We start from the raw sequence: 227,894 nt of genomic DNA on the forward strand, positions 1-227,894 counted from the left end.
GGAGGCGGCCGCCAGGGTGGTGCCGTTCAGGTCGTTGACCAGCTGCACGTGAATATGGCGCGCCGACCGGTGCACCACCAGCCGTGGGCGTTCCGGGGTGCCCGAAATCTTCTTGCGCAGCCGCGCGTGCCGACGCAGGCGGGCAGCTCGGCGGGCTGCAGCGACGCTCTGCCCCACCGGCTTTCCGGGTGCGGTTCCCGATTGTGATGCAGCCATGACTACTTACCTGTCTTTCCGACCTTGCGGCGCACCTGCTCGCCCTCATAGCGCACACCCTTGCCCTTGTAGGGGTCGGGGCGACGCAGCCGGCGGATGTTCGCCGAGATCTGGCCTACCTTCTGCTTGTCGATCCCCGAGATCGAGAATTTGGTGGGCGATTCGACGGCGAACGTGATGCCTTCGGGCGCCTCGACCACCACGGGGTGGCTATAGCCCAGCGCGAATTCCAGGTTGTTGCCGCGTAGTTGGACGCGGTAGCCCACCCCGAAGATCTCCATCTTCGTCGTGTAGCCCTGCGTCACACCAGTGACCAAGTTGGACACCAGGGTGCGCGACAGCCCGTGCAGCGAGCGGCTGCGTCGCTCGTCGTCGGGACGGCTGACCACGATCGCGCCGTCCTCGTTGCGCGACACCGTGATCGGTTCCGCGACGGTTAACGACAGTGTGCCCTTCGGGCCTTTCACCGACACGTTTTGACCGTCGATCGTCACGTCCACGCCCGCGGGCACCGGAATCGGTTGCTTACCAATACGCGACATAGCGTTAGCTTCCCCTCACCACACGTACGCGAGGACTTCGCCGCCCACGCCCTGTCTGGCCGCCTGCCGGTCGGTGAGCAGACCCGAGGACGTCGAGATGATCGCCACGCCCAGGCCGCCGAGCACCCGCGGCAGGTTGGTGGATTTCGCGTAGACCCGCAATCCCGGCTTGGACACCCGGCGCAGACCGGCGAGGCTGCGTTCGCGGTTTGGCCCGTACTTGAGTTGAATGACGAGCGCTTTGCCCACGCGAGCGTCTTCGACGCGGTAATCGGCAATGTAGCCTTCGTTTTTGAGGATCTCGGCGATGTTGGCCTTGATCTTCGAGTGGGGCAGCCTCACCTCGTCGTGGTAGGCCGCGTTGGCGTTGCGCAGACGCGTCAGAAAGTCCGCGATTGGGTCCGTCATCGTCATGACAGCCGTGTCACCTTTCTCGCAGTGGTTCCCGGCTCGGGCCTGCTGCGTTTCACCAACTGCTCTTCTGCACGCCCGGCAGCTCGCCGGCGTGCGCCATCTCGCGCAGGCAAATCCGGCACAGCCCGAACTTGCGGTAGACCGCGTGCGGGCGGCCGCACTTACTGCAGCGGGTGTAGGCCCGCACCTTGAACTTCGGTTTCCGCTGGGCCTTGTTGACCAGTGCCTTCTTCGCCATGTGTTCAGTTCTCCTTGAACGGGAAGCCGAGGGCCCGCAACAGCGCGCGTCCTTCCTCGTCGGTCGCCGCCGAGGTGACGACGCTGATGTTCATGCCACGGGTCCGGTCGATGGAGTCCACGTCGACCTCGTGGAACACCGTCTGCTCGGCCAGCCCGAGCGAGTAGTTGCCGGCGCCGTCGAACTGCGTCGGCGACAACCCGCGGAAGTCGCGGATACGTGGTAGCGCAATGGAAACCAACCGGTCGAGAAACTCCCACATGCGATCGCCGCGCAGGGTTGCCCGCACGCCGATCGGCATGCCTTCACGAAGCTTGAACTGCGCGACCGATTTACGCGCCCGCCGGATTTCCGGCCGCTGCCCGGTGATCATCGCAACGTCGTTGACCGCGCCGTTGATCATCTTGGCGTCGCGGGCCGCTTCCCCGATCCCCATGTTGACGACGACCTTGACCACCGTCGGGATCTGCATGACGTTGCGATACCCGAATTGTTTTTGCAGCGCGTCACGGATCTCTTCGCGGTAGCGCACTTTCAGCCGCGGCTGAACCTTTTCTGCGGTCGTCATCAGATGTCCTTGCCGTTGCGCTTGGAGATGCGGACCTTCTTGCCGGTCTCCTCGTCGATGCGGTACCCGACCCGGGTCGGCTTGCCGTCGGAGTCGACAACCATGACGTTGGAGACGTGGATCGGGGCTTCCTGCGTGACGATCCCGCCCGACCGTGCGCCGCGCTGGGTCGTCGAGATCGGCGTGTGCTTCTTGATCCGGTTGACGCCCTCGACGAGTACCTTGTTTTTAGCCGGGTACGCCTTGAGCACCTTGCCCTTGGCGCCCTTGTCTTTACCGGAGATGACGAGCACCGTATCGCCCTTGTGGACCTTCATCTATAACACCTCCGGGGCCAGCGAAATGATCTTCATGAACCGCTTCTCCCGCAGCTCGCGGCCGACCGGACCGAAAATACGAGTGCCCCGCGGATCGTTGTCCGGCTTGATGATCACCGCCGCGTTCTCGTCGAACTTGATGTAGCTGCCGTCGGGGCGGCGACGCTCCTTGGCGGTGCGCACGACCACCGCCTTGACCACGTCACCGCGCTTGACGTTGCCACCGGGGATGGCGTCTTTGACCGTGGCCACGATGACGTCGCCGATTCCGGCGTAGCGCCGCCCGGAGCCGCCGAGCACACGGATGCACAAGATCTCTTTGGCGCCGGTGTTGTCGGCAACCTTCAGTCGCGATTCCTGCTGAATCACCAGATCTCCTCAATCCTGTGCCGGGTCGTTGGAACTCGTGCGCGCCAACCGCCTGGCTAACGTGTGCACGCCGGAGGAACTCTGTCGTGCGTGGTCTTCGTCGCCGAAAGGCACGCGGGGCCGTCACCTTGCGCCGGCCGAGGTCTGCCCACGGCAACCCTTAGAGTCTAGGTGACGACCTGCTCAGCGCCAAATTTTTGGCTGGTTGTCTCGCTATCGCGAAGCATCGGCGATGGCGTTGCCAATTCTGCGTATATCGGCGAGATGGTGGACACCTTCGTGCATCGCTTGGCGGACCAGCCAACGTGCGGAGCGCTGCTCGCCCGGCAGGCGGGTCGCCACGCGGTCCCAGTCCTGTGTGCCAGTACGGTCGATCTGCTCGCAAAAGCCGGTTACAGCCGCCGCGAGCTCGTCAAGCGTGGCGGTGAGGTCCCGATCGTTGTACCGAAACCGGCGGGCCCGCAAGTCGTTGTACATCGGTTCCAGCGCCGGAACGTCTTCGGTACGGATGCGGTGCAGCCGGATGGTGAAGGCGACGTAGACATCGCGCAGGTGGCAAACGTATTCGGTCACCGACCATACCTGTGGGCTGGGTCGTCGCCGACGCGCGTGCTGCGGGATGGCCTCGACGGCGTCTCGAACCGCAATCGGCAATGGGATGACGACTGCGACGGCGTCGTCGATGCTGATCTCCGGATAAGCCAACGCGCAGACGTCGCACACGTGATCTTCGGCGGCCAGCGGCGGCAATGCATGCATGTGACAATGATCGCCGGTTTTGTGTAGTCGTCGCAGCCGACAGATCAGAACGGCGGGGGATCGTCGTCGTCGTTGTCGGGTGGGGCCAGGCTGAAGTAGCTGGGGCGTTGCGCGCGCCGGGCGATGCGCGCGTGGCGGTTGTGGCGGCGTTCGGTGGCGATGCGATGTGCGCGGTCTTGGGCGCGGGTGCGCCGGCGTTTGGGCATCATCGCGCTGCGGTCCCCGCAGTAGTCCGGCGGCGGGTCGGCTGGTGGCGGGGGCAGGGCGGCGGTGGGCCGGCACAGGTGGGGAAACAGCAGCGCGCTGCCCGGGGTGGTGACATAGGTGTGCCCCGTCGGCGCGGTCAAGATCAGGGTGCCGTCGGGCAACTGCTGCTCACGCCAGCCCCAAAACGTTTTCACCAAATGATGAGTGCGGCAATAAGCTTTGAGGTTCGAGGCGTGGGTGGGCCCGCCCTTGGCGTAGGGAATCGTGTGATCGAGGTCGCATTCAAACGCGGGCTTGTCGCAGCCGGGCCAACGACAGGTCAGATCCCGGCAGCGCACAAAATCGGCCAGCGCCTTCGACGGCACATACCCCCGCTCCGGCGAGGCATCGCCCGGATGCACCACCGGGGTCAGCTCGGCCGACGTGGCCAATTGCGTAACGAGTTCCGGAGGGATGAGCCCGTCGGCGCTCACCTGTGATGCCGCCACCTCGCCGCTGCCATCGAGCGTGGCTTGCTCGGCGATCACGTGAACCACCACCGGGCCGACGGCGGGCCGGCCGGCACCCCCGCACTCGGGGCGTCCGCAGCGGCAGCCCAGCCGATCCGCCCCGGCCGCTAATGCCCCCAGCGCATCGGCGCGGCGCTGCTGGCGCGTGCGCGGATCATGGGCACACACCGTGGCCGCCAAACCATCCAACCGCTTGTCCAGCGCATGGGCGTCGGTGGTGAACAAGGTGCCGTGGATCTCCGAGGTGCCGCCTTCGTCGCGAGGGCCGATCCAGACCTGCCGATCGGCTTGATACTCCTTGCGTCGGCGCACCGCATCGGCATCAGCGCGAACCACGATCTTGTCGATCTGGGCGGCCAGCCGGCCCTGGGTCAGCGACGGCCAGCGCCGCACCTTGATCGCCAGCTCGGCATCAACCGCCGCCAGCACCTCGGGGTCGGTGATCAACTCGGTGCGATACACGATCGTCTGAAAACTGCGATAGTCGATATCCCCGGCCGCAAACACCTCACCGACCTTGGGTAGCCGCTCGCGGAGGGCCCGGGCATAACGCAGCCGGCTGCCCGCCAACGCCTGGCTGACCCGCAACGCCGCGGCCACCTCCGCGGCCACCGCCTCCTCGGTGTCGATCGCCCACTCCACGCTTTCCGAGCACCGCGACAACCGATAGCCGAACAACTGCCCGATCGCGCTCAGCTGCGCGGCCGCCGCCCGATTCTCCGCCCGCGCCGCCGCAGAAATCTGATCCACCAACGCCGCCGACTCCCCGGTGGTGGAAGGATGTCGCCGCTCCCACATCTCATCGAAGCGGGCAATCACCTCCCGGCGTGCAGCTTCATCGAACATAGGTTCGATCATAAGGGTGGGGTACGACAACTCGCTGACCGGTCGGCCTGCTCCCGGGCATCGGAAAGCTGATCCGTTCTTGTGCCAGCCGCACGGCCCGCCCGAAGCTGTCCTCGACCAGGTCGCGGGACAGCGCGGCCCCAGCTAGCTGGTCAGCTGCGAGGCGGCGATGTCGCGGAGTTCTCGTCGACGAACACCCGACCCGCAAACGGACAGGATTAGCGGCGCGTTGTCGGCGCTCGGCAGCCGCCAGGCCGGCTGGCAGCGCGCACGGCGGCGATCTCCCCGTGTCGCTCGCGGCCGACGTGGCTGTCGACCACTACTCGAGGTCGGCCACGCACCGGAAACCGATGTGCGTGGTCGCGGTGTCCTGCGACTGGGGCGAACGCGCTGCGGGGCGGTAGCGGTGGCAGTACTCCGGCGCGCACAGGTGCGAACCGCCTTTCAGCGTCTGATTCACGCGAGGATCAGCGGGTCCGGACGGTGTGCAGCAGGGTTTCGGAGGCTGATCCAGCCGGTGGTGTGAGCTGAATTCGGTGGCGGTCCACTCCCAGACGTTGCCGATCATGTCCACCAACCCAAAACCGTTGGGCGGAAAGGTCCCTACCGGCGACGTTCCGATCCATCCCAAGGCGCCGTCGTTGCGGTACGGGAATCTGCCCTGCCATGTGTTGGCCATCAATCGCCCGTTCGGCTTCTCCTCGTCCCCCCAGGCATACGTCGTGGTGGTTCCGCCGCGGGCCGCGTATTCCCACTCCGCCTCGGAGGGCAGCCGCCGCCCCGCCCACCGCGCGTAGGCCGCGGCGTCCGGATAGGCGACCTGTACCACTGGGTGATCGGCTCTGTCAGTGACGTCGCTGCCGGGGCCGAACGGGTGGCGCCAGCACGCGCCCGGTACCCAGTGCCACCACTGCCGCCAGTCTTGCAAGTCGACCGGACCAGGCGTCGGACGGAATACCAACGCCCCTGGGACAAGGTCGTCTGGATTCGCACCCGGATACTGTGCGGGATCGATCGGTTGTTCGGCGACCGTTATATAGCCTGTCGCAGCAACGAATTCGGCGAACTGCACGTTGGTCACCGGATGCCGTTCCACCGCGAACGGCGCGACTGCGGCGGTATGGATGGGAGCTTCTTCGGGATAGAAGCTCGTCGATCCCATACGAAACGCTCCGCCGGGCAGCTCAACCAGCTCCGTCAGCATGATGCCAGGGTATGACGACCACAAAGTCGCCCCTTGCTTCGTCGTCAGCACACTTCAGTTGCCCTGGCGGACCCAGGCAAAGATGCACAAGGCCATCGCCGCCCCCAACGCGATGAGTACCCACTGCACGACGGCGTGGTCGATCCACGAGCCCGGTGGTGGGGCGCCGGGAAGGATGTTGCGCAACGGAACGATGGCCAACAGGTTTGCGGCCTACAACGAATTGTCATTCGCGATCTACCAGGGGCTCTTCGCCGCCGAATTGAAACGCCGGAAAGCCGGATGTCCAGACGCCCGGTACGCCATCGTCCGCCAGCGACGAATGCTCTCAGGGTATGACGACCGCAAAGTCGGCCATCAGCGCGATTTTGGCAGCGTCGAAGCCCAGCAGCCCGGCGGGCCCTTCCTGATGGATGGCGACGAGATAGCTTTTCGTGTTCGTCCAGATATGCGCGATGCGGTCGGCGAAGGCGATCGCGCCTGACGGTCCGCGATACGTGCCGGCCAGTTGCTGGCTGCTGTACCCGCAGAAGGGAGCGGGGGTGATGGTCACCTCGGCACCCGCCTTCGCTCGCACCGTCGCGTCGTACTGGGCAAACGCTGCGGCCGGCGTAAGAATCGTCGGCGCGATAGTGACCTTCCCTGTCATGCCGTCCGGTCCTGCTAACACCAGCGCCACATCACCGTCACCGGCGGTCGACGTCCAGCCGTCCGGCACGCTGATGGTGATTTTGGGCGCGGCCGGGTCAGCCACCGTGGCCGTGGTGGGCCTGCCTACCACGCTCGGCGGCGGAAAGCATTCCAGCGCATCAGGCGGTATGTGCGCGGGCAGCGTGGTCTCGACACCGGGAACGCCGGCGGGCGGGTCTTGCTGTGGCCGGCCGACGGCTGCTGTCGTCGACAAACCGGGTACCGTTGCCGGAATCGCCTTCCCCCCAGTGGTATTGGCGCAACTTGCCAGGGCGACCGCCAGAAACGCCGAGCCTAGCCCAATGCGGCAATTCCTCAGCATCTCAGTCGCGTGAGAAAGCCAGGGCGAGTCTCTTTCCCAGGTCCTTGTACGGTGCACCGGAAACGTCGACGGTGACGTGGGCGATGGCTCCGCCGGTGAACACGAACGGCGCCTTGTAGCGGCTCGACACTGCCGAACCGCTGTTGCGGCCCACGCTGATGGCGGCTCCGGCCAGACCGAACGTGCCCGGATGAGTCTTCATGTCCCGCACTGCGTCAACCGCGATGTCGTCGATGTAGAGGGTGGCTTCACCCAGGGGGGTGTGGCTGTTTTGCACCGTCCCGCTCCGCACGTATTGAACGCCCAGCAAGTGTCGGCCCAGCGGCACCGCGTTGGGCGAGGAGACCATCTGCTCCTGCTCACCGAGGAAGTTGTAGACGTAGTGCAGCCGTCCGTCCTCGATGAACAAAGCGTGTCCACCGTGGGCACCGCCCTGCTTGAACAGCACCCCTTCGGCGCCGACGGTGTCGATGGTCACCTCGGCCAGCACCGAGAATGACCGCCCGTGGATTTCGACGCCAGCACCCATGCCGACGTCGGCGGTATCGGGATAGTAAGTGTAGGTGGAGCGTTCGCCGGCTAGGTACGGCCGCCACCGTGACATCGTTTCCAGCAGATTGAGGTCGGCCAGCGGCAGCCCGTGGTATTTGGCCGCTTCAGAAAACCACAGCGCCTTCAGCTCCTCGAGCTTGTCAGGGCGCTGGGCAGACAGGTCGTGACATTGAGTGCGGTCAACCGCGATGTGAAACAGCTCCCAGCGGTCGGAGTCGAAGTGCGACCAGCCGGCGGGTGCCGCGGCGTGGACGGTGTTGGCGAACCAGCCCTCATGCCAAATGCCGCGGGTTCCCAGCATGGTGTAGAACTGGGTGCGCTTACCGGTGTCTGCACCCGGGTTCGCAAGTGCCGCTTTGAAACTCACGCCATCTAGTGGCTTCTGCGTGATGCCCTTTACCGTCTGGGGCGGTGCGATCCCCACCAGGTCATAGACAGTCGGGGTGACGTCGCAGACGTTGACGTAGTTATCGCGCACCTCCCCGCGGGCGGCAATCCCGTTGGGCCAAGAGATGATCGCCGCATCAGCGATGCCGCCTTCGTGGGAGGCATAGCGTTTGAACAACTTATACGGCGTGTTGAATGCCATCGCCCACCCAATCGGGTAGTGGTTATAGGTCTGCGGCCCGCCCAGCCGGTCAAGGTGCTTGAGGCTGTCTTCGACGGTGTCGATGTAACCGTTGAAGAACTTCGTCTCGTTCACCGACCCGTTCGGCCCGCCCTCGCCGCTGGCGCCGTTGTCGGAGATCACCACGATCAAGGTGTCGTCCAGTTGGCCGGATTCGTCGAGATAGTCCAACACCCGGCCGATTTGGGCGTCGGTATAGCTGAGAAAGCCGGCGAACACCTCGGCCATCCGGCAAAATAGTCTCGTCTCGTCACCGCTTAGCGAGTCCCAAGGACGCACCGTGTCCTGCAGCGGCCACGACTCGCCATTCGGTCCCTTCACATCGAGATAGGGGTTCATCGGTGACAACTCGGTATCCGGCGGCACTATCCCGATCGACTTCTGATTCGCCAACACGATGTCGCGGTAGCGCTCGTAGCCCATGTCGAAGCGGCCGGCGTATCTGTCGGCCCATTCGGTGAACACGTGGTGCGGGGCATGCCCGGCGCCGGGGCACACATACGCAAACCACGGCTTGTCCGGCGCGATCACCTTGGCGTCGCGGATGAACTCGATCGTCTTGTCGGCGATGTCCTTCGACAAGTGGTAGCCGTCCTCCGGTGCCGCTGGCGGTGACACCGGATGGTTGTCGTGCACCAGGTCCGGATACCACTGGTCGGTCTCGCCGCCCATGAAGCCGTAAAACCGTTCGAAGCCACGCGACAGCGGCCAATGCCGCTTGGATGACGCCAAATTCGACTCCTCCAACGGCGTCAAATGCCACTTACCGATGCAGTAGGTGTTGTAGCCGCGCTCGGCCAGTGCCTCCGAAATCAGCGCGGTCTCGGCCGGAATGCGCCCGTTGCAGTTGGGGAACCCGTCGGTGAACTCTTCGATGGTGGCCATACCTACGGTCGTCGCGTTACGGCCGGTCAGCAACGACGCCCGGGTGGGTGAGCACAGCGCTGTGGTGTGAAACTGCGACAGCCGAACACCTTGTTCGGCGATGCGGGTCATGGTCGGCATCTCGACCAGTCCGCCGAAGCAATCCCAGGTCCCAATTCCGACGTCGTCCCACACCAGATACAAAATGTTGGGTGAGCCTTCCGGAGCCCGGGGCGCGGCATACGGACCCCAATCCGGCTCGGAGTCGCGGATATCCAACGCGATCTTGCCCTGAAACTCTGCTGCCATCACCGGCTCCGTTCGTATCGGTGCCGCGAAGCCTATACCCGTCATGTAGCGAATGTTGCGGAACCGCTGAGGGTCAGCGCAGCCGAAACACCGCGCCGTCGCTGCCCCACTGACCGAACGGTGGTCGCTCACCGCGGTCGATCGCGCGAATGCTCGGTCGCCCGATGTGAGCGAACACCAGTCGATGCACGCCCGCGTCGCGAGCCGCCGCAGCCACGTCCCGAACGCACGCGTGTCCACCCACACCACGGGCGAAGCGAATCGGGTGGTTCCATCCGGCGGCGTCGGCGAACATCAGATCGGCTTCACGCGCCCATCCCGGGAATTCCCAAAACTCGGGTGCCCAGACGGCCCGCTGGCATGCCGTCTCGATCAGGTAGCCGACAGTCGGATGGGAAGTGTGACGCACCGGCAACGGTTGCAGCCGCACCGCGTCCGCGCCGAACGAAGCGATAGCAGGACGCACACCCAGTTCGGCGGCCCGGCGGCGGATCTGCGGCATCAACTCCGCATGGTCATCGCAGACCAGCCAGGCATCCAGCCGCGATCCGGGATCGGCGGAACCCCCACCGTCCAGCATGACGCGGCGACCACGCCAGGCCAGCAGCAGCCCGGCCGGGCGGTAGCGGGGCGAGTTCATCGCCCCGACGCCGACCAGAACCAGCCGCAGCGTCGGCCCTTACTTGGCCTTCTCCAAGATTTCGACCAGCCGCCAGCGTTTGGTCGCCGACAGCGGACGCGTCTCCATCAACGACACCCGGTCGCCGATGCCGGCGATGCTGTTCTCGTCGTGCGCCTTGACTTTCTTGGTTGTGCGGATGATCTTGCCGTACAAGGGATGCCGCATCCGGTCCTCGAGTTCGACCACGATGGTCTTCTGCATCTTGTCGCTGACGACGTAGCCGATCGCGGTCTTGCGCCGACCCCGAGGCTTCGGGGTCGGTGGAGTGTGCTTGGGGCCCTTCTCTTTTGGTGCGGCATCTGTCGCCGCCGCCTTCTTCGGCGCCGCCTTCGACGCCTTGCTGGTGGCTTTCTTCGCTGTGGTCTTAGCCTCTGCCATCAGGATTCCTCACCCTCAGGCCCGGATGCCAGGCCCAGTTCCCGTTCGCGCAGCACGGTATAGATGCGTGCGATCTCCTGACGCACGGTGCGAAGCCGGCGGTTGTTGCTGAGCTGGCCGGTAGCCATCTGGAAGCGCAGATTGAACAGCTCTTCCTTGGACTCGCGCAGACGGTCGACCAGCTCCTCGTCGGTGAGCTCGCGCAGTTCGCCGGCGGAAACACCCAGGGCCATCAGAACTGCTCCTCTCGGGTAACGATGCGTGCCTTGATCGGCAGCTTGTGAATCGCTCTGGTCAACGCGGCCCGAGCAACCGCTTCGTTGGGGTAGCTCAGCTCGAAGAGCACCCGGCCCGGTTTGACGTTGGCCACCCACCACTCCGGCGAGCCCTTCCCCGAACCCATTCGCGTCTCCGCGGGCTTTTTGGTCAACGGACGGTCCGGGAAGATGTTGATCCACACCTTGCCGCCACGTTTAATGTGTCGGTTGATGGCAATACGGGCGGACTCGATCTGCCGGTTGGTGATGTAGGCGTGCTCCAACGCCTGAATACCGTAGTCGCCGAAGCTGACCGTGGTGCCGCCGCTGGCGATGCCACGCTGGCGCGGATGGTGCTGTTTGCGATGCTTGACTTTCCGGGGAATCAACATGATTCAGCTCTCTGTGCTCTGCGTCTCCAGGGCCGGCTCGGCGCTCGCCGGGGCGGCGGCCTCCTCAGCGCCCGCGGCTCGTCCGGCTTCGGTGGTCGCGCCGGTCGTCCCCGCAGCACCGCTGCGCCGCGGACGGGCACCCGACGGGCGCTCTCGGCGGGGACGTTCGGCGCCCGCGCCGGTGGGGGCGGCCAACTCGCGTTTCCCGCCGACGATGTCGCCCTTGTAGATCCACACCTTGACCCCGATGCGGCCGAAAGTGGTTTTGGCTTCATATAATCCGTAGTCGATGTCGGCCCGCAGTGTGTGCAGCGGGACGCGGCCTTCGCGGTAGAACTCCGAGCGGCTCATCTCGGCACCGCCGAGGCGGCCCGAGCACTGTACCCGGATGCCCTTGACGTTGGGCTGGCGCATCGCCGACTGGATGGCCTTGCGCATCGCGCGACGGAACGCCACCCGGTTGCTCAACTGCTCGGCAACGCCTTGGGCCACCAACTGTGCCTGGGACTCAGGGTTTTTCACCTCGAGGATGTTGAGCTGAACCTGCTTGCCGGTCAGCTTCTCCAGATCCGCGCGGATGCGGTCGGCCTCGGTGCCGCGGCGTCCGATGACGATGCCCGGCCGCGCGGTGTGGATGTCGACCCGGACCCGGTCACGTGTGCGTTCGATTTCCACGTCGGCGATACCCGCGCGTTCCAAGCCGCTGGACAGCAGGCGCCGAATCGCCACGTCTTCCTTGACGTATTCGGCGTACTGCTTGTCGGCGTACCAGCGCGACTTCCAGTCGGTGGTAATGCCAAGCCGGAAGCCGTGCGGATTGATCTTCTGGCCCACTACTGCGAGCCTCCCTTCGCGGTGGACTGCGGGGTCGTCTTCTTGGCCGGCGCCGTGGCGGCGGGTGTCGTCTTTTTAGCCGGTGCCTTCTTGGCGGGAGTCTTCTCGGCGGACGCTTCCTTAGCCGGTGCCTTCTTGGCGGGAGTCTTCTTGGCCGACGCTTCCTCGGCGGGCGCCTTCGTGGCAGGGGCCTTCTTGGCAGGCGCTTGTTTGGTGGCGGCGGCCTTGCTGGCCTGGGCGCGGCGGGACCGCGACGACTGGGGTGCCCGCCGATCCTGGGCCGGCCGGCTTTCGACCACTACCGTGATATGGCTCGTGCGCCGGCGAATCCGGAACGCGCGCCCTTGCGCGCGCGGACGGATCCGCTTGGCGGTCGGCCCGTCGTCGGCGTGCACGGTGGCCACTACTAACGTGGCCGGGTCGAGGCCGTTGTTGTTCTGCGCGTTGGCCGCAGCGCTGGCTATCACCTTGGCCACCGGCTGGCTGGCCGCCTGCGGCGCCCACCGCAGGATATCGAGCGCCTCCGCTACCGGTTTGCCGCGGACGAGGTCGATCACACGGCGCGCCTTTCTCGGCGACACCCGAACGAACCGGGCTTTGGCGACCGCAGAGGGGAATTCGGTAGCCGTGGTCATCGACGCTTGGCCTTCCGGTCGTCTTTGATATGTCCCTTGAAGGTCCGCGTCGGCGCGAATTCACCCAGCTTGTGGCCCACCATCGCCTCAGTGATAAACACCGGCACATGCTTGCGCCCGTCGTGCACGGCGAACGTGTGACCGACAAAGTCCGGAATGATGGTTGACCGCCGCGACCAGGTCTTGATGACCTGCTTGGTGTTCTTCTCGTTCTGCGCGTCGACCTTCTTGAGCAGATGGTCGTCGACGAACGGACCCTTCTTCAGGCTGCGTGGCATCGGCTACTCCTCTTAACGCCCGTGTTTCTTGCCGGTGCGCCGGCGTCGGACGATGAGCTTGTCGCTGAGCTTGTGGCGGCGCCGGGTGCGACCCTCAGGCTTGCCCCACGGGCTGACCGGGTGACGACCGCCGGAGGACTTGCCCTCGCCGCCACCGTGCGGGTGGTCCACCGGGTTCATCACCACACCACGCACCGACGGCCGCTTGCCCTTCCAGCGCATCCGGCCAGCCTTGCCCCAGTTGATGTTGGCCTGCTCGGCGTTGCCAACCTCGCCGACCGTGGCGCGGCACCGGACGTCGACGCGGCGGATCTCACCACTGGGCATGCGCAGCGACGCGTAGCTGCCCTCTTTGCCGAGCAACTGAATGCTCGACCCGGCCGAGCGGGCGAGTTTGGCGCCACCACCCGGTCGCAGCTCCACCGCGTGGATCAAGGTACCGGCAGGGATATTGCGTAGCGGCAAGTTGTTACCGGGTTTGATGTCTGCGTTGGGTCCCGACTCCACCATATCGCCCTGCGAAAGTCCTTGCGGAGCAATGATATAGCGCTTCTCACCGTCCAAGTAGTGCAGCAGCGCGATGTTGGCGGTGCGGTTGGGGTCGTATTCGATGTGGGCGACCTTCGCGTTGATGCCGTCCTTGTCGTTGCGACGGAAGTCGATGATGCGGTATGCGCGCTTGTGGCCACCGCCCCTGTGGCGGGTGGTGATCCGGCCATGCGCGTTGCGCCCACCATGGCCGTGCAGCGGGCGCACCAACGACTTCTCCGGGGTCGAGCGGGTGATCTCGGCGAAATCGGAGACGCTGCCGCCGCGGCGGCCGGGAGACGTCGGCTTGTACTTGCGAATTCCCATCTCTGCTAAGTCTTTCTATCCATCCTCGGCTATGTCGGTGTGCCGAACAGATCGATCGGCTTGCTGCCCGGCGCCAACGTCACGATGGCGCGCTTGGTGTTCTTCCGCTTGCCATAGCCGGTCCTGGTGCGCTTGCGTTTACCCTGCCGGTTCGCGGTGTTCACCGACGCCACCTTCACGGAGAAGATCTTCTCGACCGCGATCTTGATTTGCGTCTTGTTGGAGTCGGGGTGCACCAAAAACGTGTAGACGTTGTCGTCGATGAGCCCATAGGACTTCTCGGAGATGACTGGTGCCAGGATGATGTCGCGGGGGTCGGTGACGGTCGCCATCAGGCCGAAACCTCCTCGGCAGCTTTGGTATTGGCGGCGATGTATGCGTTGAGCGCCTCAACGGAGAACACCACATCGTCAGCGCGCAGCACGTCATAGGTGTTGAGCTGGTCAGGTGCCAGGATGTGCACGCCGGGTAGATTGCGCGCGCTCTTGGCGCTCGTTTCGTCGCTGCGTTCGATGACCACCAGCAGCTGCTTGCGGTCGGTCAGCGTGGCCAAAAACGCCTTGGCGCTCTTGGTCGACGGAGTCTGGCCCGACACCAGTTCGGTGACGGCATGGATTCGGCCATTGCGGGCCCGATCCGACAGCGCACATCGCAGCGCCGCCGCGATCATCTTCTTCGGGGTGCGCTGGCTGTAGTCACGAGGCTTGGGGCCGTGCACGGTTCCGCCGCCGGTGAACTGCGGAGCCCGAACCGAGCCCTGACGAGCCCGGCCGGTACCCTTCTGCCGGTATGGTTTTCGACCGCCGCCGCGCACCTCGCCGCGGGTTTTCGTCGAGTGTGTGCCCTGACGAGCCGCCGCCCGCTGCGCGGTGACCACCTGGTGCATCAACGGGATATTCGCTTCGACATCGAATAACTCAGCCGGCAGCTCGATTGAACCTTCGGTCTTACCGGCTGGCGATTTGACGTCGATTTTTATGCCTGCCATTACTTTTCACCTTTTTTGATCGCGCTGCGCACCATTACCAGGCCACCCCTGCGCCCTGGTATCGCACCCTTGATCAGCAGCACGCCGTTTTCCGCGTCGACCTTGTGCACCAGCAGGTTCTGCGTGGTCACCCGGTCGTTACCCATCCGCCCGGCCATCCGGGTGCCCTTGAACACCCGGGCCGGTGTGGCGCAGCCCCCCGATCGAACCGGGGCGTCGGTGCACGGCTTGAGCGCCGTGGCTGGCACCCTGCCCGCGGAAACCGTGGCGCTTCATGGTGCCGGCGAAGCCCTTGCCCTTGGAGGTGCCGGTCACGTCGACGTAGCTGCCGTCGGTGAAGATGTCGGCGGTCAACTCCTGACCCACCTGATACTCGGCGGCCGCTTCCGGGTCGTCGAGCCGCAGCTCGGCCAGGTGCCCGGCGCGGGTTGACACCCGCGGCGTTGTACTGACCGGCCAACGGCTTGTTGACCTTGCGGGGACTGATCTCGCCGTAAGCCAACTGGATCGCGCTGTAGCCGTCGCGCTCGGGCGTGCGGATTCGAGTGACCACGTTCGGTCCGGCCTTGACCACCGTGACCGGCACCACCCGGTTGTTCTCGTCGAACACCTGCGTCATGCCCAGCTTGGTGCCCAGAATGCCTTTTCGCGCCATCGGTTCACCAATCTCCTACTGGATATTGACGTCGACACTCGCGGGCAGGTCGATGCGCATCAACGCATCCACCGTCTTCGGTGTCGGATCGAGGATGTCGATCAGCCGCTTGTGGGTGCGCATCTCGAAGTGCTCCCGCGAGTCCTTGTATTTGTGCGGCGAGCGGATGACGCAGTAGACGTTCTTCTCGGTCGGCAGCGGCACAGGACCCACCACGCTGGCACCCGTCCGCATGACCGTTTCGACGATCTTGCGGGCTGAGGCGTCGATGGCCTCGTGGTCGTAGGCCTTGAGCCTGATGCGGATCTTCTGTCCCGCCACGCTTCTCTTACCTCGCTGTTCCCGTGTCCGGACCCGGTGTGCCCGCCGCGCCGATCGACCTGGGTCGATCCGGCGGCGCGCCGGATGTCTGCGCCGCTGTTTACCTGTCCTGGTTCACCGGTCCCCGCGATCGGGTGTGTCGCCGACACGCAGCCTCGGCGCGCTCATTTCAAGATCGAAATTCGTCGCGCTCCGAGGATGGGACCGGACGCGCCCGTTTGGGCGCCGGTCGGATGCCCGGCCAGGCGCGAACCCGGCGCAAGGCAACCTGAACAGTATGCCCTAGATCATGGTAACGGCCAAATCTGGTGAGCCGTGACGGGCCGGGCTGATCAGCACCGACACCGCCCTCAGCCCTGGTTCCGTACCCGGCTAGCAAGGCGGCTGACAGCCCCGTCGCAAGGGGGGTTGTCATTGAGGTAGAAGCGAGGTAGAAGTGGCGCCGTCGGCACCACCACCCTGCCTAAGTCGGTTTTGCGGTCCCCGTCAGCGCTTTCCTTTCAAGCTCGACCAGAACCGGCATTGGTGGGACTCGGCGAAGTTTGTCTCCACCCTGCTGCCGTCGGGCCGCAGCGACATCCGGGGGCTGCGGGCCGGATCGCCACCCAACGGGGGCCAGGCCGGTTGGCCCGACACTTTCGGTGCGCCGGTGGTGACGAACTGACTCCAGTAGCTCACCATCTGGCTGGACAGCTTCCGCTGCGCAGGGCTTAGCCTGAATCCGTGGATGGGTGATTTCGTGTTGCCGTCGACGCGGTTGTTTTGGGATGCGGCCGAGTGTGGCGCGGTGGGGCGTGGGTGATCCGCTGGCCTGTACCAGCTTTCCTTTGGGTTCCTTGGGTCGGGCCTGGGATGGCGGGGCGGACAGGGCTTGGAAGGTGGGGTCAGGCGGCGCGGGGTTGCGCGATCGGGTAACCGATGACGTTGTGCCACAGGGCCTTCCATCTGGCTCGCCAATGCCAGTGGGCGGGTAGGTGCAGCATTGGTTTGCGGGCCGGGGCGGCGAAGCGGGCCGGGATGTTGATCAGGTCGCGGCGCAGGGTAGCCCCGCGGGCCACGGCATGGTGGCCACCGGCGAGGGTGCCGACGGCGCGCAGCAGGTTATGGGCGATCACCGCGCAGGCCAGCCAGGCGCAGTTGGCCGCGAACAGCCCCGACGGGATGTGTGCCAGTGGGCCGTCGATTAAATCGGCGAAGGTGGTTTCGATGATGGCGTGGCGTCGGTGGGTGATATCGGCCTGGTCGACCGGCAGCGCGGAGTTGGTGACAAACGGGTGATAGCGCCACACCGGAAACAACGCATCCAGGTGGCGGGCGTCTTTGACCCGGCGCACTACCAGCCGCACGGTCAGTGTTCGGCCGCGGGCCAGGCGCAGGGTGTAGGGGTTTCGGCGACCTGGGCATCGGAGATCAACGCCCCGGTGTCGGGGTCTTCGACCGCGCCCGGGTAGTGCACCGGGGTCCAGGCGGCCTCGTCGATGGCGGCGATCGCGGCGTTGATGCGCTTGTTGCGGCTGATCGACAGGGAGAATTCGGCGCCTCGCTGAATGCAGGTGGTGATCACTTTCTTGGTGCCAAACATTGAGTCGCCGCGCACCAGGATCGGCGCGTCGGGGTTGATCGCTTTCGCGGTGGTGATCGCCTGCTTGAGCTGGTATGCGGCACCGCGCCCGGAGGCGGCTTTGCCGCTCCGTAGCTGCGCCTCGGCGATCACCGGCGCGGCGGTCGCCGTGGAGATGGTGGTGATCTGTGGGGACAGGCCCAGCCGCAGCAGCGCGCGGCTGGCGATCTTGGCATGACCGAAGGAGGCGCCCTGCTTGGCGTGGCCGTAGACCGGGCGCAGCAGCGAGTCGATGTCCAAAAACATCCGCTCGTCGGCGCCAGCCAGCAGCGGGGTGCGCGCCGCCAGTGCGATCAGATGCTCGCGGGCCACTGCGGCGAGTTGTTTGGTATGCCCGAAGGTGAACTCGCGCAAAAAGATCCCCAACGTCGATGGGGCATATACCTCGTTGAACACCCGGGGTGTGCCGCCGGCGCGCAGCACATTGGCATCATCGATGCTGTCCGCGCCGCACATCATCCCGGCGACGATCGAGGTCAGCTTGCCAGCCGGGTTGACCGCGCCGGACTTCACCCGAGTCGACGGCAGATCCACGCGCTCGTTGATCAATTCCGAAAGACCGGTCTGCTCAGCCAGTTCCAGCACTGGCACCAACCCGGCCGCCGACAGCAGATTCTGCTCGTCAAACACCGCCGATCCGGTGGTGAACGTATACGATGAGTGCATCGAAAGTGCCTTCCCGGACTATGGACAAATGCGGCCTCAGCACTCGTATTGTCCCAGTTCAGAAGGCATTTTCGCTGTTCACACGCCGATCAAATCACCGGAACCATCCACGGATTTAGGCTTAGCGGTGGCGCCCCGCCGACGGCGAACAGGTAGCGCAGCTCCAGGGAGTGGCTGGCGCCCAGCGGAAATGGCGCGCGGCGCAACGGCTCGGGCGCCGGAGCCCCGCGGTCGTCGAACTCGTAGGCATACACGGGTGCTCCCCGGCGCAGCGCTTCGCCGATTCGGTCGGCGACACAGGCAAAGACGCCGTCGGTCACTGCGGCCGCGTAGGCGAGCGACACGTCGCCGCCGTAGCGGTCGGGCGGATAGTGGGCCCCCACCGCCCGACCGTCGGGGCCGAAGATATCGGCCAGCACGCCCGGATACTCCGCCGCTGTCATGGTCCGGCCCAACCGCAGGTAGCGCAGCGCAGTGAACATGGTGAACTCGTCCTGGTTGGTGCCGATCAATACCGGAACCTTGGCCCCGTGGCCGGCGCCGAACGCGGCGACCGGGTCGACCGGCAGTGTCGCTGTCCCGGTCACCGGGCCGGACAGCGAATCCGAATCGCCGATGCGCGAATACCACGGCGGCCGGGCCAGCTTCGCGGCCGGCAACGCCCGCAGGCACTGGGCGGCGGTCGCGGGGTCGGCGCAGCCCACCGATGCCGCGTAGTCGAGGCTGGTGCGCTGTGCGCTCGCCAGGTCGACCTGCGCCTGGCACGGACCGCTCTGCACGATGGCCGCCCGGAACAGCCCTGCCGAACCGGGTGCCACCAGATGGTCACACACCGACATCGCACCCGCCGATTCGCCGGCGATGGTTACTCGGGTCGGATCCCCACCGAAGCTGGCGATGTTGTCTCGAACCCAGCGCAGCGCCGCCTGCTGGTCGGCCAGGCCATAGTTGCCGACACGATCGCCGGCGCCCAGCGACGGGTGGGCCAGAAACCCGAGCGCGCCCAGGCGGTAGTTGACGGTGACCACGACGAGGTGGCCCTGCGCCACCAGCCACCGTGAGTTGTAGAGGTCGCCGCTGCCGTTGACGAAGCCGCCACCGTGAATCCACACCATCACCGGGTGTTTCTCAGCGGTCGCGCCGAGCGGTGGGGTCCACACGTTGAGCGTCAGGCAATCCTCGCTCGTCGCCTTGCGGCCACGGCTTTCCTGCATGCACTGGGGGCCCGGCTTACTCGCATCCCGCATTCCGTGCCATGGCGCCGGTGGTCTCGGCGGCTGCCAGCGCAACGGTCCGACCGGGGGTGCCGCATATGGAATGCCTTGGAAAAGCCGGTAATCCGCGGCGACCTGACCGCGCACCAGGCCCGCGGCGGTGCGCACCACCCCGGCGTCTGCGGGACTGGCGCGATCTGGCGATTTTTGCCGCGCCAGGACGCCGCCTGACCGCACGCCGCAACCAACAGCGCCGTCGCCAACAGCGCGACGGCGCCCGCCCGTGGCCGTAGCGTCGGTGCGATCACCACGAACCGAGCCTAGGACAAGGCCGGGCCAGCGGATCGACGCAAATCGCTGCCGCGTGGTCGCCGATCACCGACACTGATGCTGGCCATGATGGCCGGCGACCCGAGGAGTCAGATGAGTGCCCCGATCATTGACGAAGCTGCGAAAGTATTTGCCGACCCGACCGCCTACACCGACGAACCGCGCCTTCACGCGGCGCTGACCCATCTGCGCGCCCACGCACCGGTGTCGCTGGTGGATTGTCCGCCGTACCGCCCGTTCTGGGCGATCACCAAACACGCCGACATCATGGAAATCGAGCGGGACAACAACTTGTGGATCAACGAACCGCGACCGCTGCTACAGACCGCGCAGAACGACGACATCGCGCGGGCCCAGCTGGAAGCGGGGATGGGACTACGCACGCTGATCCACATGGACGACCCGCAGCACCGCGTAGTCCGTGCGATCGGCGCAGACTGGTTTCGGCCCAAGGCGATGCGCGCGCTGAAGGTCCGCGTCGACGAGCTGGCCAAAATCTACGTCGACAAGATGATGGCGGCCGACGGCGAATGCGACTTCGTGCAGGAGGTCGCGGTGAACTACCCGCTGTATGTCATCATGTCGCTGCTGGGCCTGCCGGAATCGGATTTCCCGAGGATGCTCAGGCTCACCCAGGAGCTTTTCGGCGGCGACGACGCCGAGTTCAAGCGCGGCAACACCCCCGAAGAACAGCTCCAGGTATTGCTCGACTTCTTCGGCTATTTCAACGCTCTGACCGCGGCTCGGCGCGAGCACCCAACCGAGGACCTGGCCTCCGCGATTGCCAACGCCCGCGTGGACGGCGAACCCCTGTCGGACGTCGAGACCGCGTCGTATTACGTGATCATCGCCACCGCCGGTCACGACACCACCAGCGCGACCATTGCCGGCGGCCTGCAGGCGCTGATCGAAAACCCAGACCAACGAAAGCGACTCACCGACAACCTTGATCTGATGCCGCTGGCCACCGAGGAGATGATCCGCTGGGTCACGCCGGTCAAGGAATTCATGCGCACCGCAACCGAGGACACTGTCGTCCGCGGAGTGCCGATCGCCAAAGGCGAGTCGGTGTATTTGTCTTACGTTTCCGGCAACCGCGACGAAGAGGTGTTCCACGACCCGTTCCGCTTCGACGTTGGTCGTGATCCCAACAAACACTTGGCTTTTGGATATGGCGTGCACTTCTGTTTGGGCGCCGCGCTGGCCCGCATGGAGGTCAATAGCTTCTTCGCAGAGCTGCTGCCGCGGCTGAAATCGATTGAACTGAATGGCGAACCGGAGCTCATTGCGACGGTGTTTGTCGGCGGGTTGAAGCACCTGCCGATCCGCTACGAGCTGCGCTGATCGCCTTGCGCTGCTTACGTTGCACGTGCAGGAACCCGTCGACAGCGGCGCGGGCACACTCGCGGTAGTCGAAATCGGGCAAGGTGCTCAACCGGCCGAGCACCAGCGGGCCGATTAGCAGCGCGATCGCGCGCGAGCGGTCGATCTCGCCCAGCTCGGCGGCCTCGGGGCTGTCGAAAATAGCGTCAAACGGGGCCGCGTACTGCTGGGCGATCCGCTCGCGCAGCGTGGTGAGCGCGGGACTATCGGCCTGGGTGTGACGGGGTTCTGGCAGCCGCTGCAGCTCTCCGCCCAGCGCCATCCAGGACATCGCGGCCAGCATGCCGGGTGCCTCCGCGATCAATTCAGCCTCGGCCAGCACTAACGCGATGAGCCGGTCGCGCAGCGAACCCTCTGCCGGCGGCATCGGCGCGGGCGGCAGCAGGCTGTTGAATGCTGCTGCGAGCAAATCGTTTGCGCTCGGGAAGTGGCGGTACAGCGTCGCCCGGGCTACGTTGGCGCCGCGAGTGACCGCATCGATCGTCACCGCACCGGGACCTCCGGCGCGTAGCAGCGCTGTGGCCGCCTCCAGCAGCCGAGCACGCGAACGCGCTGGTCGAGGATCGGTACTGCCCGCGGTGATGTGTGCCACCTCCCGTCCAAAAAAAGACTACCCGTCTACCTACGAGACTGTTAGTCTCGAAAGTGCTTCGCCGCCGAAAGGAGGCGCGCCTTAATGGTCGATCTTCTCACTCAGAGTGACCAACGTGCTGGCGCGGTGCCATGTGGTTCCAACCGCGCACGAATCTGGACGATGGTCGTGGCCTGCCTGGGCGTGTCCCTGGTGATCGCGTCCATGGTCGCGCTGAACACCGCACTCGGTGATATCGCGGTGGCGACTTCGGCTGCCCAGTCACAGCTGACCTGGATTGTCGACGGCTACACCGTCACGTTGGCGTGTCTTCTGTTGCCCGCCGGAGCCATTGGTGACCGTTACGGGCGGCGCGGAGCCCTGCTGGCGGGCCTGGCGATCTTCGCGATTGCGTCCGTGGTGCCGACGGTATTCGCCAGCCCGTTACCGATCATCGTGGCCCGCGCCGTCGCCGGCGCCGGGGCGGCGTTCATCATGCCCGCCACCCTGTCGCTGCTGACCGCCGCTCACCGCAATGACGAACGGATGAAGGCGGTGGGCATTTGGGCGGGCGTCGCCGGATGCGGCGCGGTCATCGGCATGCTCGGATCCGGAGCACTGCTGTATTTCTGGCCGTGGCAGTCGATCTTCTGGGCTTTCGCGGCTGGCGCGGCGCTGATCTTCGTACTCGCGTGCACGGTGTCCTCGTCACGCGATCCCCAAGCCGCGCCGCTGGACTGGCCGGGCGCAGTATTGATCGGGATTGCCGTCGCGGTTTTCGTCTTCGGCGTGATTCAAGCGCCTGCGCGCGGCTGGAGTGACCCGCTGATTTGCGGCTCGCTTGGCGCCGGTGTCGTGCTGGCGGCAATCTTCGGATTCGTCGAGGTGCGATGCCGGCATCCGCTGCTCGACGTTCGGTTGTTCGGCAAACCTGATTTCGCCACCGGAGCCGCGACGATCACGGTCTTTTTCATGGCGATGTTCGGTTTCTTCTACGCGATGATGCAATACGTCCAATTGGTGATGGGTTACAGCCCGATCAAGACCGCTTTGGCATTTAGCCCGTTGATGCTTCCGATGCTGACGTTTTCTGTGCTGTCCCAATGGTATGTGCCTCGGCTTGGGCTGCGCCTGGTGGTGTTCACCGGATTGCTACTGATATCGGCCGGCTTTTTGTGGACGCGTGTGCTCGAGATCGACTCGCCGTATTGGGACATGGTTTGGCCGCTGCTGGTGATAAGCAGCGGGATCGGCTTCTGCACTGCGCCGACCACATCGGCCATCATGGCGGCCGTACCTGACGAGAAGCAGGGCGTTGCCTCTGCGGTCAACGACACCACCCGAGAAGTGGGTGCCGCGTTGGGGATCGCGTTGACGGGATCGATCCTGGCGGCCAGGTACGGCCATCTCGTCGCGTCGCACCTTGCCGCATTCCCGGAACCACTTCGCGGACCTGCCTCGCATTCGCTGGCCCAGGCCCTTGAGATCTCCAGAAACCTTGGCGCCCAGGGCTTGCAGCTCACCGAGCTCAGCCGCAGCGCCTTCCTACAGGCGATGGAGTCGTCGTTTCTGGTTCTAGCGGCGATTATCGCGCTAGCCGCGGTACTGATCGGCCTGTGGGCACCGGGACGTGACGGGCAACAACTACGCTTGATGCGCCGGCTCACCGCCCGGCTGGCGGGCGAGTCATTCGATGAACTCGGCGGCCCGGTGCGCCAGCATCACGATGGTGGCGTGCGGTCCACGGCTGGTGATGGTCGGCAGGATTGAGCCGTCCACCACCCACAGACCTTCGATTCCGCGCACCCGGCAGCGGTGGTCGACCACGGCGACGGGGTCGTGTTCGGTTCCCATGGGCGCAGTGCCGCAGAGGTGTTGCGACGTCGACCACAGCGGTGTGCCAACCTCGGCGGCCGCGCAGGCCAGTTCACGCGCCAACTCGCTGCCGCGACGCAGGGCCGCGATGTCGTCGGGCTCGCTGTCATAGCGGAGCTCGATACGCGGCGGCACCCGCGGATCGGCGGAAACCAGCGAGACGCGGGCCCGTGACCGGGGTTGCATGAGGGCAACCCCGATGTGCGGCCAATCCGGGTGGCCCGCGCTGCCGTCACCCACCATTGCAACGAAACCGCCTGTGTATGGCCGAATCTCGATGTCGTCGGCGGTGCTCAATATCACTTCGAGCACCGGACGACGCGGCACCACCGCCCAGTTGGTCGGCAACACCCATTCCGGGTGGTCGGTGCAATGCATCCCCACCGGAAGCGGTGTCACCACATCCACGCCGGCCGCCCGCAACATCGCCGCGTCGCCGATACCCGACAGCATCAGCAGATGAGCTGATTCAATTGCCCCAGCGCACAATACGATTCGGTCAGCTAACGCGGTGATAGGCCCGCCCGGCCCGACCGCATCGACACCGACCACACGGGAACCGGAAAATCGCAGCCGCAGCGCCCGCGTCTGGGCCAGCAGCCTCAGATTGGGCCGACTCAGCGCGGGCAGCAGATAGCCGGCGCCTGACCCCGTACGCACGCCGTTGACAATGTTCAGCGGGACAGCACCCACGCCTGCCGGCATCTCAGACCAGCCACCGACGTCGTTCAGATCAGCGATCCACGCAAAGCCCGCTCTGTGTGCTGCCTCGATGAACACTTGTGTGGTACCAACCATTTCGTGCGTGCGCTGGACCGGGATTGGGCCGTCACGGCCGTGTGCCGGGCCGTCGAAATCCAGGTCCGTTTCGATAGCGCGAAAGTGGTCTAAGACGTCGACCCATGCCCACCCCGGCGCCTCAATCCGGTCGAAGTCACGTGGCAAGCCGCGGCAGAAGTAGCCACCGTTGACCGCGCCCGAACCACCGACCGTCGCCCCACGCACGATCGGCATCCTGCGTGCCGGCTGCTCGGTGAGTTGTGCCTCGTAGCGCTGGACCAATGGGCTTGCGGCTCCGATCGGCAACTGCAACCCGTTCGCGGTTTGGGCGAGCAAATCTGGATCAGCAAGCGCCGTGCCGGCCTCCAACACCGTCACCACACAGCTGGGATCGCCGGAAAGCCGTTCCGCCACTACAGATCCAGCGCTTCCCGCACCGATGATCAGCACATCGCTACGCGGGCCCGCTGCGGTCAACGGGACTGTCAGGTCCGGATTTGCGGTTTGAGCGGACCGATGTTGCGCTCCCGCACTACCCCGCCCCACACACCGAGGCCGTAGACCAGGTCATCGAGACGTTTGAGCACCAAGTAGGGCAGCAGCCCGATGGGCCTGGTTTCGTCGTCGCTGTCGGCCTTGTGATTGACCCAATCCACGACGCCGTCGACGATCGCGGCGATGATCACCGCGCGTCGGCAGTGCCGGGACACGATGGCAGCACCCAGCGCGACGGGCCAGTAATGCCGGCAAATCGCTGACGCCAATTGCAGTGCGGCTGACCACAAGCCGCGTACCACGACGGTCACAACATCCCACAGCCGCGTTTCGGGACCCTGCATCTTGCGGGCGATTCGTCGGCCGGTCAAAGCGGCGACGGCCACCGACGCCAGGTAGCCGATCGCTGAGCCGATCGACATCAGAATCCACATTGCCAGCGCCGAGCCCGAGATCACAAGCGGTGCCGTCTTGTCCGGATGACGAACCGACAGCGGGGCCGCAGAGCTGCCGTAAAACGCTTTGCGCGCAAGCCAATCGCGCAGCTCGGTGCGGTGGTCATGCGCCACCAGCGCAATGGGCTCGTAGCGCAGCCTGGCGCCGGATTCCACCAGACGCCAACACAAGTCGACATCCTCGCCCGCCCGCAGCGTCTCGTCGAACCCGCCGACGTCACGCAATGCTTTGGTACGGCAGATGATTGCTGCGCTCGGAACGTAGGAGACCGGCCCGTAGGGCATGACCGGGGCCTCCCGCTGACCCAGGTCCAGCGAGGAGCGCACCGCCTCGTAACGCGCTAGCAGATGGTCACTTTGCGGTAAACCGACGATGCGCGGGGCTACCAGCGCGACCGTGGGGTCGCAAAAATGGCCGAGCAGAGATTCCAACCAGCCGCGGCGTGGCACCACGTCAGAATCCAGGAACGCCACGAAATCGGTGGAGCAAGCGGCAAGGCCGGTGTTGCGCGCAGCCGCCGGCCCCCTGCTACGAACGTGGCGCAGCACCTCGATGTCGCAGTGCATTCCCGCAAAATCGTCTTGTTCAACCGGGACAACCGAGCCGTCGTCAACAACGACGATGCGCAGCCCACGCAACGATGTCGCCAACCGCCGTAAACCAGAAGGGTTGTCCCGCACCGGGATTACCACAGTGACGTCACGGTGCGACGGGCCGCCCGCTGGCCGGGGATGAGCCACGGTCGCATCCAGTAGCGTGCGAGCCAGCTCGGCGCTGACCGCATCATGGACCTTCAGGCGTCCACCGTCGAGCATCTCGCGGGCCGCCGGCGCCAACCGCAGCAGCCGGGTCGGAGACCCACCGAGCAGAGCCGACCCCTGGCCGAGCACCCGCACGCGGCGGTCGACCTGCACAGCGAAACCGTCTGGCAGCCGGCTCGGGGTCATATCAGCATCCCGTCGGTGCCCGGAGCCCATCGGGTCACGCGCTGCACACAGCTGTCGACCATTTCAGCAAAGATCCGCTCGCCCTCCTCGGCGGTCGCCGTGGTGGGGTCGCCCAGCACCCCGACTTCACTCACCGCGGCCATCCCGCCCCGGCGCATCGACGGCAGCAGCTCGCGCAACGGTGTGCCATTGCCCGCGCACCACTGATCTGTTAGCACGTCGAGCGGCGAAAGATGCAGCAGCACCGAGGTTTCGGTGTGGCCAGCGTGAGCGTCGCCGCCTTGCGCGGTGCATGCGCACCATCCGACGTCGCGCCCTTCGGCGCGTAGCAAAGTGACTGCCTGACGCAACGCGGTGACGTTGCCGCCGTGGCCGTTGACAAAGGCGAGCCGATCAGCCCAGCCGCTTGCCGACCTGCCGTACTCCACCAGCAACGTTGTCAGGGCGTGCGTGCCGATGGAGATCGTTCCGGCGAAGCTTTGGTGCTCCCCGCTGTCTCCGTACGCGATGGCCGGAGCCACCAGCCAACGCCGTGCATCCTTCGAGCGGTGTGCGCTGAGCCGCCCGGCCACCGCGCCAGCGACCGCGGTGGCGATCCGCGTGTCGGTGTCCAGCGGGAGGTGCGGCCCATGCTGCTCGGTGGACCCCACGGGGATAAGTACTGCTGGCGACATGTTTTGTAGCTGGCTCGACGTCGAGCCCCCGAGTTCGGCCAAGACAGCCACTTGCCGATGGTAGGACGAATTCACCTGTGGTGCAGCGGTTGTTGGTTCTCTGGACGAATTTTTTTGACGCGCCTTCCTGGGAGCACCCGCCGGGGTCACCTCAGCCACGGCTGCCACGTCCGTATCAGGGTTCGCGCCGCCACCGCGCGCCTAGCCAGTCCGGGTGGCTGGCACGCCGAGCGCTCGGGTAAAGCCGGGGGGTATCACGACGTCGTCGAGGCCCAAGTCGTGCACCGACGCGTGGCCCAGGCCCATCAGCGCGCAGTCGATCCCCGACCGCAGGATGTCGAGAACGTTTTCCACGCCGCGCTGGCCGGCGGCGGCCAGCCCCCACAGGTAGGCCCGGCCGATCATCACCGCCCGCGCACCTAGTGCCAGCGCCTTGACCACATCACTTCCGCGCCGGATACCGCCGTCCAGCAAAACCTCCACCTGGTCGCCGACCGCATCGGCTACGGCTGGCAGTGCACGGATGGTGGCCGGCGTTCCGTCCAGGTTGTTGCCGCCGTGGTTGGACACTGAGATAGCGGAAACCCCGGCATCGACAGCCCTTTTCGCGTCATCGACCCGCACTATGCCTTTGAGCATGAACGGACCGTCCCACAATTCGCGCAGCCACGCGATGTCCGACCAAGTGGGCGGGGGTGTCGCCATCCATTCGCCGTAAGCGGCAAAGAAGGGCGGGCCGGGCTCGCCGCGCTTGCCCTGGTTGGGAACCCGCAGGTTCGGTGGACGCAGCGTGCGCGCATACTGCCACAGCCAGCCGGGGCGCGTGATCGCTTCCGGCGACAACCGCAGCATGGTGCGCAGGTTCATCTCTTCCGGAATCTTCGGGCTGCCCCAATCGCGGCCGTGGGAGAACGTCCAATCGGTGGTGACGATCAGGCCCACCGCGCCGGCTTGGCGGGCCCGTTCGACCCGCTCGGCGATCGCATCCCGACCACCGAGCCAGTAGATCTGGAAGAACAGCTTGTCGTTGACCGCGATGACTTCCTCGATCGGTTTGCTGGCAAACGACGACAAGCCCATCGCCGTGCCGCGCGCCGCCGCGGCCCGCGCCACCGCGACTTCGCCGTCCGGATGGACCGCTTGGACACCGGTGGGCGAGATGATCACCGGCAGCGAAATATGCTGCCCCATAACCGTTGTGGAAAGATCCCGCTTGTCGACAGCGCCTACCACGTGCGGTGCGAAACCCAGTTCGCTGAATGCCTCGACGTTGTCGGAGACCGTCACCCCTTTCTCGCTGGCGGCAACCAGCGAGGAGTAGACCGACTTAGGAAGCCGACGCTTGGCTCGCTGCTGGGCGATGGCGACCGTCTCGAACCAACGATTGCGGGCCATGGTCTAGACCGGGCTCTCGCTGCAAAGGCGTTTGGGTGGACGGGTGGACAACGTCAGCGGCACTGTGGTTCGCCGTCGGTGAGAGTGGTCACCAGCCGGTCGCGGTTTGACGCGTTCACCGGTCAGCGCCGAAATACCGTGGCCTTGCACACATTCGGGATCGGGACCATCAATCGGCAGGCCTGTGAAGAACTTCGCCGCCATGCAGCCGCCGCGGCAGCTGTCGTAGTGCCCGCAGCTAGCGCACGCGCCCGCCGACTGCGGCTCGCGCAGCTCGCGAAACAGCGGCGCATTCTTCCAGATATTGTCAAAGCCACCGTCGCGCAGCACATTTCCGGCGAGAAAGCGATCATGAATGGCGAACGGGCAGGCATACACGTCGCCCACCGGGTCGATCAGGCACACCACCCGGCCGGCGCCGCACATGTTCAGCCCGGCCAGCGCGCCAGGTGTGCCCAGCCCGGACAGATGAAAGAACGAATCACCCGTCAACACCCGGTCGCCCTTGGCGACCAGCCAGTTGTAAAGCTGGATCTGCTGCTCGGGCGTCGGGTGTAGCTCGTCCCAGACATCCGCCCCGCGGCCTGAGGGCCGCAAACGGGTAATTCGCAATGTCGCACCGTAACGCGTTGCCAGCAAAGCGAATTCGTCCAGTTGGTCGATGTTGTGACGGGTTGCCACGACGGAGATCTTGGCGTCGGAAAAGCCTGCGGCCGCCAGGTTTTCCAGCGCGCGCACCGCCATCGCATACGATCCGGGCCCGCGAATGGCGTCGTTGACTTCAGCGGTGGCGCCGTCGAGTGAAATCTGGACATCGACATAATCGCTGGCGGCCAGCCGCTCGGCCACTTCGGGAGTGATCCGAACCCCGTTGGTGGAGAACTTCACGCCCACGTGGTGTGCGGTGGCGTAGTCGAGTAGATCCCAAAAGTCCTGCCGCACAGTGGGTTCGCCGCCGCCGATATTGACATAGAACACCTGCATGCGTTCCAACTCGTCGATGATGTCCTTGCATTGCCGCGTGGAGAGCTCCCGCGGGTCGCGTTTGCCCGACGACGACAGACAGTGCACGCACGCCAGGTTGCAGGCGTAGGTCAATTCCCAGGTCAGGCAGATCGGCGCGGCTAGCCCGCGTTCGAACTGCTCGACGAGGCCCGGCGCGGCCGTTGTCACCGGCTCTCCCGGGGCACGACCATGTTCGACGCGGCGAGCACGCCGAGGGCCTTCAGGTACGGCGCGAGTTGGGTATCGTCGAGTCCTGCTGCGCGACAGGCCGACCGAGCGTTTGGATGGTCATCCAGCGCCTGCACCACCGCGAGAATCGTGCGATTTTTGAGAAACGACAGCTTGCGGGTGCCGAAGTGATACAGCAGCGCGCCGAATGGCTCTGGCCGCACCGCCACTTGCGGATGCAGTCGCCAGCCCTGCTCGGGATCGAATCCCACGTGAGCCGGCGCGGGCACGGCCACGGTCAGTAGACCCCGCACATGCCGTCGATGGACACCTCTTCCACCAGGGTTTCGGTGACGAGCTCGGTGTCGGTGTCGGTTTCGTGTTCCATGAAGCCGCCTTTCTTGCAGACTCGACAAGTCGGGGTCGAACTGGCCACAATCATCGACAGAATATGGCATCGAGTGCCGAAATGGAAGGGCGGGGTAAATGCTCGCTGAGTCCCGTTTGGGCCGGCGCCGTTCGACGACACCGCATCACATCACCGACGTTGCGCTGCAGCTGTTCGCCGCCCGGGGATTCGAGAACGTCAGCGTCGATGACGTCGCGCAGGCCGCCGGGATCGCCCGCCGCACGCTCTTTCGCTACTACCCGTCCAAGAACGCCATCCCGTGGGGAGACTTCGACGCACACCTGCAGCACTTGCGCGAGCTGCTCGACCAGGTTGGCCCGGATGTGCCGTTGGGCGAGGCCCTGCGCGCGGCGCTGTTGGCGTTCAACACGTTCGACGAGTCGGAGACCCGCCGGCATCGGCAGCGGATGCGGGTCATCTTGCAGACCGCCGAATTACAGGCCTACTCGATGACGATGTATGCCGGGTGGCGGGAGGTGATCGCCGCGTTCGTGGCCCGGCGAACGGGCACCACGACCACCGATTTGTTGCCGCAGACCGTCGCCTGGATGCTGCTCGGAGTGGCGTTGAGTGCCTACGAGCACTGGCTCGACGACGAATCGGTCTCGCTGCCCCAGGCGCTCGGCGACGCGTTCGACGTGATCGGCTCGGGTTTGGACCGGCTGCAGCGGTGAGCGGAACAGAGCACCTGGTGACCACTCTGCGGTCGCAGGCTCGAGCCTGTGCTGCGTTGGGCTCGCCGATGTACGGCGAACTGCTCGACCGCGTGGCCGCCGACGTCCAGGCCGGCGGGGTATTCGCGACCGTGTTGTCCGGTCACGAAAACGATCCGGGCCGGCAGGCGGTGCCGCTGCGAGTGCTCGGCGGGCTGCACCGACTGGTGCTCGACGGCCGCGCCGCGACATTGCGCCGGTGGTATCCGAGTACGGGAGGCCGCTGGAATGCCGAGAGGGCCTGGCCGGATATCGCCACGACAGCCGCAGAACACACCGGCACGCTGCGCGCTGCCCTCGACCAACCACCGCAGACCAACGAGGTCGGCAGATCGGCCGCACTGATCGGCGGCCTGTTGATCCTCACACGTCAATTCCAGCTTCCGGTAAGGCTTTTCGAAATCGGAGCCAGTGCAGGGCTGAACCTGCGCGCCGACCGCTACCGCTACTGCTATCCCGGCGGCCAGTGGGGCCCACCCGACTCGCCGGTGAGGATCGACGACGCCTGGCGCGGCAAGCTACCGCCCACCGACGACGTGCGAATCGTCGAGCGGCACGGCTACGACATCGCGCCGATCGACGCCACCAGCTCCGAAGGCGAACTGACACTGTTGAGTTACGTCTGGCCGGACATGACCACGCGCATGGACCGGCTGCGGGGCGCGATCAGCATCGCCCGGCAAGTTCCGGCGCGACTGCAGCGCAGCAGCGCCGCCGAGGCGGTCGCCGAACTAACCGTCGCCGACGGCGCGGTAACCGTGTTGTGGCATTCGATTACCTGGCAATACCTTTCGCCGGCCGAACAGGCGGCGGTTCGCACCGGCATCGGCGGCGTCGCCGCGCAAGCGGCCGACGCCTCCCCGTTCGCCCACCTCATGCTCGAGCCGCAACGCCGCACCCCCGGCACTCCGCACACCTTCTTGCTGCGAGTTCGCAGCTGGCCGGGCGGCGACGATCGGATCCTGGCCGAATGCGCGCCGCACGGCCCGCCGGTGGTCTGGGAGTAGCGGGCGCATGATTTGTGGCGAGCCCCGGAGCTCAATGGATCCGACCCGGGCGATCTACGCCAGCACCTCGGCGATCGGCGCGGCGCCGGCGATCTTGGCGCGGGTCTTCATCACCTTGCCCGGCATGCCGGCGCCGACCACGCCGGCGACGATGCCGTCGCGCTCGTAGTAGGCCAGGAATTTGCGGCCGTCGTCTTCGACCAGATGCACGATGTCGGTGGCCTGTGGTTCGCCTAGACATTGGATTTTGATGTCGTACTGGTCGCTCCAGAAGTAGGGGACGACCACGTGTGACGGCGCCGGCCGGCCCAGCATCGCTGGCACCACGACTCGGGCCTGTTCGGCAACGTTGCTCCAGTGTTCCACCCGCACTTGGTGTCCCGTCGGGTTGCGCCACGAGGCGACGTCGCCGAGCGCCCAGACGTTGGGTGCGCTGGTATGACCGGCCTCATCGCAGATGACACCGTTGTCGACTTTGATTCCGCTGCCGGCTAGCCACTCGGTGGCGGGCCGCGACCCGATGCCGACCACCACCAGGTCGGCTGTCAGCTCGACGCCGTCGGTGAGGACGACACTGTCGACATGGCCGTCACCGCGCACCTCGGCCACCGCGACCTCGGTGCGCACATCGACACCCTCGGCCCGGTGCAGTCGCGCCACCAACTCGCCGATCTGCACGCCGAGCACCCCGGCCAACGGCGCCGGCTGCGGTTCCACCAACGCCACGTCGACCCCCAGCCCGCGCAGGCTGGCGGCCACTTCGCAGCCGATGAAGCCGGCCCCGACCACCACGGCGTGTCGGGCTTCGGAGGCATGCCGGCGCAGCGCGATGCTCTCGTCGTAGGACCGCAACACCCGGATGCCCTCCAGGTCAGGAAACGACGGGATGCGCCGCGGCACCAGACCGGTCGCGATGACGAGCTGGTCGTAACCGAGCACGGTCCCGTCGTCCAGGGTCACCGTCTGCGCGGCGGTGTCCAGGCTGGTGGCGGCCGAACCCAGCCGCAGGGTGATGCGGTGCTCGTCGTAGAACTCGCGCGGCTTGAGGGTCACGTCGTCGACTTCGCTGCGCAGAACTTCCTTGGACAGCGGAGGCCGATCGTAGGGCAGATGAACCTCGTCGCTGACGATGGTGATGGGGCCCGTGTAGTTGGCCCGGCGCAGTTGCTCAGCGGTGCGGGCCGCAGCCAGGCCGCCGCCGACGATCACTACCCCGTTTGCGCTTGCGGTCACGTGGAGTTTCATACACGACGGCGACGGCAGGCTGGAGGCCAGCCCGCTATGCGGTCGGCGCCGTCAGTACTTCAACACGCCCTTGTCGACGGGTATCTGCGCGCCCGACAACGTCGCCGACCCGTCACCAGCCAGCCACACGACCACATCGGCGACCTCTTCGGGAGTCATAAATCCCTTGGGCTGCAACGGCATTGGCGGAAAGCTGTGCCGATAGCTGGGATGCTTGGCGAGCAGCTGGATCAGCGCGTCGGTCTCGATCATCGGGGTGTCCACCGAATAGGGGTGGATGGAATTGACCCGGATGCCGAACTCGCCGAGCTCAAGCGCCAGGGTGTTGGTCAGCCCGACAAGCCCGTACTTGGCGGCCGCGTAGTGCCCGTTACCCGGGGTGGCCTTCACCCCGGCGGCCGAGCTGACCACCACGATCGAGCCGCCGTTGCCGGCTGCGATCATCACGGGCACCACCGCGCGCAGGGTGCGCCACGTGCCCGTCAAGTTGACCCCGATGACGGTGTCCCATTGCTCGTCGGTCAGCTCCCAGACCCGGCCCCAGCCCAATACCCCGGCATTGGCCACCAAGATGTCGAGGCGGCCGAACTGCTCGACTCCGTCAGCCACCAGTTGGCGCAGGGCCTCGTCGTCGCGGATGTCGACCTGGCGCGCCAGCACCTTGCGCCCCTCGGCTTCCACAGCGCGCACTGTTTCAGCGAGATCCTCGGGGGTGGCCGCCGGATAGGTGATGGTGTCAGAGACCGGTGCGCAGATGTCCAGCGCGATGATGTCGGCGCCTTCGCGCGCCAGTCGCACCGCGTGCGCGCGTCCCTGGCCGCGGGCGGCGCCGGTGATAAATGCCACTTGTCCGCGCAGCGTGCCGTTACCGCCAGCCATCGCCCGTCCTTTCGTCGGTCAGCGATCAGGCTAGCAGCGGAACTGAAACGTGTTACACGCGGCGACCCGGCTGCCGGTTGGGCTCAGATTTCGGCGATGATTTGTGCGCGCTTGGCCGCGTACTCCTCGTCGGTGAGCGCGCCCGAGTTGTGCAGGCCTTCCAACTCCTGCAAGCGTTCACCGATCGAAGGTTCCGGTGCGGGATCGACTGGGCCCGCCGCCGATACCGGCGCGCCGGCCGCGGTGGGTTGCGCGGCCTGGCTTGCCGCCCGCCGCACCACCGCCTGAATCTGTTGGCGCAACACCGGGTTCGACCGCACGTCGACCATCCGGTTCAGCGGAACGTTATTGGCCTTGAGGATCTGCAAGATCTCCATCAGTGGCCCGGCCTGCCCGCTCAAGTCATATGTCTGGTTGTCTTCAGCCACCGTGAACTGGGCAGGAACCAGACCGTTGACCAAAGCGCTTCGCTCCCAGTCGATCCGGTAGTCCCGGGTCGTGGGGTCGACAAGCACCACCAGCTTGCGCGACGTGATGTTGCCCAACCGGCTAACGCTGGCGATCACCCGGTCTTGGCTGTCGAATGGCTCGAAGCCCGGCCCGGAGATGCGCAGGTCCAACTTGACCAGCGGCTGCTCGTTGATGCGAGTTCCGGTCTCGGTGATGCCCATGATCTGGGCCAGCGCCAACACTCCGCTCTGTTCGAGCGCGGCGGCCTTGGCCGACGATTTCGCACCATAGTTGGCCAACGCCAGTGCGATCAGCACGTCGGCCGCGGTGATCAGCAGGCCGGCGTAGAACATCCACTTCACCAGGCTGCTTTGGCCCAGGCCAAAGTAGGTGAACAAGAAGATCGGTCCGACCAGGCCGCCGCAGAGCAGGACCATGAGCTGACATTTCACGTAGCGCCACAACATCGCCATGCTCCCGTCGTTTGGGGCCTGATCGCGTTCAGCAGAGTATTACGCCGAGCAGACGCTAAGGCCCCCGAAATGACCAGATTTCGGGGGCCTCAGCGTCTGCTCGCGCAGGAACTACTTGATGATCTTGGTCACCCGGCCGGCGCCGACGGTGCGTCCGCCCTCACGGATGGCGAAGCGCAGACCTTCGTCCATCGCGACGGGCTGGATCAGCTTGACCTTGATGTTGGTGTTGTCACCGGGCATCACCATCTCGGTGCCTTCCGGCAGCGTCACCACACCGGTCACGTCGGTGGTGCGGAAGTAGAACTGCGGACGGTAGTTGTTGAAGAACGGCGTGTGCCGCCCGCCCTCGTCCTTCGACAGCACGTAGACCTGGCCCTCGAACTCGGTGTGCGGTGTGATGGTCCCGGGCTTGGTGACTACCTGGCCACGCTCGACTTCCTCACGCTTGACGCCGCGCAGCAGCAGACCGACGTTGTCGCCCGCCTGGCCCTGGTCGAGCAGCTTGCGGAACATCTCCACGCCGGTGACGGTGGTCTTCGTCGTCGACGGACGGATGCCGACGATCTCGACCTCCTCGTTGACATTGATCACGCCGCGCTCGACCCGGCCGGTGACCACGGTGCCGCGGCCGGTGATGGTGAACACGTCTTCGATCGGCATCAGGAACGGCTTGTCGATGTCGCGAACCGGGTCAGGAATCGACTCGTCGACCGCCTGCATCAGCTCCTCGATGCTCGCCACCCACTTCGGGTCGCCCTCGAGCGCCTTCAGCGCGGAAACCCGCACAACCGGGGCGTCCTCGTCGAACTCCTGAGCCGCGAGCAGCTCACGGACCTCCATTTCGACGAGCTCGAGCAACTCCTCGTCCTCGACCATGTCGGCCTTGTTCAGTGCGACCAGGATGTAGGGGACACCGACCTGGCGGGCCAGCAGCACGTGCTCGCGGGTCTGCGGCATCGGGCCGTCGTTGGCCGCGACCACCAGGATGGCCCCGTCCATTTGGGCGGCGCCGGTGATCATGTTCTTGATGTAGTCGGCGTGGCCGGGCGCGTCGACGTGAGCGTAGTGGCGCTTTTCGGTCTGGTACTCCACGTGCGCGATGTTGATGGTGATACCGCGCTGACGCTCCTCGGGCGCGTTGTCGATCTGGTCGAACGCCTTCGTCTCGTTCACGTCGGGAAACTTGTCGTGCAGAACCTTGGTGATCGCCGCGGTCAGCGTGGTCTTGCCGTGGTCAATGTGACCGATGGTCCCGATGTTGACGTGCGGCTTCGTCCGCTGGAACTTCGCCTTCGCCACTTTCAGTGTCCTCCTGGACTTGTTGGTGCTTGTTAAAGCAGTGTGGATGTTTTCAGTTGTGCCGCGGTACGAGACGGAACCTTACTGGCCCGTCGCCTTCGCGATGATTTCCTTCGACACCTGCGCCGGCACTTCGGCGTAGGAGTCGAACACCATGGAGTAGTTCGCCCGGCCTTGGGTCTTTGACCTCAGGTCGCCGACGTAGCCGAACATCTCCGACAGCGGCACGTGCGCCTTGACGACGCGTGTGCCTGCCCGCTCCTCCATGGCCTGGATCTGACCACGGCGGGAGTTCAGGTCGCCGATCACGTCGCCCATGTAGTCCTCCGGGGTGAGGACCTCGACAGCCATGATCGGCTCGAGGATCACCGGCTGGGCCGCAGCGGCGGCCTTCTTCAGCGCCTGCGCGCCGGCGATCTTGAACGCCATTTCCGAGGAGTCCACCTCGTGGAAGGCGCCGTCTTCCAACGTCACCTTGAGGTTCACCAGCGGGTAGCCGGCCAGCACACCGTATTGCATGGCGTCCTGGGCGCCGGCGTCCACCGATGGGATGTACTCGCGCGGGATGCGCCCCCCGGTGACCTTGTTCTCGAATTCGTAGGTGGCACCGTCCTCGCCCTTGAACGGCTCGACGGTGATGATCACCTTGGCGTACTGGCCGGAGCCGCCGGTCTGCTTCTTGTGGGTGTACTCGACGTGCTCCACCTTGCGGCGGATCGTCTCCTTGTACGCCACCTGCGGCTTGCCGACGTTGGCCTCGACCTTGAATTCGCGGCGCATGCGGTCGACCAGGATGTCCAGGTGCAGCTCGCCCATCCCGCCGATCACGGTCTGGCCGGTCTCGGAGTCCAGGTGCACCTTGAAGGTGGGGTCCTCCTCGGCCAGCTTCTGGATCGACGCGGAGAGCTTTTCCTGGTCGCTCTTGGTCTTGGGTTCGATGGCCACCTCGATCACCGGGTCGGGGAACGTCATCGACTCCAGCACGATCTGCTCGTTCGGGTCGGACAGCGTGTCGCCGGTGGTGGTGTCCTTCAGCCCGATCACCGCGTAGATGTGGCCCGCACTTGCCCTCTCGACGGGGTTCTCCTTGTTGGAGTGCATCTGAAACAGCTTGCCCAGCCGTTCCTTTTTGCCCTTGGTGGCGTTGATGACCTGGCTGCCCGACTCCACGGTGCCCGAGTAGACACGGATGTAGGTCAGCTTGCCGAAGAACGGGTGCGTGGCGATCTTGAACGCCAGCGCCGAGAACGGTTCGTCGGTGCTCGCGTGGCGCACCACCTCGATGTCCTCGTGACCGGGCGCGTGCCCGATCGCGGGCGGCAGATCCAGCGGCGAGGGCAAGTAGTCGACGACCGCGTCGAGCATCGGCTGCACGCCCTTGTTCTTGAACGCGCTGCCGCACAGCACCGGGTAGATCTCGCTGGCGATGGTCAGCTTGCGGATCGCGGCCTTGATCTCGTCGACGGTGATCTCCTCGCCGCCGACGTACTTCTCGAGCAGGTGCTCGTCGGACTCCGCCACGGTCTCCACCAGCTTGGTGCGGTACTCCTCGGCGGTCTCGGCCAGCTCGGCCGGGATGTCGACGACGTCGTAGCGCTCGCCGAGTTTGGTTTCGCCGCGCCATACTTTGGCGTTCATCTCGACCAGGTCGACGACGCCTTCGAACTCGTTCTCCGAGCCGATCGGCAACTGGATCGGCACCGCGTTGGCGCCGAGCCGCTCGTGCATCGTCTTGACGGAGAAGTAGAAGTCGGCGCCGATCTTGTCCATCTTGTTGACGAAGCAGATCCGCGGGACGTTGTATTTGTCGGCCTGCCGCCACACCTGCTCGGACTGCGGCTCGACGCCTTCCTTGCCGTCGAACACCGCCACGGCGCCGTCGAGCACCCGCAGGTTGCGCTCCACCTCGACGGTGAAGTCGACGTGGCCGGGGGTGTCGATGATGTTGAGCTGGTTGCCCTTCCAGAAGGTGGTGGTGGCAGCGGAGGTGATGGTGATCCCCCGCTCTTGCTCCTGCTCCATCCAGTCCATGGTGGCGGCGCCGTCGTGCACCTCACCGATCTTGTAGTTGATGCCCGTGTAGTACAGGATCCGCTCGGTCGTCGTCGTCTTCCCGGCGTCGATGTGCGCCATGATGCCGAAGTTGCGGACCTTGCTCAGGTCAGTCAGCACGTCCTTCTGTGCCACAGAAGTCTTCCCACTCTTTGTCGTTGCTTCTAGTACGTCGTTTGCTGTCGTTCTCGTCACCGGCCCCGACGCCGGCGACTCTTACCAGCGATAATGCGCGAAAGCGCGGTTTGCCTCGGCCATCTTGTGGGTGTCCTCGCGCCGTTTGACCGAGGCCCCGAGGCCGTTGCTGGCATCCAAGATCTCGTTTGCCAGACGCTCGACCATGGTCTTTTCGCGGCGCTGCCGGGAGTAATTGACCAGCCAGCGCAGCGCCAGCGTGGTGGACCGGTCCGGGCGCACCTCGACGGGCACCTGGTAGGTGGCACCGCCGACCCGCCGGCTGCGGACCTCCAACGCCGGCCTGACATTGTCGAGGGCACGCTTGAGCGTGATGACAGGGTCGGTACCCGTCTTTTCACGAGCATGTTCGAGCGCACCGTAAACAATGCGTTCGGCAAGCGATTTCTTCCCCCTCATGAGAACTTTGTTCACCAGCTGGGTGACGAGCTGCGATCCGTAAACCGGATCGTTGACCAGCGGACGCTTGGGCGCGGGCCCCTTGCGCGGCATCAGCCCTTCTCCTTCTTGGCGCCGTAGCGGCTGCGAGCCTGCTTGCGGTTCTTGACCCCCTGGGTGTCGAGCGAGCCCCGGATGATCTTGTACCGCACACCGGGCAGATCCTTGACCCGGCCGCCGCGCACCAGGACCATCGAGTGCTCCTGCAAATTGTGGCCCTCGCCGGGAATGTAGGCGGTGACCTCAACCTGGCTGGTCAGCTTGACGCGCGCCACCTTCCGAAGTGCCGAGTTCGGCTTCTTCGGGGTGGTGGTGTACACGCGGGTGCACACGCCGCGGCGCTGCGGGCTGCCTTTCAGGGCCGCAGTCTTGACCTTGCCGATCTTGTCGCGGCGACCCTTGCGGACCAGCTGCTGAATGGTTGGCATCTACCGGCTTCCTGTGTTGCGCTCTCGATCCAAGTCTGTGTACTGCAGTTATGCCCCGCCACGGTCCCCCGCGGCCGGGAGTGTCGCATGCGGTTGCCCCGGGACGATCCGTGGCGTCGTGGACATGCGAATTGGCCCGGCGTGCGCGCCTTACCAGCGCCTTGAGCCGCCAGGCACGAGCAACCACAATACCCGCCGCTGGTCGGGCAGGTCAAAGCGACGCTGAGCGCCCGGCCGCGGAACCGCTTTCGGCAGGTCCGCTGCGGCGTTCCAGGCCAGCGGCCAGTCGCAGCACCATATCGGTGAACACAGCGTCGGTGTCGATATCGTCCATGACCCCGGTCATCTCCAGCAGCACGAACCCGTGCAATGCGGACCAGAACTCCAGCGCTGCGTAGAAGGCTTCCTCGCCGTCAAGACCGTAAGAGGACAACACCGCGATCACCGGCGCCGCCGCGGCCCTGGTGGCAGCCGTGTACTCGGGGTCGTCGCCGCCCGGCGGCATGCGGGTGAACGCCGCGTACCGACCGGGATGGTGGTGGGCATAGCTGCGGTAGGCGCTGGCCATTACCAGCACCGCGTCGTCGCGGGCCCGGCCTTCGCCGACGCGATGCAGCATCGTGATGATGTCGTCGATGACCCGCATCCGCACCGTGCGGCGCAGGTCCTCCAGGCTGTCCACGTGGTTGTACAGCGACGGACCCTTGGTTCCCAGCTGGGTCGCCAACGCATTGATGGTCAGCGCGTCCCAGCCTTCGCGGTCCAGAAACGTCAGTGCGGCGTTGACGACGACCTCGCGGCTGAGCTTGGCTGGGCGCGCGGGAGTCCGCCCGCCCGCGCGCGAACGACCGCCCGTTGACGGCGGTTCCGGCTGAGCTGCCATGGCGATCGCCCTTCGATGGGTCCGAGGTCAGCAAAGAACTCTAGCCGGACGACCACGCGCAGCGGAGCGGCGCGCGCAGGAGTCGGGCCATCACACCGGGCGACGAGGCGGGTAGAAGACCACCGCGCGGGCCCGACGGCGTGGCGGATGTCAAGGTGGATGTCAAATGGGCGAAGTCAGCCAGCGTGTACGCGAATGCACGTAGGCTCAGTCGGTCAGACCACTTGCAAGGGCAGAGGGGCTCGCAGTGAACCGGAGAACCGTCAGCGGCGCGCTGGCTGCCTGTGCGGTCGCCGTTTCTGCCGCGCTGACCGTCGGCGTGCCGGCCGCGCACGCCAAAAACGGTGATACCCATGTCACGGGGCAAGGCGTCAACCAGACCGTGGACTGCAACGACTCCACGCTGTTGGTCGACGGCACTTCGAATACCGTCAACGCGCTGGGAACGTGCTGGGCCGTGACGATGATGGGTTCGGGCAATACCGTCATCGCCGAGACCGTCGTCAACGACATCACGGTCTACGGCTGGGACGAAACGGTGTATTTCCGCAACGGCGAGCCGTTTATCTGGGACCGGGGCCGCGAACTGGGAATGCCCAACCGCATCGACCGAGTCCCGGCGTGAACGTCGCCACCCCTGACAGTTGACGAAGCGAGGAGCAATGCGCGACTTCCCCAGATCGACAGCGGCGACGCTGGTTTTGGCATTGTCCATCGTGCTCGCGGTCGCCGGCCTGGCCGGGTGTGGCCCGAAGAACAAGGGCGCGGCCCCGTCGACCACGACCACCTCGGGCAGCTCGACCGCCCAATTCGAGGTCGGCAACACTCTCAACTACGGGTCCTTCGGAACTACCGCCGATCTCGACTGCGCTGACGGCAAATCGCTCAACGTGGGCGGTTCCAACAACACGCTGACCGTGAAAGGCACTTGCTCGTCGGTAAGTATCGGCGGCGCCGACAACAAGATCACCTTCGACAAGGTGGACAAACAGCTTAGCGTTGTGGGGCTCAACAACACCGTCACCTATAAGTCCGGTGACCCGAAAGTGGAAAACCTGGGCTCTAACAACACCATCACCAAGGGCTGACAGCGGTGTTCGCCAAGCCCGGTCCGGCCAGCAGACGCGAAAGCCCCTGAAACGCATCGGTTTCGGCGGCCTTTGCGTCTGCCCGCGCGGGTTAGTCGGGGTTAGTGTTGGGGTTAATGCGCGGGGGCCCCGTGGCGGCCGGCGCCGGCGGCGAAGCGTCCCGCGCCCTCCATGGCTTCGGCGGCGACTCGCGAGATGCTGGCGAATTCGAAGTCGAGGGCGTCGGCCTCCGGCACTCCCCACTGGTGCAGTGCCGAGAGCCGATCCGAGCGCATGCACTGCTGCGGCAGCGCGGCCAGCTCGGCCGCCAGTTCTTCGGCGGCCTGGCGTGCCTGGCCTTTGGGCACCACCCGGTTGGCCAGCCCGATGGCCAGCGCTTCGTCAGCCTTGACACCGCGGCCGGTGAGGATCATGTCCATCGCCCGGCTGTGCCCAATGAGTCGCGGCAACCGGATGGTGCCGCCGTCGATCAGCGGAACACCCCAGCGTCGGCAGAACACGCCGAAGACCGCGTCTTCCTCGGCCACCCGCAAATCGCACCACAGCGCCAGCTCCAGACCACCTGCGACCGCGTAGCCACTGACCGCGGCGATCACCGGCTTGGACAACACCATCCGCGTCGGCCCCATCGGCCCGGGCCCGGTGCGGTGCACCGCATTGGCCTCGGGTGTACCGAAGGCCTTCAAATCCGCGCCGGCGCAAAAGGTTCCACCCTCACCGCACAACACCGCCACCGACGCGGTGTCGTCGCGATCGAACTGCTCGAACGCGGCGAATAGCGCGGCGGCGGTCGGGCCGTTGACGGCATTGCGTGCATGCGGCCGGTTCAAGATCACCGTGGTGACCGGTCCGCTGCGTTCCACCCGCACCTCGTCGCTCATCTCGCCTCCACAAGTTGGGTTAAGTTGCGCCGTCTGGTCAATTCGGCGGCGAAGTCGTTATACGCGGCGCGCAGCTTGGCGCCGGGCCAGTTCGTCGGCAGCAGCTCGTCGGGCAGCACCGGATCGGTAAGCAGGTGGCGCACAATCGCAGCCGCTACCACGAACCGGCCGGGGATGTCGGTTGCGGCGGCCATCTCACCGAGCAGTCGGTGCCCGGTTCGCGCCCACCCGCGCAGGTCCCATAGCCGCTCAGCGAGCTCGGCGGGTGCGTCGTCGCGTGCCCGCAAGATCCGCACCCGGCTAAGGATGTCCGGTTCCAAATTCAACTCGAGGTTATCGGGGCGCATCCACACACCTTCACGCAGTTCGCGGAATCGCCTTTCTTGCAATGTGTTTCGCAACCCAGCCCGGGTACGAGCGTCGGTACCGACGCTGGTGACGATGATGGTGGCCCAGTAGCCGCGCCACCCACGGACCCGTGGGCTGATCGCGTCGTCCTGACGGCGTTGGCGGGCCAGCAGCCGATCGGAGAGCCGGTAGCCGTCGGCGGAGCGGACCAGGTCGCCGGCGCTGACCATTCTGGTCAGCGCAACTCGCAGTGTCGACTCCTTGATGCCGAAATCACTCGTAAGCCTTATCAATTCAGCTGCTGTTGCCCACGCTGGGTGGGCGCCCAGCAGCACCGACAGCACCACCGACCGGGCCGTCATCCGCGCCAACCCTGCGGGCATGCGTCTAGACCCCGGAAGCTTTGCGACCGTAGTCGCCGAACGGCTCGTCGCGATGACGCACCGCCTCACGAAAACCGTGCTCGACGGCGTCGGCGACGAACGCGTGGCCTTCCGGCGTGTGCCGGGCGATGCCGTCGAACACGGTGCTTACCATTCTGCTGGTTGCCACACCCTGTTGCAGCAGAGCCGAATTCAGCGCGAGTTTCACCATGATCAGTTGGTTGACCGGCAGCGCGGCGATGCGCTGCACCAGTCGCTCGGTTCGCTCGTCAAGCTCATCGGGTTCCGGCGCCTCCACCGCCAAACCCCATTCGGCGGCCTGCTTGCCGGTGATGCAATCCCCGGTCAGCAGAAGGCGTTTGGCGCGCTGGTCGCCCAGGCGGTGCGCCCACAACCCGGCCGCGGGCACTCCCCACACCCGGGTCGGCGGGTATCCGATTTTGGCGTCAGCGGCGGCGATCACCTGGTCGGCGTGCAGGGCGATGTCGGTGCCGCCGGCCACACAGTAGCCGTGGATCTTGACCACGGTCGGCTTGTCGGCGTGCATCAGGGCCGAGAACCCGCGCACGAATCGGCTCATCATCTGGTAGTCGATCATCGGGTCCCAGGGCTGGTTGGGCAGGTGGTTGATCGCCTGCGTCTTGCCGTCGAGGACGGTGCCCCTGTATGCGCTGCCCCCGCCGGCTGAGGCTGTCCGGTCGGCGTAAGCGCTCAAATCGAAGCCCGCGCAAAACCCTTCACCGCGGCCGGACACCAAGATGACGTGCACGTTGGGATCCAGGTCGGCCCGCTCGACCAGTGCCGACAGCTCTAGCGGGGTGTCGGCGATGATTGCGTTGCCCTTTTCCGGCCGGTTGAAGGTGATCCGCGCAACCCGGCCGGTGACCTCGTAGGTCATCGTCTTGAGGTTGTCGAAATCGACCGGCCTGATCGCGTGAGTCATCCCTTGACCAGCGCCCTCTCAAGGATCGGCGCCAGGTCCAGCCCCGTGGGCAGCGTGCCGAATGCCCTGCCCCAACGGCCGTCGAGGCGGGTGGCCAGAAACGCCTCGGCAACGGCCGGATGTCCGTGGCGCACCAACAGCGAGGCCTGCAGCGCGAGGCTGATGTGTTCGGCGACGCTGCGGGCGCGGTACTGGATGGTGTCGTAGTCGGCGAGCTGCGGCTTGAGCCGTTCGACGTGGGCGTCCAGCCGCGCGTCCTGCCCGGCGGTCTTGGCCAGCTCGGCGAACAGCACGTCGACGCATTCGGGTCGGGTTGCCATGGCGCGCAGGGTATCCAGGGCACTGACGTTACCGGAGCCTTCCCAGATGCCCATCAACGGCGCCTCGCGGTACAGCCGCGGCATGCCCGAGTCTTCGATGTAGCCGTTGCCGCCTAGGCATTCCATCGCTTCCGCGGCATGCGGGGTGGCCTGCTTGCACACCCAGTACTTACTTGCGGCCAATCCGATGCGGCGCAGCAGCGCTTCGGTTTCATCGCCGCGCACCGCGTTGTCGGTGGCGCCGGCCATCCGCATCGCCACGATGGTGGCTGCTTCGGCTTCGATAGCCAAGTCCGCCAAGACATTTCGCATTAGCGGCTGGTCGATGAGGTAGGCACCGAATGCCTTACGGTGTTGAGCATGGTGAATCGCCTGGGTGACACCGGTGCGCATGCTAGTCGCGCTGGCCAGTGTGCAGTCCAGCCGGGTCAGGTTGACCATCTCGATGATGGTCGGCACGCCGCGGCCCTCCTCGCCGACCAGCCACGCGACCGCCCCGTCGTACTCCACTTCGCTGGAGGCGTTAGCGTGGTTGCCGAGCTTGTTTTTGAGCCGCTGCAACAACATTCGGTTGCGACTGCCGTCGGGCAGCACTCGGGGCAGCAAAAAGCACGACAGCCCGCCCGGCGCCTGGGCGAGCACCAAGAAGATGTCACACATCGGCGCCGAGGTGAACCACTTGTGGCCGGTCAGGCTATAGCTGCCGTCGGCGTTGCGGGTGGCGTGGGTGGTGCCGGCCCGCACGTCTGAGCCGCCCTGCTTTTCGGTCATCGACATGCCCGCAGTGATACCGGCTTTCGCCGTCGGCACTTTGAGTTCCGGATCGTATTCACGGCTGGTTAGCAGCGGCTCGTAGACAGCGGCCAGCTCCGGATTGTTGCGCAACGCGGGGACGACCGCGTAGGTCATCGAAATCGGGCACATGTGGCCGGGTTCGACGGTCCACACGCCGGTCTTGGCGGCGCGAACCACGTGCGCGCCCGGCCGGGGGTCCGCCCAGGGTGCGGCATGCAGGCCGTGTCGGATCGCGGTGCGCATCAACTCGTGGTAGGCGGGGTCGTATTCCACTTCGTCGATGCGGTTCCCGCAGCGGTCGTGGGTGTGCAGGATGGGCCGGTTGCGATCGGCGAGCTCACCCCAGCGTTGCGCTTGCTTGGAACCCGCGATCGCGCCGAGGTCGGTGACCTCGTCGAGGCCCCACTGTCCGCCCTCGCGGATCAGTGCCTCGATGAGCACCGGGGAAGACGCCGGGTTGTGGTTCTCCAGCGGCGGAACCTGGTTGGTGACGACATGGGTGTCTGGCATGCGTTCAGTGTTACATTCTTGCGACAACTGCACAAGAGACGTAACACCCGTCATCGGCTGTGGGCGGCGAAAAACTGCCAGAACGTTTGGGTGGCGAACGGCGGCCACTGGTGCCCACCCCCGTCGACGGTGATCAGGACCACGCTGCGGCCGTCCGGGCAATCGGCGCTCGACGTAGTCAGCGCTCCGCTGGTGTTGACGGCTGGCGCCGCGCACTGGTCGACGTTGCGCCAGAACGCATTGACGTCCGCAACCGGCGGACCGTTGATGCGCGCGACACCGTCGCCCTCCCCGCCGCCGTAGCGGATGCGGGTATCGGCCGTGCCGTGGATGTGCATGACGGACGTGGGATGCGGGGAGCGGCAGGCATCCAGTTGCGTCGCCGAATCCGGGCCGACGGCAGCGAAGATCGCGGTGTTGCACGCCAGCCGGTAGGCCATGATGCCGCCGTTGCTGATACCGGTGGCATAGACGCGCGCCGAGTCGATGCCGACCTTCTTGGCCACGTCGTCGACCGCGGCCGTGATGAAGCCGACATCGTCGACGCCCTCGCGCGCCGGGCGCCCACAGCAGCCGCCGCCAGCGTTCCAGGCGCGGGCCACCCCGTCGGGATAGGCCACCACGAATTTCGCGGCGTCGGCCAATTGGTCCCAGCCATAGGATCTTTCGGCCTGTTCCGCGCTGCCGAAACCGCCGTGCAGCATGACGACCAGCGGGGCCGACACCGGCAAACCGGCGGGCTTGTACACCCGATATGACCGCGCGAGACCGCTGACGTCAAGCGAGTGCACGCTGGTGCCCTCGGGATACTCCGGTGTCGCCCCCGTCGGCGACACCGAACACGCCGACACGGCGGCGAGCACACCGATCAGCGCCGCGAGCCGGGCGACCATGACCGCCTAGCCGACGCGGTCGCGGAGGAAGGCGATGTCGTCTTTGCGGCCCTCGTCAGCCGTCTCGCAGACGACGGGGGCATCGGCCGCCGCGACCACCGCGATCAACAATTCGGGATCGATCTGGCCGGCGCCGATGTTGGCGTGACGGTCCGCGCCCGAGCCCGCGGCGTCCCGCGAGTCGTTGCAGTGCACCAGGTCAATGCGGCCGGTGATGGTCTTGATGCGGTCGACGGCGTCGATCAGCGCCTCGCCCGCCGCCCACGCGTGGCAGGTGTCGAGGCAAAAGCCGATGCCGGTGTCGCCGATGTGGTCCCAGAGCCGGGCGATCGTCTCGAAGTGGCGGGCCATCGCGTGCTCGCCGCCGGCGGTGTTTTCCAGGTACACCGGTACGTCGGTTTCCAGCCGCTCCATCGTCTTGCGCCACCGCTCGCAGCCGGCCTGGATGTCGTTGTCGTCGGCGTGGCCGCCGTGCACGATCACCGCAGCTGCACCAATGTCGGCGGCGGCGTCGCAGGTGTCTTGAAGGATCTTGCGCGACGGGATGCGCACCCGATTGTTGGCCGACGCGACGTTGATCAGATACGGCGCGTGCACGTACACGGGCAGGCTTGCCGCCCTCAACCGAGGGGCGTCGTCGCGCGGCTTCGGCTTTTTCCAACTCTGCGGGTTGCCCAGGAAGATCTGTACGAGGTCGGCGCCTTCTGCTTCGGCGGCGGCGAGGGGATCCTGGGGGCTGACGTGCGATCCGATGAGCACGTCGGCCAGTCTAGTGGGTCACCCTCTTTCCGCGAGCAGCCGCAGAATCGCACGCTTCGGTGGCCGCACATGCGATTCTGCGTCTGCTCAGCTGACCAAGCGAGGCCTCAGCAACTGGCCGGTGATCCGCTCAACGAGCCCGATCGGATCATCCCGGATGTCGTCGACCGTCACCGGAATGGTGGTCCAGCCGCATTCCTGTAGTCGGGCGGTTTTCAGCCGGTCATGCAGCAGGGCATCACGGCCCACGTGCCATTCGACACTGTCGTATTCGGCGACGACCATCGCTTCGGGCCAGGCGAAGTCCACACGCCAGAGTCGGCCGTAGTGGTCCACAATGCTGTACTGCAGCTCCGGCATGGGTAATCCGCCGTCGATAAACACCAGTCGCGCCTCACTCTCCATCGGGGACTCGGCGCGACCATCGGCGTAGCCGATCAATTCGCGAACCTTGACGATGCCGCGACGGCCTTTCTGTTCATCGATAACGGCATGCAATTCGCCTGCAGTACAAGCGCCTACATGCAGAGCAGCGTCGAGCGTCGCCAGCGCCCGCGGGCGTCGCAAGGCCCGCGCGACTTCTATCGCCGTCCATGCCGGCGCCGTCGCCAGTCGGCCTTCAACTCGTCGAAGTGGCGCGCCAATTCGCTGATGCACCATAAGTCCCCTTGTCGGCCGCATTCGTCGGCCCGGGTCGAGAACGTGGACACGTAGGGTGGTCTCGGTATCGAAGCCGTACAACGCTGCGGCTGTCCCCATGCAGGCCACCGCAGGACGGCCCATGAAAACGTCGAGTGCCTGTAAGCGGCCTAGCAGGTCAGGTTGGGCTGCAGCGTAGATGCCATACCACACGCGGATGAGACCGCCATTCCTCACCTGGACGTCGAGTTCCTGACGGGTCATCACCGTGAGCAACCGGGCCGTCGTCGCGAAGCCGCCGCCCTCTTCCAGAACGGCTATCGCATCGGCGTGCACATCGGAAGCATGGGCGGGTTACGCGGCGTTGGCTAGCCACCCCTGGGGATGGCGCGCGAGCAGACGCAGAATCGCATCGCGAAGGCACCTTGCGTGCGATTCTGCGTCTGCTCGCGCCAGTTAGCGGTAGTCGCCGTAACCGTAGTCGTCCAGCGGGACCGCGGCACCGGTGGCCTGGCCGAAGTCCGGGCTGTAGTACTGGTCCTCGTACGACGGGATCGTGTACGCCGCGGCCCGGGCCTCCTCGGTCGGCTGCACCTGGATGTTGCGGTAGCGGGCGATTCCGGTACCGGCCGGGATCAGCTTGCCGATGATCACGTTCTCCTTCAGACCGTTGAGCTTGTCGCTGCGGCAGTTGATCGCCGCATCGGTCAACACTCGCGTGGTCTCCTGGAACGACGCCGCCGACAGCCACGAGTCGGTGGCCAGCGACGCCTTGGTGATCCCCATCAACACCGGACGGCCGGCGGCGGGCTCGCCGCCCTCGGCCACCACCCGTCGGTTCTCGGCCTCGAACTCGGCCCGGTCGATCAGCGAACCGGGCAGGAACTCCGTCGAGCCCGAGTCGATGATCGTCACCCGGCGCAGCATCTGGCGCACGATCACTTCGATGTGCTTGTCGTGGATCGACACGCCCTGCGCCCGGTAGACCTGCTGGACCTCCTTGACCAGGTGGATCTGCACCTCGCGCGGGCCCTGCACCCGCAGCACCTCGTGCGGGTCGGCCGAGCCTTCCATCAGCTGCTGGCCCACCTCCACGTGGTCGCCGTCGGCGAGCACCCGTTCGGTGCCGTCTTCGTGCTTGAAGACCCGCAGCCGCTGGCGCTTGGAGAGCTTGTCGTACACCACTTCCTCGCCGCCGTCGTCGGGGACGATGGTGATCTTGTAGAAGCGGTCGCCCTCCTCCAGCCGCACCCGTCCGCTGACGTCGGCGATCGGCGCCTTGCCGCGCGGAATCCGGGCCTCGAACAGCTCCTGCACCCGCGGCAGACCGCTGACGATGTCCTCACCGACACCACCCTGGTGGAACGTGCGCATAGTCAGCTGCGTGCCCGGCTCACCGATCGACTGCGCAGCAACGATTCCCACCGCCTCGCCGATGTCGACGAGCTTGCCGGTTGCCATGGACCGCCCGTAGCAGGTCGCGCACACACCCATGCCGGTCGCGCACGTCAGCACCGAGCGCACCTTCACCGACGTGATGCCCGCCGCCAACAGCGCCTCGATCTCCGGGTCGCCCAGGTCGCGACCGCGCTCGACGATGACGTTGCCGTCTTTGTCGACCGCGTCGACGCCCAATGTGCGCGCGTACGCCGAGGTCTCGATGAACGGGTCGCGGATAAGTGTGCCGTCGGGCTGCCGCTCGGCCAGCTCAACGGTGATCCCGCGCTCGGTGCCGCAGTCCGCCTCGCGGACGATGACATCCTGGCTCACGTCCACCAGCCGGCGAGTCAAATACCCAGAGTCGGCGGTCCGCAATGCTGTGTCGGCCAAGCCTTTCCGCGCGCCGTGGGTGTTGATGAAGTACTCCAACACGGTCAGGCCCTCACGGAACGACGACTTGATCGGGCGCGGAATGAACTCACCCTTCGGGTTGGTCACCAATCCCTTCATCCCCGCCAGCGTGCGGGTCTGGGTGAAGTTACCGGTGGCACCGGACTCGACGATCGTGATGATCGGGTTGTCGTCCGGGTAGTGCTCGCGCAGCGCCTGACCCACCTCGTCGGTGGCTTCCTTCCAGATCTCCACCAGCGCCTCGTTGCGCTCGTCGTGGTTCAAAGCGCCTCGCTGGAACTGCTTTTCGACCTTGTCGGCCCGCTCCTCGTAGGCGTCGAGGATCTCCTGCTTGTTCGGCGGCACCAGCACGTCGGCCATCGACACCGTCACACCGGATCGCGTGGCCCAGTAGAAGCCGGCGTCCTTGAGCTTGTCGACGGTCTGGGCGACCACGATCATCGGGTAGCGCTCGGCCAGGTCGTTGATGATGGTGGCCTGCACCTTCTTGTGCATCTGCTTGTTGACGAAGGGGTAACCCATCGGCAGCAGTTCATTGAACATCACCCGGCCCAGCGTGGTCTCCGCCATCCAGGAATCCCCTGGGCGCCAACCGTTTCGGCCGAACAGCTCGTCCTCGACTTCGATGGGCGGGCGCAGCTGGCTCAACCGCACCTTGATCTTGGCCCGCACGCTCAAAGCGCCGCGGTCCATCGCCATGATCGCCTCGGCTGGCGAGCTGTACACGCCACGCTCGGGCGAATCCTTGGTGGCGGGCTGGTATTCGCCGACGTCGCCGGGCACCTCGGTGGTCAGGTAGTACAACCCGGTCACCATGTCCAGCCGCGGCATGGCCAGCGGACGGCCCGACGCCGGCGACAGGATGTTGTTGCTCGACAGCATCAGGATGCGGGCCTCGGCCTGCGCCTCGGCGCTCAACGGCAGGTGCACCGCCATCTGATCACCGTCGAAGTCGGCGTTGAACGCCTCACACACCAGCGGGTGCAGCTGAATCGCCTTGCCTTCGATCAGCATTGGCTCGAAAGCCTGGATGCCCAGCCGGTGCAGGGTCGGTGCGCGGTTCAACAGCACCGGGTGCTCGGCGATGACCTCTTCGAGCACATCCCACACTTGCGGGCGCTGACGCTCCACCATCCGCTTGGCACTCTTGATGTTTTGCGCGTGGTTGAGATCGACCAGCCGCTTCATCACGAACGGCTTGAACAGCTCGAGTGCCATCAGCTTGGGCAGGCCGCACTGGTGCAGTTTGAGCTGCGGGCCGACCACGATCACCGAGCGGCCCGAGTAGTCGACGCGCTTGCCGAGCAGGTTCTGACGGAACCGGCCCTGCTTGCCCTTGAGCAGATCACTCAAAGACTTCAGCGGGCGGTTACCCGGCCCGGTGACCGGGCGGCCGCGGCGGCCGTTGTCGAACAGCGCGTCCACCGACTCCTGCAGCATCCGCTTCTCGTTGTTGACGATGATCTCGGGGGCGCCGAGATCGATCAGCCGCTTGAGGCGGTTGTTGCGGTTGATCACCCGCCGGTACAGGTCGTTGAGATCCGACGTGGCGAACCGGCCACCGTCGAGCTGCACCATCGGCCGCAGTTCCGGCGGGATCACCGGCACTGCGTCGAGCACCATGCCCATCGGCGAGTTGGACGACTGCTGGAACGCAGCCACCACCTTCAACCGCTTGAGAGCGCGAAGCTTCTTCTGCCCCTTGCCGTTTCGGATAACCTCGCGCAGCGCCTCGGCTTCGGCGTCGATGTCGAAGTTCTCGATGAGCTTCTGGATCGCCTCCGCACCCATGGCGCCGGTGAAGTACTCGCCGTAGCGGTCGACCAGTTCGCGGTAGAGGTTCTCGTCGACGATGAGTTGCTTGGGGGCCAGCTTGGTGAAGGTGTCCCAGATCTCCTGCAGCCGGTCCAGCTCACGCTGCGCGCGGTCGCGGATCTGGCGCATCTCCCGCTCGCCGCCGTCGCGAACCTTGCGCCGCGCATCGGCTTTGGCACCCTCGGCCTCCAGCTGGGCCAGGTCGGCTTCCAGCTTCTGGGCACGCGCCTCCAGCTCGGCGTCGCGCTGGTCCTCGATCTGCTTGCGCTCGGTGGCCATCTCGGCTTCGAGCGTGGACAGCTCGTTGTGGCGCAGCTCCTCGTCGACGTCGGTGATGACATACGCCGCGAAGTAGATGATCTTCTCCAGATCCTTGGGCGCCAAATCGAGCAGATACCCCAGCCGCGAAGGCACGCCCTTGAAGTACCAGATGTGGGTGACCGGTGCGGCCAGCTCAATGTGGCCCATCCGCTCGCGGCGCACCTTGGCGCGGGTGACCTCCACTCCGCAGCGCTCACAGATGATGCCCTTGAAGCGGACACGCTTGTATTTGCCGCAATAGCACTCCCAGTCGCGAGTCGGTCCGAAGATCTTCTCGCAGAACAGGCCGTCCTTCTCCGGTTTGAGCGTGCGGTAGTTGATGGTCTCCGGCTTCTTGACCTCGCCGTACGACCATTGCCTGATGTCGTCCGCGGTGGCCAGGCCGATGCGGAGTTCATCGAAGAAGTTGACGTCGAGCACGTAACTCCCTTTCCCCTTTTCGGGACTAGTAACTATTAAGCAAGGTCCTCAACAGAGGCGGATTCGTTGCGGGACAAGTTGATTCCCAAGTTGGCCGCCGCGCGTTCCAGGTCCTCGTCTTCGCCTTCACGCAACTCGATGGCCGCACCATCGGACGACAGCACCTCGACGTTGAGGCACAGCGACTGCAGCTCTTTGAGCAGCACCTTGAACGACTCGGGAATGCCCGGCTCGGGGATGTTCTCGCCCTTGACGATCGCCTCGTACACCTTGACCCGCCCGACGGTGTCGTCGGACTTGATCGTCAGCAGCTCCTGCAGCGTGTAGGCCGCGCCGTAGGCCTGCATGGCCCAGCACTCCATCTCGCCGAAGCGCTGGCCACCGAACTGCGCCTTACCGCCCAGCGGCTGCTGGGTGATCATCGAGTACGGGCCGGTGGAGCGGGCGTGGATCTTGTCGTCGACCAGGTGGTGCAGCTTCATGATGTACATGTAGCCGACCGTCACCGGGTACGGGAACGGCTCACCGGAGCGCCCGTCGAACAGTGTCGCCTTGCCGTCGCCGTCGACCAGCACGTCACCGTCGCGGTTGGGCAGCGTGCACGACAGCAACCCCTGCAGCTCCTCCTCGCGAGCGCCGTCGAACACCGGGGTTGCGACGATCTTGTTCGGCTCGGCCTCCAGCAGCTCCTCGGGCAGCCGAGAGGCCCAGTCCGGCACCCCCTTGGAGGTGTCGATCTTCCAGCCGCTGTGGGCGCACCAACCCAGGTGGGTCTCCAAGATCTGGCCGATGTTCATCCGTCGCGGCACCCCATGGGTATTGAGGATGATGTCCACCGGGGTGCCGTCCGGCAGGAACGGCATGTCCTCGACCGGCAGAATCTTGCCGATCACGCCCTTGTTGCCGTGCCGGCCGGCCAGCTTGTCGCCGTCGGAGATCTTGCGTTTCTGCGCCACGTAGACGCGGACCAGCTCGTTGACCCCGGCCGGCAGCTCGTCGTCGTCCTCGCGGGAGAACACCCGGATGCCGATGACCTTGCCGGACTCGCCGTGCGGCACCTTCAACGAAGTGTCGCGGACCTCGCGGGCCTTCTCGCCGAAGATTGCCCGCAGCAGCCGCTCCTCCGGGGTCAGCTCGGTCTCCCCCTTCGGGGTGACCTTGCCGACCAAGATGTCGCCGTCGCGGACCTCGGCGCCGATGCGCACGATGCCACGCTCGTCGAGGTCGGCCAGCACCTCATCGGAGACGTTGGGGATGTCGCGGGTGATCTCCTCGGCACCCAGCTTGGTGTCGCGGGCGTCGATCTCGTGTTCCTCGATGTGGATCGAGGTGAGGATGTCCTCCTCGACGAGCCGGTTGGAGATGATGATCGCGTCCTCGTAGTTGTGCCCCTCCCACGGCATGATCGCGACCAGAAGGTTCTTGCCCAGCGCCATCTCGCCGTGTTCGGTGCACGGGCCGTCGGCGATCACCTGCCCGGCCTCCACCCGGTCCCCGGCGTCGACGATCGGGCGCTGGTTGGCGCAGGTGCCATGGTTGGACCGGGCGAACTTGCGTAGCCGGTAGGTGTGGCGGGTGCCGTCGTCGGTCATCACCGTGATGTAGTCGGCCGACACCTCCTCGACGACACCGCTGTCGTCGGCGACCACGACGTCGCCGGCGTCGATCGCAGCGCGCAATTCCATCCCGGTGCCCACCAGCGGTGCCTCGCTACGCACCAACGGAACGGCCTGGCGCTGCATGTTCGCGCCCATCAACGCGCGGTTGGCGTCGTCGTGCTCGAGGAACGGGATCATCGCGGTGGCCACCGACACCATCTGGCGCGGCGAGACGTCCATGTAGTCCACCTCGGAGGAGGACACGTACTCGACCTCCCCACCCTTGCGGCGCACCAGCACCCGCGGCTCGGTGAAGCGGCCATCCTCGTCGATCGGCGAGTTGGCCTGCGCCACCACATGGCGGTCCTCCTCGTCGGCGGTCAGGTACACGATCTCGTCGGTGACCACGCCGTTGACCACCTTGCGGTAAGGCGTCTCAATGAACCCGTACGGGTTGACCCGCGCGTACACCGACAGCGAGCCGATCAAACCGATGTTCGGGCCCTCCGGGGTTTCGATCGGGCACATCCGGCCGTAGTGGCTCGAGTGCACGTCACGGACCTCCAGCCCGGCCCGCTCGCGCGACAGACCGCCCGGACCAAGCGCCGAGAGCCGCCGCTTGTGGGTGAGCCCCGACAGCGGGTTGTTCTGATCCATGAACTGCGAGAGCTGGCTGGTGCCGAAGAACTCCTTGATCGCGGCCACCACGGGGCGGATGTTGATCAAGGTCTGCGGGGTGATCGCCTCGACGTCCTGAGTGGTCATCCGCTCGCGGACCACCCGCTCCATCCTCGACATGCCGACCCGGATCTGGTTTTGGATCAGCTCGCCGACCGTGCGCAGCCGCCGGTTGCCGAAGTGGTCGATGTCGTCGGTCTCCACCGGCACCTCGACGCCACCGGGGACCTTCATCGTGGCGTGCCCCTCGTGCAAGCGCACCAGGTATTCGATGGTGGCGACGACGTCCTCTTCGGTCAGGGTCGTGGTGGTTGGCGCATTCTCGGTGTTCAGCCCGAGTTTCTTGTTGACCTTGTAGCGGCCCACCCGGGCCAGGTCGTAGCGCTTCTCCTTGAAGAACAGGTTCTCCAGCAGGGTCTGCGCCGACTCCTTGGTCGGCGGTTCGCCCGGCCGCAGCTTGCGGTAGATGTCCAGCAACGCGTCGTCGCTGCCGACGGTGTTGTCCTTCTCCAGCGTCGACATCATGATCTCGGAGAAGCCGAACCGCTCGGTGATCTGTTCGTTGGTCCAGCCCAGCGCCTTGAGCAACACAGTGACCGGCTGGCGGCGCTTGCGGTCGATGCGCACGCCGACCGTGTCGCGCTTGTCCACGTCGAACTCCAGCCACGCGCCGCGGCTGGGAATCACCTTGACCGAGTGCAGCGTCTTCTCGGTCGACTTGTCGATGGTCTCGTCGAAGTACACCCCGGGCGAGCGCACCAGCTGGCTGACCACGACCCGCTCGGTCCCGTTGATGATGAACGTGCCCTTTTCGGTCATCATCGGGAAGTCGCCCATGAACACCGTCTGGCTCTTGATCTCGCCGGTGTTGTTGTTGATGAACTCCGCGGTGACGAACAGCGGGGCCGCAAACGTCATGTCCTTGTCTTTGCACTCGTCGACGGGGGCTTTGACCTCGTCGAAGCGAGGGTCGGAGAAGGACAGCGACATCGAGCCGGAGAAGTCCTCGATCGGCGAGAGTTCCTCGAGCACCTCTTCCAGGCCACCGACCGGGTTGGCTTCACCGCGCGCAATAGCGGCCTCACGCCAGCGCGGTGATCCGATCAGCCAATCGAACGAGTCGATCTGCACGTCGAGCAGACCGGGAACCTCGAGCGGTTCACGCAGCTTGGCGAAAGAGATTCGGTTGGGTGCTCCGGGGACGGAGTTGTACGACGAAATTTGAGTACCTGAGGGGTTTTTCTTGCTCTGGCGGGAGACTGCCAAGATGCATCCTTCCAGCACCTCGTGCGGCTCGCCGGTGATGGACCCGTTCGCCGCGGTAACTATTTGGTCGGCTGGCGAACGATCTGTCCAGATCTCACGCACACAACTAGGCGGCTGAGCCAGAAATCGGGGCTCAGGCTAGGACCACGGTGTCAGGTGGTGGGTGAGATGGGCAGGAAGCAGCCAGCGCAACGTCCAACCTTAGCGCAGGACGGCGCATTCCTCAACTACCGTGCACGAACCATATCGACGTATCGGGCGCTGGCTGGCGTCTCGACCGATCGTGCACGCATGCTGCCCAACAGACTGACCCGTTTGCGCCCGTCCGTCAAGTGGTGACGCGCCAAGTTGTCGTGAAGTTGTCGAGCACCGTTCCTTCCGGACGGGCGCGCTGGCGCCGGACTGTCAGTTACTGCCGCTGGGTGGGCATGGTGGCGGTCGACGTTTCGTCCCCGCGATGACGGCCGGTGCCCACCTCGTCGGGCAACTCGTGTGTCGGGTACTTGTGGGTGCCCTCCAGCGAGTCGAGGATCGCTTCCTGGGCGCTCTTGGGCAGCAGGTGCAGGTTTGCGCGGACCCGCGCCTGACGACGCGCGACTGCCTTGCGTTCGGGCATGCCGGGGGTAGCGGTGATCTGCGGCGGTACGCCTTCGACCTCTTCCACGCCGCCGGTGTGGTGGCCGGCCTCGACCTGGGCCTGCTCCTCGGCCATGGTGGCCTCGTCCTTTTCCTCCGACATGCCGATCGGGCCGATGCGGCGGCCGTTGAGGAATTGCCGAACGACCGGCTCGTCACTGGTCAACAGCACTTCACGAGGCCCGAACATCACCAGCTTGCGGCGAAACAGCATGCCGATGTTGTCCGGCACGGTGCGCGCGATGTTGATGTTGTGCGTGACGATCAGGATCGTGCAGTCGATCTGGGCGTTGATGTCGATCAGCAGCTGGCTCAGATACGCGGTGCGCACCGGGTCCAAACCGGAGTCGGGCTCGTCGCACAGGATGATCTCGGGGTCCAGCACCAGCGAGCGGGCCAGCCCGGCGCGCTTGCGCATACCCCCGGAGATCTCGCCGGGGAACTTCTTCTCGTCACCGGCAAGACCGACCATCTCCAGCTTTTCCATGACGATGTCACGGATTTCGCTTTCCTTCTTCTTGGTGTGCTCACGCAACGGGAACGCCGTGTTGTCGTAGATGTTCATCGACCCGAACAGCGCACCGTCTTGGAACATCACACCGAAGAGCCGCCGGATCTCGTAGAGTTCCTTGGCCGAGCACTCAGTGATATCGGTGCCGTCGACGATGATCGAGCCCCGCTCCGGCTTGAGCAGCCCGATCAACGACTTCAGGAACACCGACTTACCGGTACCCGACGGGCCCAGCAGCACGCTGACCTCGCCGGCGGGGATATCCAACGTGACGTCTTCCCAGATCCGCTGGGGTCCGAAGGACTTGGTGAGTCCCTCAACCTCGATCGCGATACCCATGCGAAATCCTTCCGACGGCCTGACTCCCCGCCACCTGCCCATGGCCTGTGGTATGTGTCACTGTAGCGCAACCGGTCAACCATTGCCTTGGGGCGGTGGCGTCCCGACCTGGACGGCGTCAGGTGTTCGGCGCCCAGTTGCCGTGAAAGCCCATGGGCACCCGCTGGGGCAGGTGCACAGTGGCGACCGGTTCGCAGGTCTGGGCATCGAGCAACAGCAGTTGACCTTCGTCGCGACCGCGGTGGTAACCGTAACCCATCAGGATGCCGTTGTCTTCGGCGTGGCCGCCTGATGGCGCCGGCACGAAGCACATTTCTCCGAGCAGCAAGTCCTGGTCAAGGTTGGCGACAGCCGTGAACCCGGTCTGGAAGTCGTGCTTGTACAGCGCCGTGCGCATCGCGGCCACACCGCCGGAGAGGTACCCGTCGTCGAGGCCGACGGTGTAGCCGAACCGGTGCCGGCTGCCGGTCAGATTCTCGTTGATCCTGGGGAACTCTTGCGAACGGTCGTCGCGGCGTTCGGTGGTCACCGAACCGCTGGCCAGGTTGACCGTCCAGCGGTCCAAGGTGGGGCGGCTGTCGCCGGGGCCGCGCAGGTCACGCTCGAACATCCGGTCATAGCGCACGACGTCGAGGACGAGGACCTCGGCGCCGTCACGGACTTCCGAGTAGGCGTTGAGCGGGTGGAACACGTAGCAAGGCTCGATGTCGAACCAGCGGACGTCGGCGTTGTCGCCGTCGCGGGGCATGACCCCGATGCGAGCTTGATACCTGGGATTCCACGCGTATGGGTAGCGGTCGCTGCGCTTGGGGTTGCGGTTGATCCGCGCCGTGATCGGGCTGGGCGTCGGGACCCGCCCGATCAGCGACTGCAGCACCAGCCGGGCGGGCAGGCCCAGCCAGCGCGGAACCTTCACCGGCAGCACCTGCACCGGATCGAACGTCACCGGCAGGTCGTAGACGACGACGTAGTTGTCGGTCAGCGAGAAGTCGTGCATCGCCGGCGATCCGCCGACGTCGATGTCGACGGTGCGGCGGACCCGGCCCTGCACATCGATCACCGAGTATTGGACCGTGTTCCCGCGCGCGAACGAATACGACACCGCGTGAAGCTCCCCGGTTGCCGGATCGCGGTGGGGGTGAGCAGTGTAGCCGCCGGCCAATGTTCCGTCGAAGTCGCAGCTGCCCACGGTGTCGAGCTCGTCGGTGAGCTCGTAGATGGCTACCCCGCCTTCGACGAGCGCCAGGGTGCGCCCGGCGTGGGTGAGCACGTTCGTGTTGGCGCCCAGCGACAACATGCCGGCACGCGGGTCGAGCCGGGCCGGTGCCGGCTCGCCGAGGGCCGCGCATACGGCCGGGCTGCGCACCCAGCGGTTGCGATACCAGCGGGCCTTGCCGTCGCGTATCGCCACCCCGTGAACCATGCCGTCGCCGCTGAACCAGTGATAGGTGACGGGGTCGACGTCGGCGACCGGGTTGGGCCCGTTGCGCAGATAGCGCCCGTCCAGATACTCGGGAATGTGCCCGGTGACCGGCAAGTCCACGGCGGTCAATTCGCGGCGGACGGGTGCGAGAAACCCCTCCAGGTAGGGGTTTACGGATCCGGCGCTCCGGGGGCTCGCTGACGCAGACGTGGCGGTCAACGCACACCTCCTATAACAGTGCTATAACGGTGTTATTGCACTGTACCCCGGCTGTGCGAGGATGGCAACGATGACGTCGCAGACCGAGCCGAGCGGGCGGGACAAGCTGTTACACGCAGCTGTCGGGCTGCTCGACGACCAGGGCCCCGATGCGCTACAGACCCGCAAGGTGGCCAGCGCCGCCGGCACCTCGACGATGGCCGTGTACACCCACTTCGGCGGGATGCGCGGTTTGATCGCGGCGGTCGCCGAGGAGGGCTTGCGCCAGTTCGCAGCGGCACTGGCGGTGCCGCTGACGTCTGACCCGGTCGCCGACCTGGTGGCGACGGGGATCGCCTACCGTCGCTACGCCCTGGAGCGCCCACACATGTACCGGTTGATGTTCGGCAGCACCAGCGCGCACGGCATCAATGCGCCGGCCCACAATCTGCTCGCGTTGAGCGTGGCCGAGATCAGCGATCGCTACCCCAGCTTTGCGCACTTGGTGCGGGCCGTGCGTCGGTCGATGCTGGCGGGCCGCATCACCGCCGGCTCGGCCGACGACGACGCCGCGGTAGTGGCGATAGCCGCCCAATTTTGGGCGTTGATTCACGGGTTCGTGATGCTCGAGCTGGCCGGCCACTACGCCGCCGGCAACGGCGCCGTCGGCCCTGTGCTCGCCTCCGCAACAGCGAATCTGCTTGTGGCGCTGGGTGATTCACCGGAACGCGTGGAGCAGTCGCAGCGGGCGGCGGCGCAGGCCGCGGCTTCAGGTTTGGGTCGGCTGAGCCGACTTACTTGACCGTGACGGTGGCGCCGGCTGCCTCGAGTTTGCTCTTGGCCTCGTCGGCGGCCTCCTTGGCGACCTTCTCCAGCAGCGGCTTGGGCGCGCTGTCGACCAAGTCCTTGGCCTCCTTGAGACCCAGGCCGGAGACGATCTCGCGGACGACCTTGATCACGCCGATCTTCTTGTCTCCGGCCGACTCCAGGATGACGTCGAACTCGGTCTGCTCTTCACCAGCCTCCTCCGCGGCGGCCGGTGCGGCGCCGGGAGCCGCGGCTACCGCCGCGACCGGGGCGGCGGCGGTGACCTCGAAGGTCTCCTCGAACTTCTTGACGAAGTCGGAGAGCTCCAGCAGTGTCATCTCTTTGAACGCGTCGAGCAGTTCGTCGGTGGACAGCTTTGCCATGGTGTGGGTCCTTCCTTGGTGCGGGGACGGCGGGGGTTATTCGGCCGGGGTGTCTGGCGCTGCGGCGGGCGCGGCCTGTTTCTTGTCCTGCAGCGCTGCGGCAAGCCGGGCCACTTGCGAGGCCGGCGCGTTGAACAGCCCTGCCGCCTTGGCGAGGTTGCCTTTCATCGCTCCGGCCAACTTGGCCAGCAGCACTTCGCGGGATTCCAGGTCGGCGATGCGCTCGACCTCGGCGACGGTCAGCGGGTGGCCGTCCATGTAGCCACCCTTGATGACCAGCGCCTTGTGCTCCTTGGCGAAGGTCTTGATGGCCTTGGCGGCGTCGACCGGCTCACCGGTGACGAAGGCGATCGCGGTCGGTCCGACGAACAGTTCGTCGAGCCCCTCGATGCCCGCCTCCGAAGCGGCCCGTTTGACCAGCGTGTTCTTGGCCACCGAGTAGGTGGCCGACGTGCCCAGCGCGCGGCGCAGTTCAGCGAGGTTGGCGACCGTCAGCCCGCGGTATTCGGTGATCAGGGCCGCCGTTGCGGCCTTGAACCGCTCCGCGATGTCTGCGACGGCGGTGGCCTTCTCAGCCCTGACCATGCCTGCCTCCTGACGTGTGCTGACGTGAAAGTCGTTGCCCGTCCACGGCTTTGACCAGTAGACACCGGCCCCGGAAACCACGAACGCCCCGCCGCAGGATGCGGTCGGGGCGCACACGGTCGGCAGTGCCGACGCAATGGCCTCGTCCTCCTGCGTGGGCCGCCGGGATGTTCCCGGGCTTTCAACCGATTCTCGGTGACCGACGGTCTTCGGTGGACCGGCCACCACAATAGCGTGGCGTCGCTTATCAGCCAAAACGGCGCTCGGATCGCCCGCGGCCAGCAGCGCCAACCGTCGGCGTCGCCACCCGACGTGCTCGCTCGACTGCCCGTAAACGGCTCGCCCACCCGGCTCACGATCCCGCGAGTGTCGCCGCCCCGATCAACCCGGCATTGTCGCCGAGCTCGGCGGGCAGCACCCGCAGGCCGCTGAGGTAGGCCAGGCCGGTGTGCTCGGCCAGCGCCGCACGCAGCGGGTCGAAGAGTAACGGGCCCGCGTTGGCCACTCCCCCGCCGACGACGACGCGGTCGAGGTCGCAGACCGCCGCGACCGAGGCGATCGTCGCCGCCAACGCCTCGGCGCCGTGCCGGAAGGCTTGCACCGCAACCGGATTGCCGTCAACCGCGGCATCGGCGAGCTCTTTGGCGCTCACACCCGGCGGAGCGTCCCAACCGTTGACGCGTGCCCACCGGACCAGGGCCGGTCCGGCGGCCAGGGTCTCGACACAGCCGCGCCCGCCGCAGGAGCACGGCTGACCGCCGGGGTCCACGACCACATGGCCGACGTGTCCGGCGTTGCCGGTGCGCCCGCCGTACCCGCAGCCGTCCAGCACGAGACCACCGCCGACGCCGGTGGACACCACGATGCCGAGCAGGAAGCGCGCGCCGCGCCCGGCGCCGTAGCGGTGCTCGCCCACGGCCATGCACAGTCCGTCGCCGGCCAGCCGCACCGGCACGCCGGGCACGGCGGCCGCGACCCGGTCGCGCAGCGGGAAGCCGTGCCAGCCGGTGATGTTGATCGGGCTGACGGTGCCGCTGGGCAGGTCAATGGGACCGGCCGACGCGACCCCCACCGCGCCCACCGCGCCCTGCGCTGCCCCCAAAGCCGCGGCGATCATCTCCTCGACGGCGACCCAAACATCTTCGGCGCGTGGGGAATTCGGAGTGGAACGGGTGGCGGTGTGCACCAGCGCGCCGGCCGGGTCGACGAGACCGGCGGCGATGGTGGTGCCGCCGACATCGAGGGCGAGGGTGAGCATGCGATCAGTGCCGGTGGGTGTGGTCGGGTTGACGCGGGTCGCCCGGGTGCTCGTAGCCGGGGGCCAGCCGCACCAGCGCGGCGCGGCGTTCGTCGAGCCACATCCGGAAGGCGCGGCGCCGAGCGGCGCCGCGCAGGTGCGCGGTGATCGCGGCCCGCACCTGCGCCAACGGTGGGGCCGCAGCGGCCGGGGCGCGCCAGCCGTCGGGGCGGGTCGCGGCGGCGGCGAATCGCATCGGGTTGCGGGCGTGGTAGTCGGCCACCTCGTCGTCGCTGACCTCGACCGCGGCGGTCAGGTGGGCGAACAGCGCCCTGGCCCGCGGGTCGGCCAGCGCGGCCGCGGCGATGCTGCCGATCTCCAGCCGGGCCGTCAGATCGGGCAGCACCTCGGCTTCGGCGGGGGCGTCGGCCGCGGTCAGGCCGCGGGCATCGGCTTCGGCGGCGATCAGTCGTTCGGTCACGATCAGCTGGGTCAACCAGCGGCGCAGCTGGCGGCCCTCACTGGTGTCGCGGGCCGGTAACGACGAGGCGAGCGGGCCGTGCCGCAGCCGGGTTTCGCGGGCGTCGACCTCCTCGACCGGCACTGCCACAGCCCCGACCGTCGCGACGATCATCGGATCCTCACTTTCACCGCGGGTGAGTACAGCAGCTGGCCGGCACACCCAACCCGGACCAGGGCCCACCATTCGCCGGGCGCGGCCCCCGCCGGTGGCGTGACGTCGAAACCGAGGCTGACCGTGCCGCGGGCGGGCAAGACCGCGCCGCAGGCTGCCGGGGTGATCCAGTCCCAGGTGCCCCACGGGCTGATCAGATGGGCCTCGATCGCCAGGGGAGCGTGCGCGTCGGTGCCGACGACGACGCTCAGCCGCGCGCACGCACCGGCAGCGAGTTCGACGTCGGTCGGCCCGTCGACGAGGTACACCAGTCGCTGGCCGGTTGGGGCGTCGACGGCGACCGTGCACACGTCTTCCACGACTTGTCGCCATGCGCAAGGCAACCCGTCGCCGGTGATGCGCAGTTGCGCGCGGATCGGGTAGAGCCCTGCCTCGGTCCCCGGGGGCATGGCTACGGCCACGTCGGTTTCCCGATATTCGCCGGGCCGCAGCGTCACCGGCAGCTGGCCGGGGCCGGCCACCCAGCCGTGCGGGCATACCAGGGTGAGGGTGCCGCGCACCTCGGTATCGGTGCAGTCGCTGGCCACGGTCAGCCGCAGCACCACCTCGGAGCCCGGCTCGGCGGCCACGGTGTGCGGGTGCAGGTAGGCGACGGCGGGCAGCCCGCCGAGCGGGGCGGGGCCGCGGTTATGCAGCCAGTAGCGCGCGTAAAGGGGTTGCGCGGCTTCGGCTTCCGGTCCCAGGGCGGCCTGGGCGTCGAGCACCTGGGGCATCTCGAGGCGGGCGGTGAGCGTGGCGATCTGGTAGCCGTGCAGCACGCTGGCCGGCTGATGCGGCCGCCGGTCTTCCAGCAGGTCCGCCGAACACACGCCTGACACCGTGCCCAGCGTCGAGCCGACGCGGACCCCGGTGTCGCTGCCGTGGGTTTCGACCAGCCGCATGGCGACGACGGCGGGGTCGACGGGCTTTGCCCGCCCGCGGGCCAGCGGGTTGCCGGCGGCTTTCAGCGCGCCGAGTTGCACCACGCCCGCCGGTTCGACGTGCAGCAGCGACCCGATCGCGGGAAGCCGGCCGGTGCGCGCGCCGGCCGGCACGGCGAGCAGCGGATGGGAGAACTCCGCGCTGCGGGCCGGGAGGGCGGCGTGTCGCCAGTCGCCGCGGGCGGCGACCAGCGCGTAGTCGAAGTCGTGGGTCCAGTGCTGGAGTTGGAAGCCCGAGCCGTCGGGCGCGCTGCGGCGCGGCTCGTCGATCCAGATACCCGACGGCCAGCCGGTGCAGGAGCGCATCAGCGCGGTGTGCAGGGTGCCGTCGGTGTCGACGGCGAAGCTGGGCACCCCGCGGTTGAGCAGCGCCACCGTTCGCGCCTCGAACGGCGGCAGCTGGGCGGGCACTTGCTGGCTGACGACGACCTCGGCGTCGGCGAGGTCGTCGGTGAGCGCCGCGACCGCGGCGGCCAGGTCGGAGTCGTCGCGGCCGGCGATCACCAGCACCGGCAGCGCCCGTGGCTCGCGCAGGTCGGCGCCGGGCACCCAGGCCGTGGCCAGCGGCGCGACGGCGGGCACCCACACCCTGGCCCGGCCGGTCTGCTCGAGCTGACGGTCGAGTTCGGCGCTGTAGGCGGGGTGGGCCGTGGCCAGCACCGCTTTGGTGAACACGTTTTGGTCGGGGCCGCCCAGCGCGACACGAGTGTCCGGCAAGTTGGAGTCGACGCCGAGGTGTCCGTAGCGGGACTTGTCGGCGCCGCTGCACGTGGCCGTGACCCCGGCGCGCACCAGCGCGATCATCAGCGCGCGTGCCAGCGGACCCGACGTCGTCTCCGTCGGCGACACCACCTCGGCCACCGACACCGCCCGCACCGCGTCCCCCACCCGCACCCGCGCCGCCGAGGACAGCCCGAACCAGCCGTAGGCCGGGTTGTCCAGCGTCCAGGGATATCGTGCGGTGTCCACCGCCCGGCCGTCGGCGTGCAGCAGCGCGAAGCCTCGGCCCACGACGGCGTCGCCGACCTCGCTGACCGGCATGGCGCCCGCCACCGGGCACGGCCAGCGCAGCCGCAGCAACTGGTCGGTGCCGGTGAACTCGTCGATCCTGGTCCGGCAGTCCACCCGCGCGATGCCGTGCCACAGGGTCAGCGTCTGCGTGTAGCGCAGCAACGGGCCGATGCGGCCGCGGATGACCAGCCGCTGCCCGAGCGGGCCGTGATAGGCGCGCACCTCGGACGCTTCCGACGAAGAGCACACAACGGGGCCTTTGGACAGCAGGTGCCACGGGCCTTCACCCGCGCTCGGGTGCGACGGGTATTCCTCGTAGAGGGCAAGCTCGTTGCCGACCCGGCCCTCGGCGATCAGCTCGCGGCCGTCGTGAACCCAAGACGACACCCCACCGCCGCGCGCCGGGTCGACGCTCAGCCGGTAGTGCTCGTTGGCAATCACGTTGCCCGACAACGGCTTCCAGCCCGACAGCACCTCGCAGGGCAGGACCCGATAGGCCCGCCACCCGAGCGAGGGCACGTCGCGAGCCAGAAACGTCACCGAGTGTCCGTCGGGCTCGACCACCGCGGGCATCTCGTCGCCGTCGGCGTCGAAAACCCTGCCTGGAGTGTCCAAGCGAACGGTCACCACATTAGTTCTCTTGTGCGCCAAGGAATTCCACACTACGACATCGCCGCTGACCGCCTGTGACAGCAGCGCCAGCGAGTTGTCTCGTACTGCCCGGCCGAGTTCCCACGCGTCGCGCCAGCCGGTGAGCAGGTCGAGGTAGACCTGGTCGGACTCCGAGCCGGTGATGGCGTCGTGGTGGGCGCCGTAAGCCAGCTGCACCCACGCCTTGGCCAGCGCGGCCTGCGGGTAGTCCGCGCCGGCCAACAGCCCGGCGAACACGGCGAACTTCTCGGCGTCGAGGACCGTGGTTTCGGCGGCCCGGTTGGCCTGTTTGGTGTCGATGAACGACACGTCCTTGCCGGTGTAGATCGGGTTCATGTCGCGGGTTTGCGGCGAGGGCGCCAAGCCGTGGGCGTCCAGCTCGGCGCGCACCGCGGCGAAAAACTCCCGGGGCAGCGCGCACACGAACCGCGGCCAGGTGTAGCGGGCCGCCCAGTCGCGGTGGATGGCGGTGACCCACTTGTTCGGCGGGGTGTAGTCGGTGCCGACCGGCAACAGCACGTTGCGGGTGAGCGCGACCTGCTTGAGCTCCTCGAACAACCGGTAGGTGGCCTGCTCGGCTTCGGCCAGCGACGCCGACTCGTCCATCCACCAGCCCGCCGAATAGTGTGCGGGCATGTAGTGGGTGAGCAGGCCGCGCCCCGACGGCGCGATCCACTCGAATTCGCTGCAGAACTGCATGCCGGCCAGCCCGGCGTCGCTGTGCATCGGCCCCCACTGGTGGTGCGGCCCGCGCGCCCACGAACTCGAGGTCAGCCCGGCGTCGGCGGCCATGCCGGGAAATTGCGGGTCGTGGCCGAACACGTCGAGCTGCCACGCGGTGGCCGGTGCGGCGCCTAGCACGTCACGTTGAAATCCGCTGCCGTGCACGAAGTTTCGGATCGTGGTCTCCGCGCTGGTGAGGTTGGTGTTGGGCTCGTTGTAGGTGCCGCCCATCACCTCCACCCGGCCGTCTGCGATCAGTCGCCGCAAGTCGGCGCGGTCCTCGGGGTGGGTGTCCCAGTAGGGCTTGAGGTAGTCGACTTCGGCGAGCACGAATTTGTACTCGGGCTCGCGGCGGGCCATCTCCAGATGTGCGCGCACCAGCTCGAAGCCGTTCCGGCACCGGCTCGGCGGGTCCGGCTGCCAGACGCTGGTGTAGGCGCCCTGGGTGTTCCACCACACCGGGTCGTAGTGGAAGTGGCTGATCATGAACACCGTCCAGCCGGGCTCGGCGACGGTGAAGGTGAACGGCACGGCCACACCCGCGGCATGCGCTCGTGCGGCGCGGCGCCGCCCGACGACCGGTTCGTCGACCGCGACCGGGATTTCGACGACACCGTGGCCGGGCCGGGCCACCGCCTCACCGGCCAGGCCGTGGCCGTCGACGCGGACCGGGGTCGGCTGGCCGCAGTCGGTGTAGGTGATGCGCGCCAGCTGCAGCGGCGCGTCGGGCGGTCCGACGAACAGCTCCGTCGACTCCGCGGAGAGCACCCGCATTCCCGCACTTTACGACCGGCGCCGGTGCCTCGGACGAACAGACGCACGGGCCGCTCAAACCTCGGCGCGTCGGGTGCCTACTTGTCTGCTCGCCGACGGACTTCGACGATCAGCGGCCGGTGATCCGAGATCGCCAGCCGGGGCGCCGCGCACGCGTGGGCCTGCAGCCGGGCGTCGTCGGTGAGGATGTGGTCGAGCTGACGGTCGGGGTTGTCGGCCGGGAAGGTGGGCGCCATGGCGAGCAGCCGCAACCCGGTCCGGCGGACCGGCGCGCGCGGACCGGTGTTCAGGTCGCCCATCAGCACCCGGGGCCTGGGGAAGCCGCGTAGATCGCGCACCAGCCGGCGCAGCTGGACACGGTTCCATCCCGGCACGAACGACAGATGGGTGTTGGCGACGGTCAGCGGCCCCAGATCGGTGTCGAGTCGGGCGATCACCGCGGCCCGCGGTTCCTCGTTGACGATCCGCACCCGGCGCGGTCCCGGCAGATACATCGGAAACCTGGCCAGGATCCGCGGCAACCGCAGCACCTGCCAGGTCAGCGCCGGAAACCGCGACAGCAGCGCGATGCCATACCCGGCGGTGCCCGGTTGTTCTCGGCCGTTCGCCGCCATCCACGTGGCTCCCGGCGTGCCGGAGATCGCCGCGACGAACCGGTGGCTCACCGCGCCCATCGCCTCGGCCGCGACCGCCGTCAAGTCCGCCCGCGCCGAGCGCGGCTGGTCGTCCGTGCAGGATGTTGCGCGAGGCGCTGCGGCGGGCGGCGTCGGCACTCAAGGCCCACGGGCTGCTGTTTGCCCTGGCCGGCGGGTACGCGCTGTGGGTGCACGGCGCACCGGAGCCGGTGCACGACGTCGATTTCGTGGTCGCCGAGTCGGATGTCGAGGTGGCGGCGGCGACGCTGGCCGCCGCCGGGTTCACGATCGACCGCACGCCCGAAGACTGGCTGTTCAAGGCCTGCGCCGACGGTGCGGTGGTGGATGTGCTGCACCGGATCAACGGAGTGCCGGTCGACGCCGCCATGATCCGGGCGGCCCGTTTCGAGGACGTGTTGGCAATCCGCATGCCGGTGCTGTCCGCGACGCAGGTGGTGGTGGAGAAGTTGTGCGCGCTGACCGAACACCACTGCGACTTTGCGGCCCTGCTGCCCGCTATGCGCGCCGTCCGCGAACAAGTCGACTGGCCGCAAGTGCGCGCCGACACCGCCGACAACGACTTCGTGGTGGCGTTTTTGGTGCTCACCGATCGGCTGGGCATTACTGTCTAGCTCAGCATGCCCGCCCTCGCCCCGCCCGTCGCCGACGAACGTGACGCGCTGCACCAGTACCTGGCCTATCACCAGAGCGCCTTCCTGGCGGTGTCCTACGGCCTGACCGACGAGCAGGCCCGCGCGACCCCGACGGTCAGCGCGTTGTCCATCGGCGGGCTGATCAAACACGCCACCGGTGTGCAGCGGCATTGGATGGCGCGGGTCGCCGCCGCCCCCGGGTCCCCGCCCACCGACACCCTGCCGTTCGCCGAGGCCGCCAGGAGCTACCAAGGCGAGTATGTGATGGCACCGGACGACACGCTGGCCGGGCTGTGCGACGCCTTGGTCGCGCAAAACGCCGAGTCGCTGCGGCTGGTCGACACGTGCGATCTCGACGCCGCCGTGCCGGTGCCGCGCAACGTGCCCTGGTTTCCCGAGGACGTCGACGCCTGGTCGGTGCGGTGGGTGATCCTGCACGTGGTCGGGGAGCTGGCCCGCCACGCCGGCCACGCCGACATCATCCGCGAAACCATCGACGGCGCAACGATGTACGAGCTCATCGCGGCCCGGGAGAATTGGCAACCTCAGCCGTGGTTGACGCCGTGGCGGTCCTCCGACACGACGTGAGCGGGCTCACGCCGATTGGGAGTTGACAGCGACCCTTTGGCACACTTGCTCAAATGAGCTCCACCAAACACCGCGAGGTAGCCAAGCTTGATCGGGTGCCCTTGCCGGTCGAGGCGGCGCGCATCGGTGCGACGGGGTGGCAGATCACCCGTACCGCCGCCCGCGTCATCCCCAAACTGCCGGGCCGTGGCGGCTGGCAGCAGAAGGTCATCAAGCAGATGCCCAAAACCTTCGCCGACCTGGGGCCCACCTACGTCAAGTTCGGGCAGATCATCGCGTCGAGCCCGGGTGCGTTCGGGGAATCGCTGTCCCGCGAATTCCGCAGCCTGCTCGACGCGGTGCCGCCCGCGAAACCGGCCGAAGTGCACAAGCTGTTCGTCGAGGACCTCGGCGCCGAGCCGGCGGAGTTGTTCGCCGAGTTCGACGAGGAGCCGTTCGCCTCCGCGTCGATCGCCCAGGTGCACTACGCCAAGCTGCGCACCGGCGAAGACGTCGTCGTCAAGATCCAGCGGCCGGGAATCCGCCGCCGGGTGGCCGCCGACCTGCAGATCCTGAAACGCTTCGCGCAACTCGTCGAGCTGGCCAAGTTGGGCCGTCGACTCTCCGCCCAGGACATCGTCGCCGACTTCGCCGACAACCTGGCCGAGGAGCTGGACTTCCGCCTGGAGGGACAGTCGATGGAGGCGTGGGTGGCGCACTTGCACGCCTCGCCGCTGGGCCGCAACATCCGGGTGCCGACCGTGTACTGGAACTACACCACCGAGCGGGTCCTGACCATGGAGCGGGTGGAGGGCATCCGCATCGACGACGCGGCGGCGATTCGCAAGGCGGGGTTCGACGGCACCGAGCTGGTCAAGGCGCTGCTGTTTAGCCTGTTCGAGGGTGGGCTGCGGCATGGCCTGTTCCACGGGGACCTGCACGCCGGCAATCTCTACGTCGACGAACAGGGCCGCATCGTGTTCTTCGACTTCGGGATCATGGGCCGCATCGAGCCGCGCACCCGCTGGCTGCTGCGCGAGCTGGTGTATGCGCTGCTGGTCAAAAAGGACCACGCCGCCGCCGGCAAGATCGTCGTGCTGATGGGCGCGGTGGGCACCACCAAACCCGAAAAACAGGCCGCCAAGGACCTGGAGGCGTTTGCCACGCCGTTGACGATGAAGTCGCTGGGCGAGATGTCGTATGCCGCGATCGGCCGGCAGCTCTCGGCGCTGGCCGACGCCTACGACGTGAAGCTGCCCCGCGAGCTGGTGTTGATCGGCAAGCAGTTCCTCTACGTCGAGCGGTATATGAAGCTGCTGGCCCCCAAGTGGCAGATGATGTCGGACCCGCAGCTGACCGGCTACTTCGCCAATTTCATGGTCGAGGTCAGCCGCGAGTACGACCCCGATAGCGCCGGTGTCGCGCATGGCGGATGAACCGCAGACCGACGCGGGCGCCGTCCCGGTGCGGTCCGGCACAGCACGCTCGGGCGAGCTGGACATCTACTACGAGGACATGGGTCACCCCGACGACCCGGCGGTACTGCTGATCATGGGCCTGGGCGCGCAGCTGTTGCTGTGGCGCAAGGCGTTCTGCGACAAGCTGGTCGCCGACGGGCTGCGGGTCATCCGCTACGACAACCGCGACGTCGGCCTGTCCAGCAAGTTCGATCGGCGCAAGGCCGGTGGCTCCCGGATCGTCAACATGATCAAGTTCTGGCTGGGCCTGCGCGCCAAGTCGGTGTACACGCTGGAAGACATGGCCGACGACGCCGCCGCAGTGCTCGATCACCTCGGCATCGAACAAGCCCACGTCGTCGGCGCGTCGATGGGCGGGATGATCGCGCAGATCTTCGCGGCGCGCTTCCCCGAGCGGACCCGCTCGCTGGCGGTGATCTTCTCCAGCAACAACCGGCGTTTCCTGCCGCCGCCGGCGCCGCGAGCGTTGATGGCGGTGCTCAACGCGCCGCCGCCGAGCTCGCCGCGCGAGGTGATCGTCGACAACGCGGTGCGGGTCACCCGCATCATCGGCAGCCCCGCCTACCCGGCGCCGGAGGAACGCATCCGCGCGGAGGCGATCGAGGGCTACGAGCGCAGCTTCTACCCGTGGGGCATACCACGGCATTTCGGGGCGGTGCTGGCTAGCGGCAGCCTGGTCCGCTACGACCGGCGGATCACCGCGCCGACCGTGGTGATCCATGGGTTGGCCGACAAGCTGATGCGGCCCTCGGGCGGGCGTGCCGTCGCACGGGCCATCCCCGGGGCACGTCTGGTGCTGTTCGAGGGCATGGGACACGAGCTGCCCGAACAGCTGTGGGATCGGGTGATCGGCGAGCTCAAAGCCAATTTCGCCAGGGCCGCCCAGGTCGGTTAGCATGCCTCGAGCACGCAGTCGGCCAGTTCACGCTGCATCCGCGGAGGCCCAAGCGACACCGGTGAACGCCGCCAAGCCTCAGAAAGGCGCACCACTGTCATGGCAGAGAAGCTGACGCCGCACTTCGAGGACGTGCAGGCGCACTACGACTTATCCGACGAGTTTTTCGCCCTGTTCCTCGACCCGACCCGCACCTATAGCTGCGCGTATTTCGAGCGTGACGACATGACGCTGGAGGAAGCGCAGATCGCCAAGATCGACCTGGCGCTGGGCAAGCTGGGCCTGCGCGCGGGCATGACACTGCTGGACGTCGGCTGCGGCTGGGGCGCCACCATGCGCCGGGCGATCGAGAAGTACGACGTCAACGTCGTCGGGTTGACGTTGAGCAAGAACCAGGCCGCCTACGTGCAGCAGATGTTCGACGAGATGGATACTCCCCGTTCGCGACGGGTGCTGCTGCAGGGCTGGGAGCAGTTCCACGAGCCCGTCGACCGGATCGTGTCGATCGGCGCGTTCGAGCATTTCGGCCACGACCGCTACGACGACTTCTTCACGATGGCCTACGACGTGCTGCCCGACGACGGCGTGATGCTGCTGCACACCATCACCGGTTTGACCGGGCCGCAGTGCATCGAGCGCGGCATCCCGCTAACGTTCGAGATGGCCCGCTTCATCAAGTTCATCGTCACCGAGATCTTTCCGGGCGGGCGGCTGCCGTCGATCGAAATGGTCGAGGAGCACTCGGCCAAAGCCGGTTTCACGCTGACCCGCAGGCAGTCGCTGCAGCCGCACTACGTGAAGACCCTCGAACACTGGGCAGCCGCCCTGCAGGCACACAAAACCGAGGCCATTGCCATCCAGTCCGAAGAAGTCTACGAACGCTACATGAAATACCTGACCGGGTGCGCGAGGGGATTTCGGACCGGCTACATCGACGTCAACCAATTCACACTGCAAAAGTAGGTTCCCAATGCCAGCAACTCCGTGGCGGCGACGTCGACGTCAGGTATGGTTGCTCGTCACCGCCCGACAATTCGTGCGTGCGTCAGCCACCCAACATCGACCAGGAGACCAAGACGACCATGTCTGACAAACCGACTGGCGCAACGACGACGCGGACGCGCCCCGAAGATATCCAGGCCCACTACGACCTGTCCGACGACTTCTTCGGCCTGTTCCAAGACCCCACCCGGACCTACAGCTGCGCCTACTTCGCGCGCGAGGACATGACGCTGGAAGAGGCGCAGATCGCCAAGATCGACCTGAACCTGGACAAGCTGGACCTCAAGCCCGGCATGACTCTGCTGGACGTCGGGTGCGGCTGGGGCACCACGATGAAGCGGGCGATCGAAAAGTACGACGTCAACGTCATCGGGCTGACGCTGTCGAAGAACCAGCGCGACCGCTCCCTGCGGGTGCTGGACTCGATCGACACCAACCGCTCACATCGGGTGCTGCTGCAGGGCTGGGAGGACTTTCACGAACCCGTCGACCGGATCGTGTCCATCGAGGCTTTCGAGCACTTCGGCCACGAAAACTACGTGCCGTATTTCAAGAACTGTTACGCGATCATGCCCGACGACGGGCGGATGACGGTGCAAAGCAGCGTCAGCTATCACCCGCACGACCCGAGGATGCGCGGCAAGAGGGTCAACTTCCAGACCGCACGCTTTATCAAATTCATCATCACCGAGATATTCCCGGGCGGCCGGCTGCCGACCACCGAGATGATGGTCGAACGCGGCCAGGAAGCCGGTTTCATTGTGCCCGAACCACTTTCGCTGCGGCCGCATTACGTCAAGACGCTGACGATCTGGGGTGATGCGCTGGAAGCCAACCGGGAGAAAGCCATCGAGGTGGCCTCCGAAGAGGTCTACAACCGGTACATGAAATACCTGCGCGGCTGCCGCGACTACTTCGCCGACGAGATGCTGGACTGCAGCCTGGTCACCTACCTCAAACCGGGCGCGGTTCGCTAGCGCGAGAAGACGCAAAATCCACCATTTCGTGCCGAAATGGGAGGGTTTTGCGTCTTCTCGCGGCCGATTGTCGGATTCGCGGCGCGTCGTTCGTCGCAGAGGTAGAGAGTGGAGCAACCTGCTCCGCTCACTACCGGAGGTGACAGCACCATGCAGTACTTTGCGCTGTTGATCAGCAAGGAGCAGGACCGCACGCTCGACGAACGGGCCGCACTGATGACGGCGTTCGAGCAGTTCCACGCCAAGGCGGCCGCGGCAATCCGGGCCGGTGATGCCCTGACACCGCCGGCGGCCGCGGTGCGCATCACCGGCGGCCCCGACAGCCCGGCCATCACCGACGGCCCGTTCCCCGAATCCGCCGAAGTGGCCTGCGGCTACTACGTATTCGACGCGGAAAACCTCGACGAGGCACTGGCATTGGCGCGTGATATCCCGGTCGCTGCGTACGGGGCGGTCGAAGTCTGGCCGATGTTTGGCTCGTTCCAGCCCAGCAGGCCGCTGGAGGGCACCCACTGGCTGGCTCTGCTGCTGGAACCACCGCAGTCGGCGTTTGCCCCCGGCACACCGGAGTGGCAGACCGTCGCAGCCCGGCACGGCGACTTCATGACCGCGGCCGGCGATCACATCGTGGGCGGGGCCGCGCTGCATGAGCCGGCGACGGCGACCACCGTGCGCGTCCGCGACGGCGAGGCGCTGCTGACCGACGGACCCTACGTCGAGGGCGCCGAAATCGCCAACGGTTTCTATGTGCTGAGCGCCGCAGACCGAGACGAGGCGGTGAAACTCGCGTCGCAGATTCCGGCAACCACCGTCGAGGTGCGCCAGCTTGCTGGGGTCTCGCACCTGTAGAACCGCGAATGGCTGACCTGGACAGCGTCTTTCGGCGTGAATGGGGTCCGGCCGTGGCCACGCTGGCCCGCTGGTCCGGTGACCTCACTGTTGCCGAAGACGCTGTCCAGGAAGCCTGCGCCGAGGCGCTGCGGGCATGGCCGCGCGACGGTGTGCCCGAGCATCCCGGTGGTTGGCTGGTAACGGTTGCCCGCAACCGCGCCCGCGACCGGCTGCGCCGCGAATCGGCGCGTCCCGGAAAGGAATTGGCAGCTGTGGTCGACGAGATCCGGGCTCGCACCGAGCACACCGAACCGCATCCGGTGCGTGACGACGAGCTGCGGATGATGTTCACCTGCGCGCATCCGGCGCTGGACCGGGCGTCGCAGCTGGCGCTGACGCTGCGGCTGGTGTCCGGTTTGACCGTCGCCGAGATCGCCCGCGCGCTGCTGCAGACCGAGGCCGCCGTCGGCCAGCGAATTACCCGCGCCAAGAACAAGATTCGCCACGCCAATATCCCGCTGCGGGTGCCGCCGGCCGAGTTGCTGCCCGAGCGCACCCCGCACGTGCTTGGCTGCATCTACTCGATTTTCACCGAGGGCTACTGGTCCACGGCGGGCCCGTCGGCCATCCGCGACGAACTCTGCGACGAAGGAGTCCGGCTGGCCGGCGAGCTGTGCGCGCTGATGCCCGCCGAGCGCGAGGCACATGCGCTGGCAGCCCTTGTGCTGCTTCATGATTCGCGCCGAGCGACGCGGGTCGACACCGACGGGGCGCTGGTGCCGCTGGAGGAGCAGGACCGCCGCCGATGGGATCGGGCCCGCATTGCCCGGGGTTTGGACCGGCTGCGGCTGGCTCACGGGTCCACCGGCCCCTACCTGCCGCAGGCGGTGATCGCCGCGCTGCACGCCACAGCCCCGTCGTGGGAAGACACCGACTGGCCGGGCATCTGCGCGGCTTACGACCGGCTGCTGCAGTTGACCGACTCGCCGGTGGTGCGCGCCAACCGCGCGTTGGCGATCGGATTGCGCGACGGGCCGCACGCCGGGCTGGCGACGTTGCAGGAAGTGGCCGACGATCCGCGAGCGGCCCGCGTGGTGCCGTCGATCCGCGCCGATCTGCTGCGCCGCGCGGGCCGGCCCGACGAAGCGCTCGTCTGGTATCGAAAAGCGTTGCAGGCCAACGGCTCGGAGCCCAGCCGCGACTTCCTGCGCCGCCGCATCGCCGAATGCGGCGGCTAGCGGCGGAAAGCTACACTTCGGCGAAGTTGCGCGTGATCGTCGGGTCGACCGGAATGCCCGGGCCGGTGGTCGTCGACATGGTGACCTTCTTCAGATAGCGGCCCTTCGACGTCGACGGCTTGAGGCGCAGTACCTCGTCGATCGCGGCGCCGTAGTTCTCCGCCAGCCGCTTCTCGTCGAACGACGCCTTGCCGATGACGAGGTGCAGATTGGCCTGCTTGTCCACCCGGAAGTTGATCTTGCCGCCCTTGATGTCGGCGACGGCCTTGGCCACGTCGTTGGTGACGGTGCCGGTCTTGGGGTTGGGCATCAGGCCGCGCGGCCCGAGAATCCGGGCGATACGCCCGACTTTGGCCATCTGATCGGGCGTGGCGATCGCGGCGTCGAAGTCCAAGAACCCGCCCTGGATCTTCTCGATCAGGTCGTCGCTGCCGACCACGTCCGCGCCGGCGGCCTCGGCCTCGGCGGCTTTCTCCCCCGCCGCGAACACCGCGACCCGGGCGGTCTTGCCGGTGCCGTGCGGCAGGTTGACGGTGCCGCGGACCATCTGGTCGGCCTTGCGCGGGTCGACACCGAGCCGGATAGCTACCTCGACGGTCGCGTCCTGATTCTTCGACGAGGTTTCCTTGGCCAATTTGGCCGCTTCCAGCGGGGAGTACACCCGGGTGCGGTCGACCTTCTCGGCGGCGGCGCGATATGCCTTGCTTTTCTTGCTCATTGAATTACCCATCCAATCAATGGTTGTGGTTGCGATGCGGGCCGAAGCTGGCCCTCCCACTTCGTGTTCAATTGTCGGACTCCTCGTCGGGCCACGGGCGGCCCGCATCGTGGTCGTCCGGTCGAGCGCTACTCGACCGTGATGCCCATCGACCGGGCGGTCCCGGCGATGATCTTGGCGGCGGCGTCGATGTCGTTGGCGTTCAGGTCGGCCTTCTTGGTTTCGGCGATCTCGCGAACCTGACCCCAGCTGACCTTGGCCACCTTGTCTCGGTGCGGCTCGGCCGAGCCTTTTTGCACGCCCGCGGCCTTGAGCAGCAGCTTGGCGGCAGGTGGTGTCTTGAGCGTGAACGTGAAGCTGCGGTCTTCGTAGACGGTGATCTCCACCGGGATCACATTGCCGCGCTGGTTTTCCGTCGCCGCGTTGTAGGCCTTGCAGAACTCCATGATGTTCACACCATGCTGGCCGAGCGCGGGGCCGACCGGCGGCGCAGGGTTGGCCTGTCCCGCTTCAATCTGCAGTTTGATCAGCCCGACGACTTTCTTCTTCGGGGCCATGTGTTCCTTTCTGGGCTCGTTGCCGGCGATCCGGCGGCTAGATCTTGGAGACCTGGCTAAAGGTCAATTCCACCGGTGTCTCCCGACCGAAGATGGACACCAGCACCTTGAGTTTCTGTTGTTCGGCGTTGACCTCGCTGATCGTGGCCGGCAGCGTGGCAAACGGCCCGTCCATGACGGTGACCGACTCGCCGACCTCGTAGTCGACCTCGACGGGAGCCCGCTCCAGCCCGCCCTCGGCGGGAGCCGCGGCAGCCGCCGCGCCCTTGGCCGGCCTCTTCGCCGCCTTCTGCGGTAGCAGGAATTTCACGACGTCGTCGAGCGACAGCGGCGACGGCCGGGAGGTCGCGCCGACGAACCCGGTAACACCCGGGGTGTTACGCACCGCGGACCAGGAGTCGTCGGTGAGTTCCATGCGCACCAGGATGTAGCCCGGCAATACCTTGCGGTTGACCTGCTTGCGCTGGCCGTTCTTGATCTCGGTGACTTCCTCGGTGGGTACCTCCACCTGGAAGATGTAGTCGCCGACGTCGAGGTTTTGTACGCGGGTCTCGAGGTTGGCTTTCACCTTGTTCTCGTAGCCCGCATAGGAGTGGATGACATACCACTTCCCGGGTTTGCTGCGCAGCTCTTGCTTGAGCGCTTCGGCCGGGTCGAGCTCCTCGGCCGGCTCGCCAGCACCCTGCTCCTCGGCCGCAACGGCGTCGTCAGCAACCACGTCGGGGTTAGCCTCTGCCGCCTCCGCTAGGTCGACCGTCTCACCCGAGGGCATGTCGCCGTCGAAGGTAGTCACGGTTCTTCGTCCTCTCTGATAACTTCGCGCGCCCTAGCCGAACACCAGCAGCACCAGCTTGGCCAGGCCGAAATCCGCCAGCCCGATCAGCGCCACCATGAACGCCAAAAATGCCAGCACCACCGAGGTGTAGGTCATCATCTGCTTGCGGTTGGGCCAGATCACCTTGCGCAGCTCGGCAACGACCTGCTTGAGGTAGCCGTAGACGAACGCAAACGGGTTGCGGGACGGACCGGACACCTTCTTGGCGGTCTTGACCTTCGTGTCCACGCCGCTCTTGGCGAGGTCGACCGCTGTGCCGGCGGCATCCGCGCGCACCCGCGACCGCTTGCCGGTGGGCCGTTGCGGCCGCGTCACCACGGCCGTGCGGCCGCCGCGCCGCTCCTCGATGTCGGTGCCGGCGTCGGCACCGACGCGCTCGTCGCTCACCGCCTGCTCCTTTGTCCGCCTCGTCCGTGCCGCCTATGGCCACCCTCCAGTGTCCACCATGACACGGATCCAATTGTCCGGTTCCCCGGGGCCGTCTCGGCCCGCATCGTCACCGCACGCCTTCCCCGTCAGCAGGGGCGACAGGACTTGAACCTGCAACCTGCGGTTTTGGAGACCGCTGCTCTGCCAGTTGAGCTACGCCCCTTCGAGGTTGGCCGGCCAACCTGCATTGCTGCGGGGCTTACATGACGCGCGCGCTACCCGTCAGGTAACCGGACAGCGCGCTGGTGATGGGCAAACCCCGAGGTCCGAGTGTACATCGGAGCAGGTCTTAGTGACTAATCACGCGATCCGGATGACCTGCCCGGATTCCCTGTCCCACTTGATCATGGTGGAGCCCGCACCCTGCTGGCCCATCAACGTGGTGTAGGCCTCCAGCACCAGTTCGCCAGCGTCGTTGGTGCACAGGTTTCTGGTGACGACGATGTCGGCGCCGAACCGCTCGTCCACCGAGTGAATGTCCATGCGGGCCCACAGCTTGTCGCCGGCCTTGATCGGCTTGTGGTAGATGAACTTCTGGTCGACCTGCACGATCTGCATGGTCTCGTAGCCGGTGTCGACGTGCTTGAAGAAGTCCTGCTGGACCAGCCGGGCGAAAATGCTGGTGAAGGTCAGCGGTGCGACGATGTTGTCGTAGCCCAGTTCGGCGGCGGCGTCCTCGTCGAAGCTGGCCGGGTCGTCACACTTGGTCGCCCGCGCGAAGTCGCGGATTTGTTCGCGGCCCACCACGAAGTAGTCCGGGTACCGCCAGATCATCCCGCGGACATCGGTTTTGATCGCCCCCATGGTTAGGCCAGCCTCGCTGATGCGATCGCGCGACCGAAGATCTTCTTGCCCCCGGTGGTGGCGGTGAGCGCAATCGTCACCGACTTGGATTCCGGGTCCACCGACTTCACCCGGCCGTTGAACACGATCTCAGCGCCCTTGCCGTCGTTGGGCACCGGCACCACGGAGGTGAACCGCACGTTGTACTCGGTCACCGCGCCCGGGTCACCCACCCACGACGTGACGTAGCCGCCGCCAATGCCCATGGTCAGCATGCCGTGCGCGATGGCGGTGTCGAGCCCCACATGTTTGGCGATTTCGTCGTCCCAGTGGATCGGGTTCAAGTCACCGGAGACCCCCGCATAGAACACCAGGTCCTGGCGGGTCAGCGGGTAGGTCCGTTCCGGAAGCTGGTCGCCCACTTTCACCGAGCTGAACTCACGCAGCGCCATCAGAAAATCCCTCTTCTCCGTCCTCGCCGGCACGACCGGCCAGGGTCGTGTAGGTCTCCATTACCAACTCTCCGGCATCGTTGGTGCAGATGTTTTTGGTGACGATGATGTCGGTGCCGTGCGCCCTGCGCACCGAATCCACGTACACGTCGCAGTAGAGCTTGTCGCCCACTTTGAGCGGCTTGAGGTATTTGAGCACCTGGTCGACCTGGACCACCTGGGCCTCGTGGATCGCGATGTTAGCGAAGTCGAAAAACGCTGATTGCGCCTGATAGCCGAACACCGAGATGAACGTCAGCGGCGCTGGCAAACCGTCATAGCCTAGCTCAGCGGCGGCTTTCTCCTCGAAAAACATCGGGTCGTCGTTCTTGACGGCGGCGGCGTATTCGCGGATCTTCTCCCGCTCGACCTCGTAGTGGTCGGGGTAACGATAGTGCATCCCGACCAACTTGGAAGACAGCGACACGAGCCGTAACCTTACCTAGCCAGCCTGCGTAACCGCGTGTGGGTCAGGGCTACCGTGTCTCTCGGTGCGGCTGGTGCTTGCCGCAATTGGGGCAGAATTTCTTCAGCTCCAACCGGTCGGGGTCGTTGCGCCGGTTCTTCTTGGTGATGTAGTTGCGGTGCTTGCACACCTCGCACGCCAAAGTGATCTTCGGTCGAATGTCGGTGCTGGAGGCCACGTCAGTTCTCTTTCACTGATCCGTTTTGTCTTGTAGCGATGGCCGGACTCGAACCGGCGACCTAACGATTATGAGTCGTTCGCTCTAACCGACTGAGCTACATCGCCCCAGGGCCGCGTTGCCCTTGCTTTTGGGCCGCCAGCCTGCTCGGCGTCCGCCGAGCCCCCTAACGGAATCGAACCGTTGACCTTTTCCTTACCATGGAAACGCTCTGCCGACTGAGCTAAGGGGGCATCACCCGAAGCGACCGAGCCGTGCCGCGGGCCTAAAAGAGGGTACAGCCTGCGCCATAGCGCGACCAAACCATGAGCCGGCGCGAATCGGACAAAACCGGCCGCTCAAGCCAACCGCGGGGTCAGCCCTTCTCCCCGGCTCGATGCGGGTCGAGTGCGCTCAGACCGTACGGGTCTTCTTCCTCCAGCGAAAGGTCTTCCTCGTCGGATCCGCGGACGAGGGTCCGCAACGCGAGGTGGACGGCTTCCCGTGGGCCGTGAACGTGGTATCGGCGTATTGCCTCGTTGAGGAGCTCCTCATCGATCTGGATCTCGTACTTCCGAAGCGCCATGTCCAAACGATACCCAGTTAGCCACGCCGTCAACCAGTTAAGGGCGCAAACCCCGGTGCCTCTGCTTCGACGTCCGCCCGGTCCTAGTCTGGAAGGCGTGCCAGATTCGGACCGGCTGTATTTTCGCCAATTGCTTTCCGGTCGCGACTTCGCCCGCGGCGACATGTTCGCGACGCAGATGCGCAACTTCGCCTACCTGATCGGCGACCGCCAGACCGGCGAGGCGGTGGTGGTCGACCCGGCCTACGCCGCCGGGGATCTGCTCGACGCGCTCGAACACGACGGGATGCACCTGTCGGGGGTGCTGGTCACTCACCACCATCCCGACCATGTGGGCGGTACGATGATGGGCTTCCAGCTCAAGGGGCTATCCGAGCTGCTGGAGCGCACCAACGTCCCGGTACACGTGAATACCCATGAGGCGCTGTGGGTTTCGCGTGTCACGGGGATCAGCATGGACGACCTGACCGCGCACTGGCACGGCGACAAGGTCCGTGTCGGCGACATCGAGATCGAGTTGCTGCACACGCCCGGCCACACACCGGGAAGCCAGTGCTTCTTGCTCGACGGGCGACTGGTCGCCGGGGACACGCTGTTTCTGGAAGGCTGCGGGCGCACCGACTTTCCCGGCGGCGACTCCGACGAGATGTACCGCAGCCTGCAGCAGTTGGCCAAGCTGCCCGGCGACCCGACAGTGTTTCCCGGGCATTGGTATTCGGCCGAGCCGAGTGCCTCGCTGTCGGAGGTCAAGCGCTCCAACTACGTCTACCGCGCCTCGAACCTGGATCAGTGGCGAATGCTGATGGGCGGCTGAAGCGCAGCGTTCACCGCTCAGCAAAGCGGGCGCGTCAGCCAACTTTCCGGTGCGTACCGGCGCGTGTGATATAAGCGGAGGATGGATTCGACGGGATGGATCCAGAACCGCTGGCAAGGCGTGACCAGCGCGGGCTGGGGCACGTGGTTGGCGTGGGCCGCGTGGGTTGCGCTCGCACTTGGAGTCGTCGCGATCATCTACACCAACCGGCAGATCCAGCGCCGCAACCGCTTGACCGCCGAGCAGACCCGCCCGCACGTCGCCATGTTCATGGAACCGCACGCCGCCGACTGGCATGTGATCGAACTGGTGGTGCGTAACTTCGGCAAGACCGCGGCCTACGACATCCGGTTTTCGTTCACCAACCCGCCGACCGTGGCTGAATACGAAAACGCCCGCGACGGCTACGCCGACGTCGTCGAACTGAAGCTGCCCAGCGAACTGCCGGTGCTCGCACCCGGCCAGGAGTGGCGCATGGTGTGGGATTCGGCGCTCGACCGCGCCGAACTCGGCGAGGGCATCGAGTCCCGCTTCTCGGGCACCGTCACCTACTACGACCGCCCCGAGCAGCCGCGCAGCTGGAAGTTTTGGCAAGGCGAGCGGCGTCCCCTCCAGACCAATGTGGTGCTCGACTGGGATGCCCTGCCGCCGGTGCAGCGCGTCGAGTTGATGACGACCCACGACCTGGCCAAGCGGGAAAAGCAAAAGTTGGAGCTGCTGCGCAGCCTGCTGACCTACTTCCACTACGCAAGCAAGGAAACCCGGCCCGACGTGTTCCGCAGCGAGATCGAGCGCATCAACCGCGCGGTGCGAGAGACCCAGGACCGTTGGCGCACGCGGCAACTCGAGGAGCCCACCGACGTCAGCCTGCGCTGGGGTGAGGCCGAGGAGGAGCTGGGCAAGCACCACGACCAGCGGGTCTGACGCGATGAGCAGCCCGGTCACCTATCGTCGCGACGACACCATCGCGGTCATCCGGATGGACGACGGCAAGGTCAACGCATTGGGTCCCACCATGCAGCAGGCCCTCAACGAAGCGCTGGACAACGCCGACCGCGACGACGTGGGCGCCGTGGTGATCACCGGCAACGACCGGGTGTTCAGCGGCGGGTTCGACCTGAAAATCCTGACCGGCGGGCAGGTGCAGCCGGCGCTCGAAATGCTCAAGGGTGGTTTCGAACTCGCCCACCGGTTGCTGTCGTATCCCAAGCCGGTGGTGATGGCTTGCACCGGGCACGCTATCGCCATGGGCGCGTTTCTGCTCTCCAGTGGGGATCATCGAATTGCCGCGCCCGCCTACAACATTCAGGCCAACGAGGTCGCGATCGGTATGACGATTCCGTACCCGGCGTTGGAAATCATGAAGCTTCGGTTGACGCCGTCGGCGTTTCAGCAGGCCGCTGGGCTGGCCAAAACCTTCTTCGGCGAGACCGCGATCGCGGCGGGCTGGATCGATGAGATCGTGCTGCCCGAGATGGTGCGTTCCCGCGCCGAAGAAGCCGCCCGCGAGTTCGCCACGCTCAACCAGCACGCTCACGCCGCGACCAAGCTGCGGACGCGCGCCGAGGCGCTCAACGGCATCCGGGCCGGGATCGACGGCATGGCCACCGAGTTCGGGCTCTAGGTTGCCTAGGGCATTTCTGCTTGGGTGACATGGGCAAGCAGACCGCATCGCGAACTATGGGGGATACCTCACTGGTCACTACGGGCGGAACTGATCAAGGTAGCTGGACCAGTCCCAGGTCGACAGGAATTCCTGCGCGGCCGCATACCCCTTGTGGTAGAGCCCTTCGAGGTTCTTTCTTGAAATGCCGAAATCGAGAACGTTGACGTCGGTCGAAACCACCTGGATTGCGCGGGACTTAACCCATGGCTGGTTCAGGTAGGCCTGGTCACGACCAACCAACATGGTGGTGATGAGACTTTGCAACAGCGCCGTCGGTCCCAATAGGCGTAGCGGGGTGAGCGCGGGGAAAAGATTGTGGATGCCTTCGGCGAGTTTGGGCAGCACTGTTATCCCGAAGGTCGGCCACCGCGGCGGCTTGCCGTCGAATCGGTCGAAACAGTAGATCGGGAAGTTCGACAGCACGCCGCCGTCGACCAGGGTCGACGTCAGTCCCTCGGCGCTGGTCAATGAGACCGGAGGATAGAAGAACGGGATCGCCATCGAGGCGCGCACCGCATCGGCGACTAGCTGCTCGTCGGGGTCGAGGCCGTAGACGCGCCGATAGTCCCACGGCAACCGCACCAGCTGGCTGGTGGTTAGGTCTGCGACTGTGACCACGAGCTTGTATCGGCGTTCCTCGAGCAGGTGGCCCTCGTCGAAGGCCAGATCGCCGAACGTCGTCACGCCGAGATTCTTCAGTTCACTGCGCACCCACTCATAGGCGAAGTCGCCACGATACATGCTGGTTTGCCGGAGCAGCCCCACCGCAGATCCGACGACAGGGACGGGCCCCGCGTCGCGCCACTTGCGCAGCGGCACAGACAGCGCGAGCTCCGTGATCTCCTCGGCTGTCAGCTGGCTCCCCTTCGAGGCGGCCGCAAGGATTGCGCCGACCACCGAGCCGGCCGAGACACCCGCGACCCTTTGCACCGAATATCCGGCGTCCATAAGGGCGACGATGGCGCCCACCAGCCCGATGAACTTCACCCCTCCGCCGGAAAGGACAAGGTCCGCGAGCTTGCTGTCCCGCGCGTCGTCCGTCGACTCCCTCCCCATTGGGGACAGCTTACCCAGCCGTCACACCAGACACGTCAGCACCGCTCAGCTGTCAAACGGATGCTGGGCAGCAGTGCTGCCGATTGCCGCGGAGGCCGTTAGCTTTCAGCCGCAACCCATTCGTAGGGAAGGAATTTCCCGTCGAATGTCACGACTACCCGATCGCCCGACGGATGCGGTTTCTTCTGCACGTCGACGCTGAAGTTGATCGCGCTCATGATGCCGTCGCCGAACTGTTCGTGGATCAGCTCCTTGATCGCCGGCCCGTAGACCTGCAGGGCTTCGTAGAAGCGGTAGATGGTCGGGTCGGTCGGCACCGCGGTGGGCAGCCCGCCGCGCATCGGCGGCGCCGCCAGCACCGGCACCACCGACTGGTCGAGGCCCAGCATCTCCACGAGCACCTTGCCTAGCTCGGCCGGGATCGGCTGCTGACCCAGCAGCGCCGAGATGGTCCAGGCCACCGGTTTGCCGATCGCGTCGGCGAGTTCCTGCCAGGACAGACCCTTTTCCAAGCGGGCCGCCACGATTTGTTCGGTGATCTCGTTTCGATTCATGGGTTTCAGGATGCACCCGGCTTCGTCGCGATCACCAGATGCGTCGCCCCCCACGGACCGCCGTACCACATGCGCCATCCCAGGTTGCGTCGCTGCACATCGGCCCAGCCGAGCTCGCGCAACTGCTGGGCATGCTGACGGGTTTCCCACAGGTCCGCGATGGCCAGCCGGCCGCCTGGGCGCAGCACGCGCACCGCTTCGAGCAGGGCCAGGCGGCGGCCTTCCCGCGTCGGAATGTTATGGATGGCAAGGCTACTCACGACCACGTCGAAGCTTTCGTCGTCGAACGGCAGCGCGGTCATGTCGGCGGTGCGCACCTCGACGCGGTCGGCGACGTCTTCTAGTCTCGCGTTGGTCATCGTGGCGGTCGGCGAATTGTCGGTCTGGTCGGCGCGCCACAGGTCGATGCCGACAGCCCGCCCGCGGGGCAGCCGCTTCGCCGCGGCCAGCAACACCGCGCCGCGACCACACCCCAGATCCAGCAGCGTCTCGTCGCCCCGCAGTCGCAGCCCGTCGAGGATCTCGTCCCACACCTGAAACTTGCCGATCCGGGTGGCGTGCAGGTAGAGGCCGGCGCTGCCGATCATCCCGAGGCCCGCGGTTCCCGCCAGCGCGGCGGTCGCCCGTTTACCGCGGGCAAGGCCGATCGCGGCCCAGGCCAGCAGGGCGGCGGATGCTACGGCGATCCCCGCGCCTTGCGCGGGCGCCGAAATGGTATGGAATGCCCCGTCGATTCCGTAGTCGCCCTTGTGGCCGTGTGTCGCCGTTTGCGTCATGGCGAAGGCATCCCCGGCTTCCATGTCGTCCTCTCGTCCGCGCCGCTGCCATCGACCATGCTGCCATCGGCGGTGCGGGGCGGCGGCGAAGCCGCCTCCGGTGTCGGCGGCCCGGCTTATAGTGACGCCGCGATGGCGCTTCACCTGCACCGTGCCGAACGCACCGACCTGCTCGCCGACGGGCTGGCCAGATTGTTGTCCGATCCGCTGGCCGACCCGTTCGCCGAGGAGCTGGTGCTGGTGCCGGCGCGCGGCGTGGAACGCTGGCTAAGCCAGCGGCTTTCGCACGTGCTGGGCCGGGGCCGCGGCGCCGACGGGGTGTGCGCAGGCGTGGCGTTTCGCAGCCCGGGCTCGCTGATCGCCGAGATCACCGGCACTGTCGACGACGATCCCTGGTCGCCGGAGGCGATGACCTGGCCGCTGCTGGAGGTTATCGACTGCTCGCTGGACCAGCCGTGGTGTGAGCCGCTGGCAAAACACTTGGGCCACTTCGACACCGACGACGAGGCGGAGCTGCGACGCGGCCGACGCTATTCGGTGGCGCGGCGGCTGGCCGGGCTGTTCGCGTCGTATGCCCGGCAGCGGCCGCAGCTGCTGATCGACTGGCTGGCCGGCAACGCGGACGGTCTCGACGCCGACCTGGCCTGGCAGCCGCAACTGTGGCGGGCGCTGGTGGAGCGCACCCAAGCCGATCCCCCGCATATCCGTCACCAGAAGACCGTGGCCCGGCTGCGGGAGGGGCCGGCGGATTTGCCGCCACGGCTGTCGCTGTTCGGGCATACCCGGCTGGCCAGCACCGAAGTCGAGCTGCTCGACGCGCTGGCCACCCACCACGACCTTCACCTGTGGCTGCCGCATCCCAGCGACGACCTCTGGCGGGCGCTGTCCGGTGTGCACGGCACGGTGCCGCGCGCCGAGGACACCAGCCGTCACTGCGCCAACCACACCCTGCTGGAGACGCTAGGCCGCGACCTGCGCGAGCTACAGCGGGCGCTGCCCGCCGATCCCGCCTCCGACGAATTCCTCGGCGGCGCAAGCAAACCCGAGACGTTGCTGGGCTGGCTGCAGTCCGATATCGCCGCCAACGCGATCCGGCCCGAGGGGCGGGTTCTCGCCGCGCACGACCGCTCGGTGCAGGTGCACGCCTGTCACGGCCCGGCGCGGCAGGTTGACGTGCTGCGCGAGGTGCTGCTCGGGCTGCTTGACGACGACCCGACGCTGGAGCCGCGCGACATCGTGGTGATGTGCCCGGACATCGAGACCTACGCGCCGCTGATCGTCGCCAGCTTCGGGCTCGGCGAGACCGCCGCGGACAGCCATCCCGCGCACCGGTTACGGGTGAAGCTGGCCGACCGAGCGCTCAACCAGACCAACCCGTTGCTCGCGGTCGCCGCGGCGCTGCTGGCCATCGCGGGGACCCGCGCCACCGCCAGCCAGGTGCTCGACCTGGCGCAGGCTGCGCCGGTGCGGGCCCGGTTCCGGTTCAGCGACGACGACCTCGACGTGATCACCGACTGGGTGCGCAATGCCAATATCCGCTGGGGTTTCGACCAGTGCCACCGTCGGCCCTACGGGCTGGGCGACATCGTGCACAACACCTGGCGGTTCGGGCTCGACCGCATCTTGACCGGGGTCGCGATGTCCGACGACTCGCGGGCCTGGCTGGGCACCGCGCTGCCGCTCGACGACGTCGGAAGCGACCGGGTGGAGCTGGCGGGACGGCTCGCCGAATATGTCGACCAACTGCACGACGTCGTCGAAAAGCTCAGTGGCGCAAAGCCGTTGACGCAGTGGCTGGAGGCATTGAGCGAGGGCGTCGGCATGCTGACCGAGCCGCAAGACGCGTGGCAGCAAGCCCAGCTGCAGCGCGAGTTCACAAAAGTGTTGGCGCAGGCGGGATCTCGGGAATCGACGGTGCTGCGCCTGCCCGATGTGCGCTCGCTGCTGGACACACAGTTGGCGGGGCGACCGACCCGGGCGAACTTTCGCACCGGCATGCTGACGGTGTGCACGATGGTGCCGATGCGCTCGGTGCCGCATCGGGTGGTGTGCCTGGTCGGGCTCGACGACGGGGTGTTTCCGCGACTGCTCGCACCGGACGGCGACGACGTGCTGGCCCGCTGCCCGATGACCGGTGAGCGTGACGTCCGGTCCGAGGACCGCCAGTTGCTGCTGGACGCCATCTGCGCGGCCACCGAGACCCTGGTGATCACGTATACCGGCGCCGACGAGCACTCCGGTCACGAGCGCCCGCCGGCGGTGCCGCTGGCCGAGTTGCTTGATGCGCTGGACCAGACGACGCAAGCGCCGGTGCGCGAACACGTCGTGACCAAACACCCGCTGCAGCCGTTCGACCGCCGCAACGTCACACCGGGTGAGCTGGTGCCCGGCACACCGTTCACCTTCGACCCCACCGCGCTGACCGCAGCCCAGGCGGCAGCCGGGAAACGCTGTCCGCCAAGGCGGTTCATCGGCGACGTGCTGCCCGCGCCGCCGCCCGGCGACATCGCGCTGGCCGATCTGCTGGAGTTCTTCAAAGACCCGGTCAAGGGTTTCTTCCGGGCGCTGGATTACACGCTGCCGTGGGACGTCGACGCGGTCGAGGACGCGATGCCGGTCGAGATCAGCGCCTTGCAGGAGTGGATCGTCGGCGACCGCATGCTGCACGACATGCTGCGCGGCATCGACGCCCGCACCGCGGCCGAATTCGAGTGGCGGCGCGGCACATTGCCGCCGGGGCAGCTGGGCTGGCGCAAAGCCAAGAAGATTCGCGATCGCGCCGCCAAGCTTGCCGAGGCCACCCTGCGGGCACGCCACGGCGAGCCGCGCGCCCACGACGTGGCCGTCGACCTCGGCGATGGCCGGAGCCTCACCGGCACGGTCACACCGGTTTTCGGCGACCGCATCGTGGAGGTGACCTATTCGAAGCTGGACGGCAGGCATCTGCTGCAATGCTGGCTGCGGCTGCTTGCGCTGGCCGCCGACGAGCCGAGCCGCGCGTGGACGGCGATGTGCATAGGGCGACGCGACACGGACACCGACCGGGTTAAGGCGCAGGCACTTCGGGCGCCGGGAAACGCTGTCGAGATTTTGCGTGAGCTGGCAACGCTGTACGACAACGGTCGCCGCGAGCCGCTGCCGCTGCCGGTCAAGACGTCGTACGCCTGGGCCAGGGCCCGCGACTCGGGCACCGACCCGCGAGCAGCCGCCCGCCGCCGGTGGGTTTCGGCGAACCACTACCGTGGCGAGCACGAGGAGCCGGCCATCGAAACGGCTTTCGGCAAAAAGGCGCAGCTCGACGTGCTGCTCGGGCCGCCGCGCCCGGGCGAGGAAATGCCCGGTGAGGATACCCGGCTGGGCGCGCTGGCGGCGCGGTTGTGGTCGCCGCTGATTCAGGCGACGCAGGAGCCGGGCTGATGGATCGCTTCGACCTGCTCGGCCCGCTGCCGCGGGACGGCTCCACCACGGTGCTGGAAGCCAGCGCCGGCACCGGTAAGACGTTTGCCCTGGCCGCGCTGGTCACCCGCTATCTCGCCGAGACCGGCATCACGCTCGACGAAATGCTGCTGATCACGTTCAATCGCAACGCAAGCCGCGAGCTTCGCGAGCGGGTTCGCGGCCAGATCGTCGAAGCCGTGGCGGCGTTGGAGGGTCGCATGCCGGCCGGCGCCGACCTGCTTGGGCAGCTGACACGCGACGACGGCGACGAGCGCCTGGTTCGCCGGGCGCGGCTGCGTGACGCGCTGGCCAACTTCGATGCGGCGACCATCGCCACCACCCACGAGTTCTGCGGCCGGGTACTCAAATCGCTTGGCGTAGCGGGCGACACAGCCGCTGATGTCAAGCTGCAGGAAAACCTCGACGACTTGGTCACCGAAATCGTCGACGACCTCTACCTCGCGCACTTCGGATCAGCGGAAAACGACCCTGTGCTGAGCTACCAGCAGGCGCGTGAGCTGGCTCACTGCGTCGTGAACGACCCGTGCGCGCAGCTTCGCCCCCAGGATCCCGACCCCGAATCGGAGGCCGGCATCCGGCTGCGCTTCGCCGCCGACGTGACTAGGGAACTCGACCACCGCAAGCGCCGGCTGCGCATCCTTAGCTACAATGACCTGCTGACCGGGCTGGCAAAAGCCCTTGAGGCCCAAGATTCCCCGGCCCGCGACCGGATGCGGCGGCGCTGGCGCATTGTGCTGGTCGACGAGTTCCAGGACACCGACCTGATCCAGTGGCAGGTGCTCGAGCGCGCATTTAGCGGGTACGCGACGCTGATCCTGATCGGCGACCCCAAGCAGGCCATCTACGGGTTTCGTGGCGGCGACATCCACACCTACCTCAAAGCGGCCCGCACCGCCGATGCCCGCTACACGTTGGGCGTCAACTGGCGCAGCGACAAACCGCTCGTCGACAGCCTGCAAACCGTGCTGCAGGGCGCAGCGCTGGGCCACTCCGAGATCGTCGTGCACGACATCGACGCTCACCACGACGGGCACCGGCTGGCCGGGGCCCCGCACAACGCGCCGTTTCGGCTGCGCGTCGTCAAACGCTCAGCGCTCGGCTACGACCCGGACACTCTCATCCCGATCGCCCGACTGCGCCAACACATTCCCGCCGATCTGGCCGCCGACATCGCAGACCTGTTGGCCAGCGGCGCCACCTATGCCGGTCGCCCGGTGCAGCCCGGGCACATCGCGGTGATCGTCAACCGGCACGAAGACGCGCGGGCATGCCGAGATGCTTTGGCCAGCGCGGGCATTGCGGCGATCTACAGCGGCGACAGCGATGTGTTCGAGTCGCAGGCCGCCAAGGACTGGTTGTGTCTGCTGGAAGCGTTCGACGCGCCGCACCGCAGCGGGCTGGTCCGCGCCGCCGCGTGCACGTTGTTCTTCGGTGCGACCGCCGAAACCCTGGCCGCCGAGGGTGATGCGCTGACCGATCGGGTGGCCGAAACGCTGCGCGAGTGGGCGGGTCATGCCCGCCGTCGCGGTGTGGCCGCCGTGTTCGAGGCCGCGCAGCGGGCGGGCATGGGCCGACGCGTGCTCGCCGAGCAGGGCGGCGAGCGGCACATGACCGACCTGGCGCACATCACGCAGCTGCTGCACCAGACGGCGCACCGGGAGCGCTACAGCATGCCCGCGCTGCGGGATTGGCTGCGCCGCCAGTGCGATACCCGCGCGCGGGTAACCGAACACAGTCGCCGCTTGGACAGCGACGCCGACGCGGTGCAGATCATGACGGTGTTCGTGGCCAAGGGATTGCAGTTCCCGATCGTGTACCTGCCGTTCGCGTTCAACCGGAACGCGCGCAGCGACGACATCCTGCTCTATCACGATGACGACACACGCTGCCTCTACATCGGCGGCCAAGATCGCAGCGCCGAACGTCAGGCCGCCAAGAGGCTGAACCTGCGTGAGAACGCTCACGACAACCTGCGGGCCACCTATGTCGCGCTCACCCGGGCACAATCGCAAGTGGTGACGTGGTGGGCCCCCACCAAAGACGAAGTCAACGGCGGCCTTTCGCGGCTGTTGCGCGGTCGCGGTATCGGCGAGCCTGAGGTGCCCGACACGTGTGAACCGGGCATCACCGACGACGACGCGTGGGCGGTGTTCAAATGTTGGGAGGCCGCGGGCGGGCCGGCGGTGGAGGAATCGGTGATCGTCTCCCCTGCCACTGTCGAAACCGGCGGCCCGCCGACCGGTTTCGAGGTGCGGCACTTTCACCGCGCGATCGACACGGGCTGGCGGCGCACCTCGTATTCGGCGCTGGTGCGTGAGCCGGAATCCGTCGACGTGGCCAGCGAGCCCGAGGCCACGACCCGCGACGACGAGGTGGACAGCGTCGTTGTTACCGCACCTGCTCCCGGTCTCGACATTGCCTCGCCGCTGGCCGCAATGCCGTCTGGTGCGGCATTCGGGTCGCTGGTGCACGCGGTGCTGGAGACGGCGGACCCCTCGGCGGCCGATCTTCAGGCCGAGCTCGACGCGCAGGTGCGACGGCATTTGGCGTGGTGGCCGGTCGACGTTGCCGCTGACGAATTGGCCAGTGCGCTGGTGCCGATGCACGACACGCCGCTGGGACCGCTGGCCGCAGGGTTGACGCTGCGTCAGATCGGCGCCGGAGACCGGTTGCGGGAGTTGGATTTCGAGATGCCGATGGCCAGCGGCGACCTGCGCGACGCTGCGCCCGAGGTGTGGGTGCGCGACGTGGGCGAGCTGCTGCGGTCACACCTGCCCGCGGGTGATCCGCTCGCGCCGTATGCTGAGCGGCTGACCTCGGCGCCGCTGGCTCATCAGTCGCTGCGCGGATACTTGACCGGCTCGATCGACGTGGTGCTGCGCATACCCGGCCCGCGCTACTTGCTCGCCGACTACAAAACCAACCGCCTGGGCGACACCGCGGCAGATTACAGTGCCGCCCGGCTCGCTGAGGCGATGTTGCACTCCGACTATCCGCTGCAGGCGCTGCTGTATGTTGTTGTGCTGCATAGGTTTCTGCGGTGGCGCCAGCCCGGCTACGACCCCGGGACCCATCTCGGTGGGGTGTTGTACCTGTTCGTGCGGGGCATGTGCGGACCCGACACACCCGGGTGCGGCGTGTTCGGGTGGCGGCCGCCGGCCCAGCTGGTGGTGGCGCTTTCCGACCTGCTCGACGCCGGGAGACAGGCCGCATGACCGACACCGAAGTCGCTACCGGCCCCACCGGTCTGCTGCACACGTTCAAGCAGGCAGGTGTGCTGGACGTCGCGGATGTGCATGTGGCGGAACGGATTTGCGCACTCGGCCGGGAGCCGGACGAGCGGGTGGCGCTGGCCGTGGCAGTTTTGGTGCGCGGGCTGCGGGCCGGGTCGGTGTGCGTCGACCTGGCGGCGGTCGCCTCGACCGCCGACGCTGACGACGTCGCCTGGCCGGAACCCGCTGAGTGGCTGGCGGCGGTGCGGGCTAGCCCGCTGCTGGGCGAGCCGCCGGTGCTGCGTCTCTACGACGACCGGCTGCACTACCTGGACCGCTACTGGCGGGAGGAAGATCAGGTGTGCACCGACCTGGCGGCGTTGCTGACCTCGACGCCTGCGGTCGAGCTGCCCGCCCTCGAGCGGCTTTTCCCAGCCGGTTTCGAAGAGCAGCGGCAGGCGGCGAAACTGGCGCTGTCACAACAGGTTACGGTGTTGACCGGCGGGCCCGGCACCGGCAAGACCACCACCGTCGCACGGTTGCTCGCGCTGCTGGCCGAGCAGGCCGAAGCCGCTGGGGCGTCGCGGCCGCGGATCGCGTTGGCGGCACCGACCGGCAAGGCGGCGGCGCGGCTGCAGGAGGCGGTGGCGGTGGAGCTCGACAAGCTCGATGCGGCCGACCGGGCGCGGCTGGGCGAGCTGCAGGCGATGACGCTGCATCGGCTGCTCGGCTCGAGGCCCCGTACGTCTTCACGGTTCAAACACGATCGCGGGAACCGGTTGCCGCACGACGTGATTGTGGTCGACGAAACGTCCATGGTGTCGCTGACCTTGATGGCGCGGCTGCTGGAGGCGGTGCGTCCGCAAGCCCGCCTGATCCTGGTCGGCGACGCCGACCAGCTGGCGTCGGTGGAGGCCGGGGCGGTGCTGGCCGATTTGGTGGACGGGCTGTCGGCGCGCACCGATGTGGAGGTTGCGGCGCTGCGGACTTCGCACCGATTCGGCGAATCGATCGGGGCGCTGGCCGACGCGATCCGGGTCGGCGACGCCGAGCGTGCCGTGGCGCTGCTGCGGTCGGGCGACGAGCATCTCGAGTTCGTCGAGGATCCCGACCCGACCCAGCGACTGCGGACCATCCTGGTGCCGCACGCGCTTCGGTTGCGGGAGGCTGCGACTTTAGGCGCGGCCGACCAGGCGTTGGCGATCTTGGGTGAGCATCGCTTGTTATGCGCTCACCGCGACGGGCCTCGCGGTGTGCGGTACTGGAACCGCCAAGTCGAGACCTGGCTCGCCGAAGAGACGGGTATGCCGACGTGGTCGGACTGGTATGCCGGGCGGCCACTGCTGGTGACGGCCAACGACTATGGGCTGCGTGTCTACAACGGCGACACCGGGGTCGCGGTGGCGGGCCCGGATGGGTTGAGGGCCGCGATCTCGGGTGCGAGCGGACCGCTGGACTATGCGACCAGTCGGCTCGGCGACGTCGAAACCATGCACGCGATGACCATCCACAAATCCCAGGGCAGCCAGGCTGATCAGGTGACCGTGCTGTTGCCCCAAGAGGATTCGCGGCTGCTGACCCGAGAATTGTTGTATACCGCGGTAACCCGCGCCAAACGCAAGGTGCGGGTGGTCGGCTCGGACGACTCGGTGCGGACGGCAATTCAGCGGCGTGCGCTGCGAGCCAGCGGGCTAGCCCAGCGGCTGGCCGCGTCGCATGGGATTCATCGCCCCCGAGTAGTGGTTGACAGTCCTGAACAGTTCGGCAAGTAGCCAGGTTCACGACCGAACGCAGTTCCCGTTCCGACGTCTGATCGCGCAGCGTCGCCATGCTGCTGAAACGGGCTTACACGCCGACACAACTTGAGCAGATGTTGGCCGATATTCCCGTTCCGGGACAAGCAAATTCGGCTCGTCGACATTGGCGTGGAACTCTGGCTCGGTAAGTGAGGCTACACGCGCCAGCCATCCGACGCTGCGCCGTGAATACCGCAACGCCATTGCGATACGGTGTGACGGTTACCGCCGTCTGCCCCGGCCCGGTGCCAACCGAATTCCAGACGGTCAACGACGCCGACTTCCTGGTCAGCCGGCTCCCGGCATTCGCCCGAGTTCCCGCCGAGCGGGTAGTCGCCGACGCCCTGAAGGCCGCCGAGCGCGGCCGCGCGACAGTGGTTCCCGGCGGGCCGCACGTGCGAAGTTTCCTGGCGTCCTCCCGGTTCATCCCGACCCCGCTGGCCTTGCCCGTCGTCACGCGGATGTACAAGCGCTAGCCGCGGCGCGGGAAGTTACCCTGGCCACCGTGAGCGAACATCTGCCTGGCGGTGTGGTGCACGAGCTGCCTGCTGACCTGCGTGAGGCGCTGCTCGGCAACTCCGCGGCACTCGCCGCCTGGAACGACATAACACCCTTGGCGCGCAACGAGTTTATCTGCTGGGTCGAGGACGCCAAGCAAGAGAAAACCCGACAGCGCCGCATTCGCCGAACTCAAGAAGAGCTTGAAGAAGGCCAGCGCCGCCCTGCTGCTGGCCAGGCTGCAAGCACCGCGAGCGCACCGGCAGGTGAGCGCGAACCGCGTCAGCTCTGCGTCCGCTGAGCGGAGACGAACAAATTCCGCGGGGCCGTGTCCTCGACTTCCTTGGGGAGTGGGCGGCCATACCCGGCCATCAGCTCGGCCGACGGGGTCACCGTCACCTGCCAGCCGTGCCTGCGCAGCCAGTCGCCGACGTCACTGCGCTCCTCGAAATACCACAGCTCGTCGGTTCGGGGCACTTCGCGTTGCGGGTCGACCCGGGCCATCAATTCGCGGACGCGATCCATCCGCTCACGCCGTTTGGCGCGGGCTTCGGGGTCGGCGAAGTTGGGTGCTAGCGCCTCGACGGCGATCCGGCTGCCGGTGACGGTGAGCCCCTGGACCCGGTCGAACAGCAAATCCTGGGCCGCCGCCGGCAAATACGGCATCAGCCCCTCGGCCGACCATGCGCTGGGCGCTGAGACGTCGAAACCCGCCTGCCGCAACGCCGTTGGCCAGTCCTGGCGCAGATCCACCGCGACGGCGACCCGGTCGCAGGCCGGCTGCGCGCCGTGCGCGGCCAAGGTCGAGGATTTGAACTCCAGCACCCGGGGCTGGTCGAGCTCGTAGACCGTGGTGCCGTCGGGCCACGCCAACCGCCAGGACCGGGAGTCCAGACCCGCCGCCAGGATCACCACCTGGCGGATGCCCGCGGCGGTGGCGTCGAGGAAGAACGTGTCGAAAAACCTTGTCCGCGAAGCGAAATAGTCGACCATCGACCGCATCCGCAGCGGCAACTCGGGCTCGGCTTCGACCACCTCGGCGGGCAGTTCGCGAGCCTCATACCAGGTCCACACGCCCTCGCCGACGGCGTCGAGGAAAACCCGCGCAAACGGATCGCGGATCAGCGGGTCGTCGCTCTCGGTTTCCGCGGCCCGCGCCGCCGCTACGCCCAGCGCGGTTGCGCCCACACTTTCGGTGATTTCCCAGGTGTCGTTCTCGGTTCTCGCCACGTCATCCGACCCTACGGAAGAATCGCGGCCGACATGAACCACACCTCCCCGGTGGCATCCCGTCGACGCCACATCCTGCGGCTGGCGCTCTTCGCCGGCGTGTTGTTCGTGGTGTTTTACCTGGTGGCCGTCAAGCAGGTCATCGACGTCGCGGCGCTGCGGCGGGCGATCTCGGCGACAGGGCCGGTGGCGCCGCTGGCCTATGTCGTGGTGTCGGCCGGGCTTGGGGCGGTGTTCGTGCCGGGCCCGGTTCTGGCCGCGGGCAGCGGGTTTCTGTTCGGTCCGCTGCTGGGGATCGCCGTGACATTGGGTGCGACGGTGGGCACCGCGGTGGTTGCGAGTTTCGTCGGCCGTCGGGCCGGGCGGGACAGCGCGCGGGCTCTGCTGGGCACCCAACACGCCGAACGCCTCGATGCGCTGATCGACCGAGGCGGGCTGTGGGCGGTCGTCGGACAGCGCTTCGTTCCGGGCATCTCGGATGCGCTCGCCTCCTACGCGTTCGGGGCGTTCGGAGTTCCGTCGTGGCAGATGGCGGTTGGCTCGTTTGTCGGTTCGGTGCCGCGGGCGTTCGTCTACACCGCGCTGGGCGCTTCGATCGCGGAGCGGTCGAAACCGTTGGCCTACGCGGCGATCGTGGTGTGGTGCGTGACCGCGGTCGTCGGGGTGGACGCTGCGCGGCGCGGCTACCGGACATGGCGTGCGCATCATCGGCCGGGCAGTGGCCGCCCGGATTCCGATAGCGACGCATGTTGACCGGAGTGTCGCGGACGAAACCGCGGCACTCCAGCGCCCAGTCCTCCGACACGCCGCGGTCCGTGGCTTCACGGCCCACCGCGGGCGGCCTAGGGTGGTCGCCATGGCTAAAACGGTCCAGCCGATGCAGGCCCTCGCGAGGATCCTGACCGAACACGGCCCGCTGCACATCGACGAGATCGGGCAGCGGCTGCGGGAGGCCGGCGTCGCCGAACCGGATATACCGTCACCGGCGGACATTGAAATGGAATGTCCGGCAAGGGAACTCGTGGACGAGCGATGGGCCTGGCTGTCGGCGGTGCTCGCGGGCCGCGTGTTTACCCACCGGCTCGGTGCCGACGAGGTGGCCCACGACATGCTTGCTGTGTCGCCGGACCTGGACCCGATCACCTCGCTGTGCGAACACGACGAGTATCAGCGGCTCGTCGACGGGTCGGCGGCCCAGGTCGTGCTCGCCGAGTTCGATGACGAGCTGCTCGAGGAGCGCGGCATCCCCGTCGAGGCAGTCGACCCGGGCGGTGCGCTGCTGCTGGAGCCGCGCACGCTTACGGGGTTGCAGGTGACCGAGGGCGACCTGGTGGGGCTGCGGCTGACCGAACAGGGACTCACGATCGAACGCGTCACTGCACCGGTACCGCACGCGGAGGTCGGCGCCCGGCTGGCGGCGGTGCTCGATGACGACGAGCCGCGGCTCTTCGACCAGGTGGTGTGGACGGCGTGCGTCGAGGATCCGGCGGCATTTACCGAGCCGCTGGCACCGCTGAGCGAGATCGCCGACGACTGCGGCCTGACCCGACGCGGCGAATGGCTCGCACCGGCCGGATTCGATTTCGCCCGTTGGGATTTCGAACGCGGCTGCGCGCGGCTGGTGGAACGCCACGACATCGACCCCGACGACGCGTTCGCGGTATACACGCTGGTGCAACTGCATGAGCAGGTATCGCTGGGGATCGACGCCGCCGAATCGGGCGAGCCGCACGACCAGGCCGCGCCGCGACCCACCGACGACCGGCTCTTCCAACTGCTGGGCAAGCTCGGGGCCGCGTTGGCCGACCCGCTGCTGGCAGTGCTGCTGGTGGACGAGACGATCGGCAGCGGTTGCGAGGGCGCGGCCGGGCTGGCCTTGTTGGCCGCGATGCTGGAGCCGGAGGTGCCACGTCCGGCGCAAGTCGCGTTTCGCTGGCTGCGCGCGGTGGCGCTGGAACGGCTCGGCGCCATCGACGCGGCCGAGCGTGAGCTGCTGGCGGCCGAGTCGATGGATCCGGACTGGCCGCTGCCGCTGCTGGACCTGGCCCGCTTTGCCTCCGATCGCGGCGACGTCGAGCACGGGTTGGGATTGCTGCGCCGCGCTGGCGTCGACGAGGACTACCCGCTGTTCGAGCTGCTGCGGCAGTATCGGGCCGAGCCGCGAAGCGGGCTCGGCCGCAACGAACCGTGCTGGTGCGGGTCGGGTCGCAAGTACAAGAAATGCCATCTCGGGCGTGAGCGGTTGCCGCTGGCCGAGCGGGCACGCTGGCTGTATGCGAAGGCCGTCCAGCACGCGCTGCGGAGCGGCTGGAATGACCTGCTGATCACGGTGGGCTACGAGCGCTGCCGGCACGCCGACGACGATCCCGACGCGCTGGAGCGGGCGCTGGACGATCCGCTGGTGATCGACGCGGTGCTGTTCGAGGGCGGGGCGTTCGCGGAGTTCCTCGAGATGCGCGGGTGGCTGCTGCCCGACGACGAACGGCTGCTCGCCGAGCAATGGCTGCTGGTCGAGCGGTCGGTGTTCGACGTCGAACAGGTGCGCCGCGGCCAGGGCGTCACCCTGCGCGACGTGCGCACCGGCGAGCGGCACGCGGTGCGTGAGCGAACGGCCAGCCGCCAGCTCGAGCCCGGACAGCTGATCTGTACCCGCGTGCTGCCCGCCGGGGACACCATGCTGATCTTCGGCGGGATCGACCCGGTCGCGCTGCACGAGCGCGATGCGCTGATCGACCTGCTCGACACCCAACCCGACCCGGTGACATTGGTGGCGTGGCTGAGCCGCCGGTTCGCGCCGCCGACGCTAGTCAACACCGAGGGCGACCCGCTGACCCTCTGCGAGGCCCGCGTTCGGGTGAGTGACCCAGCCAGGATCCAGGCCGCGCTCGACGACACCTACGACCGGGTCGACGGCGACGGGCCGCAATGGTTCGAGCTCGTCATTACCGATGGCGTGCAACGGATTCGGGCCACGCTGGCCTTAGACGGCGACACGCTGCGGGTGGAGACCAACAGCGAGGAACGGATGGAGCGGGTGCTGGCCACGCTGGCCCGCCTCGACCCGGCGATGAACGTGCTGGACGACGAGCGCCGCCCGATGCGTGACATGCGGCAGGTCGCGCGGTTGGCCGAGGAGCTGCCCGACGCGGACCCGCTTGAGCCTGCCGATCCCAAAGTGGCTGCGGCCCTTGAGGAATTCATCCGGGACTACGAGACACGCTGGCTCGACGAGCCGATTCCCGCGCTCGACGGCCACACCCCGCGGCAGGCCGCCGACGACCCCACCCGGCGCGGCGATCTGATCAAACTCCTGGACGGCTTTCCCGCCGGTCCAGCCGCCGGCGGCGGTATGGATGCCGACCGGCTGCGCGCGGCGCTCGGGCTGCGGTAGCCGACAGATCGGCGCCCGACGGTGGCGACGTCGCAGCGGTGCAACGACAACCTCGAATGTGGCGGCCTTGGCGGCGCATCATGGAAGGGTGCGGATCGCAGTAGGGGTTTCCACCGCGCCCGACGCGCGACAGGCCGCGGCGGAGGCGGCAGCGCAGGCGCGCGACGAACTCGCCGGTGAGACGCCGTCGCTGGCCGTACTGCTCGCGTCACAGTCGCACACCGACCACGCTGCCGAGGTCCTGGGCGCAGCGCAGGAAATCGTCGAGCCGCCCGCGCTGGTCGGCTGCGTGGCGCAGGCCGTCGTCGCCGGCCGCCACGAGTTCGAGGATGAGTCCGCGGTGACGGTGTGGCTGGCCTCCGGCCTGCCCGCCGAGACGTTCCACCTGGACTTCATCCGCGCCGGTTCGGGTGGGCTGCTCAGCGGCTACCGCTTCGACCGGACCGGCGACGATCTGCACCTGCTGCTGCCCGACCCGTACACGTTCCCGTCGCACCTGCTCATTGAGCACCTCAACACCGACCGGCCGGATGCAACACTGGTGGGCGGTCTGGTCAGCGGCGGGCGCGGATCGGGCGATGCCCGACTATTCCGCGACCGTGACGTCCATAGCTCCGGTCTGGTCGGCATGCGGCTGCCCGGCGGGCGGGCCGTTCCGATCGTGTCGCAGGGTTGCCGGCCGATCGGCCACCCATACATCGTGACCCGCGCGGACGGCGCGGTGATCACCGAGCTGGGCGGGCTGCCGCCGCTGCTGCGGCTGCGCGAGATCGTCGAGGGGCTGCCGCCTGGCGAGCAGGAACTCATCAGCCGCGGCCTGCAGATCGGCATCGTCGTCGACGAGCACCTGGCGACCCCGGGGCAGGGCGACTTCGTGATCCGCGGCCTGGTGGGCGCCGACCCCTCGACCGGGGCGATCGAGATCGGCCAGGTGATCGAGGTAGGCGCGACCGTGCAGTTTCAGGTCCGCGACCCGGTAAGCGCCGACAAGGACCTGCGCCTGGCCGTGGAGCGGGCGTTGGCTGAGCTGCCCGGGCGCCCGGTGGGGGCGCTGTTGTTCACCTGCAACGGGCGGGGTCGGCGCATGTTCGGGGTCGCCGATCACGACGCCTCAACCATTTCCGAGCTGCTGGGCGGCATTCCGCTGGCCGGTTTCCTCGCCGCCGGGGAGATCGGCCCGATCGCGGGCCGCAACGCGCTGCACGGGTTTACCGCGTCGATGGTGCTGTTCCTGGAATGAGGTGCCGGCCGATCGCGATCCGTCTCATCTGCCCTACAGGTCCTCGCCGCGCGGCGTTGGCCCTCAAGCGCGCACGGCGCGCGCTGCCGCGGTAGCGACGTCACCGCGCAGATCCGAGATCGGTGAACTGCCGCGCACGTGGATGGCGTTCGAGAGCAGGACCACGTAAGTATCTGAGCCTGGGTCCAGCCATAGCGAGGTCCCGGTGAACCCGGTGCTTCCAAAGCTGCCGACGGGAAACACCCTGCCGCGCGGCATCGAATATGGCGTATCGATATCCCAGCCGAAGCCGAACAGGTTCTGCCCCTTGATCGCTGGATACGTCTTCGCGATTGCTTGGCGGGCGGCGGCGTTGGCAGCGTCGAGTTGGTGGGCACTATGCCCGGGCTGCTGCGGAGTCGTCATCAACTCCAATGTCGTTCGCTTAAGCGGAAACATGCTCGGACGGCCTGCGAGCCGATCCAACAGGGCCTGCGCATAGATACCGACATCGTGCGCGGTCGAGAACACGCCGGCATGCCCGGCCACTCCGCCCATGCGGCGTGCCGTCGGGTCATGCACAGTGCCACGAAGCAGGGCGTCGTAATCGGGGTTCTTGCCGGGATCGGCCCTGCTTTCTTCATCATGTGCTGTCGGTGCGATGCGCGTCAAAAGGCTTGCGCTCCAACTGCCTTCCGGGCAGTCGGTCGGCATGTGCCCGGGTGCCCAGACAACCGCCGCTCCCCTAGTCTGGTGTGGGCCACATGCTTTGGCGGCGGGAAGATAGCTAGTGTCTGTCATACCCAGCGGTGCAAAGATATTGCGCTGAGCATAAATGTCTTCGTCCTCGCCGGTGAGCTTTTCGAGCAGTGCGCCGAGCAATAAGTAGTTGATGTCGGAATAGCGGAAAACCTCACCGGGCGCCGCCTGCAGCGGCGTGGTGAGTGCCCGATGGATGCCTTCGGTCTTATCGACGGTGTCCAGTCCCCACGGATCTGCGAGGTTGACGTCTATCGGTTCGCCTGACGTGTGAGTCAGCAACATGCGAACTGTCACCTGTGCGCGCTGCGGGTCGTTGGCCGGGTTGAAGTCGGGCAAATACCTCTGCACGGGATCGTCGAACTGCACCTTGTCTTGTTCATAGAGCTGCATGAGGGCGGTCGCCGTCGCCAGGCCCTTCGTCAGCGACGCGATGTCGAAGATGGTGTCCTCGGTCATCGGCTCGGCCGGTGCGGGCGATCCGTCCAGCCCCGGTTCGCCGGCCAGCTTGCGCGCACCGTACGCCTGATGGAAGACGACTTGGCCGCCGTGCCCGATCACCACCACAGCGCCCGGCAGCCGCTGTGCGGCAACCGCGTCGTTCATCAACGTGGAGACCGGCGCGAAGTCGGGGGCGGGCGACGGTTCTGGTGGCCGCGTCGCCTGCGCGCTCTCGCTTACGGTTGGGTGCGCTGCATTGATGGGTGCCGCAATCGGCGCCGGCGTTGCTTTGGCTTTGTCGCTTAGTTTTGTCTGCGCTTCGTGGCCACGCGCGCAACCCGCGGCGAGTGCAAGCACGACAGTCCCGACAGCAATGGCAATTCGCGCAGACGGCTTGCGGGCCGGGCCCCGCAGACCGGTCCGGGATCGATGAGAGCCGTCGCCGATGATTACCCGTGTCAGCGTAGCGAGTCCGGCGGGTAGTCGCGGGAACAACGCGACAGGCCAGGGGCCGATGCGCGCGAGATCCGGTTCACTCGTTGTGCCTGCGCAGCGCTACCGTTCGCCTGAAGATCCACGGGCACACTCGTTTTCGTCCGCATTGCTGACTACTTGCGACGACGCCAGCACCGGGGTGGGCTGGGATTTGGTAGGTCCGCACGGCCGTGCCGCCTGGTGAATCGGTTCGCTGAGCCGCGTCTTCGCGCTCTTCACCGTCGACAACCTGCCCGCAGCACCTTCGAACTTGTTGACACTCTCGCGATGAGAGTCGACGTCGTCGACGATTACTGCAGCGTGAACACGTCGGTGGCTGCCGCATGCTTTAGGGGCGGTAGGCGGCCGTGACGTCGGTGTGGGCGAAATCGCCACCGACATACAGCAACGGCTCGCCGGTCACCGCGGCGAGCGCATAGGAATAGCAGTCGCCGAGGTTGAGTGCGCGCGGAAGTCCGCTGCCCCGGCCAAAGTCACGCTAGGCGCGGACGGCGATGGCGGCCTGCTCGGCGTGAAGGACCGGCTTCGTGATCCGCAGACTGAACGACGCCGGCCTCACGGGCAAGCAATTTAGATCGGCGAGGCCGTGGAGACCGACGCGAAGGGCCTGCGTGGCGGAATCTTCACTCGCCGATTTCTTCGCGGCCGTGGAAATCGGCTCGGTCGCGGACCGCAATGCGTTGCATACGTTTACCGCGTCGATGGCGCCGCTCGTCGAGTGAGTCCCGCCTGCCACACCAGCCACCGTTGGCGGACGATTATGCGAAGTGCCCGCCTCCGAGCGACTTTCAGCGACAAACTAGCGACCGCCGGCGGTTATTGCGCGTCCGCACCCAGCCCCGGCACCTCCGATGGGTGACGAACGTCGACGAGGTCATCGATGATCCGGAAGTCCCCTGCGTTGTGGGTCAGGAGCGGCACGCCGTGAACGTTTGCGGTAGCGGCGATGACGAGCTCGACCGAGCGGCGCCGCGGCCGGCCGCCCCGGTTGCGCACAGCGGCCGACAGCCGGCCCCATTCTCGCGCGACCTCGGCCGTGACCGGAAGCGGATCGAACGCGGATTCGATCGCGCCGAGCCGCGCCGTACGAAGCGCGCGTTCATCGTCGTCGGCTGCGACGAGAACGCCAAAGTGCAGCTCGGCAATCGAGGCAACGCTGATCGCGGCCTCGACGCGCGAGGGCGGTTCCTCCCCGATAAGAACGGAGGTATCGACTATTGCGCGCATCGGTTAGTCGAACGGACCGGCCATCGAGGCGGGGAACCGCTTGAGGTCGGCGCCCAGTGTTTTGGGAGCCGGCGTGCGCCAGACCGCCCGCAACCCCGGCCCGCTGACCCACCGCTTCTGCATGGCGGGGCCAAGCTGCGCCACCGGCCGGCCTGCGACGGTGATCGTGATCTCCTCGCCCGCTTCTGCCCGGCGCAGAACCTCGCCGACGTTATTGCGGAGTTCCTTTTGGGGAATCGTTGCCATGACCACGATGGTAGGAGAACTGCTACCAGGACCGAGCCTGGCGCATACTACCCGAACGGGTCGGCAGCCGGAAACCGGTCAAGGTGCGGTCCGCTCAGGCGAGCAGACCCCGGATGTCGTCGGCGGTCAGGGCGGAGGCAAACACGTCACCGTCGTCGATCACGCTGGCGAACAGCTTGGCTTTGCGCGCGTTGAGGGCCAGCACCTTGTCCTCGATGGTGTCGCGGGCGATGAGCCGGTACACCATGACATTGCGGGTCTGGCCGATGCGGTGGGTGCGGTCGATGGCCTGGGCTTCGGTGGCCGGGTTCCACCACGGGTCGAGCAAAAAGCAGTAGTCGGCCTCGGTGAGGTTCACCCCGAACCCACCGGCCTTGAGGCTGATCAGGAAAACCGGTGCGTCCCCATCTTTGAACCGCCGTATCACGTTGGCGCGGTCGCGGGTTCGCCCGTCGAGGTAGCAGTAGCCGATGCCTTCGGCGTCGAGGCGACTGCGGACCCGGCCGAGGAAACGGGTGAACTGACTGAACACCAGCGCGCGATGGTCGCCGCCGACGACGTCGCGCAGCTGCTCGGCCAGCGCGTCGATCTTCGCGCTGGCCAGCGTGTCGTGTGCCGGGTCGACGAGCCCGGGGTGCAGCGCCATCTGACGCAGCACGGTCAGCGACTTGAGGATGGTAAACCGGTTGCGCTGCATGTCGTCTAACAGGCCAAGCACCTTCTGCCGCTCGCGGGCCAGCCGCTTGTCATACAGCGCCCGGTGCCGCGGCGGCAGCTCGATATCGAGGATTTGCTCTTGCTTGGGCGGTAGCTCGGCGGCCACGAGCTCCTTGGTGCGCCGTTTGACCAGCGGCTTGATCCGGCGGCGTAACAGGGCCAAAAGCTCGGCGTCGCCGGTCTTTTCGATGGGCTTAGCGAAGTAGTCGGCGAACTTCACCGGGTGGGGGAATAACCCCGGGGCGGTGATCGACAGCAGCGACCACAGCTCCATCAGATTGTTCTCCATCGGTGTGCCGGTGATCGCCAGCTTGAACGGTGCGGGCAGCCGGCGTGCGCACTGGTAGGTCTTGGCGTGGTGGTTCTTGACGTATTGGGCCTCGTCGAGGATCAGCCCGGACCACGTTCGGGCGGCGTGGGCGTCGAAGTCCAGCCGAAACAGCGTGTAGGAGGTGACCACGATGTCGGCGCCCGCCGCCAGCTCGTCGAGGTCGACGCCGGCGCGGCGCAGCGTGTCGAAGATCGGTACCACCGACAGCTCCGGCGCGAACCGCGCGGCCTCGGCGGCCCAGTTCGCCACCACACTGGCCGGTGCGACGACAAGGAATGGTGCCATGGCCTGATTCTGTTGGCGGACATGGCAGATCAACGCCAGCGACTGGACGGTCTTGCCCAGGCCCATGTCGTCGGCCAGGATCCCGCCGAGCCCGTGGGCGTGCAGGGTCGCCAGCCACGAGAACCCGTCGACCTGATACGGCCGCAGCTGCGCGCGCAGGCCGACCGGCACCGCCGTCGGTTCCAAGCCCTGCAGCGCCCGCAGCCCGCCGACCTGCCGCTGCCACGCCTTGGCCTGCCGCGTCACGACTCCGAGCTCAGCCAGCTCGTCGAACAACCCGACCTGGAATCGGCTGATCCGGGGTGGTCCTTCGTCGGCATCGGTGAGCGCGCGGGCCTCTTCGATGAGCTGGCGCAGCTTCACCAACTCCGGCTTGTCCAGCGCGAAGTAGGCGCCGTCGGCAAGCAGCAGGTGCGATTGGCCGGACGCCAGCGCGGTGAACACGCTTACGAACGGAACCGCTTTGCCCTCAACGCTGATCGTGACACCCAGGTCGAACCAGTCCGTCTCGCCGGGCACCGCGTCGGTGCGCACCGCGATCACGAGCGAGCCGCCCGCTTCCCGGTAGTCGGCCGGGTCGCCGGTTACCTCCAGCGCGACGTCGGAAAGCTCTGCGAGCAGCGGTTGGAGTTCAGTGGCGAATCGCATGGTGTCCACGCCGGAAAGCCGTGTTCCGGCGAGCGTGCCGTCGGCGCCGCGAAGCCCCCACTGCTCCAACGGAGCGTCGATGCTCGACGCAAGGGCGTACTCCGCAGCCAGGTCTCGGTACGCAGCATGCTGCGGCGTGCCTGTCGGTACGCGAAAGCCGTTGTCGCCTAATCGATATTCCCATTCCCAGGCCAGCTCGAGTTCGTGGTCGGCCTGGTAGTGGGCCCGCAGCACCAGTGCCGGCCCGACGACCTCGGGCGGCGTGAACGACTCATCCGACGACGTGACGGCCGCGATGTGGCGCAACCTAGGGTAGTACTCCGTAGCGAACTGCGGCGCTTGGTCCGCCGGGATCACCAGCGGCTTATCACCGAGTGCCATGCGCTGCAACGCTTCCGGCACCGGCTGGTCCAGCCGCGCGAGCCGCAGCCCGCCGTCGGCATACACCGCGCCATGACCTGACGACCCGATGAACGCGATGGGCCGTGTCGCGGTGCCTTCGACGTTCAGCACGGGCGTGACGGTGAGGTCGCCCGTCGTGCCGGCTGTCACATCCAGGCACAACCGCGCGGTGGCGTACGTCGGAACGTCCTGCCAGGGGCGTGGCTGCAGCAACCGCACCCCGACTCGTCGCGCTTCGTCCAGTAGCGGCCACAGCTGGGGTGAGTCGAATCGCAGCAGCGCCATCGTCTTCTCGTCGCCGTACGAATACCCGTAGTAGACAGTCGAATTCGAGCGCGACGTCCGGTACGTCGCATACAGTTCCTGCAGCAGCCGGACCTGAGCGGCGGGATAATCGCTGTAGCGCAGCATGTGCAGCCTGTCCCAGCGCAGGTCGCCTGCGACCCAGCCGCCGCGCTTGCCGGGCCGCACCAGCCGTGCGTCCAGGGCCGGCGACCGCCCGCTCACCGACAAGCTGAGCTCGATCGCCAGCGGTGTCCCGATGCGATCGTTCGCCGGGGCCGACGGAAGCAACGCATCCAGCGACTGCCGCCAAGGCGGCGGAGCTGGCGAAGGCGACGCCGGCTTGATGGTGGCTTCTGCGGCCGTGGCGACGATCGCGGCGACATGCTTGCAGTTGAAGTGCACCGGGCAGCTGCAAGATCCAGTGTCAAAGCACCAGGTGCGGGTGTCGAACGGCACCAGCCGCACCGTGGTGGTGTAGGGACGGGGCTGGTTACCGCGAACTATGCCGAAAAGGTTGCGCAGCTTCGGATCCCACCGGCAGCCCAGCACCCGCCCCTGGCGCGCGTACGCTAGGCCGCGGCGCCAGGTCTCGGTGTCAAGCTCGTCGAACGTGCTGTCCAGGTCGATCTGCGGATACGCCGGTGACTGCATGCCCGTACCGTAACGATCGGGTCTGACAACGAGCCGCGACACGCGCACGTGGTGCAGATGAGGTTTGACAGCCTGGCGTGACACGAAATGTTTGGGGGCGGCCCGCGCGGCCTTGCGGGAATCGGCAGACTCTGATTCATGGCAGAGTTGCTGATCGCGGTGAACCCCGATGAGGATTCCCGGCTGCCGTATCTGCTGCGGATTCCGCAACCCGGTGGCGACCTGCTGTTTCGGACCGCGGGCACCTGGCCGCGGGTCAAGGCGCTGTACTGCTACCCGGTCAGCCTCGACGAGTGGCCCGCCGACCCCGTGATCGTCGAACGCGTTGCGCTGCGGTCGTGTCAGCGCCGGGGCGCGGCGATCGACCTGATTGTGCAGCGGTCGAGGGAGAACCGCTCCCAGCTGGTGTTCACCACCGCCCGGGGCCGCGACGCGGTGTTTTGGCAATCGCCGCGCACCCGCAAGCAGGCCCGTCCGAATGTGCGCACCCCGACCGCCCGTGCCCAGGGCATCGAAGAACTGCAGATTCTCATCGACGCGCACGAGCAGTACGCCTACCGGTTTGCCGCCCAGCAGGCCAGCACTGTGCGGCGGGCGCTGCCGTGCGGCGACTACGGGCTCGTCGTCGACGGGCTATTGGTGGCCAGCGTGGAACGCAAATCGCTGGCCGATCTGGTGGCCAGCCTGACCGGCGGCAAGCTGCGGTATCAGGTCGCCGATCTGGCCGCGCTGCCGCGCGCTGCGGTTGTCGTGGAGGACCGCTACTCACAGCTGTTCAAGCTCGACCGGGTCCGTCCCGCCGTGGTCGCCGACGGGCTGGCAGAGCTCCAGGTCCGCTGGCCCAACGTGCCGGTGGTGTTCTGCGAGACCCGCCAGCTCGCCGAGGAGTGGACCTACCGGTTCCTCGCCGCCGCGCACGTGTGGGCTGTTGGTGAAGGCGCAGCGCTGCAACGTATCTCACCGATGCGGATCGACATCAGCGAACTCCATCTTGCGGCCGCCGCGCCGGAACCGAGCACCGCCGAGGTCCGCGCCTGGGCGCGCGCCGCCGGCCTACCAGTTCCCGAGCGCGGCCGCCTGCGCCCCGACATCTGGCAGGCGTGGCACGACGCCAACGACGCGACCTGAGGGGCGCCGATGCCGGACACCCTCGGCCCAGGGTCCGTCCAGAGGAAACTACATCTGGGGGTGCAGCGTCGAAGGCGGACTGGCGTTGCTCATGGACGGTGAGCGGCCGAGATGTCGGTGTGGACGAAATCGTCACCCACGTACAGCAATGGTTCACTCCTCACCTTGGCGAGCGCATAGGAGTAGCAGTCGCCGAGGTTGAGCGCCGCCGGGTGCCCGCTGCCCCGCCCGAAGTCAAGGTAAGCCCGGCTGGCGATTTCAGCCTGCTCGGTGTCGAAGGGCACCAGTTCGATCTCCCACTCATCCAGTAGTCGCTCGACCCGGCGCAGATCCTCTGGGCGCAAGCGCCGCGCCAGGACGGCGTTGACCTCCACCATGGTGGCCGCCGACATCTTGGGCGCCGTCGCATCCACGAGGAGCTCGGCGAGCTGTTCCGCGTGCGTTGCACCACGCACAATCGCAACGATCGCCGAGGTGTCGACGATCACGACGGCAAGCCGGCCTGGTCGTAGAGCTCTCGTTCCGCGTCCTTGAGCTGCGCTCGCTCCACGTCGGTCAGCGAACTATGCAGTTCATTCAGCAATTGACGCACACGGGCGTGTCGCCTCTCGCGCCGGCGCTGCGTATCGGTCTGGTCGCGATCCAGCTCGGCCAGTTTGGCGCGCACCGCTTCGGTGATCGCAGCCGTTTGGGTCAATCCCGTCCTCTTGGCGAGCTCGCGAACCAATGCGGTGGTTTCTTCGTTCTTGATGTTCAGGCCCATGGTAGAAGTCTACCTTTTGCAGGTACCTGTTATATACTACGTCGGGTTGTCAGTCGACCGCGTTGTTACCTACGACGAACGCCTCCTCAACGCTGCAACGGCAGTCGGCCTACCGACCACTGTTCCGGGCCGCTGAGGTTAGCAGCGAATCGTAGGTTTGACGGCTCAGCGTCACCATCGCGCCGATCCGCGCTCTCCGGGATCGAGTGACGTATGGCCGACTTCGGTCATTTCTGTACACCATCACGCTGCCGGTCCATGATGCAAAAAGCCTGCACTGTCGCGACCATTCAGCGACAAGCCGGCTCGCCGGACCCGACGAGGCAGCGCCGGCGGTTGGCTTCATTGCCAGTGCAGCGGCAGGCTAGCGCGCCAGTACCGTGCCGCGGATCGACCGCAGCATGCCGATGCCGCCGGTTTGCCTGCACGGCAAGCTGTTTGCAGTCGTTGACCGGGGACGCGAGTACAGTAGCTCCGATGGCTGTCGCTCCATCGAATGAGCGGATGATCACCGGCGTCGTCGCCGCGTCCATCGCGCTCGGGGTAGCCCAGCTGGTGGGCATCCCGTTCGGTGCGCGGGCCGATGCGCGCGCCGCGATCGGCTCAGTGGCCGTCGACCTGACACCGGGGCCCATCAAAGAGTTGGCGATTCAGACCCTGGGCTCTTTGGACAAAGTCTTCGTGGCCGTCGTCGTGCTCGTGGTGATCGCCACGATCGCCGCAATCGCCGGGACCCTCGAGACTCGGCGCCGCCCGCTCGGCAGCGCCGTGATCGCCGCGGCGGGCGTCCTCGGATGCATCGCAGTGTTGTCGCGGCAGGGTGCGACAGCACTCGACACCATCCCCACCTTCGCGGGCGCCGCCTGCGGCGTGGCGGTCCTTCGCTTGCTCACCCGTCGGTTCGGGCCCGGCCTGGGAGACCCGGAAGACCAAGCCCACCACGACGAGCCGGATACCGGCAGGCGCAGGGTGGTCATGTTCGGGTTGCTCGGATTCGGAGTGGCGAGCGGCGTGGTCGGTGCGGTCATCACGCGGTTGGTGCACTCGGTGGCCGCTGACCTCAACAGCTTCGCACTTCCCCGACCGCGCATATCGGCGCGACCGATACCTGCGGATGTGCAACCGAAAGGCGTTGCGCTACCGAGCTTTATCACCGCGAGCGCCGACTTTTACCGGGTGGACACCGCACTCAGTGTTCCCCAACTCAGCCACGGCGACTGGCGGCTGCGCATCCACGGCATGGTGGACCGCGAAGCCACCTACAGCTTTGACGACCTGGTCCACTTCGACGTCGTCGAAACGGTGACGACGTTAACCTGCGTATCGAATCCCGTTGGTGGCAATCTGATTTCGACGGGCATCTGGACCGGCTACCGGGTGGCTGATCTGCTCGCGGCTGCCGGTGTGCACGCGGACGCCGACATGGTGCTCTCGACGTCGATCGACGGGTTCACCGCCGGCACGCCCGTGGAGGCGCTCACCGATGGCCGCGACGCGCTCCTGGCGGTCGGCCTCAACGGGCAGCCGCTGCCGATCGAGCATGGCTACCCGGCCCGGCTGGTGGTACCCGGGCTCTACGGGTACGTGTCGGCCACCAAGTGGGTCGTCGAGATGGAGCTGACCCGTTTCGACAGAGCAGAGGCGTACTGGACGCGGCAGGGCTGGGCACCGCGTGGACCCGTCAAGACCGAGTCGCGGATCGACGTGCCGAGACGTGGTCAGAAAGTGCCGATGGGGCCCGTGGTGTTTGGCGGTGTCGCGTGGGCACAAAATCGCGGGGTGCGGGCCGTGGAAGTCCGTATCGACGATGGCGTGTGGCAGCCCGCTGAACTGGGCGCGAGCTATTCCAACGACACATGGCGGTTGTGGAGCTTCCCCTGGCAGGCGAAAAGCCCTGGGAAACAAAGCATCACCGTGCGCGCCACCGACAACACCGGAGCTACCCAGACTGCAGATCAGGTTGATACCGTACCCGACGGCGCCACCGGCTGGCACACGGTGGACTTCACCGTGGCCGAGACATGAAGCACTATTTCGACGAGAGTTTCCGCCAACTGAATACCGCAATCACGATGCCGATCAGCACCGTGATCGGACCAATGATGGACCAGGTCGTGGTGTTGCTCATCGGGCTACCACTAAGCACTCCGAATCCCTGGAGCGCCCAGATCAGACCGAACACCGCGACGATCAACCCGACCGCGAACACAACGACGAAAGCCCTTCTCATATGAGGATGCTATGCGCGAGCGCCGAGGCTCGTTCGGCCGATGTCGCCGATCAGCTCCATCGTTGGATGAGCACGCCGACACCGACGGGCGAGCCCGGCTACGGCTGGCCCGCCGCGACGGGCAATCCGAGCTCGGCTGCTCGAGCGGCGAGTTTGTCGTCGAAGGTGGCGATCGCGGCGTTGTACTGTTCCGCGCTGTAAAGCACGCAGCAGTCCGGCATCTTCAAACTGGTTGTAGCGCGCAACTCACCGAGACGGCGGGCAGCGCTGGCCGGAAGTTCCAGGCTCTCGATCTGCAACCGCGCCAGCAGCTGGTGAAGCCGGTCGGCTTGTGCGGCCCGGGCGGCCCCGACGTAGACCTCCGCGAGGGTGATCACGCTGGCGGCGAACGACTCTGCCGCGTGCGCCGCGAGTAGTCCGGTGGCTTCGGCGTGGTGGGCGTCGGCCGACTCGAAATGACCGATCAAAACGCTGGCATCGAGGATGATCACTCGGGCCAGTCCTCACGCAGCTCCCTGAGATAGTCACTTCCGAAGACCCCGGCCAGCGCGCCACTGGTAGTTTCGACCGCTCGGCAGCGTGCGCGGGTGCCTGCAGCATCGTTGTGGGCGAGGGTATTCCGACCAACCAAGATGAGTTGGCGCAGCAGCGCGCCCGGCTTGTGGGCAAGGTCGGGCCAGGTGCGGCGGGCGATCTCCAGTGCGTTGCTGATCTCGTCGGTCTCGGTGATGGCGTGGCGCCGGCGATGGGTCGGCATCGTTATAGTGTAACACCCACTTGATCGGTGTAACACTTCCTCGAGCATGGTCAGAGTGCGCCCCGAGCTTGCGAGCACGCCGCACGATGTCAGCCGCCGCGGCTACATTTCGGTCATGAAGCGCTCTTCGCGTCCTCGCAGCACCGCACCGGGTGTCGCAGTGTTCTTCGCCGTGCTCCTGATCATCGGGCTGATCGTGAAGTTCTTCTGGTGGTTGATCGCGGCGGCCGCGGTGGCCGGGCTGTTCTTCGCGGCCCGCGCCGTTGTCCGCAAAGTGCGTGAGCGCCGGGCTGCTGCCGCCCGCGAGGCAGAGGAAATCGCGTACCGCGCAGACCGCCAAAACCAATGGGCTCGGCGCGGGGACAGCCGAGGTACCTACGGCGTCGCGGGCGCCGAGCTGATGCGCTCGATCTCACCCGAGCCGCCGCCGCTGACCCCCGACGCGGACGACTCGGAAATCAAGATCGCCGAAGTTGTCGACACCAAAGACGGCTTAGCCAAATGCGGATTCGATCGCGCCGAGCCGCGCCGTACGAAGCGCGCGTTCATCGTCGTCGGCTGCGACGAGAACGCCAAAGTGCAACTCGGCAATCGACGCAACGCTGATCGCGGCCTCGACGTGCGAAGGCGGTTCCTCCCCAATAAGGACGGAGGTGTCGACTACTGCGCATCGGTTATTTGAACGGACCCACCATCGAGGCGGGGAATCGCTTGAGCTCGTTGCTCAGTGTTTTCGGAGCCGGCGTCCGCCAGACAGCTCGCAACGCCGGACCGCCGACCCATCGCTTCTGCATGGCCGGGCCCAGCTGCGCCACTGGCCGGCCTGCGACGGTGATCGTGATCTCCTCGCCCGCTTCTGCCCGGCGCAGAACCTCGCCGACGTTATTGCGGAGTTCCTTTTGGGGAATCGTCGCGATGACCACGATGGTAGGAGAACTGCTGCCAAGCTAACGACGTCCTCGCGTCCCGATGGGCGCTGAGTGACCCTCGGTGGCACCGGCTGGGCTTCGACGCTGGCGGCGGCCTCATCGATGGCGGCCTCATCGATGGCGGCCTCAGGGGTGCAAGGGGCGATGAGTTCGTCGACCTCTTCGCGCACCTTGTGGTGCGGTGTGGCGCGGTATTCGTCCAGGCGTAGCGCATCCATCGAAAGACCGCTGCCACTGGCCCATCGGCGGGTGTCTCGGAATTTGTCACGGCACTCAGCGCCCCTCATTTGCGGTTGGGGTGCCAGACGATCGGCGACCAGATGTGGTCGGAATAGTTGGACCGGCCGCCTTCGGCCCATTGGTTGCGCACTTTCCACGGAAACCACATCTGGGAGCGCGCACCGATGATGAGCGAGCCGCATGGGGTGCAAATGTGCACGCGGGGGGCGCCGTATTTCCGGCAGGTGGGCTCCCGGCTCAGCCACCCACAGCCGTGGATGCGCCACTTATTTGTCGTCATCTTGTCGCGGGTTAGCCGCCGCCGCGGCACTTGTAGGTGAGGACAGTCTTAGCACTGTGGACAAGCGGACCCGAGCCTCTACTACCGGTATGGCTAGAGGTAGTTTCCTTGGGGTAGTTGGGGTTTGAAGCGTCGGGATTGCACCGTGGCAATTAACCCGGCTTCGGTGACCGCACCGCCGGCAAGGACAGTGCGGCGCACGATCTCGCGGATATCCGCTCCACTGATCTCGCTGCCGAAGCGGGCCGCCACGGCTCGCACGTCGACGCTCTCGCCGCCGGGGACGCCGCGCAGATAGGTCGACAGGATCTTGGCGGCGGCATCGCGGTCCGGGTAGCCGATCTCGACGATAGAGTCGAAGCGTGCGGTGCGGATGGAGGCGGCATCCAGCGCCATGACGTCATTGGTGGAGGCCAACGTCAGGATGGGCGCGGACGGGTCTGTATCCATCACGGCTAGGAATTCCGACAACGCGCGGGTGTCACTGCTCTTGCGACGGTCACCGACAATGAGGTCGAGATCCTCCAGCACAATCAATGTCGGGCCGAGCGTGTGAGCTTCCTTGTATACCCCGGCCAAGGTGGACTGCCCGGCGCGGGCGTCGACGATTATCACGGTGAACGCGCCGAGCAACTCTCGAGCGATTACCTGGGAAATCACGGTCTTGCCAACACCAGGCGGACCAGCCAGCAGCACACCGCGACGCACTCCCAGCGCCAAGTTGGTCATTAGCTCGCGGTGAGTAGTCACTGCCGCGACATTCAGGTCGATCTCCGACCATACCGATTCGGGCACAATGACATTCGAGCGTGTCACAGCGGGTAGGTCGGTGACTTCAAGAACCAGGCCGTTGTGCTCGGTCGCGGTGAGTGCCTTACCACGAAACAGGTTCTTGGCGCCGTCGGCGTCGGCCATGATCGCCTCGATCACCGCCTGGCCATGTGCTCGGTCTGCCGGGGCTGTGTAGACCTGCAGTCGAGGTTCGTCGCTGAATCCGGCATATTCGCAGAGCCGCACCACCAGTGGCGCAGGAGCGAGCTCGCCGGCGGCGAAGTAGGCCGATAGGGCCGCCGGTGGTGCCAGGCGCTGTTCACCGATCTCGACGTGCCCCCAGGTGGGAGGTTCGTCATCGTCACCCGGGCCGAGCCTGGGATCGAAGCGGTCGATCAGCGCGGCGATGGCCAAGCCTGCGGTTACGTGGCCGATCGAGGAGAGCTTGCGCGAGTCGCAGACTAACTCCGACCCGGGCCGGCCGAGAGTCTCGTGCAAAAACCCATCCAGCGTCGTCCGGGTGGTTACTGATCCAGAGAGGATCTGGCCGACAAGTTCGACGGCACGACGAACATCAGGGTTTTCGCCGGCCAAGGCGACTGCCGCCGACGATACCTGGACATCAGACATGACTGACAGTCTGCCGCCATGCACCGACAACGGCTGAAGTGCAATTGGCGCCCGGACGAGCCGGACTAACGCAGCACTGGTTGTCGGTCGCTTTGGCTAGGTTTCGGCCATTAAGCGCTACGTCAATCATCGCGGACGGATTCGTTTGGGGTCGCTTTGTTCGGCGCGCTGCTGGTTCTCGAGTTGACCGTGAAGTCCTTCTGGTGCATTGTCGTGGCCACCGCGGTGCTCGCGCTGTCCTTCGCGGCGCGCCCCGTTGCCCGCGGAATGCGTGAGCGCAAGGTTGCGGTCGCGCACACAAGGCCGGCGAACTCGCGTACCGAGCCCAGCGACAGCATCAACGGGCCCAGCGCGGGGACAGCGGACGTGTCTACGGTCTCGCCGGCGCAGAACTGATGCGTTCGGTGTCCTTCAAACCGGCACCTATGCCGTCCGGAGTGCGTACGAGGAAATCGATGTAGCGGCGATCCGCACCGCACGAGATGACTTGACCAAGCTGCTCATCGAGAAGCCCGCAGGGGTCGCGCTACGCGGCCTTGCCTCGGTGCTCGTGCAGCGCCGTGCGGCATCCAACTCGGCTGCGCGATTGCCGCCTCCGCTAGCCACGCCGACCGGTGTTCAGGCAGCGGCCTACAGGTCGCGCGTTCGTAGCAGACCGCAATAGAACACCTAAGCAAATTGGCTACGCAGAGGGAAGGTTTCATACTTACGCCCGCGTTCCCAGACTTTTGGACCCTGGGGTGATAAAAGCACTGCTGATGCCGACGGCATCGTAATGAGACATTCATCGACGATTTGGTGGAACGTATCGCTGAGTTACCGGATGTGATGCGCTACGGACGTGGGATTATCCAGAGCGATCAATCCTGGCTTGCTGCACATGGATGTCGACAATCGGCTCACCGAACGCATACGTAAGCAGCTACTGAGGGCCGCCAAGTCTTAGGGGTTGTCTTATTCCGGTCTGGACCGTGTCAGAATGGCCACCCGTTCGCGTGGGATGGCCGAATAGCTCGCAACACCTACCGTGCGGCGGCGCCATGCGCGCCGGCTGGTGGGTCGGCTCGATGCCGTTCAGCCAGAGCATGCGAAATCCTCCCCGCTCCACGCGCTTGCGTTGTGCGGCATCGAAAATGCTGTCGAGGCCGACTCCCTATTCGCCGTCAATCGCGGCGAGCACTTCGATGATGTCGGCGGCCTCGTCGATGACGGCGTCCATGGTGTGTGCGGCGACGAGTTCATCGACCTCTTCACGAAGATTGGCGTGCAGCGCCGTTGGGTACTCGTTCAGGCCGAGCCTCATCACATGAGGCGTGCGTCCGGAGGCCGAATGATATCGGGAATCTTGTCCCGGACGAGTTTGCCCACGCTGTCCCTCTCCTTCGCAATAATGCGGTGGTGCAGTTCTATACCGTCGGAATGACATCGACGGTGCGCCGTGGACGGTGACGCTGCCGACCCGCTGCTGCTTGGCCAGCGGGTGCTGGCGATCCTGGAGACCGGGCTGCGCACGGCCACCTACAAACTTGCCACACTGATGGCGTTGATCGACCACTGCATTGAGAACATGCCCGAGCGGACCGACGATGTGCTGCGTGTGCCGATCCCCGATCTGGCGCATCGAGTGCTAGAGCTGTACTGGCCGCAGGTGCGCCCATTCGAGGGCCATGAATTGCGCCAGTCGACGCAACCGCGGGCACGAATCCTGGTTGCCACGACCGCGTTACGTGAGGCGACCGAAGTTACAGGCACGGGTCTACCGGTGGACATCGCCGGGCTGCGCGCGCCTGCCGCGTATCAAAGCGCCGTCGACGAAATCGCCCTGTGCCTGGCGCAGCAGCCGCTGCATCGGCTCCAGAAACTGCCGGGCTCGTCGGCGAGCGATCCGTTTCTCTACGACGACTCGTTCCTGCACGACCAGGTCCCACGGTCGACACTCCACGCCCGCGGCGATGCGATCGAACTTAAACCGGGTGTGGCGCAGGGTCTTGCTCGGCTCGCCGGGCTACTCAAGCTGGCGTTGGAGATCATGTGGGTCGACGACGTGCGTCGGATGAACAGATTCCTGCACTCCCAGGTCCCTGACGTGGCGGGACACCTGTTTGGTCGCGAGCGCACCGCGCTGGCCGCCGTACGGGAGCCGTTCAAGGAGGCGTTCGGCCCGCACTGTTTCTACTGCGGCACTCATCTGCCGGTGAACAATCCGGTCGATCATGTGCTGCCGTGGTCGCTGGTCGGTATCGACGGGCTGGCCAATCTGGTGCTGGCGTGCGCCCGCTGCAACGGTGACAAGGGCGGTGCGTTGCCAGCGGTATCGATGGTGGACCGCGTGCTGGAGCGTGACCGAAACGTGCTGGACGAGATCGCCTCCGAAATCCAATGGCCGACGCAGCATGAGCGCGTCGTGGCCGCCGCCCGCGGCATCTACCGTGGGCAGCCCGCCGGTGTGCCGACTTGGTCGGGGTACAAGCAGAGTGAGCGGCTGGATATCAGCTTCCTGCCAGCATGGGGGAGCGATAGCCACAGACCAGCGCATACATTCATGGTGCCTCGCCCACTATCGAGTAGCGGTCGCGAAGCAACTCTAAATTGTAAAAGGTGTGGGCTTGACCCCGTTTGGTGGACACAGGGTCAGGCGGCTTGTGCCGTCTGAGTGAGTTGGTCTTCGAACTCGACCGGCCTCATCATAGCGAGGGCCGAATGACGTCTGCGTCGGTTATAGACCCGCTCGATCCAATCGCCCACGGCGAGCTTGGCGGCCGTCTTGGTCGGCCACAGATATCGGTCGTAGAACTCGACTTTCAGTGTGGCCCAAAATGATTCCTGCTGGGCGTTGTCCCAACACACCGCTGTGCGGCCAACTGAACGGGCCAGGTTGTGCTCGCGGGCGAACCGCGCGAGCTGTGCCGAGGTGTACTGGCAGCCGCGATCGGCGTGCAACACGACCTGCTCGGCGAGCTCGCCGCGCATCGCCACAGCCATCTCCACGGCGGCCCTCACCCGTGCTCAGATAGGTGTAGGGGTCGGACCGAGGCGCGGTGTCGGCATTTCTGCCAATCCGTTTCCCCGGCCCGCCCTCCGAACCCGCCGAGCGAATCTCTCCGCAACGGGCTCTCCACGGATTCATGCCACTGGTGCAGTGATGTCCGTCGGCCTCGCTGTCCATGGGGTATTGATCTTCGTGCCCCGGTAGCGGTATCGGGTGACCTCTACCTTCTGCGGCCGGAACATCGCCGTCTTGCCTTCGCGGATCTGCCAATTGGGCAGGAACCGTCGATGGAAGACGCCCCACGCCAGCCCGTGGTGCCGTTTGCGCATCCAGGTCACCACCCGCCACCATGCGAAGTGGTCGAGGTAGTCGAAGGTGCGTTTGGACACCCCGTGCTGAAAGTAGTTGCACCATCCCCGAAGGACGGGGTTGAGTCGGCGCAACAGATCAGCCAGCGTCCGATGTTTGTGTCGCCGCGTCAGATTCCTGACCTTCTCGGTGATGGACATGAGTGCCTTCTTCGACGGCCAGGTGTAGACGTAGTGCTTGGTCGTGCCCTTCTTGAGCTGCCGCTGGATGCGGAAGCCGAGGAACTCAAACCCCTCGTCGATGTGGCAAACCCTGCTCTTTTCGACCGACAGGCGCAGGCCCATCGGCGCGAGCACTGCCGCGATCTCGCCCCACAGCGCTTCGGCATCAACGCGAGTGCCGTGGACCATGACACAAAAATCGTCCGCGTAGCGGACGATTTTCATGGTCGGGACTCCTGCGCGTCGATGCTTGGCACGTGTCCATTCCGAGCCGAGCGCCTTCCACTTCGCGGCGAAGTGCTCATCGAGAACGGACAGGGCGACATTGCTGAGCAGTGGTGACAGGATTCCGCCTTGCGGAGTGCCGGTGACGTTGTCCCGGTAGCCGAGATCCTTCGAGAGAATCCCTGCCTTGAGAAACGACTTCACCAGGGCCAGAACGCGTTTATCCCCGATGCGTCGCCGCACTCGGTCCATGAGGGCCGAATGCGAGATTTCGTCGAAGCACGCCGTGATGTCTCCCTCGAAAACCCAGTGATAGGCCCGTGAGCCGCTGGCGAGGTGATGGATCTCGGCGATGGCGTCCTGGGCTCGCCTGCGTGGCCGGAACCCGTATGAGCACGGATGAAAGTCCGCCTCGAAAATGGGCTCCAACACCAGCTTCAGCGAAGCTTGCACGACCCGGTCGGCGACGGTCGCGATACCCAGGCTGCGGAGCTTGCCGTTCGCCTTCGGGATCGTCACCTCCCGCACCGGATCCGGCCGGAACACCCGCTCCTTGAGTTCCTGACGGAGCCGCGCAAGCAATCCGACCGCCTCCACCGGGCCGACAGACCGCGGTGCGATCCCATCGGTTCCAGCAGAACGCGCACCCTTGTTCGTCCGCACCCGCTCCCACGCGACGGTGAGGAACGCGGGGTCATAAACGAGGTTGTACAAATCATCGAAACAGCGGTCGGTTTCATCAACCGCCCAGTGGTGCAGCTTGCGCTGCATCCTGCGTACCCGCAGCTCGGCCGTATCCGGGTCGGGCCACGAAGCACTCGTATTCACAAGTGACCTCCACAGTTTGCGTACTTGCCGCGAACCTGCTGGAGCCCTTCGCCATGTGACCGGCTTTCCCGGCCTCGGACTACTACGGCTCCTCCGCCCCACCACACCGGCATCAGCCGACGACTGCCTTCCTCCCGCCCGGCGGGCTGCCGGGTCGGGTCGGGGACCGGCGCGGTGGTTCCCGTGTTCACTGTCAACCGATCGACGGGTGAGGTGCCCAGCTATGCCCCTGCGACCTCGTCACGGCTACGCCGCAGACCTTCACCGTGACCTCCCGAACCGGCGACATCAACCGGCCCGCGAGTTCCCCGCCATCAGGGCGGGTGCGCGTCGCTGCCCAGCCCACATCCGCCAGGTTGGAGCTGGTGTTTTTCTCTTGAGAGGCGTTCAGCCGCTGGTTCCTCGCGTACACCTTCCCGTCTCGCTAGCCGGACCCAACCCGTCTGGCAGTACCAGGCCGTCCCGGCGTTGTCGGGGCTGCTTCCCACCCTCACCGTTGCCTCCTCGGATCAGGCTGCCCCCAGCTTCTGCCGCGCCACTGCGATGACTCGGCGACGGTGGTCTCTCACCCCCGTTCGGTCAAACAGCGCCTCACGGCGCTCGATATCCGAGGTCCACACCCGGTTGAGGATCCCGGTGTCGAAACGACGCTTGACCAGGTCTTTAGGCACCGCAGCATCCAGGTCAACCACCGTGGTGGCCGACGCGAACCGCCGGGGGCAGATCCCGGCCAGGCCTTGGCGGCGCAGTGAGGCCGCCACCGTCTTGCGCGAGACCCGCTCACCGTCATCGCGTAGATCGGCCAGGATGCGTGGGGCGCCATAGACGCCGTCGGAGGCCGCGTGGAACTTGGCGACCTTGGCGTCCAACTCGGCGCGCCGCTGCTGGGCCGGGGTCGGACCGCGCTCGCGGGATTTGCGCCATTTGTAGAACCCCGACCGGGACACCTCCAGGCACTCGCACATCCGCTTAACCGGGTAGGTGGCCTTCTCCGCCTCGATCACCCGGTAAGCTTCTACCGGTGCTGTTCGGAGACGAAGAAGGCCGCGGCTTTTTCAAAACTCACGGTCCAAACGTAATTCAGCGTTTTCACGGCGCAGACGCTCCAGCTCTGCGCGTTCATCAGCATCTAGCACCGCGCCAGTATCACCAGAAGAAGCCCCTTGACGTTGGAGGCGCACCCAACGCCCCAGCACTGCTTCACCAACACCAATCTCCGCGGCTACATGAGCCACCGGCCGGCCGGTCTCAATCACCAAGCGGGCAGCCTGCTCCCGAAACTCCGGGGTGTACCTGCGACGCTTGCCCGACATACGGACATCCTTCCCGCGGGACCAGCAGTCCCACCAGTCAGGTGTCCACCATCAGGGGTCAACCCCAGGTGTTGATAGCCTTAAAGTTGGCGGAAAACTACATGAATGTACAGCGAGCTTAACAGAATGACGAATCGGAAGGTCAACAGACCAGGGGAGGACGCTTGCCGGTTACTTGGCAATGGGAGAAGCAAAGCCCGAGCTACGCCAACTACGGAAACGCAAACCAATGGACAGTCAACGCGGGCCTTCCGTCGCTAGCCCGTGAGAGTGCCCAGAACAGCAACGATGCTCGGTTAGACGGCCACAAAGCGGACCTTGTCTATTCGTTCATCAGACTTAAAGGTGATTTACGGTCTCGATTCGAGGATGCGATCGGCTGGCAGACGGACTTGAAACCACACCTCCAAGCAATGGCGGGCGCAGCAGAAGGAGCCGTTTCCGCAGGGCAGCTGCAGTCTGGACTCGCGGCCCTTGAGTCCTCGGATGCACTCGTACTGTTGCGAATCGCCGACTATGGTGCGCGTGGGTTAACGGGCCCTGAGTTCGCAGAAGGGAATCCCACGCAGTACGGCAACTTCATCAAGTTGTGTCGACTGGATCTATTTAGCGGGAAAGACAAGACATCCGGCGGGTCCTTCGGCTTGGGCAAGGCCGTTTATTGGCGGTTTTCGCGTCTGCAGACAGTTATATTCAACTCGACCATCTCGCCAGAAGAAGCTGTGAACAGCCGATGGCAGAACCGGCTACTCGGTGTGAACCAGGGTGTGGTCCATCAGATCAACAACATCAACTACCAGGGCCGAGGCTTCTTCGGCGCCATTAACGGAAACGGCTACGTAGCGTCGGTATGGGACCACCAGGAACTCGTCGACGCGCTCAAGTTACGGCGGCACGACAGTCGGCCAGGAACTTCTGCATTATTGGTCGGCTTCTATGACCCGGACGAACCCGAGAAAGGCATGGGGGACATCAAGGAGCTTGAATCCTTCGCGAAGCGCCTCGGCGCGGCGATCGAAGAAGACTTCTGGCCACTGCTTACTCGGAAGCGCCTTAGAGTACGCACTGAAGTGCTCGACGGTGATGAACTTGTACTTCAGCATGCGGTCGACCCGGCCGACCAGTACGCCGAGCTTGTAAGGGCATTGAACCGATTCGATGCTGGTGACGTAGACGACACACTAGAGGAAGTCGGTTCGGTCGTCGTTCGGGATGTACCGATTGCTATCTCCGCTCGAATCGATGCGCATGATCCACACCCAGCTTTCGAGCACACTGCCAAGCTAGTCGTCACCCTCTCGGATGACGAACACGATTCTCTCGAGAACAAGGTGTGCCTATTACGCCGCCCGGAGATGGTCGTGCAGACGGTTGACAGGGAGTTCGAGGGCCGGACCTATCACGCCTTCTTGCTAGCGGGTGCAGCGATACGGCCTGATAACCCTTCCATAGAAGATGAACGGGCAGACGACTTCCTCCGCTTCGCGGAGCCGCCAGCACATGATCGCTGGATTCCGCGCCGCGGTAGAAACCAGACCTCGCAAGCAAACCTAACTGCGCATTATCGGGCACCTTGGGTGCCGAACCTCCAGAACATCGAGAGTTCCATTCTCGACCGACTATTCGAGTTATTCGGTGCACCACCTGTCTCCGAGGACCAGCCACCCGAGGCGATCTTCCGAAATCTGAGCTTCCTACGGGGAGAAGTCGGCACTGGCGCACGGGGCGCTTCGGCTGCCCGGAAACCGGACGTAAGGATTCAGCACGCGCACGTGGCCAACGGCGCGTGGCATTTGATCTTCGAAATCCGGGCTAAGAATCGTCCTGAAGGGTGGGAAGTCGTCCCAAAACTGGCTTTCGTCGGACTCGACGGCGGCCATGTCGATGTCGACTGGGCCTCTTTCGAGGCGGAAGATGACGCCGAAACAGGCTCTGGCGGAGAGGTTATCCTTCGTGGCAAGCCGCGTGGACGCCTCTTAAAGACAACGGTGCGTGCCGTCAGTGTGAGTAAGTTGCCGATTCCCGCCTCCGAATCAGCGGTCGACGTGCGGCTGGCACGAGCAAGCGTCGCTCCACCGCCACTCAAGAAGCCGGAAGCGGAATAATGCCGCATTTTGCATGGCCGTCATACGAGGAGCCGTGGGAGTGCACCGTTGAATCTGTCAGCTTCGATGAGGCCGATGGCGGCGAGTGCATCGATGCGGACCACCTCCGGATCGACGCGTACGAGCGGGAGTGGGTGCAAGCCCAGGTGATGATCAGCCTAACTACGACTGAACCTGCGCCAGCTGGGTTGGGTGACCTCCGGGCACACGTTCTGCTGTCGTGCCCAATGACTCAACTCCGGAGGCCTTTCCCCATTGACGCTACCGAGGAGAACGGCCGACTTGCCTTTCGCGGCGCGGTATGCATTCAGCGAAGCGCAGTCGCAGGGAAGGTATCGCTTGTCAGCGAAATAGTGGGCCACCACGAGGGCCGGCGCCGCGTGGTGGCATCCACCTTGCCGTGGGCGCTGATCGTTGATAAGGCTGCAGCGCCCAGGAAGGCTGGGGTGCCCCCACTGAAAACGATCTGGGTAGAGTTCGGTGCAAACGAAGCACCAACCGAAGCACGGAGGCACAGTGGTGCACACGCGTACGTCGATATCACCTTGTCCCCGCCGATTCTGTACCTCAACAAGGGCATTGATGGTCTGCAGAGTCTTATCCTCGCAGACAAGCCCAAACTGGAGCGGCGTCGTCATCGAGACTTGATCTCGGCTTTCATTGCGCGTTACGTGGCGAGCACCCTATTCCGCGCAGCAGCGGAACAAGTCACTACCGACGAGTTCGGCGGCCCGGCAGAGGGTCCGACAGGGCAAGTGTTCCGCGATATTTGTGAAGCCGTCGCTGTCGAGCTGCCTTATACCGAGACGGTGCAAGACCTTTACGAAACGATCGCACGGCTTCCTGATGGGCCACCCGAGAGCGCCGTCTTCTGGGCCGACGTGGATCTTGCCTTGGACAGGATGACTTCGGTGTCATCGACGGTGGCGGCCGTATCCGAACAGGTGAAGTATGTCTGAGTACTTACGGGCTATGCGTCGTAAACTCGTTGCTGCTGAGCGAGATAGATATGGCACCGATTCTACTCTTGAGGGTGTCGAGACTCCGGTTGAGCGCCGGGACTGCGCTCCGCCAACCATCGATGTTCTGGACGAGTTGATGGACGAGGTACGACGGCGCAAAACAGCTGCCGACTGGAAGGACCGAAGCGAAAGCGATCGATGGCTTGCACCGCGCGTGCATTTCGCGCTTCGCCTCCGGCGCTCGGAGGCAGCCATTCGAGGGTTATGGCATTGGACCGCTTTGCGGTACCAGTGGTATCTCGACTGGCGATGGAGGGACCCCACTGGGATTATCGCAGAGGACCGTTGGTGGGGACCGATACACAAGCAAGCTTTCGCCCGGTTATGGTGGGGTGCCGAAATTTTCAGAAATGGCGGAGACTACCAGCCTGTCGAGCTGGCGTTTATTTTTCAAGATCTGCCCAATAGCTATCTACATCGTCCAATCGTGAGGTGCAGGTCGCTTGCACTAGCGATCATCGATCGACTGAACGAAACGCCGGCCCTCGACGCGGATCATGTGAATGGACTAGCGCGAGTACTGAACCTCGCCACTGTGGGGTCTCCGCCAGAGGTCGAAACCGACTACCAAAGCGATGACTTGACTGCGTACGAAAGGTGGGCCAGCGACAGACCGCGAGTACCCACGAGTTGGGATGCGCTTCCCAGAGGTCCGGAAAGCATTGACACAACAACGGATTCGTTACAACGTGCTTCCACCATCGTCAACCGCGGATGGGTTTTTGCTGGCTTCGGCTAATACGGTCGCACGCGTACTGCGCTGCGCGATGATTCGCCTAAAGCCTTAGCTCGTGGCTAGGCCTTCCGATCAACGCAGGAACCAGAAATTCTTGGCCTACGAATAATCAATCTGAAACAACCCAACTATCACACCTGTGCAAGCAGGAATGCGATATGCGTTGCGATGCCCCGGGCTAGCATGATCGGGACCGCGTTGCCGATCTGACGGCCTATCTCCGATTTCGTTCCGTACCACAGGTAGTCATCAGGGAACCCTTGCAGTCGTGCAGCCTCGAGATGCGTAATTGGTCGATTAGCGGTGGGATGCAGGTAGCGGCCCTTCTCTGGCTTCCAGAACTCGGTTCGGATCGTCACAGCCGGTCTATCCCAGTGCAGACGGCCCATCACATCTCCAGAACCGTTGTTGTGACCTCGCCAACATTTGGCCAGCAGATGGTCGGGTATGTCTTTGCGGTTACCCCCCGGTGGGATCGCGGCATATCTGTCTAGGGACAGCTGGGTCGGACGCCGTCCCAGATGCAGATCAATAGTTTTGAAGGGGCCAGGTATGACGTGACCGTCAACATCGGTGAACGTCGCGGGCAGGTCAACCCCGTCCACCTCTGACGGAATATCCCCAATTGCATTGCGTACGGTCTCCCACGCTTCTCGCTTGCCCGTTCGGTCGCCAACCGGCATACCCCACGGAGCTAAACTGCGTGGCCCTCCGATGACGACTGCGCGACGGCGAAGCTGAGCCGCACCGAATTCTGCAGCGTTAAGGATGCCGAATTCAATTCGGTAGTCTCGGAGCCGCCCATTACGGTAAGTCTCACGCCGCAGGTCACGAAATTGGCCCGATCGAAGGAAATCAGCAACGTTTTCGAGAACGAAGAAAGCTGGACGCAGTCGAACGAGCGCGTCAACGTAACGTCGCCACAACGCGTTCCGTGGATCCCGGATTTTTCGAGCGCCAAGGTTCGAGAAGCCTTGGCACGGTGGGCCACCGACAACGACATCTGCAGACGGCACGTCACCCAGAACCCACTCTGCGATGTCGCCGCAGAAAACATCTGCCCCCAGGTGGTTAGCCCGGAAGGTCGCGGCTTCGACTGTTCCCTGTTCAACCGCAGCAATTGTTCGGAAACCGGCCCTACTGAATCCTTCACTAAAGCCGCCGGCGCCAGCAAAGAGATCGATCACGGTCGGCGGGGCAGCCACGGCGGAAGTATAGACGGAACCGCCGACAAACGGAGGTAGGCAGCGCCGCTTCGCTGCCAGCTATCTTCTAGGTTCGATCAGTGCTCGCACCACCCGCCAATGGATGTCGGCAGCGGGTTCATGTTCCCAAGCGCGTATCACCCGCCACCCAAGACTTCTCAGGTGTGCGTCGGTTTCAGCATCGCGCCGGCCATTCTTCATAAGCTTCTCTCTCCACCAATCATGGTTCGAGGCAGGCACATTCCGATGCTCGCCGCATCCATGCCAGAAGCAGCCGTCGATGAAAACTGCGACCTTCTGTCGTGTGAACGCTATATCGATTGTGCGGCGCCGCATACCGGGGACAGGGTAATGCACACGGTAGCGCAGTCCAGCAGCGTGCAAAAGCCGACGCAGATCAATCTCGGGACCGGTGTCGCGGCGAGGGTGCCTGCTCATCTGCTCAGACACCTGTCGAGACGATGGGACCACACCCTCGGATGGCACTGATTATCGCACTCCTCGTACGGAAGTCTGCGACCTCGAATCTACACCTGAAGGTTGTCTGCGCAGGTCGCTTGTGAAGCCGCACCAGCACAGTGCTCGCGGCTGATCGGCCGCATGACATGCCCAACAGACGGTTTGGCACCCCGCAGTTAACCCATGCCACCAGACCGCCCTACACCACCTCTGCGGTGGGCCCATATAGCGCGGATATGCCTAGCATAATTTATGCAAGTTGACATATACCCATATATACGGCACCATACCCACTGTATCGTTCCAAGGAGGTATAAGTGGATCCCACTACTCGGCGGGTCTGGCCAAGCCCAGTGACGTGGTGTAAGAGTTCGTTCGATCGCGTGACCCTTCGGGTGGCAGTCTAGGCGGTCAGGGCTGGGGTGGTGTTGGTTTGCTGTCCGGCGGGCTCGTCGGTGCTGGTCAGTGCTGTGCGGGCGCGGGTGAGCACGTCAAGGCCCAGGTAGCGTCGTCCTTCGATCCATTCGTCGTGTTGTTCGGCCAGCACGGCACCGACGAGGCGGATGATCGAGGCCCGGTCGGGGAAGATGCCCACGACGTCGGTCCTGCGCCTGATTTCTTTGTTGAGCCGTTCCTGGGGATTGTTGCTCCAGATTTGGCGCCAGATCTGTTTGGGAAAAGCGGTGAACGCCAACAGATCCGGGCGGGCTGCGTCGAGGTGTTCGGCCACTTTGGGGAGCTTGTCCGACAATGCGTCGAGGACTCGATCGTATTGGGCAACAACCGATTCGGCGTCGGGCTGGTCGAAGACCGAGTGCAGCAGAGTGCGCACCCACGGCCAGGAGGACTTCGGGGTGGCCGCCATCAGGTTGTTCGCGTAATGGGTGCGGCAGCGCTGCCAGGCCGCTCCGGGCAAGGTGGCCCCGATCGCGGCGACCAGGCCGGGGTGGGCGTCGCTGGTGACCAGCGCGACCCCGGACAGGCCGCGGGCGACCAGGTCGCGGAAGAACGCCAGCCAGCCTGCCCCGTCCTCGGCGGAGCTGACCTGCACACCCAGGATCTCGCGGTAGCCCTCGGCGTTGACGCCGGTGGCAATCAGGGTGTGCACGCCCACGACGCGGCCGTTCTCGCGGACTTTGAGCACCAGGGCATCAGCGGCGACGAACGTGTACGGGCCGGCGTCAAGCGGGCGGGTGCGAAACGCCTCAACCTGCTCATCGAGTTCTTTGGCCATGATCGACACCTGCGACTTGGAAAGCCTCGTCACACCCAGTGTTTCAACGAGGCGTTCCATCCGCCGGGTGGACACTCCCAGCAGATAGCAGGTGGCCACCACGCTGGTCAGGGCACGCTCAGCGCGTTTGCGTCGCTCCAATAGCCAGTCCGGGAAATAGCTGCCCTGACGCAGCTTGGGAATGGCCACATCGATGGTGCCGGCGCGGGTGTCGAAATCACGATGCCGGTAGCCGTTGCGGCTGTTGGACCGCTCATCGCTGCGCTGGCGGTAGCCGCCCCGCAGATGGCGTCGGCTTCCGCGCCCATCAAGGCGTGGATGAACACCGACAGCAGCCCTCGCAGCAAGTCCGGGCTGGCCTCGGCGAGTTGGTCGGCCAACAGCTGCTCGGCGTCGATAAGGTGTGGTGAGGTCATCGCGTTGCTCTCCTTCGGTTGACTTTGCTGATCGTTCGAAGGATCACGCGATGACCGCCCTCTACCGCGCTACGACACGCCCACCGGCCCTACCGGCTCATACACCACGCCCCTGGACGCAACTGCGGGTCTTGCGGGTGGCTCTGCCCGTGAGCTTGCTCCGGGATATGGACTCCGTCATCCTGAGCGGCGTCGGGGGCTACATGACACGAGCAGAATTCATCGTCGACGCCATCCAGGAACGAGTACTTGAGCTAACCGCCGGAGAAGAGGAGGACGCTTCCACGCCGCTCGTCCGACCGTTGGCAGCAGAGATGCAAATGTCGTTGGACCCAGTCCAATCCCGAACAACAGCTCCAGTTGAAGCAGCGGATCTGTCAGCGACGGCGATACCCAAAGCGCCGCCAGCCACCATTCTTGATGGCACCAGCAACGTATCCGCGCTTACCTCCGATGTGCTCTTCGGGCTTCATAATCGTGATTACCCGTCACTGTGGGCACTCGCACAGCTAGCCAATATTGCGCATTCAGGTCCTGTGGATATCGACAAATTTTACTCAGACGTGACGAAACATGCTTGGGAATTTGGCGAACTACTGATTTTCCTTGAGCGGAAAACCGGCGCAAGGTATACCGCATTGTTCCCAACCAATCGCGCCAAGCAAAAGGCAGCGGAGGGCCGCTTCCGTAGCTTTGCGATCGGCGACATCCGTGCTGAGGGAAATGCAAAATTAAATCTGTCCGGACCCCTCTTTCAATGGAGGGCTGCTACGGTAGCATTCATACCCGGCGAGCCAATACGGATCGGGATCACGGGACTTGGACTCGAACTTCTAGAGATTGTTGCTGGCATCACCATAGCCGAACCTCATGCAAGCGATATCGCACGCCGGTTCTTTACCTACCTTTCGCGCCATTCACCTGGCGACTGGAAAGGCTTTGCCGAAACACTAACGGTAATAGGAACCTCGGGAGCCAATCGCCAACGGATTTTAGACCACTTTGCCTCTTGCTGGCCAAGTTGGACTGCTAACGAAGTGTCAACAAACGCTATGGGATACATAGCCCGCGCTCGGGAGTGGGGCATGATTCAGCCGAAACAAACCCATCTTAAATACTACCCCACAGAACTCGGTTTAGAACTCATCGGAGGCACAAGGTGAAGGTGGACGGGGCAGCAATTATTCGCAGTGCGTTAAGCGCACGCTCCATAGTTGACGCACGAGCTGTGCAGGATCTGATTGAGAAAGCGATCGGCGCTCGCCACGAGCGACCCCTTGGAAACACTTGGAACAATCAGGGGATCCTTACGGGCAGCGGAGCTAGTTACGACCATAAAGTGCTGGAAGTCGTAACGAATATGCAGGACGCCATTCTGGAGCGTCGCGCCCTTGAACGTTACCGCACTGCGGAGTCCGTCCCGTTTCGGACACCTCACGACGCAGCCGAGGCTCTCTTGCCAGCCTCCACGAGGGAACGTGCCAGTCTTGCATCCATCACGATCGATCGCGCGACAGACAGCCGGCAGAAGAAACAAGTGACTGTCGTTGCCCGCGATTTTGGATGCGGCATAACTCCGTCTGACGTGCCTCTGGGCATATTTAGGGTTGGCTCCAAACACAAAGATGGATGCGACTGGCTGCAGGGCACGTTTGGACTCGGCGGAGCTACGACATACCGAGGTGCCCAGGCGGTGGTTCTTGTCACTCGGCGCGCGCCTGAGCTTCTAGAAGTCGACCAGCCAGATCGCATCGCTATTGCCGTTGTTCAATGGGAGAGGGCGAGAACCACAACTAACGCTTTCTACCTAGTGACTAATCCGTGGGACGAAAATGATCCTGCTTCCTGGCAAGCAGCCGTTCCATTGTCCGTTCCTGCGTCGTGCTACCCCGAGTTCGAACCGGGGACTCATCTGGCCTTAATCGGCTACGATACCGACGGCCTTGGGCGACGCTCGGGTGATGAAAGGTCATTCCACACCGTATTTAATACTCGGCTATATCGACCGGTGATACCCATCACCTACAAGAACAACATCACAAGGTCGGAACGAACTGAAACGCTCGACGGCCTTGAACGACGCTTACGTGACAACCCAGGAGAGCCAGGGGCTCAGGGTGAAGACACCCTGCCCTTTAGCTATAAAGGTGTGACGTATCACCTGCCGATCACATTTCGTATCTTTAATAAGCCGGGAGCGAAAGGGGAACGACGGAATTTTGTTGCGCACGGACATGCGTTGCTCATTACGTCCAACGGTCAGGTACATTCCCACTGGACACCCCTTACGTTCAAGGCGAATACAAAACTGAATAAGCTATACGATCGCATTCTAGTCGTGGTTGAAAGCGACGCCCTTCCGATCGAAGTGCGCACAGAGCTCTTTACCGCAGATCGTGCTCAACTTGTCAGCAGCTCGGTTGCTAAGCGGCTCGAGAAAGAGATCGCTGGATTTCTCAATGAGTGGCCTGCCCTTGACGATGCTAATCGCGCGCTAATTCGTGAAGCGATCACAGGGGACAACAATGACCGACCGACGATTGCAATTGCCGAAAAAATCGCTCGCGCATTAATGGTCAAGGGCTTCTCTCTCGGTGCTCCCGGTGAGGGAAAGTGTGGAGGCCGCAACCAAAAGCCGCCCGAACCGACACCGCCCGAGGACTTGTATGACAACCCGACGCACTTCGAGGGCCCCGAGGTGGTCACCGCTGAAATTGGGAAAGTCAAGGGGATCTACTTCAAGCTCAACGCTGCTGATGGATTCCTCGGCCAAGGCAAACGCGCACAGTTGCGCGTCACTTGTGACCACCCTGATATCGGTGATGACGAAATTACCGTTGGCGAATTACGATCGGGCCGCGTTCGGGTCTCCGTTTCTGTCCCCGATTACCCGGAACCCGGCTCGTACGTCCTCAATGCTGAGATTCCAGAATGGCAGCGAACATCTGGAGGGTTGGGCCCACGATTCGAATGGACCACGAAACTAGAGCTAGTGAGCGAAATTAGTGCACGAAACCCAGCTACTCCAGCTGGGGACCAGAAAGGCAAAACCAGTCCGGGCGGTGGCGGTCTTGTAGCACTGATATGGCAGTCTGACCTTGACAGAGATGATTGGACACCCAACACCGTCGGCGAGGTCGAGTCAGTGTTGGGCAAGGACTTAGCTAGCCGAAAGGCCGAGTATAAGGAGCTTGCGTCGATTGACACACCGATCCCGACCCTTGTTCTCAACCGCACTTTCGCACCACTCAAAGCCTATATCGCCGCCCGCGCTGCCGAATTAACTGATGAAGGGAAGGAACGGGCACGTGACCGATACGCGGTGGGCGTCGGCGTTGCATTGTTAATCCTTGACGAGGAATCAAAGAAAGCGGCCAGATCGGGCCGTCTCTGGGAGGACGACACAATTTTGACGAGCCAGCGTGCTGCGGCACGCGCTGTACTCGCCGGTATGACGGATTATGACCGGCTGGCGAAAGAACTGGAGGACTAAAGTCCTTAAACTGGCGGGCGCGGCGTCATCGTGTCACTCCTCGTTCAGTGTCCTCGCCAGGCAAGCGAGAGCGTTCTCGAATCGCTTCCCTGGCACCGTATGAATTGAGCCCGCAGACAGAAGGATGAGGCGCTGTAACGGTCTCCAGCGAGCCGGTCAGACCCGCCATCGCCCAACCCTCTTCCGCCGCGCGGCCGAGCAGCAGGACGATCTTCAGGTCCGGGCAACGGCGGACAAACTCGCGCAACCACGGGGCGCCCTCGCGGCGTTCAGCGCTGGTGGAGCCACCGTTGGAATTGATGACGCGAGAAGGGTACGACGTTCCCGCCCGACGATTTGGCTCCAGTCGATATGGTGCCGATCGTAAGCCTCACGCAGGTTCCGCGCCGTGCGATCGTCGTTGTCGAGGCTGAGTAGCCCAGAGCCGGTGCCTGCTGCAGTTCTGGTCGAGGGATTTTCGAGCAGCACCAGTGCGCGGGCGTGCACGCCGCTGCAGACTGGATCGACATAAGGGACGTGGCCGCGGGGCAAGCCCTTAGCATCCGCGATTTCGTCGGCGAGCTGATTCAGCGGTGCGACGTGAGGCTCGCGAACGCGCGCCAACTTCGCGCGGAGGAATGCAGGATCGGCGTTGCGGCCGTTGGCGCCCGGACGGACCTGTCTCCGTGTCGGCTTGTCGGCTGCCTCGGCGGCGTGTGTGGCGTTTGTCGTGGAACGGTGCGCATCGCGGGCGTACTTCTCCTGCTCGGCTTCGCCGCCCGGCTGGTTGCGCCAGCGCTGCCACTCATTGTTGTAACTGAACAGAGCCTGGGCTTGCGCTGGCGAAATCTCGATGTCGTAGCGCTCCGTGATGTAGCGCGCCAGGCTGTGCGCGACGGGACCCGGCCTAGCTGGTGAGTAGCGAGGTCGGCCGGGCATGTTCTCAGTTTGCCGGAAGCGGCCGCTTCCTACTGTGCGAATCCGCGCCTGCAGGAAGGCCGCACCGCGACGACTCCCTATCGGGCGCCCTTCACTGTGCGCACTAATTTGTCGCAGGTCGGGAAGCGCCTAGCGACCCAGCGGCTAGACCTGAAAGCTTCGACAAGAGGACCGAGCCGCTCGCAGCCCTGCCGATCGAAGCACCCGTTCGTGGCCAGCCATGAGCTAGTACGGCGAACGACTCGGTCGGAGTCGCGATGCAAAACGCCCAAAACCGTGATATGCGGCCGCCTGTACCATCAGCACTCCTCGAATTGGATTGGTATGAACCAATCCAACCCCGCGGCGTGGCCTGCATGGTATCTATGGCAAGAAGTCGCTAGAGCCAGCACTTCGAGGGGGGCACCGCGATGAGCAGTAGAGCCGCGGGAAAGGAATCTGGCACCAGAGCCGTTCACGCAAAAGCGGGCAAAGCCAGGGCGAAAGAGACCAGCAGAGCCAGTGCAAAAAGCTCGTCCAGCAGGACACCCGTGAGCAAGCGAGTCAGGGCCGGCACTCGAACGAAGACCAGCACAGCCGCGAGGAACACGACCACCAGAACGGCGAAGGCTACGAGTGCCGGGACCACCACAAACAACACCGGTGTACGTACCGCGAGACCTCGCAGACCCGCTGCAAAGAAGGCCAGTCCAAGCCGCTCCAACAACCAGAGGGTCTCGACTAAGAAAAGGAATGCCAGCGGCCAAGCGGACGTCATCAGCTCGGCAGAGGACATCCGCACCCGTCTGCTCAGCGGCTTACAAGGCCAGCAGCCAGCCGCGGTGAGCAGTCCTGCCAGACGCCTTCTTTTAATTGCAGGCGCCGGGTCCGGCAAGACGGAGGTGATGGCTCGTCGAGTTGCATGGTGGCTGGCCGACGGAGTCCCGAAGGACTCAATCGTCGCCTTCACCTTCACAGAGAAGGCGGCCGAAGAGATGCAGTTCCGAATCCGCCGCTATATCGATGCCATTACGCCCGAAGGCGGGAACGCGACCCTCGGCGGCATGTATGTCGGAACCATCCATTCGTATTGTTTCAAGCTCCTGAAGGAGCTCAACGCAAGCGAATACCACAACTACGACATCATGGACGAAATCGCCCGGTATGCGTTGGTGCAGCGGCGTTTCCACAATCTGCTCGGGCTTCCCGCGTTTCAGACCGCTATCTCACCGGGCCGGCAGTACCGCGCCTCGCAGACCGAAACCACCGACCGGTTCCTTTACGCCTATGACTTGCTCAACGAATACAACGTATTGCGAGTTGAACTGCCTGAAAGGCCGAGACCTACAGAGTTAGGCGCCCCCGAGGCTGAGTGGTGCCGCGAGGCAAGACTTCTGGTCGATGTCGGCAAATCGGAGGCCGCACGGTCGTTCGCCAGGTCTGCCGCCAGGCTGTACGCGTATCTGCGCTGCCGACGCTTTCTCGACTTCTCAACGAGTCAATCTGAAGCAGTCCGACTGCTGACGGATGAACCGAATGCGGCCGAGTCGCTACGCCAGCGCATTACCCACGTCGTCGTAGACGAATTCCAGGATGTCAATCCGGTGCAGGACATTCTCATACGCCTCCTGGTAGGCGACGCTGGCCATCTCACGGCGGTTGGCGACCACCGACAGGCCATCTTCGGTTGGCGCGGAGGGCGCGTCGAAATCATGGCTGACCTAGCTGGCGAACTCCGCGATGACCATGATGGCGACGTATTGGAACTCACTCACAACTTCCGATCTACTCCGCGGCTTATTGCAGTCTCCAACAGCTGGAACAGGACGATCGGCGTCCCGCCGAACCTGACAAGCCCGGACATGCTCCACGGCCGTGTGGGACGAACGGACTACGACCCGTCTCATGTTTCCGCTCTGCCATTCCCGTCGCGGACCGATGAGGCAAACTGGATCGCCCAGACGATTCAGCAACTTGTCGTGCCAGCCACTGGTCAGGGAGCACGTCATGACACGCGGGACGGTGACCGTGGGCTGACATACTCAGATGTCGCAGTTCTCGTAAGGTCCTCTACGGATGCACGCACCTACATGACGGCGCTCCGGGACCACGGGATTCCTGCTATCGTCCGCGCCGGTCCCGACCTCTTCTCACAGCCGGAGGTCCTTCTGGTCGCTGGTGTGCTCGCACTGTCCGCCGGAATGGAGCGCTTCCTGGGCGGGCAGGACGCGAGATCGTTCCCGAGCCGCATTAACGCCACCCTCGGATGTCCTCCGGAACCGATTCCGGTTATCGAAACCGCCGCCAGCCAGCTCAGAGCAGAAGGCGTCCCGCTGGCCGGCGACATCGAAGCACGTCTCGCCGCTGCGGGTCAGGCCATCCAACAGCGAATCTCGACGCAGAGGCGCCTCGCGTCGCGGGATATCGATGGAGTCCACACGCCGCATCTGCGCGAATTCCTCCTCCGTGGCCCACAACCGCTACGAAGAGTGTTTCCTCAGTCGATCTTCCACGACATCCTGGCTGAGCTTGGGATCGCCGAATGGGATAACGAGGGCGGTCGCTCGGAGTTAGCAATGTTCCACATCGGCCAGCTGAGCTCGTTGGTGACCGGAATCGAAACGCCCGGCTGGACGAGACCCGAAGACTACCCTTATCAAATCCAAGGTCTCTTGCTTTGGGGAACCAAGAACGCACGGGAAGAAGCCGCACCGCTACTGGTCACACCGGACGCAGTCCAGATCACGACGATTCACTCAGCGAAGGGGCTGGAGTTCGGCTGCGTGTTTGTTGCCGACGTTTGCTCGTCAAGGTTCCCGAGTAGCAGGGCGACCCGGCCACCTAACGTACCTTTCGAGGGCCCCATCCTTACGCGGATCGACCCTGCCCAGATTGCGGATAACCCGGCGCGAGATGGCGAGCGCCGTCTGATGTATGTCGCGCTCACTCGCGCCGAGCGCTATTTGTTTGTTACATCGTCGAGGCCGAGCGAGTACTTCGCGGCTAGACCCAGGTCCTCTATTCCGGGCGTCGCCAACATCATCCAGTCGGAGGGAGGAGTCGCGTTCGCGGCTCCGGCCGACATCCCAGCGAACATCGAAACGCGGGCGTCAGAGGTGAGCCGCGAAAACCGGCTCGTGACCTCCTTCTCCGACATGCGGTACTTCCTTGAATGCCCCCATGACTTCTACCTACGGAAGGTTCTCGGATTCACGCCAACCATCAATCAGGCGTTCGGCTACGGCCGAGGTATCCACAACCTTCTCCGAGAAGTCCACTCCAATCCTCAATCCTGGTCGGCAATCGCTGGCGATCGTGACGAGCTAATGAAGCGGATTCAGACGCTCATCGACCGCGGGTTGTTCTACCTTCGCCATACGACCGGCGCTCCAGCCGAGAACATGAAGAGGCAGGCCCAGGAAATCATCGCCGATTACGTCGAAACGTACGCGGACGAGCTTGCCCACCTCGAGTTCGAACCCGAGCGCGAGTTCGAGACCCTGATAGAGGAGGAGCAGGTTCTCGTATCCGGTGCCATCGACGTCGTGCGGCTCGATGAACCGCCGCGGGTCACCATCATCGACTTCAAGTCCGGTGATCCGGAATCCGACGAGCGCATGAGCTTGGATGAAGACGAGATGCGCCTGCAGCTGACCATGTACGGCCTCGCCGCCCGCCGTGAACTCGAATACCAAACGGACCGCGGCCTCGTCCGTTACATGGGCGAAACTGAGGATGGTCGCCGCGAGCTCGAGGTTGATCTAGACGACCATTCGCTCGCCGAGACGCGAAAGGTCATCGCAGAATCGGCGCGGAACATACGACACCGGGACTTCCGAGTCGGTCCGCTCCGTGCACCTCGAAAACCGACCTCTAAGACCCGATGCGACGAGTGCGACTTTCTTGGCATCTGCGGAATGCAGGACGCTCGCAACGCTCGCGTGTAGCCCGCGAGAGATGGCCCTAGTCCTGGGGAAGATCGCAATGGTGTCGTCGATGATGGCGTCCCAGCCGTCGTCGCTTCGGTGAAATAACTTGCAGCTTCAGGACTTCGATCCACTTCTGGCCAATCATTTTTGCCGCTCAATCGTAGTGATCGCCGCAGAGAGCACTGAGCTGGTCTGCACGCCAACGTCTTTAGCGGTTTGCGCCCACTCATACCAGCGTCTGACCACATCATCCAGCGCCGCTTCGTGAGGCAGGTCAGCTCCGGTGGCGGCGACTTCGGCGATCGCAATGGCCATCGACGTGTCGTCGGTCCACTCGCCGGGCTTGAATGGCCCCAGCCCGCCGCCGATCATCTCGGCAGGCTGACCGGGATCAAGCGGCCGCGCGAATTCGTAGCCTGCGTCCAGAGCGTCGCCGGCGGCGGTGCCCAGCAGGCACCGCAGGCCCGATCACGTCGTGCCGCAGTCCATTCCATGTGCTGTCCTTACCTTTCTTGAAGGGTGGTTGTTGCCCTCGGCCGTAGGCTTCGAACTGCCCAGGGACGTCGGGTATGGCTTTCATGCGTGTGCGGTGTTTCATGGCCGAAGGAGATTGGCCGCCCGGCGTCCCGCGACGACTCGACCGCTAATTGAGAGATGCGATTTGATCGCTGTGTAAGGACATGCCGGCGTGGTCGTCTGCTGGGTTGGTAGGGATGACAACGATCACGGAGGTGGCTGTGAGCCAACAGGTCTGGGCCGGTGTCGATGCCGGAAAGTCCGACCACCATTGCGTGGCTATCGATGCCGAGGGTCAGCGACTGCTGTCGCGACGGGTGGCCAACGATGAAACCGCACTGCTGGAGCTGATCGACGCGGTAACGGCGCAGGCCGACGGCGGTGACGTTACCTGGGCGATCGACCTGAACGCCGGCGGTGCCGCGCTGCTGATTACCTTGCTCATCGCCGCCGAACAGCGGCTGCTCTACATTCCCGGCCGCACCATCTACCACGCCTCGGCCGGCTACCGCGGCGACGGCAAAACCGACGCCAAAGACGCCGCCGTCATCGCCGACCAAGCTCGGATGCGCCGCGACCTGCAGCCGCTGCGACTCGGTGATGACATCGCGGTCGAGCTGCGCATCCTGACCGCTCGGCGCACTGATCTGGTAGCCGACCGTACCGGGCGATTAACCGGCTGCGTGCCCAGCTGCTCGAGTAGTTCCCCGCCCTGGAACGCGCCTTCGACTACAGCACCAGCAAGGCCGCGTTGATCCTGTTGACCGGCTACCAAACCCCCGACGGGCTGCGCCGCGCCGGTGCTGCCCGCCTGACAGCCTGGCTTGCTAAACGTAAGGCTCGCAACGCGTCTGCTGTCGCAGCCAAAGCTATCGAGGCCGCCAACGCCCAACACACCACCGTGCCCGGCCAAAATCTCGCCGCCGCCATGGTCGCTCGCCTGGCTAAGGAGGTGATGACCCTCGACACCGAAATCGACGCGACCGAAACGATGATCGAGGACCGATTTCGCCGCCACCGCCACGCCGAAATCATCCTGAGCATGCCCGGCTTCGGCGTCGTGCTCGGCGCCGAGTTCCTCGCCGCCACTGGCGGCGAGATGAGCGCCTTCGACTCCGTCGATCGCCTTGCCGGCGTTTCCGGGCTGGCACCGGTACCCTGGATTCCGGGCGCATCAGCGGCAATCTCAAACGCCCCCGTCGCTACGATCGGCGCCTGCTGCGCGCCTGCTATCTGTCCGCCCAAATCGCCATCCGCACCGACGCTGCCTCGCGCACCTACTATGACCGCAAGAGATCCCAGGAAAAACCCACACCCAAACCGTGCTCGCCTTGGCCCGTCGACGCCTCAACGTCCTTTGGGCAATGCTGCGCGACCACCAGACCTATCAACCCACCACACCTAAAGCTGCGGCGGCTTGACAACTTCATTGAGAATCTCCTTAAGCATTGGTGGATAGGGAAGGATCCGGCGCGCGCCCGAGCAGGCGGGTGAAGGCGTCTACCGACGCCTCCAGGCTTGGTGGCCATTCGGCCTGCCAGAGGCGCAGCGGGACGTCAGCGAGCGGGTCGAACCGACTGGCCAGTCGCGGGTACTCGCGTGTGCGCCACCCACGCAATCGGTCGTCGCGCTTAGCGAACGCCAACAGCCGAGCGATCTGGTCCTCTTGAACCTCGGGTGGTGCGCCGCCCCGGACCCGATCCCATTCATCAGGCTGTGGCGGCCGAGGGCGAATGGACGTTCGCCATATTCTGGCTCCAGCCTCGCAATCGCCGCGTTGACCCGACGGCAGTTCTCGCATGCGAGCCACGACCAGCGCGATGTGCCACCCGCTGTCGCCCGAAAGCAGATGATGCACAGGTCTTTCGCACGCGAAACATCGCAACCCTCCCACCGCTCGGGCGCATTCTCGTGGCGGCACGACTGCCACCTGCCGCCCACGGGACCACGCAGGCCGCCGCATGGAATGTGCACGGACAACTCGGTAATGCGGGCGCGCAACGCTGCATCGGCTGCACTTAGATTCCGCTCGGCCATGGCTGTACTCCTGTTGCCAGGCCTCCACTGCGGGAGGCGCTCTTGCCGGCACCGGTCGGTACCGACCGCTTCGTCATCCGAGCCACCCACGAGCGTGGGGTTGGCGTGCCGTCCAGTCGGAGCTTGGCGACGGCATCTCGTGAAGCTGACGGAATGGTAGCGCACTCGACCGACATGTTGGTTCGAGTTCAGGCACTGCCGTCCGCGGCCCCGTGGTCGTAGCGGCCGTTGAGTAGCGCGGACACCGTGGCCGGCCGCCACCGGCGGCCTTTGGGGGTGCGCTGACCCGCTGAGTTCAAAACTCGTGCCGTGGCCACTTGTGTGACGCCGCAGTCGTGCACCAGCCAACGGACGTAGCGCTTCAGCATGGGCTGGCGCTGCGCCCACGGCAGTGTTGGCGCCGGAAGTACCGGCGGCCAAGTATTTTCGGTCCGCGAAGCGGTGCTCGCACCGGCGGGAACGCGTCGCACCGTCGCCATGACCGGTGCTGGGGCGCCGGCGGCGACAAGGGCCAGTTCGATTTCCCGCCGAAGGCTTTCGACTCCCGCGGCCGCCAGAGCGGCATTGTCGAGGTCGTCGACAGCCTGGACTTCGCGTCGCAGCGCGAAGTCGACTTCGCTGTACCCACCAGTGGCCGGGCACGGCGCGAGTTCCCGGCCGAACCGAACATTCAGACCGTGGCGCTGCAGCACCAGGCTCAGGCGCCGCCAGTGCTGCTCACGTCCGAAATCTGGCCCCGGGAAAGGTAGCCAGATGTCCATCCGGTCCGCGATGGCGCGCGCCAGCGCCGACACAACCGCGTCGACCTGGGTCAGATCGTCGTTCGACGCTGCCTCTCCCGGGGAGAACGAGAAGGCGTCGGTGATGGCGCACGCCTGCTGCGCCGCAAGTTCGGCCATGGCGTCGCGGTGCCGCACAGTGTCGTCGTCACTGAGCAGGATGACCTGAGATTCCGCCGGTGAGTGGTCCCCAAAACGTGCCATGGCTACCTCCAATGTCCGAAGCCTCCACTTGGAGGCGCTCTTACCGGCGCCGGTCGGAGCCGGTCGCTTCGTCATCCGAGCCACCCACGAGCGTGGGGTTGGCGCGCCGTCCAGTCGGAGCTTGGCGACGGCGTCTCATGAAGCTGGCACAAAGGTAACGCGGGGCACTGACAACTTCGGTTGCTCAGCCCGACAGCACCGACGCCACCGTTCCGGATAGGTACTTCAGCCCTGTAGTCGACAGTTGTGCCTCGTCAACCAAATACTTCCAACTCGGCTCCCGCTCGCCGAACTCGCCACGCGGGTGCATGAGTTGCTCAGGTGCAGCTGGCATCCCGAGAATCGGATCAGGTGTCGAGAACATCAGATCGCGATGAACCCGAGCTCTTCGGCGACCTTTCGTTGGGCCTGATCGCGCGATGCGAACGCCTTGGGCTCGCCGCGATCCAGCAGCGGTGGAACAACGATTGCGGCGACGGCCAAGTGCCACGCATCCATCGCTCGCAGCCCATGTCGGCGAACAAGTTCAAGAGCGTGCTGCTCAACCTGGTCTTGTGGCGCGGCGAGGACGATCACCGGGCCGGTGAGGTCCGCGTCCAGCAGCGCGAGCAGCCCCTTCTCATCGCCGCGGCCGCCGCGCGCGGCGCGGACCAATGCGCCCGAAACTTCGATCCTTGTCCAGGTCCCGGTGACGGTGGCGATCTCTGGGTCGCCGAGCAGCGCGATTGCCTGCTGGTGTCCATCCTCATCGACAAGGTAAGCGCGAGCCAGAACCGAGGAGTCCAGGTAGGCGATCACAACCGCTCGCGCTCTTGCGCAAGCAACCGATCAATTTGCGGGCCAAGGCCGCGCGTCGTCTCGGTAATGCGCTGCCGCCTGGTTGCGCTCACGGGGCGAGCGTCGACGGTGCGCAACGTGCCTGCTGCTGCGGCGGCGGCGCGTAATTGGCTTCGCCGGTCGCCGCTGTCGGCGTCGGCCGCGGCGTCGAGGATCTCGGTCGCCAGCGCGTTCACGCTACACATTTCACGCGCGGCACGAGCGGCCAGCCGCCGGTGCAGCTCTTCAGGTATTCGCAGTAGCAGCTGCTTCATGGGTACTGATGCTATCACATTATAGGCTATGATAGCGCCATCCGAATTGGTCAAGCTGGCGCTCGGCCGGCTTGATGAGGCGGTCCAGTGATCTCCGGCGCCGTCGGGACAGGGGCGGCACAGAGGTCAGCGGTCACGCCGAGGCGAAGGATCGGGAAGGCGCCCAGATGCCGTTCCACCAGCGCCGCCCCCAGATCCAACCGCGGTGCCCAAAGAACTTTGGTGAGGACGTACATCATTGAAGCCCTGCCGGAAACAGGTGCAAGCTCCTGCGCACTCAGAGAGCACTATCGAACACCGGTTGATAAGTCACGAAGTCAGTTGCTTGGACGCCCAGTACTCGCGGAGGCTGGCGATCCGATCTCCCTCGAACTCCAAGATCGCGACCTCGCGCATCAGCTTGCGTTCGCCCGCAACGAGATCGTCGAAACGCACTTCCCACTCGGCGACGGCGGTGGTGCCATCGAGGTAGAGGTTAAGGAGCTCAGCCTGGATGTTGGCCTGTTGCGCGACAACCTTGGTCTGCCAGTATTCACGGATTCCGGCCTCGTTGCGAATCGGTTCCTGCAAGACGCGCTCATGATAGGTCGCGGTAGGGGTGAAGATGGTCACGATCAGACCAGCATCCTGAGTGGTCCATGCGCGCAGGTAAACGTCGATGACCTTGCGCACGTCGTCCTTTGTCAAACTCATCGATTCCACCGATAGATATTGCACGCCAAGGGATTTCCGCTCAATAGGTCACCTATCTCCCCTGTAGCAAAGCATACATTTGCGACCCTTCAGGGTACTGGCATCACCGCTGCTCTCCCCAGCCACACGTTTCATACCGCGAGACAATCACCGCACCAACCCTCGCTGCGCCAGCGTGCGTTGCCGACATCGTGTGTCACTTCCGCCCAGCGCGGTGCCACCGGTCTTGCATGGATTCATCGGCTACATCTACACATGGAAAGCGATCACATAGCCGGCCGGGATCATAGCGAAGTACATGGCTATGCCGACCGGAATGCCGGTCAGTGGAGTCCGGCGGAAATGTGCAGCCACAGCTGCGCCGACAACACCCGCAGCGAGGCCCGCGAATAGGCACATCCAAGGAATCATCACGAGCATGTTTTGACCGCGTGCAGTGAGCTCGCATACCTTGTCGGTGCTGCCCTCATGACAGTTGTCGGTGGCCATCGCGAGCGGCAGCATCAGCACGATACCCACCCCAAAACCAAGTATTCCCAAGGCCCGAGCACTCCAGCGAACCACGCCCAGTGCTTCGCATACCGCCGGGAACGTTCGTCGACCATGGCGTCGGCCTTCTTGGCGCTGTAAGGCATCTATCAGTCGATCCGACTCTCCGGGCAGACCGCGAAGGAGTTGTCTCGCGCGACCTCTGGCCCACGGAACCAGGCCGCTAGGGCCATTACCGCTCTCTGAGCTTCCACGACAGAGAGGGTAATTGCCTCGGCATCAGCGCACCAACAAACCCCTCCTGCGCGCGCGTTTCCGTCATGCCTGACGGCAAGGCATGGCTCACGCCACCGCATCTGAGCGCGTGGTATAGGGAATCGATTTTACAATCGTCACAACAGCTCGTTGACCGGGAAACAGGTCGGCCGCTGTGAAAGCAAAAAGCCCATCGCTTTTCGGTAGCCGACAACCTAGGTGTGAGACGGTGCTAGGTCGGCCAGTATGGCGAGGTCTTCAATGACGGTGCACCGCTCATCGGTGTCGAACGCGTCATCGTCCACCATGGCCTGAACAGCGGCATGGAGCTCGCCCGGCTTTGCGGCCCTGGGCCGCCATCTCGACCAGTGTGACGACGGCGGGGATTTCTTCACCATGGGCGTTTTCGTTGCTGCTTGCTGGCAACGGCGGGAAGGGCTTTGGGTTCCTTTAAGTAGCCGGATTCTGACGCGAAGCCTCGCCCGCACTCCTCAAGCCAGGCCTAGAAAAACCACGAGCCGCCTGGAGACCTCTAGCATCTCTGCGTCAGAGACGTTCCCGATGAGCTCACCTAGCTTGGACCGGGGCATCGTGGTCACCTTGTCGAGCATGATGCTGCTCGGCGCAGCCAGCCCGTTGAGTTCGCTCGGCGAAAGCGGGACTCGCAGCAGCGGAATCTCGGTGGGATCGCTCGTCAGCGGACAGACGGTAATCGACGAGGTCGCATCAAACCGATCGTCCTGGACTATGACCACCGGGCGCGGTTTGCCGGCGTAATGCCTGCCGCCAGCAGCCGTCCAGAGCTCTCCGCGTCTCACTCCTCCTCGCCGTCATCAAACGACGAGATCGCGTCGACGAATGCCTGATCATCACCCTCATAAGGGCTGGCTGCCGCCAATGCCGACTGACGGTGAGCCTCAGCCGCGAATCCTGGCGCTCGGACATCGGGAACCCAGATCTGTACCGGGCGCAAACCCTGCCGGCGCAAACGTTCCCGATAGTCAGCGACCCGTTGACGAACTTCACGCTCAGGCACACTGCAATGTTACATGTAACAGCGGCAAACTGCACTCGGAGCTACCTTGGTTCGGATTCGAGCCACGACGTGACGATGGTTGATACTCGGTTCCACGTCCGGGGGCGTTTCGCACTCGCCGCATCACCGCCGCGAATGGCCCTACCAGTGCGCAGGCGCGAGCGTTAGCATCCGGTGCTTGCCCGCAGGGTGCGGCACGCTTGGTGGAGACCTACCGCGGACAAGCGTGTGATCCTGCGGCGAAATGCGGTACGCGGCAGCGTATGAACGTTGTCGAAGTTGACGAAGCAATCGCTTGGCACGCCGTCCTGAACCGCCGTCAATTCCAGTTCCGACACCAGTCCCCTGCGGGTTCGGGTCAGCGCGGTGACGAGATCCCTGGTGAGAACAAGCACGGGGCGATCACCGCCAGGGGTGGCGGCGAACCATAATTCACCGTGCCGCATCGGCCCAGTCAGCCCAGTCCTCTGCGGGGCCCCAATCGGCGACCTCGGCGAGCGCCCTTTCCTCGTCCGTCATGGGGTGCTCGATGTACGCGCGCACGTCCTGGTCGGCTGCAAGCTGAGCCAAATGGTGGCGCAGCGCATCGCGAATGAGCTCAGACCGCTCGACGTGCAGCCGCCGCGCCCACTCGTCGATTGCGGCCGCGTCCGCGTCGTCGACCCGAAAGCTGATCATCGTCATACCAAGACTCTATTCTGTATGACGCGTAACTGCCCCGCAGTTTGGATCACTCGGCATGGACGAAGGTGTGCTCACCTTGCTCCCCGCGCGCCGACGCCGACGCCGACGACGACGCCGACGCCGGTGGTGTACTTAAGTCCGTTCGACGCGCGCTGAGATGCTGTTGAATTACCCTGCGCGAACAGCTATTTCGATGGAATCGAACAGCCGCGATTTCGATCTGTTATCCCAATTCGGTCGGCGGTAGCGTCTCGAGCAGCTTGGGGAGGTCTTCGGTCACCGTCTGCCACAAAATGTCGATGTTGATATCGAAATAGTGGTGGATGAGGCGATCACGCATGCGGGCGGCGGCAGCCCACGGCACACCGGGTTCGGCGGCTTGGAGTTCGGGGCTGACGTTCTTGGCGGCTTCGCCGACAATTTCAACGAGTTTGGTAACCGCGAGCCGAAGTAACTCGTCGTTGTCGAGGTCTTCCCGCCGTCGCCCTGCACAATAGGCCATGGCTTTTGACGCAGCCTCCGTGAGGTGCCGCAGGCGGATTTGGTCGTCAGGCCGCATAGACCGGGCGTGCGGTCGCGACCACGTCGTCGCGGAAGAATGGGCTGAGGTCTTCGTACGTCCGAAGTTCGACCTCTCGGCCAAGCGCGGCTTCGAGCTCCAGTTCCATCGCTGCGATTTGCAGGAGGCCTGGAGTACGGCCGGGAAGAAACTCGACGAGCATATCGATGTCGCTGGAAGGACCAAAGTCCTCGCCCAGTACCGACCCGTATATTGCGAGTCGTCTGATCCCCCAGCGCTTAGCGAAGCTGTCGAGCACGGAATCCTCGATCGTCAGCCCAGGCCTGAGTTGCACACAATAATCATGCCGCACCGACACCACGGCGCGCGATACTCCGAATCCACATCGCCATGTCCATCCCATCCATGCTGCACAGATCGAGGATGAGCGGGTTAGCGATTTCGGCTGTTTGAGACGAACGGTGCAGTCGACCGGTCGTGATGCCGTATGCGATACCACATTCGTGACGACGTCCCCTCGACCGCCACGGTGCCGGTGTGGCTGCTGTGCCAGCAGTCAGTTGTCGGTGAAGTCACGTCGAGCCGCCCGCACCGAACGACGGTGGCGCGGCTGACTCCGCAGTGCCCCAGACCATGTTGGGAGTCGCGGACAGTGAGAACGCCACATCACCGCCGGTGCGGATTATCGACTCCGGCAGATATGTCTGATCGCTGGGCTGGCCGTCGATCGCTAACCCGCTGATGTACTTCAACCCGTTCGACGCGCCGGGCGCGGAGATCCTGATGAATTTCCCAGCCGGAAGCGCAATCTCGGCACGATCGAACAGCGGCGTATTCACGGTGAGAATCCCCGTCCCCGGCGTAATCGGATACACGCCCAGCGCTGCCCACACATACCAGCTCGACATCGCGCCGAGGTCGTCGTTGCCCGGCTCGCCCTCAGGCGTCGCCCCGAACAGTTCCCTGCGCACTCGGTCGACCGTCTCTTGCGTCCTCCACGGTTGACCGACGTAGTTGTACAGCCACGGCACCGCGAAGCTCGGCTCGTTGCCGATCCACATATACGGCTCGTCCGGCCCCGCGTTGAGCTCCGCCGTGAAGCGGTCCAACCGCTCTGCAACGGCCTCGCGACCACCCGATGCCGTGACCAAGCCAGCGACGTTGTGCGGCACCATCCACGTGTACTGCGCGGCGTTGCCTTCCTCGAACCCGTCCTGCCCCAAGTCCGAAGTCGGGCCGCTGAACCCGGGCCACGGGAGGAAAATACCGTCGGCGCTGCGCGGCGTAGCGTAACCGGTCAGCGGATTGACCACGTTGCGCCAATACTGCGCCCTGTTCTGAAACTCGGCAGCAATCACCTTGTCGCCTAATGCGTGCGCTAATCGCGAGATGGCGAAGTCGTCGACCGACCACTCCAGCGTGATCGACGCACCGTCGATCCCATGATCGCCGCGAAACTCCTCGGTCTGCGGCGCGTAGCGGTGCTCCAAGTACGTGGCGATTCCCGGCCGCTCCACGTAGCCGTCCCGCCCCACACCGCCGTCGCTCGCCGCCTTCAGCATGTAATACAGCGCTTTCTTGACGTCAAAGTCCTTGGCCCCGAACATGTAAAGATTCACGACCAGCGGCACCACACTGTCCCCGGTCATCTCCCCGGTCGCCGAATTCGCCAACGCCCACCGCGGCAACGACCCACTCTGTTCAGCGTCGTGCACCAGCGATTGCGCCATGTCACTGGCCCGCTCCGGAAACACCAGCGCCTGCAGTGCCGCCAGGCAGCGGTAGGTGTCCCAGTCGGAGAAGTTCGCATACTGCGTGTGCCCCCGAGCCACCGTGTGCACCAAACCGTCGAACCCAAGGTAACCACCGTCAGCGTCGTTAAACGTGTTGGGGTGCAACAGCGAATGGTAGAGCGCAGTGTAGAACGTCTTCACGTCGTCGTTACCAGCACCGGCCACCCTGACGCGCGACAACGCCGCATTCCACTGGCTCCACGCCGCAGCGCGCACGTCGTCGAAACCGCCGCCCCCCTCGGCAGCAAGGTTGGCCCACGCCCCGTCCACACTCACGTAGGACAACGCGGTGTGCACCTCGAGCACCGTGCCCGGCGGAAACTCCACCCATCCCCCGCTCCACCGCGAATCCGCGCTGCGGGCCCCGGCGAACACCGAGTTGCCGTCGAACGTGCCGTAGGAGATGAAGGGCCGGCTGAACTTCATCGCGAAATACACTGTGTAGCTGTTGTTCTTGCCGCAGAAGTCGCCGGTGGTTGCTGATCCGGTGATGGTGGTGTTGTCCTCGCCGATCCGGATGCTCGCCGCCGAATTGCCCGCCAACGACCCGCCGGTGCGTACATGAAACAGCGCCGGCCGACCGTCGCGAGGGTAGGTGAACCGGCCCACGCCGGTGCGGGTCGTGGCGGTCAGTTCGGCGGTCACTCCGGTGTCGGGGAAGCGCACCCTGTAGTAACCCGGCGTACCAATCTCGGTGTCGTCGTGGGCGATTCGCTCCCAAGCCCACCAGGGCTGCTCCCCGATTGGAGTGGTGGTGGGCAGCATCGGGATGTCGCCGAACGCGTTACAGCCCACCGAGGCGTGGGTCATGGAAAACCCGGTGGACTGGTCGTTGTCGTGGTCGTAGCCGGCGTAGGTGTCGGTGGTGTCGGGCGAGTACTGCACCATCCCGAACGGCACCGAAGCTCCGGGGAAGTTGTTGATCTCCCCGCCCGTTTCGCTCGACCCAGTGCCGATCAGCGTGTCGACGTGCCCGGCCGGATTCACCACGAACGCCGGCTCCTCGGCGTGGGCGGCGACCGGAGCGCCGGCCAGCATCGCAAAGACAAGCGTCGCCGCTACGAAAGCGGTCAGCGGCCTTCGTAACGGCATAGCTGTCTCATACTGGATCGCCGCCTCTTGCGATGGTGTTTCGAGGGGGCAAGTGCGTCCCCGGACGTCAGGCAGCGTCCGACTGCGGCACCATCGTCGCCGCTTCGGACTCGGGCGCCTCACCGAATCGGGCCAGGACCAGCGCTCCGGCGACTGCTACGGCGAATCCCGCGACCACCATCCAGCCCAGGCCTTCGCGCGTGCGGTCCCCGAGCCATACCACGCCGACGATCGCCGGCGGGACGGTTTCACCGATGACCATCCCAGCGACGGCCGTGGTCACGGAACCGCGCTGCAAGGCCGACGTCAGCAAGAGAAACCCTGCGGCCCCGCCCGCGGCCACCGCGTAGACGGCCGGGTTGGTGTAGAAGGCGGCGGTCGTGGGATCGATCGGATCGACCAGGCGTACGCCGATCTCGACGACGCCGAACCCGGTCCCGGCGCCCAGCCCCAGAAACAACGCGCGCGGCCGCTCGCCCAATCGGCCTCCGGCTGCGGCGGCGACCAACACTGCGGCGACCACCCCCGGCAATGCCCACTCCAGTCCAGCCGGGCCGTGCCCGGAGCCCTCCGGGCCGGCAGCCAGCCCGAGCATGGCCAGGCCCACACAGACGACGCCCACCGCCGCCCACTCGACTGACGACAGGCGCGCCGACAACGCCCGTGATGCCACGATCGCCGTGACCGCCAACGAGGCGGCCAGCGCGGCCGCGACGACATAGATCGGCACCAAGCGCAGCGCCACCACCTGGCACAGAAAACCGAGTGTGTCAAGGCCGAAGCCCGCGACATAACGCCACTGCCGCCCGGCGCGCAACAGTAGCGCAGCGTCGACACCCGAGCCGTTGCCGGCCGGCACCGATCGCGTTGCCACGGCTTGCAACACCGTCGCCGTGACGTAGCACACCGAGCAGGCAACAGCGACCAGCAAGCCGATCAGCACACCCCGACGATACGAGACAGCTCACCCGGTTGCGCAGTGAACTTCTGGATCGCTGGGCGCGACGGCGTTGGCATGGCTCCCAGCTGGCGACTACGAGCATGCGCTGCAGCTGTGGCCGGAGTTCGCCGCAAGCGATCTGGTGACCGACCCCGACTGGCCGCTCCGCATGCGCTGTATTGCCGTGCGCTGCAACAAAAGCTGGTCGAGCTTGCCGAGGCGTTTGCCGCGTGGTGCGCGGAGCAGGGTCAACGACCTGATTCGGCAGAGGCCCGCGCCTCGTTGAACAGGTCGACGGTGAACGAGACAGCGATTGCGGCCGTCTGGGCTCAGCCCGTGCAGTCGACCGCGATTTCGAGGGCTTCGCAGATTTCGCGCATTCGGGTGTCGGAAAGTCGCCCAAGGCGGCTGACCAAGACCGCTACTGACACGCTTTCGACCGAGTCAAGATTGACCGCCGAACGGCGCGGGATTGGGTCGGATCCAGGTTCCAGAACAGCTTCGCTGGCGAGTCCACGAATCGTTGTCGTGCATGGCGCGACGAGGGCGCGTCGAAAACGCGGGATCGCCGCGTCACGGGACAGGACAACCACTGGGCGACAACCGATCTCGGCCAGTTCGCACCACCACACCTCGCCACGAGCCGGCCACGCGTTCACGAACGGCCGGCCGCCCGTCGCCACGATGCCAAATCGCCCCACTCGTCGGGCTCCTCAGGCGCGGAGTACCCCAACCTTCCGCCGAACAGATGTGTTGTGCAACGTCAATGCAAGCCTCGATCGGCGTGACGAACGTGTACTTGACGCCGCGCAGCCATATCTGGTCGGCCCTGCGGGCCTGCCCCGCCGCGGATTCGCGACGCAAAATGGCCACGTCGTCGGTAATACCGCGCAGCAGCCGAAGGACTCGAGCCTCATCGACCACGGCGCACCGCTTCGGCAAACTCCTTGTGGGCGCGAGTGATTCGCGGAGTTCGTCGAAGTAGATCTTGCGCGTCGTCGCTTCCCAAGCCACCCGGGTGGGCGGGTCTTTTTCGAATAGCAGCGTGCCGTGCAGCGCAACTTTGCCCGCGAGTTCCAGTGGAGCGTTGTCGAGGACGAGCAGGTCGACGCCTGCGGGCAGCAAAACCTCGAAGGCCGCCGGTGGCCGCTGTCCACCGAAGTATGCGGCGATGTCGACGTCGGAGGTTGGCCGCGCCGTGTTGTTCGCTCGGCTGCCGTGCAGGTAGGCGAACGCGGCGCCGTGACACCGCAGCGCCTCGACGGCCTCCGCAATTCGCGTCGCGACGTCGCTCATGTCTGGAATTGTCTCATCACCGTTCGGGCGATGCGGGGAAGCGACGTCCTCGACAGGCTTGGCGTCACGGCCGATGCGCATGGCGTCATGCGCGTTGATCTGGTCGAAAGCCCCGTTCGCGGCGGCGGGGCACGACGGTGGCCAGACCGCGACTACCTACACTGACCGATCGTGGGCATTCTGGTCGGGTTTGCGCCGTGGATCGTCTATTGGGTGCTTGTCGGCAACATCCCTTTCATCGTGGCGGTGCTCGTGGCACTAGCGATCGCCCTCGCCGCACTGGCGATCGCTCGCGGCCTACTCCAAATCGCCTCCGCCGCAGCTTTTCTGGTGCTGGCGGTGCTTACGTTCACGCTCAGCCTAATGTTCTTGGAGCGGTGGATCCTGCCGCTGGGCAACGCCGGGATCTTCCTGGTGGCGCTTACCAGCATGGTGATCGGCAAGCCGTTCATGCGGGAATCAGTGACCGCCCACCTGCCCGCCGGGCTGACCGACAGCGAATTGTCTGACCGGATCGCCACGCTGCTGACCTGGCTGTGGGTCGCCGTGTTCGCCGCGATGACGGTGTCGTCGTTGATCCCGCCCGTCCTGGATGCCGACGCCTCCATCCTCGAACGCAAGACGCTCCTGTCGTTCGCCGGCTACTGGGCCATCCCCTTTGCGCTCTTCGGCTTGGCGGCGCTCGCCTCGCCCATGCTGCTCGCCCGCATGACCGCCGGTGCGGCCGACGCCGTCCGGAAGACCTCGTTTGTCGCCTACAGCGAAGCCACCATCGACGAGCTGTACTACCTCGCCCAGGAACACGCCAACCGCGAAGCCGGTCCCGGCCACGAGGCCTACGACGTCAAGGTCGGAGCCAAGGGAGAGCCGCTGACCGGAGACGAGTCCCGCAAGTCGTGGCCCTCGACCTACAAGGTGCGCGAGCGGCGGCGCTAGGGATCGACGAGGTTGCGGAAGCGGTGCGCCGGGTGCACCGACGCGCCCATGCTGCGGACTCGATCGGTCAACGTCCGGTCCGAGGTGACGACGCAGATGTCGTGCGGCTGCGTATCGGCGCCGACCAGCCGGACGATCTCGTCGTCGGCTGAGTTGGCGGCCGCCACGGGCGCATACGCCACCTCGATCGTCGCCGCGCGGATGGCCGCCGACGGGGGCCGCTCGAATACCACCGTCACCTGCTCCCCCGTGGTCGACGCCCAGCGGTCCAGGCTGTCTACCAGCGCCACCATCGCGCGCCGACGATCCTCCCACCAGCCGTCCGGGCGGGAGCCGATCACGTTCATGCCGTCGACGATCCAGCGCACACACTCACGGTACGGCCCCTCCTCCCGGCTGCCCCGGGCCTGTTGGCAGACTATGGCCCATGGCACAGATAACGTTGCGTGGAAATCCGGTCCATACGGTTGGCGAACTCCCGGCGGTGGGCTCTCCTGCCCCCAGCTTCACCTTGACGGGCACCGACCTCGGTGAGGTCAGCAGCGACAAGTTCCGTGGCAAGCCCTTGCTGCTCAACATTTTTCCGTCCATCGACACCCCGGTCTGTGCGGCCAGCGTGCGCACCTTCAACGAACGCGCCGCCGGCAAGGGCCTGTCCGTGTTGTGCGTGTCCAAAGACCTGCCGTTCGCCCAGCAGCGCTTCTGCGGCGCCGAGGGCATCGAGAATGTCGTCACGGCATCGGCGTTTCGCAGCAGCTTCGGCGAGGACTATGGCGTCACCATCACCGACGGTCCGATGGCCGGACTGCTGGCACGCGCCGTCGTCGTGATCGGCGCCGACGGCAACGTCGCGTACGAGGAACTGGTGCCCGAAATCGCCACCGAGCCCAACTACGACGCGGCGCTGGCCGCGCTGGGCTAGCTCGAAGGCTTGCCCGACCCGCGGCCATGCCTGCCGCGGCCGCGGGACCCTATAGCCGTCGCGCCGACACGAACAAACTGCGCGGCGCCGAGTCTTCGATGTCCGCGGGCGGGCGGCCGTAGCGGGCCATCAGCTCCTCGGCCGGCACCACCGACACGTCCCAGCCGTGGCGGCGCAACCAGTCACCGACGTCCTCGCGCTCCTCGAAGTACCACAGCTCCTGGACATCCGGGATGTCTTGCTGCAGGTCGAGTTTCGCTGCCAGGGCACGGTAGCGCTGCATCTGGGCTCGCTGCCGTTCACGCAACTTCGGGTCGGTGAAGCCGGGGCCGGGCGCCTCGACGGCGATGCGGCTGCCCGGCACGCTCAGGGCGTGAACCCGCTCGAAGAGCAGATCCTGGGCGGCGGCCGGCAGAAACGGCAGCAGCCCCTCTGCCGACCACACGCTGGGCGCCGAAGCGTCAAAACCTGCCTGCTGCAACGCTGCCGGCCAGTCGTGGCGCAGATCGACCGGGACAGTGACCAGGTTGGCCGTCGGCTCATCACCGCGTTGCTGCAGCGTCGACGACTTGAACTCCAGCACCTTGGGCTGGTCGAGCTCGTAGACCGTCGTCCCGTCCGGCCACGGCAGCCGCCACGCCCGCGAATCCAGCCCGGCCGCCAGGATCACCGCTTGGCGCACACCGGCCTTGGTGGCGTCGACAAAGAACTCGTCGAAAAACACGGTCCGCGAGGCCATGTAGTTGACCATCGACCGCATCCGCAGCGGAAGATCGGGCTCGGCCTCGACGATCTCCTCGGGCAGCTGCGGTGCGGCGAACCAGCTCCACATGCCCTCCCCGGCAGCGTCGAGGAACACCCGCGCGAACGGGTCGCGGACCAGCGGGTTGTCGCTCTCGCTTTCCGCCGCGCGTGCCGCAGCCACGCCCAGCGCCGTCGCGCCCACGCTCTCGGTGATGTCCCAGGTGTCGTTGTCGGTTCGTGCCACCGTCGCTCCTTATCTACTCGTCGGCTCACGCCACAGTACGCCGACTATCTGGCATGCTGTTTCGATTGTTTCAATCGAAGACCGTGCGGGGTAGCATGGACGCATGCCCACCGCCGTTGCCCCGCTCGTCCAGCAGGTCGCCGAGCGCGCAGAGAAGGATTCCGGATTCGCCGAGGTGCTCGATGCCCTGCTGGAGGCGCCGACCGCCCCGCAGGGCACGCTCGAGCGCATCGCCGCCGCCCGGTTGAACGACAAGCGCCGCGCCGCCCTGGTGCACGAGTTCGTCGGCGGTTCGCTGCCCACACCGCACGTGCAAGCGCGGCTGGGCCTGAAGTCGCCGCAGGCGGTACACCGCCTGCGCAGCCGCGGCAAGCTGCTGGGGTCCGCGGTGGGTAACCAAACCTGGTTTCCGGCTTGGCAATTCGACGGCGACCGGCTGCGGCCTGACCTGCCGCGGATTCTGGAGTTGTTGGCGCGCTTCACCTCTGATCCATTGGCAGCCGATCGCATCATGCGCCTGAATCACGACGAACTGGGCGGCTCGTCGATCGCCGAGGCGCTGCTCCGGCCGAAGACCGCCGAGACCGCGTGGCGGATGCTGACTGCCGTCGGTGCCTGAGCTTCCCGCCGGCTATCAGGCGCCCTTACCGGCGGATCGGCCGGTCGGCCTGCGCCGTCGGCGCGTGTCCGCGGGCACCGAACTGTGGCGCGTCGACGCCACCGCGCCCGCGGAGTGGACGTGGCAGGGGTTTCCGGAGGCGCTGTTCCGGTTCGATCCCGAATCCGGGTCATTTCGAACGCGATACGCCGCAGCCAGCCTCGTCGGCGCATTCCGGGAACGATACCGGCCCACCGGACTGGTGATTCCCGCCGACCACGCTGCCCACCACGTGGTGCGGCTTGTCGCCGTCCGCCACCTGCGGGTGCTTGACCTGCGCACCGAGGCCAACCTCGATGCGCTCAGTGTCGACGACCAGATCAGCACCGGCCAGCATCCCGAGGTGTGGGACACCTGCCATCGGCTCGCCGACGCGGTCAAGCGGTGGTGGAGTGACCTGGACGCCATCGTCTACCGGCCGCGCACCACCCCCGAGACGTCGGCCAACTTCGCGTTCTTTGCCCTCGATGCGTTCAGCCCGGAGTCGTGGCCGCTTGCCGAGCGGGCCGACGTGCTCATCGAACTTGTGTTGCGGCACGGCTTTACGGTCAGCTGGGACGTGGGCGGCGCGTAGCCGCTCACGCACGGCAGGATGGTCAGGATGGTAAAGCGTCCACCGCGGATCGGACGCAATACCCTGAAACGTCGGCGATCCAGCGTCAGTATCGAGGCCGGTGAGCGCCACCCGGAAAGGAGCAGTGACATGCCCGCACCCCTCAGCACGACCGATCGCAGACAGCGCACCCGCTCGTTCGCGCGGGTGCTTGGGCCATTTATCGCCGTGGTTCCCGCGGTCGTCGCGATCAGGGCGGGAACCCTGCGCGACCAGTTGTCGAGCTTCTCGGAAGACCCGATGTGGCCCTGGGTACTGGGTGCGCTGCTGTTCCTCGGCGGGCTGTTCGTCGTTGCGTTTCACCAGTATTGGCGCAGCGTTGCCGCGGTGATCATCTCACTGTTCGGCTGGTTCCTGCTGCTGCGCGGTTTGACATTGCTCGCCGCGCCGCAGTTGATCGTCAACGGAGCCGAATCCGCGACCGAAACGTCAAGTGCCGCCGTCATTGTCGTGCGGGTCGTGTTCGGGCTGCTCGCACTGTGCGGTGTGTACCTGGCATACGTGGGGTGGCTGAAGAAGGTCGACTGACCCAAGACCGTCACGGCGCGTGTGGTGAAGCGCAAGGACGTCCGGCAGGCCGAACTGCTCGACCAGGTACTGGCGCTGTTTCTCGAACACGGCTACGAAAACGTCAGCCTCAACGCCGGGGTTGCGGCGAGCTACCAGGTCAAGATGGCCATGGGCGCTGCTGAACAGGTCGCGGCGATGACGTCGCTGCTGCGGCTGCACAACCAGGCCCTGTTCGAACGGATCGTCGCCATCTGGGAGGACCTGTTCAAGTAGAGGCGATGCTCGCGCGCCTCGAGCCCGCCCGCCGTTAGACCCCGGCGTCCGGCAACACGCCCCCACGCAGGCCGATTAGTCCTACGGTGTTGGCATGACAGAACAGTCACCGGTAATCACCGAATCGCATCCACCCGAAGCCCTGCTTCGCGTCGTCAACCCCATCCTGCGGTCGCTGCTGCGTACACCGCTGATGGGTCCGGCGCGCAAACAGCTGATGGTGTTGAGCTTCAAGGGTCGAAAGACCGGGCGCCAGTATGCGATTCCGTTGAGCGCTCACCGGATCAACGACATTCTCTACGCACTGACCGGCGCGCGGTGGAAGCACAACTTCCGTGACGGCGCCGACGCCCAGGTTTTGCTGGACGGCAAGACCATCGCCATGCGCGGTGAGCTGATCGAAGACCGTGGTGTCGTCGCCGATCTGTACCGGCGCTGCTCGGAGTCCTACGGCGTCAAGGGTGCCCAGCGCATGATCGGAATCAAATTCCGCGAGCAGCGGATTCCCACGCTCGACGAGTTCGCCGAAGCGGTCGACCGGCTGAAGTTGGCCGCCATCCGGCTGACACCCGTGGCTTAGAGCTGGTCGCGCAGCCGCTCCACGCGGCCTAGCAGCTTCGCATAATGTGAACCGGCCCAATAGATCTGCCCACAGTCGGCGCAGCGGCTGAATTCGTCGTAGTAGCGGCGGGTCAACGGCTCGAGCTGGTCGATCACCTCGTCCTTGGTGACCGGCGCCAGCGCGCCGTTGCACCGCACGCACCGGGTCAGCGGAGCCAGCCGCTCGCGCAGATCCAACCGCCGCAACACTTCCAGCGTCTGCTCTTCCGGGTCGTGGGCCCGCACGAACAGGCCATGGGTGATCGCGCGACGCTTCAATAGCGCACGGTCTCGAGTCAGCAGAATCCGCTGCTGGGCCAAGCTGATATCGGCCAAGGTGTCATCGTCGGCGTCGCCGGAGAACCACACGTCGAAGCCCAGCACCCGCAGCAACCGTGCGAGCCCACCCAGGTTGACGTCGACGACGAAGCGTGGATCGCGCAGCGGTTCCGGCCGCAGTCTGGTCGTCGACCCGATGTCGAGCGCCTCGAACACCGGGTAGGCGGCGATGCGGTCACCCGTTTGTGGGCGATGGGCGAAGTCGACCGGTTCGCCGTTGACCAGGATGAGGTCGACCTCGGTGTGCGGGATGCCCATGGCCTCCAGCACGTCCTTGACGGTCTGATGGCTGCGGAACGGCCGACGCAGCGTCAGACCACGCGACTGCGGGTCCAGGAAGTCGTTGAGCTCGGCGTATGCCCGCACCTCCACATAGCCGGCCATGCCCCATGCTCTCCCGCCGTCTCGACCAGGCGCAATCAGCTCACCCCAGGCCTGCGCCCGGCGCGGCACGGGTGCGGGTGATGACGGGCTGCTGATAGCCCGCCTCGTGCACCGCCCGCCGCACCGCCTCGGCGACGGCGTCGACGCGCTCGGCCGGCACCAAGGCGATCACGCAGCCGCCGAAGCCGCCGCCGGTCATCCGGGCCCCGAAAGCGCCGCCCTCGACGGCGGCGTCGGCGATGACATCGATGTGGTGGGTGGTGATTTCGAAGTCGTCGCGCATCGACGCATGCGAGGCGGTCAGGATGCGGCCGGCTTCGCCGAAATCCGAACCATTTAGTGCGGCGACGAAGTCGAGTACACGCTGGTTTTCGGTCAGCACGTGGCGGGCGCGGCGGGCGTCGACGGGTTCGGTGACGCTCGTCAGCGCTGACAAGTCGTCGACCTCACGCAGCGACGACACCCGCAGGTCCGCCGCGGCACGGTCGCAGGACGCGCGACGGGCGGCATATTCGCCGTCGGCGTGACTGTGCCGGGCCCGCGAGTCGATCAGTAGCAGCGCAACCCCGCACGCGTCGGGATCGAACGGCACCGGCCGCACCGTCAGAGCGCGAAAGTCGATCAGCAGCGCCGTCGACCGCTGCCCGAACAGCGCGGCCAGTTGGTCGAGTAAACCCGTTGGCGCGCCCACGTATTCGTTTTCGGCGCGCTGAGCAAGCTGGGCCTGCTCGATGCGCTCGATGCGGACATCGGCCGCTGACGTCAACGCGCCGAGCACCGCGCACCCCAAGGCCGCCGACGACGCCAGGCCCAACCCGATTTCGACATCGCTGGTGATCGACATGGCCCCGCCGGGCACGGGTGCCCGGCGGCGCGCAGCGCCCACACCACACCGGCCACATAGCCGCCCAGCCGCTCACCTCACCGGGTGCGGTGTCGAGCGGGATGCGCACCGTGCCGTCGGCGCGGTCGCTGCACACGGTGATCGCGTCGCTTTGCTGGGCCGTGAACGTCGCCACGGTGCGCTGCGGCAGCGCGATCGGCAGCGCGAATCCCAAGTTGTAGTCGGTGTGCTCGCCGATTAGGTTGATCCGTCCCGGCGCGGCGTATCGCACGCTCATGCCAGTTCTCGCAACCGCGCGGCGACGTCCTCGGGCGTCACGTCGCTGATGAACGCATCCATCGCCGACTCCGAGGCTGCCAGATATTTCAGCGCGGTCGCGCTGCGCCGGATTGACATCAACTCGACGTGGAAGTAGCCCTCCCGCTGGGCGTCGGTGTCGGAGAACTGGTGCAATGCCGACATGTACGGCAGCGGAGCAGAGTACATGCGGTCGAATCGACGCAGCACGTCAAGATAGAGCTGGGTGAACTCGTCGAGTTCGGCGGCGTCGAGTTCGATCAGGTTGTGCGCGAACCTGTTTGGGTAGATGTGCACCTCGACCGGCCAGCGCGCGGCGAACGGCACGAACGCGGTGAACAGCTCGGTGCGCGCGACGACCCGGCCGCCATCGGCTACCTCGCGTGCCAACAGGTCGTCAAACAGGTTGCTGCCGTGTTGTTTTCGATGCTGATCGGCCTGTTGGAGCATGGTCGCGGTGCGGGGGGTCAAGAACGGGTAGCCGTAGATCTGCCCGTGCGGATGGGTCAGTGTGACCCCGATTTCCTCGCCGCGGTTTTCGAAGCAGAACACCTGCTCGACCTCGGGACGGGCCATCAGCTCGGCTGTGCGGTGCCGCCACGCCTCGACGACGAGCCGGGCATGCGCGACGTCTAGCGCGGCGAAGGAGCCGGTGTGGTCGCTGGAAAAGCAGATCACCTCGCAGCGGCCATGCCCGGGCAGCGGCACGAACCCGTCGGGCGCCCGCGGTGCCGGGCCACCAGCACCGGACAGGCTGGGGAACCGGTTTTCGAACACCACGACGTCGTAATCGAGGGCGGGCACCTCGCTGGTGAGCCCGGTCGGACCCGGGCACAGCGGGCATTGATCGGGCGGCGGCTTGTAGGTGCGGTCTTGGCGCAGCGCCGCGATGATCACCCACTGCCCGGTTGTGCGGTCGAACCGCAGCTGCGAGGGGCACGGGTCGCGCGGGGCCAGGGGCCGACGGTCGGCGACCGGCGCCGGGGTGCGGCCGGGCAACGCGAAGAACAGCAGCTCACGGCCATCGGCCAGGGTGGCCCGCGTCGGCGCCGTCACGAACTCGAACCCTAATCGACCGCGGCGTTTCTGCGGCCAAGCCACGGGCAGTCACCATGGAACAGCGACAGCGAAGGAGGCGGTCTAGCGGTGCCCGATCTTTACCAGCGAGCACGTAACTGGCTGATCGGCTCAGATCCCGGATTGCTGCGGCTGCGGGCGGCCAGCCGGACCACGGCCGCGCTGGCCTGCGCCTTGGCGATCCTCTACGGGCTGAGCAGGGCGACCGGCCAGCCGGTGACGGTGGCGCTGCTCGGGGTGTTGATCACCATGGTGTCCGGCCGTGCCGTCAACGAACCGGGCCCGCGTCAGCAGAAGATCACGATGGCGCTGCTGCCGCTGCCGGCCGCGCTGGCCATCACGGTCGGCACGCTGCTGGCGCCGCACAAGGTGCTCAGCGACATCGTGTTCGTCGGGATCGTGTTCGCCGCGGTCTACCTCCGCCGCTTCGGCTCGCGGGGACGGGCGTTGGGGATGGTCATGTTCATGGCCTACTTCTTCACGTTGTTTCTGCGAGCCCAGTCCAGCGAGCTGCCCTGGATGATCGGCGCGGTCCTGGTGGGCGCCGCGTGCAGCCTGGTCATCACCGCCTACGCGTTTCCTGACCGGCCCGAACGCGTGCTGCAGGCGACGATGCGGTCCCTGCGGGCCCGGATGGCCATCGTCATCGACACCACCGCCGAGGCGTTGGCGGCCGGCCGGCTCGACGAACGGCGGCGACGGCGGCTGCGGGCCCGCATCGCGCGGCTCAACGAGACCGCGCTGATGGTGCAAAGCCAGATCGAAGACAAAGTCAACCCGGCCGCGCTGTGGCCCGGAGTCAGCGGCGACGACCTGGCGCTGTGGCTGTTCGACGCCGAACTGACCGTCGAACGGGTGGCCAGCGCCGGTGCGCGTGCGGCACTCGTGGCCGCGGACAACCCCGCCGCGATCACTCCCGCCACCCGCAGTCAGCTGGCCGACGCGCTGTCTCAACTCGCCCAGGCGATCCGGCTGCCGCAGCCGCAACGGCTGCAACGGGCCGCGCAACTGGCCCAGCCGCTGGCCGACCAACGCGGCGACGACCCCGGCGCGGTCGCGGTGCGCCGCCTCGCGCTGGCCATCATCGCCGCCGCCACGGCGGCCGCCGAAGTGCGTGCCCTGGTGCAGCACGGCGCGCGGCAGACCGCGGCCCCGTCGCGGCGGCGCCGGCCGATGACGGTCCTAGCCAACGCGGTCTGCAGCCGACGACACGGCAGGCGATTCAGGTCGCCGTGGCCGCCTCGTTGGCCATCGTCACCGGCGAGCTGGTGTCTCCCGCGCGCTGGTATTGGGCGGTGATCGCCGCGTTCGTGATCTTCGCCGGCACCAACTCCTGGGGTGAAACGCTTACCAAGGGCTGGCAGCGGCTGCTGGGCACCGGGCTCGGTGTGCCGTGCGGGGTGCTGATCGCCACGCTGGTGTCGGGCAATCGCGTGGTGTCGCTGGTCTTGATCTTCGTGTGCGTGTTCTGCGCGCTGTACTTCATGAAGGTCACTTACAGCCTGATGACCTTCTGGATCACCACGATGCTGGCGTTGTTGTACGGTCTGCTCGGCCAATTCAATTTCCAGCTGCTGATGCTGCGGATCGAAGAGACCGCGATCGGCGCCGCGATCGGGGTGGCCGTCGCAATCTTGGTGCTGCCCACCAACACTCGAACCGCGGTCCGCAACGATGCCCACGCCTTTTTCACCACGCTGTCGGAGCTGGTCGAGGCGTCAGTGTCGGCGATGTTTGGCCGCGACGGGCCGACGCCGACCGACAAGGCGCGCCAATTGGACCGCAACCTGCAGCAGTTCCGCGCCACTGCCAAGCCGGTGCTGGCCGGGGTGGCCGGCCTGTCCGGCGGCGCAGCATCCGGCGCGGTCTGCGGATGCTGACCGCGTGCGACCGCTACGGGCGAACCCTGGCCCGTAGCAGCGAACGAGTCGACCATGTTCCCGACGAGCTGGTCGACGCCGTGACCTCGGCCGCCGCGCAGATCCGTCGTAATATCGACGCGCTGGTCAACGCCCGCGACGGCGCGACCACCGTTGTTCCGGCCACCGACCATCTCGACGACGCGGAAAACCTTGCGCGCCAACTGAACAGCGAGAGTGGCCGACTGCTGGGCGCCTTGCAGGCGCTCCGCCAAATCGACCGAACCGTGGCCAGCACCGCCGTCGACCTCGGCGCCCGCGACGGTGCGGCGCTAACAGCCTCGAACTGAAATAGCAACGGCCACAGTCCGGCTTGGCCACGTCGATGACCGTCAGCCGGTGGTGTGGACGATCAGCACGTCGCTTTTGGCCCTGCGAGAGACGCTGCCGGGCACCGAGAACAGCCGCCCAAGGATCGCCGATCGCGCATCGAGCCCGACATTGCCGACCACCAGCAGATCGGCGTTGGCTTCCGCGGCGACGTCCACCAGGGCATCCACCGGCGCATCCTCGATCGATCGTTCCTCGATGGTCTTGGCTCCGGCGAGCTTGGCCCGGCTGCGGGCGTCGCGCAGGATCGCGTAGATCGGCGCGTTGCCCCGGACCAGGTAAGCCTCGTCTTTGAGGATGTCGGCCGCGCGTGGATCTTCTTCTTGCGGAAAGTAGCCCGTCGTAATGATCAGCTTGGCGTTTGACTCGGCAGCGATCTGGGCTGCGCGCTCAACCGCACGCAACGACGTCGGCGAGCCGTCGGTGCCGACCACCACCGTCTGATAGGAGCTCATTCAACCTCCCCGCGCATCGACACCTCCTCGACGTCCAAGGACGTGGTTTCACGGTAGGCACCCGCCGATGCCGGCGGCCGTGAATGGTCCAACTGGTCCGACAGGGCCCTGATGCGAACTTGTTGCATGGGCAACCGCGTGTGCGATTGGGACCGTCGACGCCCAGCTGGCATCCTTTCAGTGTGCTTTTCGAGCTTGCCAGATCGCTAGTGCTGCTGCGGCATCGAGCGCGAAGGATACGTCAGGCGGCTTCACGCGCGAAACCCAAGGCGCCGGGGGCGGACAAGCCCGACGCCTCGTAGTCGCCGCCACGCCTCATCTACTCGCGTCGGGGATCGACGCCGGCGCGACGCGCCACCGCGGCATGCCTTGCGAACGCGCGGTGCGCCCGGTACACGAGCATGTCGGGTACAGCGGGCCAGGCGTCCGCGATCGCTTCGACCGATTCGATGATGGCGGGATGCAGGCCCGTGCGGCTGTGCGGCATGGCGCCGTTGTCGATGGCATCGCAGAGCAGCGCCACGAACGTCGTCCGCGCCTCGTGGAGGGTATTGGACTGTCGGTCGTCCCGACCCACGGTGTCCAGTCTGTGGCCCGTCCTACCGGTGGTGCAACAGCCGTCGGCAAACTGCCGATGCGTCTCGTGGTGGCAGGTCCAGGATTCGAACCTGGGTAGGCATACGCCGACGGATTTACAGTCCGCTCCCATTGGCCGCTCGGGCAACCTGCCCTCTGTGTTACGTCTAGCAGGGTACAACGGGGACGTAACCCGGACGCAAACGCCCAATATCGATGGGAAGGGGACCGATCCAATGGCGGATTCATCGTTCGACGTCGTCAGCAAGGTCGACCGCCAGGAGGTCGACAACGCGCTCAACCAGGCCGCCAAGGAGCTGGCAACCCGGTTCGACTTCCGCGGCACCGACACCAAGATCGCCTGGAAGGGCGACAACACCGTCGAGCTGACCAGCTCCACCGAGGAGCGCGTCAAGGCCGCCGTCGACGTCTTCAAGGAAAAGCTGATCCGCCGCGACATCTCCATGAAGGCCTTCGAGGCGGGCGAGCCCACCCAGTCGGGCAAGACCTACAAGGTCACCGGCACGATCAAGCAGGGCATCAGCAGCGAGAACGCCAAGAAGATCACCAAGCTCATCCGCGACGAGGGGCCCAAGAACGTCAAAACCCAGATCCAAGGCGACGAGGTGCGGGTGTCCAGCAAAAAGAAGGACGACCTGCAGGCCGTGATCGCAATGCTCAAGAAGGCCGACCTAGACGTGGCTTTGCAGTTCGTGAACTACCGGTAGCGCGCTGGCCCAATCAACCGGTGGGTGCCTAATGTGGTGGGCACCACTGTATCGCCGTGAAGCGAGGTTCGCGATGACCGTGACGCCGCAGCAGGCCGCCGACAGCGTAGGCGCACCGCAGGACGCCGGCTACTTCGACGTGGTGATCATCGGCGCGGGCATCTCGGGGCTGGGCGCGGCCTACCGCATCAGCGAGCGCAACCCCGGCATCCGCTATGTCATCCTGGAGCGGCGCGCACAGATCGGCGGCACCTGGGACCTGTTCCGCTACCCCGGTGTGCGCTCGGACAGCAGCATCTTCACGCTGTCGTTCCCCTACGAGCCGTGGACCCGGAAAGAAGGTGTGGCCGACGGCGTGCACATTCGCGAGTACCTGGCCGCAACCGCGCGCAAGTACGGCATCGACCGCCACATCCGGTTCAACAGCTATGTGCGCGCAGCAGACTGGGATTCGACGACCGACACCTGGACGATTACCGCCGAACAGGACGGCACGCCCGCGACGTACCGGGCCCGGTTCGTGTTCTTCGGGTCCGGCTACTACAACTACGACGAGGGCTACACTCCCGAATTCCCCGGCATCGAGCAGTTCAGCGGCACCGTCGTGCACCCGCAGCACTGGCCCGAGGACCTGGACTACACCGGCAAGAAGATGGTGGTGATCGGCAGCGGGGCAACGGCGGTGTCGCTGATCCCGTCACTGACCGAGAAGGCCTCGAAAGTGACCATGCTGCAACGTTCGCCGACCTACATGTTCTCGGCGTCCAGATACAGCTGGTTCGCGGACCTGTTACGGAAAGCGTTGCCGCGCAAGGCGGCTCACCAGATCATCCGGATGCGCAACGCACTGCTGGAGGGGGCGATCTGGTTCTTGTCCCGCAAAACGCCGGGCTTCATGAAGTGGTGGATCCGCCAGATCGCGATCAAAAACCTGCCCGAGGGCTACGACGTCGACACCCATTTCAAGCCGCGGTACAACCCGTGGGACCAGCGGTTGTGCCTGATCCCGGACGCCGACCTCTACGTCGCGATCAGCGAAGGACGCGCCGAAGTGGTCACCGATCACATCGACCACTTCGACACCACCGGTATCGTGCTGAAATCCGGTGCGCATCTGGACGCCGACATCATCGTCACCGCCACTGGCCTGCAGTTGCAGGCGCTGGGCGGAGTGACGCTGTCGCTGGACGGGGCGGAGATCAAGCCACAGGACCGCTTCGTCTACAAGGCGCACATGCTCGAAGACGTGCCCAACCTGTTCTGGTGCGTGGGCTACACCAACGCCTCCTGGACGCTGCGCGCCGACATGACCGCCCGCGCGACTGCGAAACTCTTGGCGTACATGAACTCTCGCGGCTACACCCACGCCTACCCGCACCGCGGCGACGAGCCGATGCCGGAAAAACCGTCCTGGGACATCCAGGCCGGCTACGTGCTGCGCGCGCTGCACGCGCTGCCCAAGTCCGGCACCAAGCGGCCGTGGAACGTGCGCCAGAACTACTTCGCCGACGCCATCGACTACCGGTTCGACCGGATCGAGGAGGCTATGGTGTTCGGGCGCGCCCCGCAGCCGGCCACGGCAGCATCGTAAACTGCGAAAACACGTGGCGGCGTTCACAAATGGTTGGCGAAGCCGCGATCCCGGAGCATTATGAAGGAATGCTAAGCACGCGGAATTTCGTCAGATCGGTGGTCGTAGCGGGGGCTGCCGCGGCGGCAATTGGCGCCGTGCCGACGGCCGTGGTGATCGCACACGCCCCGTTCACGCCGGCCCACCAGGTCGTCGTCGCCGACCCCAACGGCACCCAAGGCAGCGGCGGGCCCGACGGGCAAGGCGGGGGCGGAGGCTGCGGCAGCGGTCCCGGGTGGAACGGCTGCGGTAGCTGGAACCCCTTCCAAGGCGCCTTCGTCAGCGCCTGCGCCAACGGGGCTTGCGGAGGCTGGGACGGCACTCGGGGCTGGGGTCACTTCTAACCACGGCTCGCGACGTTCAGTTCGCCAACTGCCGGTGAACATCGGGCGTCGGCAATACGCTGATCGCCATGGCAGCTGCTAAGCGCGAACCGAAAGTCGTCGTCTTGGGCGGCGGGTCCTGGGGAACCACAGTCGCCTCGATCTGCGCGCGGCGCGGGCCGACGCTGCAGTGGGTGCGCTCGGCGGAAGTCGCCAAGGACATCAACGAGAACCACCGCAACACCCGCTACCTCGGCGACGAGGTCGTGCTGAGCGAGTCGCTGCGGGCCACCACCGACTTTTCCGAGGCCGCCAACACCGCCGACGTCATCGTCATGGGGGTTCCGTCCCACGGCTTTCGCGACGTGCTCACCGAGCTGGCCGCCGAGCTGCGGCCCTGGGTTCCGGTGGTGTCGCTGGTCAAGGGCCTCGAGCAGGGCACCAACATGCGGATGTCGCAAATCGTCGACGAGGTGCTGCCCGGCCACCCGGCCGGCATCCTGGCCGCCCCAACATCGCCCGCGAGGTCGCCGAGGGCTACGCGGCCGCGGCGGTGCTGGCCATGCCCGACCAGCACCTCGCCGCGCGGCTCGCAGAGCTGTTCCGCACCAGGCGGTTTCGCGTGTACACCACCGACGACGTGATCGGCGTGGAGATGGCCGGCGCGTTGAAGAACGTCTACGCGATCGCCGTCGGCATGGGCTATTCGCTGGGCATCGGCGAGAACACCCGTGCGGCAGTGATGGCCCGCGCGGTGCGCGAGATGGCCAAGCTGGGCGAGGCCATGGGCGGGCAGCGCGACACCTTCGCCGGGCTGGCAGGCATGGGCGATCTCATCGTGACCTGCACCAGCCCGCGCAGCCGCAACCGCCACGTCGGCGAGCAGCTCGGCGCGGGCAAGCCGATCGACGAGATCATCGGATCGATGAACCAGGTCGCCGAGGGCGTCAAAGCCGCCAGCGTCGTGATGGAGTTCGCCGACAAGTACGGGTTGAGCATGCCGATAGCCCGCGAAGTCGACGCGGTGATCAACCACGGATCCACCGTCGAGCAGGCCTACCGCGGGCTGATGGCCGAAAAACCCGGGCATGAGATCCACGGCCCGGGGTTCTAAGCACCGGTCGAGGCACCCGGTCATGCGCGGACCGTGGCATTGCCGCATCGGTCGCGGGTCAGGCGGTTCCGTGCCGCAGGGTTTCGACAAGCGGTGCTTGTGTGTATGCGTTTTCTATGTGTTGCTTTGGTGCGGTTGCTGCGTCGATGAACCGACAAATAAGCTGGCGCAGAGCAATTGGGGCACCTGCTACAGGCGACCAGGCTCACAGTATCTGTAATAGATTGTGCGCTAAAAGTTTTACTTCACCGCAATTTTAAATATCGAGAAGTTAACGATAAGTCGTTACGTTTGACCGCCATCGCGAACTAACAAAGGAGCGACCGATTCAGTACGCCGACCAGCTGGGCATTGGCCAAAACCGGGCATCGTTGCCAACTGATCGACTGCGATCGATCCTCCGCTACGACCTGCCCTCGTCACTAGTGGTATTCCTCGTCGCACTTCCTTTGTCGCTGGGGATCGCGCTTGCCTCCGACGCCCCGGTACTCGCCGGCCTGATCGCGGCGATTATCGGCGGCATCGTGGTAGGCGCCCTGGGCGGCTCACCGCTGCAGGTCAGCGGCCCCGCCGCTGGGCTGACCGTTGTGGTCGCTGATCTCGTAGCCCAATTCGGCTGGGCAGTAACGTGTTTGATCACCGTTGCCGCGGGTGTACTGCAGGTTCTGCTTGGGCTCAGCCGGGTCGCGCGAGCCGCGCTGGCGATTTCACCCGTCGTCGTCCACGCGATGTTGGCCGGCATCGGAATCACGATCGCGCTTCAGCAAACCCATGTGCTGTTGGGCGGGGAGTCCCACAGCTCAGCCTGGGAGAACATCACCAGCCTGCCCGGACAGCTTCTCGGCGCGCACGGCACCGCTCTCATCTTGGGTGTTTTGGTGATCGCCACGATGATCGCCTGGCGGTGGGTACCGGCGCGGATCGCCATCATTCCGGGCCCACTGGTGGCCGTCGTCGGGGCGACAATCGTCTCGGTGATCTTTCCGGTCCACGTGCCGCGGATCACACTGGAGGGGTCATTGCTGGATGCCCTGCAGCTGCCGGACCTGCCGGACGGCAACTGGGGCGGGGTCGCGATCGGCGTGGTGACCGTGGCGCTGATCGCCAGCGTGGAAAGCCTGTTGTGCGCGGTTGCGACCGACCGTATGCACACCGGGCCACGCACCGACTTCAACCGCGAGCTAATCGGCCAGGGCACCGCCAACATCGCTTCCGGAGTCATCGGCGGGCTTCCGATCACCGGAGTGATCGTGCGCAGCTCCACCAACATCCACGCCGGCGCGAAAAGTCGCGCTTCGGCGATCCTGCACGGAGTGTGGGTGCTGCTGTTCTCGTTGCCGTTCGCGGGGTTGGTCGAACAGATACCCACCGCGGCGCTAGCTGGACTGCTCATCGTGATTGGCATCCGGCTGCTGCAACCTGCCCACATCGAAACCGCGCGCCGCAACGGTGATTTCGTCGTTTATCTGGTCACCGTGCTGGGCGTCGTGTTCTTCAACCTGCTGCACGGGGTACTGATCGGGCTTGCCTTGGCGATCGCATTGACGGGATGGCGGGTGATCCGGGCCAAGGTCGAGGCCAAAGAGCACGCCGACGACGAATGGCACGTGCGGGTGGACGGGGCGTGCACGTTCCTGGCCCTGCCCCGGCTGACCGGAGTACTGGCGTCTATTCCCGCGGGCACCGCAGTCACTGTCGACCTGGCAGCCGACTACCTCGACCATGCCGCACATCAGGCGATCCACGACTGGCAGCGCCAGCATCAGGCCACCGGTGGGACGGTGCGCATCAACGGAGCTCATTAGCCGCAGCCGTACCAGCCGGGGGCATCGGGTCTCACCCCGATCAGCGAGCCACGTTGAGTGTGTGGGTTTTCTATGTGTTGAGTCGGTGGGTTGGTGCAGTGCTGAGCCGATAAGTAGGCTGACAACAAAGCATCTGAGCGCTGACTCTGGGTGAGGAGCGGGTTGAGGCGCTGTGACTTCACGTAATGCCCGCATACCCTCATGGGCGCAGACTGTCAGCGTCCTCGTCATCGCAATAGGTGTGCTCGCGGCGGCCATCGGATACGGGCTGGCGCGAGCGAATCACGTTTTGTCAGGCCCGCCCGCGTCGACATCGGCGACCGCCAGTACCGGCGAAGAACGTTTCGATCACCAGATCGATCAGGCGTCTTTGTCCTCGGCCCACAAGGCTTTTCACGTCGCGGTGCTGCACCGCAGCCGACCGTCGGCGTGGTCACCGCCGGTGGTCTCATCTGGCTGGTCGCTGTCCCAGGGCTTCTTGCCCGCATCCCGGCACCGGCTCGGCGTGGGGGCCCTGCACCCACCTGTCACGTCTCTCGCCGGGCGAGAACGCTTGACCCAGTTCTGCGTCGCGCGGCACTGACCGGTCACCGCGGCTTCACCCTTGTGGCGGCCGCGTTTTAACGCATCGCCAAATCGGCCTGAATCACCTTGCAGTGAAGCGCTTCGAAGCGCGGTATCTGCTATCGAGATGTCTTCGTCCAAGATTTTGAGGAGAAAAGCAATGTTTGCAATGGATTTCGGCGCGTTACCGCCAGAAATCAATTCCGGGCGCATGTATGCCGGTCCGGGCTCGGGCCCGATGCTGGCCGCTGCGGCGGCATGGGATGGCTTGGCCACGGCGTTGCACACGACGGCGGCGAGCTATCAGGCGGTGGTTTCGGAACTGACCACTGCGTCGTGGCGCGGCCCGGCGTCGGTGTCGATGGCGGCCGCGGCCGCAACCTATATTTCGTGGCTGACCTCCACGGCCAGCCAAGCCGAAGAAGCAGCCACCCAGGCCAGAGCGGCGGCGGCGGCGTATGAAGCGGCGCATGCGATGACCGTGCCCCCACCAGTGATCGCCGCCAACCGCTCGCTGCTGATGCTGCTGGTCGCGACAAACGTGTTGGGGCAAAACACACCGGCGATCGCTGCCACCGAGTTCCACTACGGCGAGATGTGGGCCCAGGATGCCGCCGCGATGTACGGCTACGCCGGCGCCTCCGCCGCCGCATCGCGGGTGACACCGTTTAGCCCGCCTCCCGCCACTACCGACCCGACAGGGCCGGCCCGCCAAGCCGTTGCGGTCGCCCAGCTGACCTCGGCAGTGCCGCCGGCACTTCGCGAACTGGCCTCCCCCACGCCTGGGACATCGCTTCGCTCGGCCCTGGATACGTTGAACGCTCATGCGACTACTGTCAGCGGACATGCAAGAACGACATTTTCAGGGCTGGGTTTCTTGACCAGCGCGGCAAACCTCGCGAAGAGCATGAACACCGCCGGCACCGCCACTGGTGCCGCCGTTGCGGCTGCGCCGTCCGGCGGCGGTGCCTTGGGCTCGACGAGGCTCGCGGGTCTTAGCGCGGTGAGCGGCGGCGGATCGGTGTCGGCGGGCATGGGCCGGGCTTTTCCGGTTGGCGCGTTGTCTGCGCCACAGGCGTGGGCCGCGGCGGCCCCGGGCGCGGGCCCGGTCAGCGCGACCGTCCCGGGCGTTGCTGCGACTGGCGCCCCCGCGAGCGGGATAGCCGGTGTGCCCGTGGCGCCGCTAGCGGGTATGGCCGGGCGCGGCGGCGCCCGGCTTGCTGATGCTTCTCGATTCTTGTTGCGGCCCAACATGGTTCCACGCTGGCCGGCGGGCGGATGACGCGATTGGTTCGCAGATGGAATGTTGTAGTCCCACTGCTGGCCCTGGTCGCGCTCGCGCTTACCTGGGGCCGCGTGATCGGATCGGCAGCGGCGGCCCTGACCGGGATGCTGCTCGCGGGCGCGGTGCTGGCCGCGGTCCACCACGCCGAGGTGGTCGCACACCGAGTCGGCGAGCCGTTCGGATCGCTGGTGCTCGCGGTGGCGGTGACCATCATCGAGGTGGCGCTGATTGTCACGCTGATGGTGTCCGGCGGCGACAAATCGGCCACGCTGGCGCGCGATACCGTGTTCGCCGCGGTGATCATCACCACCAACGGGATCGTCGGCTTGTCGCTGCTGATCGGTTCACTGCGTTATGGCGTAATGTTGTTCAACGCCAACGGAAGTGGTGCCGCGCTCGCAACCGTCACCACGCTGGCCACGTTGAGTCTGGTGTTGCCTACCTTCACCACCAGCCAGCCCGGGCCCGAGTTTTCGCCCGGCCAGCTCAGCTTCGCCGCGCTCGCGTCGCTCGGGCTCTATCTGCTGTTCGTGTTCACCCAGACCGTGCGACACCGCGATTTCTTTCTGCCGGTCAGCCAACGCGGCGCCACCGTAGACGAAAGCCAGCATGCGCCGCCACCAACCGCCCGGCGAGCGCTGGCGAGCCTCGCGCTGCTGCTGGCCGCGCTCGTCGCGGTGGTGGGCTTGGCCAAAGTGGAGTCGCCCGTCGTCGAACGGGCAGTGACGGCAATCGGATTCCCGCAGTCGTTCGTCGGTGTGGTGATCGCCATGCTGGTGCTGCTCCCGGAAACACTGGCGGCCGTGCGGGCGGCACGGCGGGGCCGCATCCAAATCAGCCTCAACCTGGCCTACGGCTCGGCGATGGCCAGCATCGGGCTCACCATCCCCGCGATCGCGCTGGCCTCGCTGTGGCTCAGCGGCCCGCTGCTGCTGGGCCTGGGTGCCACCCAGTTGGTGCTGCTGGCGCTGACCGTCGTGGTCGGTGTGCTGACCGTCGTGCCCGGCCGCGCCACCCGGCTACAGGGCGAGGTGCATCTGGTGCTGCTGGCCGCATACGTGTTTCTCGCGGTCATCCCGTGAGGGGCAACTGCCCGGCCCATGGGCGCACCGAAAGTCACCGTGGCGTCGCATTCGCCGCCGAGGACGACCGGCTGAAAGTCAGCCCCGCGCCATCGCCTCGAGCCGGCGGATGCGGTCGGCGATCGGCGGGTGCGTCGAAAACAGCGACCCGATCCGCTCGCCCGCACGGAACGGGTTGGCAATCATCAAGTGCGCCTGGCTGGCCAGCTGCGGCTCGGGCGGCAGCGGCGCCGCCTCCACGCCGCTGGAGATCTTGCGCAGCGCCGACGCCAACGCCAGCGGATCGCCCGTCAACACCGCCCCGGACTCGTCGGCCTGATATTCGCGCGACCGGGATACCGCCAGCCGCACCACCGTCGCGGCGATCGGGCCCAGCAGCGAAACCAGAAGCAACGCAAAAGGATTGGCCCCGCCGTCGCGGTCGCTGCCGCCGACCATTCCGCCGAACAACAGGGCCATGTTGGCCAACGCGGTGATGACCGAGGCCAAGGCGCCGGCCACACAGGAGATCAGGATGTCGCGGTTGTAGACGTGGGAGAGCTCGTGACCGAGCACGGCGCGCAACTCCCGCTCGTTGAGGATGCGCAGGATGCCGGTGGTGCAGCACACCGCGGCGTTGCGCGGATTGCGGCCGGTGGCAAACGCGTTGGGCGCGGCGGTGTCGCTGAGATACAGCCGCGGCATCGGCTGGTGCGCTGCGGTGGCCAGCTCGCGCACGATCCGATACATCGCCGGGGCCTGCACCTCCGACACCGGCTGGGCGTGCATCGCCCGCAGTGCCAGCTTGTCACTGTTGTAGTAGGTGTAGACGTTCATCCCAACGGCGAACAACGTGGCGATCAGCAACGCCGTCCGGCCGAACAGGCTGCCGACGAACACGATCAGCGCCGACATGCCGACCAGCAGCGCGAACGTCTTCACCCTGTTGGCATGCGGATGCCAGGTCATCAGCTCCTCCTACGAAGACCGTTCTTGCTGATTAAACGCGCCGTGCAGGCCGCCGGGTTCCGGAATCAGCCGTGCCGGTTGACGGTGTACTCGACCAGCATGGCCAGCGCTTGGCGGCCCGCGACATCGGGCAGCTTGGCCAGCTCCTCACGGGCCTGAGCCGCGTAGCGGGCCACGGTGTCCTTGGCCTTGGCCATGCCCGGCGACCTGCGCAGCAGATCCAAAGCCTCGGTCAGCGCCGCGTCGTCGTCGACCGGCCCGGCCAGCAGTTCGCGCAGCCGGTCGGCCTGCGGCCCGCTGTCCTGCAGCGCGTAGAGCACCGGCAGCGTGTGCACTCCCTCGCGCAGGTCGGTGCCGGGCACCTTGCCCGACTCGTCGGGTGCGCTGTCGATGTCGATGATGTCGTCGGAAATCTGGAATGCGGTGCCGACGATGCCGCCGAGCCGGCTCAGCCGTTCAACCTGCTGCTCGTCGGCGCCGGAGAACGTCGCGCCGAAGCGGCCCGCCGCCGAGATCAGGCAAGCGGTCTTCTCGTGCACCACCCGCAGGTAGTGCTCGATCGCATCCACCCCCTCGGCCGCGCCGCGAGTTTCGCGCATCTGCCCGGTGACCAGCTGGGCAAACGTTTCGGCGATCACCCGCACCGCCTCCGGGCCCAGTCGCGACACCAGCCGCGAAGCCGTGGCGAACAAGTAGTCGCCGGCCAGGATCGCGACGTTGTTGCCCCAACGCGCGTTGGCGCTTTGCGCGCCCCGGCGCACCTGCGCCTCGTCCATCACGTCGTCGTGGTAGAGCGTCGCCAGGTGCACCAGCTCGATCACCGCGCCGGCGATCGTCACCTCCTGGGCGTCGGGACGGGGGCCGAGCTGCGCGGAGAGCACGGTGAACATCGGCCGGAACCGCTTGCCGCCGGCCTCGAACAGGTGCAGCACCGACTCGGTCAGCAGGTCGTCGCTGCCGCGCAGCTCGCTCTCCATGAGCCGCTCGATGCGGTCGACCCCGTCCCGCACGCTGGCTGCGAACGCGGCATCGCCGAAGTCGAAGCCAGCCACCACGGTCGCCGGAGTCCCCACGCGACCAACATACTGGTGAGCATGCACCGCAGGGCGGACGTGGTGGTCGTGGGCGCCGGGCGGCCGGGTCGGCGGCGGCCGCCTGGGCCGCGCGGGCCGGTCGCGACGTGCTGGTGATCGACGCGGCCAGCTTCCCCCGCGACAAGGCCTGCGGCGACGGGCTGACCCCGCGCGCGGTGGCCGAGCTGGAGCGACTGGGGCTGGGCGACTGGCTGGATGCCCGCATCCGCCACCGCGGATTGCGGATGAGCGGGTTCGGCGGCGAGGTCGAGGTCGCCTGGCCGGGCCCGTCGTTCCCGTCGACGGGCAGCGCGGTGGCCCGCATCGAACTCGACGACCGGATCCGCAAAGTGGCCGAGGACTCCGGCGCGCGAATGCTGCTGGGAATGAAAGCTGTTGGCGCTCGACATGATTCATGTGGACGCGTGCGGTCGCTGGTGCTGGCCGACGGCAGCGAGGTCGGATGCGGTGAGTTGATCGTCGCCGACGGCGCCCGCTCGCCGCTGGGCCGGGTATTGGGCCGAAGGTGGCATCAGGACACGGTGTACGGCATCGCCGCGCGGGGGTATCTGGCCTCGCCGCGCAGCGACGAGCCGTGGCTGACCTCGCACGTGGAGGTCCGCTCCCCCGACGGCGCGATCCTGCCCGGCTACGGCTGGATTTTCCCGCTCGGCAACGGCGCGGTGAACATCGGCGTGGGCGCCCTGCAGACCTCGAAACGGCCCGCGCATCTGGCTTTGCGCCCGCTGATGTCGTACTACGCCGACCTGCGTCGCGACGAGTGGGGGTTTCGCGGGCCGCCCAAGGCGATGTCGTCGGCACTGCTGCCGATGGGCGGCGCGGTATCCGGGGTGGCCGGGCCGAACTGGATGCTGGTCGGCGACGCCGCCGCCTGCATCAACCCCTTGAACGGCGAAGGCATCGACTACGGGCTGGAGGCCGGGCGGCTGGCCGTCCACCTGCTGGGCAGCGGCGACCTGTCTGCGGCCTGGCCTGCGCTGCTGCAGCAGCACTACAGCCGGGCGTTTTCGGTGGCGCGGCGGCTGGCGCTGCTGTTGACCTTTCCCCGGTTTTTGCCGTCGACGGGCCCGGTCGCGATGCGTTCTGCGGCGCTGATGGCCGTCGCGGTGCGGGTGATGGCCAACCTGGTCAGCGACGACGACGCCGACCTGCTGGCGCGGCTGTGGCGCGCCAGCGGGGTGGCGTCGCGGCTGGTCGACCGGCGCAAGCCGTTCAGCTGAGGGTGGCGGGCAGCGGCGGCTTGTGCGCGGCGTGCAGCGCGACGATGCCGCCGGTCAGGTTTCGCCACCGCACACCCGACCATCCGGCCCGCGCAATCCGCCGCGCCAGTGCCTGCTGGTCCGGCCATGCCCGAATCGACTCGGCCAGGTAGACATACGCCTCGGCGTTGCTCGACACCGCCCGGGCGATGCGTGGCAGCGCCTGCATCAGATACTCCCGGTAGACGGTGGCGAACAGCCGATTGGTCGGCGTGGAGAACTCGCAGACCACCAGCCGCCCCCCGGGACGCGTCACCCGGGCCATCTCCTGCAGCGCCGCCTGCTGGTCGGCGACGTTGCGCAGCCCGAAACTGATTGTGACCGCGTCGAATACATCGTCGCCGAACGGCAGCCGGGTGGCGTCGCCGACAACCTTGGGCACCAGCCGGCCGCCACCCGCCTTGAGCATGGCCACCGAAAAGTCCACCGCCACACACCATGCGCCGGACTTGGCCAGCTCCACCGTCGACACCGCGGTACCCGCGGCCAGATCCAGCACCCGCTCACCGGGCCCGACCCGCAGCGCTGAACGGGTGGCACGTCGCCAGTGGCGATCCTGGCCCAGCGACAGCACCGTGTTGGTCAGGTCGTAACGGCGCGCCACCGCGTCGAACATCGATGCCACGGCATGCGGGTCTTTGTCGAGGCTCGCCCGGCTCACGCCCGCGACGTTACGCTGCCGCCTCCCGGCGGCTCTGTAACACCGCCGCGTAGTGGCCGAGCAGCTCGTCGCAGATAGCGGGCCAGCTGCGGTGCAGCACGCTGCGCCGCGCCGCGTGCGAATAGCGGGGTCGTTGATCGATCAGATGCGCAACAGCGGTGCCCAGCCGCGCCTCGAACTCGTCGACCGGCAGCAACAGCCCGGTGCGCCACGGCGTGACCAGGTCGCGCGGCCCGCCGGCGTCGGGGGCGATGACCGGCAGCCCCGACGCCAGCGCTTCCTGCACGGCTTGGCAAAACGTCTCGTGTTCACCGGTGTGCACGAAGACGTCCATACTGGCGTATGCGGCGGCGAGCTCCTGACCGTACAGCGCTCCCGTGAAAACCGCTGTGGGCATTGCGGATTGCAGTTTGGCTCGGTCGACCCCGTCGCCGACCACCACGACCTGGACTGCGCCGTCGCGCGCCAGAGCCGCTAGCCGGTCGACCCGCTTCTCCGGGGCCAGCCGCCCACGAAGCCGACGATCGGCTTGCCGTGCGGCGACCACCGCAGCCGCAGCGACTGGTCGCGCGCCGACGGCGCCAACCCGATCACGTCGACGCCGCGCGCCCAGTGATATACCCGCGGAATACCGTGTGCGGCAAGGGACTCCATCGCCGAGGTGGACGGGGCCAGCGTGCGGTCGGCGCGGCGGTGCAGGTGCCGCAGCCACGCCCACGCCGCGCGTGATGCCAGCCCTAAGCCGTAGCTGTGCGCGAAACCGGCGACGTCGGTTTGGAATACGGCGACCGTGGGCACGCCTAGGCGCCGGGCGGCCTGCAGCCCGCCGTAGCCCAGCACCGCCGGCGAGGCCAGATGCACGACGTCGGGGTCGAATCCGCGCAGCACGCGCAGAATCCGGGGCACCGGCAGCCCGAGCGGCAGCGAGGTCACCTTCGGAAACATCCGCGACGGCACCCTATGCACCCGGATACCGTCGTGAACCCGCTCCGCGCGGGGCTGACCGGGCGGGGTGTCCGGCGCGATGACAAGGGCTTCATGGCTGGTGCGACGCAGATGCTCCACAATCCGCACCACCGAGTTGCTGACGCCGTTGACGTGCGGCAGAAACGACTCTGCGACTATCGCCACGCGCACGCCATTTACCGTGTCAGCGGCGCTTGTCGACAAGGTTGCCGGAGGGCGTACGGGGCGCGAAATCTGGCCTGCACCCGAAACAGGACGGCTCATGCGTGGCACGCCGGCGTCGACCCTCAAGCCCCCGAGTGGCTGGACAGCTTGTGCACGTCCGCGTGACGGTCCAGCCGCGTCTCGAGTACCGCGATCGCCACTAGTGCCACACCGGCGATCAGCCAACCGACCACCGCGATGGATCCCGCCGGGATGATGGCCAGCTTGGCGTTACGGTGCTGGACCCGCACCAGGTTGGGGTCTCTTTTGTTGTATTCGACGTAAATGCGCATGCCCGTGGACAGTTCGGACGGGTAGAGCACACCAAGTTCAGGTCGATAGGTGACCCGGTCGGGTGTGACGAACTCGATCGTCGAGCGGCGCGGTCCCGCGCTAAGCACCTCGGCCTGCGTCACGCCCATGTTGTGTTCGATGGCGATGTCGTTGCGCCAGGCGCCGGCCACCAGCAGCACCGACTGCAGGGTGACCAGACCGGCCAGGATCAACACCGTGACCCGGGTCCACCGCAGGACTCGTCGCGGCAAGGTATCGGGCGTGTCGCCGTTGCGGCCATGAATAAGCAACCGCCACAAGCCTTTCAGGCTGGTCATAGGGCGGCCTTGATGGCGGCGTGCAGGCGGCGCAGCGTGGACCGGTCGGCCTTGACTTCCAGCACCCGCATGCCCGGATTAGGTTCGTCGAGCGCCGCGCCGAGTTCGTCGACCTCGATTTGGCGGCTTTCCACGTGGTAGGCCCGGCACAGCGCGCCGACGTCGACGTCGTGCGGGGTGCCGAAAATCCGTGACGACACGTCGGAGAAGCGCGGGTCGCCCTGCTCGAGCAGTTCGAAGATCCCGCCCCCGTTGTCGTTGGACACCACGATGGTCAGGTTGTGCGGCGTCGGCTCGGTGGGGCCGATCAGCAGGCCGGAACTGTCGTGCACGAAGGTCAGGTCGCCGATCAGCGCGACGGTGCGGCCCTCGTGGGCCAGCGCGGCCCCGATCGCGGTGGACACGGTGCCGTCGATGCCGGCGACGCCGCGGTTGGAGCGCACCTTGATGCCGTGCGGGTTGAGCCCGACCAGCGCCGCGTCGCGCACCGGGTTGGACGCGCCGAGCACCAGCTGATCCCCGGGGCGCAGGGCGTCGGCGACCGCGGCGGCAACATGCAGGCCGGTGGTCAGTGGGTGGGCCTTGAGCTGGCTGCGCACCGCGTCGAGGGCGTGCCGGTTCAGCTCGGCGCAGCGGCGCAGCCAGGCCGGGTTGGGTGTGCCGGTGGTGACGGCGCGAGTCCCGGTGGCCTGGGAGTTGCCCGACACGTCCGGCCAGCGCGGCCCGGTGGTAAGCGCATACACCGGCACCGACGGGTCGGCCAGCAGCGCTTCCACCGGACGGTGCAGCGTCGGGCGGCCCAGCATGATCACCTGCTGCGGGTGCAGCAGCGGCAGCGTCATGGGATGCAGCGGGTTGCGGGCGGGCGGAGCGGTGGGCTCGGCGACGGTCGGCAGCTCGGCCAGGCTGGGGTGGATGCCGGCGCCGTGACCCGCGATGACGACGGTGTCCAGGCTCAGGTCGATGTCCAGCGGCTGGTCGAAGGTGACCACCGGGCTGTAGGTCCACGGCTTGCCGCCGGGCCGACCCGGTGGGGTGGCGGCCGCTGCCGGGTCGGGTTCCGGGTCGGGCACCAGCGGCTCGCGCAGCGGGATGTCGAATTGCACCGGCCCGGCGTTGGCGGTCCGGGCGCCGGTGGCGGCGGCCAGCACCCGGCAGGTCGCCGATCGCCAGGTCGCGTTGAAGACGTCCATCCGGTCTGGAGCGTCCTCGGCGAGGCCGAGGCTGATCGCGGCGCGCACCTGGGTGCCGAAATAGCCGAGCTGCTCCATGGTCTGGTTGGCGCCGGTGCCGAGCAGCTCGTAGGGCCGGTTGGCCGACAACACGACCAGCGGGACCCGCGCGTAGTTGGCCTCCACCACCGCGGGGCCGAGGTTGGCCACCGCGGTGCCCGACGTCATCGCCACGCACACCGGCGCGCCGGCGCCGACGGCCAGCCCGATGGCCAGATAGCCCGCAGTGCGCTCGTCGATGCGCACGTGCAGGCGGATCCGGCCAGCCCGGTCGGCGTCTTGCAGCGCGAAGGCCAGCGGCGCATTGCGCGAGCCCGGGCACAACACCACGTCGCGGACACCGCCGCGGATCAGCTCATCGACGACCACCCGGGCCTGCGTCGTCGAAGGGTTCATTAGTCCAGACTAGCCAGGCGTTTTAGGCGGAGCCGCCGGCGAAGAACTGCAGGGCGGCGGTGTTGACGGCATCCGGCCGCTCGAGGAACCCCAGATGTCCGGCGTCGGGGATCTCCAGGTAGCGCCCGTTGGGTATGGCGTCGGCGACCTCGCGGCCCAGGTGCGGCGGTGTCACCAGGTCGTCGGCGAAACCGATCACCAGAACCGACGCGGTGATGGCCTGGTAGGCGGGCAGGCGGTTGTTCTTCGGCGACACTTCCAGTTGGCAGCGCGTTCCTGGGGTGGGCTTGCTCGGCCACATGGTGAACATGCTGATCCAGTCGGCGATCGCGGCCTCGTTGTTCAGGGTTTTGGGCGAAAAGCTCTCCAGCAGACGGATTTTCGCGTCGTAGGCGGCCGGCAGCTGGATGCCGGAGTCGTACAGCTCGGCCTCGGCGGTGTGGAAGAATTCGCGGACGTGGTCGAGCCGGCCGCGGGTGCCCATCAGCACGGCATGGCTGACCAGGTCGGGGCGGGCCAGCATCAGTTCCTGCGCGATGAAGGCGCCCATCGACGTGGCGACGATGCGTGCCGGGGCGGCGTCCAGCTTTTCGATGAGCGCCGCGGTGTCACCGACCATGGTCTGCGTGGTGAATCCCTCGGCGTTCTCGGTGGCACCCACCCCGCGGTTGTCGAACGTGATGGCGCGATAGCCGGCGGCCAGAAACGCCGGAACCTGATGCAGGTGCCAGGTGCGTCCGGCGCCGCCGTGGCCGGCGATGAACAGCACCGGCTCGCCGGACCCGCGGTCGTCGTAAGCAAGGTTGATCACTTAATGGACGGTACAAGGCGGCGCTTGCGCCGCGAGCGCACACCGTTGAGGGCGCGGTCCCACAGCAGCATCGTCGCGGCCCTGAGCTGCGCCGGTGTGGCCAGGTCCTTGGCCATCAACGCGGTGGCGGCCGCCTTGGTCGTCGGCGAGGCTTTGCACATGTGGCCGGAGTCGAACGGCGGCTGCGGGTCGTATTCCATGGCCAATTGGATGACCTTGGCGCGGCTTTCCCCGCCGACCTGCCCGGCCAGCCACAACGCCAGGTCGATACCCGCCGACACGCCGGCACAGGTGACGACGTCGCCTTCTTGCACTATGCGTTCGTTGTCAACGGGGATGGCGCCCAGCGCTTTCAACGCGCTCAGCGCCATCCAATGCGACGTGGCGCGCTTGCCGTGCAGCAGACCCGCCGACGCCAGGATGATGGACCCGGAGCACACCGAAGCCGTCCACGCCGCGGTCTGATGGGCGCGGCGCAGCCACTGCAGCAGCTTCTCGTCACGCGCGTGCTCCACTGTGGTCATTCCGCCGGGCACCAAAATGACTTCGGGAGAAGGTGTTTCGTCCAGCGAATGGGTGGCGCCGACGACCAGAACACCGGAGTCGGCGGTGATCGGGCCGGGCTCGTGCCAGACGAAACGCACCTCGGCCTTGGGCAGCCACCGCAACACTTCGTACGGGCCGATGAAATCCAGGGCGGTGAAGCCGGGATAGGTCACGATGGCGATCTGAGTCATGCGGTGCTCCTTAGGTTTTCACGCGAAGGTCTTGCGGTACTGGTCGGGGGATATGCCAACGCGCCGAACGAAGTTGCGCCGCATGCTTTCCGAGGTTCCAAAGCCGCACCGGGCAGCGATCGCCACGACGGTGTCGTCGGTTTCTTCGAGCTGCCGGCGCGCGGCTTCGATGCGGATGCGTTCAACGTAGGCACCGGGCGACTCACCGACTTCGTCGGTGAACAGGCGGGTGAAATGCCGCGGGCTCATGCCAGCCCGGCGGGCCAGCTCGGTGATGCTGTGCGCGGCGCCGGGCTCGGACTCGATCGCTTCCTGCACGCGGCGGATCGGTTCACGTTTGGCGCGGGGCATCCACACCGGGGCGGCGAACTGGGTTTGCCCGCCCGGGCGGCGCAGGTACAGCACCAGCCAGCGGGCCACCGTCTGGGCCACGTCGGTGCCGTGGTCGTCTTCGACCAGCGACAGCGCAAGGTCGATGCCGGCGGTGACCCCGGCGGCGGTCCACGCCGTCGCCGAGCTGCGCACGAAGATCGGCTCTGGGTCGACGGTGATCGACGGGAACTCGCGCCGGAGCTGGTCGGCGTAGGCCCAGTGGGTGGTGGCGGTGCAGCCGTCGAGCAGCCCGGCCTGCGCGGCCAGGAAGGCGCCAGTGCAGACGCTGACGACGCGCCGAGCGCTGTGGGCGACGTCCCGGATCCAGGCGATGAGCTGCGGGTTCTCCCGCGCCGCGTGGACCCCGCGGCCGCCGGGCAGCACCACGGTGTCGACGGGCTGATGCGGGTCGGGCAGCCGGGCGGTGGCGAAGGTCAGGCCCATCGGGGTCGCCACCGGTTGCCCGTCGATGCATGCCAGCACCGGCTGGTAGCCGTCGCGGCCCTGCGCGGCAAGGCATGTGGAGGCCGCGGCGAACACCTCGAACGGCCCCACCACATCCAGTGCCTGGATGCCGGGGGAGCCGAGGACAACCACCGATCGCGACATGGATTCAGTGTTGGCCACGACCGACGTGGCGTCTACGACACGTAGCCCACAGATCAGGACAGCGCGAGCAATGGGTAGCAGGCCTTGACCCGGTCGATCCACCACTGCCGCCGCGAGGGTGGGGCCGCCAACGCCCGCAGCCGCGCTGGGTCCGGTGTGACGCGGGTGACCGGCAGGCAGCCGTCGACCGGGACGGCGGCATCGGCGACGTCGTCGGCGAACAGCCCGCCGGTGCCCAGCCCGCAGGCGTGATCCAACACCGGCAATGCGGCGGCAGCGCTGAGGCCGGCGGCGATCCCGACCGCCGAATCCAGCGCGCTGGAAACCACCACCGGGATGTCGATTTGCTCGGCGATCGCCAGAAGCGACGAAATGCCGCCCAGCGGAGCAACTTTGAGCACCGCCACATCGGCGGCGTGGGCGCGGACCACTTTGAGCGGGTCGTCGGCTTTGCGGATGCTTTCGTCGGCGGCGACGGGGACGTCAACCTGGCGCCGGAGCTCGGCGAGCTCCTCGACAGTGCGGCAGGGTTGTTCGAGGTATTCCAGCGGCCCGGTCGCGGTAAGCGCCTTGACGGCCTCGACGGCCTGCCCGACGGTCCAGCCACCGTTGGCGTCGACCCGCACCGTCGGGATCAGCGCGCGCACGGCCTCCACCCGGGCGACGTCGTCGTCGAGGGTCTGCCCCGGCTCAGCCACTTTGACCTTGGCGGTGCGCGCGCCCGGGAAGCGCGCCAGCACCTCGGGCACCTGCGCGGCGGGCACGGCAGGAACCGTGGCGTTGATCGGGATGCGGTCGCGTCGTGGCGGGGGTGGGGGCTGGTAGGCCGATTCGATCGCGGCGGCCAGCCAGTGGGCGGCCTCGGGATGCCCGTATTCGAGGAACGCGCCGAATTCCCCCCAGCCTTCCGGGCCGTCGATCAGCGCAAGCTCGCGGGTGGTGATGCCGCGGAAGCGAACCCGCATCGGCAGCGCGACGACATGCAGGCGGTCCAGGATGTCGTCAAGCGTCACTGGCCGTACACCTGCCGGCCCGCCAAAAACGTTGCACGCACGTCGAGGTCGGCAATGTCTTCGGCTGGCACCGTGCGCGGATCCGCCGACAGCACAACCAGATCCGCGTACTTGCCGACCTCCAACGAGCCGATCACGTCGTCGGCGAACAGCTGCCAGGCAGCGTCGATGGTCTGCGCGCGGATGGCCTGCTCGACGGTCAACCGCTCCTCGGGTGCCAGCACCCGGCCGCTGGGCGCGATCCTGGTGACGCCCACGCTGATGTTGCACAGCGGCTCCTCGGGTGTGATCGGCGGATCGTTGTGCAGGGAGATCCGCATGCCGGTGGCAACCGCGGAACCTGCTGGCATCCAACGGGATCCGCGTTCCGGACCAAACAGCCCGTCGACGATGATGTCGCCCCAGTAGTGGATCTGGTCGACGAAGATGCTGCAGGTGACGCCGAGCTCAGCGGCCCGTTGGAGTTGGTCGTTGCGGATGGCACCAACGTGTTCGAGCCGCAGCCGATGGTCGTCGCGCGGATGACGTTGCAGCGCTTGTTCGTAGACGTCGAGGATGGTGTCGATGCCGGCATCGCCCTGCACGTGGCAGGTCATCGGCCAGCCCAGCGGAAAGTAGGCGTCGACGATTTCGGTCAGCTGCTCGCGGGTGTAGTTGGCGTGCCCGCAAGAACCGGGCTCGACTCCGATGGTGCGGGTGGCGGCGGTGTCGAGGTACGGAAACGACAGATCGATGTTGCCGATCCACGGCGACCCGTCCACCCAGATCTTGATGCCGACCTGGCGCAGCATGTCGTCGCCCTCGCCGGGTTTGGCGTCGCTGCGCATCTGCGGGTTGGAGATCTCGTAGGTGCGCAGCCGCACGGTCAGCGCGTCGCGCAGCTGCTCGACCAGCGGCCGAAACGCCGGGTCGAAGGCCATCTCCGAGCAGGTGGTGAGCCCCGCGCGGTTGAGCCGGGCGCACTCGGCGAGCAGCATGGCCGGGTAGTCGCCGGGCTGAATCGCGGCGCTCAGCAGCGGGAACAACGCGCCGGTCTCCTCGGCGGTGCCGTCGAGTTCACCGTCGGCGTCGCGGCCGTGGCGGGCGCCCTTGGGGTCGGGGGTGTCGCGGGTCAGGCCGGCTTGGCGGGCGGCCGGCGAGTTGAAATACGCCTTGTGGCCCGAGTTGTGCAGGATCACCAGCGGGCCGTCCGGCGCGATGCCGTCGAGCCAGGCCAGCGTCGGCGCTGGAAGTCCGGGCTGCAGCAGCGGATCCCAGCCGCTGAGGTAGGCGCCCGCCGGTCCTCGTTTCCCGACTTCGCGGCGGATCGCGGCGACGACGTCGTCGGCGTCGCGCATCGTGACCGGCCGGATGTCGACGATCCGGTCGGACAACACGACGGCCTCCATCAACGGGTGACCATGTGCCTCAACGAATCCCGGCATGACACAGCCGTCGCCGATGTCGATGGTCTGGGTGCCCCGGCCAACGAGCCCGCTGACGTCGGATCGGTTGCCGACGGCGACGATGCGGCCGTCGGCCACGGCCAGCGCTTCGGCGGTGGGCCGCGCGTCGTCGACGGTCAGCACGGTGCCGGTGATCACGAGGTCGGCGGCGGCCATGACCGGCGATCCTACTGGCCTGCGATGAGAAATGGCGGCGCAGCGAGTCGATTGGGGTGAGCCGGTCCACATCACCGATGAGGAGTTGACGATGCGCTACATGATGATCATGCGGTCCAGCGCCGAAGCGCAGGAAGCCGCCAAAAACGTCCCGTTCGACGAGATCCTGACGGCGATGGGCCGCTACAACGAGTCGCTGATCGAAGCCGGGGTGCTGCTGGCCGGTGAGGGGCTGGCCGGACCGGAGGAAGGCTTCGTCGTCGACTTCAGCGCGCAGCCGCCGGCCGTGCGCGACGAGCCGTATCCCGGTGAGCTGTTCAACGGGTTCTGGATCATCGAGGTCTCGTCGAAAGAAGAAGCGCAGCGGTGGGCGACACGCTGTCCGGTTGGGCCGGGGGTGACGCTGGAGGTGCGCCGCGTGCCCGAGACCGAGGAGTTTCCGCAGGACAACGAGTACGTCCAGAAGGAAATCCAGTGGCGAGCCGCCGCCAACAAGTAGACGGGGCTGGGCGCGTTTTGTAACACGTTCTAGTCTTGCCTGCATGAGTGACGAGCTGCTGCGCAACCCCACCCACAACGGGCATCTGCTGGTCGGCGCGCTCAAGCGCCACCGAGACAAGCCGGTGCTGTTCCTCGGCGACACCACGCTGACCGGCGGCCAGATGGCCGACAAGATCAGCCAGTACATCCAGGCGTTCGAGGCGCTGGGGGCCGGTACCGGCGCCGCGGTCGGGCTACTGTCGCTGAACCGGCCGGAGGTGCTCATCATCATCGGCGCCGGGCAAACCCAGGGCTATCGGCGCACCGCCCTGCACCCGCTCGGCTCGCTCGACGACCATGCCTACGTGCTGGCCGACGCGGGAATCAGCTCGCTGATCATCGACCCCACCCCGATGTTCGTCGAGCGGGCGCTGGGGCTGCTGGAGCGGGTCGACTCGCTCAAGCAGATCCTCACCATCGGCCCGGTGCCGGATGCGTTGAAGCACGTGGCCGTCGACCTGTCCGCCGAGGCCGAGAAGTACCAGCCACAGCCGCTGGTGGCCGTCGACCTGCCCCCGGATCACATCATCGGGCTGACCTACACCGGCGGCACCACCGGCAAGCCCAAGGGCGTCATCGGCACCGCGCAGTGCATCAGCACCATGACCATGATCCAGCTCGCGGAATGGGAATGGCCCGAGCAGCCGCGGTTCTTGATGATCACCCCGTTGTCGCACGCGGGGGCGGCGTACTTCCTGCCGACGCTGGTCAAGGGCGGCCAAATGTACGTGCTGCCCAGGTTCGATCCCGCCGAGGTCCTGAAAACCATTGAGGAAAAACGGATTACGGCGACATTCGTGGTGCCGTCGATGCTGTACGCGCTGATGGACCACCCTGATTCGCATACCCGCGACCTGTCGTCGCTGGAGACCGTCTACTACGGGGCTTCGGCGATCAACCCGGTGCGGCTGGCCGAGGCGATCCGCCGGTTCGGGCCGATCTTCGCCCAGAACTACGGGCAGTCCGAGGCCCCGATGGCGATCACCTACCTCGGGAAGAAGGACCACGACGAAAAGCGGCTGACGTCGTGCGGTCGCCCGACCTTGTTTGCGCGGGTCGCGCTGCTGGATTTCGACGGCAAGCCGGTGCCGCAGGGCGAAGTCGGCGAAATCTGTGTCAGCGGACCGCTTCTGGCGGGCGGCTACTGGAACCTGCCCGACGCCACCGCCGAAACGTTCCGCGACGGCTGGCTGCACACCGGCGACATGGCTCGCGAGGACGAGGACGGGTTTTACTACATCGTCGACCGGGTCAAGGACATGATCGTCACCGGCGGGTTCAACGTGTTCCCCCGGGAGGTCGAAGACGTCGTCGCCGAACACCCGGCGGTCGCGCAGGTGTGCGTGGTCGGGGCACCGGACGAAAAGTGGGGCGAGGCCGTCACCGCGGTGGTGGTGCTGCGCCCCGACGCACCCCGCGACGACGCCGCGATCGCGACGATGACCGCCGAGATCCAGGCCGCGGTCAAGGAACGCAAGGGCTCGGTGCAGTCGCCCAAGCGGGTCGTCGTCGTCGACTCGCTGCCGGTCACGGCGTTGGGCAAACCGGACAAGAAAGCGGTGCGCGCGCAGTTTTGGCAAGGCGCCGAGCGGGCCGTCGGCTAGTTTGGTCGCTCCGAGTGTGACGCCGGCATCACACTCGCGTTCGCGCTTCACACCCGGGCACTACTGTGACAGGCATGCCCGCAAGCGATCGCATCCGGCCACCGTGGTGGCTCAAACCGATGAACAAGGTCTTCATCCAGATGTCGCGGCTGGGCCTGCGATTCGGCGGCGAAGGCCCGGTCGTGCTGACGGTTCGCGGCCGCACATCCGGGCGGCCGCGCTCGACGCCGGTCACCCCGATGACCGTCGATGGCCAGGAGTACGTCGTGGCGGGATTTCCCGGCGCCGACTGGGTGGAGAACGCCCGAGCCGCCGCCGAGGCGAAGATGACGCGCGGGCGCCGCCGCCAGCGGGTGCGGATGGTGGAGCTGTCGGCCGACGAAGCACGCCCGCTGTTGCGCGAATGGCCCAACCAGGTGCCCACCGGGGTGGGGTTCATGAAGCGCGCCGGGCTCGTCACTGACGGGCGGCCCGAGGAATTCGAAGCGCTCGCCGGACGCTGCGCGGTGTTTCGTGTCGAACCGTTGGAAGTCGAACAGCCTTGACCGACAACCCGTTTGATCCCGGTGTGTGGCGAGCTGTCGACGGGTTCGCCAACCTGACCGACATTACCTACCACCGTCACGTCACCGATCCCACCGTGCGGGTCGCGTTCAACCGGCCGGAGGTGCGCAACGCGTTTCGCCCGCACACCGTCGACGAGCTGTACCGGGCACTGGACCATGCCCGGATGTCACCTGACATCGGGGTGGTGCTGTTGACCGGCAACGGGCCGTCGCCGAAAGACGGCGGCTGGGCGTTTTGCTCCGGCGGCGATCAGCGCATTCGGGGCCGTAGCGGCTACCAGTACGCGTCGGGCGAGACCGCCGACACCATCGATACCGCGCGCGCTGGACGGCTGCACATCCTGGAGGTGCAGCGGCTCATCCGCTTCATGCCCAAGGTCGTCATCTGCCTGGTCAATGGCTGGGCGGCCGGCGGCGGGCACAGCCTGCATGTGGTGTGCGACCTCACCTTGGCCAGCCGCGAGCACGCCCGGTTCAAACAGACCGATGCCGACGTGGGCAGCTTCGACGGCGGTTACGGCAGCGCGTATCTGGCGCGCCAGGTGGGCCAGAAGTTCGCCCGGGAAATCTTCTTTCTGGGCCGCGCCTACACCGCCGACCAGATGCATGCGATGGGCGCGGTCAACGCGGTGGTCGACCACGCCGAGCTGGAGTCGGTCGGCCTGCAATGGGCAGCGGAGATCAACGCGAAATCTCCTCAGGCGCAACGGATGTTGAAGTTCGCGTTTAACCTGCTCGACGACGGGCTGGTCGGCCAGCAGCTGTTTGCCGGGGAGGCAACGCGTTTGGCGTACATGACCGACGAGGCCATCGAAGGCCGCGACGCCTTCCTCGAGAAGCGCAAGCCGGATTGGAGCCGGTTCCCGCGCTATTTCTGAACACGGGATTCCGCGACGGTAGCTGCCGGATCGGCAGCTGAGCACCCCCACCTAGACTTCGGTTCATGAGCAAAAGTCCGATGCGCCGTCTCAGCGAGGCGTTCGCGCTGGCCAGCATGCGGCCACCCATCGCGCCGCAATTGTTGCCTACCCGCCCCGACGCCAAACCGGTCGACCTGCGCGGCAAACGCATCCTGCTGACCGGGGCATCGTCGGGCATCGGCGAGGCCGCGGCCGAGCGGTTCGGCCGGCACGGCGCCACCGTGGTCGCCGTCGCGCGCCGCAAGGAGTTACTTGACGCGGTGGTCGAGCGGATCACTGACCGAGGCGGGAGCGCGGTCGCGATCGCGGTCGATCTGTCCGACATGGACGCCGTCGACGCGCTGGTCGCCGATGTCGAGCAACGCCTCGGCGGGGTCGACATTCTGGTCAACAACGCGGGCCGGTCGATCCGGCGCCCGCTGGCCGAGTCGCTGGAGCGCTGGCACGACGTCGAACGGACCATGGTGATCAACTACTATTCGCCGCTGCGACTGATCCGCGGCATCGCACCCGGAATGCTCGCCCGCGGCGACGGCCACATCATCAACGTCGCGACCTGGGGTGTATTCAGCGAAGCGTCACCGCTTTTCTCGGTGTACAACGCGTCGAAGGCCGCGCTGTCAGCGGTGAGCCGGGTCATCGAAACCGAATGGGGCACAAAGGGAGTCCATTCGACGACGCTGTACTACCCGCTGGTGGCCACACCGATGATCGCACCGACCAAGGCCTACGACGGCATGCCTGCGTTGAGCCCGCGTGAAGCTGCGGAGTGGATGGTGACCGCAGCCCGGTTCCGGCCCATTCGGATCGCGCCGCGCATCGCCGTCGCCGCCCGAGCACTCGACACCGTCGGCCCACGCTGGGTCACCGCGCTGATGAAGCGGCAGCGCGTTCAGCCCGCTTCTTAGACCCGCACCGGCCGACACGTGGTAGACACGAAAGATGGAGATCCTGGCCAGCCGAATGTTGTTCCGGCCGACGGACTATCAGCGTTCGTTGAGCTTCTACCGCGACCAGATTGGCCTTGCGATCGCCCGCGAATACGGTTCGGGCACAGTGTTTTTCGCGGGCCAGTCGCTGCTGGAGTTGGCGGGCTATCCGACGTCGGAACGCTATCAGGGTCCGTTTCCCGGCGCATTGTGGCTGCAGGTGCGCGATGTCCGTGCCACCCAAGCCGAGCTGGAGAGCAGAGGTGTGCCGATCACGCGCGAGGCGCGCCGCGAGCCGTGGGGACTGCACGAAATGCATGTGACCGATCCCGACGGCATCACGCTGATCTTCGTGCAGGTACCCGGCGATCATCCGTTGCGCCGCGATACCCGCCGCGACCCGCTACGTGAACCAGAGGGGAACAGCTGACGACGAGTCGAAATACTTCTGCGATTCTTTCTGGGATTCCTTCGACAAACTTCAGGTTGGAACCGCAGAATTGGCGCCGTGATGCCCTGTGACTCTTGACTTATTCCTGTTGATCATCGTCGTCATCACTGCACTCGCCTTCGATTTCACCAACGGATTTCACGACACCGGCAACGCCATGGCCACGTCCATCGCCAGCGGGGCGCTGGCACCCAAGGCGGCGGTCGCACTGTCCGCGGCGCTGAACCTGGTCGGTGCATTCTTGTCGACGGCCGTGGCGGCGACGATCGCCAAGGGCCTGGTCGACTCCCACCTGGTGACGTTGGAACTGGTATTCGCCGGCTTGGTCGGCGGCATCGTCTGGAACTTGCTCACCTGGCTGCTGGGCATCCCGTCCAGTTCCTCGCATGCGCTGATCGGGGGCATCGTCGGCGCCATGATCGCCGCAGTCGGCGGCCACGGGGTGATCTGGAGCGGCCTGGTGTCCAAGGTGATCATCCCGGCGGTGGTGGCCGCGGTGCTGGCCACGCTGGTCGGCGCGGTCGGCACCTGGCTGGTCTACCGCGTCACCCGCGGTGTACCGGAACAGCGCAGCGAACAGGGCTTTCGCCGCGGCCAGATCGGCTCGGCGGCGCTGGTGTCGCTCGCCCACGGCACCAACGACGCGCAGAAGACGATGGGCGTGATCTTCTTGGCGTTGATGTCCTACGGCGCGGTCAGCAAGACGTCGACCCTGCCGCCGCTCTGGGTGATCGTGTGCTGTGCAGCGGCGATCGCGGCCGGCACCTACTTCGGTGGCTGGCGAATCATCCGGACCATGGGCAAGGGACTGGTCGAGATCAAGCCCCCGCAGGGCATGGCCGCCGAGTCGTCGTCTGCGGCCGTCATTCTGTTGTCCGCCAACTTCGGCTATGCACTGTCCACCACACAGGTCGCCACCGGATCGGTGCTGGGCAGCGGGGTCGGCAAACCCGGCGCCGAGGTGCGCTGGGGCGTAGCGGGCCGGATGATGACCGCCTGGCTGATCACGCTGCCGGCGGCCGGCACCGTCGGCGCAATCACCTACGGCGTCGTGCACGCCATCGGCGGCTACGCCGGCGTGACCGTCGGCTTCGCCCTGCTCGCGGCGATCTCGCTGGCGATCTGGCTGCAGGCCCGCAAGGTGCGCATCGACCACACCAACGTCAACCGCGAGTGGGAAGGCAGCCTGACGGCCGGGCTCGACGAGGCCGACGAACCCGCACCAACGCGTGCCGCGGCGACATTGACGGCAAGGGTGGCCAGCCCACCGGACGACGACACCGTCCCCGCACCCAGCGCTCCCGCCTCATGAGCACCTGGTTCAACTACGCCGCCACGTTGAAGATCCTGGTCTTCAGCCTGCTGGTTGGTGCCGGACTGCCGGCACTATTCGCGGGCGGGATCCGGCTGGGCGCCCTCGGCGCCGGTGCGAGCACCGACAGCCACGCCGTTGCCATCAGGCGCCCGATGGTGACGGTGCTCAGCTGGGCTATCTTCGCCCTGGTGCTGGCGGCGGTCGTGCTCGGCGTGCTGTTCATTGCACGCGAGTTCATCGCACACCACACCGGGTGGTTCATCCTCGGCGCTCCAAGGGCCCATGACGCCAAGTAGCATCGGGATCGTCGGGTACTTACCGCATTTGGCCGCCGCACACGCGAAAGTTGACGCACTGTGAACCGATTCCTCAGCTCGATTGTCGCCTGGCTGCGTGCCGGCTATCCCGACGGTATTCCCCCGACCGACTATTTCCCCGTGCTGGCCCTGCTGTCCCGGCGCCTCACCAACGACGAGGTCAAAGCCGTGGCCAGCGAGCTGATGCAGCGCGGCGATTTCGACCAGATCGACATCGGCGTGGCAATCACCCAGTTCACCGACCGGCTGCCGGCTCCCGAGGACATCGAGCGGGTGCGGGCCCGGTTGGCCGCCAAGGGCTGGCCGCTCGACGACGTCCGCGACGGTGAGGGCCGCGGATAGCCGTTCTGCGTGCAGTATCCGTTGCGCCGGGCTCCGCGGCGCGGTCACTGCTGCCCGCCCTCGAGGGCGTGATCAATCGCGGTGAACCCGCGCTGGTTCCGGTGCGGGCCGGTGACCCGTTGCCGGCCTTGCGGATAGGCGAAGAGATCGACGACGACATCGCGGTGGTGGTGACGACCTCGGGCACCACCGGTGCGCCCAAGGGTGCACAGCTGACGGCCGCCGCGCTGACCGCCAGCGCCAATGCCACTCACGCCCGTCTCGGCGGTCCGGGCCGCTGGCTGTTGGCGCTGCCTGCGTATCACATCGCCGGCGTGCAAGTGCTCGTGCGCAGTCTTCTGGCCGGCACTGTGCCCGTCGAACTGGACGTTTCCGCGGGTTTCGATATCGACGAGTTACCCAGCGCGGTAGAGAAATTGGGCGCTGGCCGGCGATACACAGCCTTGGTCGCTGCCCAGCTAAGCAAGGCGCTCACCAGTCCGGCTGCGACCGAGGCGCTCGCCGAATTCGACGCCGTGCTGATCGGCGGCGGGCCGGCGCCGCGACCGGTTCTGGATGCCGCTGCGGCGGCGGGTATTTCGATAGTGCGCACCTACGGGATGAGCGAGACCGCGGGCGGGTGTGTCTACGACGGCGTCCCACTCGACGGGGTTGGGCTGCGCATCGGCGCCGACGGGCGCATCGTGATCGGTGGTGCGACACTGGCTCGCGGTTATCGCAACCCCGTCGATCCCGACCCGTTCGCCGAGCCGGGCTGGTTCTACACCGATGACCTTGGTGCACTGGACGATTCGGGCAGGCTGAGTGTGCTGGGCCGAGCGGACGAGGCGATCAGCACCGGTGGGTTGACGGTCGTGCCGCAGCCGGTGGAGGCGGTGCTGTCGACGCACCCGGCGGTGCGCGACTGCGCGGTGTTCGGTGTCGACGACCCCCGGCTGGGTCAGCGCGTGGTAGCCGCGGTGGTGGTGCGGCGCGGTTGCGCCGCGCCGACGCTCGACGAGCTGCGGGCCCACGTCGCGCGCACCCTCGACGTCACCGCCGCGCCCCGCGAGCTGCACATCGTCGACGCGCTGCCGATGCGCGGAATCGGCAAGGTCGACCGGCAAGCGTTGGCCCGCCGGCTGGGTGGCGGCCAATAGGCTCGGCGGTCGTGAATGTCGGTCGCCGCGAGATGGTCGCGGCCGCGATCGGCCTGGTCCTGGTTGCGGCCGCGTTCGTGCTGCCCCGGGCGCATTGCGGGGTCGTCCCCCTGCGCCACTCGCCGCCAGAACGGTTCGCCACCCATGCCGGGGCGGCACCGATATCCGGCTGGTGGGAACCCCACATCGGCTGGGGTACCGGTCCGGCGGTTCTCATCGGGCTAGCCGCCGTCGTCTGGGGTCCGGTGGTGGCGCGGCGGCTGCGGTGGCGGGTGTTGCCGCTGGTGGCGTGGGCGACCGCCGGCGCATGGGCATTTGCGCTTGCCATGATCGACGGCTGGCAGCGCGGCTTCGCCGCCCGGTTGACCGACAAGAACGAATACCTGCGGCAGGTGCCGACCATCACCGACATCCCCGAGGCGCTTCGAACCTTTTCCAGCCGGATCCTCGACTTTCAGCCGAACTCCTGGATCACCCACGTGTCCGGGCATCCGCCCGGCGCGCTGCTGACGTTCGTGTGGCTAGACCGCCTCGGCTTGGGCGGCGGCGCCTGGGCGGGGCTGCTGTGCCTGCTGGCCGGGTCGAGCGCGGCGGCCGCGGTGACGATCGCGGTGCGGGCGGTGGCCGACGAGCCCACTGCGCGGTTGGTGGCCCCGTTCGTCGCGGTGGCGCCGACGGCAATCTGGATAGCGGTGTCCGCCGATGGGTACTTCGCCGGGGTCGCCGCGTGGGCTATTGCGTTGCTGGCGTTGGCGGTACGCGGTTTGGTTCGGTTTCCGGGCCTGGTCGCCGCCGGGGCTGGGCTGCTGTTCGGCTGGGCGCTGTTTCTCAATTACGGGTTGGCGCTGATGGCGCTCCCAGCGCTCGCGGTGCTGGCGTGCGCTGACGACTGGCGTCGCTCGCTGCGTGCACTGGGCCCGGTCGTTCTAGCCGCCGTCACGGTAATGATGGTGTTCGCGGGCGCGGGTTACTGGTGGTTCGACGGCTACACCCTCGTCCAGCAACGCTATTGGCAGGGCATCGCTCACGACCGGCCGTTCCAGTATTGGGGCTGGGCTAATCTGGCCGAGGTGGTGTGTGCGATCGGGCTGGGCAGCGTCGCGGGCCTTGGCCGACTGTTCGACCGCGACGCCATCCGGCAGCGCTCAGGTTTGCACCTGCTGCTGCTGGCCATGGTGACAGCTATTGTGTGCGCTGACTTGAGCATGCTGAGCAAGGCTGAAACTGAACGGATTTGGCTGCCGTTCACGGTGTGGCTGACTGCGGCGCCGGCCCTGCTGCCGGCACGATCGCATCGGTTATGGTTGGCGCTCAACGTCGTCGGGGCACTGGTGCTAAATAGCATCATCTTCACGAATTGGTGACCAGGCTTCAGAGCCCTGCCGCGCGGGTGGCTTGGCTGAAACGACTGGCCGGTGCGCAAGCGTCGCGGACGGCAGCGACATCGTCGACGATGTCGAAGTCGGCTAGCTCTTGGACGAGCGTTACGCCAATACCGTTGCGCCGCAGGGACTTCAAGGTCAGCACACCGGTGTCGGCTTGCGACATCGGCACCCCGCGCAGACAGCCGGCCATTGCCGGTGTGCGCACACCAAGCACCCACCAGCCGCCGTCGCGAGCCAATCCGAGCACTGCCGGTGTCTCGCACAGGCATCGCCCGCATGCCGCTAGCAGCTCGCCCGTCACTTGGGGGGTGTCCATCCCGATTTGCAGCACCGGATAGCCGTCAGCCGCATCGGCGTGCGCGTTGGCGAGCCGGTCAGCGAAGCTGTTGCCGCGCTGGGCGATCACCGTGAACGAGTCGATCCGTTGCCGGATCTCGGCGGCGTGGGCCGCGCGGTCGAGCTCGCCGGCGAGTGCCAGCACCCGCGCGGCTACCGGTGCGGAAGCGACGGCGTCGAGGGTGTCGAGCAGCGCTGCCGCGGCGATTTCGGCGGCGACTCGGTCCCCCACGGCGGCGGCCAGCCGGGTCTTGGCCCGGCCGGGCACCGGCGCCTTGGCCACCACCAGCACGGTCACCGGCACGACGTTCACGAGATCGCCTTCCAGAAGTCCAGGATCGCGATGACACTGCCGCGCAGCGAACCGCTGACCTTGGACTCGCCCGCGATGCGCGGGCCGTAGGCGACGTCATGTTCGACGACACGCCAACCGGCCGCCGCCGCGCGCACCAGCAACTCGAGCGGATAGCCCGACCGGCGGTCTTGGACGCCCAGCTTCACCAACGCGTCACGCCGCGCGACCCGCATCGGCGCGATGTCGTGCACCAGCAAACCGTGGCGGGTGCGCAACCACCAGCTCATCACCACCGTGCCCAGCCGGGCGACCCACGGCCAGTGCAGGCCGGGCACCGGCCGTCGTCGCCCGATGGCCAGGTCGGCGCCGGCCTCGACCTCTGCAACCAGCCGGGGCAGCTCACCCGGATCCAGCGAACCGTCGGCGTCGATCACGGCGACGATCGGCGTCGTGGCCGCCACCACCCCGGCGTGCACCGCCGAGCCATAGCCGGGGCGCGGTTCGGTCACCACCCTGGCGCCGTGGCGGAGGGCCACTTCGACGGTGTCATCGGTGCTGTTGTTGTCGACGACCAGCACCTGATAGCCGTCCGGAATGGCCGCCAGCACCGCGGGCAGCGACTCCGCCTCGTTGAGGCAGGGCAGCACCACCGTGACCGCACCGTCGGACATGCCCTTCGACAGTAGGGCAGCACGGTCGGGCAATCGGGCACTTTCGAGCTGGCGGGTAAGACCAGCGCCACTCAGTGGTCGCTGGCCCGCAGAACAGGTGGCGGCGGTTACGATCGACCGGCCGATGGCAGGTAAAGGTGTGGAGCAGCGGGTCAGGCGGATAGCCGAGGCTGCGCTTGGCGAACAGCGGTTCGTCAGCGCGCTCGATGTGCTGCTGGGGCTCGGCTGGCTCACACCGTCGCACGTCCACCGGTGGCGTCAGGGTCGCTTGGAGTCGCTGGAGTCGGCGCTGCAGGTTAATCCAAACAAGGTCACCGCGGCGATGGCCGTGTTGCGGCGTTGGGCGCAAGAACGGGGGTTGCAGCCCTCCGAGACCGATTACGTTGCCCGCACCCGCGACCGGCGCCAGTTGCGGTTCAGCATCGACGGGGATTCCGACGTCGAAGTTGCCTACCGCACACACTGGGTTTCGCCCGGCCTATCGCAGCGCGCAGTCGAGCGGCAAAGCCGTGCACCGGATCTCGTCGTCATCTGGCCGCTCAAAGAATGGACGTGCACATCGTGTGGCGGCACCGGAGACTTCTTGATCATGGAGGATGCGGGACCGCTGTGTCTGGACTGCGCCGACCTCGGTCATCTGGAGTTCTTGCCGTCCGGTGATGCCACGCTGACCCGCCGGGCGAAGAAAGCCAGTCGGCTGTCTGCAGTTGTCGTGCGATGGAGTCGGTCACGCAAACGCTATGAGCGCCAAGGCATTCTGGCTGAACCAGATGCGATTGAGCGGGCCGAGCAGGACTGCCTATCTGACGCCGAGGTGCGCGCTCGTCGCATGGAGCGTGACCAGGCCCGTCGCGTCGCCGACGACGTGCGGTTTCAGGCAGCATTCGCTGCAGCCATCCGCGAGGTGTTTCCCGGCTGCCCGGTCAGCCGCGCCGAAGCGATCGCGAGCCATGCAGCACTGCGTCGCAGTGGCCGCGTCGGACGAAGCGCGGCCGGACGTGCCCTAGATCCCGATGCTGTACGGCTCGCGGTTGCGGCTTCGGTGCGGCACCTCGATACCGATTACGACGAACGGTTGATGTCGGGCATCGACCGAGAAACCGCTCGAGGCCAGGTATACGACCGCATCGAGGAGGTTTTGAACAGCTGGCGCGATACGCGGGGGATGCCGTGCGACTCCGACTAACATTCCCAAAGCCTCTAGAAGCCGCGGCCGAGTACGGTGCGGACTGGATGCATACGCGAATGCTGTTCCAGCGCAGCGCGTTTTGCGTGTCACCGCCCACCCGGACGGCAAGAAGAAGGAGCGGGTGCTGAGCATCAGGAGGTTGTCGGCGATTGGGCAGCGGTTCGAGCGCTCCCGTGTCGGCGAGGCGGTACTTAGCTGTGTGGTCGTGGTAGTGCTCATCACTGGCGTGGTGTGGAGCCTTCCCGATGCTGAGCTCAAGCGGCGGCTAGTGCCGGTGCTGGAGCCCGTCGCATCGGCGGCTGGTCTAGAGCAGAACTGGCGGATGTATGCCCCCGACCCGCTGGAGCGCCTGGAATTCGTCGAGGTGCGTGTGACCATGGCCGACGGGTCCCAGCGGGTGTGGACAAATCCGCGCGGTGATCGCGTGCTGGGTGCGTTTGCCTGGTATCGCTGGCAGAAGCTCAAAGAAAACCTCGTGCACCAGCCGGCCAGCCGAGTTGGCTTGGCGCATTGGGTTGTTCATCGATTCACCGGTCGCGGCGAGCGTGCTAGGCGAGTGCAGATGATTTTGCGTACCGAATCGCTGCCAGCGCCGGGCGCAACTGGTCCGCGCACTGCCGGTGAGGAAATCATCTACGACGAAATCTTGGCCGGCGAGCGATGACCGAGCCGGGAAGCCGTCAGCGGCCGTGGGCGGCCGCGGCGAATAGCTGGCGGGCGTTTTGGTTCCAGACGCAGCCTGCCTACACCGTGGGTCTGGTCCGGATGGCGTTCGGCGCGGTTGCGGTCGGCTGGACGGTCTCTTTGCGTCCGGATCTGTATGAGCTATTTGGCCCACGCGGGGTGCAGCCGCGGCAGCCGGGGGGAGGTTTTCAATGGGGGGTTTTCGCACTCTGGACCAGCGACCGCGCGCTACTTCTCGGGTGGGCGGTGCTGCTCGTTTCGTCGGTCTTGGTGACAATCGGTTGGCACAGCCGACTGGCCGCGCTGGTGGTGTTTGTGCTCATCGTGTCGTTCGAACACCGCAACCCGTGGGTGTGGAATTCCGGCGATATCGTTGTCCGCCTTGAGGCGTTGTTCCTTGCGTTGTCGCCGTGTGGTGCGGCGTTGTCGCTCGACCAGAAGCGCGCCGGTGCAACGTTCTGGTCGGCACAGCAACGCCCACAGTGGCCAGTGCGATTAATGCAATTGCAGCTGTCACTGATCTATCTGGCGTCGGTGCTGAGCAAGATCAACGGCAGCGCATGGCCGCAAGGCACGGCGGTCTCCTACGCCCTGCGCCTGCAAGACATGCTGCTGGTTCGGGCGCCGGACTGGCTTACCAATAGCGCGCTGCTGATGAACATCGCCACCTGGGGTTCGCTCGGCGTTGAGCTCTCCCTGGCGATCCTGGTGTGGAACCGCCGTTTGCGGCCATGGGTTTTGGCCGCGGGGGTGGTCATGCACACGTTGATCATGATCACCATCGCCGTTGGCTTTTTCACCCTGGCGATGTTCGTGCTCTATCTCGCATTTGTGCCGCCCGAGACCGTGCAGCGGCTTCCCCGCAACACCAAAGACGCCGTGACGAAGACGGTGGCGATGCTTACTCGCCGGCCACGAAGCAGTCGCCAATGGGGCGGCGAACGCGGAAGCGACGCCGCGGCAGAGGGTTGTCGCGAGGGCAGCTCTGCTGACCCGGCGTGATCATCGAAAGACTCTGGTAGACAACGGTTCTCGGATCGATAGCTGTTCCGGCCGTTGGGCGCCGACGCCGGCTTCCCAGGACTAGTGGTGGTGCCAACCGCCGCTCGTGCCGCCGCCCGTGGTGCCACCGGTGGTGCCTCCGGTCGTACCGCCACCAGTCGTACCGCCGCCCGTGGTTCCACCGGTGGTACTTCCAGTCGTGCCGCCGCCGGTCGTGCCGCCGCCCGTGGTGCCTCCCGTCGTGCCGCCGGTGGCGCCTCCCGTCGTACCGCCCGTGGTGGTCCCACCCGTGGTGGTGCCACCGCCGGTGGTGGTGCCGCCGCCCGTGGTACCTCCGCCGGTGGTGGTGCCGCCGCCCGTGGTACCTCCCGTCGTACCGCCTGTGGTGCCACCCGTCGTGCCACCCGTGGTGGTGCCGCCCGTGGTGCTGCCCGTCGTGGTGCCTCCCGTCGTGCCCGCAGTCGTGCCACCCGTCGTCCCGGCGGTCGTGCCGCCAGTCGTCCCGGCGGTCGTGCCGCCCGTGGTGCCCCCGGTGGTACCCGTGGTCGTTCCACCGGTCGTGCTACTAGAAGGCGGGTTGACTGGGATGGGGATCGGGATCGGAATGGGGACCGGGTTGTAAGTCGGCGGAGGTGGCGGCGGAGGGGCCACCGGCGGTGGTTGCTCAACCGGAGGACCCGCCGGCGCTCCGCCAGGCAGTTGTTGAGTCCCGGGGCCGGTGACACCCTGCGGAGCACCACCATCCGAGCTGGACGGCAGCTGGGGGGCTTGCGGGGGCGGTGAAGCGGCCACACTCGGCGGCGGCAACACCGGCATGAAGTTCCCCGGAACGGGCTTCTGCTGCTGTCGAACTGGCTGCTGTGGCTGACTCGCCGCAGTCGGTCGAATTCCCACTGTTACCGCGACGGCCAACGCGGCGCACCCGGCGACCACGATGCCGCCGACGGTGCTGCCCACGAGCAAGGCCCGGCCCACCGGCGGTGGCGCCGCCTCGGCCTCATCCTCGTCGCCGGCGTATTCCATTGGCAGCAGCTCGGAATCGTCATCCGCCATCGAATAGGCAAGCTGAGCGCCCGACCCTGTGAGGTCCTCCGACGGCTCGATCATCGTCGCGTCTTGGGATGGCATCGCAGCCATCGTGGCGTCCTGGGCCGGCATCGCCGCCATCGTGGCGTCCTGGGCCGGCATCGCCGCCATCGTGGCGTCCTGGGCCGGCATGGCCGCCATCGTCGCGTCCTGGGCCGGCATGGCCGCCATCGTCGCGTCCTGGGCCGGCATCGCCGCCTGTGTCATCGCCACCGACCCCGCTGCCAGGGCCGCGCCTCGGGCAACCGCGAATTCCGGATCGTCCGGCACCGCTACCGGCAAAGCCGACGTGGCTCGAAGTTCGTCCGCCACAGCTGAGACGTCCGAGGATTTGCCGATCAGGTAGATGTCTTCGGCCGCCCCGGGCTGTTCGCGCAGCCGGGCCAACAACCTCCCGGCCGCGGTGACACTGTCCGCGCCGCGCAGCGGCTCCGCGGCCAAAGCCGTCATCGTCGCGTCGTCGCCGCCGACAACGGACAGCATCGCCGTGTCGTCATCGATCAGGAGCACACCATGCTGCCCGGTGCCGCGAGAAATATTGCGCACCAACGCCGTTACCGCCTCCGGCTCGGACAGCAACGACACATTCTGGACACCCGAGTCGTCTAGCGCCTTGCGCAGCTGACCGGCTTGACGCTGATCCGCCCAGCACAACCGGGTACCGACGAGCCGATGACCTTCGTCAGCGAGCAGCCGATCTGTGCCGACGACCGTTTCCGTCAACCTCCCGATCGGGTCCGCGGCCAAGTCGACGACGGACTGGTCGATCACCATGCCGCCACCATCGCCCGACCCGACGAGCGCCAAACGCGCAACCGGACCTGTGACCGCGACGCCCAAAGCTACGTCCATCGCGGTTCTCCTCCCGTGAAACTGCGCGTCGCATCGGCACGTCGACCGCCGATCGCTGGCCTGGAAATCACCGGCTCGCTGCGACAATGTCTCATCATCATTACACTGCGTTGCATCTGGCGGCATCGGGCATTCAACAAACTCACTGTTGCGCAGGTTGGGCCAGGATATAGCCACCGCCGGGGGTCTTCCAGACGACCGTATGTTCGCCGACCAGCAGCGCAACCGTGCCGGGAGGTGTTAACTATGCCCACAACCGGTTGCCGAAACCATCCAGGGGGAGCCTGGTGAGCGAAAGCCACGGGGACACGCCTACCGGCCGCTTCAGCGCCCGACCGCGCATTGCCCGCGCCCAAACCCCGTATCCATCGCAGCAACCGCATCACCCGTCCGGCCAGTTCGACGCCACCCAACCGATTTCCACGCAGACCGTGCCTCCACCGGGCCCGCGCTCCGTCGTCACCCGTGAGTCGGCGCGACGCTGGAACATCGGCCGCGACGTCGCCGCGGCTGTGCTGTTGGTCGTTGCACCTCTCTTTCCGTGGAACCTGTATTTCGGCGGCGGAATCCCCGGCGGCCGTGGCAGCGTATTCGCGTTGTTGATTGCTGCCACCGTCCTCTCCCTGGGGTCGATCGCCGCAACCTATGCGGGACCCCGAAAACTGTTCAGCCCCCGCTTCGACCCGGCCCTGATTGGCCGGCTGCGGGCAGGACTCAACGCCCCGTACGGACTGCTGGTGTTCGGCGTCGTGGTGTTCGACGCGGTGCAGACCGTGCGATACGGCGGCAGCGCCAACGTGCCAGGCGGCGTGGGTCCGGGCGCATGGCTGGGGATCGCCGGGTCGTTGTTGAGCGCGCAGCCCGTGATCACCGGCACCGCCGCTGACGACGGCAGGTTCCGCAGCTGGCTGCAGTGCGCCCGCGCCGTGGGCTATGCCTCGATCATCCTTGCCGCGCTGAGCTTTTCGTTCAATCTGTTCTGGCGGGTGAAAAGTGCCCTGCCGGGCTCGACGGGGTCTGGGTTCGGCAAGCAGAATGTGGCGATCATCGCGACTGCGTTGATTTACGGCGTCGTGGCATTGGTCGCAGTGGTTGTGGCGTCGCGATGGATTCTGCGACGCAGCCGGGTATCTCGGCTCGCGATCGTCGCACTCGGCGCATCGACTCTGGTTGCTGGACTGATCGTGTGGATCCTGCCCATCGGGCGTGAGATCGACGGATTCCACGGCATCGCCCAGAACACGTCGACGGCAGGCGTCGGGTTCGAGGGTTATCTGGCCTGGGCGGCGGCAGCAGCCATTGTTGCACCGCTGATCCTGGTGACGACCATGACCGCCCAGCAGGCCGATATCTGGCGAGCCGCCGCGCGAAAAGGCTTGCTGCTCATAGCGGTATGGTCCGTCGGTTCGGTGGTGATGCGCGTCACCGACCTAGTTGTTTCGGTTACCTTGAAGCTGCCGTATTCGCCCTACGACAGCGCAGCGATGGCCGCGTTTGACCTTGTCGCCGCTGTACTGGCCATTTGGCTCTACATCAACCTGCTCAATCGTGCTCTACCCGCAGCGGTCATCACTTCAGCATGTGCAGTCCTGTTGGTGCTCAACATTGCTCGCATCGTGGTGGGAATCGCATTTGCGCCCCGATTCGCCGGCCCATCGCCGGCGTCGAATCCGGTCTACGGGAACAATCTGGCCCAGCAGATCACCAGCACCTTCGACGTCGTGCTCTGCGGGCTAGCCATCTGCATCCTCGTAATCGCCATCCTCACCGGCCGCACACTTCCAACTGCCAAGGCCGGCAACCTAATTCGCACCGCTGGCCAATCTTCGGACCCGGAGACGACGCGGTTGGCGGCCGAGGAGCCACAGACGACGCGGTTGGCGGCCGGTGGTGTGCAGCCACCGTCGTCGCCACGAATCCATCGTCCCCCGGACGACACCACCCGGCATGCTGGCACCGCAAAGCCCAAGATCTATCGGACACAAGGTGACTCGCCTGAGGGTGGCCGTCACCAAGGGTGACTACAGCGTCGCGAGTAACCGGAATACGCCGTCGGTGGCCGACCCGTACACTAGGTGCGCGCTGAGGTCCTTCCCCAATGTCTTGAGGTCGTATTCCCATATCGGCTCGTACAGTTTCGCCGGCACCAGGACGGCGTAGGATTGCAGCCAAACCCCCGCACCGAAAGCCGGTCCCTGCCAAAGGGGACGCCGGCTGACCGATGCACTGACCAGCCCGAAGAGCGCACCCCATCCCGACCCGATAGCCCAGTGAACGACATTGTTGACCAGACGCGCTCGCGTCGGCGCCAGGTCGCGGTCGAAGACACCCTCGAACAGCCGCTTGCCGACTTGGGCTGGCGCCGGCGCGTCCTCCCAGGTGGCCAGCCCAGCCGATGTTTCCCACGCGGCAAACCCACTGTCGCCGCCTTGCCGCCGGTAGCGGCGGTACCACAGCAGGTCCATCGCCAACGTGCCCACGGCACCGGCCAACGCGCCTCGTAGCACCGCCCCGAGCGGCGTCAGCCGAACACGGCCTTGCATTGGCACAGCCTACCGACGGCCACCCGCTAGCCGCGCAGCGGTGCGAACGCGAATTCACGCAGCCCTTCTCGCGGGCCGACGGCCGCCCGAAATCCCAGCAACTCGGCGGCGCGCGCGGGATCGGCGACGATGTGCCGCACGTCGCCGCTGCGGTAGCGACCGGTAATGACCGGCGACACCGGGTTGCCGCGCGCCTCGCACAATGCTGTCGCGACCTCCAGGATCGAAATCGGCTCCCCCGAGCAGACGTTGGCTGCGGTGAAGCCGCCGCGCTCGACGGCCACCGCAGCGACATTGGCGGCGGCCACATCGTCGACGTGGACGAAGTCGCGCATCTGACCACCATCTTCGAAAACCGGTGGCGGTTGGCCCTTTTCGAGCGCGGAGCGAAAGATCGCCGCCACACCCGAATACGGGGTGTCGCGCGGCATCCCGGGACCGTAGACGTTGTGGTAGCGCAGTGCCATCACCGAGCCGCCCGTCGACTCCGCCCAGGCAAGCGCGTAATGCTCCTGCGCGGTCTTGCTGGCCGCATACAAACTGCGGGGCCGCAACGGCGCATCCTCGTCGACCGGCCGCCACCTCACGCCAAGCCCGCACAGCGGGCAGCGATGCTCGAACACCCCCGCGTCGAGATCCTGATAGCGCCGCGGCGGCGGGTCCACCGGCCCGTGCTGCGGGCAGTCGTAGCGGCCCTGCCCATAGACCACCATCGACGACGCCAGCACCAGACGCCGCACCCCGGCGGCGAACATCTGGGCCAGCAGCACCGCGGTGGCGAAGTCGTTGTGGCTGCCGTATGCCGGCGCGTCCGCAGCGTCGACGCCCGCGCCGACCACCGCGGCCTGATGACACACCAGATCGACACCGGCCAACAGCGGGGCCAGCGCCTCGGCGTCGCGGATGTCGACGTGCCGACAGCCCGGCGGTGCCGCTGCACCGGGCCCGTGTGCGGCGGGCAGCAGCGCATCGACGGCTAGCACGTCATGACCCGCGGCTTGCAGCGCCGCGTGCACGCGGGCCCCGATGAAGCCGGCGGCGCCGGTCAGCAGCACTCTCACGGCAGGTCGAACGGCAGCTTGACACTGATGTGTGGCAGGCACTGCGTGCACGTGTGTTCGGTGGCTACCCGGCCGATCGCCTCATGCACCAGCTTTTTGAACGGCTCGATGTACTTTTCGAATTCGGCGAACACCTCGTCGGATTTGACCCCGGCGCCGACGTCGACACCGGCGTCCAAGTCGGTCACCAAACCAATGGCCGCATAACACATTTCGAGTTCACGAGCCAGCACTGCCTCGGGATAGCCGGTCATGTTGACCAGCGTGCATCCCGCCGCGGCATACCATCGGCTTTCCGCCCGAGTGGAAAACCGCGGGCCTTGGACCACCACCATGGTGCCGCCGTCGACGACGCCGGGGATGCTGGTGACCGCGGCCCGCAGCGCGGGGCAGTACGGGTCGGCGAAGCTGGCGTGCACACCGCCGGATTCGAAATACGTGTCCGCGCGGCCGTGGGTGCGGTCGAGCAGCTGGTCGGGCACCACCACCGTGCCCGGCCCGAGCTCGGCGGTCAGGCTGCCGACCGCGCACGGCGCAAACACCCGCCGCACCCCCAGCGCGCGCAGCGCCCACACGTTCGCTCGATACGGCACGGTGTGGGCCGAGTATTCGTGGCGCGCGCCGTGTCGCGGCAGAAACGCAACCTCGTGCCGGCCGACGGTGCCCACGGTGACCGGAGCGCTGGGTGCGCCGTACGGGGTGTCCAGGTTGATGGTGCGCGCGTCGGCTCCGAAGAAGGTGTAGAAGCCGCTGCCGCCGATCACTCCGAGCACCCGCTCATTGTGCCGTGGAAGGATCGGGCCGTGGCCACCGTCAGGCAATGGGTCGCCGGAGCGCGTCCCCGCACGTTGCCCAATGCCGTCGCGCCGGTGGTCGTCGGCACCGGTGCGGCGGCCTGGCTGCATGCGGCCGTGTGGTGGAAGGCGTTGCTGGCGCTGGCCGTGGCGGTGGCGATGATCGTCGGCGTCAACTTCGCCAACGACTATTCCGACGGCATTCGCGGCACCGACGACGAGCGGGCCGGCCCGGTTCGGCTGGTGGGCTCACGACTGGCGGCGCCGCGCTCGGTGTTGGCGGTGGCCGTGGCGAGTTTGAGCATCGGCGCGGCGGCCGGCCTGGTGCTGGCATTGGCCAGCGCGCCATGGCTGATCGTGGTCGGTGTCTTGTGCGTCACCGGTGCGTGGCTGTACACCGGCGGTGCAAAACCCTACGGCTATGCGGGGTTTGGCGAGGCCGCTGTGTTCGTGTTCTTCGGTCTGGTCGCCGTGTTGGGCACCCAGTACACCCAGGCGTTGCGAATCGACTGGGTAGGCGTGGTGCTCGCGGTCACGGCCGGCGCGCTGTCGTCGGCGGTGCTGGTGGCCAACAACCTGCGCGACATCCCCACCGATGCGCGGTCGGGCAAGAACACGCTGGCCGTACGCCTCGGCGATGCCAGGACGCGGGTGCTCTACCAGGGCTTGCTGGCCAGCGCGGGCGGGCTGACTTTGGCGTTGACGGTTGCGACGCCGTGGTGTGCCGCGGGATTGGTGGCCGCGCCGCTGGCGGTGCGGGCGCTGCGCCCGGTGCGCTGTGGGCGCGAGGGGCGTGAGTTGATTCCTGTGCTGCGCGACACCGGTCTGGTCATGCTGGTGTGGTCGATCGCGGTGGCGCTCGCGTTGGGATTAGCCGGCTGAGGTGCCGGTCCAGTACTCGACGAACCGCCCGTCGGCCAAGCGCAGGATGTCGTTGCCGAAGAACGTCGTGACGGCCTCGCCGCTCTTGCCGCGACCGCTCCATCGCCCGGCCACCAAATCGCCGTCGACCAGCGGGCCGACTTCGATCTCGAACGTCAGCTCGTCGAACATGTTGCGGGTTTCGTCGATGATCGCCTGCAGCTCAGCCGCACCGTGCACCTCGCGATTAGGCCAATGCCCGACGAAGTTGTCGGTGACGATCTCGTCGGCGATCGGCTTGCCAGACCACAACTGGTAGATCCATCGGCGATACAGGTCACGTGCACTGCTCATGGCGCCAAGTTACCTGGCTGCCTCTGCGGCGTCGCCCTAATCAGGCGGCCTTGTCCAGCAGCGCGATGATCGCCGCGCGCAGCTGCGCGGTGTAGACGTGCTCGGTGATCAAGCCGATGGCTGTCTTGTCGCCGCCGCGCAGGATGCCTAACAGCATGTGCTCGCAGCTGATCACGTTGTCGTTGTGCGCCAAGGCTTCTCGGAGCGCCAACTCGAGCGCCTTCTTGGCGGGCCGGGTAAATCGGGTATGCCCGCGCGGGCGCCGACGCCGCCGGACCGCGGCAGCGCATGGGCGAACGCGTCGCGGCCGAACGTGCGGGCTACCGCATCGCGCACGGCATCTAGGTCGATGCCGATGGCGCGCAGTGCCTCGGCGTCCTCCTGAAACGACTCGTCTGGCGCCGTGGACTTCTCGGCAAGCCGGGCCCGTATCACGTCGGCGGTCAACCCATAGCCGTCCAACAACGCCGACAGGTCATGATCCGCCGCTTGCACAACGCCCAGCAGCAGGTGCTCGGCACCGATTTCGTGACAACCCAATTCACGGGCCTCCTCGTGGGCCAGCACCACCGCGACTCGGGCGTTGCGGCTGAACCGCTCGAAAACCACGGCCTATCTCCTCCGGTTGTATTTCTGGTGCACGGCTTGCCGGCTCACCCCGAGCGCGTCGGCGATAGCCTGCCAGCTCCAGCCCTGTTCACGAGCGTTGGCGACGTGGATGGCCTCAAGCCGCTCCTGCAGCCGCTGCAAGGCGCGGACCGCTCGCAACCCGACCGCCGGGTCGGCGCTGCTCATCGCGTCGGCGGTTTCACCCAGCGACAGGTCAGACGCTTCACCCACGCACGTCAAGCTAACTTGACACCTGCTCGTTGTCAAGGAAGCTTGACGCCCGTCATTCGGGTGGCACGTCGCCGCGCAGCCGGGCCCGCAGTTGTTCGCGGTCACGGCGCCGACGCTCGCCGACCGTGGCCAATCCGGCAGTGGCGCGCCGACGCAGCGCACCGAAAATCCAGATACCCAAAGGCATTCCGAGAACCAAGGCGAACAACACCGCGACGACCACCGGGAATTCGCTTACCCCCACCAGCCGCGCCGCACAAACGATCAGCGCGCTAAGCGCGACCACCAGCCCCACCCGGGCCGCGGCGTAAAGCAGCACGTCAACGACCACCCGTCGCGTCGAGGTCGGTCCTTCTGCCACGATGCGAGCCTACGGCGCAGGTATATTCGGACCAAGGAGGTGCTGATGCTTTACCTGCTCCTCGTCTTGGTCCTGGGGACACTGATCTACATCGGCTGGCGCGCCGCTCGGTCGCAGGCCAACCGGCCGAAGACCCGCGTCATCGGACCCGACGACGATCCAGAGTTCCTGTGGCGGTTAAGCCACGGCGACAACAACCCGCGATAGCCGACCGGCCCCGGAGCCGGCTAGATGAAATGCGCGGTGGGCCGCCGCTGATCGCTGGGGAAACCGTCGGCGACAATCGCGGCCAGCTCGATCAGTGCCTCGCGGGTTTCCCGCTTCAACCGCTCCAAGTTGATCTCGGCGCCCTCCTCGAGATGAGGGTCGAACGGTATCAACCGCACCGCGCGGCATCGTCGCGAGAAATGATCGACCACCTTCTGCATGTCGACTTTGCCTGAGCGTGGCCGCACCGCGTTGATCACCGCGATCGACCCGCGCACGAGGTTCTCGTGGCCGTGGGCGTCCAACCAATCCAACGTCGCCGAGGCGCTTCGCGCGCCGTCGATCGATCCAGAGCTGACCACGATCAAGGTGTCGGCCTTTTCTAGCACCCCCGACATTGCCGAGTGCAAAAGCCCAGTGCCGCAGTCGGTGAGCACGATGCCGTAAAAGCGCTCAAGTATTTCTAGGGTGCGACGGTAGTCGTCGGCGCTGAACGCTTCCGATACCGCCGGATCGGTTTCCGACGCCAGCACTTCCAGCCGGCTGGGCCCTTGATTGGTGTAGCTACGCACGTCGCTGTAGCGTTCGATGCCCTGGGCGTCACGCAGCAAATGCCGCACCGTGGCCGGCGTCTCCACCGGCACCTTCTGGCTCAGCGTGCCGCGGTCGGGGTTGGCATCGACCGCCACCACCCGGTCGCCGCGAATCGAGGCGAACGTCGCACCCAGGCAGGCGGTGATGGTGGTCTTGCCCACCCCGCCCTTCAGCGACACCACCGCGATCCGATAGCAACCGCGCAATGGCCTGTTGGCCTGGACTACGAGGTCGTTGTAGCGGGTCACCCGCGGGCTTTCCCCGACGTTGATCAAGTGCCCCGACAGAATGTAGAGCCACCTCCGCCAACCCTCCGACGGCGGCGGCTTGACCTGCCGCAACAGCGTGCTGGTGGACAGCTCCGGATACGGGGACAGCGGTAGGGACGCCGGACGGTACTGGGTGTCGATGGACGTCGACGGGTCGGGTGCGCCGCCGTAATAGCCGTAGGCCGTCGGCTCCGGTGGATGCGGGATCCCCGTGGCCGGGGTGGCGGCCGCCCAGGCCCGCGGCTCGGCGACCGTTTGCGGGGGTGGTACGCCGCGCGTCTGCGCCTCGCTGAACCGGCGCTGGGTGCGGAACCCGGCAAAGGCCTTCGTCTCCGCGTCGCTGGTCCTTTGGTCCGGCTCGCCGGGATGTCGCTGCGGTGGCAGCTGTGTGGTCGGCTGATCTTCGCGGCGACCGGAGGACCCAGCGTCCTGCGGTGGATGGTCAGACACGTGAATTTCCCCTCGTTGCAGTACTCGGGTCGCCTGTGACGAACATATCGCAGAGCCCGGTTGACGCCCCCCGACGTGTGGTCAGCCCACACCTGCGTAGGAGTGCAAACCTACCGTGACCAGGTTAACGAAGAAGAGGTTGAACACCATGGCCACGAACCCGACGACGTTGATCCAGGCCGCCTTCCGGTCGCGCCATCCCGCCGTCGACCTGGCGTGCAGGTAGGCCGCGTAGACCACCCACGCGACAAACGACACCGTTTCCTTGGGATCCCAGCCCCAGTAGCGGCCCCAGGCTTGCTCGGCCCAGATCGCGCCGAAGATCACACCGAAGCCGAACACGGGGAAGGCGAAGATCGTGGTGCGGTAGGCGATACGGTCCAGCGTCTGCGCGTCGGGCAACCGCCGCACGATGCGCGCCAACATGCCGGGGGCATCGGCGTCGCTGAGGCGCGACATCTTTAGCAGAAACAGAATGCTGGCCACGCCGGCGACCAAGAAAACCCCGGACCCGAGGCTGACCACCGAGACATGAATCGGCAGCCAGTAGGACTGCAGCGCCGGCATGACCGGAGCGGCGTTGGCATAAAGCCAGCGCCCGGACACGGTGAGCAGGATCAACACCGGCACCAGCAGGAACACCCACAGCGGGCGATGCTGCGAGCGGCGCAGCACGACGGTGCCCGCGCCCAGCGCGCACAGGCAGGTCAGGTTGATGAACTCGTACATGTTGCCCCACGGCGCCCGCAGCGTCGCCAGCCCGCGCAGCACGATGCAGGCCAGCAACAGCGCGATGCCGACATAGGCCACAGCCAGACCGCCCCGCCCGATTCGTTCGTCGACGGGGCGACTAGGCGCGGTGTCGATGACGCCAGGGGCCGCGCTGTCGGGGGTTACCGCACCGGCGGCTACCAGCTGCCCGGCGGCACGGGTGCGGCTATAGGCAAGTTCGACCGCCAGCAGCACCAGCGCGACCACCAGCGCGACCACCGCCGAGGTGAACGCCCAGTCGGAGTAGCGGGCCAGCCCGACGTCTACATGCACGGTGTTCATCTGGGGATCCTTCCGGAGGCGGCGACGGGCTCGCGGGCCGGATAAGTGTCGAACCCGGCCAAGAGCCGGGACGTCAGCCGCTCGAACTCGTCGCCCCAGCCCGCGTTGTCGGTGCGGGCCAAGCCGCCGACCTCGACGCTGACGGTACCGGGGCCCGCAGGTGTGACCCGGATCCATACCCGGCGCCGACGCACTAGCAGCGACACCAGCAGCCCGGCCATCATCGCGGCGGCGAACACCAGCACCCACACCTGCCCCGGGTCGTGGGAGACCTGCAGGTTGATGAACGGCACGGCGCCGTCGAAGCGCACCACGGTGCCGTGGCCGATGTCGACTTGCTCGCCGGCGCCCAGGTTCACCCGTTTCACCTTGGTGAGCCGGTGTTGGTCGATGAGCCGGGGATCCAGGCTATACAGCGACTGCGGCCGACCGGTGTCGAGGCCAGTGTCGCCGCGATAGATGTCGACGGCCACGGCGGGGGCGTTGAGCGCGGGGAAACTCGACGACAGCAGGGTGCCGTCGAGTTGGGCGGTGGGCGCCAGCAGCCCCTGGATCGCGATCTGTTGGGTGCGACGCTCACGCGGGTCCGGGTAGGAGCCGGCTGGCGGGTCGATGCGGGCGACGCCCGACGACAGCAGCGTCGCCGGGTTGTCCGGTCGCCACTGCACGGTCGAGGTGCGGCTCTGACCGTCTGGGAACGTCACGGTGAAGGTGGGCGCATAGCCGTGGCCCTGGAGGTACACGCGGTCGCCGCCCAGCCGCAGCGGGTGGTTGACCCGCAGCCGGTAGGGTCGCCAGGTGTTGGTGGTCAGGTCGCGGCCAGTTTGGTAGTCGATGTCGGCGGCGAACGACGTGGCCTGCCCTGACGGCAGGTAGTGGGCGTGAAAGTCGTTGACGCGGATGCAGATTGGGTGTAGCGAGGTGCCGTCGACGACGTTGCCGGCGCGGAAGGAGTCGAACGCCGCCGGGGAAGCCGAGCAGAAGCCCGGGCCGCCGTCGGCGATGACGATCACGTTCCCCTCGTAGCCGAACAGCTTGCCGACGGCCACCGCGACCAGCAGGCCCAACAGCGCAAAGTGGAACACGATGTTGCCGAATTCGCGCAGGTAACCTTTCTCTGCGGAAACCTCAGTGGCGCCGCCTGATTGGCGGATGGCCTTGCGCCAGCCGGGCAGCCGGACGGCCATTGTCTCGGCCACGGAGTCGGGTTCGGCGGCGATGGTGGCGGCGGTGTGCTTGGGCAGCCGAGCCAGGTTGCGGGGTGCGGCCACCGGGGTGGCGCGCAGGCTGCGGACGTGCTCGATGGTCCGCGGGGTCAGGCAGCCCACCAGCGACACGAACAGCAGCACGTAGATGGCGGTAAACCAGAAGCTGCCGAAGACGTCGAACATCTGCAGCCGATCCAGCCACGGCCCCAGCAGGGGATGCGCGGTCAGATACTCGTCGACCTTGCCGGCGTTGAGCTTTCGCTGCGGCAGCAGCGCGCCGGGGATCGCGCCCAGGGCCAGCAGGCACAGCAGCACCAGCGCGGTGCCCATCGACGTCAGCGCGCGCCAGCTGTTGCGTGCCTGCGCGAGCAGACGCAAAATCGCCCCAAAACGGGCCGTTTTGGGTGATTTTGCGTCTGCTCGCGCCACTAGACCGGCAACCTCACATCGGTGACCAACGCGTCTCGCAGCCACGCGACGACGTCGTTCCAGGCGCCGGTGACCAGCGCCGCGCCGACCGCGATCAGCAGCACGCCGCCGAACACCTGGATGGCCCGCGTGTGTCGGCGCAACCAGCCCAGGCCGGCCACGGCCGCCGCCGAACCGAACGCCAGCAACACGAACGGCGCACCGAGTCCCAGGCAGTAGGCGATCACGAGGACGATGCCGCGAATCACGTTGGCGCCCTGGGTGGTCGACGCGACCGCGATCACCCCGGTCAGCGTCGGACCCAGGCACGGGGTCCAGCCCAGCGCGAACACCGCGCCCAGCAGCGGCGCGCCAGCGACGGTGGACAGCTGCCGCGGCGTAAACCGGGCTTGGCGCTGCAGCGCCGGGATCAAGCCGACGAACACCAGGCCCATCACGATGGTCAGCACTCCCCCGACCCGCTGGAGCAACAGCTGGTTGCTGATCAGCGTGGTGGTCATGCCCAGCACCGCGACGGTGCCGAGCACGAACACCGCGGTGAACCCGGCGACGAACAACGCGGCCGAACCGGCCACCCGCCACCGCGCGGCGGTCGGGGCCTTCGCCGCGCCGGGCGCCGGTTGTTCGCTGACACCGACCACGGCGGCCAGATACGACAGGTACCCGGGCACCAGCGGCACCACGCACGGCGAGGCAAACGACACCAGTCCGGCCAGCACGGACACCGCCAAAGCCAGCAACAACGGCCCGGCGGCGGCGATGTGAGCAAACCCGGTCATTGCGGTCCCGCGGTGGTCTGCTCTTCGGCCGCAATCCGTTGCACCACGGGCTGCAGGTCCTGGGCAAGCAGCTCGCGCAGGAACACCGCCGCGACCCGGTGCTGGCGGTCCAGCACCAGCGTGGAGGGGATGACCGTGGTCGGGTATTTGCCGCCGAAGGCGATCATGGTGCGCATCGCCGGGTCGTATATCGACGGATACGTCACGCCGCGGTCGGCGACGAAGTCCTGGGCGGCTTGGCGGTTGTTGTCGCGCACGTCGATCCCGAGAAAAGAGACGCCCTGGCTACGAGTGGCGTCGTAGACCCGCTGCAGTTGGCTGACCTCGGCGCGGCACGGCCCGCACCACTGCCCCCAAACGTTGACGACGACGACCCTGCCGGCAAAGTCGTTGAGCGACAACGTGTGCGACGGGTCCATCAGGTCCGGCCCGGTCACCGGGCCGGGTCGACCGCGATGGTCGGGCGGGTCGTAGACGAGGTCCGTTTTGCCGCCCGGGGCGACGAATTCGAAGGTGCCGCCCTGGGCGACCGCGTCGTCGCCGCGGGCGCAGCTGGCGAGCAGCCCGGTTGCCACCACCGCCGCCGCGATCACCAGCCGCAGCATGCTCAACACCCCGCCGGCTGCCAATACTGCACGTCGACCAGGCGGTCGCCGTCATAGACCAGGGTGGTGACCGAGGCGATCGCGCATTGGCGCCGACGCGGATCGTGCCAGAGCCGTCGGCCGGTAAGGTGCAGCCGCAGCGTCCAGATCGGCAGTTGATGGCTGACGCACACCGCTTCGTGGCCGGTGGCCCGGGCGCGGGCCTTGTCCACCGCCGTCGTCATCCGGGCCGCGATCTGCTTGTAGGGCTCACCCCACGACGGGGTGAACGGGTTGCGCAAATGCCACCACACCCGCGGATCCCGCCAGGCGCCGTCACCCGGGGAAATACGCTTTCCTTCAAGGAAATTGGTCGATTCGATCAGGTCGTGGTCGGTGTCGACCGGCAGGTCGTGGCGGGCGGCGATGGGTGCCGCGGTCTCCTGGGCGCGCTCCAACGGCGAGGCGATCACCGCGACGACGTCGTGGTCGGCCAGCGCGTCGGCGACGGCCTGCGCCTGCTGCTTGCCTTTGTCAGACAGGTGGAATTCGGCCAGCCGCCCATAGAGGATGCCGCCGGGGTTGTCGACCTCGCCGTGGCGGACCAGGTGGACTTTGGTGTGTTCGGCCATCAGGGTTTGGGCTCCTCGGCGGCGCGGGCGGCGGCGTCTGCAGCGGCCGGCAGTGCGTCGACGATCCGGTCGAATGCCGCGTCGTCAAGCGCGGACGAGACGAACCAGGTCTCGAAGGCACTGCAGGGCGGATACACACCGGCCTCGAGCAGAGCGTGGAAAAACGGCGGGTACCGCCAAGTCTGGCTGGCCCGCGCCGACGCGAAATCGGTCACCGGTGCCTCGGCGAAAAACACCGACAGCATGTTGCCTGCCCGCTGAACCTGATGCGGCACACCGGCTTTGGTCAACGCTTCGGATAGCAGCCCGGCCAGCCGGTCGGCGTTGGCGTCCAGCGCGGCGTAAACCGCGTCGTCGGCCGCGCGCAGCGTCGCTAGCCCGGCGGCCGTGGCCACCGGGTTACCGGACAGCGTGCCGGCCTGATACACCGGGCCCAGCGGCGCCAACCGTCGCATCACGTCGGCGCGCCCGCCAAACGCCGCGGCTGGCAGCCCGCCGCTCATCACCTTGCCGAACGTGAACAGGTCGGCGGGCACCGGATCGATTCCGTACCAACCACTTCGGCTGACCCGAAAGCCCGTCATGACCTCGTCGACGATCAGCAACGCACCGTGTTCGGCGGTAACGGCCCGGAGCATGCCGTTGAAGCCCGGCGCGGGTGGCACGACACCCATGTTGCCGGGGCTGGCCTCGGTGATCACCGCGGCGATTTCGCCGCCGAACCGGGCAAAGATCTCCCGAACAGCGTCAAAGTCGTTGTAAGGCAACACGATTGTATCGGCCGCGGCGGCGCCGGTGACCCCGGGCGACGACGGCAAGCCCAGGGTCGCTACTCCGGAGCCGGCATCGGCCAGCAACGCGTCGACGTGGCCGTGGTAGCAGCCGGCGAACTTGACGATCTTGGCGCGGCCGGTGAAGCCGCGGGCCAGGCGGACCGCGCTCATCGTGGCCTCGGTGCCGGAGTTGACCATGCGGATCTGCTCCACCGGTGCCACCCGGCTGATGATCTCGGTGGCCAGCTCGGTTTCCGCGGGGGTCGGCGCGCCGAACGACAACCCGTCGGCGGCGGCTTTCTGCACAGCGTCGACCACCGCCGGGTGGGCGTGGCCGAGGATCATCGGGCCCCAGGAGCAGACCAGGTCGACATAGCGGTTGCCGTCGGCGTCGGTGAGCCAGCAGCCGCTGGCCTGGGTGATGAATCGGGGGGTGCCGCCCACCGCGGTGAACGCCCGCACCGGGGAGTTCACTCCGCCCGGAATGACCGCGCAGGCGGCGTCGAACAGCATCGCGGAAACCGCCGTTTCGGCGGCCACCCGGTCAGTACTCCCCACGACGACTAGTGTCCCAGCTGCTGCAACGTGGTCCACTACCGGGTGTAATAGTCGAGCCGGTGCCCTGCGTCGTTGCCACACTCGAGCGGTGATCCGGCAATCGGCGGCCGACGTCGCGGTGGCCAAGGTTGACGGCGTCCGCGACGACCCGAGCGCACGTCTGGCCCTGATGCGGACGTCGTATCGGGTGCCGTCGAGCGTGGACCGCGGCTATCTGCCCTACCGCGAGGCGCGTCCGCCTTCATGAAATGGCAGCTGCGCCGCGGACTCCTCAATCCTCCCGACGCGCCGACTCGGGGAAGCTCGTGGTGGCGTGCGATGAATGAACGGCTGCTGTATGACGGCTGCGAAGCCCACGCGCTGGCCTTCGGGAATCCTGGGTCGCCGAGTTCACCGAGCGTCGCCGCGTTGTTGCAGTTCATCCGTCGTCCCACCGCTGCGAGTTGGTACCGGGCCCACAACATGAGCCTCGTTACCGCTTACCTCCAGCACGAACATCTCGCCTCGCGAGGACCGCGTGGAACGCTTCTTCATCAATCTCGTGCTGGTCCGTGTTCTCTACACCCACGCGCTGGTTGCCGCGCCGCGACTGGCGCTCGGCTGGCTTGCCCCGGCTGGTCGGTTGCTCGGTGACCCGCGGCTGGGTATCACCGGCATCTTCCTCTCGCTCTCGCGGGTGCTGCCCGACCGCTATCCCTTGGGTGAGCACGTCACACCGTTCGTCGAGGCGGAACACGGTTTCGGGCACCTGGCCCCTGCTGCCGCGTTTGGTGACGCTCAGGGTTTCGCTGTTGCTGATGCCGGCGGCCATCGCGACCCGGTTGAAGACCTTCACGATGAACCACGCCGGCTTGAGGTAGACGATGAGGTGAGGGTTTGATAGCCGCATGCAACTACCGCAACGACTGGCCCGGTTCAACCGGCACGTCACTAATCCTATTCAACGGCTGTGGGCCGGCTGGCTACCGCCCTTCGGGATTCTGGAGCACGTCGGACGGCGCTCGGGCAAGACCTACCGCACCCCGTTGAACGTGTTCAACGCCGAGGTGGACGGCAAGCCGGGCGTGGCTATTCTGCTCACCTACGGCCCCGACCGCGATTGGCTGAAGAATCTCAACGCGGCGGGCCGAGCACGGATCCAACGCAGCGGGAAGACGTTCGCCGTCACCAACCCGCGAAAGGTCAGCCGGGACGAGGCAGCCAAGCACGTCATCGGTGGATGGCGACCGATTTTCGCACGACTGCCGTTCGAGGAAGCGGTGCTGCTGACCAAGGCGGCGTAGAACCGACCATCAGATGGCCCGCAGCAAGCACATTCAGCGTCGGGCGGCGAACTCGTCCCTACCCAACCGCTGAGTAGCAGCCAGTTCAACCGCTGGCCGAAATCGATTGCAACCGTGCGCTGTTCATACGAGACTTGGAGATGTTCGCCACCTAGTTAGCTACGCCGAGTTGTCGAAGCCCGACTCGTGCCAGCCTGAATGACGACCCATCGGGCGAGACCTCAGTGACCCGATTCAATCCGGCCGCGGCGAAACCATTGCTGGGCGCGGTCATGCAGAGGATCATCAGCTCATGGCTGCAACGGATCCGACCTTTTACCGCAGCCCGGGCGCTGCCGTCGCGGCCGCGCCCGAGCGGTTAGCTTACGTCGCTGCATTCGACCCGGCGGGCAACAAGAACGACGCGATCGCGGTGGTGGACTGCGACCCCAGCTCGTCGTCCTACGGCGGCGTGGTCGGGTGGGCCGAACTCCCTTCGGCGGGCAACGAACTGCACCACTTCGGGTGGAACGCATGCTCGAGCGCGCTGTGCCACGACGGCCACGCCCGCCACCACCAACTGGAGCGACGTTATCTCGTCGTTCCGGGCATTCGCTCGTCGCACACCTTCGTGCTCGACACCAAACCCGACCCACTGCACCCGACGCTGACGCACACGATCGACGCCGATGAGCTTGCGGCCAAGGCCGGGTATTCGCGCCCGCACACGGTGCATTGCGGGCCGGGCGGCATCTTCATGTCCGCGCTCGGCGGCGCCGACGGCAACGACGGGCCGGGCGGCGTCGCGCTGATCGACCACGACACGTTCGAGGTGATCGGGCCATGGGAGGTCGACCGCGGACCGCAATTCTTCGCCTACGACGTGTGGTGGCATCTGCGCCACGACACGCTGGTGACCTCGGAGTGGGCGACGCCGTCGATGCTCGAGAACGGGCTCAACCCCGAGGATCTGCTCGGCCGCAAGTTCGGGCATCACCTGAACTTCTGGAACATGAGCGAGCGCAAACTCATCCAGCGCATCGACCTGGGTGATCAGCATCAGATGGTGCTCGAGCTGCGCCCGGCCCACGACCCCGCCAAGACCTGGGGTTTCGTCGGCGTGGTGATCAGCGTCGAGGACCTATCGGCCTCGGTGTGGTTGTGGCACAAGGCCGGCGACCAGTGGGCCGTCGACAAGGTCATCACGATCCCGGCCGAGCCCGCCGACCCCGACGTGCTGCCACCGGCCCTGCAGCCGTTCGGTGCGGTGCCACCGCTGGTCTCGGACATCGATCTCTCCGTCGACGACCGGTGGCTGTACGTATCCTGTTGGGCGACAGGTGAACTCAAACAATTCGACGTCAGCGACCCATTCCATCCGAAGGAGACGGCGTCGGTTCGGCTCGGCGGGATCGTGCGGCGCCAACCGCATCCGTCGGTGCCCGACATGCCGCTGCGCGGCGGGCCGCAGATGGTGGAGATCAGCCGCGACGGCCGGCGAGTCTACGTCACCAACTCGCTGTACGCTGCGTGGGACGAGGTGTTCTACCCCGAGGGCGTCGGCGCGTGGATGGCCAAGCTCGACGCTGACGTCTCCGCTGGCGGTTTGGTGCCCGACGCCCGCTTCTTCCCGCACGGCGAGCAGTTCCGCGGGCTGCGGGTGCACCAAACGCGGCTGCAGGGCGGTGATGCGTCCAGCGACTCCTACTGCTTCACTAGTTGACGTCAAAAGGCGTCTGAAGCATAGGAGGCGGCATGGCGGATTTGTCGCAGTTTCAACACCCACGGTTTGCCCGCATGTACGAGCGGATGAGCGCCGAATCGGAGCGCCGGGGCACTGCCACGTACCGGGACCGGATGCTGGCCGGCTTGACCGGGCGGGTGATCGAGATCGGCGCGGGCAACGGTATGAACTTCAGCCACTACCCCGATACGGTCACCGAGGTAGTGGCGGTTGAACCGGAAAGCTACTTGCGGGGCTTGGCCGAACGAGCCGCTGCGAACGCGCCGGTGCGGGTGACTGTGGTTCCCGGTCACGCCACCGCGCTGCCGGTGGAGGACGACGCATTCGACGCTGCGGTGGCCTCGCTGGTGTTGTGTTCGATCTCCGACACCCGCGCCGCACTCAGCGAAATCCGTCGGGCGCTGAAACCGACCGGGCAGCTTCGCTTTTTCGAGCACGTCCGGTCGAGCAAGCCATGGTTTGCACTCCTGCAGGATGCGATAACACCGCTGCAATCCCGCTTGGGTGGCGGGTGTCATCCTAATCGCGACACCGCCGCGGCGATTCGCGCTGCCGGCTTCGAAATCGACGAACTCGACCGCTTTTATTATGCGCCACTGCGGTTTTACCCTCCGCACGCCCATATCATCGGCCGGGCGCGGCCTGTCCTTTTGCCGCAGTGACACCGACACGGGTTCAGACCGGCACGGTGCGCAAGGCCGCCGGCAGGCTGGGTAAGAAGTGCTGGATGGCGAATTCGCGGATGTCGTCGGCGGTCTCGAGGGGTTGTCGACTCGGCAGCAGTAGCACCATCGCCGCGTAACGCAGAATCGTGTCCGCGAGCTCGTCAACCGCTTCGGCGCCGATCCGCTCGGCAAACCCGTCGGGGGAAGATCACCTGCAGCGCGGCGGCCATCCGCTCTACGGCAGCGCCGTAGTGCTGGCGGGCCAACTCGAGCATCAGGCCGGGTTCGTCGGCGAGCATCCGCGTCAGCACCCGATGCTGGCGGAACCGCATGATCGACAGCGTGAACGCCTCGACATAGTAGTTCGATTGGGGCCTGCGGGTTTTCAGCTCCTCAGCAATATCCGCGAACAGCGCCGCATTCTCCCGGTCGATGACGGCGGCCACCAATTCGTCACGGTTGGCGAATCGGCGGTAGATCGTGGTCCGGCTCACCCGGGCGCGGCGTGCCACATCGTCGAGCGCGACCCGCCGCAGGCCGTGGCGCTCGAACTCGACAACAGCCGCGTCGAGGATCGCTTGGGTGGCAGGATCAGCCGCGGCTGTAGCCGGCACGGGCAAACCTGTTGTAGCGCAACCGCATCGGAAGATGGTCCCACAGCCAGTTGACCGGACGCGACCGGCACACCGCGGCGAAGCGCTGATAGCGGCGTTCCTGCCGTTCGCTCCACGGCAGGCCCAGCAACTCTCGGGCCTGGGGCGGCAGCCCGCCGGTGGTCAGGAAGGCCGCGACCGGATTGAACACGATGGCCACGATCCGCCATAGCCACGGCGGCACCGCCTTGGGGCACGGAAAGCCTTTGGTCACATACCCGACACCGTATTTCGCGGTCGGGTGCGCGACCACCACTCGGTCGAGCATGCCGTTCCAATACCGTTCGAACTCGGCGTAGTCGACCGGCATGGGCCGCTCGCTGACACCATAGCGGCGATACCACGTCTTGGACTCGAGGTAGATCTGCTCTTTTTCGGCCCGGGTGAGCCGCTTGACGAAGGTATCGGCGAAGTAGATCACCTGCTCGACGAAGGTGGCATGCGCCCAGTAATAGGTCTCGGGATCCAGCGCGTGGTAGCGCTTCCCGTCAGGCATCTGGCCCTTGATCTCGTGGTGAAAGTCCCGCACCTGCCGGCCTGGGTGGTCGTCGTCGGAGCCGTATACGGTCATAAAGATCGGCGGCAGCGAGCGTTTGACGCGGGCGGCGGTGTCGGTGAAGAACACCGAGTGATCCAGCACGCCTTGCCCGAGTTCGGCGAGCATGTTCTGCAACACCGCCGGTCGCGGCCCGATCAGGAACATGCGGTTGTCACCGAAGTACCGCCACACCAGCGACTGCGGCCCCAATGGCAAAGCGTCCAGGTCGTCGCCTAGCCGGAAAACCTCGGTCATTGGGACAGTGTTACATATTTTGCACTTTGTACCAACTAGCGGCGGCGTCGCTCAGACCAGACGAAGCTCGAAACGGAGGATCTTGAGGTGGCCGCTGCGCATTGCTGTCCGAAACAGAAGCGGGACGCGGGTGTGACGCGTGATCTCCTCGATCGGGACCACGGCGCTGCTCTGCAATTCCCATCGGGAGAACCGGCGACGCAGATCCTGCTCCGAGATGCCGGGGAGGATGCCCGGAATCCTGGTGAAACCAGCCGTGAGCAGTAGCGCCCGGGGCTAGCCACCCGGGTGACACCTGCGGCGTAGGCGTCACGCTGGCGCTCGGCCAGTCCGTAGTAGCAGCCACTGTCGACGATCAGGCTGAAGTCGTGGCCGACGTCGAGCTCGGCGAGGTCGAGCGCTCGGCCCGGCGGGAGTGGGTGTTCTCCTTCGATGCGCTCGACCAGCCAGCTGTCGGGAACGTCGGCCGCTGACAGCGACGGATTGCAGCCGACCCGAGACAGCACCTCATACAACAGCCGCAGGACGCGAGGGGTCATCTGCGGTCCCTTCCTCGTTGGTCGCGGCAGCGCCGATACGGCCGGGAATCCCACGACATCGAGCTGCCCGGATGTCACGGTGTCATAACCGATCCGGCGTGCCTTTGCGGGCAACGGTATTCGGCCCGGCATGATCACGCCATGCCTCAGCTGACCCGCCGCGCCGCGCTGCGTTTGGGTGCTGGAACCGTGGCAGGGGTGGCGGGTGCGTGGGCGCTCAGCGCCTTGCTCGATCCAGGCGAAGGCCGCACTGCGCCCTCACCTTTCGAGCCGGTGGCGGGCACCGCGTCACCGACGCGGCTGTCGGGCTCGTTTGTGTCGGCGGCACGCGGCGGCATGACGACCAACTGGGTGATCGCGCTTCCACCCGGTCACACCGGACCGCTGCGGCCGGTGATCGCCCTGCACGGCAAGGACGGCAATGCCAACACCGTAATTGACCTCGGCATCGAAGACGCGCTGGCCCAGCTGGTCAAATCGGGGCGGCCCGGCTTCGCCGTCGTCGGGGTCGACGGGGGCAACACCTACTGGCACCGACGTGCCTCGGGTGAGGACTCCGGAGCGATGGTGCTGGGCGAGCTGCTGCCGATGCTGGCGAGCAAAGGGTTGGACACGTCCCGGGTAGCGTTCCTCGGCTGGTCGATGGGCGGCTACGGTGCGCTGCTGCTGGGAGCACGGCTTGGCCCGGCACGCACAGCCGGGATATGCGCGGTCAGCCCGGCGTTGTGGACGTCCTACACCGCCAGCACCCCCGGGGCATTCGACAGCTACGAGGACTGGGCTCGAAACTCGGTGTGGGGCCTGCCCGCATTGGCATCGATCCCGATCCGCGTCGACTGCGGCACCAGCGACCGATTCTGCCCGGCCACTCGGCAATTCGTCGCACAGCTGCGGACACCACCATCCGGTGGCTTCTCACCGGGCGGGCATGACGTATCGTTTTGGCGCCAGCAGCTGCCTAACGAGCTGACCTGGCTTGCGTCATAGCTGAAGCCGCCGCAGGATCGCCTCCGAAGGTGGTGACATTGCCGACATTGCCGCAGTCCAACACCGTCAGCCCGCGCCACCGGCTCGAGCCGGCGCGGCGGGCGCCCAAGCCGGGATTTCGGCTCGACATCGAGGGTCTGCGCGCGGTGGCGGTGCTTGCGGTGGTGGCCTTTCATGCCGACCTGCCCGGTGTCGGCGGCGGCTACGTCGGCGTCGACGTCTTCTTCGTGATCTCCGGCTTCCTGATCACCGGCATTCTGTCGCGCGAGGTGATCGCGACGGGCACGATCCGGCTGGGCCACTTCTACGGGGCGAGGGCTCGCCGGCTGCTGCCGGCCGCGGCCACGGTCGGGGTGGCCACCGCGGTCGGTTCGGCGGTGCTGCTGCCGCCGCTGCAGGCCCGCAGCGTCATCGGCGACGGCATCGCCAGCGCGCTGTATGTCGGCAACTACCGCTTCGCCCTGCACGGCACCGACTACCTGGCCAGCGACACCCCGCCGTCACCGTTTCAGCACTACTGGTCGCTCGGGGTGGAAGAGCAATTCTATCTGCTGTGGCCGGCGCTGATCATCGGCGCGACGTGGCTGGTCCGGCGGGCCGGCGGCCGGGTGCCGTGGTGGGTGAACCCGTATCTGGTGGTCCTGGGGGTGGTGGCGGCGACGTCGTTCGCGCTGGCGGTGGCGTGGACTCACCTGTCGCCGCCGTGGGCGTTCTTCTCGCTGCCGACCCGGGCGTGGGAGCTGGCTGTCGGGGGGCTGGTGGCGCTTTCGGCTGCGCAGTGGCGGCGCCTGCCGACGCTGCCGGCGGTCGTCGCGGGGTGGGGTGGGCTGGGGCTGATCGTGCTGTCTTGCCACCAGTTGGGTGCAACCACCCCCTACCCGGGGACCGCGGCGTTGCTGCCGGTGCTGGGCACCGCGTTGGTGATCGGTGCGGGTTGCGCCAGTAGCGGGATGGGCGTCGGTCGGGTGCTGTCGCTGCCGGGCCTGCGGGCCATCGGGCGGGTGTCGTACTCGTGGTATCTGTGGCACTGGCCGGTGCTGTTGCTGATGCCGCCGCTGCTGGGACCGTCTGCGGGGTTGGCGGGCCGGCTGGCGGCGGTGGTTGTCTCCGCCGGGCTAGCGGTACTCACCTTGCACCTGGTCGAAAACCCCGGCCGATTCGCCGCTCCCGTGCGCCGCTCGGCGGGCCGCAGTCTCGCGCTCGGCGGTGCCGCCACCGCGGTCGCGGTCTGCGCCGGTGTGCTGCTGCTGATAGTGGTACCGGTTCCGGTTGGTCGCGGGGTGGCGGCCGCGGCCCCGAAGATCAGTGTGACGCCCCCGCCGTCGGCTAGCCCGGTCGATCCGCGCGACGCGGCGGTGCAGCAGGGGTTTGCGCAGGCGCAGGCCGCGGTCGCGGCCTCCGCTGACCTCAAAGCGGTGCCGTCGAACCTGACCCCGCCATTGGCCGAGGCGCCGGCCGACAAGCCGGTGGTGTTCGTCAACGGCTGCGTGCGGTCCTGGCGTGAGGTCGGTCAAAGCGAGTGCGCGACAGGCGATCTCGCGTCGCCTACGACCGTGGCGCTGATCGGCGACTCGCATGCGGCGATGTGGAGCCCGGCGCTGCAGCAGCTCGCCGAACAACGGCATTGGCGGTTGGAGACGCTGGGCAAAGTGACTTGCCCGTTAATGGATCTGCCGATCACCAGCCCCTATCTGGGCCGCGAATACACCGAGTGCCAGCAGTGGCGCGCCGACATCATGGCCCGGATGCGGGCCGAGCATCCGCGGCTGATCGTGCTGAGCATGTCGCGGCGCTACGGAGCGGACTTCGGCTTCACGTCCTATGACCCGGCATGGCTCGACGGCTTGGGCCGTACGGTGGCACAGCTGCGCGGCACTGGCGCGAATGTGCTTGTGCTGGGCCCAATTCCAGATCCGCGTTCGACGGTGCCGACGTGCCTGTCAGCTCACCTTGACGACGCCAGCGCCTGCTCGCCGCCGCGGTCGACGGCGGTCAACGACGCCGGGATCGCTGCGGAACGGGCGGCCACCGCGGCCGGTGGTGGCCGTTACGCCGACCTGACCGAGCTGTTTTGCACCCGCGACCGCTGCCCGGTGATCGTCGGCAACGACCTGGTTTACCGCGACGACAACCACGTCACCATCGAGTACGCGCGGACGCTGGTACCGGTGATCGGCGCGCTGGCTGACCGCGCTTTGGCCGGCCGCTGAACGCTATTCGTCGTTATTCGTCGCCTCGCTGCGCTCGCCGCAGTCGGGCGGTGCCGACCACGGCCAACACCCCGGCGGCGGTGGCCAGCAGCAGCGTCAGCAACAGCAGCGGAGGATCGTAGACCACCGACGTGGTGACGGGCTGCCCGTCGGCGACCGGCGCGACCTGTACCGGGGCTCGGGCGTGCAACCAGCTCAGCGCGCAGCCCAGCAACGCGGCGCAGGCCAGCGCGATTTCCGCAATGGCGCGAGTGCGAGCACTCACCACTTCGACCCGGCGTCGTCGCCGTGATCCGCAGCATCGTCGGGCACGTCCGATCCGACCCGCTCCTCGACCAGCGGGGTGAGCGCGGCTCGCAGGTGGCGGTGCCGCCGCGCCCAAGCTTGCGCGGTGCGGCCGTGGGTGAGCTTGAGACCGATGCCCACCCGGCCGCGCGGCACGCCGACCAGCTCGCCGAGGGCGCGCGCCGACTGCCAGCGGTGCAGCGGAAGCCCGGAGTCGGGCGCGTGCTCGGCCTCCGGATAAACCTTGACGATCTCGGCCACCTTGATGGTTTCGGTACCTTGGCGCAGCGTGTCTTCGGTCAGTTCGACTGAGGTGTGGATACGGGCGGCCTTGACCTGGATAGCGAGGAACCCGGACACCAGGACCAGAAAAACCATGGGGACCAAGACGTTCCATCCGTAGCCAGCGGATTTTTCGATGAACAGCATGGCCACCGCCGTGACCGGGCCGACCAACACCCAGTACCAGCTGGCGCCGGGCTCGTAGAACAACCGCTTGGGTTCGCGGTCCGTGCCAGATGTCATCGACACCTCATCTCCTGACACCCCGATGATTGGCCGCGCCGGATTGGCGCCGTGACTTAGGTGGCTAGCCTAACGCCAGCGGTACGCCGCCTTCGCGACCCCGCGTGCCCGTCGTCAGGCTGCGCCGATTGCGTGGCCTGGTCGCGCGGGGCGACGGACGGCGCCGAGGAAATCCGCACCGTGGTGGGCGCGATTTGCTGACTCTCGACTCCGACCTGAGCCCGGACCCTGACCTGCTGACAAGAGCGGCCCAGGGGGCACTGTGCCTAGCGGATCTGGAGTTGGCGGATCGGCTTGCGGAGGCGGCGATTCGTGCAGGCCGACACCGTCGTGGCATTGCGGTGCCGGCAGAAGCTCGCATTGCGGCCGCATGCGCTGAACTATCCGCCCGCACCAGATTGTTCGGCTGTGTTCAGTGCGGCCTCAGCCTGACACCGCGTGGGGAAGGAGAATCACGTCGCGCCACCGAGCACCTCGATCCGGCAAGCGGGGCCGCGTGAGCGCGCCAAGCGCCCATCGAGAGTTAGCAGCGTTGCATCGAACGCCTCGGCCAGCGCCACGTAGAACGCGTCCCAACCTCGCACCGAGCCCCGCAGCTGCCAGGCTCGGTCAAGCAGGCCCCGGTGCCCAAAACGCTCCCCGGGCCAGTCCCGCAGAGCGGCGACTGCTTGCGCGGCGGCGGTCCCATCCAGCCGCCCCCGCAGGTGCTGGGCGCGGATCACTCCAAGCACTTCCACGTCGATCACATGTGGTGCTGCCTGGTCGGTGTCGGCGGCCATCCGGGCCGCGATTTGCTTGGATCGCGGCGTATCAGCGACGACCTCGAATAGGCACGACGCGTCAACGACCAGCATCGGGCCATTCGCCGCGCCACTCGTCCAATGTGGCCAGCACCTCGGCGGTGGATATCTCAGATGGTCGCCGACCGATTCGGGCAAGCCACTGCGCCACCGACGGCCGTGCTGCTAATCGGGCGGCTTCCCGGCGAAGTAACTCAGGAACCGTGATCCCTTCCTCTGCTGCGCGGCGAACCAGGCCGGCATACACCTCGTCATCTATGTCGCGGATTTGCACCGTCTTAGGCATGGCTGCATGCTACCATGCATTGATGCATGAGCTAATGCACGCCTGGCGAAGTCGTTGTGGGCGTGTTATCAACCGGCTCTCGTAACGATTTGTTGCCAGTCTGCCCATAGCCGGAGGGCTCCCCGAATTGAAACCGTGTCGTACCGCTGTGGCGTACTCGCACACATGTTCTATGACGACGGCCCACCCACCGTGCTAAATCAGTGCGGCCCCATGACGCCTACCGTGACACCCGGCCACGCTCACCTAGTGAAGTATGCGTGGGCGTCTCGGCGGTGCAACAGCACAACGCCGCCGGCGATCAACACCGAGCCCACGATGCCGCTAACCGCGCAAACCACCGCCACGACGGGCGGCCAATCCCCGCTGAACAACCGGCTGACCACGTAGACGACAGTGGCCACGCCGCCGCCGGTCAGCACGGTGCGAGCCCACCGATACCCGGCGCGCATCAACAGCAGGAAGGTCACCACGATCACCAGCACCACGGCGGTGAGCAGCCCCGAGGCGGCGTAGAGAATCGGCGACCCGTGGCCGACGTGCGAGCTGAGCATGTCCACGACATAGCCGATCACCAGCAGCGGCAGCGCGGTCAGCCACAGCCAAAAGCCGGTGTCGACGTCGACCGGACGGGGAGGTCGCTCGGGCGGGGTGGGCGCACCCGGCGGGGAGGGGCCGCCGGGTGCACTTGGAGGGGCGGGCCATCCGGGTGGTCCGGGTGGCGTACCGGGCCAGCTTGGCGGCTCCGGAGGCGTCCACGGCCCGGGCGGTTCCGTCGGGAGCGACGGCTCATGCGGCTCCGGCCGCCGCTGCGGCTCGCTCACGGCAGCCAGGCCGCCGCCTCAGCGGCCCAGTAGGTCAGCACGATGTCGGCCCCCGCGCGCCGGATGCTGGTCAACGACTCCAGGACGGCGGCGCGCCGATCAATCCACCCGTTGGCAGCGGCCGCCGAGATCATCGCGTACTCCCCCGACACCTGGTAGGCGGCCACCGGCACCGGCGACATCTCGGCCGCGGCTGCCACCACGTCGAGGTAACCCATCGCGGGTTTGACCATTACGATGTCGGCCCCCTCATCGAGGTCCAATCGCACCTCGCGCAGCGCCTCGCGGACATTGCCCGGCTCCTGCTGATAGGTGCGGCGATCACCGGACAGGCTCGAGCTCACCGCCTCGCGGAACGGCCCGTAGAACGCCGACGCGAATTTAGCGGCATAAGCCAGGATCACCACGTCGGTGTGACCGGCGGCGTCCAGCCCGTCGCGAATCGCGCCGACCTGGCCGTCCATCATGCCGCTCGGCCCGACCACATGAGCACCCGAGTTAGCCTGCGCCACAGCCAATTCCACATAACGCTTCAATGTGGCGTCGTTGTCGACGCGGCCGCGATCGTCGAGGACACCGCAATGGCCATGGTCGGTGAACTCATCGAGGCAGGTGTCAGCCATCAGCACGGTGGCGTCACCGAGATCCTTGGCCAAGTCGCGCAGCGCGAGATTGAGGATGCCGTCGGGATCGGTTCCCGATGAACCGAATGCGTCCTTGTCCTCGTCGCGGGGCACCCCGAACAGCATCAGCCCGCCTACCCCGGCGGCCACGGCCTCGGCTGCCGCGCGCCGCAGCGACTCGCGGCTGTGCTGCACCACCCCGGGCATCGACGCGACCGGGCGGGGCTCGTCGATGCCGTCGGCGACGAACATCGGCAGCACCAAATGCCTTGGCTCCAGCGAGGTTTGCGCCACCAGTCGGCGCATCGCCGGCGTGGAGCGGAGTCGACGCGGACGTTGCCGGGGATAGCCCATCGGCTAGCGCCTGCGGCTCTTCTTGCGCGGCGGTGGCAGGGCGCCCTCGGCGCGCAGCCGGGCGGCATGCTCGGCCAGGGCGTCAACCAGCGGGCCCACTGCGGCGGTCTCGGGCTGCACATCGACCCGCAGGCCGAACTCGGCAGCCGTCTCGGCCGTCTTGGGTCCGATGCAGGCGACGATCGTTCGCGCGTGCGGCTTGCCCGCAATGCCGACAAGGTTGCGCACCGTCGAGCTGGACGTAAAGCACACCGCGTCGAAACCGCCGGTCTTGATCATCTCGCGGGTTTCCGCCGGTGGCGGCGCGGCGCGAACGGTACGGTATGCGGTGACATCTTCGATCTCCCAACCTCTTTCGCGTAGACCCTCAGCCAGGGTTTCGGTGGCGATGTCGGCGCGCGGCAGCAGCACCCGGTTCACCGGGTCGAAAACGCTGTCGTAGGGCGGGAATTCGTCGAGCAGGCCCAGCGAGGACTGTTCGCCGGAAGGCACCAGCTCAGGGCTGACCCCGAACGCGCGGACCCGATCGGCGGTGGCTTCGCCGACGCAGGCGATCTTCACTCCGGAAAACGCGCGAGCATCGAGCCCGAACTCGCCGAACTTCTCCCACACCGCGCGCACCGCGTTGGTGGAGGTGAACACCACCCACTGGAAGCGGCCGTCGACAAGACCCTTGACCGCACGTTCCATTTGCGCCGGGCTGCGCGGCGGCTCCACGGCGATGGTCGGCACCTCGATCGGCAGCGCGCCGTAGGACACCAGCCGCTCGCTCATCTCCCCGGCCTGGTCCTTGGTCCGCGGCACCAGCACCGTCCAGCCGTAGAGCGGACGGCTCTCCCACCAGTTCAGCTTCGCCCGGTTGGCGACGGTCTTGCCGATGGTCACCACCAAGGGCCCTGTCAGCGGCCCCGCGGGGTCGTTGGCGCCCAAAGCCACCCCGTCGGTCAACGCGTGCAGCGTGGTCTCCACCGAGCGCTGGATGCACGTGGTGCCGGCCGCGGTGACGACGCACGGCGTCGACTCGGCCAGCCCGTAGTCGATCAGGGTGCGCGCCGCATCGGCCAGGTGTGACGGGGTGGCTTGCAGGATCAGCGGTCCCGGTGCCGCGGCCAGCGCCGCCCAGTCCACCTCGCCGCGCACGTCGGCAATGGTGTGCGCCGAGCCCAACGGCAGGCCCGCATACGTCGGTACCGCAGCGGTGGCGGCCAGCCCGGGCACGATCTCGAATTGCAGATGTGCTCGCGCGACGGCGTTGACCTCGGTGATAACCGCGTCCACCGACAGCGGATCGCCGGCCACCAGCCGCACCACGTCGGTGCCCGACCTGGCCTCGGCGATCAGCGTTTTGGCCACTTCCGCGGGTTCGCCCAGCGCGGGCCGGATGTCGGGGCCGACCGACACCACCGCCGTCGCGGTCTCGGTTCGCGCAGCGTCGGCGATCTCGGTGACCTCGGCCGCGCCGGCCGGTGCCGCCCCCGACACCGGCGGCAGTTCGGTGCCAATCAGCGCCTGCACGGGCTCGGGCACATCGGGATCGGTGAACACCAGGGCGGCGTTGGCCAGCACGCTGGCCGCCCGCGTCGTCAGAAGACCCGGATCGCCGGGACCGGAGCCCACGAACATGATGCGGCCCGGCTTCGGCTTGCGCCCTCGCATGCTCACTGCTACTCCCCGTTGCTTCCTCGCACGGCTGCTCTCACCGTGCGCCCGACATGAGTTCGCGAGCACCCAGCGCGAACAGTTCCGCCGCCACCGAGAGCCCCAGCTCTCGTGCCCGATCGGGTCTGCCGATGCCGGACGCGCGGATCACGTCGGATCCGTCCAGCGTCGCCACGCAGCCACGCAGCGACAGCTCCTCGAAGACGCGGCCGTCCTCGTCGATGGACTCGACCACCTCGGCCAGCGCGCCCACCGGTGCGGAGCAACCTGCCTCCAGTTCGGCGAGCAGGGCCCGCTCCGCGGTGACTGCCGCGCGGGTGTCGGCGTCGTCGAGCTCCGCCAACAGCGCTGCCAGCTCGGTGGCATCGGCCCGGCACTCAACGGCAAGCGCGCCTTGAGCCGGCGCCGGCAACATCTGCACCGGCTCCAGCGTCTCGGTGACGTCGTCGAGGCGACCCAGCCGGGCCAGACCTGCCCGGGCCACCACGACCGCGTCAAGATCACCGCTGCTCACCCTGCTCAACCTGGTATCTAGGTTGCCTCGTAGGGGGCGGATTTCCAAACCGAGACCCAATGCTCTAAGCTGTGCGGCCCGTCGCGGGGATGAGGTACCCACTACCGAGCCGTGCGGCAACTCCGCCAGCAGTAACCCGTCGCGGGCCACCACCACGTCGCGGGGGTCTTCACGTCGGGGTATCGCGGCCACGACGAACCGGGGATCGTTGGCGGTGGGCAAATCCTTGTGGGAGTGCACCGCGGCGTCGACGCGGCCTTCTGCGATGGCCTCCCTCAGCGCGGTGGTGAACACACCGACGCCGATGGTCGCGATCGGCGCCGACGAGCGGTCGCCTTCGGTGGTGATGGTCACCAACTCCGCGGGGTGACCCCTGGCCACCAGAGCGTCGCGGACGCTACCGGCCTGGGTGGTGGCTAACCGGCTGGCCCGGGTGCCTATCCGAATCACGTCGGCCCAACGGCTACTCGGGGGCCGCGCCGGTATTGTCGGCGTCGGAAATCGTTGACATGTCGAGCAATTCGCCAGCCGTGGCGACGGCGTCGACGGCGGTCTGGTCGAGTTCGAACAGCTCGCGCAACGCCTCGGCGTAGCTGTCGCCGCCGGGCGCGCCGGCCAGTTGCTTGATCCGCACGGTGGGTGCGTGCAGCAGCTTGTCCACCACGCGGCGCACGGTGCGCGCCACCTCGTCGCGCTGGGCGGCATCGAGCCCGGGCAGCCGGTTTTCCAGCCGCAGCAACTCGGCTTCGACCACGTCGGCGGCGCGTTGACGCAACGCCGTCACCGTCGGGGTCACCTCGGCCATCCGCTGCCCGGCCAGGTACGCGGCGACTTCGGCGGCGACGATGTGCCGGGCGGCCTCGGCGTCGGCGGCCGCTGCCCGCGCCGACGGCTCACGCTGCACGCGCTCCATGTCGATGACCCCGACGCCGGGTAGCCCGGCCACCGCGGGGTCGACGTCGCGCGGCATGCCCAGATCGCAGATGACCAGGGGCTGCGTGGTTTCGTCGCGGTGGGCGGTGGCCAGGGCGTGGTAGACGTCGGCCAGCGACACCACCGGACGCACGGCTCCCGTGCAGCTGACCACCACGTCGGCGTCGGCCAGCGCAGTGGGCAATCGGCCAAGACCCATCGCTTCAGCCTGGGTGCCCGACTCGCGGAGCTTGCGGGCCAGCCGCTGTGCCCGTGGTAGCGAGCGGTTGACGATGTGGACGTGTCCGATACCGGCGCGGGTCAAGTGGGCCGCCGACAGCGCGCCCATCGCCCCGGCACCGATCACCGCCGCGGTCTTGCCCCGCAAACCGTTGAGCCGCGCGTCGGCCATTCCCAGCGCCACCGACACCACGGATGCGCCGGCGGCGTCGATCGCGGTTTCGGAGTGCACCCGCTTGCCGACCGCCAGCGCGCGCTGTGCCAGCTCGTGAAGCACCCGGCCGACGGTACGGTTGGCTTCGGCGGCGGCGTAGGCCCGTCGCACCTGGCCGAGCACCTGCTGCTCGCCGATCACGGCGGAATCCAGGCCGCTGGCCACTGCGAACAAGTGCTCGACGGCGGCTTCGCTGTAGCGGACGTAGGCGTATTTGGTCAGGTCGCCGAGCGACATGCCGGAATGCTCGGAGAGCACCTGACCGATGACCGCGAGGCCGCCGTGGAAGGCGTCGACCACCGCATAGACCTCGACCCGGTTACAGGTGGCCAGCATCATCGCCTCGGTCACCAGCGGCGACTGCAACACCTTGTCGACGATCTTGATCTGGTCGGACTCGTCGGTGGACAGTTGTTCCAGAACGGAAACCGGCGCACTGCGGTGCGAGACACCGAAGAGCAGGACGCTCACGGCAGCATCACCTGGCCTGCTCCCTTGCTTTCACCAGTGAACGAACTGCCTTCTACGGTAAACGTTTGCCGGTGGGGCACCAAATTTATGGAAGGGCCGTCAAGCCAAATCCGCACGCAGGCGATCCTCGTCGATCTCCCAGTAGCTGTGCTCGCGGCCGTCGAGCAGGATCACCGGCAGCCGGTCACCGAACTCGGCACGCAGCCCGGGGTTGCCGGCCGCCGCCGCGGCGTCGACGTCGGTGGCCGCCAGCTCGAAACCGAGTTCGTCGGACAACTCGGCCAGCCGCTCGTGCATGCGCGCGCAGATCAGGCAGCCGGCC

General features: G+C 66.4%; 221 protein-coding genes, 4 tRNA genes, 21 pseudogenes and 2 riboswitches (2 of these 248 only partly in view). Of the genes and pseudogenes, 79 read left to right on the forward strand and 167 right to left on the reverse strand.

The window, feature by feature from the left end; genetic code table 11:
- The 28 genes and pseudogenes from rplR to MYXE_RS19195 form a co-directional block, all read right to left on the reverse strand.
- A protein-coding gene (gene rplR / locus MYXE_RS19060) for a 50S ribosomal protein L18 (protein WP_003920616.1) crosses the window boundary here: on the reverse strand, window positions 1-177 show its start. Its footprint begins 192 nt before the window's first position; the window shows 177 of its 369 coding nt (coding positions 1-177); its start codon is at window positions 175-177; its stop codon lies off the left edge, out of view.
- A gap of 41 nt (window positions 178-218) precedes the next feature.
- Window positions 219-758 carry a 50S ribosomal protein L6 gene (gene rplF / locus MYXE_RS19065; protein ID WP_003920617.1) on the reverse strand — a complete coding sequence of 180 codons (540 nt, stop codon included), beginning with the start codon at window positions 756-758 and terminating at the stop codon, window positions 219-221.
- A 15-nt stretch (window positions 759-773) separates the two neighbouring features.
- Window positions 774-1,172: a 30S ribosomal protein S8 gene (gene rpsH / locus MYXE_RS19070; RefSeq protein ID WP_003920618.1), complete on the reverse strand. Its 399-nt coding sequence runs from the start codon at window positions 1,170-1,172 to the stop codon at window positions 774-776.
- A gap of 52 nt (window positions 1,173-1,224) precedes the next feature.
- Window positions 1,225-1,410 carry a type Z 30S ribosomal protein S14 gene (locus MYXE_RS19075; RefSeq protein ID WP_003920619.1) on the reverse strand — a complete coding sequence of 62 codons (186 nt, stop codon included), beginning with the start codon at window positions 1,408-1,410 and terminating at the stop codon, window positions 1,225-1,227.
- A 4-nt stretch (window positions 1,411-1,414) separates the two neighbouring features.
- Window positions 1,415-1,978: a 50S ribosomal protein L5 gene (rplE, locus tag MYXE_RS19080; protein WP_003920620.1), complete on the reverse strand. Its 564-nt coding sequence runs from the start codon at window positions 1,976-1,978 to the stop codon at window positions 1,415-1,417.
- Window positions 1,978-2,295, reverse strand: coding sequence for a 50S ribosomal protein L24 (gene rplX / locus MYXE_RS19085; RefSeq protein ID WP_003920621.1), 318 nt, complete (start codon window positions 2,293-2,295; stop codon window positions 1,978-1,980). The genes rplE and rplX overlap by 1 nt, the downstream gene beginning before the upstream one ends.
- Window positions 2,296-2,664, reverse strand: coding sequence for a 50S ribosomal protein L14 (gene rplN, locus MYXE_RS19090; RefSeq protein ID WP_003920623.1), 369 nt, complete (start codon window positions 2,662-2,664; stop codon window positions 2,296-2,298).
- Between the two features lie 213 nt (window positions 2,665-2,877).
- The gene (locus MYXE_RS19095; RefSeq protein WP_003920624.1) at window positions 2,878-3,423 is read right to left on the reverse strand and encodes a DinB family protein; all 546 of its coding nucleotides are present in this window, start codon (window positions 3,421-3,423) and stop codon (window positions 2,878-2,880) included.
- Window positions 3,424-3,467: 44 nt separating this feature from the next.
- Window positions 3,468-4,985, reverse strand: coding sequence for an HNH endonuclease signature motif containing protein (locus MYXE_RS19100; protein WP_112650089.1), 1,518 nt, complete (start codon window positions 4,983-4,985; stop codon window positions 3,468-3,470).
- A 319-nt stretch (window positions 4,986-5,304) separates the two neighbouring features.
- Entirely contained in the window at window positions 5,305-6,189 is an 885-nt protein-coding gene (locus MYXE_RS19105; RefSeq protein WP_085197476.1) for a formylglycine-generating enzyme family protein, read from the reverse strand.
- A gap of 54 nt (window positions 6,190-6,243) precedes the next feature.
- Window positions 6,244-6,393: pseudogene (locus MYXE_RS19110) on the reverse strand (DUF4436 family protein); the annotation flags it as partial.
- Window positions 6,394-6,517: 124 nt separating this feature from the next.
- Entirely contained in the window at window positions 6,518-6,943 is a 426-nt protein-coding gene (locus MYXE_RS19115; protein ID WP_232061654.1) for a hypothetical protein, read from the reverse strand.
- A gap of 259 nt (window positions 6,944-7,202) precedes the next feature.
- Complete coding sequence (locus MYXE_RS19120) at window positions 7,203-9,554, reverse strand: arylsulfatase (RefSeq protein ID WP_085197474.1); 2,352 nt, start codon at window positions 9,552-9,554, stop codon at window positions 7,203-7,205.
- A gap of 73 nt (window positions 9,555-9,627) precedes the next feature.
- Entirely contained in the window at window positions 9,628-10,194 is a 567-nt protein-coding gene (locus MYXE_RS19125) for an MBL fold metallo-hydrolase (RefSeq protein WP_085197471.1), read from the reverse strand.
- A gap of 39 nt (window positions 10,195-10,233) precedes the next feature.
- A complete protein-coding gene (rpsQ, locus tag MYXE_RS19130; RefSeq protein ID WP_086009263.1) occupies window positions 10,234-10,617 on the reverse strand; it encodes a 30S ribosomal protein S17 in 384 nt (127 codons plus the stop codon).
- Window positions 10,614-10,847, reverse strand: coding sequence for a 50S ribosomal protein L29 (rpmC, locus tag MYXE_RS19135; RefSeq protein ID WP_003923385.1), 234 nt, complete (start codon window positions 10,845-10,847; stop codon window positions 10,614-10,616). The genes rpsQ and rpmC overlap by 4 nt, the downstream gene beginning before the upstream one ends.
- Window positions 10,847-11,263 (reverse strand): 50S ribosomal protein L16, encoded by a 417-nt coding sequence (gene rplP, locus MYXE_RS19140; protein WP_003923384.1) that lies wholly within the window; start codon window positions 11,261-11,263, stop codon window positions 10,847-10,849. The genes rpmC and rplP overlap by 1 nt, the downstream gene beginning before the upstream one ends.
- A 3-nt stretch (window positions 11,264-11,266) precedes the next feature.
- On the reverse strand, window positions 11,267-12,097 hold the full coding sequence (rpsC, locus tag MYXE_RS19145) for a 30S ribosomal protein S3 (protein ID WP_003923383.1): 831 nt from the start codon (window positions 12,095-12,097) through the stop codon (window positions 11,267-11,269).
- On the reverse strand, window positions 12,097-12,732 hold the full coding sequence (gene rplV / locus MYXE_RS19150) for a 50S ribosomal protein L22 (RefSeq protein ID WP_161552121.1): 636 nt from the start codon (window positions 12,730-12,732) through the stop codon (window positions 12,097-12,099). The genes rpsC and rplV overlap by 1 nt, the downstream gene beginning before the upstream one ends.
- Complete coding sequence (rpsS, locus tag MYXE_RS19155) at window positions 12,729-13,010, reverse strand: 30S ribosomal protein S19 (protein ID WP_003923380.1); 282 nt, start codon at window positions 13,008-13,010, stop codon at window positions 12,729-12,731. The genes rplV and rpsS overlap by 4 nt, the downstream gene beginning before the upstream one ends.
- A 12-nt stretch (window positions 13,011-13,022) precedes the next feature.
- Entirely contained in the window at window positions 13,023-13,865 is an 843-nt protein-coding gene (rplB, locus tag MYXE_RS19160; RefSeq protein ID WP_003923379.1) for a 50S ribosomal protein L2, read from the reverse strand.
- A 29-nt stretch (window positions 13,866-13,894) separates the two neighbouring features.
- A complete protein-coding gene (rplW, locus tag MYXE_RS19165) occupies window positions 13,895-14,197 on the reverse strand; it encodes a 50S ribosomal protein L23 (RefSeq protein WP_003923377.1) in 303 nt (100 codons plus the stop codon).
- The gene (rplD, locus tag MYXE_RS19170) at window positions 14,197-14,853 is read right to left on the reverse strand and encodes a 50S ribosomal protein L4 (protein ID WP_003923376.1); all 657 of its coding nucleotides are present in this window, start codon (window positions 14,851-14,853) and stop codon (window positions 14,197-14,199) included. The genes rplW and rplD overlap by 1 nt, the downstream gene beginning before the upstream one ends.
- Window positions 14,853-15,508, reverse strand: a pseudogene (gene rplC / locus MYXE_RS19175) (50S ribosomal protein L3). Before rplC ends, rplD begins: the two are co-directional and overlap by 1 nt.
- 15 nt (window positions 15,509-15,523) lie before the next feature.
- Window positions 15,524-15,829: a 30S ribosomal protein S10 gene (gene rpsJ, locus MYXE_RS19180; RefSeq protein ID WP_003923373.1), complete on the reverse strand. Its 306-nt coding sequence runs from the start codon at window positions 15,827-15,829 to the stop codon at window positions 15,524-15,526.
- Window positions 15,830-16,315: 486 nt separating this feature from the next.
- The gene (locus MYXE_RS24715) at window positions 16,316-16,510 is read right to left on the reverse strand and encodes a carboxylesterase family protein (protein WP_232061655.1); all 195 of its coding nucleotides are present in this window, start codon (window positions 16,508-16,510) and stop codon (window positions 16,316-16,318) included.
- A gap of 203 nt (window positions 16,511-16,713) precedes the next feature.
- Window positions 16,714-18,116 (reverse strand): annotated as a pseudogene (locus MYXE_RS19190) (IS1380 family transposase).
- Window positions 18,117-18,205: 89 nt separating this feature from the next.
- Window positions 18,206-19,567, reverse strand: coding sequence for a carboxylesterase/lipase family protein (locus MYXE_RS19195; protein WP_161552122.1), 1,362 nt, complete (start codon window positions 19,565-19,567; stop codon window positions 18,206-18,208).
- A 186-nt stretch (window positions 19,568-19,753) separates the two neighbouring features.
- Between MYXE_RS19195 and MYXE_RS19200 the strand changes: the two genes are divergently transcribed.
- Entirely contained in the window at window positions 19,754-21,004 is a 1,251-nt protein-coding gene (locus tag MYXE_RS19200) for a cytochrome P450 (protein WP_003923370.1), read from the forward strand.
- Here MYXE_RS19200 and MYXE_RS19205 read toward each other — a convergent pair.
- The gene (locus tag MYXE_RS19205; protein WP_232061861.1) at window positions 20,943-21,530 is read right to left on the reverse strand and encodes a TetR/AcrR family transcriptional regulator; all 588 of its coding nucleotides are present in this window, start codon (window positions 21,528-21,530) and stop codon (window positions 20,943-20,945) included. The genes MYXE_RS19200 and MYXE_RS19205 overlap by 62 nt on opposite strands.
- A 189-nt stretch (window positions 21,531-21,719) precedes the next feature.
- Here MYXE_RS19205 and MYXE_RS19210 point away from each other — a divergent pair, with 189 nt between their 5' ends.
- Window positions 21,720-23,384 (forward strand): MFS transporter, encoded by a 1,665-nt coding sequence (locus MYXE_RS19210; protein WP_085198195.1) that lies wholly within the window; start codon window positions 21,720-21,722, stop codon window positions 23,382-23,384.
- Here the strand turns inward: MYXE_RS19210 and mftG are convergent.
- The 7 genes from mftG to mftA form a co-directional block, all read right to left on the reverse strand.
- A complete protein-coding gene (mftG, locus tag MYXE_RS19215; protein WP_085198192.1) occupies window positions 23,301-24,746 on the reverse strand; it encodes a mycofactocin dehydrogenase MftG in 1,446 nt (481 codons plus the stop codon). The two genes, MYXE_RS19210 and mftG, sit on opposite strands and share 84 nt — an antisense overlap.
- A gap of 8 nt (window positions 24,747-24,754) precedes the next feature.
- The gene (gene mftF, locus MYXE_RS19220) at window positions 24,755-26,167 is read right to left on the reverse strand and encodes a mycofactocin biosynthesis glycosyltransferase MftF (protein WP_085198189.1); all 1,413 of its coding nucleotides are present in this window, start codon (window positions 26,165-26,167) and stop codon (window positions 24,755-24,757) included.
- Window positions 26,164-26,916 (reverse strand): mycofactocin biosynthesis peptidyl-dipeptidase MftE, encoded by a 753-nt coding sequence (gene mftE / locus MYXE_RS19225; protein WP_085198187.1) that lies wholly within the window; start codon window positions 26,914-26,916, stop codon window positions 26,164-26,166. Before mftE ends, mftF begins: the two co-directional genes overlap by 4 nt.
- A 126-nt stretch (window positions 26,917-27,042) precedes the next feature.
- Window positions 27,043-28,236 (reverse strand): pre-mycofactocin synthase MftD, encoded by a 1,194-nt coding sequence (gene mftD / locus MYXE_RS19230; RefSeq protein WP_003923364.1) that lies wholly within the window; start codon window positions 28,234-28,236, stop codon window positions 27,043-27,045.
- A gap of 3 nt (window positions 28,237-28,239) precedes the next feature.
- The gene (gene mftC / locus MYXE_RS19235; protein ID WP_003923363.1) at window positions 28,240-29,409 is read right to left on the reverse strand and encodes a mycofactocin radical SAM maturase; all 1,170 of its coding nucleotides are present in this window, start codon (window positions 29,407-29,409) and stop codon (window positions 28,240-28,242) included.
- Entirely contained in the window at window positions 29,406-29,699 is a 294-nt protein-coding gene (mftB, locus tag MYXE_RS19240) for a mycofactocin biosynthesis chaperone MftB (protein WP_085198220.1), read from the reverse strand. Before mftB ends, mftC begins: the two co-directional genes overlap by 4 nt.
- An 8-nt stretch (window positions 29,700-29,707) precedes the next feature.
- The gene (gene mftA / locus MYXE_RS19245) at window positions 29,708-29,797 is read right to left on the reverse strand and encodes a mycofactocin precursor MftA (protein WP_039891439.1); all 90 of its coding nucleotides are present in this window, start codon (window positions 29,795-29,797) and stop codon (window positions 29,708-29,710) included.
- 98 nt (window positions 29,798-29,895) lie between these two features.
- Here mftA and mftR point away from each other — a divergent pair, with 98 nt between their 5' ends.
- Together mftR and MYXE_RS19255 are read left to right on the forward strand one after the other, a co-directional pair.
- A complete protein-coding gene (gene mftR / locus MYXE_RS19250) occupies window positions 29,896-30,492 on the forward strand; it encodes a mycofactocin system transcriptional regulator (protein ID WP_085198185.1) in 597 nt (198 codons plus the stop codon).
- Window positions 30,489-31,538 (forward strand): DUF2332 domain-containing protein, encoded by a 1,050-nt coding sequence (locus tag MYXE_RS19255; RefSeq protein ID WP_003923358.1) that lies wholly within the window; start codon window positions 30,489-30,491, stop codon window positions 31,536-31,538. The genes mftR and MYXE_RS19255 overlap by 4 nt, the downstream gene beginning before the upstream one ends.
- Window positions 31,539-31,592: 54 nt before the next feature.
- Here the strand turns inward: MYXE_RS19255 and MYXE_RS19260 are convergent, their stop codons facing one another.
- The 8 genes from MYXE_RS19260 to MYXE_RS19295 all read right to left on the reverse strand — a co-directional run bounded on the left by MYXE_RS19260 (window position 31,593) and on the right by MYXE_RS19295 (window position 39,883).
- The gene (locus tag MYXE_RS19260; protein ID WP_085198182.1) at window positions 31,593-32,783 is read right to left on the reverse strand and encodes an NAD(P)/FAD-dependent oxidoreductase; all 1,191 of its coding nucleotides are present in this window, start codon (window positions 32,781-32,783) and stop codon (window positions 31,593-31,595) included.
- A 51-nt stretch (window positions 32,784-32,834) separates the two neighbouring features.
- Window positions 32,835-33,662, reverse strand: coding sequence for a mycofactocin-coupled SDR family oxidoreductase (locus MYXE_RS19265; RefSeq protein WP_085198180.1), 828 nt, complete (start codon window positions 33,660-33,662; stop codon window positions 32,835-32,837).
- Between the two features lie 83 nt (window positions 33,663-33,745).
- Window positions 33,746-34,579, reverse strand: a complete 834-nt coding sequence (locus tag MYXE_RS19270; RefSeq protein ID WP_085198217.1) for an SHOCT domain-containing protein — start codon at window positions 34,577-34,579, stop codon at window positions 33,746-33,748.
- Window positions 34,580-34,696: 117 nt separating this feature from the next.
- On the reverse strand, window positions 34,697-35,887 hold the full coding sequence (gene tuf / locus MYXE_RS19275) for an elongation factor Tu (RefSeq protein WP_003923354.1): 1,191 nt from the start codon (window positions 35,885-35,887) through the stop codon (window positions 34,697-34,699).
- 81 nt (window positions 35,888-35,968) lie between these two features.
- Window positions 35,969-38,074, reverse strand: a complete 2,106-nt coding sequence (gene fusA, locus MYXE_RS19280) for an elongation factor G (RefSeq protein ID WP_003923353.1) — start codon at window positions 38,072-38,074, stop codon at window positions 35,969-35,971.
- Between the two features lie 81 nt (window positions 38,075-38,155).
- Window positions 38,156-38,626, reverse strand: coding sequence for a 30S ribosomal protein S7 (gene rpsG, locus MYXE_RS19285; protein WP_003923351.1), 471 nt, complete (start codon window positions 38,624-38,626; stop codon window positions 38,156-38,158).
- Window positions 38,626-39,000 carry a 30S ribosomal protein S12 gene (rpsL, locus tag MYXE_RS19290; RefSeq protein WP_003923350.1) on the reverse strand — a complete coding sequence of 125 codons (375 nt, stop codon included), beginning with the start codon at window positions 38,998-39,000 and terminating at the stop codon, window positions 38,626-38,628. Before rpsL ends, rpsG begins: the two co-directional genes overlap by 1 nt.
- Window positions 39,001-39,211: 211 nt before the next feature.
- Window positions 39,212-39,883, reverse strand: coding sequence for a TetR/AcrR family transcriptional regulator (locus MYXE_RS19295; RefSeq protein WP_085198177.1), 672 nt, complete (start codon window positions 39,881-39,883; stop codon window positions 39,212-39,214).
- Window positions 39,884-40,130: 247 nt separating this feature from the next.
- Here MYXE_RS19295 and MYXE_RS19300 point away from each other — a divergent pair, with 247 nt between their 5' ends.
- The gene (locus MYXE_RS19300) at window positions 40,131-40,508 is read left to right on the forward strand and encodes a DUF3060 domain-containing protein (protein WP_085198175.1); all 378 of its coding nucleotides are present in this window, start codon (window positions 40,131-40,133) and stop codon (window positions 40,506-40,508) included.
- 37 nt (window positions 40,509-40,545) lie between these two features.
- Window positions 40,546-40,971 carry a DUF3060 domain-containing protein gene (locus MYXE_RS19305; protein WP_085198172.1) on the forward strand — a complete coding sequence of 142 codons (426 nt, stop codon included), beginning with the start codon at window positions 40,546-40,548 and terminating at the stop codon, window positions 40,969-40,971.
- Window positions 40,972-41,084: 113 nt separating this feature from the next.
- Here MYXE_RS19305 and MYXE_RS19310 read toward each other — a convergent pair whose 3' ends face one another.
- The 11 genes from MYXE_RS19310 to MYXE_RS19360 form a co-directional block, all read right to left on the reverse strand.
- Window positions 41,085-41,852 (reverse strand): crotonase/enoyl-CoA hydratase family protein, encoded by a 768-nt coding sequence (locus tag MYXE_RS19310; protein ID WP_085198169.1) that lies wholly within the window; start codon window positions 41,850-41,852, stop codon window positions 41,085-41,087.
- The gene (locus tag MYXE_RS19315; RefSeq protein ID WP_415624493.1) at window positions 41,849-42,571 is read right to left on the reverse strand and encodes a PaaX family transcriptional regulator C-terminal domain-containing protein; all 723 of its coding nucleotides are present in this window, start codon (window positions 42,569-42,571) and stop codon (window positions 41,849-41,851) included. Before MYXE_RS19315 ends, MYXE_RS19310 begins: the two co-directional genes overlap by 4 nt.
- 16 nt (window positions 42,572-42,587) lie before the next feature.
- Window positions 42,588-43,526, reverse strand: coding sequence for a crotonase/enoyl-CoA hydratase family protein (locus MYXE_RS19320; RefSeq protein WP_003923342.1), 939 nt, complete (start codon window positions 43,524-43,526; stop codon window positions 42,588-42,590).
- Window positions 43,523-45,151 (reverse strand): acyl-CoA dehydrogenase family protein, encoded by a 1,629-nt coding sequence (locus MYXE_RS19325; RefSeq protein WP_003923341.1) that lies wholly within the window; start codon window positions 45,149-45,151, stop codon window positions 43,523-43,525. The genes MYXE_RS19320 and MYXE_RS19325 overlap by 4 nt, the downstream gene beginning before the upstream one ends.
- Before the next feature lie 50 nt (window positions 45,152-45,201).
- Window positions 45,202-46,044 carry a CE1 family esterase gene (locus MYXE_RS19330; RefSeq protein ID WP_085198164.1) on the reverse strand — a complete coding sequence of 281 codons (843 nt, stop codon included), beginning with the start codon at window positions 46,042-46,044 and terminating at the stop codon, window positions 45,202-45,204.
- 6 nt (window positions 46,045-46,050) lie between these two features.
- Window positions 46,051-46,803, reverse strand: coding sequence for a deoxyribonuclease IV (locus MYXE_RS19335; protein WP_003923339.1), 753 nt, complete (start codon window positions 46,801-46,803; stop codon window positions 46,051-46,053).
- Window positions 46,804-46,890: 87 nt separating this feature from the next.
- Complete coding sequence (locus tag MYXE_RS19340) at window positions 46,891-47,778, reverse strand: hypothetical protein (RefSeq protein ID WP_085198161.1); 888 nt, start codon at window positions 47,776-47,778, stop codon at window positions 46,891-46,893.
- A gap of 120 nt (window positions 47,779-47,898) precedes the next feature.
- A complete protein-coding gene (locus tag MYXE_RS19345) occupies window positions 47,899-51,849 on the reverse strand; it encodes a DNA-directed RNA polymerase subunit beta' (protein ID WP_085198158.1) in 3,951 nt (1,316 codons plus the stop codon).
- A 35-nt stretch (window positions 51,850-51,884) separates the two neighbouring features.
- Window positions 51,885-55,391: a DNA-directed RNA polymerase subunit beta gene (rpoB, locus tag MYXE_RS19350; RefSeq protein WP_003923336.1), complete on the reverse strand. Its 3,507-nt coding sequence runs from the start codon at window positions 55,389-55,391 to the stop codon at window positions 51,885-51,887.
- 409 nt (window positions 55,392-55,800) lie between these two features.
- Window positions 55,801-56,877 (reverse strand): ABC transporter ATP-binding protein, encoded by a 1,077-nt coding sequence (locus MYXE_RS19355; protein WP_112650236.1) that lies wholly within the window; start codon window positions 56,875-56,877, stop codon window positions 55,801-55,803.
- Between the two features lie 118 nt (window positions 56,878-56,995).
- On the reverse strand, window positions 56,996-58,519 hold the full coding sequence (locus tag MYXE_RS19360; protein WP_085198152.1) for a carotenoid oxygenase family protein: 1,524 nt from the start codon (window positions 58,517-58,519) through the stop codon (window positions 56,996-56,998).
- Between the two features lie 70 nt (window positions 58,520-58,589).
- Here MYXE_RS19360 and MYXE_RS19365 point away from each other — a divergent pair, with 70 nt between their 5' ends.
- Entirely contained in the window at window positions 58,590-59,300 is a 711-nt protein-coding gene (locus MYXE_RS19365) for a TetR/AcrR family transcriptional regulator (protein WP_232061656.1), read from the forward strand.
- Here the strand turns inward: MYXE_RS19365 and rplL are convergent.
- From rplL to MYXE_RS19395, 6 genes and pseudogenes are all read right to left on the reverse strand, one after another.
- A complete protein-coding gene (gene rplL, locus MYXE_RS19370; RefSeq protein ID WP_003921219.1) occupies window positions 59,293-59,688 on the reverse strand; it encodes a 50S ribosomal protein L7/L12 in 396 nt (131 codons plus the stop codon). The genes MYXE_RS19365 and rplL overlap by 8 nt on opposite strands.
- Before the next feature lie 36 nt (window positions 59,689-59,724).
- Complete coding sequence (rplJ, locus tag MYXE_RS19375) at window positions 59,725-60,273, reverse strand: 50S ribosomal protein L10 (RefSeq protein WP_003921218.1); 549 nt, start codon at window positions 60,271-60,273, stop codon at window positions 59,725-59,727.
- 352 nt (window positions 60,274-60,625) lie between these two features.
- Window positions 60,626-61,531 (reverse strand): ROK family protein, encoded by a 906-nt coding sequence (locus tag MYXE_RS19380; RefSeq protein ID WP_085198146.1) that lies wholly within the window; start codon window positions 61,529-61,531, stop codon window positions 60,626-60,628.
- 4 nt (window positions 61,532-61,535) lie between these two features.
- On the reverse strand, window positions 61,536-62,144 hold the full coding sequence (locus MYXE_RS19385) for a DUF7158 domain-containing protein (RefSeq protein ID WP_003921216.1): 609 nt from the start codon (window positions 62,142-62,144) through the stop codon (window positions 61,536-61,538).
- Window positions 62,141-66,283 carry a glycoside hydrolase family 38 N-terminal domain-containing protein gene (locus tag MYXE_RS19390; RefSeq protein ID WP_085198144.1) on the reverse strand — a complete coding sequence of 1,381 codons (4,143 nt, stop codon included), beginning with the start codon at window positions 66,281-66,283 and terminating at the stop codon, window positions 62,141-62,143. Before MYXE_RS19390 ends, MYXE_RS19385 begins: the two co-directional genes overlap by 4 nt.
- Before the next feature lie 77 nt (window positions 66,284-66,360).
- Window positions 66,361-67,008, reverse strand: a pseudogene (locus MYXE_RS19395) (endonuclease/exonuclease/phosphatase family protein); the annotation flags it as partial.
- 11 nt (window positions 67,009-67,019) lie between these two features.
- On the opposite strand from MYXE_RS19395, the gene MYXE_RS19400 reads away from it, so the two are divergent.
- From MYXE_RS19400 to MYXE_RS19435, 8 genes are all read left to right on the forward strand, one after another.
- A complete protein-coding gene (locus tag MYXE_RS19400; protein ID WP_003921210.1) occupies window positions 67,020-67,550 on the forward strand; it encodes a nucleotidyltransferase in 531 nt (176 codons plus the stop codon).
- 6 nt (window positions 67,551-67,556) lie between these two features.
- Window positions 67,557-68,159 (forward strand): DinB family protein, encoded by a 603-nt coding sequence (locus MYXE_RS19405; protein ID WP_003921208.1) that lies wholly within the window; start codon window positions 67,557-67,559, stop codon window positions 68,157-68,159.
- 53 nt (window positions 68,160-68,212) lie between these two features.
- Window positions 68,213-69,574 carry an ABC1 kinase family protein gene (locus MYXE_RS19410; RefSeq protein ID WP_003921207.1) on the forward strand — a complete coding sequence of 454 codons (1,362 nt, stop codon included), beginning with the start codon at window positions 68,213-68,215 and terminating at the stop codon, window positions 69,572-69,574.
- On the forward strand, window positions 69,564-70,511 hold the full coding sequence (locus tag MYXE_RS19415; RefSeq protein ID WP_085198141.1) for an alpha/beta fold hydrolase: 948 nt from the start codon (window positions 69,564-69,566) through the stop codon (window positions 70,509-70,511). The genes MYXE_RS19410 and MYXE_RS19415 overlap by 11 nt, the downstream gene beginning before the upstream one ends.
- A gap of 99 nt (window positions 70,512-70,610) precedes the next feature.
- Window positions 70,611-71,474, forward strand: a complete 864-nt coding sequence (gene mmaA2, locus MYXE_RS19420) for a cyclopropane mycolic acid synthase MmaA2 (protein ID WP_085198139.1) — start codon at window positions 70,611-70,613, stop codon at window positions 71,472-71,474.
- 119 nt (window positions 71,475-71,593) lie between these two features.
- Complete coding sequence (locus MYXE_RS19425; RefSeq protein WP_085198215.1) at window positions 71,594-72,490, forward strand: cyclopropane mycolic acid synthase family methyltransferase; 897 nt, start codon at window positions 71,594-71,596, stop codon at window positions 72,488-72,490.
- A gap of 150 nt (window positions 72,491-72,640) precedes the next feature.
- On the forward strand, window positions 72,641-73,339 hold the full coding sequence (locus MYXE_RS19430) for a YciI family protein (RefSeq protein ID WP_085198213.1): 699 nt from the start codon (window positions 72,641-72,643) through the stop codon (window positions 73,337-73,339).
- 8 nt (window positions 73,340-73,347) lie between these two features.
- Window positions 73,348-74,559 (forward strand): RNA polymerase sigma factor, encoded by a 1,212-nt coding sequence (locus tag MYXE_RS19435; protein WP_085198138.1) that lies wholly within the window; start codon window positions 73,348-73,350, stop codon window positions 74,557-74,559.
- Window positions 74,560-74,569: 10 nt separating this feature from the next.
- On the opposite strand, the gene rplA is transcribed toward MYXE_RS19435, so the two are convergent.
- From rplA to MYXE_RS19495, 12 genes are all read right to left on the reverse strand, one after another.
- A complete protein-coding gene (gene rplA, locus MYXE_RS19440) occupies window positions 74,570-75,277 on the reverse strand; it encodes a 50S ribosomal protein L1 (RefSeq protein WP_085198135.1) in 708 nt (235 codons plus the stop codon).
- 128 nt (window positions 75,278-75,405) lie between these two features.
- On the reverse strand, window positions 75,406-75,834 hold the full coding sequence (gene rplK / locus MYXE_RS19445; protein WP_085198133.1) for a 50S ribosomal protein L11: 429 nt from the start codon (window positions 75,832-75,834) through the stop codon (window positions 75,406-75,408).
- Between the two features lie 37 nt (window positions 75,835-75,871).
- The gene (gene nusG / locus MYXE_RS19450; protein ID WP_085198131.1) at window positions 75,872-76,627 is read right to left on the reverse strand and encodes a transcription termination/antitermination protein NusG; all 756 of its coding nucleotides are present in this window, start codon (window positions 76,625-76,627) and stop codon (window positions 75,872-75,874) included.
- 33 nt (window positions 76,628-76,660) lie between these two features.
- A complete protein-coding gene (secE, locus tag MYXE_RS19455; RefSeq protein ID WP_003921199.1) occupies window positions 76,661-77,056 on the reverse strand; it encodes a preprotein translocase subunit SecE in 396 nt (131 codons plus the stop codon).
- A 132-nt stretch (window positions 77,057-77,188) separates the two neighbouring features.
- Window positions 77,189-77,261 (reverse strand) — tRNA-Trp (locus MYXE_RS19460).
- A gap of 137 nt (window positions 77,262-77,398) precedes the next feature.
- Entirely contained in the window at window positions 77,399-77,902 is a 504-nt protein-coding gene (hadC, locus tag MYXE_RS19465; protein WP_085198128.1) for a (3R)-hydroxyacyl-ACP dehydratase subunit HadC, read from the reverse strand.
- Window positions 77,903-77,904: 2 nt separating this feature from the next.
- Window positions 77,905-78,333 (reverse strand): (3R)-hydroxyacyl-ACP dehydratase subunit HadB, encoded by a 429-nt coding sequence (gene hadB, locus MYXE_RS19470; RefSeq protein WP_048890308.1) that lies wholly within the window; start codon window positions 78,331-78,333, stop codon window positions 77,905-77,907.
- Entirely contained in the window at window positions 78,320-78,772 is a 453-nt protein-coding gene (gene hadA, locus MYXE_RS19475; RefSeq protein WP_415624494.1) for a (3R)-hydroxyacyl-ACP dehydratase subunit HadA, read from the reverse strand. Before hadA ends, hadB begins: the two co-directional genes overlap by 14 nt.
- A 76-nt stretch (window positions 78,773-78,848) precedes the next feature.
- Window positions 78,849-79,016 carry a 50S ribosomal protein L33 gene (gene rpmG, locus MYXE_RS19480; protein ID WP_048890310.1) on the reverse strand — a complete coding sequence of 56 codons (168 nt, stop codon included), beginning with the start codon at window positions 79,014-79,016 and terminating at the stop codon, window positions 78,849-78,851.
- 33 nt (window positions 79,017-79,049) lie between these two features.
- Window positions 79,050-79,123, reverse strand: a tRNA-Met gene (locus tag MYXE_RS19485).
- A gap of 53 nt (window positions 79,124-79,176) precedes the next feature.
- Window positions 79,177-79,249, reverse strand: a tRNA-Thr gene (locus tag MYXE_RS19490).
- Window positions 79,250-79,371: 122 nt separating this feature from the next.
- On the reverse strand, window positions 79,372-79,581 hold the full coding sequence (locus MYXE_RS19495; RefSeq protein WP_085198121.1) for a type II toxin-antitoxin system VapB family antitoxin: 210 nt from the start codon (window positions 79,579-79,581) through the stop codon (window positions 79,372-79,374).
- A gap of 97 nt (window positions 79,582-79,678) precedes the next feature.
- On the opposite strand from MYXE_RS19495, the gene MYXE_RS19500 reads away from it, so the two are divergent.
- The 3 genes from MYXE_RS19500 to MYXE_RS19510 all read left to right on the forward strand — a co-directional run bounded on the left by MYXE_RS19500 (window position 79,679) and on the right by MYXE_RS19510 (window position 82,019).
- Entirely contained in the window at window positions 79,679-80,395 is a 717-nt protein-coding gene (locus MYXE_RS19500; RefSeq protein WP_085198118.1) for an MBL fold metallo-hydrolase, read from the forward strand.
- Window positions 80,396-80,476: 81 nt separating this feature from the next.
- Window positions 80,477-81,319, forward strand: a complete 843-nt coding sequence (locus MYXE_RS19505; RefSeq protein ID WP_085198115.1) for a hypothetical protein — start codon at window positions 80,477-80,479, stop codon at window positions 81,317-81,319.
- A 4-nt stretch (window positions 81,320-81,323) separates the two neighbouring features.
- Window positions 81,324-82,019 carry a crotonase/enoyl-CoA hydratase family protein gene (locus MYXE_RS19510; protein ID WP_085198112.1) on the forward strand — a complete coding sequence of 232 codons (696 nt, stop codon included), beginning with the start codon at window positions 81,324-81,326 and terminating at the stop codon, window positions 82,017-82,019.
- A 78-nt stretch (window positions 82,020-82,097) separates the two neighbouring features.
- On the opposite strand, the gene MYXE_RS19515 is transcribed toward MYXE_RS19510, so the two are convergent.
- From MYXE_RS19515 to MYXE_RS19525, 3 genes are all read right to left on the reverse strand, one after another.
- Window positions 82,098-83,117 carry a patatin-like phospholipase family protein gene (locus MYXE_RS19515; protein ID WP_085198109.1) on the reverse strand — a complete coding sequence of 340 codons (1,020 nt, stop codon included), beginning with the start codon at window positions 83,115-83,117 and terminating at the stop codon, window positions 82,098-82,100.
- Window positions 83,118-83,215: 98 nt separating this feature from the next.
- Entirely contained in the window at window positions 83,216-83,671 is a 456-nt protein-coding gene (cynS, locus tag MYXE_RS19520) for a cyanase (protein ID WP_462931601.1), read from the reverse strand.
- Between the two features lie 5 nt (window positions 83,672-83,676).
- Window positions 83,677-84,471 (reverse strand): class I SAM-dependent methyltransferase, encoded by a 795-nt coding sequence (locus MYXE_RS19525; RefSeq protein WP_085198107.1) that lies wholly within the window; start codon window positions 84,469-84,471, stop codon window positions 83,677-83,679.
- Window positions 84,472-84,579: 108 nt separating this feature from the next.
- On the opposite strand from MYXE_RS19525, the gene recC reads away from it, so the two are divergent.
- From recC to MYXE_RS19550, 5 genes and pseudogenes are all read left to right on the forward strand, one after another.
- Entirely contained in the window at window positions 84,580-87,864 is a 3,285-nt protein-coding gene (gene recC / locus MYXE_RS19530) for an exodeoxyribonuclease V subunit gamma (protein ID WP_085198104.1), read from the forward strand.
- Window positions 87,864-91,121: an exodeoxyribonuclease V subunit beta gene (recB, locus tag MYXE_RS19535; RefSeq protein ID WP_085198208.1), complete on the forward strand. Its 3,258-nt coding sequence runs from the start codon at window positions 87,864-87,866 to the stop codon at window positions 91,119-91,121. Before recC ends, recB begins: the two co-directional genes overlap by 1 nt.
- Window positions 91,118-92,890: an exodeoxyribonuclease V subunit alpha gene (gene recD, locus MYXE_RS19540; RefSeq protein ID WP_085198101.1), complete on the forward strand. Its 1,773-nt coding sequence runs from the start codon at window positions 91,118-91,120 to the stop codon at window positions 92,888-92,890. Before recB ends, recD begins: the two co-directional genes overlap by 4 nt.
- Before the next feature lie 239 nt (window positions 92,891-93,129).
- A complete protein-coding gene (locus tag MYXE_RS24040; protein WP_085198098.1) occupies window positions 93,130-93,390 on the forward strand; it encodes an SDR family oxidoreductase in 261 nt (86 codons plus the stop codon).
- 41 nt (window positions 93,391-93,431) lie between these two features.
- Window positions 93,432-93,682 (forward strand): annotated as a pseudogene (locus MYXE_RS19550) (YdeI/OmpD-associated family protein).
- A 12-nt stretch (window positions 93,683-93,694) separates the two neighbouring features.
- Here the strand turns inward: MYXE_RS19550 and MYXE_RS19555 are convergent.
- Window positions 93,695-94,642: a class I SAM-dependent methyltransferase gene (locus tag MYXE_RS19555; RefSeq protein WP_085198095.1), complete on the reverse strand. Its 948-nt coding sequence runs from the start codon at window positions 94,640-94,642 to the stop codon at window positions 93,695-93,697.
- A gap of 33 nt (window positions 94,643-94,675) precedes the next feature.
- Here MYXE_RS19555 and MYXE_RS19560 point away from each other — a divergent pair, with 33 nt between their 5' ends.
- The 3 genes from MYXE_RS19560 (at window position 94,676) to MYXE_RS19570 (ending at window position 99,273) form a co-directional block, all read left to right on the forward strand.
- Window positions 94,676-95,395 (forward strand): TVP38/TMEM64 family protein, encoded by a 720-nt coding sequence (locus MYXE_RS19560; protein ID WP_085198092.1) that lies wholly within the window; start codon window positions 94,676-94,678, stop codon window positions 95,393-95,395.
- Window positions 95,396-95,498: 103 nt separating this feature from the next.
- Window positions 95,499-98,033, forward strand: coding sequence for a YecA family protein (locus MYXE_RS19565; protein WP_085198204.1), 2,535 nt, complete (start codon window positions 95,499-95,501; stop codon window positions 98,031-98,033).
- An 88-nt stretch (window positions 98,034-98,121) separates the two neighbouring features.
- Complete coding sequence (locus MYXE_RS19570) at window positions 98,122-99,273, forward strand: FIST signal transduction protein (protein WP_003921180.1); 1,152 nt, start codon at window positions 98,122-98,124, stop codon at window positions 99,271-99,273.
- Window positions 99,274-99,336: 63 nt separating this feature from the next.
- On the opposite strand, the gene MYXE_RS19575 is transcribed toward MYXE_RS19570, so the two are convergent.
- The 5 genes and pseudogenes from MYXE_RS19575 to MYXE_RS19590 form a co-directional block, all read right to left on the reverse strand.
- Window positions 99,337-100,866 carry a serine hydrolase domain-containing protein gene (locus MYXE_RS19575; protein ID WP_415624495.1) on the reverse strand — a complete coding sequence of 510 codons (1,530 nt, stop codon included), beginning with the start codon at window positions 100,864-100,866 and terminating at the stop codon, window positions 99,337-99,339.
- A 409-nt stretch (window positions 100,867-101,275) separates the two neighbouring features.
- Window positions 101,276-101,458: pseudogene (locus MYXE_RS25375) on the reverse strand (type II toxin-antitoxin system VapC family toxin); the annotation flags it as partial.
- 305 nt (window positions 101,459-101,763) lie between these two features.
- The gene (locus tag MYXE_RS19580; RefSeq protein ID WP_085198089.1) at window positions 101,764-102,174 is read right to left on the reverse strand and encodes a PIN domain-containing protein; all 411 of its coding nucleotides are present in this window, start codon (window positions 102,172-102,174) and stop codon (window positions 101,764-101,766) included.
- A gap of 3 nt (window positions 102,175-102,177) precedes the next feature.
- Window positions 102,178-102,420, reverse strand: coding sequence for a type II toxin-antitoxin system Phd/YefM family antitoxin (locus tag MYXE_RS19585; RefSeq protein WP_085198087.1), 243 nt, complete (start codon window positions 102,418-102,420; stop codon window positions 102,178-102,180).
- Window positions 102,421-102,514: 94 nt separating this feature from the next.
- Window positions 102,515-105,739, reverse strand: coding sequence for a DEAD/DEAH box helicase (locus MYXE_RS19590; RefSeq protein WP_085198084.1), 3,225 nt, complete (start codon window positions 105,737-105,739; stop codon window positions 102,515-102,517).
- Between the two features lie 138 nt (window positions 105,740-105,877).
- Between MYXE_RS19590 and MYXE_RS19595 the strand changes: the two genes are divergently transcribed.
- The gene (locus tag MYXE_RS19595; RefSeq protein ID WP_085198072.1) at window positions 105,878-106,867 is read left to right on the forward strand and encodes an ERCC4 domain-containing protein; all 990 of its coding nucleotides are present in this window, start codon (window positions 105,878-105,880) and stop codon (window positions 106,865-106,867) included.
- Window positions 106,868-106,956: 89 nt separating this feature from the next.
- Here MYXE_RS19595 and MYXE_RS19600 read toward each other — a convergent pair whose 3' ends face one another.
- On the reverse strand, window positions 106,957-107,355 hold the full coding sequence (locus MYXE_RS19600; RefSeq protein WP_085198069.1) for a type II toxin-antitoxin system VapC family toxin: 399 nt from the start codon (window positions 107,353-107,355) through the stop codon (window positions 106,957-106,959).
- Window positions 107,352-107,630 carry a type II toxin-antitoxin system VapB family antitoxin gene (locus MYXE_RS19605; RefSeq protein ID WP_085198066.1) on the reverse strand — a complete coding sequence of 93 codons (279 nt, stop codon included), beginning with the start codon at window positions 107,628-107,630 and terminating at the stop codon, window positions 107,352-107,354. The genes MYXE_RS19600 and MYXE_RS19605 overlap by 4 nt, the downstream gene beginning before the upstream one ends.
- A 477-nt stretch (window positions 107,631-108,107) precedes the next feature.
- Between MYXE_RS19605 and MYXE_RS19610 the strand changes: the two genes are divergently transcribed.
- Window positions 108,108-109,655 carry a molybdopterin-dependent oxidoreductase gene (locus MYXE_RS19610; protein WP_085198064.1) on the forward strand — a complete coding sequence of 516 codons (1,548 nt, stop codon included), beginning with the start codon at window positions 108,108-108,110 and terminating at the stop codon, window positions 109,653-109,655.
- Window positions 109,656-109,659: 4 nt separating this feature from the next.
- Here the strand turns inward: MYXE_RS19610 and MYXE_RS19615 are convergent, their stop codons facing one another.
- From MYXE_RS19615 to MYXE_RS19625, 3 genes are all read right to left on the reverse strand, one after another.
- Window positions 109,660-109,860 carry a hypothetical protein gene (locus tag MYXE_RS19615; RefSeq protein WP_085198061.1) on the reverse strand — a complete coding sequence of 67 codons (201 nt, stop codon included), beginning with the start codon at window positions 109,858-109,860 and terminating at the stop codon, window positions 109,660-109,662.
- 98 nt (window positions 109,861-109,958) lie between these two features.
- Window positions 109,959-110,351: a type II toxin-antitoxin system VapC family toxin gene (locus MYXE_RS19620; protein WP_085198058.1), complete on the reverse strand. Its 393-nt coding sequence runs from the start codon at window positions 110,349-110,351 to the stop codon at window positions 109,959-109,961.
- Window positions 110,348-110,617, reverse strand: a complete 270-nt coding sequence (locus MYXE_RS19625) for a hypothetical protein (protein WP_003921169.1) — start codon at window positions 110,615-110,617, stop codon at window positions 110,348-110,350. The genes MYXE_RS19620 and MYXE_RS19625 overlap by 4 nt, the downstream gene beginning before the upstream one ends.
- 115 nt (window positions 110,618-110,732) lie before the next feature.
- Between MYXE_RS19625 and MYXE_RS19630 the strand changes: the two genes are divergently transcribed.
- On the forward strand, window positions 110,733-111,299 hold the full coding sequence (locus tag MYXE_RS19630) for a hypothetical protein (RefSeq protein WP_174893208.1): 567 nt from the start codon (window positions 110,733-110,735) through the stop codon (window positions 111,297-111,299).
- Here MYXE_RS19630 and MYXE_RS19635 read toward each other — a convergent pair.
- The 3 genes from MYXE_RS19635 to MYXE_RS19645 all read right to left on the reverse strand — a co-directional run bounded on the left by MYXE_RS19635 (window position 111,292) and on the right by MYXE_RS19645 (window position 113,467).
- Window positions 111,292-111,540, reverse strand: a complete 249-nt coding sequence (locus MYXE_RS19635; protein WP_332102161.1) for a type II toxin-antitoxin system Phd/YefM family antitoxin — start codon at window positions 111,538-111,540, stop codon at window positions 111,292-111,294. The two genes, MYXE_RS19630 and MYXE_RS19635, sit on opposite strands and share 8 nt — an antisense overlap.
- Before the next feature lie 289 nt (window positions 111,541-111,829).
- Window positions 111,830-112,066 carry a hypothetical protein gene (locus tag MYXE_RS19640; protein WP_142688752.1) on the reverse strand — a complete coding sequence of 79 codons (237 nt, stop codon included), beginning with the start codon at window positions 112,064-112,066 and terminating at the stop codon, window positions 111,830-111,832.
- A gap of 93 nt (window positions 112,067-112,159) precedes the next feature.
- Entirely contained in the window at window positions 112,160-113,467 is a 1,308-nt protein-coding gene (locus tag MYXE_RS19645; protein WP_085198055.1) for an ATP-binding protein, read from the reverse strand.
- Between the two features lie 183 nt (window positions 113,468-113,650).
- On the opposite strand from MYXE_RS19645, the gene MYXE_RS19650 reads away from it, so the two are divergent.
- The gene (locus MYXE_RS19650; protein ID WP_139821204.1) at window positions 113,651-113,863 is read left to right on the forward strand and encodes a hypothetical protein; all 213 of its coding nucleotides are present in this window, start codon (window positions 113,651-113,653) and stop codon (window positions 113,861-113,863) included.
- A 757-nt stretch (window positions 113,864-114,620) separates the two neighbouring features.
- On the opposite strand, the gene MYXE_RS24045 is transcribed toward MYXE_RS19650, so the two are convergent.
- The gene (locus MYXE_RS24045) at window positions 114,621-114,770 is read right to left on the reverse strand and encodes a nucleoside triphosphate pyrophosphohydrolase family protein (RefSeq protein ID WP_174893207.1); all 150 of its coding nucleotides are present in this window, start codon (window positions 114,768-114,770) and stop codon (window positions 114,621-114,623) included.
- 135 nt (window positions 114,771-114,905) lie between these two features.
- On the opposite strand from MYXE_RS24045, the gene MYXE_RS19660 reads away from it, so the two are divergent.
- Window positions 114,906-116,120 (forward strand): HNH endonuclease, encoded by a 1,215-nt coding sequence (locus MYXE_RS19660; RefSeq protein ID WP_085198050.1) that lies wholly within the window; start codon window positions 114,906-114,908, stop codon window positions 116,118-116,120.
- Here MYXE_RS19660 and MYXE_RS19665 read toward each other — a convergent pair.
- The 4 genes and pseudogenes from MYXE_RS19665 to MYXE_RS19680 all read right to left on the reverse strand — a co-directional run.
- Window positions 116,099-116,467 (reverse strand): annotated as a pseudogene (locus tag MYXE_RS19665) (transposase); the annotation flags it as partial. The gene MYXE_RS19660 and the pseudogene MYXE_RS19665 sit on opposite strands and share 22 nt — an antisense overlap.
- A gap of 123 nt (window positions 116,468-116,590) precedes the next feature.
- Complete coding sequence (ltrA, locus tag MYXE_RS19670) at window positions 116,591-118,039, reverse strand: group II intron reverse transcriptase/maturase (protein ID WP_085193031.1); 1,449 nt, start codon at window positions 118,037-118,039, stop codon at window positions 116,591-116,593.
- A 509-nt stretch (window positions 118,040-118,548) separates the two neighbouring features.
- A complete protein-coding gene (locus tag MYXE_RS24720; protein WP_085193032.1) occupies window positions 118,549-119,043 on the reverse strand; it encodes an IS3 family transposase in 495 nt (164 codons plus the stop codon).
- 51 nt (window positions 119,044-119,094) lie between these two features.
- Complete coding sequence (locus MYXE_RS19680) at window positions 119,095-119,295, reverse strand: transposase (protein WP_232061873.1); 201 nt, start codon at window positions 119,293-119,295, stop codon at window positions 119,095-119,097.
- Window positions 119,296-119,516: 221 nt separating this feature from the next.
- Between MYXE_RS19680 and MYXE_RS19685 the strand changes: the two genes are divergently transcribed.
- Window positions 119,517-121,457, forward strand: coding sequence for a hypothetical protein (locus tag MYXE_RS19685; RefSeq protein WP_139821137.1), 1,941 nt, complete (start codon window positions 119,517-119,519; stop codon window positions 121,455-121,457).
- A gap of 380 nt (window positions 121,458-121,837) precedes the next feature.
- Window positions 121,838-122,416, forward strand: a complete 579-nt coding sequence (locus MYXE_RS19690; protein ID WP_161552124.1) for a hypothetical protein — start codon at window positions 121,838-121,840, stop codon at window positions 122,414-122,416.
- Window positions 122,417-123,346: 930 nt separating this feature from the next.
- Here the strand turns inward: MYXE_RS19690 and MYXE_RS19695 are convergent.
- The 3 genes and pseudogenes from MYXE_RS19695 to MYXE_RS19705 all read right to left on the reverse strand — a co-directional run bounded on the left by MYXE_RS19695 (window position 123,347) and on the right by MYXE_RS19705 (window position 126,529).
- Window positions 123,347-124,420: a DNA cytosine methyltransferase gene (locus tag MYXE_RS19695; protein WP_085194295.1), complete on the reverse strand. Its 1,074-nt coding sequence runs from the start codon at window positions 124,418-124,420 to the stop codon at window positions 123,347-123,349.
- Between the two features lie 60 nt (window positions 124,421-124,480).
- Window positions 124,481-124,858: a very short patch repair endonuclease gene (locus MYXE_RS19700; RefSeq protein ID WP_085194297.1), complete on the reverse strand. Its 378-nt coding sequence runs from the start codon at window positions 124,856-124,858 to the stop codon at window positions 124,481-124,483.
- Window positions 124,859-125,282: 424 nt separating this feature from the next.
- Window positions 125,283-126,529, reverse strand: a pseudogene (locus tag MYXE_RS19705) (IS256 family transposase).
- 167 nt (window positions 126,530-126,696) lie between these two features.
- Between MYXE_RS19705 and MYXE_RS19710 the strand changes: the two are divergent.
- Window positions 126,697-127,692, forward strand: a complete 996-nt coding sequence (locus MYXE_RS19710) for a hypothetical protein (protein WP_142688750.1) — start codon at window positions 126,697-126,699, stop codon at window positions 127,690-127,692.
- On the forward strand, window positions 127,689-130,022 hold the full coding sequence (locus MYXE_RS19715; protein WP_139821154.1) for a hypothetical protein: 2,334 nt from the start codon (window positions 127,689-127,691) through the stop codon (window positions 130,020-130,022). The genes MYXE_RS19710 and MYXE_RS19715 overlap by 4 nt, the downstream gene beginning before the upstream one ends.
- 213 nt (window positions 130,023-130,235) lie before the next feature.
- On the opposite strand, the gene MYXE_RS24725 is transcribed toward MYXE_RS19715, so the two are convergent.
- Entirely contained in the window at window positions 130,236-130,940 is a 705-nt protein-coding gene (locus MYXE_RS24725; RefSeq protein ID WP_232061657.1) for a uracil-DNA glycosylase family protein, read from the reverse strand.
- Window positions 130,941-131,394: 454 nt separating this feature from the next.
- Window positions 131,395-131,715, reverse strand: coding sequence for a hypothetical protein (locus tag MYXE_RS24055; RefSeq protein ID WP_197904874.1), 321 nt, complete (start codon window positions 131,713-131,715; stop codon window positions 131,395-131,397).
- A 46-nt stretch (window positions 131,716-131,761) separates the two neighbouring features.
- Here MYXE_RS24055 and MYXE_RS19725 point away from each other — a divergent pair, with 46 nt between their 5' ends.
- The gene (locus MYXE_RS19725) at window positions 131,762-134,866 is read left to right on the forward strand and encodes an ATP-dependent helicase (RefSeq protein ID WP_197904875.1); all 3,105 of its coding nucleotides are present in this window, start codon (window positions 131,762-131,764) and stop codon (window positions 134,864-134,866) included.
- 150 nt (window positions 134,867-135,016) lie between these two features.
- Here MYXE_RS19725 and MYXE_RS19730 read toward each other — a convergent pair.
- Window positions 135,017-135,342, reverse strand: a pseudogene (locus MYXE_RS19730) (ADP-ribosylglycohydrolase family protein); the annotation flags it as partial.
- Window positions 135,343-135,579: 237 nt separating this feature from the next.
- Between MYXE_RS19730 and MYXE_RS19735 the strand changes: the two are divergent.
- Window positions 135,580-136,785, forward strand: a pseudogene (locus MYXE_RS19735) (IS110 family RNA-guided transposase).
- A gap of 649 nt (window positions 136,786-137,434) precedes the next feature.
- A riboswitch (SAM riboswitch) is annotated at window positions 137,435-137,546 on the reverse strand.
- Between the two features lie 43 nt (window positions 137,547-137,589).
- Here the strand turns inward: MYXE_RS19735 and MYXE_RS19745 are convergent.
- From MYXE_RS19745 to MYXE_RS19810, 15 genes and pseudogenes are all read right to left on the reverse strand, one after another.
- Window positions 137,590-138,384 carry a hypothetical protein gene (locus MYXE_RS19745; protein WP_085195281.1) on the reverse strand — a complete coding sequence of 265 codons (795 nt, stop codon included), beginning with the start codon at window positions 138,382-138,384 and terminating at the stop codon, window positions 137,590-137,592.
- A 31-nt stretch (window positions 138,385-138,415) separates the two neighbouring features.
- Window positions 138,416-138,527: riboswitch (SAM riboswitch) on the reverse strand.
- 41 nt (window positions 138,528-138,568) lie between these two features.
- Entirely contained in the window at window positions 138,569-138,718 is a 150-nt protein-coding gene (locus MYXE_RS19750) for a hypothetical protein (protein ID WP_169714198.1), read from the reverse strand.
- A 29-nt stretch (window positions 138,719-138,747) separates the two neighbouring features.
- Complete coding sequence (locus MYXE_RS19755) at window positions 138,748-139,182, reverse strand: type II toxin-antitoxin system VapC family toxin (RefSeq protein ID WP_083088679.1); 435 nt, start codon at window positions 139,180-139,182, stop codon at window positions 138,748-138,750.
- Entirely contained in the window at window positions 139,179-139,397 is a 219-nt protein-coding gene (locus MYXE_RS19760) for a hypothetical protein (RefSeq protein WP_232061658.1), read from the reverse strand. Before MYXE_RS19760 ends, MYXE_RS19755 begins: the two co-directional genes overlap by 4 nt.
- 21 nt (window positions 139,398-139,418) lie before the next feature.
- Window positions 139,419-139,475, reverse strand: a pseudogene (locus MYXE_RS25380) (hypothetical protein); the annotation flags it as partial.
- Between the two features lie 309 nt (window positions 139,476-139,784).
- A complete protein-coding gene (locus MYXE_RS19765) occupies window positions 139,785-140,168 on the reverse strand; it encodes a nuclear transport factor 2 family protein (protein WP_085195307.1) in 384 nt (127 codons plus the stop codon).
- Window positions 140,169-140,417: 249 nt separating this feature from the next.
- A complete protein-coding gene (locus MYXE_RS19770; RefSeq protein WP_085195275.1) occupies window positions 140,418-140,687 on the reverse strand; it encodes a hypothetical protein in 270 nt (89 codons plus the stop codon).
- Between the two features lie 716 nt (window positions 140,688-141,403).
- Window positions 141,404-141,730, reverse strand: coding sequence for a type II toxin-antitoxin system PemK/MazF family toxin (locus tag MYXE_RS19775; RefSeq protein WP_003919576.1), 327 nt, complete (start codon window positions 141,728-141,730; stop codon window positions 141,404-141,406).
- Complete coding sequence (locus tag MYXE_RS19780) at window positions 141,727-141,948, reverse strand: antitoxin MazE family protein (protein WP_085195272.1); 222 nt, start codon at window positions 141,946-141,948, stop codon at window positions 141,727-141,729. The genes MYXE_RS19775 and MYXE_RS19780 overlap by 4 nt, the downstream gene beginning before the upstream one ends.
- A 164-nt stretch (window positions 141,949-142,112) precedes the next feature.
- Window positions 142,113-142,394 (reverse strand): type II toxin-antitoxin system PemK/MazF family toxin, encoded by a 282-nt coding sequence (locus tag MYXE_RS19785; RefSeq protein WP_085195270.1) that lies wholly within the window; start codon window positions 142,392-142,394, stop codon window positions 142,113-142,115.
- Window positions 142,381-142,626 carry a ribbon-helix-helix protein, CopG family gene (locus tag MYXE_RS19790; RefSeq protein ID WP_085195305.1) on the reverse strand — a complete coding sequence of 82 codons (246 nt, stop codon included), beginning with the start codon at window positions 142,624-142,626 and terminating at the stop codon, window positions 142,381-142,383. The genes MYXE_RS19785 and MYXE_RS19790 overlap by 14 nt, the downstream gene beginning before the upstream one ends.
- Window positions 142,627-142,855: 229 nt before the next feature.
- The gene (locus MYXE_RS19795) at window positions 142,856-143,134 is read right to left on the reverse strand and encodes a HepT-like ribonuclease domain-containing protein (protein WP_202799498.1); all 279 of its coding nucleotides are present in this window, start codon (window positions 143,132-143,134) and stop codon (window positions 142,856-142,858) included.
- A gap of 46 nt (window positions 143,135-143,180) precedes the next feature.
- Window positions 143,181-143,486, reverse strand: a complete 306-nt coding sequence (locus MYXE_RS19800) for a nucleotidyltransferase family protein (protein ID WP_085195266.1) — start codon at window positions 143,484-143,486, stop codon at window positions 143,181-143,183.
- A 244-nt stretch (window positions 143,487-143,730) separates the two neighbouring features.
- A pseudogene (locus tag MYXE_RS19805) lies at window positions 143,731-146,037 on the reverse strand (GH92 family glycosyl hydrolase); the annotation flags it as partial.
- Between the two features lie 67 nt (window positions 146,038-146,104).
- Complete coding sequence (locus MYXE_RS19810; protein WP_085195262.1) at window positions 146,105-146,980, reverse strand: hypothetical protein; 876 nt, start codon at window positions 146,978-146,980, stop codon at window positions 146,105-146,107.
- A 58-nt stretch (window positions 146,981-147,038) separates the two neighbouring features.
- Here MYXE_RS19810 and MYXE_RS19815 point away from each other — a divergent pair.
- Window positions 147,039-147,256: pseudogene (locus MYXE_RS19815) on the forward strand (hypothetical protein); the annotation flags it as partial.
- A 50-nt stretch (window positions 147,257-147,306) separates the two neighbouring features.
- Here the strand turns inward: MYXE_RS19815 and MYXE_RS19820 are convergent.
- Both MYXE_RS19820 and MYXE_RS24060 read right to left on the reverse strand, forming a co-directional pair.
- Window positions 147,307-147,636 (reverse strand): type II toxin-antitoxin system PemK/MazF family toxin, encoded by a 330-nt coding sequence (locus MYXE_RS19820; RefSeq protein WP_003919584.1) that lies wholly within the window; start codon window positions 147,634-147,636, stop codon window positions 147,307-147,309.
- Window positions 147,551-148,273 carry a nucleotidyltransferase domain-containing protein gene (locus MYXE_RS24060; RefSeq protein WP_197904876.1) on the reverse strand — a complete coding sequence of 241 codons (723 nt, stop codon included), beginning with the start codon at window positions 148,271-148,273 and terminating at the stop codon, window positions 147,551-147,553. Before MYXE_RS24060 ends, MYXE_RS19820 begins: the two co-directional genes overlap by 86 nt.
- Before the next feature lie 171 nt (window positions 148,274-148,444).
- Here MYXE_RS24060 and MYXE_RS19835 point away from each other — a divergent pair, with 171 nt between their 5' ends.
- A complete protein-coding gene (locus tag MYXE_RS19835; protein ID WP_085195260.1) occupies window positions 148,445-149,209 on the forward strand; it encodes a hypothetical protein in 765 nt (254 codons plus the stop codon).
- On the opposite strand, the gene MYXE_RS19840 is transcribed toward MYXE_RS19835, so the two are convergent.
- A complete protein-coding gene (locus tag MYXE_RS19840; RefSeq protein ID WP_081485262.1) occupies window positions 149,206-149,577 on the reverse strand; it encodes an NYN domain-containing protein in 372 nt (123 codons plus the stop codon). The two genes, MYXE_RS19835 and MYXE_RS19840, sit on opposite strands and share 4 nt — an antisense overlap.
- Before the next feature lie 59 nt (window positions 149,578-149,636).
- Between MYXE_RS19840 and tpx the strand changes: the two genes are divergently transcribed.
- The gene (gene tpx, locus MYXE_RS19845) at window positions 149,637-150,131 is read left to right on the forward strand and encodes a thiol peroxidase (protein ID WP_085195258.1); all 495 of its coding nucleotides are present in this window, start codon (window positions 149,637-149,639) and stop codon (window positions 150,129-150,131) included.
- Between the two features lie 49 nt (window positions 150,132-150,180).
- Here tpx and MYXE_RS19850 read toward each other — a convergent pair whose 3' ends face one another.
- Window positions 150,181-151,119 carry a class I SAM-dependent methyltransferase gene (locus MYXE_RS19850; protein ID WP_003919589.1) on the reverse strand — a complete coding sequence of 313 codons (939 nt, stop codon included), beginning with the start codon at window positions 151,117-151,119 and terminating at the stop codon, window positions 150,181-150,183.
- A 103-nt stretch (window positions 151,120-151,222) separates the two neighbouring features.
- On the opposite strand from MYXE_RS19850, the gene MYXE_RS19855 reads away from it, so the two are divergent.
- The 5 genes from MYXE_RS19855 to MYXE_RS19875 all read left to right on the forward strand — a co-directional run bounded on the left by MYXE_RS19855 (window position 151,223) and on the right by MYXE_RS19875 (window position 153,753).
- Window positions 151,223-151,738 carry a hypothetical protein gene (locus MYXE_RS19855; protein WP_003919590.1) on the forward strand — a complete coding sequence of 172 codons (516 nt, stop codon included), beginning with the start codon at window positions 151,223-151,225 and terminating at the stop codon, window positions 151,736-151,738.
- Window positions 151,731-152,351, forward strand: coding sequence for a hypothetical protein (locus MYXE_RS19860; protein ID WP_003919591.1), 621 nt, complete (start codon window positions 151,731-151,733; stop codon window positions 152,349-152,351). The genes MYXE_RS19855 and MYXE_RS19860 overlap by 8 nt, the downstream gene beginning before the upstream one ends.
- Before the next feature lie 129 nt (window positions 152,352-152,480).
- The gene (locus tag MYXE_RS19865) at window positions 152,481-152,918 is read left to right on the forward strand and encodes a hypothetical protein (RefSeq protein ID WP_003919592.1); all 438 of its coding nucleotides are present in this window, start codon (window positions 152,481-152,483) and stop codon (window positions 152,916-152,918) included.
- 24 nt (window positions 152,919-152,942) lie between these two features.
- Complete coding sequence (locus MYXE_RS19870) at window positions 152,943-153,173, forward strand: hypothetical protein (protein ID WP_039889599.1); 231 nt, start codon at window positions 152,943-152,945, stop codon at window positions 153,171-153,173.
- Between the two features lie 94 nt (window positions 153,174-153,267).
- On the forward strand, window positions 153,268-153,753 hold the full coding sequence (locus MYXE_RS19875) for a hypothetical protein (RefSeq protein WP_003919594.1): 486 nt from the start codon (window positions 153,268-153,270) through the stop codon (window positions 153,751-153,753).
- On the opposite strand, the gene MYXE_RS19880 is transcribed toward MYXE_RS19875, so the two are convergent.
- The 4 genes and pseudogenes from MYXE_RS19880 to MYXE_RS25385 form a co-directional block, all read right to left on the reverse strand.
- Window positions 153,750-154,496 (reverse strand): Mut7-C RNAse domain-containing protein, encoded by a 747-nt coding sequence (locus MYXE_RS19880; RefSeq protein ID WP_003919595.1) that lies wholly within the window; start codon window positions 154,494-154,496, stop codon window positions 153,750-153,752. The genes MYXE_RS19875 and MYXE_RS19880 overlap by 4 nt on opposite strands.
- A gap of 40 nt (window positions 154,497-154,536) precedes the next feature.
- Window positions 154,537-155,617: pseudogene (locus MYXE_RS19885) on the reverse strand (galactokinase).
- Window positions 155,614-156,534 carry a galactose-1-phosphate uridylyltransferase gene (galT, locus tag MYXE_RS19890; protein WP_415624496.1) on the reverse strand — a complete coding sequence of 307 codons (921 nt, stop codon included), beginning with the start codon at window positions 156,532-156,534 and terminating at the stop codon, window positions 155,614-155,616. Before galT ends, MYXE_RS19885 begins: the two are co-directional and overlap by 4 nt.
- A gap of 66 nt (window positions 156,535-156,600) precedes the next feature.
- Window positions 156,601-156,693, reverse strand: a pseudogene (locus tag MYXE_RS25385) (galactose-1-phosphate uridylyltransferase); the annotation flags it as partial.
- 123 nt (window positions 156,694-156,816) lie between these two features.
- Here MYXE_RS25385 and MYXE_RS25390 point away from each other — a divergent pair.
- A pseudogene (locus MYXE_RS25390) lies at window positions 156,817-158,923 on the forward strand (FUSC family protein).
- A 42-nt stretch (window positions 158,924-158,965) separates the two neighbouring features.
- On the opposite strand, the gene MYXE_RS19900 reads toward MYXE_RS25390, so the two are convergent.
- From MYXE_RS19900 to MYXE_RS19910, 3 genes are all read right to left on the reverse strand, one after another.
- A complete protein-coding gene (locus MYXE_RS19900; RefSeq protein ID WP_003919599.1) occupies window positions 158,966-159,418 on the reverse strand; it encodes a universal stress protein in 453 nt (150 codons plus the stop codon).
- A 319-nt stretch (window positions 159,419-159,737) separates the two neighbouring features.
- Window positions 159,738-159,995: a hypothetical protein gene (locus MYXE_RS19905; RefSeq protein ID WP_085195256.1), complete on the reverse strand. Its 258-nt coding sequence runs from the start codon at window positions 159,993-159,995 to the stop codon at window positions 159,738-159,740.
- A gap of 67 nt (window positions 159,996-160,062) precedes the next feature.
- Window positions 160,063-160,148: transfer RNA gene (locus MYXE_RS19910), tRNA-Tyr, on the reverse strand.
- Window positions 160,149-160,230: 82 nt separating this feature from the next.
- Here MYXE_RS19910 and MYXE_RS19915 point away from each other — a divergent pair.
- From MYXE_RS19915 to MYXE_RS19950, 8 genes and pseudogenes are all read left to right on the forward strand, one after another.
- Window positions 160,231-160,722, forward strand: coding sequence for a YajQ family cyclic di-GMP-binding protein (locus MYXE_RS19915; protein ID WP_003919601.1), 492 nt, complete (start codon window positions 160,231-160,233; stop codon window positions 160,720-160,722).
- Between the two features lie 73 nt (window positions 160,723-160,795).
- Entirely contained in the window at window positions 160,796-162,313 is a 1,518-nt protein-coding gene (locus tag MYXE_RS19920) for a flavin-containing monooxygenase (RefSeq protein ID WP_039889602.1), read from the forward strand.
- Window positions 162,314-162,411: 98 nt separating this feature from the next.
- Window positions 162,412-162,696: a hypothetical protein gene (locus MYXE_RS19925; protein ID WP_415624435.1), complete on the forward strand. Its 285-nt coding sequence runs from the start codon at window positions 162,412-162,414 to the stop codon at window positions 162,694-162,696.
- Window positions 162,697-162,764: 68 nt separating this feature from the next.
- Window positions 162,765-163,789, forward strand: a pseudogene (locus MYXE_RS19930) (NAD(P)H-dependent glycerol-3-phosphate dehydrogenase).
- Between the two features lie 371 nt (window positions 163,790-164,160).
- Complete coding sequence (locus tag MYXE_RS19935) at window positions 164,161-165,594, forward strand: SulP family inorganic anion transporter (protein ID WP_415624436.1); 1,434 nt, start codon at window positions 164,161-164,163, stop codon at window positions 165,592-165,594.
- Window positions 165,595-165,766: 172 nt separating this feature from the next.
- Window positions 165,767-166,177 carry a hypothetical protein gene (locus MYXE_RS19940; RefSeq protein ID WP_139821153.1) on the forward strand — a complete coding sequence of 137 codons (411 nt, stop codon included), beginning with the start codon at window positions 165,767-165,769 and terminating at the stop codon, window positions 166,175-166,177.
- A 150-nt stretch (window positions 166,178-166,327) separates the two neighbouring features.
- Window positions 166,328-167,440 carry a PPE family protein gene (locus MYXE_RS19945; protein WP_085195301.1) on the forward strand — a complete coding sequence of 371 codons (1,113 nt, stop codon included), beginning with the start codon at window positions 166,328-166,330 and terminating at the stop codon, window positions 167,438-167,440.
- Window positions 167,437-168,525, forward strand: a complete 1,089-nt coding sequence (locus MYXE_RS19950) for a calcium:cation antiporter (protein WP_415624437.1) — start codon at window positions 167,437-167,439, stop codon at window positions 168,523-168,525. Before MYXE_RS19945 ends, MYXE_RS19950 begins: the two co-directional genes overlap by 4 nt.
- A gap of 78 nt (window positions 168,526-168,603) precedes the next feature.
- On the opposite strand, the gene htpX is transcribed toward MYXE_RS19950, so the two are convergent.
- A complete protein-coding gene (gene htpX / locus MYXE_RS19955; protein WP_085195253.1) occupies window positions 168,604-169,473 on the reverse strand; it encodes a zinc metalloprotease HtpX in 870 nt (289 codons plus the stop codon).
- Window positions 169,474-169,538: 65 nt separating this feature from the next.
- Window positions 169,539-170,546 (reverse strand): nonaprenyl/(2E,6E)-farnesyl/geranylgeranyl diphosphat synthase, encoded by a 1,008-nt coding sequence (gene grcC1 / locus MYXE_RS19960; protein WP_085195251.1) that lies wholly within the window; start codon window positions 170,544-170,546, stop codon window positions 169,539-169,541.
- 21 nt (window positions 170,547-170,567) lie between these two features.
- Here grcC1 and menJ point away from each other — a divergent pair.
- Window positions 170,568-171,787, forward strand: a pseudogene (gene menJ / locus MYXE_RS19965) (menaquinone reductase).
- Here menJ and MYXE_RS19970 read toward each other — a convergent pair.
- From MYXE_RS19970 to MYXE_RS20010, 9 genes and pseudogenes are all read right to left on the reverse strand, one after another.
- Window positions 171,780-172,487, reverse strand: a complete 708-nt coding sequence (locus tag MYXE_RS19970; RefSeq protein WP_085195247.1) for a demethylmenaquinone methyltransferase — start codon at window positions 172,485-172,487, stop codon at window positions 171,780-171,782. The pseudogene menJ and the gene MYXE_RS19970 sit on opposite strands and share 8 nt — an antisense overlap.
- Window positions 172,488-172,497: 10 nt before the next feature.
- Window positions 172,498-173,624: pseudogene (locus MYXE_RS19975) on the reverse strand (glycosyltransferase family 4 protein).
- Between the two features lie 116 nt (window positions 173,625-173,740).
- Complete coding sequence (locus tag MYXE_RS19980; protein ID WP_085195243.1) at window positions 173,741-174,268, reverse strand: DUF3592 domain-containing protein; 528 nt, start codon at window positions 174,266-174,268, stop codon at window positions 173,741-173,743.
- Window positions 174,265-175,896 carry a 2-succinyl-5-enolpyruvyl-6-hydroxy-3-cyclohexene-1-carboxylic-acid synthase gene (menD, locus tag MYXE_RS19985; RefSeq protein WP_085195241.1) on the reverse strand — a complete coding sequence of 544 codons (1,632 nt, stop codon included), beginning with the start codon at window positions 175,894-175,896 and terminating at the stop codon, window positions 174,265-174,267. The genes MYXE_RS19980 and menD overlap by 4 nt, the downstream gene beginning before the upstream one ends.
- Window positions 175,897-175,918: 22 nt before the next feature.
- On the reverse strand, window positions 175,919-176,707 hold the full coding sequence (locus MYXE_RS19990; RefSeq protein ID WP_085195239.1) for an alpha/beta fold hydrolase: 789 nt from the start codon (window positions 176,705-176,707) through the stop codon (window positions 175,919-175,921).
- Window positions 176,704-177,444: a DJ-1/PfpI family protein gene (locus MYXE_RS19995; protein WP_003919617.1), complete on the reverse strand. Its 741-nt coding sequence runs from the start codon at window positions 177,442-177,444 to the stop codon at window positions 176,704-176,706. The genes MYXE_RS19990 and MYXE_RS19995 overlap by 4 nt, the downstream gene beginning before the upstream one ends.
- A gap of 18 nt (window positions 177,445-177,462) precedes the next feature.
- Window positions 177,463-178,425: a GlxA family transcriptional regulator gene (locus MYXE_RS20000; RefSeq protein WP_085195297.1), complete on the reverse strand. Its 963-nt coding sequence runs from the start codon at window positions 178,423-178,425 to the stop codon at window positions 177,463-177,465.
- A 53-nt stretch (window positions 178,426-178,478) separates the two neighbouring features.
- Entirely contained in the window at window positions 178,479-179,390 is a 912-nt protein-coding gene (locus tag MYXE_RS20005) for an o-succinylbenzoate synthase (RefSeq protein ID WP_232061874.1), read from the reverse strand.
- A gap of 44 nt (window positions 179,391-179,434) precedes the next feature.
- Complete coding sequence (locus tag MYXE_RS20010; protein WP_085195235.1) at window positions 179,435-181,039, reverse strand: amidohydrolase; 1,605 nt, start codon at window positions 181,037-181,039, stop codon at window positions 179,435-179,437.
- A 91-nt stretch (window positions 181,040-181,130) separates the two neighbouring features.
- Between MYXE_RS20010 and MYXE_RS20015 the strand changes: the two genes are divergently transcribed.
- The 11 genes from MYXE_RS20015 (at window position 181,131) to MYXE_RS20065 (ending at window position 190,526) form a co-directional block, all read left to right on the forward strand.
- Window positions 181,131-181,538: a YciI family protein gene (locus tag MYXE_RS20015; protein WP_085195295.1), complete on the forward strand. Its 408-nt coding sequence runs from the start codon at window positions 181,131-181,133 to the stop codon at window positions 181,536-181,538.
- 43 nt (window positions 181,539-181,581) lie between these two features.
- Window positions 181,582-183,183, forward strand: a complete 1,602-nt coding sequence (gene fadD8, locus MYXE_RS20020; protein WP_085195233.1) for a fatty-acid--CoA ligase FadD8 — start codon at window positions 181,582-181,584, stop codon at window positions 183,181-183,183.
- A gap of 74 nt (window positions 183,184-183,257) precedes the next feature.
- Entirely contained in the window at window positions 183,258-183,728 is a 471-nt protein-coding gene (locus MYXE_RS20025; RefSeq protein WP_085195292.1) for a nitroreductase family deazaflavin-dependent oxidoreductase, read from the forward strand.
- Window positions 183,725-184,627 carry a 1,4-dihydroxy-2-naphthoyl-CoA synthase gene (locus MYXE_RS20030; protein WP_085195231.1) on the forward strand — a complete coding sequence of 301 codons (903 nt, stop codon included), beginning with the start codon at window positions 183,725-183,727 and terminating at the stop codon, window positions 184,625-184,627. The genes MYXE_RS20025 and MYXE_RS20030 overlap by 4 nt, the downstream gene beginning before the upstream one ends.
- Before the next feature lie 65 nt (window positions 184,628-184,692).
- On the forward strand, window positions 184,693-185,577 hold the full coding sequence (locus MYXE_RS20035; protein WP_085195229.1) for an SDR family oxidoreductase: 885 nt from the start codon (window positions 184,693-184,695) through the stop codon (window positions 185,575-185,577).
- A 34-nt stretch (window positions 185,578-185,611) separates the two neighbouring features.
- Entirely contained in the window at window positions 185,612-186,028 is a 417-nt protein-coding gene (locus tag MYXE_RS20040) for a VOC family protein (protein ID WP_085195227.1), read from the forward strand.
- Window positions 186,029-186,116: 88 nt separating this feature from the next.
- Window positions 186,117-187,361 carry an inorganic phosphate transporter gene (locus tag MYXE_RS20045; protein ID WP_085195225.1) on the forward strand — a complete coding sequence of 415 codons (1,245 nt, stop codon included), beginning with the start codon at window positions 186,117-186,119 and terminating at the stop codon, window positions 187,359-187,361.
- Entirely contained in the window at window positions 187,358-187,660 is a 303-nt protein-coding gene (locus MYXE_RS20050) for a hypothetical protein (protein ID WP_085195223.1), read from the forward strand. Before MYXE_RS20045 ends, MYXE_RS20050 begins: the two co-directional genes overlap by 4 nt.
- Window positions 187,661-187,720: 60 nt before the next feature.
- The gene (locus MYXE_RS20055) at window positions 187,721-188,023 is read left to right on the forward strand and encodes a DUF3349 domain-containing protein (protein ID WP_003919629.1); all 303 of its coding nucleotides are present in this window, start codon (window positions 187,721-187,723) and stop codon (window positions 188,021-188,023) included.
- Window positions 188,024-188,091: 68 nt separating this feature from the next.
- Entirely contained in the window at window positions 188,092-189,162 is a 1,071-nt protein-coding gene (gene menE, locus MYXE_RS20060) for an o-succinylbenzoate--CoA ligase (RefSeq protein WP_232061662.1), read from the forward strand.
- Window positions 189,163-189,173: 11 nt separating this feature from the next.
- Entirely contained in the window at window positions 189,174-190,526 is a 1,353-nt protein-coding gene (locus MYXE_RS20065; protein WP_086009149.1) for a hypothetical protein, read from the forward strand.
- Between the two features lie 7 nt (window positions 190,527-190,533).
- Here MYXE_RS20065 and MYXE_RS20070 read toward each other — a convergent pair whose 3' ends face one another.
- Complete coding sequence (locus MYXE_RS20070) at window positions 190,534-191,196, reverse strand: TIGR04282 family arsenosugar biosynthesis glycosyltransferase (RefSeq protein WP_003919632.1); 663 nt, start codon at window positions 191,194-191,196, stop codon at window positions 190,534-190,536.
- Complete coding sequence (locus MYXE_RS20075; protein WP_085195219.1) at window positions 191,193-191,849, reverse strand: glycosyltransferase family 2 protein; 657 nt, start codon at window positions 191,847-191,849, stop codon at window positions 191,193-191,195. Before MYXE_RS20075 ends, MYXE_RS20070 begins: the two co-directional genes overlap by 4 nt.
- A 124-nt stretch (window positions 191,850-191,973) precedes the next feature.
- On the opposite strand from MYXE_RS20075, the gene MYXE_RS20080 reads away from it, so the two are divergent.
- From MYXE_RS20080 to MYXE_RS20090, 3 genes are all read left to right on the forward strand, one after another.
- Complete coding sequence (locus MYXE_RS20080) at window positions 191,974-193,035, forward strand: DUF2293 domain-containing protein (protein ID WP_085195289.1); 1,062 nt, start codon at window positions 191,974-191,976, stop codon at window positions 193,033-193,035.
- Window positions 193,036-193,117: 82 nt separating this feature from the next.
- A complete protein-coding gene (locus MYXE_RS20085; protein ID WP_085195217.1) occupies window positions 193,118-193,702 on the forward strand; it encodes a hypothetical protein in 585 nt (194 codons plus the stop codon).
- Window positions 193,699-194,724 carry an HTTM domain-containing protein gene (locus tag MYXE_RS20090; protein WP_085195215.1) on the forward strand — a complete coding sequence of 342 codons (1,026 nt, stop codon included), beginning with the start codon at window positions 193,699-193,701 and terminating at the stop codon, window positions 194,722-194,724. Before MYXE_RS20085 ends, MYXE_RS20090 begins: the two co-directional genes overlap by 4 nt.
- A gap of 81 nt (window positions 194,725-194,805) precedes the next feature.
- On the opposite strand, the gene MYXE_RS20095 is transcribed toward MYXE_RS20090, so the two are convergent.
- The gene (locus tag MYXE_RS20095; RefSeq protein WP_161552125.1) at window positions 194,806-196,662 is read right to left on the reverse strand and encodes a hypothetical protein; all 1,857 of its coding nucleotides are present in this window, start codon (window positions 196,660-196,662) and stop codon (window positions 194,806-194,808) included.
- A 431-nt stretch (window positions 196,663-197,093) separates the two neighbouring features.
- Between MYXE_RS20095 and MYXE_RS20100 the strand changes: the two genes are divergently transcribed.
- A complete protein-coding gene (locus MYXE_RS20100; RefSeq protein ID WP_232061875.1) occupies window positions 197,094-198,683 on the forward strand; it encodes a DUF7937 domain-containing protein in 1,590 nt (529 codons plus the stop codon).
- On the opposite strand, the gene MYXE_RS20105 is transcribed toward MYXE_RS20100, so the two are convergent.
- The 3 genes from MYXE_RS20105 to MYXE_RS20115 are packed head-to-tail and all read right to left on the reverse strand — an operon-like array spanning window position 198,684 to window position 201,039.
- Window positions 198,684-199,205, reverse strand: coding sequence for a hypothetical protein (locus MYXE_RS20105; protein WP_003919639.1), 522 nt, complete (start codon window positions 199,203-199,205; stop codon window positions 198,684-198,686).
- Between the two features lie 26 nt (window positions 199,206-199,231).
- On the reverse strand, window positions 199,232-200,266 hold the full coding sequence (locus MYXE_RS20110) for an NAD-dependent epimerase/dehydratase family protein (protein WP_085195208.1): 1,035 nt from the start codon (window positions 200,264-200,266) through the stop codon (window positions 199,232-199,234).
- Window positions 200,263-201,039 carry an S-methyl-5'-thioadenosine phosphorylase gene (locus tag MYXE_RS20115; protein ID WP_085195205.1) on the reverse strand — a complete coding sequence of 259 codons (777 nt, stop codon included), beginning with the start codon at window positions 201,037-201,039 and terminating at the stop codon, window positions 200,263-200,265. Before MYXE_RS20115 ends, MYXE_RS20110 begins: the two co-directional genes overlap by 4 nt.
- 30 nt (window positions 201,040-201,069) lie before the next feature.
- On the opposite strand from MYXE_RS20115, the gene MYXE_RS20120 reads away from it, so the two are divergent.
- Window positions 201,070-201,942, forward strand: coding sequence for a 1,4-dihydroxy-2-naphthoate polyprenyltransferase (locus MYXE_RS20120; RefSeq protein ID WP_003919642.1), 873 nt, complete (start codon window positions 201,070-201,072; stop codon window positions 201,940-201,942).
- Here MYXE_RS20120 and MYXE_RS20125 read toward each other — a convergent pair.
- The 4 genes and pseudogenes from MYXE_RS20125 to MYXE_RS20140 all read right to left on the reverse strand — a co-directional run bounded on the left by MYXE_RS20125 (window position 201,931) and on the right by MYXE_RS20140 (window position 203,476).
- Window positions 201,931-202,275, reverse strand: coding sequence for an ester cyclase (locus MYXE_RS20125; protein ID WP_085195203.1), 345 nt, complete (start codon window positions 202,273-202,275; stop codon window positions 201,931-201,933). The two genes, MYXE_RS20120 and MYXE_RS20125, sit on opposite strands and share 12 nt — an antisense overlap.
- 40 nt (window positions 202,276-202,315) lie before the next feature.
- Window positions 202,316-202,884: pseudogene (locus tag MYXE_RS20130) on the reverse strand (Clp protease N-terminal domain-containing protein).
- Between the two features lie 3 nt (window positions 202,885-202,887).
- Entirely contained in the window at window positions 202,888-203,070 is a 183-nt protein-coding gene (locus tag MYXE_RS20135) for a helix-turn-helix domain-containing protein (RefSeq protein ID WP_050947655.1), read from the reverse strand.
- A gap of 97 nt (window positions 203,071-203,167) precedes the next feature.
- Window positions 203,168-203,476, reverse strand: a complete 309-nt coding sequence (locus MYXE_RS20140; RefSeq protein ID WP_039889610.1) for a DUF4229 domain-containing protein — start codon at window positions 203,474-203,476, stop codon at window positions 203,168-203,170.
- Between the two features lie 45 nt (window positions 203,477-203,521).
- Here MYXE_RS20140 and MYXE_RS20145 point away from each other — a divergent pair, with 45 nt between their 5' ends.
- Complete coding sequence (locus MYXE_RS20145; protein WP_003919647.1) at window positions 203,522-203,683, forward strand: hypothetical protein; 162 nt, start codon at window positions 203,522-203,524, stop codon at window positions 203,681-203,683.
- A 20-nt stretch (window positions 203,684-203,703) separates the two neighbouring features.
- Here MYXE_RS20145 and MYXE_RS20150 read toward each other — a convergent pair whose 3' ends face one another.
- The 7 genes from MYXE_RS20150 to hemL all read right to left on the reverse strand — a co-directional run bounded on the left by MYXE_RS20150 (window position 203,704) and on the right by hemL (window position 210,967).
- On the reverse strand, window positions 203,704-204,996 hold the full coding sequence (locus tag MYXE_RS20150) for a MinD/ParA family ATP-binding protein (RefSeq protein ID WP_112650234.1): 1,293 nt from the start codon (window positions 204,994-204,996) through the stop codon (window positions 203,704-203,706).
- An 81-nt stretch (window positions 204,997-205,077) separates the two neighbouring features.
- Window positions 205,078-206,049: a c-type cytochrome biogenesis protein CcsB gene (gene ccsB, locus MYXE_RS20155; protein WP_003919649.1), complete on the reverse strand. Its 972-nt coding sequence runs from the start codon at window positions 206,047-206,049 to the stop codon at window positions 205,078-205,080.
- On the reverse strand, window positions 206,046-207,587 hold the full coding sequence (locus MYXE_RS20160) for a cytochrome c biogenesis protein ResB (protein ID WP_050947656.1): 1,542 nt from the start codon (window positions 207,585-207,587) through the stop codon (window positions 206,046-206,048). The genes ccsB and MYXE_RS20160 overlap by 4 nt, the downstream gene beginning before the upstream one ends.
- Before the next feature lie 98 nt (window positions 207,588-207,685).
- Complete coding sequence (locus MYXE_RS20165) at window positions 207,686-208,465, reverse strand: cytochrome c biogenesis CcdA family protein (protein ID WP_085195197.1); 780 nt, start codon at window positions 208,463-208,465, stop codon at window positions 207,686-207,688.
- Window positions 208,462-209,070, reverse strand: coding sequence for a TlpA disulfide reductase family protein (locus tag MYXE_RS20170; protein WP_085195195.1), 609 nt, complete (start codon window positions 209,068-209,070; stop codon window positions 208,462-208,464). Before MYXE_RS20170 ends, MYXE_RS20165 begins: the two co-directional genes overlap by 4 nt.
- Before the next feature lie 2 nt (window positions 209,071-209,072).
- Entirely contained in the window at window positions 209,073-209,681 is a 609-nt protein-coding gene (locus tag MYXE_RS20175; protein WP_003919653.1) for a histidine phosphatase family protein, read from the reverse strand.
- Complete coding sequence (gene hemL / locus MYXE_RS20180; RefSeq protein WP_086009155.1) at window positions 209,681-210,967, reverse strand: glutamate-1-semialdehyde 2,1-aminomutase; 1,287 nt, start codon at window positions 210,965-210,967, stop codon at window positions 209,681-209,683. The genes MYXE_RS20175 and hemL overlap by 1 nt, the downstream gene beginning before the upstream one ends.
- 133 nt (window positions 210,968-211,100) lie before the next feature.
- On the opposite strand from hemL, the gene MYXE_RS20185 reads away from it, so the two are divergent.
- The 5 genes from MYXE_RS20185 (at window position 211,101) to MYXE_RS20205 (ending at window position 214,680) form a co-directional block, all read left to right on the forward strand.
- A complete protein-coding gene (locus MYXE_RS20185; RefSeq protein WP_161552126.1) occupies window positions 211,101-211,259 on the forward strand; it encodes a hypothetical protein in 159 nt (52 codons plus the stop codon).
- A gap of 270 nt (window positions 211,260-211,529) precedes the next feature.
- On the forward strand, window positions 211,530-211,892 hold the full coding sequence (locus MYXE_RS20190; RefSeq protein ID WP_161552127.1) for a hypothetical protein: 363 nt from the start codon (window positions 211,530-211,532) through the stop codon (window positions 211,890-211,892).
- A gap of 7 nt (window positions 211,893-211,899) precedes the next feature.
- Window positions 211,900-212,295: a nitroreductase family deazaflavin-dependent oxidoreductase gene (locus tag MYXE_RS20195; protein WP_003919656.1), complete on the forward strand. Its 396-nt coding sequence runs from the start codon at window positions 211,900-211,902 to the stop codon at window positions 212,293-212,295.
- A gap of 292 nt (window positions 212,296-212,587) precedes the next feature.
- Window positions 212,588-213,997 (forward strand): selenium-binding protein SBP56-related protein, encoded by a 1,410-nt coding sequence (locus MYXE_RS20200; RefSeq protein ID WP_085195191.1) that lies wholly within the window; start codon window positions 212,588-212,590, stop codon window positions 213,995-213,997.
- 32 nt (window positions 213,998-214,029) lie between these two features.
- A complete protein-coding gene (locus MYXE_RS20205) occupies window positions 214,030-214,680 on the forward strand; it encodes a class I SAM-dependent methyltransferase (RefSeq protein WP_003919658.1) in 651 nt (216 codons plus the stop codon).
- Window positions 214,681-214,693: 13 nt separating this feature from the next.
- Here MYXE_RS20205 and MYXE_RS20210 read toward each other — a convergent pair.
- Together MYXE_RS20210 and MYXE_RS20215 are read right to left on the reverse strand one after the other, a co-directional pair.
- Window positions 214,694-215,297: pseudogene (locus tag MYXE_RS20210) on the reverse strand (TetR/AcrR family transcriptional regulator).
- Window positions 215,275-216,129, reverse strand: a complete 855-nt coding sequence (locus MYXE_RS20215) for an oxygenase MpaB family protein (RefSeq protein WP_003919660.1) — start codon at window positions 216,127-216,129, stop codon at window positions 215,275-215,277. Before MYXE_RS20215 ends, MYXE_RS20210 begins: the two are co-directional and overlap by 23 nt.
- A 680-nt stretch (window positions 216,130-216,809) precedes the next feature.
- Between MYXE_RS20215 and MYXE_RS20220 the strand changes: the two genes are divergently transcribed.
- Together MYXE_RS20220 and MYXE_RS20225 are read left to right on the forward strand one after the other, a co-directional pair.
- Window positions 216,810-217,655: an alpha/beta hydrolase gene (locus MYXE_RS20220; protein ID WP_003919661.1), complete on the forward strand. Its 846-nt coding sequence runs from the start codon at window positions 216,810-216,812 to the stop codon at window positions 217,653-217,655.
- 47 nt (window positions 217,656-217,702) lie between these two features.
- Window positions 217,703-219,865, forward strand: a complete 2,163-nt coding sequence (locus tag MYXE_RS20225; RefSeq protein ID WP_415624498.1) for an acyltransferase family protein — start codon at window positions 217,703-217,705, stop codon at window positions 219,863-219,865.
- Between the two features lie 13 nt (window positions 219,866-219,878).
- On the opposite strand, the gene MYXE_RS20230 is transcribed toward MYXE_RS20225, so the two are convergent.
- From MYXE_RS20230 to MYXE_RS20275, 10 genes are all read right to left on the reverse strand, one after another.
- Window positions 219,879-220,130, reverse strand: a complete 252-nt coding sequence (locus MYXE_RS20230) for a hypothetical protein (protein WP_003919663.1) — start codon at window positions 220,128-220,130, stop codon at window positions 219,879-219,881.
- Complete coding sequence (locus MYXE_RS20235; RefSeq protein WP_003919664.1) at window positions 220,127-220,675, reverse strand: hypothetical protein; 549 nt, start codon at window positions 220,673-220,675, stop codon at window positions 220,127-220,129. Before MYXE_RS20235 ends, MYXE_RS20230 begins: the two co-directional genes overlap by 4 nt.
- A gap of 452 nt (window positions 220,676-221,127) precedes the next feature.
- Entirely contained in the window at window positions 221,128-221,529 is a 402-nt protein-coding gene (locus tag MYXE_RS20240) for a type II toxin-antitoxin system VapC family toxin (RefSeq protein ID WP_085193020.1), read from the reverse strand.
- The gene (locus MYXE_RS20245) at window positions 221,516-221,761 is read right to left on the reverse strand and encodes a hypothetical protein (protein ID WP_085193019.1); all 246 of its coding nucleotides are present in this window, start codon (window positions 221,759-221,761) and stop codon (window positions 221,516-221,518) included. The genes MYXE_RS20240 and MYXE_RS20245 overlap by 14 nt, the downstream gene beginning before the upstream one ends.
- Before the next feature lie 242 nt (window positions 221,762-222,003).
- Complete coding sequence (locus tag MYXE_RS25130) at window positions 222,004-222,585, reverse strand: hypothetical protein (protein WP_332102163.1); 582 nt, start codon at window positions 222,583-222,585, stop codon at window positions 222,004-222,006.
- Complete coding sequence (hemB, locus tag MYXE_RS20255) at window positions 222,582-223,562, reverse strand: porphobilinogen synthase (protein ID WP_085196419.1); 981 nt, start codon at window positions 223,560-223,562, stop codon at window positions 222,582-222,584. Before hemB ends, MYXE_RS25130 begins: the two co-directional genes overlap by 4 nt.
- Before the next feature lie 3 nt (window positions 223,563-223,565).
- Window positions 223,566-225,218 carry a bifunctional uroporphyrinogen-III C-methyltransferase/uroporphyrinogen-III synthase gene (locus MYXE_RS20260; protein ID WP_161552187.1) on the reverse strand — a complete coding sequence of 551 codons (1,653 nt, stop codon included), beginning with the start codon at window positions 225,216-225,218 and terminating at the stop codon, window positions 223,566-223,568.
- Between the two features lie 40 nt (window positions 225,219-225,258).
- Window positions 225,259-226,185, reverse strand: coding sequence for a hydroxymethylbilane synthase (gene hemC / locus MYXE_RS20265; protein ID WP_085196421.1), 927 nt, complete (start codon window positions 226,183-226,185; stop codon window positions 225,259-225,261).
- A gap of 13 nt (window positions 226,186-226,198) precedes the next feature.
- A complete protein-coding gene (locus MYXE_RS20270; protein WP_085196423.1) occupies window positions 226,199-227,572 on the reverse strand; it encodes a glutamyl-tRNA reductase in 1,374 nt (457 codons plus the stop codon).
- A gap of 99 nt (window positions 227,573-227,671) precedes the next feature.
- Window positions 227,672-227,894: the 3' portion of a glutaredoxin family protein gene (locus tag MYXE_RS20275; RefSeq protein WP_003919671.1), read on the reverse strand. 32 nt of this gene lie beyond the right edge of the window; the window shows 223 of its 255 coding nt (coding positions 33-255); its start codon lies off the right edge, out of view; the stop codon is at window positions 227,672-227,674.

Source organism: Mycobacterium xenopi, from assembly GCF_009936235.1.
GTDB classification, from domain to species: domain Bacteria; phylum Actinomycetota; class Actinomycetes; order Mycobacteriales; family Mycobacteriaceae; genus Mycobacterium; species Mycobacterium xenopi.

Coding starts and splice junctions, on each gene's coding strand:
- MYXE_RS20000 (WP_085195297.1), bottom strand. CDS start 178,425: ATGTCGCGATCGGTGGTTGTCCTCGGCTCCCCCGGCATCCAGGCACTG.
- MYXE_RS20125 (WP_085195203.1), bottom strand. CDS start 202,275: ATGAGCAGTGCACGTGACCTGTATCGCCGATGGATCTACCAGTTGTGG.
- hemL (WP_086009155.1), bottom strand. CDS start 210,967: ATGCTGTTCGACGCCGCCTGCGCGGTCATTCCGGGCGGAGTGAACTCC.
- MYXE_RS19605 (WP_085198066.1), bottom strand. CDS start 107,630: ATGGGCCTGAACATCAAGAACGAAGAAACCACCGCATTGGTTCGCGAG.
- MYXE_RS20240 (WP_085193020.1), bottom strand. CDS start 221,529: ATGCTGGTCGTTGACGCGTCGTGCCTATTCGAGGTCGTCGCTGATACG.
- rplE (WP_003920620.1), bottom strand. CDS start 1,978: ATGACGACCGCAGAAAAGGTTCAGCCGCGGCTGAAAGTGCGCTACCGC.
- MYXE_RS24045 (WP_174893207.1), bottom strand. CDS start 114,770: ATGAGGCTCGGCCTGAACGAGTACCCAACGGCGCTGCACGCCAATCTT.
- MYXE_RS19950 (WP_415624437.1), top strand. CDS start 167,437: ATGACGCGATTGGTTCGCAGATGGAATGTTGTAGTCCCACTGCTGGCC.
- tpx (WP_085195258.1), top strand. CDS start 149,637: ATGGCACAGATAACGTTGCGTGGAAATCCGGTCCATACGGTTGGCGAA.
- MYXE_RS19105 (WP_085197476.1), bottom strand. CDS start 6,189: ATGCTGACGGAGCTGGTTGAGCTGCCCGGCGGAGCGTTTCGTATGGGA.
- MYXE_RS19900 (WP_003919599.1), bottom strand. CDS start 159,418: ATGAGCTCCTATCAGACGGTGGTGGTCGGCACCGACGGCTCGCCGACG.
- MYXE_RS19385 (WP_003921216.1), bottom strand. CDS start 62,144: ATGATCGTCGCGACGGTCGGGGCTGTGGCAGTGCCGGTCGAGGAGGTC.
- rpsL (WP_003923350.1), bottom strand. CDS start 39,000: ATGCCAACCATTCAGCAGCTGGTCCGCAAGGGTCGCCGCGACAAGATC.
- MYXE_RS19880 (WP_003919595.1), bottom strand. CDS start 154,496: ATGGCCGGCTATGTGGAGGTGCGGGCATACGCCGAGCTCAACGACTTC.
- MYXE_RS20075 (WP_085195219.1), bottom strand. CDS start 191,849: ATGTCCGACGGTGCGGTCACGGTGGTGCTGCCCTGCCTCAACGAGGCG.
- MYXE_RS19855 (WP_003919590.1), top strand. CDS start 151,223: ATGCCCACCGCCGTTGCCCCGCTCGTCCAGCAGGTCGCCGAGCGCGCA.
- MYXE_RS20080 (WP_085195289.1), top strand. CDS start 191,974: ATGGCAGGTAAAGGTGTGGAGCAGCGGGTCAGGCGGATAGCCGAGGCT.
- MYXE_RS19095 (WP_003920624.1), bottom strand. CDS start 3,423: ATGCATGCATTGCCGCCGCTGGCCGCCGAAGATCACGTGTGCGACGTC.
- MYXE_RS20090 (WP_085195215.1), top strand. CDS start 193,699: ATGACCGAGCCGGGAAGCCGTCAGCGGCCGTGGGCGGCCGCGGCGAAT.
- rplA (WP_085198135.1), bottom strand. CDS start 75,277: ATGAGCAAGAAAAGCAAGGCATATCGCGCCGCCGCCGAGAAGGTCGAC.
- rplW (WP_003923377.1), bottom strand. CDS start 14,197: ATGGCGACCGTCACCGACCCCCGCGACATCATCCTGGCACCAGTCATC.
- MYXE_RS19310 (WP_085198169.1), bottom strand. CDS start 41,852: ATGAGCGACGAGGTGCGGGTGGAACGCAGCGGACCGGTCACCACGGTG.
- rplX (WP_003920621.1), bottom strand. CDS start 2,295: ATGAAGGTCCACAAGGGCGATACGGTGCTCGTCATCTCCGGTAAAGAC.
- MYXE_RS19320 (WP_003923342.1), bottom strand. CDS start 43,526: ATGACTCACGCGATCAGGCCGGTCGATTTCGACAACCTCAAGACGATG.
- MYXE_RS19565 (WP_085198204.1), top strand. CDS start 95,499: ATGGCTAAAACGGTCCAGCCGATGCAGGCCCTCGCGAGGATCCTGACC.
- fadD8 (WP_085195233.1), top strand. CDS start 181,582: ATGAGTGACGAGCTGCTGCGCAACCCCACCCACAACGGGCATCTGCTG.
- MYXE_RS19495 (WP_085198121.1), bottom strand. CDS start 79,581: ATGGCGCTTCGGAAGTACGAGATCCAGATCGATGAGGAGCTCCTCAAC.
- MYXE_RS19325 (WP_003923341.1), bottom strand. CDS start 45,151: ATGCCAGACACCCATGTCGTCACCAACCAGGTTCCGCCGCTGGAGAAC.
- MYXE_RS20205 (WP_003919658.1), top strand. CDS start 214,030: ATGGCGGATTTGTCGCAGTTTCAACACCCACGGTTTGCCCGCATGTAC.
- MYXE_RS19590 (WP_085198084.1), bottom strand. CDS start 105,739: ATGCAGTCACCGGCGTATCCGCAGATCGACCTGGACAGCACGTTCGAC.
- MYXE_RS19745 (WP_085195281.1), bottom strand. CDS start 138,384: ATGGCACGTTTTGGGGACCACTCACCGGCGGAATCTCAGGTCATCCTG.
- MYXE_RS20175 (WP_003919653.1), bottom strand. CDS start 209,681: ATGGCCGAACACACCAAAGTCCACCTGGTCCGCCACGGCGAGGTCGAC.
- MYXE_RS20050 (WP_085195223.1), top strand. CDS start 187,358: ATGAGCACCTGGTTCAACTACGCCGCCACGTTGAAGATCCTGGTCTTC.
- MYXE_RS20170 (WP_085195195.1), bottom strand. CDS start 209,070: ATGCTGCGGCTGGTGATCGCGGCGGCGGTGGTGGCAACCGGGCTGCTC.
- MYXE_RS19580 (WP_085198089.1), bottom strand. CDS start 102,174: ATGCGCGCAATAGTCGATACCTCCGTTCTTATCGGGGAGGAACCGCCC.
- MYXE_RS19515 (WP_085198109.1), bottom strand. CDS start 83,117: ATGGGGAGGGAGTCGACGGACGACGCGCGGGACAGCAAGCTCGCGGAC.
- MYXE_RS19920 (WP_039889602.1), top strand. CDS start 160,796: ATGACCGTGACGCCGCAGCAGGCCGCCGACAGCGTAGGCGCACCGCAG.
- MYXE_RS19120 (WP_085197474.1), bottom strand. CDS start 9,554: ATGGCAGCAGAGTTTCAGGGCAAGATCGCGTTGGATATCCGCGACTCC.
- MYXE_RS19615 (WP_085198061.1), bottom strand. CDS start 109,860: ATGAGAAGGGCTTTCGTCGTTGTGTTCGCGGTCGGGTTGATCGTCGCG.
- MYXE_RS19100 (WP_112650089.1), bottom strand. CDS start 4,985: ATGTTCGATGAAGCTGCACGCCGGGAGGTGATTGCCCGCTTCGATGAG.
- MYXE_RS19640 (WP_142688752.1), bottom strand. CDS start 112,066: ATGACGACAAATAAGTGGCGCATCCACGGCTGTGGGTGGCTGAGCCGG.
- MYXE_RS19510 (WP_085198112.1), top strand. CDS start 81,324: ATGAGCAGCCCGGTCACCTATCGTCGCGACGACACCATCGCGGTCATC.
- MYXE_RS19945 (WP_085195301.1), top strand. CDS start 166,328: ATGGATTTCGGCGCGTTACCGCCAGAAATCAATTCCGGGCGCATGTAT.
- MYXE_RS20235 (WP_003919664.1), bottom strand. CDS start 220,675: ATGACATCTGGCACGGACCGCGAACCCAAGCGGTTGTTCTACGAGCCC.
- MYXE_RS19200 (WP_003923370.1), top strand. CDS start 19,754: ATGAGTGCCCCGATCATTGACGAAGCTGCGAAAGTATTTGCCGACCCG.
- MYXE_RS19355 (WP_112650236.1), bottom strand. CDS start 56,877: ATGGGTATCGCGATCGAGGTTGAGGGACTCACCAAGTCCTTCGGACCC.
- MYXE_RS24060 (WP_197904876.1), bottom strand. CDS start 148,273: ATGAGCGACGTCGCGACGCGAATTGCGGAGGCCGTCGAGGCGCTGCGG.
- MYXE_RS19330 (WP_085198164.1), bottom strand. CDS start 46,044: ATGGTCGCCCGGCTCGCGGCGCTGATCGGTGTGCTCGCCGCCGTGTCG.
- MYXE_RS19980 (WP_085195243.1), bottom strand. CDS start 174,268: ATGACCAGCCTGAAAGGCTTGTGGCGGTTGCTTATTCATGGCCGCAAC.
- MYXE_RS19430 (WP_085198213.1), top strand. CDS start 72,641: ATGCAGTACTTTGCGCTGTTGATCAGCAAGGAGCAGGACCGCACGCTC.
- MYXE_RS20160 (WP_050947656.1), bottom strand. CDS start 207,587: ATGGGCACCGCGCTGGTGCTGCTGTGCCTGCTGGCCCTGGGCGCGATC.
- MYXE_RS20095 (WP_161552125.1), bottom strand. CDS start 196,662: ATGGACGTAGCTTTGGGCGTCGCGGTCACAGGTCCGGTTGCGCGTTTG.
- MYXE_RS19915 (WP_003919601.1), top strand. CDS start 160,231: ATGGCGGATTCATCGTTCGACGTCGTCAGCAAGGTCGACCGCCAGGAG.
- MYXE_RS19765 (WP_085195307.1), bottom strand. CDS start 140,168: ATGAGTTTGACAAAGGACGACGTGCGCAAGGTCATCGACGTTTACCTG.
- recC (WP_085198104.1), top strand. CDS start 84,580: ATGGCGCTTCACCTGCACCGTGCCGAACGCACCGACCTGCTCGCCGAC.
- MYXE_RS19415 (WP_085198141.1), top strand. CDS start 69,564: ATGGCGGATGAACCGCAGACCGACGCGGGCGCCGTCCCGGTGCGGTCC.
- rpsS (WP_003923380.1), bottom strand. CDS start 13,010: ATGCCACGCAGCCTGAAGAAGGGTCCGTTCGTCGACGACCATCTGCTC.
- MYXE_RS19560 (WP_085198092.1), top strand. CDS start 94,676: ATGAACCACACCTCCCCGGTGGCATCCCGTCGACGCCACATCCTGCGG.
- rplP (WP_003923384.1), bottom strand. CDS start 11,263: ATGTTGATTCCCCGGAAAGTCAAGCATCGCAAACAGCACCATCCGCGC.
- MYXE_RS19295 (WP_085198177.1), bottom strand. CDS start 39,883: ATGGCAGCTCAGCCGGAACCGCCGTCAACGGGCGGTCGTTCGCGCGCG.
- mftD (WP_003923364.1), bottom strand. CDS start 28,236: ATGGCCCGCAATCGTTGGTTCGAGACGGTCGCCATCGCCCAGCAGCGA.
- MYXE_RS19625 (WP_003921169.1), bottom strand. CDS start 110,617: ATGCCGACCCATCGCCGGCGCCACGCCATCACCGAGACCGACGAGATC.
- MYXE_RS19630 (WP_174893208.1), top strand. CDS start 110,733: ATGAAGCGCTCTTCGCGTCCTCGCAGCACCGCACCGGGTGTCGCAGTG.
- MYXE_RS20145 (WP_003919647.1), top strand. CDS start 203,522: ATGCTTTACCTGCTCCTCGTCTTGGTCCTGGGGACACTGATCTACATC.
- MYXE_RS20025 (WP_085195292.1), top strand. CDS start 183,258: ATGCCCGCAAGCGATCGCATCCGGCCACCGTGGTGGCTCAAACCGATG.
- MYXE_RS19210 (WP_085198195.1), top strand. CDS start 21,720: ATGGTCGATCTTCTCACTCAGAGTGACCAACGTGCTGGCGCGGTGCCA.
- MYXE_RS19390 (WP_085198144.1), bottom strand. CDS start 66,283: ATGCGGGTGCTCTCCGCGGAGTCGACGGAGCTGTTCGTCGGACCGCCC.
- MYXE_RS19265 (WP_085198180.1), bottom strand. CDS start 33,662: ATGGCTGGCGGTAACGGCACGCTGCGCGGACAAGTGGCATTTATCACC.
- menD (WP_085195241.1), bottom strand. CDS start 175,896: ATGAACCCTTCGACGACGCAGGCCCGGGTGGTCGTCGATGAGCTGATC.
- MYXE_RS19525 (WP_085198107.1), bottom strand. CDS start 84,471: ATGGAAGCCGGGGATGCCTTCGCCATGACGCAAACGGCGACACACGGC.
- MYXE_RS19260 (WP_085198182.1), bottom strand. CDS start 32,783: ATGAAACTCCACGTGACCGCAAGCGCAAACGGGGTAGTGATCGTCGGC.
- cynS (WP_462931601.1), bottom strand. CDS start 83,671: ATGAATCGAAACGAGATCACCGAACAAATCGTGGCGGCCCGCTTGGAA.
- MYXE_RS24725 (WP_232061657.1), bottom strand. CDS start 130,940: ATGCCCGGCCGACCTCGCTACTCACCAGCTAGGCCGGGTCCCGTCGCG.
- recB (WP_085198208.1), top strand. CDS start 87,864: ATGGATCGCTTCGACCTGCTCGGCCCGCTGCCGCGGGACGGCTCCACC.
- MYXE_RS19270 (WP_085198217.1), bottom strand. CDS start 34,579: ATGTTGTGGCGCTACGTGAAATGTCAGCTCATGGTCCTGCTCTGCGGC.
- MYXE_RS19405 (WP_003921208.1), top strand. CDS start 67,557: ATGCCCGCCCTCGCCCCGCCCGTCGCCGACGAACGTGACGCGCTGCAC.
- rpsG (WP_003923351.1), bottom strand. CDS start 38,626: ATGCCGCGCAAGGGGCCCGCGCCCAAGCGTCCGCTGGTCAACGATCCG.
- MYXE_RS20105 (WP_003919639.1), bottom strand. CDS start 199,205: ATGCAAGGCCGTGTTCGGCTGACGCCGCTCGGGGCGGTGCTACGAGGC.
- MYXE_RS19365 (WP_232061656.1), top strand. CDS start 58,590: ATGACGTCGCAGACCGAGCCGAGCGGGCGGGACAAGCTGTTACACGCA.
- MYXE_RS20035 (WP_085195229.1), top strand. CDS start 184,693: ATGAGCAAAAGTCCGATGCGCCGTCTCAGCGAGGCGTTCGCGCTGGCC.
- rplF (WP_003920617.1), bottom strand. CDS start 758: ATGTCGCGTATTGGTAAGCAACCGATTCCGGTGCCCGCGGGCGTGGAC.
- MYXE_RS20260 (WP_161552187.1), bottom strand. CDS start 225,218: ATGCGAGGGCGCAAGCCGAAGCCGGGCCGCATCATGTTCGTGGGCTCC.
- MYXE_RS19785 (WP_085195270.1), bottom strand. CDS start 142,394: ATGCGGCACGGTGAATTATGGTTCGCCGCCACCCCTGGCGGTGATCGC.
- rplJ (WP_003921218.1), bottom strand. CDS start 60,273: ATGGTCAGGGCTGAGAAGGCCACCGCCGTCGCAGACATCGCGGAGCGG.
- MYXE_RS19795 (WP_202799498.1), bottom strand. CDS start 143,134: ATGGCCTATTGTGCAGGGCGACGGCGGGAAGACCTCGACAACGACGAG.
- mftA (WP_039891439.1), bottom strand. CDS start 29,797: ATGGAACACGAAACCGACACCGACACCGAGCTCGTCACCGAAACCCTG.
- MYXE_RS19400 (WP_003921210.1), top strand. CDS start 67,020: ATGTTGCGCGAGGCGCTGCGGCGGGCGGCGTCGGCACTCAAGGCCCAC.
- MYXE_RS19505 (WP_085198115.1), top strand. CDS start 80,477: ATGGATTCGACGGGATGGATCCAGAACCGCTGGCAAGGCGTGACCAGC.
- mftR (WP_085198185.1), top strand. CDS start 29,896: ATGCTCGCTGAGTCCCGTTTGGGCCGGCGCCGTTCGACGACACCGCAT.
- MYXE_RS19710 (WP_142688750.1), top strand. CDS start 126,697: ATGGACTCCGTCATCCTGAGCGGCGTCGGGGGCTACATGACACGAGCA.
- MYXE_RS20215 (WP_003919660.1), bottom strand. CDS start 216,129: ATGACCGAGGTTTTCCGGCTAGGCGACGACCTGGACGCTTTGCCATTG.
- MYXE_RS19425 (WP_085198215.1), top strand. CDS start 71,594: ATGTCTGACAAACCGACTGGCGCAACGACGACGCGGACGCGCCCCGAA.
- MYXE_RS20195 (WP_003919656.1), top strand. CDS start 211,900: ATGCAACTACCGCAACGACTGGCCCGGTTCAACCGGCACGTCACTAAT.
- MYXE_RS19595 (WP_085198072.1), top strand. CDS start 105,878: ATGGCAGAGTTGCTGATCGCGGTGAACCCCGATGAGGATTCCCGGCTG.
- MYXE_RS19585 (WP_085198087.1), bottom strand. CDS start 102,420: ATGGCAACGATTCCCCAAAAGGAACTCCGCAATAACGTCGGCGAGGTT.
- MYXE_RS19750 (WP_169714198.1), bottom strand. CDS start 138,718: ATGCCAGCTGCACCTGAGCAACTCATGCACCCGCGTGGCGAGTTCGGC.
- MYXE_RS19865 (WP_003919592.1), top strand. CDS start 152,481: ATGCCCGCACCCCTCAGCACGACCGATCGCAGACAGCGCACCCGCTCG.
- MYXE_RS20200 (WP_085195191.1), top strand. CDS start 212,588: ATGGCTGCAACGGATCCGACCTTTTACCGCAGCCCGGGCGCTGCCGTC.
- hadA (WP_415624494.1), bottom strand. CDS start 78,772: ATGCACTATCGTTACCCCGACCACTACGAGGTCGAGCGGGAGAAGATC.
- MYXE_RS19700 (WP_085194297.1), bottom strand. CDS start 124,858: ATGAGCAGGCACCCTCGCCGCGACACCGGTCCCGAGATTGATCTGCGT.
- hemB (WP_085196419.1), bottom strand. CDS start 223,562: ATGGGCTATCCCCGGCAACGTCCGCGTCGACTCCGCTCCACGCCGGCG.
- rplL (WP_003921219.1), bottom strand. CDS start 59,688: ATGGCAAAGCTGTCCACCGACGAACTGCTCGACGCGTTCAAAGAGATG.
- MYXE_RS19610 (WP_085198064.1), top strand. CDS start 108,108: ATGGCTGTCGCTCCATCGAATGAGCGGATGATCACCGGCGTCGTCGCC.
- MYXE_RS20010 (WP_085195235.1), bottom strand. CDS start 181,039: ATGGCCGCCGCCGACCTCGTGATCACCGGCACCGTGCTGACCGTCGAC.
- MYXE_RS20135 (WP_050947655.1), bottom strand. CDS start 203,070: ATGAGCAGCGCCGACCCGGCGGTCGGGTTGCGAGCGGTCCGCGCCTTG.
- MYXE_RS19790 (WP_085195305.1), bottom strand. CDS start 142,626: ATGATCAGCTTTCGGGTCGACGACGCGGACGCGGCCGCAATCGACGAG.
- MYXE_RS20040 (WP_085195227.1), top strand. CDS start 185,612: ATGGAGATCCTGGCCAGCCGAATGTTGTTCCGGCCGACGGACTATCAG.
- MYXE_RS24055 (WP_197904874.1), bottom strand. CDS start 131,715: ATGTCCTCTGCCGAGCTGATGACGTCCGCTTGGCCGCTGGCATTCCTT.
- rplK (WP_085198133.1), bottom strand. CDS start 75,834: ATGGCCCCGAAGAAGAAAGTCGTCGGGCTGATCAAACTGCAGATTGAA.
- rplB (WP_003923379.1), bottom strand. CDS start 13,865: ATGGGAATTCGCAAGTACAAGCCGACGTCTCCCGGCCGCCGCGGCGGC.
- MYXE_RS19075 (WP_003920619.1), bottom strand. CDS start 1,410: ATGGCGAAGAAGGCACTGGTCAACAAGGCCCAGCGGAAACCGAAGTTC.
- MYXE_RS24715 (WP_232061655.1), bottom strand. CDS start 16,510: ATGGTGAGCTACTGGAGTCAGTTCGTCACCACCGGCGCACCGAAAGTG.
- hadB (WP_048890308.1), bottom strand. CDS start 78,333: ATGGCGCTGCGTGAGTTCAGCTCGGTGAAAGTGGGCGACCAGCTTCCG.
- rplV (WP_161552121.1), bottom strand. CDS start 12,732: ATGACCACGGCTACCGAATTCCCCTCTGCGGTCGCCAAAGCCCGGTTC.
- MYXE_RS19435 (WP_085198138.1), top strand. CDS start 73,348: ATGGCTGACCTGGACAGCGTCTTTCGGCGTGAATGGGGTCCGGCCGTG.
- MYXE_RS19995 (WP_003919617.1), bottom strand. CDS start 177,444: ATGACTCAGATCGCCATCGTGACCTATCCCGGCTTCACCGCCCTGGAT.
- rplD (WP_003923376.1), bottom strand. CDS start 14,853: ATGGCAGGCATAAAAATCGACGTCAAATCGCCAGCCGGTAAGACCGAA.
- MYXE_RS19380 (WP_085198146.1), bottom strand. CDS start 61,531: ATGCTCACCCTCGCCCTCGATGTCGGCGGCACCACCATCGCCGCCGGT.
- MYXE_RS19410 (WP_003921207.1), top strand. CDS start 68,213: ATGAGCTCCACCAAACACCGCGAGGTAGCCAAGCTTGATCGGGTGCCC.
- ccsB (WP_003919649.1), bottom strand. CDS start 206,049: ATGAACACCGTGCATGTAGACGTCGGGCTGGCCCGCTACTCCGACTGG.
- MYXE_RS19645 (WP_085198055.1), bottom strand. CDS start 113,467: ATGTCTGATGTCCAGGTATCGTCGGCGGCAGTCGCCTTGGCCGGCGAA.
- hadC (WP_085198128.1), bottom strand. CDS start 77,902: ATGGGGGCGATCAAAACCGATGTCCGCGGGATGATCTGGCGGTACCCG.
- rpmC (WP_003923385.1), bottom strand. CDS start 10,847: ATGGCCCTGGGTGTTTCCGCCGGCGAACTGCGCGAGCTCACCGACGAG.
- MYXE_RS20245 (WP_085193019.1), bottom strand. CDS start 221,761: ATGCCTAAGACGGTGCAAATCCGCGACATAGATGACGAGGTGTATGCC.
- MYXE_RS19125 (WP_085197471.1), bottom strand. CDS start 10,194: ATGAACTCGCCCCGCTACCGCCCGGCCGGGCTGCTGCTGGCCTGGCGT.
- MYXE_RS20005 (WP_232061874.1), bottom strand. CDS start 179,390: ATGCGGGTTCGCTTCCGCGGCATCACCACCCGCGAGCTTGCGCTGATC.
- MYXE_RS20015 (WP_085195295.1), top strand. CDS start 181,131: ATGCGCTACATGATGATCATGCGGTCCAGCGCCGAAGCGCAGGAAGCC.
- MYXE_RS20165 (WP_085195197.1), bottom strand. CDS start 208,465: ATGACCGGGTTTGCTCACATCGCCGCCGCCGGGCCGTTGTTGCTGGCT.
- MYXE_RS20220 (WP_003919661.1), top strand. CDS start 216,810: ATGCCTCAGCTGACCCGCCGCGCCGCGCTGCGTTTGGGTGCTGGAACC.
- recD (WP_085198101.1), top strand. CDS start 91,118: ATGACCGACACCGAAGTCGCTACCGGCCCCACCGGTCTGCTGCACACG.
- htpX (WP_085195253.1), bottom strand. CDS start 169,473: ATGACCTGGCATCCGCATGCCAACAGGGTGAAGACGTTCGCGCTGCTG.
- mftF (WP_085198189.1), bottom strand. CDS start 26,167: ATGACCCCGAGCCGGCTGCCAGACGGTTTCGCTGTGCAGGTCGACCGC.
- mmaA2 (WP_085198139.1), top strand. CDS start 70,611: ATGGCAGAGAAGCTGACGCCGCACTTCGAGGACGTGCAGGCGCACTAC.
- MYXE_RS19875 (WP_003919594.1), top strand. CDS start 153,268: ATGACAGAACAGTCACCGGTAATCACCGAATCGCATCCACCCGAAGCC.
- rpsH (WP_003920618.1), bottom strand. CDS start 1,172: ATGACGATGACGGACCCAATCGCGGACTTTCTGACGCGTCTGCGCAAC.
- MYXE_RS19305 (WP_085198172.1), top strand. CDS start 40,546: ATGCGCGACTTCCCCAGATCGACAGCGGCGACGCTGGTTTTGGCATTG.